This window comes from Pseudooceanicola atlanticus, from assembly GCF_000768315.1.
Lineage (GTDB): Bacteria > Pseudomonadota > Alphaproteobacteria > Rhodobacterales > Rhodobacteraceae > Pseudooceanicola > Pseudooceanicola atlanticus.
The window spans coordinates 1-223268 of record NZ_AQQX01000005.1; the positions used below are offsets into that span (position 1 = coordinate 1).

A 223268-nucleotide genomic window follows, 5' to 3' on the forward strand; every position below is an offset into this window, starting at 1 on the left:
CAACCTGCAGACTCTCATTATGAACGAGGGACCAACAGGGGGCAGGTCACCGTCTTCACCAATCGGCGGTAGCCAAGCAGGCTATGGTCGTATTCTCTGCGGAAGCGTGGCTATCGAGTTCCCTCTGGGGATTACCGAGAACGAGCTTGTGAAGCTCGTACAAGTCGCGGGGCAACTCCAATGATTGCGCCGTCGAACACCTACAAGATCTACCTCGCCACGACACCTGTCGATTTCCGAAAGGGCATGGATGGTCTGGCAAACTATGTACTGAGCAATTTCGACCTCGACCCGCTGTCCGGGGCATTTTTCGTTTTCAGATCGAAAGGCCGCGACAAGATTAAGGTCTTGATGTGGGACGGTACTGGCCTTGTGCTGATCTACAAACGCATTGAGGGCGCGGGCTTCGTCTGGCCAAAATTAACGGAGGCAAACATTTCCATGACCAAGGCCCAGTTCGAAGCCTTGTTCGAAGGCCTCGACTGGAGGCGTGTCGAGTCTGCGAACTACCATCGCCCAAAGGTTGCCTAGCTTCACTGAATACAGCGACGCGCTTGATGCTTTCTGATTGGAGTAGGTATCGAAGGTAGCGGTGGTCCCAAAGCGCGTTGAGACCTGCTGAGTAGAATAGCGAATCGGTGGGGTTGTCTCGTTCTCACTGTCGCATCTTGGCTGCATTCCAATATAGCCCCCACAAAAATCGCCCAAATTTTAATCATAAATTGTGACGTGAAATCATCATGTTTCGCGAGATCACAGGAATTCCCCTATCGAAATCGCTAATTGCAAAATTCTCTCTCTGGCTCCTCTTTCAAGGTTGCAAGACCTCCGCATACGCCGCATCCAAATCATACCGAAACGCAGGGAAGCTCACGCATCCGCCTTTGTTAAAGAAAGGCGCAGCGTCTCGCTGCGTTCGGAAGATGAAAGACTCAATCGACAGCCTAGCGGCTGACATCTTGGCCTCCGAATGCGTAAGCGCTCGCCACTTTGCTGATCGAGCGGAAGCGCTGTGGCGGGACGGTCAAAATGAGATCAGAGGCCTCCGTACTGAGCTAGAAAAGGCTAAGACGCGCAGCAAGATGAAGGATAGGAAAATTAGCGAGCTTGAAAGACAGATCGCTAACCTAAAGAAAATCGTCTTTGGCGCAAAAGCAGACCGCAATCCTAATAAGGATCAACTGCAAAAAGGCGATGGGCCATCTGACCAGTCAGTCCGGGGGCATACAGCCAATAGTGCAACGCCAAACTCTGGGAACGATCTGCATGGTCATAGGCAGACACCAAGACGTCTGGCCCAGCGCAATCGAAACGGTCGCGGAAAACGCGAGTTTACAAAATACCTAGAACGGTTCGAAATTTACATGGGTACGACAGACAAAAAATGTCCCTGTGGATGTGGTGGGTCGATACGGGGATATGACATCAACGAAACGTTGGAAATGGTCCCAGCACGTTATTATGTGGCCGTTCGCAAATACCCAAAATATCGATGCCGTGCGGCAGACAAGGTAGTGGGAACACCTTTCATACCACGTATCTTCCCTCAAACTACGATGAGCAACGGATTCTTAGCGAATGTGATTTTCATGCGTTTCGGTGCCCAACTGCCGTGGTATCGGCAGGAGGGGCTACTGAAGGCAAGCGGCATCGACCTCAATCGCAGCACCTTGATGACTTGGTCGAACCGGATAGCCATACAAGCTCTTCAGCCCGTCTACGAATTGCTATTGCGGGAACTGCTTCATAACAGTGCGCGCCTCTTCATGGATGAAACTACCATTCCGATGCTCACGCCGGGCAAGGGGCGAACCATCACAAGCCACCTTATCGCAATTCACCGCGATGATCGTTCCTTTGGTGGCAATCTGCCCCCTATCGTCGCGTATGTACCCAGCAAGACCAGAGCGATGTACAAAATTCATCAACTTCTCAGCGGTTGCACTGCAATCGTGCAGACGGATGCTTACGCGGGCTACGGACAATTGGGGCGAGAAGGGACGGATGTTGAAGGAATCGTCAACCCGAAATGCTGGGCACACACGCGAAGGCATTTCACTGATGAGTATAAGCGAAACAAGACAGAAGACGCCAGAATAGTGATCGAGTTGATCGCAGAGCTTTATGCTGAGGAACTGAAGATAAGGGGCAAGCCGCCCTTTGTTCGGAAGGCTCACCGCCAGAAATACAGCGCACCCGTAATTGCTCGATTAAAGGCATTCCTTGAAGAGTGTTCAGGTCGTCACCTGACAAAAGGCGGCATGGCGAAGGCCATCAGCTATGCGCAAAAGCTCTGGTCAGATTTGGTTCTCTTCGTCGATGACGGTCGTATTGATCTTGACACCAACCCAGTGGAGCGGATGTTCAAGCCGTCGATTTTGCTGCGCAAGAACGCGCTGTTCATGGGCAGCGACGAGGGTGCGGAGGCGTGGGGGATTTTGTCCTCCATCGTTGAGACCTGCAAACTCAATGGGGTGAATGTCGAACTGTACCTGAATTGGGTGCTGGACCAGATTGCAGCCAAGCTGCCTCGCAGCGAGTACGACAAGCTGCTGCCCTGGAACGCTCCGCAGGAGTTCTTGGTTGGCCGATAAAACGCCACAGGCCGAAATGGGTGGCAAGATTATCCGTTGTATCCACGATCTTTTTGTTGCCCGCTGGGGTCACACGTTAGATCATGATGGCTACGTTGAAACCTTCAAAGGTTGTGGCGGTTGAACCGCCACCTCTAACAGCGTGCCTACTATGGATACGCGAATGGCGCAGGAATAGTCGGTAAGGAGTTTACATCAGTGCGATCCGAGGAAGAGTGTTTTCAGGAGCTTATAGAACTGTGCCGAAGTCCGGGCTTTGCACACGCAATCGCGATGCTCTGTTTCCGAGACAATTGGATTGGACTCAAAGACCAGATGACCGGCAAACTGATTGCGGATATGAAATCACCGCAACGTCTAGTGCGAACTGAGATTGCATCGTTAATCGGCGGGCTGCTTGGAGGCCCCGGCTCCACTGAACTCCCTGATCAAGCAGTGATCGCGCAGTATCTAGAGCGAACGGAGCGCCTCCTTGAAGAAATTCATCAATGCATGGTCAAAGATGCTTTCTCCGCACGGAAGGCGGGTACCTCTCCCCTTTCAACTGGAGAGGCGATCAGAGAAGCGGCCTTTTACGCCACCGAAAGCGCTTACGCATTTCAGTACAATGCTTTTTCGGAAATGCGTTACCAGCAGGATAAGCAATGGCTTGCCGACAACGTAGGGTTTACCCCCGAAGATGCCAAAATCATCGCTGATGCGATTGTTGGCATCCAGTCTCAAAAGGCGCAGGATCACCTTGAAAGTCTTAGGCATATTGACCAGAAGTTTTGGACGATGCTTCCAGCATTCGAACTAGAGCAAGGAGCGCTAGTTACTGCTTCAGGCTTGTCAGAAAAAACTGTCGAGAATTTCTTCGATGCTTTCACTTGTGATGTCAGTTTCGATAATGCGACTTTTCAATCCGTTACTGACTTCAATATTACCTCAGCGCGCCCCATCGTCCTCTTGGATGGACGACACTATCTGTTTCAATACGTCAGCCTCACTGAAGCAATTTATGAGTGCCCTGCTCATTGGATGTACCAAGACGCATCATACAGGGCGGCGGCATCTAAAAACAAAGGCAATTTCACAGAAGAAATGACCTTTCAGTTTCTAAAAAGAATATTCGGTGACGATCACGTTTTCCAGAACTTGGATATTTTTGATGGTGCGAATAAGGTTGGTGAAATAGATGTATATGTTTCCTTTGGTGAGATCGGGATCATCTGTCAATGCAAGTCACAAAAGCTGACAGCCGCTTCGCGGAGCGGAAATTTGGTGAAAATTCAAAAAGATTTCCAACTTGCAATTCAAGAAGCTTATGGCCAGTGCCGAAATTGTTTTGATGGACTTCAAGTTCAAAACGTAGTTGTAAGGGACGCGGCCGGAAATGTGGTCGACCTGAAAAGGCCAGAGAGAGTGTTCCCGATTACGATTATTTCGGATCACTATCCGGCATTGAGTGTTCAAGTTCGACAATTCCTGAAGATCAATTCTGCCGAAGGATTTGAAAACCCGCTCTGCGTCGACCTTTTTACTCTAGACGTTCTCTCGGAACTGGTTCCCTCTCCAATCCGGGTCTTAGCATACTTAGAGCGCCGTTCTCTATACTACGACTGGATAATGACGGCCAACGAATTGGCCGTGCTCGGTCATTTCCTAAAAGTAAACCTTTGGCTCGAAGGTGAATATGACATCTTAAATTTGGACGACAGTTTAGCAAGCGATATTGACGCCGCAATGATTGTGCGGCGGGAAGGCCTTCCGGGGCAAGATACTCCGGAAGGACTTCTGACGCGCTTTAAGGACAAATTTGTCGTTCGTGTGATCGATGATGTTGATCGCAATCCAAATGCACTCTGTGTTGAATTAGGGCTATCTCTTCTTGAGATGGGAGAGGACGGTATCAACCAAATTGAGGGGTTGATCTCAAGAATGGCGGCAAGTGGAAAAGGCGATGTCACTCTGCCTATGGAAAATCGCTCGTCCGGCCTAACTATACATTGCAATTCTGATCCCCAGTTCATTGCAGAGCCTGCGCTGCGTAAGCATATGTTACGTCGCAAGTATTTTCAGAAGGCGGACAAATGGTTGGGGCTTAAGGTTGATCCTTTGACCAAGCAAGTGCATTTCGGCGCGTATGTTCGGCAGAAGCATGCATTTGACTATGAGCTAGAACAAATTATGGCTGGAGCGCCGCCATTGGTCAAAACCGAGGATGTCTTGCGGGGGGGAGGGCGACGAAAAGTTGGACGAAACGAGAAGTGTCCGTGCGGGAGCGGCAAAAAGTACAAGCGTTGCTGTGGTAATGGCTAAGCTCGAGACATTGGTAAGATGGCAACGGTTGTCGCGCTTTTCACCCTGAGCTCAGGGCGGCGCCACGACCGTGTCGGTTGTATTTAAAGGCTGAATGCAGCCACTACGCCGCGCGTCGCATGAACGGTCCGCTGAATATTGAATGCGTGAAAATCTATGCCCCGTATTGGCGCTTAGCGCCAATATACAAGGGGGTCAGCGTCGCTAAAAGACCTCAAATCGGGGGGCAGATGCAACGCTTACCTCCGAATGAGGAGACCGACGATGCGGAAGAGCTGACCTGCTGAAAGGTGATCGCAGACGAAATGGTCTATGGCTACAAGTAGCTGCAAGAAGCTGAAGCGAAACCAATTCGTTAGCCGAAGAAATGGTGCCCGGGGGCGGAATCGAACCACCGACACGAGGATTTTCAATCCACTGCTCTACCCCTGAGCTACCCGGGCACGGGGAAGCCGGATGATCCCAGCTTCGGGTTGCGGCGTTCTATGCGCGGGAGGGGAGGTTGTCCAGAGAGATTTTTTGAATTTTTGGAACGTGGTGGTCGGAGCCCTTCGGGTAACGCCGAAGGCTGTGCTGCATGCCAAGACATCTGCTATTTAATGGCCAGCCAAGGGACGATTGTGAACCGGGTTGGAACCTTTGCCGACAAGGATGACATCCACACAAGAGCGTGCAAAGCGCTTGCCGGAACGGTGCTTACAACAATGTTATGCGGAAGCGGTTCGATGAGGCGGTTTCCGCGAAAATGCCGCGCTGATGATGAGGCAGCGACAGAAAGCTCACGTTGCGTAAGCCTGAAAAGTGGCGGAGCTCGAAGGGCTTGGCAGCACCTGCACCGGCCGAGAGGCGCACCGGGAATCGCGGAAGATGGTGCCGACGGGCTGCAAGAGCCCCTTCCAGGGTGCGACAAAATTCTTTGATCTGCGTCAATTGCGGGCATTGCCCGCCCCTGACAATCATTCTAGAACGCGAATAATTCGGGATCCGGCTCGTCCGGGACCAGTGTATCACCAGCAGGAGGCGAGACATGGCCGACGCAGCCGTTCATGGCCACGGACATGAAGACAACCGCGGGTTCTTTACCCGGTGGTTCATGTCGACCAACCACAAGGATATCGGGATTCTGTATCTGATCGTTGCGGCGATCACGGGTCTGATCTCGGTCCTTTTCACCGTTTACATGCGCATGGAGCTTATGCATCCGGGCGTCCAGTACATGTGTCTGGAAGGCGCGCGTTTCATCGCCTCCGATGCGACCTGTACCCCGAACGGGCATCTTTGGAACGTGATGATCACCTATCACGGCGTCCTGATGATGTTCTTCGTGGTCATTCCGGCCCTTTTCGGCGGCTTCGGCAACTACTTCATGCCGCTGCAGATCGGTGCGCCGGACATGGCGTTCCCGCGGATGAACAACCTCAGCTTCTGGATGTACTGCGCCGGTGTCGGCCTGGGTGTCGCCTCGCTGCTGGCGCCGGGGGGTAACGGACAGCTCGGCTCCGGTGTGGGCTGGGTTCTCTACCCGCCGCTTTCGACGACCGAAGGCGGGTATTCCATGGACCTGGCGATCTTCGCCGTCCACGTCTCGGGTGCCTCTTCGATCCTGGGCGCGATCAACATGATCACGACCTTCCTGAACATGCGCGCGCCGGGCATGACGCTCTTCAAGGTGCCGCTGTTCTCGTGGTCGATCTTCGTGACCGCATGGCTCATCCTGCTGTCGCTGCCCGTTCTGGCCGGCGCCATCACGATGCTGCTGACCGACCGTAACTTCGGGACGACCTTCTTCGACCCGTCGGGCGGCGGCGACCCGATCCTGTACCAGCACATCCTGTGGTTCTTCGGCCACCCGGAAGTGTACATCATCATCCTGCCCGGCTTCGGAATCATCAGCCACGTGATCGCCACGTTCTCGCGCAAGCCGATCTTCGGCTACCTGCCGATGGTCCTGGCCATCATCGCGATCGGTGTTCTGGGCTTCGTCGTGTGGGCGCACCACATGTACACGGTGGGCATGTCCCTGTCGCAGCAGAGCTACTTCATGCTGGCGACCATGGTCATCGCGGTTCCGACGGGCGTGAAGGTGTTCAGCTGGATCGCAACGATGTGGGGCGGCTCGGTCGAGTTCAAGACGCCGATGCTCTGGGCCTTCGGGTTCCTGTTCCTCTTCACCGTGGGCGGCGTGACCGGCGTGGTCCTGTCCCAGGCCGCCGTGGACCGTGCCTATCACGACACCTACTACGTGGTCGCGCACTTCCACTACGTGATGTCGCTGGGGGCCGTCTTCGCGATTTTCGCGGGTATCTACTTCTACTTCGGCAAGATGACCGGTCGTCAGTACCCCGAGACGCTGGGCAAGGTTCACTTCTGGATGATGTTCATCGGTGCCAACCTGACCTTCTTCCCGCAGCACTTCCTGGGCCGCCAAGGCATGCCGCGCCGCTACATCGACTATCCGGAGGCATTTGCCACCTGGAACTATTGGTCGTCGCTCGGTGCGTTCCTGTCCTTCGCGTCCTTCCTTCTGTTCTTCGGGATCGTGATCTACGCCCTGACGCGCGGCGCTAAGGTTACCGAGAACAACTACTGGAACGAATATGCCGACACGCTGGAGTGGACCCTGCCCTCTCCGCCGCCGGAGCATACGTTCGAAATCCTCCCCAAACAGGAGGATTGGGACAAAGGGCACGCCCATTGATCGGGCCCTGACGTTCAACAATCTGCATGGGGCCGGGGGGAAACCTCCGGCCCTTTCCCGTTCGGAGCCGCACCGATGCCCTATGAATGGACAACCTCGAAAAGCCTGGAGTTGCGTCCCCACCGGTCGCTGCCCCGCAAGGGATTCGCCGTGGTCATCCTGTTGTTCTTCACGCTGGTCTCGATCCCCCTGACCGCGATGGTCGGGACCAAGACGCTCTGGGGGCTCCTGCCCTTCGCGATGGCGGCCCTGGCTGCGCTTTGGTGGGGTTTGCAACGCAGTTACCGTGACGGCGATATTCACGAAGAACTGCTGCTGCGTCACGACGAGGTGTTGCTGACACGGACCAATCCGGATGGTTCCGGCCAGATCTGGCGCTGCAATCCGTACTGGGTGCGCGTGTCGAATCACGAGACCGGCGGCCCGGTTCCGAATTACATCACGCTGAACGGCAATGGCCGAGAGGTCGAGATCGGGGCCTTCCTGTCAGAAGACGAGCGCAAGGCACTATTCGAAGAGTTGAAGCACAAGCTGGCTCAGATCGGCTGAGTCGCGTCAGGACTTGCGATCCGGCAGATCGTCGTGATCGGTGCTGGCCATCTCGTCCAGCTCATCCTCGCTCATATCGTCATACATCTCTTTCGATGCGCCCTGCAGGTCCTCCGGGTCAGTCTCACCGAGCTTGGCGGACAATGCGGCCCCGGCGGCCTGTTGCTGTGCCTTGGATTGCGCTTTCATCGTTGTCTCCTATTTGCAGGGAAGAACCCTGCACCGGCGCAAGTGGTTCCCCCCTGCCCCGCCCTTGGCGAACGCTGTTGGCAATTCCGGGTAAGACACCTTAGATTCGCATCAAGGGAGGACCGCGTGTCTTGAAGTTCGATCTGGCGGAAGGCGATGGCAATTTCACCGACGGGGCCTGGACCGATGTCTTGGCCGCGGTGGACCGCACCTATGCTGACCTGATCGCCCATCAGCAGAAGCTGGAAGAACAAAGCGAGCAACTGCATGAGTTGCGCCGCTTCATCGGCTCCGTCATGGGGTCCGTGAGCGAGATCATGGCAATCGTCGATCGCGATGGCCTGATCGAAGAGGTCAGCGCCTCCCTCAGCGACACCACCCGGTCCGAACCGGCAGCCTTGATCGGCAGTGACCTGGCGCACTTGTTCGTGCCCGCCGGTGCCAAGGCCATCACCGAAGCTTTGACGGCCCTGCGCCTTTCCCGCAGTGCCGCACATTTCGAGGCGGACGTGATGACCGCAGATGGCCCTGCCCCGTTCGAGATTACGCTATCCGCCCGAGTGAATGACAGCGGTCGTCTGATCGGCGCCGTCCTCGTCGGTCGCCCGCTGGGCGAACTTCGCCAGGCCTATTCGGAACTGGAGCAGTCTCACCAGCGCCTGCAGGAGGCGCAGACGCAGTTGGTGCGTAACGAAAAGCTGGCCTCGCTGGGCCGTCTATTGGCGGGCGTCGCGCATGAGTTGAACAATCCGATCAGCTTTGTCTACGCCAACACCCACGCGCTGGAGCGCTATGTCACCCGGTTCGAGACCTATTTCGAACGCGTACAGGATGGCGCGGAACGCGAAGAACTCGTCGCCCTGCGATCAGAGCTGAAGCTGGAACGCAACCTGCGCAACCTGCGGGATGCGATCCAGGGCGCCAGCGAAGGCGCTGAACGGGTGCGCGACATCGTTGCAGACCTGCGCCGATTGTCGGCCGATGGCACCGCGGCCGCGGATGCGTTCGACCTTGTCGATACGGCCCGGGTCGCGGCGCATTGGGTGGAACGCGGATCGAAAAGCGGCGTCACGACACGCTTCACCGGGCTGGACAACCTGACCATTCGCGGCACGCCCGGCCACGTCCAGCAGATCGTGATGAACCTCGTGCAGAACGCCATGGACGCGGTGCGCGATCTTGATGACCCCGTGGTCGGCATCCATGTCGACCGCGACGCAGACCGCGCCATCCTGACCGTCACGGACAATGGCCCAGGCGTGGCCGCAGAACATCGCGATGCGATCTTTGACCCGTTCTTCACCACCAAGCCGGTCGGACAGGGCACCGGGCTGGGCCTGTCGATCAGCCACAAGATCGCAGAGGAACATGGCGGCAGTCTGTCGCTGGGGCCCGGCCCAGGTGGCGCTTTTCAACTGGCTCTGCCACTATCGACCGACATGCCCCAACCCCAACGGGAGACGGAATGAATCTTCTCTGGCTGCAATCGGCCGGATGCGGTGGATGCACGATGTCCCTGCTCTGCGCCGAGGATCCGAATGTCTTCGACCTGCTCAAGGATGCCGGGATCAACGTGCTGTGGCATCCCTCCGTTTCGATTGAAACCGGCGCAGAGGTGCGCCGCCTGCTGGAGCGGATCGAGAGCGGAGAAATACCGCTCGACCTGCTGTGCATCGAAGGCTCGATCGTCACGGGGCCGAAAGGGACTGGCCGTTACCACATGCTGGCCGGCACCGGGCGCCCGATGCTGGACTGGGTGCGCAAGCTTGCCCCGCTCGCCCGCGACGTACTGGCTGTCGGCACCTGCGCGGCTTATGGCGGGGTAACCTCGGCCGGGGGCAATCCTGCAGGCGCGGTCGGGCTGGCCTATGACGGAAAGCTGGCGGGCGGCGCGCTGGACAGCGGCTTTCGTGCGAAATCCGGCCGTCCGGTGATAAATATCGCCGGCTGCCCGACCCATCCAGACTGGGTCACCGAAACGCTTCTGCTGCTGGCGGATGATCGGTTGGAGACCGCAGACCTCGACCCGCTGGGTCGGCCCCGCTTCTATGCCGATCACCTCGTCCACCATGCCTGCCCGAAGAACGAATATTACGAATACAAGGCCAGCGCGCGCGAGCTGTCGGAGCTGGGCTGCATGATGGAGCACCTTGGCTGTGTCGGGACGCAGGCCCACGGCGATTGCAACATCCGCCCCTGGAACGGCAGCGGGTCCTGCACGCGCGGCGGCTATCCCTGCATCAACTGCACCGCCCCGGAATTCGAGGAACCACGCCACCCCTTCACCGAAACCCCGACCATCGCAGGCATCCCCGTCGGCCTGCCATCGGACATGCCCAAGGCCTGGTTCATGGCGCTGGCCTCGCTGTCCAAGGCGGCTACGCCGAAACGGATCGAGGCCAACGCCCATTCCGACCGGATCGAGGTTCCGCCCGGCGCCGGGAAAGGGCAGAAATGACCGAAAGACAGCTGCTGGTCGGCCCCTTCAACCGGGTCGAGGGCGATCTGGAGATCAAGTTGGATATCCGTGACGGGCAGGTCGCGGCGGCCCATGTGAATTCGCCGCTCTTCCGGGGCTTCGAGATGATGTTGCAGGGCAAGGACCCTCGCGATGCCTTGACCCTGACGCCACGCATCTGCGGGATCTGTTCGGTCAGCCAATCCGCCGCCGCCGCGCTGGCACTGGCTGACGCCGCGGGCACACAGATGCCCGAACAGGGCGCGCTGGCGGCCGCCATCCTGCACGGGGTCGAAAACCTGGCCGACCACGTCACTCATTTCAACCTGTTCTTCATGCCCGATTTCGCGCGCCCTGCCTATGCGGGCCGGGCCTGGCACGATCAGGCCGTGGCGCGCTTCACCGCGCTCGACGGCAGTGCCGCGCGGCAAACGGCGGAGGCGCGGTCGCAACTTTTCCACATCGCGGGCCTGCTGGGCGGCAAGTGGCCCCATACCCTGGCGATCCAGCCCGGTGGCGTGACCCGCACCCCCGATGCACGCATGCGCATCCGTATCCGCGCCACGCTACGGGGGTTCCGCCGCTACCTGGAAGAAACGCTCTTTGGCACAGAGCTGGAGAGTTTCCTGCCTCTCGCGACACCCGACGCGCTGGAGGCCTGGGACACCGGGGATGCTGCGTTGTTCCTGCGCATCGCACGGGATCTTGGCCTGCACCAGAGCGGCATCGGCCCGCGACGCTACCTGTCTTACGGCGCCTATCCGGTCGCCGGAACGCGCGCGATGGCTGCGGGTGTCTGGGAAGGCGGCTCCGTGACCCCGTTCAACCCCGCAGACATCGTCGAGGACCTCAGCCATGCCTGGATGCTGGGCGAGGACGCACATCCGCAATCCGGCCAGACCGTCCCGGACGAGGACATGCGCGACCCGGGCTACAGCTGGTGCAAGGCCCCGCGCCTTGGCGGCCGGATCGCAGAGGTCGGCGCCCTCGCCCGACAGATCGTCGATGGCCACCCTCTCGCGCGGGCCTTGGCAGACGAAGGCAGCGTGCGCGCCCGGATCGTGGGCCGCTTGCTGGAAATCGCACGCACGCAGGTTCTGCTGGAACAATGGGCCGACGCTCTGGACCCTTCAGCGCGCTTCATGACGCCGTCGGAAACCATCAAGACCGGCACCGGCGTCGGGTTGGTCGAAGCTGCGCGCGGATCACTTGGCCACTGGCTACGGGTCGAAGGCGGACGGATCGCCGGCTACCAGATCATCGCTCCTACGACATGGAATTTCTCGCCGCGCGACCGCGACGGAAATCCCGGCCCGTTGGAGGCCGCCTTGGTCGGCGCTGTCGCTGGCCCCGAGGAAGACACCCCGCTCAGCGTCCAGCACATCGTGCGCAGCTTTGATCCCTGCATGGTCTGCACGGTGCATTGAAGATGCCCACCGGGACATCGCCTCAGGGCAGAACCGGCCGGCGCATCCGGGTGCGCGGCCAGGTACAGGGGGTCGGCTATCGTCCTTTCGTGTGGCAGCTGGCCAAATCGCATGGAATCCGCGGGACTGTCCTGAATGACGCGGAAGGCGTGTTGATCGAGGCCACGGGCAATGATCTCGACGCCTTTGTCCGCGCCCTGAAAGACCAGGCGCCGGCCCTCGCCGTCGTCTCTGCGGTCGAGGTCGAACCGGCGGACCTGACTGACACCGAAGATTTCGTCATCCTGAGCTCTGGCGGTCCCGGGGCCGAAACCCGTGTGACGCCCGATGCCGCGACCTGCCCCGATTGCGCGGAAGAGATTCGCGGGCCTGGCCGCCGACGTGGCTATGCGTTCACCAACTGCACCAATTGCGGCCCGCGCTTCACGATCCTGACCGGCCTGCCCTATGATCGGGCCCAGACAACGATGGCGGGCTTCAAGCTCTGTCCTGCATGTCGCGGCGAATATGAAGATCCGGGCGACCGCCGATTTCATGCGCAACCCGTGGCCTGCCCCGCTTGCGGACCCTCCCTTTGGTTTGAAACCGACGGAGAACGACAGGGCGGTGATGTCATCTCTGCTGCCGCAGACAGGCTGCTGACGGGCGGCATCGTTGCGGTCAAGGGGCTGGGCGGGTTTCATCTGGCCTGCGATGCGACAAACGCCACGGCTGTGCAACTGTTGCGGGAGCGAAAGCGCCGCCCGGCGAAACCCTTCGCCCTGATGGCACCATTGGACATCGTCCGGCGCCATGCCCGTGTCGACGATGCCGCTGCCGACCTGCTGCGCAATGCTGCCGCGCCGGTCGTGCTGTTGGAAGCGACGGGTGAAAAGCTGCCCGAGGCCATCGCGCCCGGTCAGGCCACACTGGGCTGGATGCTGCCCTATACGCCGTTGCACCACCTGCTTTGCGACCTTGTCGGCCGCCCGATGGTCATGACCTCCGGCAACCTGTCCGGGGAGCCGCAGGTCATCGGCAATGACGAGGCCCGTGAAAAGCTTTCAGGCTTTGCCGATGGCTTCCTGATGCATGACCGGGACATTGCCCGGCGGCTGGACGATTCAATAGAACGCGTCACACCCCAAGGATTGATGACACTGCGGCGGGCACGCGGGCGTGTGCCGGGAACACTACCGCTGCCCCACGGCCTGCCCCGCCGCCAGGTCATCGCCTTCGGTGGCCAGATGAAATCCGCGATCTGCCTGGTCAAGAACGGCGAGGCACTTCTCGGCCATCACTTGGGCGAACTGGACGAGGCCCTGACCTGGGAAGCGTTCCTGCAATCCGAGGCCGATTATTCGGCTCTCTTTGATCATCGGCCCGAGGCGATTGCCGTCGATCTACACCCGGATTTCCGCGCCACGCGCCATGGCCACGACCGGGCAACGGCCGAAGGATTGCGCGTCCTCGAGGTTCAGCACCACCACGCCCATATGGCGGCCTGCCTGGGCGAGACTAGCTGGCATGGGGAAACGGCCATCGGCATTGTACTGGACGGGCTGGGCCTTGGACCGGACGGATCGGTCTGGGGCGGCGAGGTGCTCGTCGGCGGCTACCGCGACGTCCATCGCGGTTTCAGCTTGGCGCCCGCCCCCCTGATGGGCGGCGATCGGGCCCAGGCAGAGCCCTGGCGCAACGCGCTGGTCCGTCTGGACGAGGCCGGGCTGTCCGATCTTGCCGACCGCCTGTTTGCCGACGCCCCGCTGGAGGCGGCGCGCAGCGCGGTCCGGGCCGGAGTCAATGCGCCGCTGTCGTCGTCGGTCGGGCGGCTGTTCGATGCGGTCGCGGCATGTCTGGGGCTCTGTGCCTTGGGGCAAAGCTTCGAAGGCGAGGCTGCCATGCGGTTGGAGGCGATGGCGACAAGGGCCACCGGGTCGGTACAACCATATCCCGGCGACAGCAGCGGGCATCAACTGGACCCGTCCGCGATGTTCCGCGGCCTCGCCCAAGATCTCGAAGCGAAGGTGTCGCACGACGTCATCGCCATGCGCTTTCACCACTTCGTCGCCACGCATTTTGCCGCCGCAGCGATGCGCTTGGCCGCCGAGAACGACACGCGCACGATTGCCTTGTCGGGCGGCTGTTTTCAGAACGCCCTGCTGCTGGACCTGACCTGTCGGGCGCTTGATGGTTACGACGTGCTGACACATCACGTGACCCCGGCCAACGATGGCGGGCTGGCCTTCGGGCAGGCCCTGGTGGCGCTGGCCCAGCTGGAAACCGACTGACCGGCGCTTTGGTCGGGCGGCCATGCCGCTTCCAGTCGCGACCGCAGAAACACGCCTTCGCACCCGCAGTATCCCGTTGAATACCAAACGGATTTTACCTTCTTCCTGAGGCGCTCCGATTTCCCTGCGCATACCTCCGCATACGCGCGAGATTGCCAAGACCATAAAGAGTCGGAGCCCCACATGATCCGACAGAAGGGAATGGAGGAGACAGCCTTGAGCCAGATCGAGACCTTCTACGACGTGATGCGTCGGCAGGGGATCACCCGCCGAAGCTTCATGAAATATTGTTCGCTGACCGCCGCCGCGCTTGGCCTGGGCCCGTCATTCGTGCCCAAGATCGCCCACGCGATGGAAACCAAGCCGCGCACGCCCGTCATCTGGGTGCACGGGCTGGAATGCACCTGTTGTTCTGAATCCTTCATCCGCTCGGCCCACCCGCTGGCCAAGGATGTCGTGCTGTCGATGATCTCTCTCGATTACGACGACACGCTGATGGCAGCGGCCGGTCATCAGGCCGAAGCAGCGCTGGAAGACACGATCAAGAAGTACAAGGGCAACTACATCCTCGCGGTCGAGGGCAACCCGCCGCTGAACGAGGACGGCATGTTCTGTATCGTCGGCGGCAAACCCTTCGTCGAGCAACTGCGCCATGCCGCAAAGGACGCCAAGGCGATCATCAGCTGGGGCGCCTGCGCCTCCTACGGTTGCGTTCAGGCCGCCAAGCCCAACCCGACCCGCGCGACGCCCGTGCACAAGGTCATCACCGACAAGCCGATCATCAAGGTACCCGGCTGCCCGCCCATTGCCGAGGTCATGACCGGCGTCATCACCTACATGCTGACCTTCGACCGCCTGCCGGAACTGGACCGCCAGGGGCGCCCGGCGATGTTCTACGGGCAGCGTATCCACGACAAGTGCTACCGCCGCCCGCATTTCGACGCCGGCCAGTTCGTCGAGGCCTGGGACGACGAAAACGCGCGCAAGGGCTATTGCCTTTACAAGATGGGCTGCAAGGGTCCGACGACCTACAACGCCTGTTCGACGGTGCGCTGGAACGAAGGCACGTCCTTCCCGATCCAGTCGGGTCATGGCTGTATCGGCTGTTCCGAGGACGGGTTCTGGGATCAGGGGTCCTTCTACAACCGCGTTACCGATCTGACCCAATTCGGGGTCGAGAAGAATGCCGACCAGGTCGGCCTGGCCGCCGCAGGCGTGGTCGGCGGGGGCATCGCGCTCCATGCCGCCGTCTCGGCGCTGAAATCCGCACAGAAGAAAACGCAGACCAGCGTTTCGAAAGAGGAGGCGTAATCCATGGTCGTGCAAACCCCTAACGGTTTCTCGCTGGATAATTCCGGCAAACGTATCGTCGTCGACCCGGTGACCCGGATCGAAGGCCACATGCGCTGCGAGGTGAACGTCGATGACGAAGGCGTCATCCGCAACGCCGTGTCGACCGGCACCATGTGGCGTGGTCTGGAAGTGATCCTGAAGGGCCGCGACCCGCGCGACGCCTGGGCGTTTACCGAACGCATCTGTGGCGTCTGCACCGGCACCCATGCTCTGACCTCGGTCCGTGCCGTGGAAGATGCCCTTGGCATCACCATTCCGGACAACGCGAACTCCATCCGCAACATCATGCAGCTGAACCTGGAAATCCACGATCACGTCGTGCATTTCTATCACCTGCATGCGCTGGATTGGGTCAACCCGATCAACGCCCTGCGCGCCGATCCCAAGGCGACGTCGGAGCTTCAGCAGACCGTTGGCCCGAACCACCCGCTGTCCTCGCCCGGCTATTTCCGCGACGTGCAGAACCGGCTGAAGAAATTCGTGGAATCCGGTCAGCTTGGCCTTTTCAAGAACGGCTACTGGGACAACCCCGCCTACCTGCTTCCGCCCGAGGCGGACCTGATGGCCACGACCCACTACCTCGAGGCGCTGGACCTGCAGAAGGAGATCGTGAAGGTCCACACGATCTTCGGCGGCAAGAACCCGCATCCGAACTGGCTGGTCGGCGGCGTCCCCTGCCCGATCAACGTCCATTCCACGGGCGCGGTCGGCGCGATCAACATGGAGCGGCTGAACCTCGTGTCCTCGATCATCGAGAAGTGCATCGAGTTCAACCGCAACGTCTATCTGCCCGACGTGAAGGCGATCGGCGGGTTCTACAAGAACTGGCTTTATGGTGGCGGCCTGTCGTCCAAGGCATGCCTCGCCTATGGCGACATTCCCGAGAACCCCAACGATTTCTCCCCCGAGCAGCTGCACCTGCCCCGTGGCGCGATCATCAACGGCGACCTCTCGACCGTGCATGACGTCGATCCACGCGATCCCGAGCAGGTTCAGGAATTCGTCGACCATTCATGGTACACCTACGGCGAGGCCGGCAAGGGGCTGCACCCCTGGGACGGCGTCACCGAGGCGCAGTACGAGCTGGGTCCGAACGCCAAGGGCACAAAGACCGACATCAAGGAACTGGACGAAGCCGCCAAGTATTCGTGGATCAAGGCCCCGCGCTGGCGCGGCAACGCGATGGAAGTCGGTCCGCTGGCCCGCTACGTCGTGGGCTACGCCCAGGGCCACGAGGATATCAAGGACCAGGTCGACGGACTTCTGCGCGACATGGACCTGCCGCTCGAAGCGATCTTCTCGACGCTTGGCCGTACTGCAGCACGGGCGCTGGAATCCGAATATTGCGGACGCCTGCAAAAGCATTTCTTCGACAAGCTGGTTCAGAACATCAAGAACGGCGACGAAACCACCGCCAACGTGGAGAAGTGGGATCCCTCGACCTGGCCGAAGGAAGCCAAGGGCGTGGGCATGACCGAAGCCCCGCGCGGCGCGCTTGGCCACTGGATCAAGATCAAGGATGGCCGGATCGAGAACTACCAATGCGTCGTTCCGACCACCTGGAACGGGTCGCCGCGCGACACGGCCGGCAATATCGGGGCGTTCGAGGCCTCGCTGATGAACACCCCGATGGAACGGCCCGAGGAACCGGTGGAGATCCTGCGCACCCTGCACAGCTTCGACCCGTGCCTCGCCTGCTCGACCCACGTCATGTCGCCCGAGGGGGAAGAGCTGACCGAAGTCAAAGTTCGTTGAGGGAGGAACGAATGATGAAACGTCTTGCACTGCTTGCCACCATCATGCCGGGAATGGCATCGGCCCATGGTCTGCACGCCCCGGCGGCCGACCATACCGCAGCCCATGCGGGTCCTGCCTTCGGGGCCCTCGTGATCGCCGCGGCCCTCTACGTTGCCCTGCGCAGCCGGAGGGCGCGGGGATGAACGAGGAACTCGCCACCCCGAATGCGGGTCAGCGGGTGGATGTCTACAGCTCCTCCCCGCTGACCGGTGACGCGACCGAAGCCGACCGCGCCACGGTCACCCGCCGCACCTCGGTCTATGTCTACGAGGCGCCCGTGCGGCTCTGGCATTGGATCAACGCGGCGGCCATCCTGACGCTGATGGCGACGGGCTGGTTCATCGGCTCGCCCCCGCCCTCGATGCAGATTGCCGAGGCCACCCACCAGTTCGTCTTCGGCTATATCCGGTTCGCGCATTTCGCCGCCGGCATGATCATGACCGTGGGCTTCTTCGGCCGCATCTACTGGGCCTTCGTCGGCAACAGCCACGCCCGCCAGATGTTCTATCTGCCGCTGCACAAGAAGAAATGGTGGCGCGAGATCTGGCACGAGATGAAGTGGTACGCCTTCCTGGAATCGAAGCCGAAGAAATACGTTGGGCACAATCCGCTGGCGCAGATCGCCATGTTCTTCTTCATGACCGTGGGGATGACCTTCATGATCGTGACCGGCTTCGCGCTCTATGCCGAAGGCGTGGGCCAGGGGACGGTGATCGACGCGATCTTCGGGCCGCTGCGTGACTGGATCGGCAACTCGCAGGTCCTGCATACGCTGCATCATCTGGGCATGTGGTTCATCGCCATCTTCGTGATGATCCACATCTACGCTGCTGTCCGCGAAGACATCATGTCCCGCCAGTCGATGGTGTCGACCATGATTTCCGGCCACCGCACGTTCAAGGATGACGCGCCGGAGTGAAGGCATTGTTGCTTAGTAAAGAAGGGGCGGCCCATCGGGTCGCCCCTTTTCGTTTGCGCCTGGCAGATCACCGCGCGTTTCGCCGCAAGTGCAAAGCTGACGCCCATTCCCGCGAACACCCGGCAGTCGAGATTCGGGATGCGTGGAAAGAAAGTATCCAAAATTATCTCATTTTGCGTTATAACCTTCCACAGAAAAGACGCGCCGCGAATACATTTTTCCTTTTTAACTCATAGATTTCAGATCCTTACATAAATTTTCGCCCACCTGGAACGCCAGCATCCAATCGCATGCCACAACCGCTAATTTGGCACTCACCCCGCCGGGATGAGGAGCCCGGCCAGGCAAGAAGGAGGATCCCCGTGGGCAAGACCGCACTCGTACTCGGCATCGGAAACGTGCTCTGGGCAGATGAAGGTTTCGGCGTCCGCTGCGTCGAAGAGATGGCGCGCAGCATGGCATTCGGCCCCGAGGTCAAGCTTCTCGACGGGGGTACGCAGGGGCTCTACCTCCTGCCCTTCCTCGAGGCAGCCGACATGATGGTGGTCTTCGACGCGGTGGATTACGGGCTGGTCCCGGGCACCATGAAAGTGGTCGAGGGCGACGAAGTCCCCGCCTTCATGGGCGCCAAGAAGATGTCGCTGCACCAGACCGGCTTCCAGGACGTCATCGCGACGGCCCAACTGATGGGATATTGCCCGGACCAGATCATGCTGATTGGCGTTCAGCCGGTCGAGCTTGAAGATTACGGTGGGGGCCTGCGCGATGAAACCGCGGCCTGCATTCCGGCGGCCATCACCATTGCCCGCGACTGGCTGGCTGCACGCGGCATCCACGCGACCGAAGGGCAGACCCGAACCGACGACCTCGCCGATGCTTCCCTGCGGCGTGAGAATTACGAGGGCGGACGCCCGACCGAAGACGAGGCCTGCCGCACCGGTGATGCCCGCTTCTTCCCGGCCGCGGAATAAGGCTATGTGCGTCGGCATCCCCATGAAGATTTTGTCGGTCGACGGCATCGCCGCGATCGCCACGGACGGCACCCGCGACGAGCTGATCGACCTGTCGCTGACCGGTCCCGTGGAGCCGGGCACATGGGTCCTGACCTTCCTTAGCGCGGCCCGCGAAGTCGTGACCGCCGAAGACGCGGCCCTGATTGCAGAGGCCCTGGACAGCCTGCGCGACATCATGAACGGCGGCGATGGCGGTGACGCCTTCGCCGATATCGAGGCCCGCGGGCCGCAACTCCCTCCCCACCTAGCTGCCGCCCACGCGGCTGGCAAAGCCAACGCCTAAGGAGACACGCATGACCCACCCCCTCGTGGACAGGCTGACGACCGAATTCGGCTGGCCCCGTTTCGACGACCGGGCAAGTCTGGACGAATGGACCCGCACCGACGGCGTCCATGTCGCCTTTGTCCCCGGCGATCCTGCGCGCAACCTGGAAACCCCGGATGTGGCCGTCGTGCTGCCGGAACTGCGCATGGCCTTCCAGGGTGCCTTCGACTGCGCCGTCATCGGCGACGCGATAGAAGCGGAGCTGCGCGAGGAAACCCGTGTGCTCAAGACCCCCTCGCTGATCTTTTTCCGTAACGGGGAATGCCTGGGCGGCGTCGCCCGCGTCCGCGACTGGGACGATTACATGGCGCGTATTCCGCGTTTCCTTGCCACCCCCGAAACGGCCCCGGCCGAGTAACGGAGACAGCAGATGCAGAATTTCCACATGCCGCCGACGGGATATGGCCCCGGTTCCCAGACCGAAGAAGGCGGGGAAGAGCTCGAGTACATGTCCATGCCGCAGGACATGCGCACCTATTCCGCGCGTCTGCCCGATATCGACGCGGCCCCGGCGCCCGCGCTGGATTTCCTGCTGGCGCTTGCTGATGCCTGTGACCGTGTCGCGGCCGGCGGCACGCCCGAGCGGTTCGACCTGTCCCAATTGGGGGGCGAAGCCCGCAAGATCGTCGCCGACACCCTGCAGGAAGGCGAAGTGGCGATGAAGATCCGCGGCATTCCCGCCGTGCGCGTGCAGGAATCGGTCTTCGCCGGGGTCTGGAGCCTGTCCGCCTCCGGTCTCGACGTGGTCGAGGTGGGCCAGGTGCCAGCAGACGCCATTGCCCGCGCGTTCGAGCCCTTCCGCCCGGCCACCGCTGATCGACCCGGCCCCGGCGTGGTTAACGCCCCCGCCCTGCTAAGCGAGTTGCAGGACCATTCGGCCAACCCGGATATCGACCTTCACGTCATCAACCTGTCGTTGCTGCCGCATACGGAAGAAGACCTGGCCTGGCTCGAGGATCGTCTGGGCGAAGGCTCCGTCGACATCCTCTCGCGCGGGTATGGCAATTGCCGGATCCGCGCCACCGCCCTGCCGCGCACCTGGCACGTACAGTTCTACAACTCCACCGATCAGCTGATCCTGGACACCTACGAGGTCACGACGATGCCCGAGGTGGCCCTGGCCGCCCACGAGGATCTGACCGACAGCGGCGCCCGCCTGCGCGAAGTCGTGGAGGCGATCCGATGAGCACTTTCGAAGGTTCCTACCTGGGCGCGACCGACAAGATCAGTCCGCAGGCGATCATGGAATGCAAGGTCTGCTGGACCCCCTACGACCCCGCCGAAGGCGACGACATGCGCCAGATCGACCCCGGCACGCCATTCTCGGCCCTGCCGGAGGACTGGACATGCCCCACCTGCTCCGCCCCGGCGGAACAGTTCATGGTGCTGGAGGATCCGGGCGCGCAGGAAATGATCGAGGCCAATCGGATCAAGGATATTACCGCCCGGCTGGTCGACGATTTCTCCGAGGTCTATCACTCCAAGATGCGGGACGTGCCGCTGGTCAACAAGGCATTGCAGGTCGAGGCCGTCGGCTTTCGCATGTGGCAGGGCCAGATCCTCGGCGTGTTGGTCAGCCCATGGTTCATGAACCTGATCCTGCTGCCCGATGGTGAGACCTGGGAACTTGAAACCGGTGCGAAAGAGGTGATCGGATTCCCTTCGGGCGAGTACGAATTCCTCTACAACACCCGGCCGCAGATCGGCGGTTACAAGGCGTGTTCGCTGTTCTCGCCGATGCATGAATTCACCCGGCAGAAGGATGCCACTGACGTGGCCCGCGCTGTCATGGCCGCGCTGTTCGATGAGGCGAACCGCGCAGAAACGGATCGCTCCGCCGATATCCGCGCCACCCGCGAGCAAGACCTGGCCGCCGCCGAAGCTGCGGAACAACAAGCAGAAGAACCGCCCGTTCCGATCCTGACCGACAAGCCAACCCGCCGCGCAGTGCTGACCGCCGGTCTGGCCTCCGACACCGCGTCCGACGGAGACAGCACCGCAACCAAAGAAACCAGCGAACCCGCCGAATGACCTACGCCGCCGCCTCTTTTCCGACGCTCCGGGCCAAGCCCAGCCCCGCCCTCCCGGTGGACCGGCTGGTCGTGGGCAAACGGACGCATGAGGTGGCGGTACTTATCCCGCGGCTGTTTTCGCTGTGCCGCGCGGCCCAGGGCGCAGCGGTGGCCACATGCCTGGGGCGTCCCGCCGATCCACAGGGCATTGCGCAGGAAATCCTGCGCGACCACATGCTCAAGCTTTGCGTCACCTGGCCCAACCTTCTGGGCCTGGCCCCCCGCTCCGTGCCGCTGATCCGGCCTGCGGCGGGAGCCGGCATTTCACCCGACACCCCCGGCTCTTCTGCGCTTCCCACTTCACTGGCCGGGGAAAAGGACGTGGCGGAGGCAGCGTTCGGCGCTTTGCGCCGGCCTCCGGCCACGTCCGAAGAATTCGAGGCTTTCCTTGCCTCCGGCACCGGGGCTGCGCCGGTACTGGCGCGGATCGACGCCTGTTTCGCGGCCGGAGAGGCCTGCGCCAATGGATTGCCGCCGGTCGATGCAATCAGCATTCTAAGCGGCGCACCGGTTGAGAACTCGACCGCCACACGCCATCTGGATCATCCGGTCATGCGTCATATCGAAACCATGCGCGGCCGAGGCCCCTTGTGGCGTGCGACGGCGCGGCTCTACGATATCGCCATGGCATTGGACGACACCCTGCCCGCGATCGCACTCACCGGCCCGGGCCAGGCTCTTGTCCCGGCGACACGCGGTGCCTATGCCATGCGCATCGACACGGACGGAGAGATCGTGACCCACTTTGCCCGCGTCACCCCCACCGACAGCCTGATCGCGCCGGGTGGCGTGCTGGACCGCAGCCTTGCCACTCTGCCCGCAGAAAAGTCGGGGCTGTGGACACTGCTTCTGAATATTCTCGATCCCTGTTCTCCGGTCCGACTGGAAACCGCAAATGCATGAGATGTCGCTATGTGAAGGGATCCGCCGCGTCGTCGACCAGGCCGCCGACCGCCCCGACGTGGCCCGGGTCACGCGGGTGCGGCTTGAGATCGGCAAGTTCGCGGGGGTCGAAAAACATGCCCTCAGCTTTGCCTGGGAGGTCGTGATGCGCGGCTCCAAGGCCGAGGGCGCGACATTGGACATGATCGACCTGCCCGGAAAGGCTCTGTGCTACGATTGCATGAAAGAGGTCGAGATCGAGGAACGCCTGTCCCCCTGCCCCGATTGCGGCGGTGGCAAGCTGCTGCCCCAGGGCGGCGATGAAATGCAGATCAAGGATATGGAGGTCGTCTGATGTGTACGGTTTGCGGGTGCGGAGATGCGAAACTGGCCGGGGCAACGCATGGGGACGACCATTCCCACGATCACCATCACCATGAACATCACCCCCATGGTCATCACCACGACATACATTTCGGCCACGGCCCCGCCGGCACCGAGGTGCCCGGCATGTCCCAGGAGCGCCTGATTGAGATCGAAACGGGCATCCTGTCCCAGAACGACCGCCACGCGGCGATCAACCGGTCTCGTCTTGCTGAAAGCGGTATCTACGCGGTCAACCTTGTCTCTTCGCCCGGCTCTGGCAAGACCACGCTGCTTTGCGCCACGATCCGCGCCATGTCCGGCCCCGTCGGCGTGATCGAAGGCGACCAGCAGACCACCAACGACGCAGACCGCATCCGGGAAACCGGTGCGCCGGCGGTTCAGGTCAACACCGGCAAAGGCTGTCATCTGGACGGGCACATGGTCGGTCATGCGCTGGACCACCTGTCGCCCGCGCCGGATACCACGCTCTTCATCGAAAATGTGGGCAACCTGGTCTGTCCCGCCGCCTTCGACCTGGGCGAAGACGCCAAGGTCGCGATCCTTTCGGTGACCGAAGGCGAGGACAAACCCCTGAAATATCCCGACATGTTCACTGCCGCCCGGCTCGCGATCCTCAACAAGGTGGATCTGGCGCCGCATTGCGATGTCGATTTGGACCTTTACGAGGCGAACCTGAAACGCGTGAACCCCGCGATCGAGATCCTGCGCGTCTCCGCCCGGACGGGCGAAGGGCTCGATGCGTGGATCGGCTGGCTACAGGCGGAAGCCCAGGCCAAGCGCCAGCGCAAGGCCGCGGAATAATGGCCGAAACACTGCCCACAATCCTTGTCGTCGATGACGAGCCGCATTCCGTGGCGGCGATGCGCATGGCGCTCGAGGATGATTTCCAGGTTCTCGAGGCGCAGAACGCCGCCGAGGCCTGGAACCTGATGGAGCAGAATTGGGTGCAGGTCGTGATCTCTGACCAGCGCATGCCTGGCAAGACAGGGATCGAACTTCTGACCGAGATCCGCGACCGTTGGCCTGATACCGTGCGCATCATCGTCACCGGCTACACGGAAACGAGCGACATGATCCAGGCCATCAACGAGGCCGGGATCTACCAGTTCATCACCAAGCCCTGGCATCCCGATCAGCTGCTCATGGCCGTCCGGAATGCCGCCCGGCTTTTCGAGCTTGCCCGCGATCACGAACGCATGACGCTGGAGATGCGCTATCTTGGCACCGCCGCCTCTGCCCGGACCGAGGAGCGGCGCCGCGTTCTTCAGGCCGGGCTGGGCTTCGACAAGGTGCTGCGGGGGCCGAATTCGCCGCTCAACGCGACGATTGCGCAGGCCCGACACTTCGCCAGCTTCGACGTTCCTGTCCTGATCACCGGCGAACCCGGCACCGGCAAGACCGACCTGGCCCGCGCAATCCATTATGGGTCACTGCGCGCTGACCGACCCTTCTATGAACTCAATTGTGCGGGCCTCGGCGACGAGGCGCTGGCGGCAGAGCTGTTCGGTGCCAAGCGCGGGGCCCTGCCCGGCACCACGCAATCCCGTGCCGGCCTGCTGCAAAAGGCGGATCGGGGGACGATCTTCCTCAACGGGGTCGATGCGCTGTCGCCGCAGATGCAGATGGCCCTGCTGCGTGTCGTGACCGAGGGCGCATTCCAGCCGTTCGGCGCTCACGAGACCCTGACCACGAATACCCGCATCATCGCCGGCGCGCATCGGGACCTGCGCGCCCGCGTCAGCGACGGACGGTTCCGCACGGACCTGTATTACGCGCTGCAAGTGACCGAACTGACCATGCCGCCGCTGCGCGCTCGGGTCGACGACATCATCCTGCTGGCCGAACGATTCCTGCACGAGGCCGCGACCGAACACGGCAAGGTCGCCCGCGGCATCGCCCCCGATGCCGCAACCTTCCTCGAAGCTTATGACTGGCCCGGCAACCTGCCGGAATTGCGCAACGAAATCGTGCGCATGCTGATCCTGGCGCAGGATGTGACCCTGGGCGCAGACCTGATCTCGCGCCACATCCTGCAGGCGCGCGATCCGCGTGACGGTGAACGTGGCAGCGCGCCGGATTTCAGCCAGCTGGACGGCACGCTCAAGGAACGCGTCGAAATCATGGAGATGCGTATCCTGGGCGAAACCCTGACGCGGCTGAAATGGAACAAGTCCCGCGCCGCCGTCGAACTGGGCCTGTCGCGGGTCGGGCTGCGGGCCAAGCTGGACCGCTACGGCATCGAACCGCACGCATCGATTTCAGAGGAGGACTGACCCATGTGCCTGGGTATTCCCGGCCAGATCGTGGCCATCACCGACGAACCCCGCCAGATGGGCATGGCCGAGGTGTCGGGCGTGCGGCGCGAGGTCTCGCTCGCCTGTGTCGCCGACCGTCCCCTGTCCGACCTGATCGGCGAATGGGTCCTGATCCATGTCGGCTTTGCCATGGCCGTGATCGACGAAAAGGAAGCTGAAGAAACGCTCGAAGCCCTGCGCGGTCTGGGCGAGGCGCAGGAAACCCTTGAACAGATGGCCGAGGGCGACCGTGCCCTCGCGGGAGGCATGTGATGCGCTATGTCGAGGAATTCCGCGATCCCAAGGCCGCCAAGGCCCTGATCGCCGCCATCGCCCGCGTGGCCGACCAGATCGGCGCGACTGCGGCAAACCCTGTCCGGATCATGGAAATCTGCGGCGGTCACACCCATGCGATCTTCCGCTATGGCCTGGACAAGCTGGTGCATGAGGGGATCGAGTTCATCCACGGTCCCGGCTGCCCCGTCTGCGTGCTGCCCATGGCACGCGTCGATGAATGTATCGAAATCGCGGAACGGCCCGAGGTCATCTTCGCCACCTTCGGCGATGCGATGCGCGTGCCCGGCGCGAAGGGATCGCTGCTGCAGGCCAAGTCGCGGGGCGCGGACGTGCGAACGGTCTATTCCCCGCTCGATGCGCTGGAACTGGCCCGCCGCAATCCCGACCGCGAGGTGGTGTTCTTCGGCCTGGGGTTCGAGACGACGACACCCTCAACCGCGCTTTCGATCCAGCTGGCCGCGCGCGAGGGGCTGACCAACTTCTCGGTCTTCTGCAACCACATCACCGTGCCCCCGCCGATCAAGGCGCTGCTGGATGATCCGCATATGAAGCTCGACGGGTTCGTGGGGCCCGGCCATGTCTCCATGGTGATCGGCATCCACCCCTACGACTTCATCGCCGAAGATTACGGCAAGCCGCTGGTGGTGGCGGGTTTCGAACCGCTGGACCTGCTGCAATCGGTCCTGATGGTCCTGCAGCAGATCGCCGAGGGTCGTGCGGAGATCGAGAACCAATATGCGCGGGTCGTGCCGGAACACGGCAACCCGGTGTCCATCGCGGCCATCGCCGATGTCTATGAACCGCGTCCCAGTTTCGAATGGCGGGGCCTGGGGGAAATTGATGCCTCCGGCCTGCGGATCCGCGACGCATACCTCGACTGGGATGCCGAGACAAAGTTCGGCATCGGCTACGCCGCCGCTGGTGGCCGTGCACATGTCGAGGAACCCGAAGGATGCGCCTGCGGGTCGGTCATGACCGGACGGATGAAGCCCACGCAATGCCCGCAATTCGGCCGCGGTTGCACTCCCGACACCCCGCTTGGCGCGCTGATGGTATCGTCCGAAGGGGCCTGCGCGGCCTATTGGACATATGGTGGCGCCCGGCTGATCGAGGCCGCTGAATAATTTGCGACAGACCGTGGCTCGTAGCGACGCGGCATCAATGCCTTGGGACGGCGCCCTATGGGGCGGCGCCCTGCCCCACTCAAGATCAGAGGCTGACACAATGAACGCTCAATCGCCCAAACCGTCCCGCCTGCGTGATACCCGCGTGACGCTCGCACATGGCGGCGGCGGTCGGGCCATGCGCGACCTGATCGAAGAGGTCTTTACCGATGTCTTCCTGCCGCCCGGCTCCGAGGATCAGGCCCGCCTGATGGATGAGAGCCTGCAGGAACCGGGAGCACGTCTCGCCTTCACCACCGACAGTTTCGTGGTCACTCCGCTGGAATTCCCGGGCGGCGATATCGGCAAGCTTGCCGTCTGCGGCACCGTCAATGACCTCGCGGTCGGCGGCGCGCGGCCGCTCTGGCTGTCCGCGGCTTTCGTCATCGAGGAAGGCACCGAGATCGCACTGCTCAAACGGCTCGTTGCCTCGATGGCACGTGAGGCCGCAAGCGCTGGCGTCCGCATCGTCACCGGCGATACCAAGGTGGTCGGCAAGGGCGGCTGCGATGGCGTCTTCATCACCACATCGGGCGTCGGGGTCATTCCGTCAGGACGCGAGATCGCAGCGCCGCAAATCCGCGAAGGCGATGTCGCTATCGTGAACGGCGTCCTGGGGGACCACGGTGCCACGATCCTGGCCGCCCGCGGCGACCTTGCCCTGTCCACACCGCTGGAAAGCGACTGCCAATCCCTGAACGCGCTGATGGAGGCGGTTCTGGCCGCGGCTCCCAACACCCGCGCCGCGCGCGATGCGACACGCGGCGGGCTGGCCTCGGCCCTGAACGAACTGGCCGAAGAGGCCGGCGTGACAGTCGTTCTCGAGGAGTCGGCCCTGCCCCTGCGCACCGAGGTTAAGGGCATGTGCGAGATCCTGGGCCTAGACCCGCTCTACCTCGCCAATGAAGGCACGCTGGTCGTCTTCGTCCCCGAGGCGGAGGCCGAAGCCGCCCTCGCCGCAATGCGCGCCCTGCCCTCGGGACACGACGCGGTGATCGTCGGAAAGGCAGTGCCCCGCGGCACAGTGCCCGTGGTGATGCGTACGGCCTTTGGTGGGCAGCGCATCGTGGATATGCTGGTCGGAGAACAACTGCCCAGGATCTGTTGATGTCCAACGCCACGCCGAAATCCAGCAGGGATCACCCGCATCGCGGTGCCCTGGTGGATGAGCTTCACGCCCGTCCCTTCCCGGCAATCTCTGCCCCGGGTTTCGCCTGGTTCGTCGCCTTGCGGCCGGAATTCAGGTCGGATCGGGACCGGGCCGGCGAAAAGGCGCAGCTGGATCGGCTGATCTCGACCGCGTGTCAGACCCCGCCGCCGCCGGACGCGACGCATTGGACCGGCCAGTTGGGGCCGCTGATGCTGAAATGGGAAAGCCATACGGAATTCGTGACCTTCCTGGTCTGGGGCGCCGAGGAAAGCGACGTCCAGGAACTGGCCGAGGACATCCTGTCCCATGCCGAGAACCTGCGTATCGCGTCAGCCCGGTTCCGGATCCAGGTTGCTGAAGGTGACGAACCGATCCTGGAGCGCTTGCGCAAGGATCACCTTCAGGACAGCCTCGCCGCGTCTCGGGTGCTCGATGACCACGCTGTCATCGCCGGGGATTTCCATCCCGATCCCGCAGGCGACATGCGGTTTTCCGTCTATGCCCGTCCGCTGATCGGCCCCGGCAGGATCGGTCGCATCGTCCAGCGCCTGTGCGAGATCGAAACATACCGTGCCATGGCCATGCTGGGACTTGTCCGCGCGCGCGAAATGGTACCGTCCCTGACCGATGCCGAAACCCGCCTTTCGGCCGAAGTGCTGCGGATGAACGACAGCGCAGGCGACGCGGAAACAGCCCTGCGGACCCTGCTGGAGGTTTCGGGCGGGCTGGAGCGTCTGGCCGCGCGGTCGAACTTCCGCATGTCGGCCACCGCCGCCTACGAACGCATCGTCACCAGCCGCATCGACGCCCTGCGTGAAGAGCGGTTCGAGGGGCGTCAGACCTTCGGTGAATTCATGATCCGCCGGTTCGACCCGGCCATGCGGACTGTCGAGGCTACGGAACGGCGGCTGGCCAGGCTGACCGACCGGGCCCGACGCGCTGCCGAATTGCTGCGCACGCGGGTCGAGGTCGACCTGTCCCGCCAGAACCGCGTACTTCTCGAAAGCATGGATCGCCGCGCCGACGAAGCCCTGCGGCTACAGCACACCGTCGAAGGATTGTCCGTCGTGGCGATTTCCTATTATGCGACCGGGCTTGCCCTATATATCGCGGCCCCGTTCGGCGATGCGGTCGGCCTGGGCAAGACCGCCCTCGCCGCACTCATCACGCCGATCGTGGTGTTGCTGACATGGGGCGCATTGCGGCAGGTGCGCAAACGCCTGCACTGAGCGCGGGCACGGGTCAGCTCAGCCGGGCTTTCACCTTCGGGCCGACGGCGCCGAAATCCATCTGGCCGGTATACTTGGCCTTCAGGGCGCCCATAACCTTGCCCATGTCGCGGATCGACTCCGCGCCGGCTTCCTCAACAGCGCCTTCGATGGCCTTGTCGATTTCCTCGTCATTCAGCTGCCGGGGCAGGAAATCCTCGATATAGCCGATCTCGGTGCGTTCCTGTTCGGCCAGGTCGATCCGTCCGCCCTCTTCGTAGGCGCGGGCGCTTTCCTGGCGCTGTTTGACCATCTTGCCGAGAATGCCCAGCACCTCGTCCTCGCCGACGCCGTCTTCGCGGCCCTCGCCGCGGGCGGCGATATCACGGTCCTTGATGGCGGCATTGATCAGCCGAAGGGTGGACAGCCTTTCGCTGTCACGCTCTTTCATAGCGGTCTTGATGGCCGAATTGACCTGGTCGCGCAGCTGCATGGGTCCCCATCCTCTGAAGCTTTGAAGGCCGACCCTAGACCAGCACACCAAACCGCACAACCTGCCCGGTCGCTCGGGGGACGCGACGGAATATCCTGCATTGCAGGATGGACACGCGACAGAGCCGCCGAAACAGGCTCATATCAGGTGTTTTGGCCCCTTGACCCCCCCGGTCGCGCCCCTTACGTAGTGGCCAATTTGCCATTTCACGGGGGACGCGGAATGCCGCACGCATACCAGAAAAAACCGACCGCCTGCCTCGTTCTCGCCGATGGCACGGTCTTCATGGGCCAGGGTTTCGGGGCTACGGGCGTCACCGTGGCAGAGCTGTGTTTCAACACGGCGATGACCGGCTACCAGGAAATCATGACCGACCCGTCCTATGCCGGCCAGATCGTGACCTTCACCTTCCCGCATGTCGGCAATGTCGGCGTGACGCCCGAAGACGACGAAACCGCCGACCCGGTGGCCGACGGCATGGTCGTGCGCTGGACGCCGACCGATCCGTCCAACTGGCGCGCGGTCGGGCAGTTGTCGGACTGGCTGTCTGCACGCGGCCGCATCGCCATTGGTGGCGTCGACACCCGCCGCCTGACCCGCGCGATCCGGGCCCAGGGCGCGCCCCACGCGGCGCTGGCCCATGACCCCGACGGAAATTTCGACATTGAAGCGCTGGTCGCCAAGGCGCGCGGCTTTGCCGGTCTGGTCGGCATGGACCTCGCCAAGTCGGTAACCTGCGCACAAAGCTATCGCTGGGACGAAACCCGCTGGGCCTGGCCCGACGGGTTCGGCCGCCAGACCGAACCGCGCCACAAGGTCGTGGCAATCGATTATGGTGCCAAGCGGAACATCCTGCGCTGCCTCGCCTCTGCAGGCTGCGACGTGACCGTCATGCCTGCCACCGCGACCGCAGAGGAAATCCTCGCCCATTCGCCCGACGGCATTTTCCTGTCCAACGGCCCGGGTGATCCGGCCGCGACCGGTGAATATGCCGTGCCGATGATCCAGGACGTGATGCAGAAGACCGAGTTGCCGATCTTCGGCATCTGTCTTGGCCACCAGATCCTCGCGCTCGCACTTGGTGCAAAGACCGTCAAGATGAACCACGGGCACCATGGTGCGAACCACCCCGTGAAGGACAAGGAAACCGGCAAGGTCGAGATCACCTCGATGAACCACGGCTTCGCCGTCGACAGCCAGTCCCTGCCCGACGGTGTGATGGAAACCCACGTGTCGCTTTTTGACGGGTCGAATTGCGGGATCCGCATGACCGATCGCCCGGTCTTCTCTGTGCAATACCACCCTGAGGCCAGCCCCGGCCCACAGGACAGCTTCTACCTGTTCGAGCGTTTCTCGGCCTCGATGCAGGCGCGCTCGGCCTGAGCGGTCTCGCAGTTCAGAAATTTAAGAAAAGGCGTCCATCCTCGGGCGCCTTTTTTGTTGGGCTTCCGGATGCCATTAACGACCCGTTAACCCCTTGTTGAGACTAAATTAACCGTTTGCACCGAAACGTCTGTAGTCAGGCGTTGAGGGAAGTTAACATGCAATCTCGGGAACTGTGCAAGCTGGACAGACAGTCTCCGGACCATGTCGGTCTGCGCAGGTATCTGACCGATCTTCCTTCGCAGACCGGCATGCTTCGGGAACCTCCCGCCCGATTTGCAGCCAACCCGATACCCGTTGACGCCGCCCGCGCCAATGGCATCGCCCGCGCCCGCGAACGCTTTGCCGAGGGTCAGATTTCAGAGGCCCGGTTGCTGTCCGCGCTGTCCCGCGCAACCGGCCTGCAAATCGTGTCGATGGAGCTGACACCGCCCGATGCCGCCCTGTCCGACATGCTGTCCCCGCAATTCTGCCTGAAACACGCCTGCTTGCCGTGGCGCCAGCACGAAAACATTCTCTGGATCGCCACCTCACGGCCAGAGGATTTCGAAAAGGTCCGCGATGAAATCAGCCGGCTCGAACCGGAGGGCATCCACCTGATCATTCCGGTTCTGGCGCCCCGCGTTGCGATCCAGAACCGGATTGCGAGTGCACACCGCGAGGTCCTGACCGAGAACATGTCGCAGCGTGTGGATATTCGTCACTCCTGCCGGTCCTGGAAACCAAAGGTGCGGCTGAGAATCCTGCAATTGTCCGCCGTCGCCCTGATCCTGGGCGCGATCACGATCTACGCCCCAGAGGTCGTACTGCTGGCCGTGCTCAGTTGGACGATCCTGACGCTGTTCGTGGCATCTGTGCTCAAGCTGACGTCGGCCATCGCCCATCGAACGATCCGGAACGACACGCGACTGGATGTCAGCACGGTCGCGGCGGCAGAACTGCCCTCCATCTCGATCCTCGTCCCCATGTTCCGGGAACGCCAGATCGCCGAAGTGCTGGCCAAACGCATGGAACAGCTGGTTTATCCTTTCTCCAAGCTTGAGGTCATCTTGGTCCTGGAGGAAGAGGACGACGTCACCCGAGACGTGCTTGAACGGACAATACTTCCCAATTGGATGCGGGTCGTTGTCGTCCCGGATGGCCAACCACGGACCAAACCGAGGGCGATGAATTACGCCCTCGATTTCTGCAAGGGCGACATCATCGGCATTTACGACGCCGAAGATGCCCCCGACCCGGACCAGTTGCTGCGGGTGGCCACTCATTTCGCCAATGCGCCCAAGGACGTGGTGTGCCTGCAGGGCGCATTGGATTTCTACAATGCAAAGTCCAACTGGCTCGCCCGGTGCTTTACCATCGAATACAACACCTGGTTCCGGCTGGTCCTGCCGGGCATGGCCAAGCTGGGCTTTGCCGTGCCTTTGGGAGGCACGACCCTCTTCTTCAAGCGAAAGGAGCTTGAAGAACTTGGCGCCTGGGACGCCCACAACGTAACGGAGGACGCCGATCTTGGCTTTCGCCTGGCCCGTGCCGGATATCGCACCGAGGTGATCGACACGACAACCCGCGAAGAGGCCAACAACCGCACGATCCCTTGGATCAAGCAGCGCTCACGTTGGCTGAAGGGATACCTCGTCACCTACCTCGTGCACATGCGCAACCCGGTGGAGCTTTACCGCGACCTCGGGGCGTGGCGGTTCATGGGGTTCCAAGTGCATTTCGTTTCGGCCCTGTCGCAATTCGCCTTGGCCCCGCTGCTGTGGTCGTTCTGGTTCATGCTGTTCGGCATGCCGCACCCGTTGCTGTCTGTTCTGGACCGGTCCTGGATCCACGGCATTGCTTGGATGTTCATCGCCGTAGAAATGCTGACCGTCACCCTGAGCGTTATGGGCACGCACCGGCCCCAGCATCGCCACCTCTGGCACTGGATACCGACCCTGCAATTCTATTGGCCACTCGGCTGTTTCGCGATGTGGAAAGCGCTCTACGAATTGGCCTTCAACCCATTCTACTGGGACAAGACCCAGCACGGGCATTCCTTGCCCGACGCCGATCACTCGACCGACGACACGCCGCCCGAATCCAGCTTCAACCGCGTCACGAACGCCTTGGAAATGTGATCGCGCAGGGCCTGCCCGGCCTTGTCCTCGTCCCGCGCCTCGATCGCGCGGACGATCGCGTCATGTTCGGCCAGCGCCACCTCGTCCCGGCCCACGGCTGCCAATGACGTCGAGGCCATGAGCGCCATCGACCTGTGCACCATATCCAACTGCTGCACCAGGAACCGGTTGTGCGACGCCAGATGGATCTGCTTGTGAAAACGCCGGTTGGCCCGTGCCAGTGCGGACGGGTCGCCAAGATGCGCTCGGTCGGCTTCGACCATGTCGCGCAGAACGCGCATTTCCTCGTCCGTGGCATGACGGGCGGCCAGCCGAGCGGCCAGGGCCTCCAACTCGGTCCGTACGACGTAAAGCTCGGCCAGTTGGTTGTGGTCGAGCGACGACACGATCAGGGACCGCCCGTCGCGGGTGAGAAGGGATTGCGTTTCCAGCCGCTGCAGCGCCTCGCGGATCGGCGTGCGGGACATGCCGAACCGCTCTGCCAACTCGCTTTCCACGAGCCGATCACCCGGCTTGAACCCGCCGTGGTCGATCGCTTCCAGGATCAGGGTATAGGCATCTTTCTGGGCCGGCTTCATTCGCGTTCCTCGTTGCGTCGCGACACCCTATCCGCGCCCAGCCCCCGCCGTCCAGCACAAGCCCTTGCACCCTTTGTCGCGCCCCACTAGCGTCGCGCCATGCCCCGAGACCATTTCTCACATGTGACGACCTGGGTCTTTGACCTGGACAACACGCTCTACCCGCCCTCCGCTCGGCTCTTCGATCAGATCGAGGTCCGTATGACCGCCTGGGTGATGGAGACGCTCGGCCTCGACCGTCCCGCTGCCGATGCCTTGCGCCTCAACTACTGGCGCGACCATGGCACGACGCTGGCGGGGCTGATGCGCAACCACGATCTGGATCCGACGCCCTACCTGACCGACGTGCACGACATCGACTTCAGCGGGCTGGACCGGGACCCTGCCCTGGCTGACCACATCGCCGCGCTGCCGGGGCGCAAGATCATCTTCACCAACGGCACCGCGCCCTACGCAGAACAGGTGGTGGATGCCCGGGGTCTGGGTGGGCTCTTCGACGCGATCTACGGTGTCGAGGAAGCCGGCTATCACCCCAAGCCCGACCCCGAGGCTTTCGAACGCATCTTTGCCCTGGACGGCCTGCAATCCGACCGCGCTGCGATGTTCGAGGATGACCCCCGCAACCTCGCCGTGCCACACGCCAAGGGGATGCGCACCGTGCATGTGGCAGAAAGCCCGGTCGAGGCGGACCATATCCACCACCACACCGACGACCTGACCGCGTTCCTGTCCCGGCTGGTCTGAGATATCTGGTCGCACTGGGACGCAATGTCGCCTACCGGCGCCGGGGAGAAGACATATCTCGGCTGCATCATAGTTGATGGAGCCCTCATGTCCGACATCCCTGCCCCTGCCTCCAATCCCCTCTATCGCCTGCCCATACTCGGCTGGATCGCCCGCGACTTGGCGCGGGATTTCCACGGCAATATCTGGTACGCGGTGGTCATCGTGCTGACCGCGATCGTCCTGGCGGTGAAAACCTGGGGACTCGTGGCACTTGGGCTAACCGCGCTTGCGCTGGTGCCCGTGATCTTCACCTTGCTGATCCTGATCACCGTCGGCAAATAGACCGGGACGCTTTGCCGCTTTGCCCCGCACGTCGTGGGACGTATCTAGACGGCAGGAGGCACGTCATGACCGACAAGGATATCATCGTTTCGGGCGGCGGCGTCGCGGGCCTGACCGCCGCCGCGCTCTTTGGCAGCCACGGATTTTCCGTCCTGCTCTGCGACCCCGCCCCGCCAGTGACGGAGGGAGAGGCCGAGGGCGCAGACCTGCGCACCACCGCTTTCCTGCAGCCCGCCCGCGCCCTTCTGGAAGATGCGGGTTTGTGGAACCGTCTGTCCGATCACGCGGCGCCGCTTCAGATCATGCGCATCGTCGATGCCGGCGGTGAAACGCCCGAACCGCGGGTCGTGCGGGATTTCGACGCCGCTGACATCTCCTCGGGTCCGTTTGGTTGGAACCTGCCCAACTGGTTGCTGCGCCGCGAGATGGTGGCGCGACTGGAAGAACTTCCGAACGTGGAGTTCCGCCCCGGAACCGGGACGTCCACCCTGCTGACGCGTGAACGCGAGGCGCTGGTCGGGCTGAGCGACGGCACACGTCTGCGCAGCCGGTTGGTCATTGCCGCCGACGGCCGGAACTCGCCAATGCGGGAGGCTGCGGGCATTGGCGTACGCACCACCCGTTACGGACAGAAGGCGCTGGCCTTCGCCGTCACCCACCCGATACCGCATGACAACGTGTCGACCGAAATCCATCGCTCCGGCGGGCCCTTCACATTGGTCCCCCTGCCCGACCGCGACGGCATGCCCTGCTCTGCCATCGTGTGGATGGAAGACGGCCCGGAGGCCCTGCGCCTGTCCAAGCTTTCGAAAGAAGAATTCGAGGCGGCGATGATGGAAAGGTCCTGCGGCCTGTTCGGCCCGCTGACCCTCGTCACCCGGCGCACCGTCTGGCCGATCATCACCCAGGTTGCCGACCACATGGCCGGCCAGCGCATCGCCCTGATCGCGGAGGCCGCCCATGTCGTGCCGCCCATCGGCGCGCAGGGACTGAACATGTCGCTCGGAGATCTGCGCGTGTTGCGCGATCTGGCCGTGGCTGACCCGGAAGGACTGGGCAATGCCGCCATGCTCGACGCTTTCGAAAAGCGCCGCCATACGGAGGTCCGCCTGCGCGCCATGGGGATCGACGCGCTCAACCGGGCTTCGCAATTGTCGCTGCAGCCTTTGCGCGACCTGCGGGCGGCGGGGCTGTCGGCCCTCTATGGGTCGGCCCCGGTGCGGCGCATGCTGATGCAGATGGGTTTGGGCGCGCGCGGCGAACCCGCCAGTTGACCCGGGTCAGAGCGGCCCGGATAGCCGCTCTTCCGACAGCATGACATTGGCATCCACGTTGCCGACCCCCGGCAACGTCATGATCCGCCGTCGCAGCACCCGTTCGAAATCCGCAATATCCCGCGCGGTGACGCGCAGCCGGTAATCGTAAAGGCCCAGGACATGCTCTACCGTCTGGACCTCGGGAATGGCGCTGACGGCACGCTCGAAATCGGCCAGGCTGACGCGCCCCTTGGTGCCCAGCTTCACTCCCAGGAAGACGGTGACGCCAAAGCCCAGCTTGGCCAGGTCGAGGTCCAGCCGCGTGCCTGCCAGCACCCCAGCCTCTTCCAGCCGCTGAACCCGACGCCAGGCGGCGGGTTGAGACAGGCCCACTCGCTTGCCCAGGACCGAGGCCGATAATCCCGCCTCTTCGGACAGGGCACGCAGGATGGCGCGGTCGATATCGTCCAGCTCGATCATAGGGGCACCGTCTCATCCGTCTTGATCCGCGCCACATGCATCAATGCCTCTAGGTCGGTGATATGCGGCAGCGTCAGAATGCGGTCCCGGTACAGCGCGTGGTAGTGCTCCAGATCACGGGCGATCAGCCCCAACCGCACATCCACCTGCCCCAGGAAGGTCTGGATCTCCAGCACCTCGGGGATTTGCCGGGCCTCTGCCGCGAATTCGTCGAAGGCGCGCGGCACCGTCTTGTCCAGCGTCACCCGCAACGACACCTCGACAGCGTAGCCAAGGGCCCGCCAGTCGATTACCGCCCGCGCACCGCGCAGCACGCCGCGTTCGCGCAGCCGCTCCAGCCGCCGCCAGCAGGTTGCAGGCGTGACCCCGGCCCGTTCGGCCAATTCTGCACCGCTCAGCGACGGGTCCGCCTGAAGCTGACGGAGTATGCGCCGATCCGTATCGTCAAGCATGATCCATTCACCGAACCTACAACACGTGAATACATTTACCGGAAAATCGCAAAAAACCGCGACGATTGAAAGGCGTTTCCCGCAGAACCTTCTATTCTGCCGCCATCCCGCCGACCCCGGCGGCCATTTCGGAGGAAAGATCATGCGCGTTTACTACGACCGCGACTGCGACATCAATCTCATCAAGGACAAGAAGGTTGCCATCCTGGGCTACGGCTCCCAAGGCCACGCCCATGCGCTGAACCTGCGCGACAGCGGCGCCAAGAACCTCGTCGTTGCCCTGCGCGAAGGCTCCGCCTCCGCCAAGAAGGCCGAAGCAGAGGGCCTGCAGGTCATGGGCATCGCCGAGGCCGCGGCCTGGTGCGACCTGATCATGTTCACCATGCCCGATGAACTTCAGGCCGAGACCTACAAGAAATACGTCCACGACAACCTGAAGGAAGGCGCTGCCATTGCCTTCGCCCACGGCCTGAACGTGCATTTCGGCCTGATCGAGCCGAAGCCCGGCGTCGACGTCATCATGATGGCCCCCAAGGGCCCCGGCCACACCGTGCGCGGCGAATACACCAAGGGCGGCGGCGTGCCCTGCCTCGTGGCCGTCCACCAGGACGCCTCCGGCAAGGCGTTGGAACTGGGCCTGTCCTATTGCTCTGCCATCGGTGGCGGCCGCTCGGGCATCATCGAAACCAACTTCCGTGAAGAATGCGAAACCGACCTCTTCGGTGAGCAGGCCGTTCTCTGTGGTGGCCTGGTCGAGCTGATCCGCATGGGCTTCGAAACCCTGGTCGAAGCCGGCTACGCACCGGAAATGGCCTATTTCGAGTGCCTGCACGAAGTGAAGCTGATCGTGGACCTGATCTACGAAGGCGGCATCGCGAACATGAACTACTCGATCTCGAACACCGCCGAGTACGGCGAATACGTGTCCGGCCCGCGCGTCCTGCCCTACGACGAAACCAAGGCGTCGATGAAGGCAATCCTGCGCGACATCCAGACCGGCAAGTTCGTGCGTGACTTCATGCAGGAAAATGCCGTTGGCCAGCCCTTCTTCAAGGGCACCCGCCGCCTGAACGACGAACACCAGATCGAACAAGTCGGTGAAAAGCTGCGCGAGATGATGCCCTGGATCTCGGCCGGCAAGATGGTCGACAAGGAAAAGAACTGATCCCGCGACACAATCGCATCACAAGATCGAAACGGCCTCGCAAGGGGCCGTTTTTTTGTCCGGATGACCGCGGCGCGGTCCGACCGGTTTCAGATGTCGACGCCCGGCTTCAGCCGATAGGCCGCGTCGATCTTGGGTGCGTCGGTGCACCATTTCTCGCCGTTGGAAATCCAGATCGCGTCGCGGGTTTCCGCCTTTACGACGATCCGGTCCTCGCCCATCACCACTATGTCCTGTGGAAGCAGGTTGAGGAAAAGAAGTAGAGCTTCGGTTGTCAGGCACATCAGAGGGCCTCCTTCGCGGATGGTTCCCCCCTTGCCACAAAGGTGCAGCAAAAGCGGACGTCTGGCCAGAGAGGCGACGACATATGGTATCGCCCGGCGGCCCAGCCCCTCGATATCGTTGAGAACCGCCTAAACTTCCGGCAGCCTGCGCGGAGAAGCTTAAGATTAACTATACCGAACGCACATGGCGGCCAGTCGATTTGTTATGCTGTAACGCCTCCTATCACTCTCCATATCCGCCGCATGACCCACACGATCCCTCTCAGACAGGGCCTGCCGGACGAGATGCAGGTTCTGCTTCGGGCCTATCCGCGCGACACTTGGCCGGATCACCCGAACTTCGCCCGCTCCGTCCGCAACTGGATGGGCGCCCATGAAACCTTTCGCGCCCTGTCGGGCTATGTGCTGGACGACACGGAGGCTTACCTCGACCGCCGTCTCGACGATCAGGACTACGCCGCGCGCCTGGCCAAATACGGTCATGTGCTGGTGCGAAACTTGCATGGCCACCACCATTGGGAGGATACCAAGTTCTTTCCCGAGCTTGGCGCGGCAGAGCGTAACCTGATCCCCGGCCTCGACCTGTTGGAGGCCGATCACACCGCGCTCGACGCGACGCTTGAAAGGTTCACCCGCTCGGCCAATCGCGTCGTGCAACTGGCGCAACTGTCACCAGCCGACATGTCGCCCGAGGTGCCAGAGGTGCATGACAGCGCCCGCGACATCGCGGCCTTGCTGGACAGGCATCTGTCGGACGAAGAAGACCTGGTCGTGCCGATCATCCTGCACCACCAGTTGCGGCGATAACCATGGGCGGAGGCGGATCAGCCTCCGCCACCCTCAGGCAACGGCCTGCACGGCTGCGCAGATCTCGTCCACGACCTCGCGCATCAGGGTCTCGTCGTCGCATTCCGCCATGACCCGGATCAGCGGTTCGGTCCCAGACTTGCGGATCACCAGACGTCCCCGCCCGGCCAGCCGCTTTTCCCCGACCTCGATCGCGGCACGAACGTCATCGGCCTCCAGCGGCAGCGCACCTTCCGAGAAACGCACATTGCTCAGCATCTGCGGCACGCGGTCGAATTGTTTCACCAGCTCCGATGCTTTCTGGCCGGTCTGCACCATGTCCGCGACAACCTGCAAGGCGGCCATCAGGCCATCCCCGGTCGTCGCGTAGTCGGTCATCACGATATGACCCGATTGCTCACCGCCCAGGTTGAAGCCACCCTCGCGCATCCGTTCGACCACGTAGCGGTCACCAACCTTGGTCCGCTCCAGGCGCAGGCCATGGCCGCGCAGGAAATGCTCCAGGCCCAGGTTCGACATCACGGTCGCCACCAGCGCCCCGCCCTTCAGCCGGCCCTGTTCGGACCAGCGCCGGGCCAGCAGGGCCATGATCTGGTCGCCGTCGGCAATAGTGCCGGTCTCGTCGATCAAAATCACACGGTCCGCATCGCCATCGAGGCAGATACCGATATCCGCGCCATGGGCGACGACCGCCTGGGCGGCCACGTCCGGATGGGTCGATCCGCATTTCGCGTTGATGTTGAACCCGTTCGGGTCCACGCCGACCGGCACGACGTCGGCGCCCAGTTCCCATAGGACTTCAGGCGCCGTGCGATAGGCCGCGCCATTGGCGCAATCGATGACGATCTTGATCCCGTCGAGGCGCATTCCATAGGGCAGCGTGGTCTTCAATCGTTCATTATACCGGAATCGGCCGTCGTAGATGTGCTTGGCCCGCCCGATATTCGCGGCCTGGGCCGGTTCGACACCATCGCGCACCAGCGCCTCGATCGTCGTCTCGGCCTCGTCCGACAGCTTGAAGCCGTCGGGGCCGAAAAACTTGATCCCGTTATCCTCGGCCGGATTGTGACTTGCAGAGATCATGACGCCCAGATCGGCCCGCATCGACGAGGTCAGCAACCCAACCGCGGGGGTCGGCACCGGCCCCAGCAACAGCACGTTCATGCCGGTCGAGGTCAGACCCGCCGTCAGCGCGTTCTCGAACATGTACCCGGACAGGCGGGTATCCTTGCCGATCACCACGCGATGCGCGCGGCTTTGATCACGGCGGAAATACCGACCCGCAGCCGCCCCGATCTTCAGGGCCAGCTCTGCCGTCATGGGATGTGAATTGGCGCGGCCACGCACCCCATCGGTTCCGAACAATTCCCGCATCATGCGTCCTTTTCTTCGTATCCGGCCGTCATGGCCAGGTGCAGCCGCAGGGCCTGAGCGGTCTCCGCGCTGTCATGCACCCGGATGATCTGCGCCCCCTGCGCCGCCGCCATCAGGGCCACGGCCAGCGATCCCGGCATGCGCGTCTTCGCGTCCTCTGCCCCGCCGATCGTGCCGATGAAGCGTTTGCGCGACGCGCCCAGAAGCACCGGACAGCCCAGATCGTGAAAGGCCGACAGCCCCCGCAACAAGGTCAGGTTATGGGGCAAGCGCTTGCCAAATCCAATGCCCGGATCAACGATGATCCGGCTGCGCTCGATTCCCGCCCGCTCGGCAACCTCAACCCGCGCCTCCAGCGCCTCCAGCACCTCGACCAGAACATCTGCATATCGCGGGTCCTGCTGCATCACGTCCGGCGTGCCAGAGGCATGCATGAGGCAGACCGGCACTCCGCTTTCGGCAACAAACGGAGCCATCTCCGGGTCGAACCCGAGGGCCGAGACATCGTTGACCATGTCGGCCCCGGCCGCCAGCGCGGCCCGTGCCACCGCCGCCTTCCGGGTGTCGATACTGATGGGAAGGCTGATGCCCGCGGCGCGCAATGTCTCGATCACCGGGACGGTCCGGCGGATTTCCTCGTCTACCGGCACTTCTTCGGCTCCGGGCCGCGTGGATTCGCCGCCGATATCCAGGATGTCCGCGCTTTCGGCCAGACGACGAGCCTGGATGACCGCCGCATCCAGCCCCGAATGATCTCCGCCGTCCGAGAAACTGTCAGGGGTCACGTTCAGGATCGCCATGACACGGGGGCGATCCATCGACAGACCGCAGATATCGGAGCGTACAGTGCTCAACCGGGCCTGATGCGTCTCGGGTAGCGCCTCGGACGGCATGACATGGCCACGGTGTTCGGCGCGGATCGGTTCGACAGAGGCAAACCGCGCATGGGCCTGTCCGGCCAGCGGCAAGCCAACCGGATCAGTTCCGGCGGTAACAATCGGGCGGAACCAGCTCACGCCATGACCTCCGGCGCCAGATGGCGGACGGGGACGGCATCGGCGTCGGCCACATCGCCTTCGGTCAGGACAAGCTCTGCCGCCTCCAATTCCTGCGCCAGCCAATAGGCCAACTCGGAAGGTCCGGCCGACACAGCCGGACCGTCCACCGCGTCCAGAACCATCTTGGACGGCGCCCAGACGCTCACTTGGCCGTTCTTCATCGCCCAGTCGAGCTCTGTGCGGCTGTTGACGACAACGCAGCGCCGGTCGCGTCCGGCCAGCACCCAGGCGTTCTGTTCGATCGCCAGAAGGTCGATCCGCCTTTGGGCCAGGGCGGCCGCGGATTGCGGTGCAGGCAGTTCGGACGGACCACAGGCGAGGATCAGTGGAACCTCCTGTGCCGTCATCCCGTCCAGCCAGGCCGACAGGCCCTCTGCCATGATCGCGGCATTACCAAGGAACACGATGCGGGGCGGTATGGCGTGCCCCTGCTGTTCCGGGGCAAGCGGCTGCGCATCCTCGGCGCTGCGCATGATCTCGACCCCCAGAGCCCCTGCCCCGCGATCTAGTTTCTCGATCCGCACGAAGACGCGCTCGGCCTGTGGTTCGATCAGGATACGGGCGGCGACACGCTCGGCCAGCGTTTCAAGCAGGTTCAGACGTTCTTCACTCAGCTCGGCCTCGATCGCCTCGGTCACCTTGTCGTAGGACAGGATGCGATCCACGTCGTCGGCAATCGGCTGATCGGCCGAGACGACTTCGACCACCACGTTGAACCGCAGCCGTTGCGTGTGGCCGCGTTCCGCCTGGAACGCCCCGATCTCAACTTCGGTGATGTAGTCGCGCAGAGAAATCCTGTCCCGCGGCTCGGCCCCGGCCAGCGCTTCCGCGCGTTCGATCGGATGGCCGAAAGCCTGTGAAACGCGGTCGCTCATGGAACCCCTCCCGTCCGTCTTGCGGGCGGGATACATCGGTGGACGGGGAATGGCAAAGGGAGGCGCGGCATCGCAGCGCCCGTTTGCGGCAATTGCCGTGTCGTCAGTTCTGGGACAGGCGGGTGTGGCGGCGGTAGAAGTGGTGCACGCCAATGGTCGTCGTGCGGGCGAACTTGCGGGCCCAGGACGGCGACACGTTATGAGTGTGGTAGTAGGTAGCCCCGTCGGTCAGCGGACGATCCGCACCACGGGCCATCAGGCTGGCCACCTTGGAGACCTGCGCATAGGCCGCCGGTTCACCGATATGTTCGGGGTGACCATCGCAGGTGTAGGTGAACTGGCACGCGTACTTGCGCCCGGTTCCCTGGTGGATCACGCCGCAGATCGAGTTGGGGAAGGACGGGCTGTCGACACGGTTCATGATGACCTCTGCCACCGCGAACTGCCCGACAACACTTTCGCCGCGCGCCTCGAAGTAAAGCGCCTCCGCGAGGCACGACGCCTGCTCGGTCAGCGACGCCTTCGGCTGTTTGGAAAGCCATTTGCGGGAGTAGTCGATCTTCTGCGTCTTGCGCGCCTTGGGCCGAATCTCGCGGATCGCGCTGGTATCCAGCAGCGACGCAAGCTTGTCGGACCCCATGGCGTTGAGGCCCATTTTTTCAGCACTGGCGATGTCATCCGCGGTGTTTTCCGCGGCGGCGGCGCTCGCGAGCATCAAAAATGCCCCCAGCAAGATACCAATTCTCATTGTCTACGGCCCCGTATGTTCCGGCGTCCCTTTAACCTTAATGAAACGTCGCCTAGCGGAAATGATCGCGACGGTCCAGTCGGGGGGTCTTCTGACTGATCACACTTACTCGAATGTTAACCCGGAACCAGAAAGTGTGCCGGGCGTTTTCCCTTTTACATCAATCCGTTTCGCCCAACTTGTCTCTTACGCATAGCTGGGCTGCAGCAAGCCGCGCGACGGGCACGCGGAAGGGGGAACAGCTGACATAGTCGAACCCTGCCTTGCGACAGAAGGCAATTGATTCGGGGTTGCCTCCGTGTTCACCACAGATGGAAAGCACAAGATCCTTTCGCGCTTCGCGGCCCCGGCTGGCTCCCATCTGCAACAGTTCTCCGACGCCGTCGGCGTCCAGACGGTGGAACGGATCTTCGACGAAAACGCCCTGCTGGACATACTCTTTCATGAACCGCCCCGCATCGTCGCGCGACAGGCCGTAAGTCATCTGGGTCAGGTCGTTGGTGCCGAAAGACAGGAAGGCCGCGTGGGGCGCGATTTCACCGGCGCGGAGCGCGGCGCGCGGGGTCTCGACCATCACGCCCAGCCGGTAGTCGAAATCCCGTCCCGTGGCGGTCCGCACCTCGGCGGCAACGGTTTCGACCCGCGTCTTGACCAGTTCGACTTCGCGTTTCGCCGACACCAGCGGGATCATGATCTCCGGCACGACCAGCGCGCCTTCGCGGCTTGCCTCCAGCGTCGCCTCGAAGATCGCGCGGGCCTGCATGTCGTAGATTTCGGGCATGGTGATGCCCAGTCGCACACCACGCATCCCGAGCATCGGGTTGTGTTCGGCCAGTTCCTCCACCCGGTGGGTCACTTCGGACAAAGGCCGGTCCAGCGATTCCGCAAGCGAGCGCATACCGTCCCGCGTGTTGGGCAGGAATTCATGCAGCGGCGGGTCGAACAGGCGGATGCAGACCGGATGACCCTGCATGATCCGGAACAGTTCAAGGAAGTCGGCCTTCTGCATCGGCAGAAGCTGATCCAGCGCCGCCCGCCGGTCGGCAGAGCGTGAGGCAAAGATCATCTCGCGCATCACGGTCAGACGGTCGGCCTCGAAGAACATGTGCTCCGTCCGGCACAGGCCGATCCCCTCGGCCTTGAAATCGCGGGCCTGCTTGGCATCCGCCGGCGTGTCGGCGTTGGCCCGAACCCCGATATCGCGAAACGCGTCCGCCCAGGTCATCAGCGTCTGAAACGCGTCGTCCTGCGCCGCTTCAAGCAGCGGCGCGGCCCCGTCCAGAACCTGCCCGTTGGTGCCATCGACGGTGATCTGGTCGCCCTCGCGGAAGGTACGTCCATCCGGCGTCGTCACGCATTTGCGTTTCACGTTGAACACCAGGTCCGACGCCCCGACGACGCAGGGTAGCCCCAGGCCGCGACCGATCACGGCAGCGTGGCTGGTCACCCCTCCCCTCTCAGTCACGACGGCGACAGCGGCATGCATGCCGCGGATGTCTTCCGGGGTGGTCTCCCGACGGATCAGCACGCAGGCCTCGTCCCGCGCGGCCGAGGCCTGGGCCGCGGCGGCCGAAAACACGATCTTGCCCGATGCAGCGCCCGGGCTGGCCGCAATGCCGCGGGCAATCACCACGCGTTCGGCATCCGGGTCCACTTGGCGGTGAAGCATCTCGTTCAGCGCGCGCGGTTCGACCCGCAAAATCGCCTCTTCGGGCGGGATCACCTTGTCATCGGCCAGCGACACGGCAATCCGAACCGCAGCGCGAGAGCTTCGGTTGATGCGCACCCCGTCCAGCACATGGACTTGGCCGTTTTCGATGGTGAACTCGGTCTGCATCTCCTCGCGCAGCTTCCGGCGCATCAGCTTGGTGCACTCGATCAGCTGGGCGAAAGCCTCCGGTGCCAGTTCCTCAAGCGAGGGACCGCGCGGGTCCTTTGCCAGGTAGATCGACTGGCCTTCCTTGCGCAGAGCCTCACGCCCCTGGCTCTGGCTACGATACCGTCCGGTGATCTTCGGCAGCCCGGTGGCAGAGCTGACGAGCTGGATCACCCCGGACCCGCATTCGCCCTTGCCCAGCCCGATCGCCATCTCCTGCACGACCAAACCCAGCCCCGCATCTGCCGGCGCGCCCTTGGCCTGGCGCAACAGCCGCGCCGTCGTGCCTTCCCATGCCCGCGCCATGGAGCGCAGAACGCCGCTAAGTTGAACCGCAGGATCCTGCGGGAAGGGTTCTTCAGTTTCGTCCTCATAGGCCGACAGCGCCTGTTGAAGGGCCTCGCGGCCCGTCATCGGCAATTCGTCGAACATGTCCGGATCAAGCCGCGCCACGTGAGTCGAATAGCCCTGAACGAAGCGGATATAGAGAGACGTGGCCGCCTCCACTCCGATCCGATCGCACATGTCGACATAAAGCGCGTCGTTCATGCCGACATTCAGAACGGCCCCGGGCCCGCCCCAGTCCGGATCTTCGGAAGACGGCCGGACGCAAAGCAGCGGCTGCTCTCCGAAATGGCCCAAAAGCTCTGCCATATCGGGGAGCTTTCCAGCAGCGATATCATGGACTTGCGCGAAGGACAGCGCGACCGTGCGCGGCACGGGAAGATCAAGCCGGACAAGGCGCTGCAGACATTTCGCCCGCCCGCCATGGCTGCTCGTCGCGATCGGCGCGGTTTCGGTGATCAGGGTCGGGTTCGACGTCTTTTGCTGCACTGCGGCGGTCCTTCTGGTCGGGGCAGAATACGCCGCTTGTTCCATGGAGCAAGGAAAAGGTTTGAAGGGCCGGGATCAGCCCTCCAGACGCGTCAGATCGGCGACCGACAGGCAAGTCGAGCGGATCGTCGACAACAAATTCAAACGGTTACGGCGCACCACATCATTGTCGGCATTGATCTGCACAGCCTCGAAAAAGGCGTCGATCGGCCCGCGCAGGCCGGCCATTGCAGACATCGCGGTTGCGAAATCCTCGGCTGCCAGTGCTGCATCGATCCGCGGTTTGGCATCGGTCAGCGCGTCGAACAGTGCGGTCTCGGTCGGGTCCTCGGCAAATTTCGGGTCGGCCCCGAATTCATACGCGACACCGTCCTTCTCCTCGGCCTGGCCAAGGATGTTGTTGGCGCGTTTGAAGCCCTGAACCAGATTTTCCCCGTCCTCGGTCTTCAGAACGGCGCCGAGGGCCTGGGCACGGGCGACCAGCAGAACGATATCATCGCTTCCCGGACGCGCGAGGCAGGCGTCGATCACGTCATGACGCAGCCCCTCGTCGCGCAGATGCACTTTCAGACGGTCATGGAAGAAGGACAGCAGGTCGGTCGAGGCATCCGGCACCTCGGTCTCCAGCCGCGCAAGCAGCGGCGCTTCGCCGTCGACCTTGTCGCGGATCGCGCGCAGGGCGGCACCAAAGACGCCATGTTCGGCGATCTCGTCCACCAGCGCCTTGAGCGCCGAAAGCTGGGTGTCGCCGGCATCGTCGTTCAGCTTGATGTTGTGGCGCACCAGTTGCAGGTCGAAATACTGGTCCAGCGGCAACCTCGCCTGCGAGTCCAAAAGGATGCGGATCACGCCAAGCGCGGCCCGGCGCAATGCGAACGGATCCTTCGACCCGGTGGGCTTCTCGTCGATGGCCCAGAACCCGGTCAGCGTGTCGATCTTGTCGGCCAACGCCACGATGCGCGACACTGCGGCCTCGGGCACGGCATCGGTCGGCCCCAGCGGCGAGTAATGGTCCTGCGCGGCGGCGGCGACCGCATCAGGCAGGCCCGCCGCCTCGGCGTAGTAGCGGCCCATAAGCCCTTGAAGTTCCGGGAACTCATAGACCATTTCCGAGGACAGGTCGGCCTTGGCCAGGCGCGCCGCCTGCTCTGCCAGATCGGCATCGGCGCCCATCACCGGGGCCAGGTCCCGCGCCAGTGCGGCAATCCTGTCGATCCGCTCCGCCTGAGAGCCAAGGCGATTGTGGAAGGTCACATTGGTCAGCTGTTCGGTCCAGGCGGTCATGCCCGCCTTGGCAATCCGCAGGTCGTTTTCCCAGAAGAACTTCGCATCCGACAGGCGCGCCGCCAGAACCTTCTGGTTCCCTGCCAGGATCGTCGCCCCGTCATCGCGGGTTTCGCGGTTCGCGACGGTGATGAACCGCTCGATCCGCCCGGTCTTCGGATTCTTCACAGAGAAGAATTTCTGATGCTCTTTCATGGAGGTCTGCAGCACCTCGGGCGGCAGGTCCAGGAAGTCGGCGCCGATCTCGCCCATCAGCACGACGGGCCATTCGACAAGGCCGGCAACCTCGGACAAGAGCCCCTTGTCCTCGACAACTTCCAACCCGGCGGCGAAGGCCTGGTTGGTGGCATCCTGCCAGATATGGTCGGCCCGTTCCTGTGCGTCCAGGATCACCGAGCGGCGCTTCAGCTCTGCCGCGTAACCCTCGAAATTCGTGACGGAAAAACGGCCTGGCGCCATGAAGCGGTGGCCTTCGGACGTGTCAGTCGTGCTCAGGCCTTCAACCTCCATCGGCACGACGGTCGCACCGGATTCATCGCTGAGAATGCAGAGGATGGAGTGGAGCGGACGCACCCATTTCAGACGGGAATTGCCCCAACGCATCGACTTTGGCCAAGGGAAATTGCGAATAACCGAGGAAAGCACCTCTGCCACGATATCGGCGGCGGGACGGCCCGGTTTTTCGATCACCGCGAAGTAGACCTCACCCTTCTTGTCGTCGCGCACCTGAAGGTCCTCGCGGGTGACACCCGCGCCACGCAGGAAGCCCTCGATCGCCTTCTCGGGCGCATCGGTGCGGGGGCCCTTGCGCTCTTCCCTCAGCGTCGGAGAGTCGGACAGCAATCCGTCGACGGCCAAGGCCAGGCGGCGGGGCGTGTGGAAGGCTGCAGCACCGGCATAGGTCAGACCGGCCTCGACCAGGCCATCGGTCACACGCGCCTTCAGGTCCTCGGCGGCGCGCGCCTGCATCCGCGCAGGGATTTCTTCGGAGAAGAGTTCGATCAGAAGATCGGGCATATCAGTCCATCCAGCCAAGCGTGCGGCGCGGAACCGATCGCGGCTCCGCGCCCTGTTGCCGGAGGGCATACCTAAGCCGGGCAGGAGCGTCCATAGAGGGCGGCAAAATTCCCTGAACTATGCACGCGGCAAGGGCTCAGCCGACCTGGCTGGCCACTCGATGCCCCTCGCGCCGGGCCTTCGCCTTCGCCTTGGTCGCCAGTGTCTGCACGTCGTCGCCCGCGCGAGCCGGGACGATGCGATAGCGCGCCTCGACAAAGCAATAGACCGCAAAGCCCAGCAGGCCGACGCCCAGCACGGCCAGCAGCAATTGACCGTGAGGTTGGCTGCGCACGGCCTCAAACGCCTGGGTCATGCCCTGCGCGTCGCTCGGATCCGACGTCCAGCCGGCATAGCAGAGGAACCCGCCGATGATCGCGATGACGATGCCATGGGCGATCAGACCGGCCTTCACCATCGGGTCAAGCTTCTCGCTTGTCGGGGTCGCGCGCATGTTTTCCTTGTACTTTTCCTTCAGCGCCTTGACGCCGTAATAGCCGCCTGCGCCGATGGTGATGACCCCGGCCCCGATGACCAGCCACTTTCCCATGGGCTGTTGCAGCAGCCAGGAGGCCAGCGTCTGTGTCCCCTGCCCGCCGCCGGACCCGCCCGAACCCATGGCCAGTCGCGCTGCAGTGACCGCCAGACCGGCATAGACCGCGCCGGAAAAGGCCTGACCCAAGCGGGCAATCACGCCCTCGCCATCATGACCACGGCGCTCGAGGTCCATCCCCGCGCATATGAAACGCCACAGCGCGTAGGCGACCAGACCGGCCGACAGCGCAAACAGGATCGCGTTGCCGAAGGGCTCACCCTTGAGCGAGGCAAGCGCCGTACCGGTACCGCCGGCCTGCCCGCCGGTCAGGGCCGCCGACACGACAAGGCCGCCCAGCAGGATGTAGGTGAAACCTCGGGCACTGTATCCGACACGCATCATCGGAACGACCCAGGCGGGGGCACGGGATTGGGACATGGGGGCTCTCCTCTCGGGATCGGTGGCGACCCCAGCTTGGCGAGGCCTTTTGCGACCAATGTCCCGCGGGGTGATCCGGTTCCCGAATTCGTGAGCCCCGTGTGAACGAAGAGCCTTATTCCGAAGGCGGTGGCGGGCAGCCTTCAGGCGCGGGCTGTCCGTCGAACACGACCTCGCCGCAGGCGTTGATCTGATGCCAGACATAACCGCGCCCGTCCGGGAAGATCGCGACGATCCGGTCGATCCCGTAATGGATGTTCTCCACCGACAGGAAGGCCCGGGCGTCATCATCTTCCAGCGCTTCGCCGATCTCTTCGGCGTCGAAACATTCAAACCATCCCGGTGCGTTGAGCGGTTCGGCCCGCGGGTAATCCGCATAGGTGGCCGTGGCCTCGTCCAGCGTAAGCGGTGTCGTGAAGCAGGCCCGGTAGCGGATCGGAGAACTGTCCGCGTCTATCGCCTCGAAATCGGAGATTGGCAGCGGTTCGGTCACGCCATCCGCGCGGGTCAGCACGACGTCATCGCCTTGCGCCTCGATCCGCTCGTAATAGCCGTAGACCTGCAGGTAATAGATACCGCCCCCCGCCGCGAGGGCACAGACGACGATCAGAGCTGCCAGAAACTTTCCCATCAGAGCCAATCCAGATTGACCACGGGCCGCTGAACCCCCTTGGCACGCTTGCGCAGAGCGCGGAAATCAGCGCGCATCTTGGGGTAGTTCACTTCGTGGGTTTCGCAGAAGACATAATCGACACGGTCCCGCTCGGGGCTGTCGAAAAGCGCGTTCATCAACGCGATCTCTCCGCCTTCGATATCCACCTTCATGATGCCGACCTGAAGATCGCGGTCCCGCAGGAAAGCCATGAAGTCGATCACTTCGACCTCGGCCACCGGGGTGGCACCGTCGATATCGGGGCTGTCTGGCACGAGAGTGGAGCTTTGCGACAGTCCCTCGGGATTGTCGGCGTAATCGCGATGGCGGAAGATCTGCATCTTGCCGGGCTTGTCGCTTGCCGCAGCCTCGACCACTTCGACGTTGGACAGATGCGCGGTGTTGCGGCGCAACAGGTCCGCCGTCCAGGGATCGGGTTCAAAGGCGTAGACGAAGGATGCCTTTTCGGCCAGCACCTTGGTGAATTCACCGATATTGGCGCCCAGATCGATTGCGACCTTGCCCTCGGTGGCGGCCTGCGCCGCCTTGAACCGCGCCTCGGTCTTGCGCCAGCGCGACCAGCGATCAAAACGCGCGTTCAGCGCGCCCTCGTCTCCCGGAAGATAGCGCTTCAGCTTGAAGCGGATACGCTCTTTCAGCTTGTAGTCGGTCTTGTGGTCCATGGCGCCCTGCCCTTCCCGCTAGGCCAGTTCCGGCGTCCAGCCGCCAGCCTCTGTCTGCACGAAGGCATCGGCGCATTGCTTGGCCAGCGCGCGCACCCGGCCGATATAGGCCTGGCGTTCCGTGACCGAGATCACGCCCCGCGCATCGAGCAGGTTGAACAGGTGAGACGCCTTGATGCACTGGTCATAGGCCGGATGGGCCATGACGATGCGCTTGCCGGTCTTCGGATCCTCGTGGTCCTGTGACAGGATCGCCTGGCATTCGGCCTCGGCCTCTTCGAAATGCTTCAACAACACGTCGGTGTTGGCGACGTCGAAATTCCAGCGCGAATATTCCTCTTCCGTCTGGCGGAAGACGTCGCCGTATTTCAGCGCGATCGGCGCCTGCGGGTCGTTGTAGGGCATGTCCATCACGTGGTCGATGCCCAGAACGTACATGGCAAGGCGCTCCAGGCCATAGGTCAGTTCTCCGGATACCGGGTGGCAATCATGGCCGCCAACCTGCTGGAAATAGGTGAACTGCGACACTTCCATGCCATCGCACCAGACCTCCCAGCCCAGGCCCCAGGCGCCCAGCGTCGGGCTTTCCCAGTCATCCTCAACAAAGCGGATGTCATGCATTTCCATGTCGATGCCGATCGCCTCGAGCGAACCGAGATACAGGTCCTGCAGGTCCGGCGGCGAGGGTTTGATCAACACCTGGTACTGGTAATAATGCTGCAACCGGTTCGGGTTCTCGCCATAACGGCCATCCGTGGGACGGCGCGACGGCTGCACATAGGCCGCGGCCCAGTTCTTCGACCCAAGCGACCGCAGCGTCGTCGCCGGGTGGAAAGTGCCAGCGCCAACCTCCATGTCGTAGGGCTGCATGATCGCGCAGCCTTTCGCGGCCCAGTAGCTCTGGAGCCTGAGGATGATTTCCTGGAAGGAACGGGGTTTTTCGGCGGTCTGGGCCATGGTCTGTCCTGTCATCCGGGTCTGTCGGGCGGCGCCTGTTACCTACGGGGCGTTTCTGGCAGGGTCAATTGGCCGCTCACGCATTATTTGGATGCACGACACGCCGGATTTGATAAAGCTACGATCCAGGAAAAACCAAAAAGACTGGGCACGAGGCTTTGCATATGTTCCCCAAGATCATTCGACTACTGACGTTTGTTGTTATTGCGTTTCAATTTCAAGCCATTGCCCTGCGCGCCCAAAGCGACGAGGTCGTCTGGGTCCAGATCGAGGCGCAGCCCTCCCTGGCCCTCGCCGAGGATGCGATCCGCAGCTACTCCGAAAGCCTGCAGGACGTGAACGGGTTTGCCCTGGGCGGCGGCTGGTACGGGATCGCGCTTGGGCCCTATGCCCGCGATGATGCCGACCGTGTGCTTCAGGTGCTGCGCCGCGAAGGCGCCATCCCGCGCGACAGCTACATCGCCTTCGCCTCGTCCTTCCGTCAGCAATTCTGGCCGCGCGGCGAGAACCAGCTGGCCGATACCGCAGCCGCCCAGCCCAGCCTGGACAGCGGCACTGCCGAACCCGAGCAATCAGCCGAAGCCGCGCCTGTCGTCGCCCCGGAAACCGAGCCCGAACCCGACGAAACCCCCGCCGAGGCCCGCCGCAGCGAGGCGCTTCTGACCCGCGACGAACGCATGGAACTGCAGGTCGCGCTGAAATGGGCCGGCTACTACAACGCGGCCATCGACGGCGCCTTCGGGCGCGGCACCCGCGGGTCCATGGCCGGCTGGCAGCAGGACAACGGATACGAGCCGACTGGCATCCTGACCACGATGCAGCGCAGCGACCTGATGCGTCAGTACAACGCCGTGCTCGAGGATCTGGGGCTGGAACTGGTCACCGACACCACCGCCGGCATCCGCCTGCTGATGCCGATGGACGTGGTCGCCTTCGACCGCTACGAGGCGCCTTTTGCCCATTACTCGCCCACCGGCGACATCAACGCCCGGCTGATCCTGATCTCGCAGGAAGGCGACCAGAAGACGCTCTTCGGCCTCTACGACATCCTGCAGACACTCGCGATCATCCCCGAGGACGGGCCGCGCGAACGGTCTCGCGACGGGTTCACCATCGTCGGTGAAAACGCCCGGATCGTCTCCCATACCGAGGTCTCGCTCAGAAATGGCCAGATCAAGGGCTGGACGCTCGTCTGGCCGTCGGGCGACGAGGAACGCCGCACCCGCCTGCTGGGCGAGATGCAGCAAAGCTACGAACCCGTGCCCGGCGTCATGCCCGCGGCCATGGGTGCCGATAGCGGCCAGAGCATCGACCTGCTGTCGGGTCTGGAAATCCGCAAACCGATCCTGTCGCGCTCGGGGTTCTACGTCGATCAGCGCGGCACCGTGCTGACCTCCTCCGAGGCCGTCGCGCAATGCGGCCGCGTCACGCTCGACAAAAAGACCGAGGCCGAGGTTGTGCTGAGCGACGCGGCCTCCGGTGTCGCGGTGCTGCGCCCTGCAACCCCGATCGCGCCCATGGGTCATGCCCGTTTCGCCACCGCCGTGCCGCGCCTGCAAAGCGACGTCGCCGCCGCCGGCTACCCCTATGAGGGACGCCTCGCCGCACCGACGCTGAACTTCGGCAAGCTGGAAGAGCTTCAGGGCCTCTCCGGCGAAACCGGTGTGGAGCGCCTGTCCCTGAACGCGCTGCCCGGCGATGCCGGCGGCCCGGTCATGGACCAGGGCGGCGCGGTGATCGGCATGGTGCAACCGGCGCAGGCCGAGGGCCGTCAGCTGCCCCCGGGTGTGGCCTTTGCCGTCGACAACGAAGTCCTTGTCTCGGTTCTGGGCCAGGCTGGCCTGTCCGCACAGGCCGCAGAGCCCGACCGCAGCCTCGCCCCCGAGGACCTGACCCGCATCGGCATGGCAATGACCGTCCTTGTCAGCTGCTGGGAGTAAGCTGTCCTCGCGGACGGCTCATTGCAGAATGCTACTTGAAAAAGGCCTTCGGGCCTTTTTCTTTTTGGTTGGGTGACGCGGCGATCACCCGGGACGACCAGGAACCGGACGCCAGCACGGGCTTGGAGGACGGACAGGGGCTCTGCCCCTGCCGCCAAAGCTATGCTTTGGCGGCCACCCCGGAGTATTTACGGCAAGATGAAAGGGATCGGGCGCTCGCAGTTCAGGGCGCGCGACGAGGATCAAGGGCGCAGCAGTGACGGGTGCGTCGCGGTCGGGTCTGGCGGGCGAAGCCGTCTGGCGGAGCCGGTATCGTGTGAAGAGGCGGCGCAGCCGACGCTTCGCCTTTGGATCAGGGGCCTTAGGATCTGGGGCCTTTGGATCAGCGGTTCTTTTGCGCGAGGAGGATCGTGGCACCGCCGCAGGTCGGGTCTTCGACCGTGAAGCTTCGGATCGAGATGCCCTGGCTGTCGAGGATTGCCCGGTATTCCTCGGGCGCCAGGCTGGCATGATAGATCGGGTCGTCCCCGACACGGCCGACTTCTTCCCCCGCCCCCGGACCGACGGTCAGCAGCAGCGCTCCGCCCGGGGCAAGATGCGCCGCCAGTCGCGGCAGCGTGCGGCGCTGGTCGTCAGCCGTCAGGTGAAAGAAGGAATGCCAACCGATGATCGCGTCGAAGTCGCGGTCGAGGGCAAGCTCGCGCATGTCGCCCTCGATCCATTCGGCCTCTGGCATGCGATCACGCGCCAGGGCCAGCATCGCGGGCGCAATGTCGAGGCCCGTGACCCGCGCGCCGCGCGCGATCATGGCGCGGGCAATCGGTTCCCCTGCCCCACAGCCAACGTCCAGGACCCGTGGGGCGGGCCCCAGCACCGCCAGCATCCGGTCGAGCCATGCTGCTTCGTGCAAATGTTTCGCCCGTTCCGCGTCGAACCGCGCCGCATTGCGCTGGTAGATGTCGCCTGTGCGGGCCGCGAGGGCCATGAGGTCGTCGCGCCCCGCCATCGCGCCGCTCAGGCGCGCCAGAATTGCACGGTGAGGATGGCGTAGACCGCCATCAGCTCGAGCCGGCCGATCAGCATGCCGGCGATCAGCAGCCATTTCGCCGTATCGTTCAGCGGCCCGAAATTGCCCGCGGGCCCGATGGTCTCGCCCAGGCCAGGCCCGATATTGGCAAGCGCCGTGGCCGCGCCCGAAATCGAGGTGACAAAGTCGAGGCCGGTCAGGGCCAGCGCCACCGCCAGCAGCCCCATCGACACGGTAAAGAAGACGAAGAACGACATCACCGACCCCATGACATCCGCCGAGATCGGCCGGCCGTCATAGCGCGGGGCAAAGCGGCCATGGGGCATGTGGATACGACGGATCTGGCTGCGAATCGCGGCGAAGAGGATCTGGTAGCGGAAGATCTTGATCGAACAGGCGGTCGACCCGGCGCAACCGCCGATCAGCCCGATGAAGAAGAAGACCGTGATCAGGAACGGCCCCCAGGCCATGTAATTGGCCGAAGCATAGCCAGTGCCGGACATGATCGAGGTGATGTTGAACAGCGCCTCGCGCAACGACGTTTCCCAATGGTTCGGAAAGATATGCAGAAGTGCCACGAAGGTGATCCCCGCAAAAACGACGATCGTCAGCAGGAAGGCGCGGACCTGGCTGTCCGCCGGCAGGGCGCGGCGATTGCCGTTGATCAGCTGCACGTAGCGTACGAAGGGCAGTGCCGCGAGGATCATGAAGACCGAGGCCGCGTATTCCATTGGCCCCGAAAAGGCCCCGAACGAGGCGTCGCGGGTCGAAAAGCCGCCCGTCGAGACAGTGGTCAGGGCATGAACCGTCGCATCGAAGGCGTTCATGCCGAGGAACAGGTAGGTCAGGGCGCAGGCCACTGTCAGCGCGACATAGACGACAGAGATCTGCGCCGCGATCGTCGTGGCACGGGGCAGGATCTTGCCCATCGTGTCGAAGGCTTCGGACCGGAAGATCTGCATGCCGCCGACGCGCAATTCGGGCAGGAAGACCATGGCGACGACAATGATCCCGACACCGCCCAGCCATTGCAGGATGCCCCGCCAGAGCAGCAGGCCGCGCGGCATCTCGTCAAGGCCGGAAAAGACGGTGGAGCCGGTGGTGGTCATGCCCGACATCGCCTCGAAGATGGCATCGACGGCACTGGCCTGGGTGTCGCCGAGGACGAAGGGCAGCGCACCGAAGATCGGCAGCGTCGCCCAGACACCAGTGGTCAGAAGGAAGGTCTGCTGCAGGGTCAGGCCCTCGCGGTTGCCGTTATGGCACGACAGCGCGGTCAGCCCGCCGATGACGAAGGTCAGCAGCGCGCTTTCGGCGAAGGCAGGCCAGTGGCCGCGGCCTTCGGCGATGTCCACGGCAAGCGGCGGCAGCATGGTCAACCCAAGCGCCGCGACAAGCAGGCCGATGACATATCCGACGGGGCGCAGGTCGATCATGAGAGGCAGGGTTGGCTTGGGCCGGGATGGGTGTCAAGCGGCGATCGGCATCGGGTACTGGCATTGCTATTGAACGCCTTTGATCGCCCCGCTGCGCGGGACGATCGGGGGGCTGTCTGCCCCCCGCCGCCGCTGGCGCGGCGCCCCCCGAGGATATTGTCCGGCCAGATGAAAGAGGAGCCGGTACGGGTGCCCTTGCGTCAGGCGGTCGGTTCCGGGGTGAGGGACAGGCCCCCGATGGCCGCGATATGGCCGAGGATCGTATCGAGGCCCTGACCTGTCTTGAGGTTCGTGAAAACAAAGGGCCGTTCGCCCCGCTGGGCGGAGGCATCGCGCTCCATCACCTTCAGATCGGCCCCGACATAGGGGGCGAGGTCGGTCTTGTTGATGACGAGGATGTCGGACTTGGTGATCGCCGGACCGCCTTTGCGCGGGATCTCTTCACCCGCGGCCACGTCGATGACGTAGATCGTCAGGTCCACCAGTTCGGGCGAGAAGGTGGCAGACAGGTTGTCGCCGCCCGATTCCACCAGCACCACGTCCAGATCGGGGAAGGCCTTGTTCAGCTCGGCAATGGCAGCGAGGTTGATGGAGGCGTCCTCGCGGATCGCGGTATGCGGGCAACCGCCGGTTTCCACGCCGCGAATCCGGTCGGAGGGAAGCGCCTGCAGGCGGGTCAGCGCCTCAGCGTCCTCCTGTGTGTAGATGTCGTTGGTGACGACCGCCATCGACAGGCGATCCCGTAGCGCGGTGCAGAGCGCAGCGGTGAGGGTCGTCTTGCCGGCGCCGACGGGGCCGCCGAGGCCGATGCGGAGGGGGCCGTGGGGTGATTTCATGCTGTCCTTCACGATCTGGCTTGTGGATGCGGATGCGGCCTGCATGGCAGACGCAGTACCATGCGGCGATCCGGGGTTGCGAGGAGGCCAGCGCGCCGCGGTCTGGCGGGCGTCGGCTGCGAGTTCAGGATGGATGACGGGCGCATTGCGGGCTCAGCTCTGGAACAGGCGGGTGGGTAGGGTTTCGTGCTGCATGGACGCAAGGTCGAGCGCGAAAGCAGCCGATCCGATCTGGTCGATGTCCCCTGGCGCAGCCTCGGTCGCGACGCTGGCGATCTGCGGGGCAAGGGCAAGGGTGATCCCCTGCCCTTCGGTCTGGCCCAGCGGCACAAGGCGGATCGCGGCGGAGACGAGGTTGGCGACGAAAGCCTGCAGGAATAGCGTCACGGTCAGGTCGAGCGGAAGCTCCGACAGCCTGGCGGCGCGGCCCAGGGCGACCGAATAGGGCGCATCGGGCAGGTCATGGCCATGCAGGGCGCGGATCGTCGCGGCGAAGGCCGCCCCCATGCGGTCAGTTTCCGCCAGCCGCTCGGCAGAGGGCGACAGGGCGCGGGCCAGCGCGATCAGCGCTGGCAAGTCATCGGGCTCCGCGCGGTAGGCCGCTGCCAGCAGGATCGCGTCGGATTGCCCGGCCCCATGCGTCAGCGCGGTATCGATCCAGTCCTGTGCCGTGGTCGCGTCATCGATCGCGCCGTCGGCGATGGCGGTTTCGAAGCCGTGGGAATAGGAAAAGGCCCCGACCGGGAAGGCCGGAGACAACCATTGATGCAGGATCAGCGCGGGATCGACAGACATGAACGGCGCTCAGGGTTCGTCGCGCGGCGCAGCGGCCGCGGCGGCATCAAGATCGTCGTCGTCATGATCGTCATCGTGGTCGTGGGAGTGACCGTGACCGACATGCACATGGACGTGGGAATGATCGTGCCCATGGGTGCGGCCCATGCCATAGGCTCCGCCCTCGGGCATGAAGGGTTCGGTCACCCGTTCCGTCCGCGCGCCCAAGCGTTCCAGCATGTCCGCCATGATCGCATCGTCACGGATCAGCAGGCGACTCTCTTCGATCTGGCAAGGCGTGTGGCGGTTGCCGATATGCCAGGCGAGGCGGATGAGATCGCTGGCGCGAATCTCCAGAAGGTCTTCCTCGGCGGCGATGACCTCGATCAGCGTATCGTCACCCAACACGAAGCAATCCCCCTGATCCAGGGACATTGTTTCCGGGAGATCGACAAGAAAGGCGTCCCCGTGCACCGTCTTCAGCACCTTGCGGCGCAGAAACCGTTCCTCGTAATCAAGCGTGACAAGGTCGGTGGGGATGGATTGGCCGCGCTCGGCGGCCCTGAGGATCCTGTGCGCAGCGGAGAGAGCCGTCATGATACGACCCTCCCCACCGGGGAAACCTCAGCGCATGCGATCAGACGTAGAACAGATCGCGGAATACATAGGCCGGGATACCGTCGCGGGTGATGCCCATCTTGGCCAGTTCGGCGTCGGATTTCGCGTTCAGCGCAGCGATCTGGTCGGTGCGTGCGCGGCGTTCCATGTAGGCGTTGAAGCCACGGCCCAGATTGGCCAGGAAGCCGTCGAATTTGCCGCGAAAGCCGGCGTCGGAGAAAGTCGTCGTAGCGTTTGCCATTGGAAACCTCATGCAAGTTCGTCTGTGGTTTCCTCCCTTGGCACCGAAGATAGGTCAGCAAGTAGGACATGAAAACTGACAATGCCGCAACGCGGCTATTCGTTTGCTGCAATGCAGCGCATTCGGGGACATGTACAGGCTGGGTCATGGAATCCTCGTGGCGGCGTCCGGCGCAAAGGCCTCCCCTCAGAACATGAAATAGCGTTGCGCCATGGGCAGTTCGCTGGCGGGCTCGCAGGTCAGCAGTTCTCCGTCGGCGCGCACCTCGTAGGTTTCGGGGTTCACCTCGACCTTTGGAGTCGCGTCATTCAGCTTGAGGTCCTTCTTGCCGATATTGCGGGTATTGAGCACCGCAATGGTTTCCTTGGCCAGGCCAAGGCTGTCCCGGATCCCCTCGGCCTGGGCCGCGGCCGACACGAAGGTCACGGCGGAATTTTCCACCGCGCGGCCGAAGGCGCCGAACATCGGGCGGGTGTAGACCGGTTGCGGCGTCGGGATCGACGCGTTCGGATCGCCCATCTGGGCCGCGACGATGGAACCGCCGATCAGCACCATTTCCGGCTTCACGCCAAAGAAGGCAGGCGACCAGAGAACGAGGTCGGCGCGCTTGCCTTCTTCGATGGACCCGATCTGGTGGCTGATCCCATGCGCGATGGCCGGGTTGATCGTGTATTTCGCCACGTAGCGGCGCACGCGCATGTTGTCGTTGTCGCCGGTTTCCTCGGGCAGCTTGCCGCGTTGCTTCTTCATCTTGTCGGCGGTCTGCCAGGTGCGGATGATCACCTCGCCCACGCGGCCCATGGCCTGGCTGTCCGACGCGATGATCGAAAAGGCCCCCATGTCGTGCAGGATATCCTCGGCGGCGATGGTCTCGCGCCGGATACGGCTTTCGGCAAAGGCCACGTCCTCGGGGATCGACTTGTCCAGGTGGTGGCACACCATCAGCATGTCGAGATGTTCGTCCAGCGTGTTCACGGTGAAGGGCCGGGTCGGGTTGGTGGACGACGGCAGAACATGCTCCTCCCCGCAGATCTTGATGATGTCGGGCGCATGTCCGCCCCCTGCCCCTTCGGTGTGGAAGGCGTGGATCGTCCGGCCCTTCATCGCTTTCACGGTGTTCTCGACAAAGCCCGATTCGTTCAGCGTGTCGGTATGGATCATCACCTGCACGTCGTAGTCGTCGGCGACCGACAGGCAGCAATCGATGGCACCGGGCGTCGTGCCCCAATCCTCGTGCAGCTTCAGCGAACAAGCTCCGGCCTTGATCTGTTCCTCAAGTGCGGCGGGGAGAGAGGCGTTGCCCTTGCCCGCGAAGGCCAGGTTCATCGGGAAGGCATCGGCCGCCTGAAGCATCCGCGCCATGTGCCAGGGGCCCGGCGTCACCGTCGTGGCCAGCGTGCCATGGGCGGGGCCGGTGCCGCCGCCCAGCATCGTGGTTAGGCCGGAATGCAGCGCATCCTCGATCTGCTGGGGGCAGATGAAGTGAATGTGGCTGTCGAATCCGCCGGCGGTCAGGATCTTGCCCTCGCCCGCGATCACCTCGGTGCCCGGTCCGACGATGATGTCGACGCCCGGTTGCGTGTCGGGGTTGCCCGCCTTGCCGATCTTGTGGATGCGCCCGTCGCGCAGCCCGACATCCGCCTTGTAGATGCCCGTCCAGTCCAGGATCAGCGCGTTGGTGATGACCGTGTCGACCGCGCCTTCGGCCCGCGTCTTCTGCGACTGGCCCATGCCGTCGCGGATCACCTTGCCGCCGCCGAACTTGACCTCTTCGCCATAAAGCGGGCCATTGCCGCCGATCCCGGCCAGGTCGGCGGTCAGGTCGCGTTCGACCTCGATGATCAGGTCGGTATCGGCCAGGCGCAGCTTGTCCCCGGTGGTGGGACCGAACATCGCGGCGTAGTCAGCGCGGGAGATCTGGGTGGGCATCGGCGGCTCCTATGAAACGTCCTGGGCACGCGCAGCGGCCCGGTCTTGTGAATGCGGGCGCTTGGCCCGGTGACGAGGGGAGGACGCGGCGATGGCGGTCATTTCTCCCCTCCGAAATAGATCAGGTCCTGGGTGCGGCGTTCGGTCTGGCGCAGCAGGCAATACAGAACCTCGGTCGTCTGCAGGGTGCCGCCGCGATATTCCAGACCTTCGGCGAAACAGGCCTTGTCGCGAAAATCGATCCAGGCGCGCTGCGCGGTCAGCAAGGCATCGGCGGTCTTTTCCTCGCCCTCGGACAGGTAGGTATCAAGCTCCTCTGCATGGGCCAGCGCAGCCTTCCATGCGAGGTTCAGCGCCGCGTCGGCCGCGTCCAGCTCTGCCCGCGCACAGGCGGACATGTCCGCCGTCGTCACCGGTTCCGCGCAATCCAGCGCGGCGGCCTGCAAAGGCGCAAGGCCCAGGGCAAGGCAAAGGGCAAGACGCTGGCCGGAACGCATCAAAGCTGACCCATAACCTGCTGGTTGAAGCCGTAGATCACCTTGTCGCCCGAAACCGGGATCAGGTTGACCTCGCGCCGCTGGCCGGGTTCGAACCGCACTGCCGTGCCGGCGGCAATGTCCAAGCGCATGCCGCGTGCAGCGGCCCGGTCGAAATCCAGCGCCGAATTCGCCTCGGCGAAATGATAGTGGGATCCGACCTGCACAGGGCGGTCGCCGGTATTGGCCACCATCAGCGTGATCGCCTCGCGGTCACCGTTCAGTTCGATCGTGCCGGGGGCCGGGAACAGCTCTCCGGGGATCATTTGCGCGTCTCCTGGCGGACCCGGACGGGGATCGGTTTCGGCGCGGGGACAAGACCAAGCGCTATCGCCAGTTTCTCTAGCCATTCCGACATCTTAGGTCCCTTTCTTTTTGTGGATAAGTCTGTGGTCAACGAATCGGGTTATGCACGGTCACCAGCTTGGTCCCGTCGGGGAACGTCGCCTCGACTTGGACCTCGTGGATCATTTCGGCGATGCCATCCATGCATTGCTCGACGCTGACGATGGTCGCGCCCTCCTGCATCAGCTGGGCGACGGATTTGCCGTCGCGGGCACCTTCGACGACGGCATCGGTGATAAGAGCGATAGCCTCCGGATGGTTTAGCTTGACCCCGCGCGCCAGGCGCTTGCGGGCCACCTCTGCGGCCATCGAGATCAACAATTTATCCTTTTCACGGGGGGTCAGTTGCATTTCAGAGCATCCATGTCTTGGGAATGTCGGCCCCCGAAAGGGCGTGAATGGCAGGTATCAGGGTGCGGCGCATCTCGAACCCGTCTTCGGCCAGCAGCCGTGCGAACAGCACGCCGGGCCGGACCAGGCTGGCGCCGCCATTCGGGCCAAGCGCGCGGCGCAGGCGATCAACGTAAAGGTCCGCATCCGGCGCAACCAGAAGCAGGCTGGCCATGGCCCCGGCCCCGCCCCCGATGGCGGAACGGTTCATCAGGGCCTGCGGTTGGCCCGACAGGCGCAGGTTGTCGGCAAAGCACAAGTCGCCGCCCCGCATGACGCGCCAGCGGTCCGTCAGATGTCCGGTTTCGACGATTTCCCCCATGGCGCGCCGCCCGAAAATCAGCGGCTCCACGGCAAGGAAACGGGCATCTTCGGCCAGGTCGACCTCGATCCGGCGATCCAGAGCGGCAGCCTCGAACAGGATGGTTTCCTGCGGCAGCCAGTCCATCCGCGCGCCCGCCGCCACCGATAGAGCGGTGCGGACCTGACCGATCTCGCCTGGTTGCGCGCGGTAGATACGTTCAGCGGCCTGGGTGGTCAGAACCATCTGCGCGTCTTCATCGGCACGTGCGGTCAGGTGAAACCGGTCGCCCCCGGTCACGCCACCGGCCGTGTTCAGAACAACGGCCTGCAGCGCTTGCGAGGCACCATGCGGAAACAACAATTTGAAGGACCCGGCCTGGTGCAGATCGCCGATCCGGGACCGCCCCGCGCGCAGCTTGGCGGACAGATCGATGCGACCGCGCGCACGGGGCTGGCTGGCCCTCGGCGCGGCGGGGTCTGACACCCGGTTCATTGTCGCGTCGGCGTTGATCTTCGGTCCCTCCGTCGGACCGAGAGTATCGTCTTTGTCGCCGATGGGGAGGGGAATTTTACCGCCCGCGCAAATTTTGGCCGTGACGGTATGGGCTGCCTAAAAACCGTGCGCAGGTGTGGGGTTGGGCAACTGCGCGCTGACGCCGCCAGACGGGTCGCGTTGCCAAAACCATCGCGGAACACGGCGCCAACCTACCGGGCACAGCAAAAGCGCCGGCGCATCACGAAGGATGACGCCGGCGCTTGATGCCATTGAAACGATTGAGCTTTAGCCCCGATGGATCAGCGTCGAGAAGAAGTTCGGATCAAGGCTGGCCGAGGCAAAAGTCTCCCCTTCCGTCAGAACCGATACCGCGTCGTGGGAATGCAGGCTTTCCTGGTGGCTGGCCGCGATGCGGAAATCGCCAACGCGCTCGTCCGCCTCCAACTGCGCCGCGAACAGGCGCGCCGCATCCTCGACGAAGATCGGGTTGGCGGCGTTCAGCTCTGCAAAGGCCTGTTCATCCTCGCGCTTCACCATGACCTGCGTTTCCGTCGGCACCGCACGGCGCGCCATATCGATCAGGTCTTCGAACCAAAGCCGCTTGTCGTCGTCGTCCAATACCACCGACAATCGCGCGACCGAGCGCTGCGAATGCGGCGTCGCCAACTGGCCCCGATCCCGCCGCGCATGTTCGGACAGTTCCAGTGAGCAGGGGCAGGTCGAGGAATAGACGTAGTCGAGGTGCACGATCCGCAGCCGCTGACCGGCGCTTTCCACCAGTTCGAGCGCAATGTCGTAATACTGATAGCCCTGCAGGCCAGATCGCAGCGACGGCACCTTCATCGGGTACGAAAACCGCATCTGGATGCGCGCATCAAAGCTCTCCAGATCGGCCTTGTAATCGTCCAGCGCCGCCTCGATCACCGCGAAGGAGAAGGTTTTTTCTGCATGTGCATAGAAGGACCGCATGATGCGGCTCATGTTGATGCCCTTCTTGTCCGCCTCAAGGCTGACCGTGCCCGTGACCGAACTCTCCAGCATGATGGCGTCGCCATCGCGGGTCTCGTAGCGGATCGGAAGGCGGAAATTGGAAATCCCCACATGCTGGATGGCCCGGCGCGCGCCCCGGATCAGGCTGGCCGGCCCGTTTTGCAGGTCAGGCAAAGTGGCACGGTAATCGGGGTCGACCGTGAACTCCTCCGGATAATCCCTTGCCAGGGTTGGATAATCGCTGTTGCTCAGCAGGCGCGCAATGGCCGGGTCCAGATCGTTGATCTGCCGATCAGAGGCCTGCGCGGCCCATTTGCGCAACTTGTCAAGCGCGGCTTTTGCCTCGTCGCGGTCGGGCTGCGGCTGCATATCGTTCGGATGGATGTTCATCTGTACCCCCTGTTCCTGGGCGGCTGTCCGGCTGTCACCGACCATAAGTAGGGCGAATGCACCGTGATTGCCAATTTCGTCAGGTATTACGCTGAAACCGGCAGGGCGGATCATTCTTTGCCGCGACGCCGCACCATCACGGAAGGTCCCACCAAAACAGGCAGGACGGCGCGGGCCCCGGACGACCGCCGGGGCCACACGCTGCAGGTCAAATCTTGTCGAGCGCCTGAATCAGGTCGGCAACCAGATCTTCGGGGTCTTCCAGACCCGCCGACAGCCGCACCATCCCGTCCGAAATGCCGAGCGCATCCTTCTGCTCCTGCGGCAGGCGCTGGTGGGTGGTGGTCGAGGGATGCGTGACGATGGACTTCGCATCGGCGAAATTGTTCGAGATCGTGAAAACTTCGAGCGAGTTCAGCATCTTGAAACAGGCCTCCTTGCCGCCCTTCACCTCGAAGGCCACGACGGTGCCGCCAATCGGCGCCTGTTTCATCGCCACCGCATGTTCGGGATGCGAGGGCAGTTGCGGGTACCGCACGACGTTCAGCTTCGGATGGCCTTCCAGCGCCTCGGCGATCTGCATCGCGGTCGCGGCCTGGGCCCGGACCCGCAGGTCCAGCGTATCGAGCGATTTCAGCTGCACCCAGGCGGTGAACGGGTTCATCGCGCCGCCGGTATGTTTCAGGTAGGTCTCGATCGGGCCGCGGATCATCTCTTTCGAACCACAAACGATCCCGCCCAGCATCCGGCCCTGCCCGTCCACATGCTTGGTCGTTGAAATCACGCAGAAATCCGCGCCATACCGCTCGGAATAGGAAAAGACGGGCGTGGCCATCGCGTCATCGACAACGACCAGCGCGTCATGGGCATGGGCCACTTTCACGACATGCTCCAGGTCCACGACCTCGAGCGTCGGGTTGGAAATCCCTTCGAGGAAGACCAGCGTCGTCTTGTCGGTGATCGCGGCCTCCCAGGCGGCATTGTCGGTGCCGTCGACCAGGATGATCTCGACCCCGAAGCGGGCCAGGACCTCCTCCAGCACGTAGAGGCAGGACCCGAACAGCGCGCGGGACGACACGACCTGGTCCCCGCCCTTCAGCAGCGCCATCAGCGCGCCGTTCACCGCCGCCATGCCCGAGGCACAGGCAAAGGCATCCTCGTAACCGGTGATCTGCGCGATCCGGTTCTCGAACATGCGCACGGTGGGGTTGCCGTAGCGGGCATAGATGAATTCATCGTCGCCGAGGTTCTGGAACCGGGCCTCTGCGGCTTCGGCACTGTCATAGACAAAGCCCTGGGTCAGGAAGATCGCTTCGCTGACCTCCCCGTATTGCGAACGGCGGGTGCCGCCATGGACCAGCGTGGTGCGTTTTTTCCAATCGCTCATCGTCACTCTCCGGACCGACCTCTCGGGGGTGGGTCGGTCAAATAAAAACCCCCAGACGCGGCCAAGCGTGGGGGTCCCCGACGACTGACCTTTTAGCGGAATATTTTCCGTGGCCCGCAATCCGGTAACAAATCGCCACGGGTTTCTGTCTAGCGCTGCATCGCGGCAAGGGTCAAGAGTTACCGTTCTGTCACCCAACCATCACCCAAGTTTCGTATCCAGGCCGTAAAGAAACCCCAAATGATGGATCGGGGGCTTCGGGACATGGCCTTGCTACGGGTCAATCTTGGCGAAAACGGCCTGGAACTGCACGAGGGCGGCGACGACCCAGGCCCGACCCTCACCGCGCAGGCGGATGGCAGCGGCCCGATCATCGTGATGATCCATGGCTTCAAGTTCGCGCCCGGCGATCCCGTCCATTGTCCCCATGATCACATCCTGTCACTGGCCCGGGACCACACCTGCTGGAAGGCCAAGAGCTGGCCGCGAGAGCTGGGCCTCGACCGCGACGACCGGCTGGGCATTGCCTTCGGCTGGCCCGCGCGTGGCTCGATCTGGCAGGCCTATGAGCGGGCCGAGGCCGCCGGGCTGGCGCTGGCCGACCTGATCCGGCACTTGCATCGCGCCGCGCCCCACAGGCCCATCCATGCCATCGCTCATTCGCTGGGCGCGCGCGTGGTCCTGTCGGCCCTGCCGCACCTGCCGCCGGGCGCGCTGAACCGGGCGATCCTGCTTGCGGGGGCGGAGTATTCTGGCCGGGCCGAAGCGGCGCTCGACAGCGCGGCGGGACGCAAAATCGAGGTCATCTCGGTCACAAGCCGCGAAAACCGGCTCTACGATCGCCTGCTGGAAAGCGTGATCCCGTCGCCGGAGCGCGGCGACCTGTCGCTGGGACGCCGCGCCCCCGACCGGCCCAACTGGCTGACCCTGCCGATCGACCGCCCCGACCTGCTGACCGGGCTCGCGGCCCAGGGCTTCCGCATCGCGGGGCCCGAACGGCGCATCTGCCATTGGTCCGCCTATCTGCGCCCCGGTGTCTTTGCGCTCTACGCGGCCCTTGTGGCCGAGCCGACACCGCTGCCCCTCACCCGCCTGCAACGGCTGGTCGCAACCGACCCACCACCCTTGCGTCCGGCGCGTCGGCGGTATCGCATGCCGCAGATCAGCCTGCCCCTGCCATTGATGCGGAACGCCTCCTCCTGATCCCATTGATCCAAGGGGCCAGCGATGTCTCAGCGCAGGCGCTTCCCCTTTCATCTGGCCGAAGAATATCCTGGGGGGAGTTTGTCAAAGCCTGCTTTGACAGACGGGGGGCAAAGCCCCCTGCCCGGTCGATCTCCAAGGGAGATCGAAACAAGGGACGTGCCGCCCGTCGCTGGGCGACCGGCGGCACCGAAATACTTTGGCCGAATGACAGGGAGGCCGCGTTACCGGCGGCGATCGCGGCGCGAGGACATGGGCTGGAACGCCACGCCCACATGCGCTTCGCAATAGGGTTTGCCCGCCTGGACCGGCAGGCCGCAGAACCAGAATTTCTCGGTTGCGGGGTCGCCAACGGGCCATTTGCAGGTCCGCTCGGTCAGCTCCATCAGGGTGAGCTTCTTGGCCTTCTTTTCGATCTCGTTGACCTTGGCCAGCGCCTCGGGGCTGATCTCGTTCGCGGAGGGCTGCGGCGGCAGCGGCTGGCCGGCCGGCACGATGGCCTTGCGCGACGGCGCGCCGGCGGGTGCGGCAGAGGTGGTGCGAGGTTCATCATCGGCCTCTTCCTCAACCTCGGGCGCGGCCTTGGCTGCCGGCTGGGCCGCGGGTTTGGCCGCGGGCTTCGGCTTGGCCTCCGCCTTGGGAGCCGCGCTGGCCGCAGGTGCAGCCGCGGCGCCGCCGCCACCGGAACGGTTGGAGAGCCCGAGGCGATGCACCTTGCCGATCACGGCATTGCGGGTGACCCCGCCCAGTTCCTTGGCGATCTGGCTGGCGGATTGCCCCTCGGTCCACATCTTCTTGAGCAGCTCGACGCGTTCATCGGTCCAGGACATGGACGATATCCTTTTCTTGGCTTGGAGGCCCCTTGGCCGGGGCTTTCGTGTCAAAGGCGGCACGCTTTCCGCACCGCCCTTCGTTGGGTCCCTATTCTAATCACCAAGGCCGGAGATACAAGGGAACGATTCGCACGACCTTAAGGCCGAGAAATACCGCCAACGGCCCTTGCGCGCGTCCCTGCCATGACTATAACCCGCATAATTTTGCGCTGCCCCGGGGAAGACCATGCCAAAAAGAACCGATATCTCCTCGATCATGATCATTGGTGCGGGGCCGATCATCATCGGCCAGGCCTGTGAGTTCGATTATTCGGGGGCCCAGGCCTGCAAGGCCCTGCGAGAAGAGGGGTACCGGGTGATCCTGGTCAACTCCAACCCCGCGACGATCATGACCGATCCCGGCCTCGCCGACGCCACCTATATCGAACCGATCACCCCCGAAGTGGTCGCCAAGATCATCGAGAAGGAACGCCCCGACGCGCTGCTGCCGACCATGGGCGGACAGACCGGGCTGAACACCTCGCTGGCGCTGGCCGATATGGGCGTGTTGGAAAAGTTCAACGTCGAACTGATCGGGGCCAACCGTGAAGCCATTGAAATGGCAGAAGATCGCAAGCTCTTCCGCGAGGCGATGGACCGGATCGGACTGGAAAACCCCAAGGCCACCATCGTCTCCGCGCCCAAGACCGAAAAGGGTTACGACATCGCCGCCGGCGTCGCCGAAGCGATGGAGGCGCTGGAAGAGATCGGCCTGCCCGCCATCATCCGCCCCGCCTTTACCCTCGGCGGCACCGGCGGTGGCGTCGCCTATAACCGCGACGATTACGAATATTACTGCCGGTCGGGCATGGAGGCCTCTCCGGTGGCGCAGATCCTCGTCGACGAGTCCCTCCTTGGCTGGAAGGAATTCGAGATGGAGGTCGTGCGCGACAAGGCCGACAACGCGATCATCGTCTGCTCGATCGAGAACGTGGACCCGATGGGCGTGCATACGGGCGATTCCATCACCGTGGCCCCGGCCCTGACCCTGACCGACAAGGAATACCAGGCGATGCGCGCCGCCTCGATCGCGGTTCTGCGCGAGATCGGCGTGGAAACCGGCGGGTCCAACGTGCAATGGGCCGTGAACCCCGAGGATGGCCGCATGGTCGTGATCGAGATGAACCCCCGGGTTTCGCGCTCCTCCGCGCTGGCATCCAAGGCCACCGGCTTCCCGATTGCCAAGATCGCTGCGAAACTGGCCGTGGGCTACACGCTGGACGAGCTGGACAACGACATCACCAAGGTGACGCCCGCGTCGTTCGAACCGACCATCGACTACGTGGTCACCAAGATCCCGCGCTTCGCCTTCGAGAAGTTCCCCGGCTCCGAACCGCACCTGACCACGGCGATGAAATCCGTGGGCGAGGCGATGGCGATCGGCCGGTCCTTCCATGAATCGCTGCAAAAGGCGCTGACCTCGATGGAAACCGGGCTGACCGGCCTTGACGAGATCGAGATCGAAGGCGCGCCAGACAAGGCCGCCATCACCAAGGCCCTGGCCAAGCAGACGCCCGACCGGATCCGCGTGATCGCCCAAGCCATGCGCCACGGGCTGACCGATGACGAAATCCACGGCGTGACCTCGTTCGATCCCTGGTTCCTGGCCCGTATCCGCGAAATCGTGCGCGCCGAGGCCGAGATCAAGGTCAACGGCCTGCCGGTGACCGAGGAAGGGCTGCGGCGCTACAAGATGCTGGGCTTCACCGATGCCCGGCTGGCCCAGCTCTCGGCGCGGGACGAGGAACAGGTGCGCCGCGCGCGGCACAACCTCGGCGTCACCGCCGTCTTCAAGCGGATCGACACGTGCGCCGCCGAATTCGAAGCTCAGACCCCCTACATGTACTCGACCTACGAAGCCCCGATGATGGGCGAGGTCGAAGACGAGGCGCGCCCCTCCGAACGCAACAAGGTCGTCATCCTGGGCGGCGGTCCGAACCGGATCGGCCAGGGGATCGAGTTCGACTACTGCTGCTGCCACGCCTGTTTCGCCCTGACCGAAGCGGGCTATGAAACCATCATGGTCAACTGCAACCCGGAAACCGTGTCGACCGACTATGACACCTCGGACCGGCTGTATTTCGAACCGCTGACTTTCGAGCACGTGATGGAGATCCTGCGGGTCGAACAAAGCAAGGGCACCCTGCATGGCGTGATCGTCCAGTTCGGCGGCCAGACCCCGCTGAAGCTGGCCAACGCGCTGGAAGAGGCCGGGATCCCGATCCTGGGCACCACGCCCGACGCCATCGACCTGGCCGAAGATCGCGAGCGTTTCCAGGACCTTGTGAACCGCCTGTCGCTGAAGCAGCCGAAGAACGGGATCGCCCATTCCGACGCTGAGGCGCTGGAGATCGCGGACAGCATCGGCTTCCCGCTGGTCATCCGCCCCTCCTACGTGCTGGGCGGCCGTGCGATGGAAATCGTGCGCGACATGGACGGCCTGAAACGCTACATCCGCGACGCCGTCGTCGTGTCGGGTGACAGCCCGGTCCTGCTGGACAGCTACCTCGCCAACGCGGTCGAGCTGGATGTCGACGCGCTCTGCGATGGCACCAACGTGCATGTCGCGGGCATCATGCAGCATATCGAGGAAGCCGGCGTGCATTCGGGCGACAGCGCCTGCTCCCTGCCCCCGCATTCCCTGCCACAGGATATCCTCGACGTGGTCAAGCAGCAGACCCGTGACCTGGCTCTTGAGCTGGGCGTCGTGGGCCTGATGAACGTGCAATTCGCGGTGAAGGACGGCGAGGTCTACCTGATCGAGGTGAACCCGCGGGCCTCGCGCACCGTGCCCTTCGTGGCCAAGGCGGTGAATTCGCCGATCGCCTCCATCGCGGCGCGGGTCATGGCGGGCGAGACGCTGGATGCCTTCACCCTGGTCGATCCGCAGACCGGGCGGTTCGCCGTGAAAGAAGCGGTACTGCCCTTCGCGCGCTTCCCCGGTGTCGACACGCTGCTGGGACCGGAAATGCGCTCCACCGGCGAGGTGATGGGCTCGGACACGACCTTCGCCAAGGCCTTCCTCAAGGCACAGCTGGGGGCCGGCAACCTGCTGCCCTCGCAGGGCCGCGCCTTCATCTCGATCCGGGACGAGGACAAGACGGCCGCCATGCTGGATGCCGCCAAGTCCCTGTCGGATATGGGGTTTGTCCTGGTCGCGACGCGCGGCACGGCGGCCTGGCTGAAAGAGGCAGGGCTGAGCTGTGACACGGTGAACAAGGTCTACGAGGGCCGTCCGAACATCGTCGACCAGCTGAAGGACGGAGAGATCGCCCTGGTGCTGAACACGACCGAAGGCGCGCAATCCATCGAGGACAGCCGAGAGATCCGGTCGGTGGCGCTTTATGACAAGATCCCCTATTTCACCACCGCCGCCGGGGCCCAGGCCGCGGCGCAGGCGATCGCGTCCCGCGATGCCGGGGAGATCGTCGTGACCTCGCTTCAGGAGCTGGCGCAGTGAGCCCGCGCCTGCTCTTTCCGCTGCTGGCGCTGATGGCGCTGGCAGCCTGCGGGTCGCCGCTGAGCTCGGGTCCGCTGAGCTCTTTCCCCTTCTGAATTCGCTTTGACGTCAGGGTGTTGGGGGCTCTGCCCCCGCCGCCCTGCGGGCGTCTCCCCCGGAGTATTTCCGGCAAGATGAAGCAGGGGACCCGCGCGGGAAGGTGACGTCGGCGCGAACCTGTCCGGGGTGTCTGGACAGCGGCGGCCGGGCTGGCCTAATTGGCGCATGGCCAAGCTTTACTTCCACTACTCCACCATGAATGCGGGCAAATCGACGGTTCTGTTGCAAGCCTCGCACAATTACCGCGAACGGGGGATGCAGACCTATCTGCTGACCGCGCAGCTGGACGATCGTGCCGGGACCGGACGGATCGCCAGCCGGATCGGGATCGGCGAGGAGGCCGATACGTTCCGCGGCGATGACGACCTTTTTGCGAGGATTGCCAAGCGGTTGGAGGATGGGCCCTGCGCCTGTGTGTTCGTCGACGAGGCGCAGTTCCTGACCTCAACCCAGGTCTGGCAACTGGCGCGCGCGGTGGATGACCTGGGCGTGCCGGTCATGTGCTACGGGCTGCGGGTCGATTTCCTGGGCGAGTTGTTCGAGGGGTCCGCGGCGCTTCTGGCGCTGTCGGACGAGATGCGCGAAGTGCGCACGATCTGCCATTGCGGACGCAAGGCCACGATGGTCGTGCGGCGGGGGCCGGATGGCCAGGCGCTGCGCGAAGGGGCGCAGGTTCAGGTGGGCGGGAACGAGACCTACGTGTCGCTCTGCCGGAGTCACTGGCGCCAGGAAATGGGCGATCCGCACGCCTGATGGCCTCGCTGTCGGGGCCGCGAAACGGCCCCGAAACCCGCATCGGTATCACGTCGGTACAACGTCGGTATTACGTCGGTGCCTTTGCGGTGTCGCCCTCAGTGCAGCGAGACCCGGTCGGTCGACAGCATCGTGTCCATGCCGATGCAGAGCCCGGCGAGCCCCGGCAGGTCGAGCGTCTGGCTGGCGACCTCGTCCACCACGTCGAGCAGGCCGCCGACGAGATTGATCGTCTCGTTCACCGTATCGCCCACCACCCCGATCGTGTCGTCGAGGAACCCGCCAAGCGGGCTGTCCGGATCGGCCAGCGCCGGCACGGCGAGCCGGATGGACGCATCCGCGAAGAGGTAGATCCTGGCCCCCTCCCCCGGCGGGCAGGAGGTCGTGCGCTTCAGCACCGCATCCGAAGGCACCGCGATGGAATTGCCACGCGGCAGAACGCCCAGCAGGTTCGAAATCACCAGCCCGGCCTGGATCGACACGTCGCCATCGATGCGGATCGGGCAATCGCTGATCAGCACCGTGTTCGTCAGATCGAGCGGCCCGTCCAGCACCAGCACCCCGTTGGAAGGACAGGACACATGGAACCGGCCGCCGGTTGCCAGCTGCGCCTCGTCCGTCAGTGCATCGCCGGCCAGACGCGTGGTGCTGTGGATCAGCCCGTTCAGCGCGGAGCGCAGCCCGGGGCCGTCCATGTAATCCGGTTCTCCGCCCAGCAACGACACGTTCTGGATCAGCGAGGTCGGCTGCGGCAGCATGTCGACCAGCAGCGCGTTCACGAAATCCGCGGTGTCGTCGGTGACCCAACCCGGTACGCCGCCGTAATCGATCTGGGCCGAGGCATAGAGGCAGATCCCCGCGAATAGCCGCCCGGACCCGACCTGCAATCCGGCCTTCAGCGACAGGAGCGGATCGACACAGGGCAGGCCTTCATGGGTGCGGATGCGCGCGATGGAGGACACGCGGATATCCCATTCCGAGATGCCCAGCATCGACAGCAGGAACGTGCGCTCTCCATTACCGGTCGATGGCGAGCGGCTGAGCTTGACCCGGACCGCGTTGGCATCCTGAGCGCCCGGCTGGAACGAACCGTTATCAGCATTGTAATGGCCCAACTCGAAACTCTGTTCGTGCCAGGCATCGGCCAGGGTGGTGCCGCCCAGGGAAAAGGCCGTGGTCCTGCGGGCCTGTGCCTCGGGCGTGTCCAGCGAGATCGGTTCGCTGAGGCGGATCGCGGCGCTGGCGGCCGAGACATCGGCGGCGGATTGCAGGATCGATTCGACGCGGTGGCGGTTGGCGAAATCCAGCATGATCCCCCCCACCATCAGCATGATACCGATCCCGTAAAGCATCAGGATGGTCGCGGCGCCGTCCTGCTGCCGGGCGAAGCGGGCCAGGAATGCGCGCAGCATCAGACCGGTTCCCGCAGCATCGCCACGCGGGCCACCCAATCGCCGGGAACCGTGCCGGTGGCGACATTGACAACGCCCGACTGGGCGATCGGCATGCGCAGGGTGACGGAGACCTGGTCGCGATCCTCGACGATGGAGACGCTCACATCGTGCTGCGTCCATTGAAGCCCGTTGCGGATCAACGCCTCGGCCTCGGTCGGGGTCAGTTCGTGCATCGACAGGCCACGCGCGGCGATCCGCGCCTGGTTCCACATCGTGCTGTTCACGGTAAAGGAATGGGAAAAGTCCAAAAGGGTGGCGAACATCACCAGGATCAACGGGATCCAGAGGACAAATTCCAGGGTCGACGCACCGGACGTGTCGCGCATGAACCGCGCGAACGGGGCCCGGCAACGTGCCAGACATCTTAACATAACAAACTCCAGTTAACTGGATTCACTCATACACATTTAAGATGTGGTCAGAGATTCTGGCGGAATTGTGGCGGCGGGGAAATACCCACCGGATTCCCGGTGGATACACACTGTTTCCCGCTCCAGGGCAGGATGCCGCAACGTCATTTTGATCCGAAATGGCGCGGCACACGTAGGATCACGCGACTCGGTTCGGCACCTCTTCACCGGCGAAATAGGCCTTGAGATTGGCGACGGCCATCAGCCCCATTTCCTCCCGTACCTCCATGGAGGCGGTGCCGAGATGCGGCAGCAGGGTGACCTGTTCCATCTTGAGAAGCGCCGGGGTCACCTTGGGCTCCTCTTCGTAGACATCGAGGCCGGCGCCCGCGATCGTGCCTTTTTCGAGCGCGCGGGCCAGGGCCGCTTCGTCGATGATATTGCCCCGGGCGATGTTCACCAGGATGGCATGGGACTGCATGGCCGACAGCACTGTGTCGTCGATCAGGTGGTGCGTCTCAGCCCCGCCCGGCGCGGCGACGATGACCACGTCGGCCTGGGCGGCGACCTCCTCCAGCGGGGCCTGGCGGGCGGGGAAATCCACCGATTTTTCCGACCGGTTGGCATAGAGCACCTGCATGCCGAAGCCGAAGTGACAGCGCCGCGCGATGGCCTGGCCGATGCGGCCCATCCCGACGATGCCGACGGTGCGACCGGTCAGGTGCAGGCCCAGCAGCTGGGTCGGATGCCAGCCGTCCCATTGGCCGGCGCGGACCATGCGTTCGCCTTCGCCGGCACGGCGGGCGGTCATCAGCATCAGGGTCATCGCGATATCGGCGGTGGCGTCGGTCACGGCGCCGGGCGTGTTGGTCACGGTGACGCCGTGGCGGCCGCAGGTATCAACGTCGATATGATTGTAGCCGACACCGAAATTCGCGACCATCCGGCAGCGCGGGCGGCCGAAATCCTGCAGGGTTTCCGCGGTGATGGCATCGCCCAGCGTGACCATCATCCCGTCATAGAGCGCAAAGGCCGCGCGCAATTCGCCCTGCGACATCGGCTTGTTGGAGTTGCGGCACTCGACCTCGAACAATTCCTCTGCGGCGGCCTGGGTGCGCGGCGGCATCGGGCGGGAGATCAGGATGCGGGTCAATGCAGCCTCCCGCCGGGGGCGACGTCCTGGTCGGGGGTGACGAGGATCACGCCGCCCTTGTCGTCGGACACGCCCAGCGTCAGCACTTCGGACATGAAGGGGCCGATCTGGCGGGGCGGGAAGTTGACGACGGCCATCACCGTTTTGCCGACCAGCGTTTCCGGGTCGTAATGATCGGTGATCTGGGCCGAGGTCTTCTTCTCTCCGATCTCGGGGCCAAAATCGATCCAGAGCTTGATCGCGGGCTTGCGCGCTTCGGGGAAGGGTTCGGCACGGACCACGCGGCCCGCGCGGATATCGACCTTGAGGAAATCGTCAAAGCTGATCTGGTCAGTCACGGGAAAGCTCCTTCGAGCGGTCGGCGGCGGCCTTGATGGCGCGGCGCAGCAGCACCGGGAAGCCATCCTCTTCGTTCATCAGCACCTCGAGCGCGGCCTGGGTCGTGCCATTGGGGCTGGTCACGTTGACGCGCAGTTGGTCGGGGCCTTCCCCGGCCTCTTCGGCCAGGGCCCCTGCCCCGGCGACGGTGGCACGGGCCAGGGTGAGGGCGAGATCGGGGCTGAGCCCTTCGGCCTCGCCCGCGGCGGCCATGGTTTCGATCAGGTGGAAGACATAGGCCGGACCGGAGCCCGACACGGCGGTGACCGCATCCATCTGCGTTTCACTTTCCAGCCGGACGACCTGGCCCACGGCGGATAGCAGATCTTCGGCCAGTTGCAGGTGGGTTTCGGTCACCTTGGCATTGCCGATGATCGCGGTGATGCCCCGGCCCACGGCGGCGGGCGTGTTTGGCATGGCGCGGATAATCGGAGTGTCGGCGCCGAACGTGTCCTCGAATTTCGAGATCGGCGTGCCGGCGGCGACCGAGATCACCAGCGTGTCACCGCCACCCAGGGCGGACATCTGCGGCAATGCCTCGCCCATCATCTGGGGTTTCACGGCGATCAGGGCTACGGCGGGGGCGTCTGGCAGATCAGTGTTGATCTGAACGCCGCTGGCCTGCAGCCAGTCCGACGGGTTCGGGTCCTTGACCCAAACGGCCTTGGGCGAAAGACTGCCCTTCAGCCATCCCGCCAGCATCGCGCTGCCCATCTTGCCGCAGCCCATCAGGACCATGCCCTGCCGGGCCACCGCTTCCATCATATCCTTGCTCCCTCTTGGGGGGCGCTTGTGCCGCGCCCCTTGTTGGAGCGAAGTTTAGGCCCGGCCGTAGGCCTCTGCAATGGCGACCTGCATCGCCTCGGCGGGGGGTTGCCCGCCCCAGATATTCAGCTGGATCGCCGGGTAATAGCGTTCGGCCGACCCGACGGCGGAGGCGATCATCGTGTCGATCTGTTCCGGCGTCGCGATCTGGTCCCCGGTCAGGATCAGGCCGTAGCGGTAGACCATCAGCTTCTGTTCGGGCCAGTAGGTGAAGGCCCCGGCCCAGCACTGGTCATTGACCAGGTTGAGCAATTCGTACAATTCGGTCAGCGCCTCTTCGGGCGGTTCCATTTCGAACGTACAGACGAGACGCAGGGTCTGGTCGTAGTTGGACCAGGCCAGGGTCACGGAATAGGTGCGCCACTGACCCTCGACCGCCATGGCGATCTGGTCGTCGGCGATGCGGTCGAAATCCCACTCGTGGTGTTCGGCCAGCAACTCGACGATATCAATGGGATGAAGTTCCTCGGTCAGAAACTGTTCGGACAATGCCATGCGCCACCTCTTTTTGGTTGTAGCGCGCAGGGCGGGTAGACGCCCCTAACGCTAGGTGCCTGCTCTAGAGGCTGGGCGATTTCCCGTAGCCCCTACGAGATATGGTGAGGGCCGGGGGGCGTTGTGGCAAGCTAAAACTTGGGGATAAACGCAGGAAGTTGTGGAATAGTCCAAGAACACCGCAAGAATTGGCGCCGGAATAGCATGACATGTCGTGCAGGTAACGGCCGAACGACATGTAGATGACGATTCGAGTGTTTATTTCGGCGCGGCACTTTGGGTCCGGTCACGCCAGGATCTGCGAAAACCGCCCTCGGTGAGGGCGGTTTGAAGGCATAACGCCCGAGATGTACGCAATTTCTGTCGTGACGCGGTTCGCCTGGCGGCCTTGGCCGAGGTGCGGCGACAGCTGGCCGGTCAGGCGCGCAGCTTTTGGTCCGGCGTCGCGCCCTGCCCCCGTCCGCCAGTATTCCGAGCGGTGCCGGTGGTGAAGCGCGAGCCCGCCTGCATCAGGTCCTGGGACCGGGAGCGTAGCGCGGCGGTGGAGGCGGTGGTTTCCTCGAACATGGCGACGTTCTGCTGGGTGACGGAGTCCAGCTCGTTCATCGCCGCCGTCACCTCGTCGAGCGAGATGGATTGTTCCGAGGTCGCGGTGGCCACGGTATCGATGGCCTGGCGCAGCTGCACGACATAATCGGCGATCTCGCGGATGGCATCGCCGGCATGGCTGATCTGGCGCGCGCCGGCGCCGATCTCGTCCCCGCTGGTGGCGATCAGGGCGTTGATCTCCTTCGCGGCCTCGGAGGAGCGATGCGCGAGCGCCCGCACCTCGGTTGCCACGACCGCGAAGCCCCGGCCGCTTTCACCGGCGCGGGCGGCCTCGACCCCGGCATTGAGCGCGAGCAGGTTGGTCTGGAAGGCGATATCGTCGATCACCGCGGTGACCTTGGAGATCTTGGACGAGCTTTCGACAATCCGGTCCATGGCCGCCACGGCCTCGTCGACCACGGCGCCGCTTTGATCGGCGACCTTGCCGGCGCGACCGGCCATGCCCCGCGCCTCGCCCGAATTTTCCGCGACCGAGCGGACGGAGGCCGAGAGCTGCGTCACTGCGGCGGCTGTTTCCTCGAGCGTGGCGGCCTGGCGTTCGGTGCGCTGCGACAGGTCGGCAGAGGCGGTGGCGATGGAACTTGCCTCCGTCTCGATGGAGCCGGCATTGATGAGGACCTCGTCGACGAGGCTCGCGACCTCGCTCATCGCCTCGTTGATCGACGCCTGAAGCCCGGCGAAGACACCGTCGAACTGACCCTCGACACGCGCGGACAGGTCGCCGCCGGCCATGCGGCGGGAAACGACGGACACCGCCTCCACCCCGCGTTCGACACTGGCCAGCAGGTCGTTGAAATGGGTGACGAAGGCATCAAGCTCTTCTTCGCCGTAATCGCGGTCGATCCGGATTGAGAAATCGCCCGCCACGGCGGCGGCGACGGCGCGGGCCAGTTCGCGCTGCAGGTCTTCCTGGCGGTCCTGGTGTGTCTTGCGTTCGGCGTTTTCCTGGTCGATCCGGGCCTGAAGCGCCTTCTGTTCCTCCAGCAGCCCGGCCTGTTCGGCGGCCATGGCGCGCTGCGTGTCGGCCTGCGCTTCGGACTCGGCGCGGAGCTTCTGGTTGTGGCGAAGGGTGTCGGCGAATTGCGTGGCCACGGTGGCGATGATCCCGATCTCCGTCCGGTCGTTGCGGTCGGGGAAATCGACATCGGTATCGCCTTCGGCCAACTGCTTCATGCTGTCGGCGATGCGGGCCGCGGGGCGGACGGCGCCGCGCGACAGGACGATCGCCACGGCGATGGAGATCATCACCCCGGACACGGCCGTTAACAGCGCCAGCCAGGTGGAGACGCGGCGCACATTGGTCACGCCGCGGTTCAGCGCCTCGGAGGTCAGGTCGTTCTCGATCAGGGTCGCGTTGGAGAGCACGCCCAGCGCCTCGATCGCCGGGGCGTCGGAGACGCGGACCATCGCGTCGATCTTTTCGGCGGTGGTCCCCTCTGCGATGGCGCGGGCGGCAACGTCCAGCCCCTGCACGTAATCCTCGATCATCGCCTCGATCGTGTCGAGCGCCCGATCCTCGCGTTGGCTGTGCCCCCGGGCGCGATATTCTTCGGCCATGGCATGGGCTTCGGCAAAGCTGGTGCGGGCGGCCTCTGCCATCGCGGGGTCCTGATGGAGGAGGTAATCCTTGAAGTGATGCACCGCCCCGTTATAGCCCAGCATGCCGCGCAGCCAGCGCAGGTAGGTCACCTTGTATTGCGGGTTGGTCCCGTCGGAGGTCAGGGCGATCAGGTTGAGCAGCGACTGCCAGGCGGGACCGTCATCCAGCGTCATCGTCTCACTGACCTGCTGTGCGGGCGTGCCGGAGAGCCGCATGATGCGCACCCGGTCGACCGCGGCCTCGTAGGCGTGGACGGTGTCGCGCAGAACGGTGACATCCTCCAGCGTCTCGGGCTTGAGGACGGCGATATTGTCCAGCGCGGCGAGCACCGCCCCGGTGCCACGCTTCGCGGCCTCCGCATAGCTTTTGTCGCCGCGCAGGACCGCGTTCTTGTAGTTGTGGATCATGCCGCCATAGCCCATTTCCGCGGTCAGCGTGGCAACGGCGATATTGTAGGGATCGGCCGAGACGGCCAGGCGGTCCGCCTTGTCCTCGACCTGGCGAACCTGGAACGAGATGAACGCCATCGCCGCCGCCAGAATGAATGTCGCGACCAGGGTCGTGGTGATGATCATCCACGACAGGTTGCGGAGCGAAAGGCGGGACGAAAGGTTCTGAAACACGCGACTATCCTGCAAACGAAGGTTGTCTGCAGCTAAACCGCGTCAGGTAAATGGCAGGTTTAGATCACCCTGCCATTCCCCTCAAATTGAACATGTCAGCCCTGTTTGGCCTCCAGCGCGTCAAGCCGGGCCTTCAGCGCCTCGTTCTCTTCGCGCGCCTTCTGGGCCATGGCGCGCACGGCATCGAATTCCTCGCGGGTGACGAGGTCACGATCGGCCAGCCAGCGGTCGATCATGGAGTTGAAGGCCGTTTCGGCCTCGTCCTTGGCGCCCTGCGCCACGCCCATGGCATTGGTCATGAGCTGGGACATGTCGTCGAAAAATTTGGACCGCTGCTGCATCGCTGTCTCCGTTGTCACGTTTGATCCCTATATGGGCCGCAAACCGGCGCGTCACAAGCCCGTGGGCCTGCCGGAGGGCGGCGCGCGGCCGGTTGACTTCCCCGACGGGCCAAAGGCATGTCACATCCATGATCGCCGTTATCCCCTTCCCCGATATCTCGCCCGAGGTGTTTTCGATTTCCGCCTTCGGGATGGAGTTCGCGCTGCGCTGGTACGCGCTGGCCTACATGGTCGGGATCGGCCTGGGCTGGTTCCTGGCGCGCACGGCCCTGGGCATGCCGCGCCTCTGGCCCGCCGACCAGCCGCCGATGACCCGCGCGCAGCTGGAAGACCTGATGACCTGGATCATCGTCGGCATCATCCTGGGCGGTCGGCTGGGCTTCGTGCTGTTCTACCAGCCGGGATATTACCTGTCGCATCCCGCCGAGATCCTCATGATCTGGCAGGGCGGCATGGCCTTCCATGGCGGGTTCCTGGGCGTCGCGCTGGCCTGGTGGGTGTTCTGCGCCCGCAACAGCATCCCCAGGATGCAGGCGGCCGACATGATGGCGCTGGCCACGCCGGTGGGCATCATGCTGGGCCGGATCGCGAATTTCATCAATGCCGAGCTCTGGGGCCGGCCGACCGATGCGCCCTGGGGCGTGATCTTCCCGGTTCAGGGCGCGCTTTGTGATGGTGAGCCCTGTGCCCGCCACCCCTCTCAGCTATACGAGGCGGGGCTGGAAGGACTGCTGCTGGGGTCGTTGCTGATCGTGCTGGCCTTCGGCTTTGGCGCGTTGCGCAAGCCGGGGCTGATCACCGGGCTGTTCGTCGCGGGCTATGGCGCGGCGCGGTTCGTCGTCGAGTTCTTCCGCCTGGCCGATGCGCAATACATCACCCCCGACAATCCCTATGGCCATGTTCTGCGCCTGACCGACACGGTCGGGATCACGATGGGGCAGATGCTGTCGCTGCCGATGGTGCTGGCGGGGCTGATCATCATCGCGATCGGGCGCCGGCAATGGCGGTGACCCCGCTGATGAAGACCCTGCGCCTGAAGATCGCGGCGGAGGGACCGATGCGGCTGTCGGATTACATGGCGGCCTGCCTGCTGGATCCGCAGCATGGTTATTATACCACCCGCGATCCGCTGGGCGCGGCGGGCGATTTCACCACCGCGCCCGAGATTAGCCAGATGTTCGGCGAGATGCTGGGCCTCGCCCTGGCGCAAAGCTGGCTGGACCAGGGCGCTCCGGCCCCGTTCACCCTGGCCGAGGCCGGGCCGGGCCGTGGCACGCTGATGGCCGACATCCTGCGCGCGACGCGCGGCGTGCCGGGGTTCCACAATGCGGCCGAGGTGGTGCTGATCGAGGCCTCCCCCGCCCTGCGGAAAGCGCAGCAGGCGCTGCTTGAGGGCCACGCGGTGCGCTGGATCGACACCGTCGACCACTTGCCCGAGCGGCCGCTGTGGTTCGTGGCGAACGAGTTCTTCGACGCCCTGCCGATCCGCCAGTTCCAGCGTCAGGGCGGCGGCTGGGCCGAGCGCTGCGTCGCGCTGGCCGAAGGCGAGGACGGGACGGAGGCGCTGAAACCGGGCCTCGCCCCACCGCGCCCGGAAACCCTGCTGGCCGGGCGGATGGAGAACACGAAGGACGGCGATATCGTCGAACTCCGCCCCGCCGCCAATGCCATCGCCGCCACGCTGGGCGCGCGAATCGCGGATCATGGCGGTGCGGCGCTGATCGTGGATTATGGCGGCTGGCGGTCGGTGGGCGATACGTTCCAGGCGCTGCAGGGTCACCGGATGGTCGATCCCTTCGCCACACCGGGCGAGGCCGACCTGACCGCGCATGTGGATTTCGAACCGATCGCCCGCGCTGCCGCGCCCGCCATCGCGGCGCCGCTGGTGGGCCAGGGCCTGTTCCTGGAACGGCTAGGGATCACGCAGCGCGCCCAGGCGCTGGCCGACCGCATGACCGGGGATGCGCTGACATCCCATATTGCCGCACATCGCCGCTTGACCCACCCCGAGGAAATGGGGACGCTCTTCAAGGTACTGGCGCTGACGCCCGTGGGGGCGGCGCCCATCCCCGGTACCGAGGGCCCAGGACCCGCACCCGCATGACGCTGGAGATCATAACCTCACCGAATCTGGCCCCGATCCGCCACGGGTTCTTCACCCGGCGCGGCGGTGCGTCCTCTGGCATCTTCTCGGGGCTGAATTGCGGCCACGGGTCGTCGGACCAGCGCGAGATCGTCGAGATCAACCGCGCCCGCGTCGCCCTGGCCATGGGGGTGGGGGACGGCGACCTGGTCTCCGTCCGGCAGATCCATTCCGCCGATGTGGCCACGCTGGACGCGGTGCCCGACGCCCTGCCCGAGGCCGACGCGATCGTGACGGCGACGCCGGGGCTGGCCCTGGCGATCCTGACCGCGGATTGCCAGCCGGTGCTGTTCGCCGATGCCAATGCGCAGGTGATCGGCGCGGCCCATGCGGGCTGGCGCGGGGCGCTGGACGGCGTGCTGGAGGCGACGCTGGACGCGATGGAGGCGCTTGGCGCCCGGCGCGAGGATATCCGCGCGGTCATCGGCCCCTCGATCAGCCAGCGCGCCTACGAGGTCGGGCCGGAATTCCTCGACCAGTTCCTGATGGAAGATCCCGAGAACAGCCGCTTCTTCGCGGGCGGTGACGGCGACCGGGTGCATTTCGATCTGCCCTCCTACGGGCTGCACCGTCTGCGCAGCGCGGGAATCGGCGAAGCCGAATGGACGCGGCACTGCACCTACAGCGATCCGGACAGATTCTACTCCTACCGCCGGACCACCCATGCCGGTGAGGCCGATTACGGGCGGCTGATCTCGGTCATCCGGCTCTAGGCGCCCCATTTCTGTCGAATTCTGCAAAACCGTTGCCGCGATTTTGTCTTGTATACATGGTTACCGGTTCGTTAACCGCCTATTTTCAAGGCCGTTAAAGAAATCTTCAAATTGCCCTCTTTCGTCCTAGGAAGGCCTCAAACCCCCGGCATATTCGCCTCATACGCCAAACAAAAATCGGCATGGGTAGAAAAATTTAGAGGGTTAGTCATGAAGGCCAAACAGAAACGCTGGATCCAGTCCGTGGTCGCAACCGCCAAGACCACCGATACCAAGCTTCCGTATCAGCGGGGCAACCGCTCTGCCGTTGCAGCCCGCCTGCGACAGGCCGCTGAGCGCAAGGCCGCCTGACAACCCCGACGCATAGGACCTGGCACGTCCCTATCGAGCATAAGCGCGGCCGCCGAAACAGGCCGAGCAACCAAAAACCGGCCCCTTGCCAAGGGTCACCGACAGCGCGTTCTGCACCGCGCCGTCACGCAGGGAAACGGGGTCCTGCTCGGCCCGTTTTCCGCACCCGTTCCGGACCCCGCGCGCCCTGTCGCCGGGGGCCGGTTCCGGGACCTTCGTCGCGCGCAAAGTGACGCGAAAAGGCGATTCGGATTACCCGTATGACGGGAAATCGAGATTGCGGCAGGATTATCCAGACACCACGAAACAATGCCCCGACGACCGAGATGATTGCCGTCCAAGCGTCTTCAATCGGTGCCATTCTTTGACTTTTGCCCCCTCACCCGCCAGATTTTCCCCATCTGAGCCACAGAGTCCTTCTGTGTTGTCGGTGGGGGCCGACACGGATGTGACGCCGAGAAGAAGGTGTTGCTATGTCTGGTCCTCTTTCGTCCTTCGGGACGGATGACTCTCCGCATGCGCGGGTTACTCATTCGCTGCCAAAGATGCGGCGGTTCTACACGATGTCCCTATCCGAATCCGGGGATGTGCACGAAGAGGAGATCCGTGCACCCGCCACGCCGGATTTCGAGGCCGCGTTCAACGCGCTTGCGCACGGGTCGCTGATCGCCACCCGCAAGGGCGAGGTCGCGATCGAGGATCTGCGCCCCGGCATGGATGTCATCAGCCGCGAACACGGTGTGCAGAAGGTGCTGTGGATCGGCATCATGACCCATATGCCCGAACCCGGGAACGGCCCGCTGCTGACGCGGGTGACCTCGGACCGGTTCGGGCCCGGCCAGCCCTCGCCCGATCTGCTGGCAGGTCCCGGGGCGCGGCTGCTGCACCGCCCGGCGGGCATCCAGTTCGAACAGCCGGGCAAGATGGCCTATTCGCCGCTGCGCGATTTCATCGACGGCGACACGGTGATCGGGATCAGCCCGCGCAGCGCGGTGGACACCTACCATGTCTGCGTCGAACGGCACGGCTCGATCCGCGCCGGCGGGCTGGACCTGGAAACCTTCCATCCCGGGCGCGGCCTTCAGGACCGGATGGGCCCGCATACCCGCGAGCTGTTCCTGTCGATGTTCCCGCATGTCCGCAGCCTCGCCGATTTCGGCGCAATGGCGCATCCGCGGATGGCCCGCGCACGGACCGGCGCCGGCGATTACGCGTGATGTCAGATAGTTAGGAAGGGTCGGACGGGTCAGGCCGTCCGGCTCAACCGTTCCTCGAGGATGTCGAAGGGCACGCCCGGTTCATCCTTGGCGCCGCGGATCACCAGCGAGGTCTTCACGCTGGCGACGTTCTCGGCCGAAGTCAGCTGACCGGTCAGGAAGCTCTGGAAGGTCGACAGGTCGGGGGCCACGCATTTCAGGATGAAATCCACCTCGCCGTTCAGCATGTGGCATTCGCGGACCAGCGGCCAGCCGCGGCATTTCTCTTCGAAGGCGGACAGGTCGGATTCGGCCTGGCTGACCAGCCCGACCATGGCGAAGACCTGCACCTCGAAGCCCAGTTCGCGGCTGTCGACCTGGGCGTGGTATCCCTTGATGTAGCCCGATTCCTCCAGCGTGCGGACACGGCGCAGGCAGGGCGGGGCAGAGATGCCAACACGCTTGGCCAATTCGACATTGGTCATGCGGCCATCGGCCTGCAACTCAGCCAGAATTTTCCGGTCGATCTGATCCAGACGGGTTCCCGCCATTTGGGCCTCCAAGAATTTGCGTTTGTTATATCAGCGCGGCGCTAACACGCAATAATATTTCAACGTGACGCAACATCCCGTCCGCATGGCAGGATTGCCACAGGCGCACCCGTCCTTCGGTTGCAGCCTGCACCGGGCGAGATTACATAGGTCGGACCCGCTGCCCAGCCCGCTGCTCAAGAGGTTCCTGCCATGTCCGATACCCGCCACACCCGCGTCCTCATCATCGGTTCCGGCCCCGCCGGCTACACCGCCGGCGTCTATGCCAGCCGCGCGATGCTGAACCCGATCCTCGTGCAGGGGATCGAACCTGGCGGGCAGCTGACCACCACGACCGAGGTCGAGAACTGGCCCGGCGACACCGAGGTGCAGGGCCCCGACCTGATGGTCCGCATGGAAGCCCACGCCAAGGCCATGGGCACCGAGATCATCGGCGACATCATCACCGATCTTGACCTGTCCAAGCGCCCCTTCACCGCCAAGGGCGACAGCGGCACCACCTACACCGCCGACGCCGTGATCCTGGCGACCGGCGCCCGCGCCAAGTGGCTGGGGCTGGACAGCGAAGAGGCCTACAAGGGCTTCGGCGTGTCGGCCTGCGCGACCTGTGACGGCTTCTTCTACCGCGGTCAGGAAATCGTGGTGATCGGCGGCGGCAACACGGCCGTCGAAGAGGCGCTGTTCCTCACCAACTTCGCCACCAAGGTCACCCTGATCCACCGCCGGGACGAGTTGCGGGCCGAGAAGATCCTGCAGGATCGCCTGATGAAGAACCCCAAGATCGAAACGCTGTGGCATCACACGCTGGAAGAGGTCGTGGGCGAGGACAGCCCCAAGGGCGTGTCCGGCGTCAAGGTGCGCCACGTGGATACCGGCGAGATCTCCGAGATCTCGGCCAAGGGTGTCTTCATCGCCATCGGCCACGCCCCGGCGAACGAACTGGTGAAGGACCAGCTGCAATTGCACAATGGCGGCTACGTCAAGGTGAACCCCGGCACGACCGAAACCTCGGTGCCCGGTGTCTTTGCCGCCGGCGACCTGACCGACCACAAGTATCGTCAGGCGGTGACCTCGGCGGGCATGGGCTGCATGGCGGCGCTGGATGCGGAACGCTTCCTCGCCGAGGTCGGCGACATGGAAGACCCGCGCGACACCACCCTGCCGCTGGGCCACGGCGCCCCGGCGACCGAGGGCGCCTGAGCCCCCGCCCCGGCGGGTCCGAACCCGACCGCAGGGTTAAAAATATTGCCTTTGTATAAGGATCTTGCCTAGTCTCCCCAGCATTGGGGGGACTTTTTGACGGTGCATTGCGCCGCCCTCCTGCATTTTGACCTGGAGGGGCAATTTCAATGGGACGTTTCAATTCTCACCGCCATGGCGGTCACGATCACGGCCACCACGGACATGACCACGGGCATGGCCACGGGCGGTTCGATTTCTTCGGTTTCTTCGACAGCCTTCTGGCGCGGCTGTTCCCGGTGCGGGTGGATGACGGGGTTTTCGACTTCGTGCTGGATTCCGACTACACGATTGATTTCAAAAACAACTTCGTTCAGATCAAGGTCGATGGCGGGCGCACGACCAACCTGTCCCTGGCCAAGTGGGAGGCCAATTCCGTCGATGCGGCCGACCTGGACAAACTGACCTTCAAGGATGGTGTGCCGGCCTCGCTGAATATCTCGGGCGTCGGGTTCGTCGGCGCCGATGTCAGCGGCACGGGCGGCGCGGAAACCGGAACCAACATCGACGATTTCCTCACCGAGCAACTGGCCCTGACCGATGCGGGCAGCCTGGCCGAGGCGCTGACCATCGACGGATCGCAGGCCGGCACCTTTGCCGTGCTTTGGGAATTCCTCGACGACGGATATGTCGAAGAGGGCTATTTCGCCTCCGTGAACGAGAACTTCGTGCGGCTGGGCATCGCCTATGCGGAATACCTAGAGGATGGCGGTGCGCCGCTGACCGAGATGATCGGCAAGTTCGCCCCGGACGGGCCGGATGCGGACCTGACGCCGGAACGGCTGCAATCGCTGCATGACAACCTGCTGGGCAATTTGGGCGAGGCACCGATCAATTCGCGCTTTGCCTCCGACCCCGCCACCGGGGCCGAGCTGATTTCCCTGATCGAGGCGATCGACCCGGACCTGCTGGACCGGCCCTATTATTCCGGTAACGACAATTCCGAGGCCGCCTATGACGCCGTGCGCGCCTATGATTTCGACAAGGGCTATGCCCGGACCGATTTCATCGACACGTTCTTTGGTGCCGTTGATGACCGCGCCACCAATGGCGGCGCCGGGGTCGAGATGATCTTTGGTGACGGCAATTCCACCGATGGCTACGCCATCACCCGCCACGAAGGCGCGGGCGTCGAACTGGCGCTGAAGGCCAAGCTGCGCGGCGTCGGCGACCTGGACCCGTCGGACGTCACCTACAATGCCGATGGCACCGCCACCTTCCGGGTGGAGGCCGACCCGGCCTCGGCCGACCGCATGGAATGGAATATCGACTGGGCTGCCACGGTGACCGAGGCCGGGGACGATGACAGCTTTGTCTTCAAGTTCCTCGCCGACGTGGATGGCAGCGCCGCCGAGGATTTCATCGACCTGACTGCCACGGGCAGCGAATATACCAGCAATGGCGATTTGCAGAATTCGTGGAATTACGGCTTCTTCCCCGATACCGACTTCGACACGACCGCGGCCGAGGGGCTCTATACCGTCCGGCTCGAGGCCTATGACGACGGCGCGCTGATCGCCACGCAGGACATCTACCTCGAGGTTCTCTGACCTTCCGCCCGGCGGGCCCTGACGGGGTTTGCCGGGCGCGACATGCGACGGGCGGAAAACCGCTGTTCCACATGCCACCCCATGCGGACCATTTCGGACCAAACCGGGCGGCAAAGGCGGAAATCCTCTCCATTTTCCGCCGCGCTGCAGCATTTTTGCCCATTTTGAGCCGAAAATCCCTGCTTCTCTTGCCTTTGAGCGACCCACGGTCTACGCCCCGGAGCGTGCGAACCGCCGCCGTCCGGGCGGACATTGACATGAATGAGAGTTACTCGATGCAAATTCCAAATCTCGCTCCGATCCCCGAGCTGTTTGTTTCCTACGATTCCGCCCAGAAACTCAAAGTCGAAGCCGCCGACCTGACGAGCTGGGATTTGTCCCCGCGCCAGATCTGCGACCTCGAGCTGCTGATGAATGGCGGGTTCTACCCGCTCAAGGGCTTCCTGACCGAGGAAGATTACAACGGCGTCGTCGACAACATGCGTCTGGCGGACGGCACCCTGTGGCCGATGCCGATCACGCTCGACGTGTCCGAGAAGTTCGCCGACAGCATCGAGATCGGGCAGGACATCGCTCTGCGCGACCAGGAAGGCGTGATCCTGGGCACCATGACCGTCACCGACCGCTGGGCCCCGGACAAGTCCAAGGAAGCGGAAAAGGTCTTTGGCGCCGATGACGACGCGCATCCGGCCGTCAACTACCTGCACAACACCGCCGGCAAGATTTACCTCGGCGGCCCGGTCACCGGCATCCAGCAGCCCGTGCACTACGATTTCCGCGCCCGTCGCGACACCCCCAACGAGTTGCGCGCCCATTTCCGCAAGCTGGGCTGGCGCAAGGTCGTGGCCTTCCAGACCCGCAACCCGCTGCACCGCGCGCACCAGGAACTGACCTTCCGCGCCGCCAAGGAAGCCCAGGCCAACCTGCTGATCCACCCGGTCGTCGGCATGACCAAGCCGGGCGACGTCGATCACTTCACCCGCGTGCGCTGCTACGAGGCGGTTCTGGACAAGTATCCGGGCTCGACCACCGCGATGTCGCTGCTGCCGCTCGCCATGCGCATGGCCGGCCCCCGCGAAGCGGTCTGGCACGGCCTGATCCGTGCCAATTACGGCTGCACCCACTTCATCGTCGGCCGTGACCATGCCGGCCCGGGCTCGAACTCGCAGGGCGAGGATTTCTACGGTCCCTACGACGCGCAGGAGCTGTTCAAGCAGCACGAAGAGGAAATGGGCATCGCGATGGTGCCGTTCAAACACATGGTCTATGTGCAGGAACGCGCCCAGTACGAACCCAATGACGAGATCACCGACAAGGATGACGTGACCATCCTGAACATCTCGGGCACCGAACTGCGTCGCCGCCTGGCCGAGGGCCTGGAGATACCCGAGTGGTTCTCCTTCCCCGAGGTTGTCGCGGAACTGCGCAAGACCAAGCCGCCGCGCTCCAAGCAGGGCTTTACCGTGTTCTTCACCGGCTTCTCCGGCTCGGGCAAGTCGACGATCGCGAACGCGCTGATGGTCAAGCTGATGGAAATGGGCGGCCGTCCGGTCACCCTGCTCGACGGCGATATCGTGCGGAAGAACCTCAGCTCCGAGCTTGGCTTCTCGAAAGAGCATCGCGACCTGAACATCCGCCGCATCGGCTATGTCGCCTCCGAGATCACCAAGAACGGCGGTATCGCGATCTGTGCGCCGATCGCCCCCTACGCGACCACCCGCCGCGCGGTGCGTGAAGACATCGAACAATTCGGTGCCTTCATCGAAGTGCATGTCGCGACCTCGATCGAAGAATGCGAAAAGCGCGACCGCAAGGGTCTCTACAAGCTGGCCCGCGAAGGCAAGATCAAGGAATTCACCGGGATCTCCGACCCCTATGACGTTCCGGAAAACCCGGAACTGCGCGTGGAAACCGAAGGCACCGACGTGGACAACTGCGCCCACCAGGTGGTGCTGAAGCTGGAAAGCATGGGCCTGATCGCCGGCCACTGAGCCGCCGCAGACCCCTGAGTTGGAAACACCCCGGTCCGAAAGGTCCGGGGTGTTTTCGTTTGGCCTGTGCGTGGCGGGCCGCCCTGGGCTGGCGCTTGAAGGGCTGAGATCAGATGATCTCGTCTTCGTCGAACAGCGGATCGCGGGACAGGTGCAGGGCCACGTCCTCGGCCACGATGCCTTCGACCTGGCGCTCGATCTCGGCCAGGTGAAACACCGCGTCGCCTTCGTTCACCACGGGCATGACAGCCTGGCCGACGATGATCCCCGCATTCGGCGCCCGGATCTCGAGGTCTTCGCCGCCGAACGGGCTGGCGACCAGCGCCATCAGGTCGCCCTTGGCCACGACCTGCCCGTCCCGGCGCAGCGTGCGCAACATGCCGCCGCCGGGCGCCCTCAGCCAGGTGCTGCTGCGCGCCAGGAGCGGCGGACGTTTCGGCCCCGTGGGCACCCGGCCCCCCAGCATGCCCCGGTGCCGCAGCACCCGCAGGATACCGGCCAGCCCAATGCGCACGGCGCTTTCGTCGATCCTCAGCCCCTCCCCCGCCTCGTAAAGCAGGGTTTCCACGCCGCGATCCGCCGCCTCGGCGCGCAGCGATCCGTCGCGTTCCTTCGAGGGCAGGATGACCGGCGCGCCAAAGACGCGGGCCAGTTCCATCAGGCCCAGGTTGTCGGGGCTGACCCGGACCTGCGGCAGGTTGGTCCGGTTGATCGCGGCGGAATGCAGGTCAATCCCGAAATCGCAGCGGGCAACGACCTCATGCAGGAAGAGATGCGCCAGACGTGAGGCCAACGACCCGGTTTCACTCCCCGGAAACGACCGGTTCAGGTCGCGACGGTCAGGCAGGTAGCGGGAATGATGCAGGAAGCCGAACGTGTTCACGATGGGCACGACCAGCAGGGTGCCCCGCACCCCGTCCAGCGCCTTCTGGTCCAGCAGGCGGCGGGCGATTTCGACGCCGATCACCTCGTCCCCGTGCACCGCGGCACTGACGAAGGAGACCGGCCCCTCGCGGCGGCCATGGATCACGTGAACCCTGAGCGATACGGGTGTATGGTCGGGCAGCATCGAGACCGGCAGACCGATCGTCGCCCGCTGCCCGGCGGGAATGGTATGGTCACCGATCCGGAACGGCGCGCGTCCCGGCATCAGGCCGCGCCCGGACCGCGGCGCCCGGTCGGCGCCGCAAACGCGTCAGCGGACCCGATCAATGGCCCACTCAATGTACAGTGACAGGGGCCAGGTCGTTCTGGCGCGCCAGCACGAAGGCCAGGTGGCGGTCCTTCACCAGCGCCAGGCGTTCGCCGGTCGCGTCATGCACGGCATAGAGCCGGTCCAGCCCTTCGGCCTGCGCCCGGACATCTTCGGGCAGGTCGGCCACTTCGACCGCGCGGACATAAACGATCCGGTCGGCCTCTTGCTTGAATTCATATTGCGTGTCCATGACTTACCCCCTTCTGATCTGAATGGTCTGGACGATCTTCTCGGGCTCGACCCGGGTCAGATCCACATGAAGCAATCCGTTCTCCATGATCGCTTCGCCGACCTCGACACCCTCGGCCAGCACGAAAGACCGCTGGAACTGGCGGGCCGCGATCCCGCGATGCAGGAAGTGCCGGCCATCGCTGTCATCGCTCTGCCGGCCGCGGATCACCAACTGGCTGTCTTCCAACGTAATGCTCAGATCGCCTTCGGCGAATCCGGCCACGGCCAGGGTGATGCGGTACGATGTCTCGGAGGTCTGTTCGATATTGAACGGCGGGTATCCGTCATTCCCGGTCTTGGCCGACCGTTCCAGAAGCCGTTCCAGCTGCTCGAACCCCAGCATGTAGGGATGGGTCCCCAGGGTCAGTTTCGTCATGACACGTCCTTGGTCTTTAAGCGACAGTCTATCGGGGCCCCTTTCGGCGACCCTGAAGGAAATATGGGCACCCCGCAGCCCCTGCGCAAGGGTTTTACCAATCCATCGCAAGGGCTTTGCCTGACGGTTGAAACTCTTGTATGTTGAAGACCTTGAGCGAAGCAGGGGAATCAAACGGAATGAACGCTGAGAGCGACATTTCGATGAAGACCGAAGAGGTCCTGCGGGTGGAACTTGAAGTGTTCCGCCGCGAACATGCCGATTTGGACGAAGCGATCCAGGCGTTGCACGACCGTGGCACCGCCGACATGCTGACGCTTCAGCGCCTGAAAAAGCAGAAGCTGCGCCTGAAGGACAAGATCGCCGCGATCGAGGACCGACTGACCCCGGACATCATCGCCTGATCGGACGGGTCTGGGACCCTTCGGGCGGCCCATTGGCGACCGGCAGACTTTCCATCCCTGACCCGGGTGCGCGGTAAGCGTTGCCGCCTCCCCCATCCAAGCCGTGCGAGCACCGCCCCACATCGAAGCCGCACAAGACCCCACAACCGATTGCGAAAACCGCCCGAGCGCTTATAACCCGGAACCTGCACCAGCCATGGGGAAGGCCGATGAGCGACATCAAGGTAGGGATCATCATGGGCAGCCAGTCCGACTGGCCCACGATGAAAGAAGCAGCCACGATCCTCGATGAATTGGGGATCGCCTACGAGACCAAGATCGTCTCGGCGCATCGCACGCCCGACCGGCTGTGGTCCTATGGCAAGACGGCCGCCGAACGGGGCCTGCATGTCATCATCGCGGGCGCCGGCGGCGCCGCGCATCTGCCCGGCATGATGGCATCGAAGACGCGTATTCCCGTGGTCGGCGTGCCGGTCCAGACCCGGGCGCTGTCGGGCGTCGACAGCCTCTATTCCATCGTCCAGATGCCAAAGGGCTTCCCGGTCGCGACCATGGCCATCGGGGCCGCCGGCGCGGCCAATGCCGGGCTGATGGCCGCGGGGATCCTCGCCGTGTCCGACCCCGCCCTTGCCCAGCGCCTCGATGCCTGGCGCGAGGCCCTGTCCGCCTCCATTCCAGACGAGCCTTCCGATGACTGATCCCCTTCCCTCCGGTTCCACCATCGGCATCCTCGGCGGCGGCCAGCTGGGCCGGATGCTGTCGGTTGCCGCCGCGCGGCTTGGCTACAAGACCTGCATCTTTGAACCGGGCGGCGATTGCCCGGCCTCGCATGTCGCCAATTTCCACCTCAAGGCGGACTATGACGACGCCGAAGCGCTGAAGCAGTTCGCCCAGTCCGTCGACGTCATCACCTATGAATTCGAGAACATCCCGACCGAGGCGCTGGACCTGCTGGAAGATCTCAAGCCGATCCGCCCGGGCCGCGAGGCGCTGCGCATCTCGCAGGACCGGCTGACCGAAAAGGACTTCCTGACCGAACTGGGCCTGCAAACCGCGCCCTATGCCGATATTCCCGACGCCGCCGCGCTGAAGGCCGCGCTTGCCGAGATCGGAACGCCCGCGATCCTGAAGACCCGCCGCTTCGGCTATGACGGCAAGGGCCAGGCGCGGATCATGTCGCCGGACGACGCCGACACGGCCCTGGCCGAAATGAACGGCGCCCCGGCGATCCTGGAAGGCTTCGTCGATTTCACGTCCGAGGTGTCGATCATCGCGGCGCGTGGCCTCGACGGGTCGGTGTCGTGCTACGATCCGGGCGAGAACGTGCATCGCGAGGGCATCCTGCGCACCACGACCGTGCCCGCCGCCCTGCCCGCCTCGGCCCGCACGGATGCCGTGCTGCTGGCAGCCAAGGTGCTGAACGCGCTGGATTATGTCGGCGTGATGGGGGTCGAGCTTTTCGTGACGCCCAAGGGCCTGATCGTGAACGAGATCGCGCCGCGCGTGCACAATTCCGGCCACTGGACGCAGAATGGCTGCGCGGTGGACCAGTTCGAACAACACATCCGCGCCGTGGCCGGCTGGCCGCTGGGTGACGGGGCCCGGCATTCGGACGTGGTGATGGAAAACCTGATCGGTGACGACATGGACCGCGTGCCCGACCTCGCGAAAGAGCCGAACACCGCGCTGCACCTGTACGGCAAGGCGCAGGTCAAGGCCGGCCGCAAGATGGGTCACGTCAACCGGGTCGGCTGATCCGGTCCCTAACGTCTTGCGACAGGCGGGACTGTCAGGCGCGCGCTGTCCTGCGGTCGTCTTCGGATTCGTCTTCGGCCTTCCGCCCGTCGGCCTCGTCTTCGTCGGTCCCTTCCTCATCGGAGGTCCGCAATTCGAGGTCGCGATAATTGCTGGGGTCGAAATCGTCGGGGTCGAAGGCTTCTTCGTCCTCTGGAATGCCGGTCACATGGGTGGTCCCGGTATCCTCGTCGTAAACCAGCCCGTAGGTGGCGCGGCCATCGGATTTGTAGCGCAGGTATTCATGAACCCCCGCATAGATGAACGCCGCGGCGAAAGGCAGGATAAGAACGGCTGTGATCACTTGGGCTGTCATGAGAGATCTCCCTTGCGGTCATGTCTGTCTGGTCGTGTTCGGGGCCATGCCGGACGGCCCGTGCGAGGCCCCGTTCTCCTTAAGATTGAGTGTCGCATAAACATCAGGTGGTTCAAACCCCGGCTCCGTCAAACCCGTGGCGCATGTCACCGGACATGGCACGATCGTTCGATTTTCCCCACGATTTTGCGATGCCCGGCCTGATCCTCGCGCCCGCCTGCGACCTCATCCCCTGCTCTCCCGACCAAATCTGACTTCCCTCCGGTCACAAAAGCCTTACAATCAGACCATGTCCAGTACCGTTCTTCGCGCCTTTTCCGTTCATCTGCTGACCGCCACCGGCGCGGTCTTTGCCATGCTCGCCCTTCTGGCGGCGGTCGACGAGAAATGGGGCATCATGTTCCTGTGGCTCGTCGTGGCCTTCGCGGTCGATGGAATCGACGGACCGCTGGCGCGCAAATACGACGTCACCACCAACGCGCCGCATATCGACGGGGCGCTGCTGGACCTGATCATCGACTACCTGACCTACGTGTTCATCCCGGTCTACGCGCTGTTCCAGTCGGGCATCCTGCCGGGCATCTGGGCTTGGGTCGTGCTGATCGGGGTCACGTTCTCCAGCGGGCTCTATTTCGCGGGCAGCTGGATGAAGACCGCGGACAAGAGCTTTCACGGCTTCCCCGGCTGCTGGAACATGCTGGTGCTGGTGCTCTTTGCCACCACGCCGCCGCCCGGGGTGATTCTGCCGATCATCACGGCTCTGGCCATCGCGATGTTCCTGCCGCTGCGCTTCATCCACCCGGTGCGGACCAAGCGCTGGCGCCCGGTGTCGCTGTCGGTTGCGGCGCTCTGGACCGTGCTGGCGCTGATCGCCGCGCTGACCCGCTTCGATCCGGGCATGGCGGTGCAGGTCGGCCTGATCGTGTCGAGCCTTTACCTGCTGGGCGCCGGCATGGCGCAGCAGCTGATCGACCGCCTGCGCTGAACGTTCAATACCCGGTTTCCAGCCCGTCCAGGAAGTCCTCGGCCTCCGACAGGATCTGACGCCGCTTGTCCTCGGCCATCTTGTCCCAGCTGGAATAGACCACGCCCATGCGCCGGTTGCCCTTGAACCGGTCGCGGTGGCGATCCAGGAAATGCCAGTATAGCAGGTTGAACGGGCAGGCCCCCTCGCCCACCTTCGTGTCCACCGAATAGGCGCAGCCGCTGCAATAATCGCTCATCTTGTTGATGTAGCTGCCGGACGAGACATAGGGCTTCGACGCCACCACCCCGCCATCGGCCCATTGCGACATGCCCACCGTATTGGGCGCCTCGACCCATTCGAAGGCATCCGCATAGACCGCCAGGTACCATTCATGCACCTGCGCCGGATCGACGCCCGCCAGAAGGGCAAAGTTGCCGGTCACCATCAGCCGCTGGATATGATGCGCATAGGCCAGGTCGCGGGTCTGGGCCACGGCCTCCCGCAGGCAGGTCATGTCGGTCTCGGCGCCCCAGTAGAGCGCGGGAAGATCGCGCCCCTGTTCCAGTGTGTTCGAGGCCACGTAATCCGGTCCCTTCAGGAAATAGATGCCGCGGATATATTCACGCCAGCCCAGGATCTGGCGGATGAACCCCTCGGCCGAGTTGATCGGCACGTCCCCCGCCTTCCAGGCCGCTTCCGCCGCCGCGCAGACCTCCCGCGGCGAGAGCAGCCCGATATTCATGTAGATCGACAACACGCCATGGTTCAGGAACGGCTCGTCCCGCAGCATCGCGTCCTGGTAATCGCCGAATTCGGGGAGCTGGGTCTTCACGAAATGGCTCAGCGCGCGGCGGGCCTGGCCGCGCGTCACGCCAAAGACGAAGCCGTCCAGCGACCCGAAATTTTCGCCGAACCGGTCGCCCACCAGCGCCAGCACCTCTTCGGTGATGGCGTCAGGGGTGAATTCCATGGGTTTCGCCTGCAACAGCGACCGCTCCGCCGGCTTGCGGTTCTCCTTGTCGTAATTCCACTTGCCCCCCGCCGGATCACTGCCCTCCATCAGCAGCCCGCTTTCGCGCCGCATCTCGCGGTAGAACCACTCCATGCGCAGTTCCTTGCGGCCATCGGCCCAGTCCTCGAACCGTTTGTGCGAGGCGTAGAACCGGTCATCCTCCACCATGCGCACGCCCACCGGGCAGGCCTCCAGCGCGTCGATCAGGCGCCATTCGCCCGGCTCGACCGCGACGACCTCCTCCGGCGACAAATCCTGCACCACCCGCATCAGCGCACCGCAGATCGAGCGCGGCGCCTCGTCCCCGTCCAGCCGGAAATAGCGCACATCCCAGCCGCCCTCGCGCAGCTCCTCGGCGAAGTGGCGCATGGCCGAAAAGATCAGGGCGATCTTCTTGGGGTGATGGGGCACATAGCCCGCCTCGTCCGCGACCTCGGCCATGACGACGACATCCTGCTCGGGATCGCCGTCGCGCAGAACGGCCAGGTCGGGCGACAGCTGGTCCCCCAGGACCAGGATGACGCGCCTCACCATTCGACACGCTCCCCGCGCCAGTCGAAGAACCCGCCGCTATCCACCGATCTCAGGTTGCCGATCACGTTCAGCAGGTTCTCCGCCGCTTCCGCTGGCGGCACCGCCGGGTGGCGACCCAGGTACTTGGCGGTCAGGTCGCTCTGCACCGTGCCGGGATGCAGCGCGACGCAGATCGCCTGCTTGTGGCTGCGCCCCAGCTCGATCGCGGCGCCATGCACGATCTGGTTCGCCGCCGCCTTGGCCGCGCGATAGCTGTACCAGCCGCCCAGCCGGTTATCCCCGATCGACCCGACCCGCGCCGTCAGCACTGCAAAGACCGACCGCCCCTCGCGCGGCAGCAGGTCGGCGGCATGGCGCAGCACCAGCGCCGGCCCGATGGCGTTCAGGGCGAACTGCGCCGCCATGGCCGTCCCGTCGATGTCGCGCAGAGCCTTTTCCGGCCCCGCCTCGCCGATTTCCAGCGCGCCGGTGGCCACCAGGACCAGGTCGAACGGGCCCAGCCCCTCCAGCGCCGCCGCGACCGAGGCCCCGTCGGTCACGTCCAGCCCGTCCGCGCTGCGCGACAGGCCCGTCACCTCGCAGCCCTGCCCCCTCAGATGCGCCGCGACGGCCCCGCCGATCGCACCGCTCTCACCGATGATCAAAACACGTTCCATGAAAGGCTTACGTGCGGCGATACGCGCCCGGATCAATCGAAACCATCGCCCGAATGTCCCGCCAGATCGGACCAACCAACAGAAAAGCCCACGCAACGCAGGGCCTGGCCAAAACCCCCTCTTTCATCTGGCCCGTCAATATCCCCGCCGGAGGCACCGCGACGCGTCCGCAGGACGCGGCGCAAAACATCCTGTGCGGCCCCGCCAGGGGCCGCTCCGCTTGGCAACGGCCGACCCTGCCGCAAACGGCGCCAAAGGCGGATGCTGCCCTGCGGCGTGATTGACGGGTTTTCAATCATTCCCCGCGAAGTTATAGAGACACCATGTTGACCCAGGGCCATATCACCACCGCAGCACGCCTTTCGCGTGCCGTTGCCCTGCGCCTACTCCTAATCCGCCTCTGAGCGTGCCACATCCGGCGCGACCGCTCAGGGGTATGCCGTTTCGCGCCATGGCTTTAGGAGAATGAAAGAGACATCCCATGACTGATACCAAACAGGACAAGGTCCTGATCTTCGACACGACGCTCCGTGACGGCGAACAAAGCCCCGGTGCCACCATGACCCACGAGGAAAAGCTCGAGATCGCCGCGGCGCTCGACGAGATGGGCGTGGACATCATCGAGGCCGGTTTCCCGATCGCCTCCGAAGGCGATTTCAACGCCGTGTCCGAGATCGCGAAGAATTCGAAAAATTCGGTGATCTGCGGCCTCTCCCGCGCGAATTTCAAGGATATCGACCGCAATTGGGAGGCCGTGAAACACGCCGCCCAGCCCCGGATCCACACCTTCATCGGCACCTCGCCGCTGCACCGGGCGATCCCGAACCTGACCATGGACGAAATGGCCGACCGCATCCACGAGACGGTCACCCATGCGCGCAACCTGTGCGACAACGTCCAGTGGTCGCCGATGGATGCCACCCGGACCGAACATGACTACCTCTGCCGCGTGGTGGAAATCGCCATCAAGGCCGGGGCCACCACGATCAACATCCCCGATACCGTCGGCTATACCGCCCCCCGCGAATCCGCCGACCTGATCCGGATGCTGCTCGAACGCGTCCCCGGCGCGGACGAGGTGGTGTTCTCCACCCATTGCCACAACGACCTTGGCATGGCGACGGCGAACAGCCTCGCCGCGGTCGAGGCCGGCGCGCGCCAGATCGAATGCACGATCAACGGCTTGGGCGAACGCGCGGGCAACACGGCGCTCGAAGAGGTCGTGATGGCGCTGCGCGTGCGCAACGACATCATGCCCTATGCCACCGGCATCGACACAACCAAGATCATGAAGCTGTCGCGCCGCGTCGCGACCGTCTCGGGCTTCCCGGTGCAGTACAACAAGGCGATCGTCGGCAAGAACGCCTTCCTGCACGAATCCGGCATCCACCAGGATGGCGTGCTCAAGAACGTCGAGACCTTCGAGATCATGAAGCCCGCCGATATCGGCCTGAACGAGGACAATATCGTCCTCGGCAAGCATTCCGGCCGGGCGGCGCTGAAATCCAAGCTCTCCGCGCTCGGGATCGACCTGGGCCAGAACCAGCTCAACGATATCTTCGTGCGGTTCAAGGACCTCGCGGACCGCAAGAAAGAGGTCTACGAGGATGATCTCTGGACCCTGATCCGCGACGCCGAGGACGAAACCCCCGACCGGCTGGAGCTCAAGGATCTCAAGGTGATTTGCGGCACCGGCGGCCAGTCGGCCGAGATGGTGATGATCGTCGACGGCGAGGAAAAGCGCGCCGAGACCACGGGCGACGGCCCGGTCGATGCCTGCTTCAACGCCGTGAAAGAGCTGTTCCCCCACAAGGCCAAGCTCGAGCTTTACCAGGTGCATGCCGTGACCCAGGGCACCGACGCCCAGGCCACCGTCTCTGTCCGCCTGAACGAGGACGGCCGCATCGTCACCGGTCAATCGGCGGATACCGACACGGTCGTGGCTTCGGTCAAGGCCTATATCCACGCGCTCAACCGCCTGCTGGTGCGCCGCGGCAAGGTCGGCGAAGGCGCCGATAACCGCGAGATCAGCTACAAGGACGTCAGCTGAACGCCGTGAAAGGCACGAAACATCAAGGCCCGGCCCCGCGCCGGGCCTTTTTCGTCAACAGTGACGGCGCGCCGCGGCCCCTGATCCCTCAGCCCTTGAACATCGCCTCGATCCGCGCCGCTTCCTCGGCCAGGCCATAGGGCGCGTTGATCACGAAGAGGCCCGATCCGATCATCCTGTGCCCGTCCCGCACCGGCGGGAACCGGACCTCGTGGCGTTCCGTCTTGGTGAACCCCGACAGCTCCAAGGAGGTCAGCATTTCCAGATGCGCCGCATCCCGCAGGATCGGGTACCACAGCGCCAGCACCCCGACGTTCCAGGCCTTGTGCAGCTGCCGCATCACCTTGGGGATCGTCTCGTAATCGGCCTTCACCTCGAAACTCGGGTCGATCAGCAAGAGGCCCCGGCGCGGATCGGGTGGGGCCAGCGAAAGGGCCAGTTCGAACCCGTCCTGGCGATGCACCCGCGCCCGCCAGCCGACCGCGCCTTCCAGCGCCGCATGTTCCTGCGGGTGCAGTTCGGCCAGGTGCATGGTGTCACCCTCGCGCAGCAGATGCGCGGCCAGGGCGGGCGAGCCGGGATAGGCCTCTGCCCCCTCGGCCTCGCGCAGCGCCTCGATGGTCGTGCGATAGGGATGGTCGGGCGCGAAACGCGGCAGCATCCGCCCGATCCCCGCCGCCGCTTCTCCGGTCTTGACCGCCTCGGGCGCGGACAGGTCGTAGATCCCCCGCCCCGCATGGGTTTCGATATAGGTCAGCGGTTTCGGCTTCTCGCCCAGCCGCGCCAGCATCCAGGCCAGAAGGGCATGTTTGTGCACGTCGGCCGGGTTCCCGGCATGGTAAAGATGTTGATAGCTCAGCATGGTCCTCCCCTAGCGCCCCGCAACGCCCGCGGCAACGTGTCCTGTGCGGGGCGAACCGGGCGAAATGGCGCTGATAAACCCGGTCAGGCCCTTTTGTCTGCGCCCTGCCCCCGCTAAAAGGGCGAACAGCCCGCCTCTTAACGAGTCGCAGGGCTGATTGGGGTATTTCGCAGGAACGCGGGGAAAATGGGAATTTTCGACAAGATACCGGGGCTCATTTCCTCGGACATGGCAATCGACCTTGGGACCGCGAACACACTTGTCTATGTCAAGGGCAAGGGCGTGATCCTGTCGGAACCCTCCGTCGTGGCCTACCACGTCAAGGACGGCGTCAAGAAGGTCCTGGCCGTCGGCGAGGATGCCAAGCTGATGCTGGGCCGGACCCCCGGCACGATCGAGGCGATCCGCCCGATGCGCGAAGGCGTGATCGCGGATTTCGACGTGGCCGAAGAGATGATCAAGCACTTCATCCGCAAGGTGCACAAGCGCTCGACCTTCTCCAAGCCCAAGATCATCGTCTGCGTGCCCCACGGCGCCACCCCGGTTGAAAAGCGCGCGATCCGCCAGTCGGTGCTGTCCGCAGGCGCCCGTCGCGCCGGCCTGATCGCCGAACCCATTGCCGCGGCCATTGGCGCCGGCATGCCGATCACCGACCCGACCGGCAACATGGTCGTCGATATCGGCGGCGGCACCACCGAGGTCGCCGTTCTGTCGCTGGGCGACATCGTCTACGCGCGCTCCGTTCGCGTCGGTGGCGACCGGATGGACGAGGCGATCATCTCCTATCTGCGGCGCCAGCAGAACCTGCTGGTGGGTGAATCCACCGCCGAGCGCATCAAGACCACCATCGGCACGGCGCGCATGCCCGACGATGGCCGGGGCGAGTCGCTCCAGATCCGCGGCCGCGACCTGCTGAACGGCGTGCCCAAGGAAACCGAGATCACTCAGGCCCAGGTGGCCGAGGCGCTGTCGGAACCCGTGCAGCAGATCTGCGAGGCGGTGATGACCGCGCTCGAAGCCACGCCCCCGGACCTCGCCGCCGACATCGTCGACCGCGGCGTGATGCTGACCGGTGGCGGTGCGCTGCTGGGCGACCTGGACCTGGCGTTGCGCGAACAGACCGGCCTGGCCGTGTCCATCGCGGATGAAAGCCTCAACTGCGTGGCCCTCGGCACCGGCAAGGCGCTGGAATACGAGAAACTGCTGCGCCACGCGATTGACTACGACAGCTGATCTGCCCACCCTCTTTTGAGTAGGGGAAACTTTGGCGAACGATCGCAAACAGGACGAGGATTATTTCAGACCCCTGCGCCGCCTGCTGGCCGGCGTGGTGATCCTGCTGTTGTTCGGCCTGTTCCTCGTCTGGCGCATCGACAGCCCCCGGGTCGAACGGTTCCGCGCCCAGGTGATCGACCAGGTCGTGCCCTCCTTCGACTGGGTCATGGCGCCGGTTCACGGGGGTTTGAACATCCTGCGCGACTTCCAATCCTATGCTCGGATTCATCAGCAGAATCAGGAACTCCGTCGGGAACTTCAGCAGATGAAGGCGTGGAAAGAGGCCGCCCTGCAGCTCGAGCAGGAAAATGCGCGGCTTCTCGATCTCAACAAGGTGCGGCTCGACCCGCGGCTGACCCATGTCACCGGGGTGGTCCTGGCCGATAGCGGGTCGCCCTTCCGGCAATCCGTGCTGCTGAACGTGGGCGCCCGCGACGGCATCGTCGACGGCTGGGCCACGATGGACGGGATCGGGCTGGTCGGGCGTATCTCGGGCGTTGGCGACAAGACCGCCCGCGTCCTGCTGCTGACCGACACGTCCTCGCGCCTGCCGGTGACGATCCAGCCCTCGGGCCAGCGCGCCCTGATCGAGGGCGACAATTCCGCCGCGCCCCCCATCGACTTCATCGAGGCCCCGGACCTGGTGCGCCCGGGCGACCGGGTGATTTCCTCCGGTGATGGCGGGGTGTTCCCGGCCGGCCTGCTCGTGGGCCGTGTCGCGCAGGATCCGGGCGGGCGCCTTCGCGTGCGCCTGGCGGCCGATTTCGAACGGCTGGAATACCTGCGGGTGCTGCGTCACCTCGGCACCGAAACGATCCGCGACCCCGGGTCTCTGATCGAACCCGATGGGGACCCCGCCGACCCCGCCGCGCTCGATCTCACGCGGGAGGATGTCGATGGCTGATCCGGTCGCCACCTCCGCCACCCGCATCTGGACCATGCGCGCGGCCTATCTGGGGATCGGGCTGGGCGTCTACATGCTGGAACTTGTTCCGCTGCAGACCACGCCGCGCGATTTCGCCGGGCCGGACCTGATCCTGCTGATGACCTTCGCCTTCGCCCTGCGGCGGCCGGAATTCGTGCCGCCCGCGCTGGTGGCGCTGGTCATCGTGCTGGGCGATCTGCTGCTGCTGCGCCCGCCCGGGCTGATGGCCGGCCTCGTCGTCGTCACCACCGAGGCGCTGCGCGCCCGCGCCGACGGGCTGCGCACCCTGCCCTTCACCGTGGAATGGCTGACCGCCGGGCTAGGTCTGGTCGGCGTCCTGCTGGGCTACCGCATCGTCATGGCGATCTTCCTGATCCCGCAGCCGCCGTTGCTGCTTTCGGTCAGCCAGCTGGCCATGTCGATCCTGGCCTACCCGATCATGGTGCTGGCCGTGGCCGCGCTCTTCGGGGTGCGCCGCGTCGCCCTGGGCGAGGTCGACACGCTGGGGCACAAGCTATGAGACGCCCGACCAAGGATACCGCCCGCGGCGCCCGCAAGATCAGCCGCCGCGCGCTGATCGTCGGCGGGCTTCAGGCCGGGTTCATGGGCGTGCTGGCCCTGCGGATGCGCTACATGCAGGTCGAGGAGGCCGACAAGTTCCGCCTGCTGGCCGAGGAAAACCGCGTCAACATCCGCCTCATCCCCCCGGCGCGGGGCGAGATCTTCGACCGCAATGGCCAGCCGATCGCGGTCAACCAGCCCTCCTACCGGATCACCCTGACGCGCGAGGATGCCGGCGATGTCGACGAGGTCATCGCCCGCCTGTCGCACCTGATCGAACTCGACGAGGAAGAGCTGAACCGCGCCATGACCGAGCTGCGGCGCACCTCACCCTTCTTCCCGGTCACCATCGCCGACAAGGTCAGCTGGTCCGACGTCACCCAGATCGCCGTGAACGCCCCCGCCCTGCCCGGCGTCACCCCCGAGGTCGGCCTGACCCGCACCTATCCGATGGGATCGGATTTCGCCCATGTGATCGGCTATGTCGGCCCGGTCTCGGATTACGACCTGGAAAAGATCGAGGCACCGGATCAGCTGCTGTTCATCCCGCGCTTCCAGATCGGCAAGGTCGGTCTCGAATCCAAGCTCGAGGACGAGTTGCGCGGCAAGGCCGGCGCCCGCCGGGTCGAGGTCAACCATGTCGGTCGCGAGATGCGCGAACTGGACCGCCGCGAAGGCATCCAGGGCCAGAACCTCCAGCTGACCATCGACCACGAGCTGCAGAACTATGTGCAGGCCCGGCTGGACGGCGAAAGCGCCGCGGCGGTGGTCATGGACGTCCACAACGGCGACCTGCTGGCCATCGCCTCCGCCCCGACCTTTGATCCGAACCTCTTCGTGCGCGGTATTTCCGTCAGCGATTACAAGGCGCTGACCGAGAACAAGTACCGCCCCCTCGCCGCCAAGTCGGTGCAGGGCATCTACCCGCCCGGCTCCACCTTCAAGATGGTCGTCGCGCTGGCCGGTCTCGACGAGGGCATCATCGGCCCCGAAGACACCTATTACTGCCCCGGCCACCTCGAGGTTTCGGGCCGCCGCTTCCATTGCTGGAAACGCGCGGGCCACGGCCACATGAACGTCGAATCCTCCCTCCGCGAAAGCTGCGACGTCTTCTATTACGAACTGGCCCTCGAACTGGGCATCGAAAAGATCTCGGCCATGGCGCGCAAGATGGGGCTGGGCGAACGCTTCGACATCCCGATGTCCGCCGTCGCCTCGGGCCTCACGCCGACCAAGGAATGGAAACGCCGCGCCCGCGATGCGGAATGGGTGATCGGGGACACCGTGAACTCCGCCATCGGCCAGGGCTTCGTGCTGGCCTCGCCGCTGCAACTGGCGGTGATGACGGCGCGGATCGCGTCGGGCCGCGCCGTGTCGCCGCGCCTCATCAAGACGATCGAGGGGATCGAACAGACCTCCGGCGACGGCGAAAGCCTCGGGTTGAACGAAAACCACCTGCGCCAGGTGCGCAAGGCCATGTTCGCCGTCTCCAACAACCGCCGGGGCACCGCTTACGGGTCGCGCATCATCGCCGAAGGCATGCGCATGGCCGGTAAGACCGGCACCTCGCAGGTGCGCAACATCACCGCCGCCGAACGCGCGGCCGGGGTGCGGTCCAACGCCGACCTGCCCTGGGAACGCCGCGACCACGCGCTTTTCGTCGATTTCGCCCCCTATGACGATCCCCGGATCGCCGTGGCGGTCATCATCGAACATGGCGGCGGCGGGTCGTCCGCCGCGGCCCCCGTGGCCCGTGACATCACGCTTCAGGCGCTTTACGGCGAAGACCCGCCGCTCGATGCCTACCCGACCAAGGATCGCGGCCGGATCGAGGCCCTGCAGGAAAAACTGCGCAAGTACCGTCCCGACGCCAAGACCGACGGAAGCAGCCGCGCATGAGTTATCTCGAGTATAACGTCAAGACCGTGCCCTCCGGCGCGCGCAAGGTGTTGTACCTGAACTGGCCGCTGGTGCTGCTGCTGACGGCCGTGGCCTCCTTCGGGTTCCTGATGCTCTACTCGGTCGCGGGCGGGTCACTGTCGCCCTGGGCCGAACCGCAGATGAAGCGCTTCCTGATCGGCCTGGCAGCTATGTTCGTCGTCGCCATGGTGCCGATCTGGCTGTGGCGCAACCTGTCGGTCGTGGCCTATCTGGGCTCCATCCTTCTGCTGGTCGGCGTGGAATTCTTCGGCGCGGTCGGCATGGGCGCGCAGCGCTGGATCGACCTCGGCTTCATGCGCCTGCAACCGTCCGAGCTGACCAAGATCACGCTGGTGATGATCCTCGCCGCCTATTACGACGCCCTGCCGATCAAGCGGACCTCGCGGCCGATCTGGGTCATCATCCCGGTCCTGCTGATCCTGCTGCCGACCTTCCTGGTGCTGCGCCAGCCCGACCTCGGCACCGCGCTTTTGCTGATGATCGGCGGCGGGGCGGTGATGTTCCTGGCCGGTGTGCACTGGGCCTATTTCGTCGCCGTGATCTCGGCCGGGATCGCCACCGTGGCCACCGTGTTCCAGTCCCGTGGCACCGATTGGCAGCTGATCAAGGATTACCAGTTCCGCCGCATCGACACCTTCATCGACCCGTCCAACGATCCGCTGGGGGCCGGCTATCACATCACCCAGGCCAAGATCGCGCTCGGCTCCGGCGGCTGGACGGGGCGCGGCTTCATGCAGGGCACGCAATCGCGGCTCAACTTCCTGCCCGAGAAACATACCGATTTCATCTTCACCACCCTGGCCGAGGAATTCGGCTTCATCGGCGCGTTTTCCCTGCTCGCGCTCTATGCGCTTATCCTCGTCTTCTGCGTCTCCTCGGCGCTGGCCAACAAGGATCGCTTCGCCTCCCTGCTGACGCTCGGGATCGCGACGACCTTCTTCCTGTTCTTCGCCGTGAACATGTCGATGGTGATGGGCCTCGCGCCCGTCGTCGGCGTGCCGCTGCCGCTGGTCTCCTACGGGGGGTCCGCCATGCTGGTCCTGCTGACCGCGTTCGGCCTGGTGCAAAGCGCGCATATCCACCGCCCGCGCTGATCCGCGGGCGCCCTCCTGATCCCTTCAACCAGCAAAGGTCGCTTCATGCCCGTCAACGTCCTCTTTTCCGCCCCGCCTGCCCTCTGGTCGGAGTACGAGGATCCGCTGGGCCGGGCCCTGTCTGAGGCCGGGATCGACGCGACGCTGTCGACCGACCTGCCCGCCGAGGACGTCGATTACATCGTCTACGCGCCCAACGACCACATGTCGGATTTCACCCCCTTCACCCGCGCCCGCGCCGTGCTCAGCCTCTGGGCCGGGGTCGAGGGGATCGTCGGCAATGACACCATCACAATGCCGCTGACACGCATGGTCGATCCGGGCCTGACCCAGGGCATGATCGACTGGGTGACGGGCCATGCCCTGCGCCATCACCTCGACATCGACTATTTCCTCGCCAACCAGTCCGGCGCGTGGAAACCCAAGGTGCCGCCGCTGGCGACCGATCGCCCCGTCACCGTCCTGGGGCTGGGCGAACTGGGCGCGGCCTGCGCCCAGGCGCTGGCCGGCCTCGGCTTTCCCGTCACCGGATGGAGCCGCTCGCCCAAATCCATAGACGGCATCACCTGCCTGCATGGCGATGACGGCCTGGCCAAGGCCCTGTCCAGCGCACAGATCCTGGTCCTTCTCCTGCCCCGCACCCCGCAGACCGAGGACCTGCTGGATGCCGAGGCCCTGAACCTGCTGCCGCGCGGCGCGGTGATCCTGAACCCCGGCCGCGGCCCGCTGATCGTCGACGACGCGCTGCTGTCGGCGCTCGACCGCGGCGCCGTGGCCCATGCCACGCTCGACGTCTTCCGGGTCGAGCCGCTGCCCGCCGATCACCCCTACTGGGCGCATCCGCAGGTCACCGTGACGCCCCATATCGCGTCCGAAACCCGCCCTGCCTCTGCCTCCCGCGTGATCGCCGACAACATCCGCCGCGCCGAAGCCGGAGAGCCCCTCCTCCACCTCGTCGACCGCGCCCGCGGGTATTGAGCGCCCAAGGGCGCGCATCCCGGCCTCCGCCCGATCCAAGGCAAGTCGACAAGAGAAGACCGGCAACCGTCAGAGCTTGGTCCGTTGAGCTGCGCATCTGGGAGCATCAAAGGGTCTCTGTCGATACCGACACCCCACATCACTCCAAGCCGTGAGAGCGCCGTCCCGCGGGGCGGCGCTCCGACCGATCCGCTCCGGCGCTTTCATGGTGCAATCCACATCTTCGCACATGGCTAGTCGCTAACTTCACCAAAGCGCCGCCCCGTGGGGGCGGGACGGCGCTCGCACGGCGCCTTCGGCTTGATTCCGTGCGGAGAAGAGTGGTGATCGGGAAAAAATTATTTCACTGGGTCGAGAACTTCGTCCCCCACAGCACACCAAATTTCTAAGTCGCAACGGGCCGTCCGCCCCCCCCAAGCCGTGCGTAGAAGAGCAAGGGCGATGCGATCAATTCGATCCAGCACGCTTTAACGGATGCCCCCTCAGACCCCCGCCGCCCCCCGAACCGCCGGGAACCGGTCCGCGATGTCGTGGGCGATGCGGCAATCCTCGGGCTCCAGCGGACCGCGCGCCTCGGCCGCCCAGGGGCGGAACCGCAGCCGGAAGGCCCAGAGCAGCAGCGCCTCCGGCGCCTCGGCCGGGGGCAGGTGATAGCCGATCCGGGCCAGGTCCGCCGCGAAACGCTCTGCATCGACCTCCCCTGCCGGGCCCTCAGACGGCCAGACCGCCAGGCCACGCCGCGCCAGCCGCGCCCAGTCGAAACGGGGGCCGGGATCGGATTTGCGGTGCGGCGCCATGTCGGAATGGCCGATGACCCGCTCGACCGGGATCGACCAGCGCTCGAGGATGCCGGGCAGCAAGGCCTCCAGCGCGGCCATCTGCGGCTCCGGGTAGGGATGCGTCGCGGTATTGGCCAGCTCGATCCCGATGGAGCGGGAATTCACCTCGTCCACATCCGCCCAGGCGCCCAGACCGGCATGCCAGGCGCGGTCGCGTTCATCCACCATCTGCCACAGATGGCCGGTTTCCGAGATCAGGTAATGGCACGACACCGGTGGCAGCCCCTCGGGCGGATCGGTGTCACACAGACGCTCCAGCGCGGCCTCGGCGGTCGCCATGGCCGTGTGGTGCACGATCACGATATCCGGCCCGCCGCCATGGCGCCGTTCGTTGATATTGGGGGACGGGACCCACTCGGCCCCGGGGTGACGATAGCCGCGAAGGCCCAAGCCTCAGCCGCCCGCCGCCTTGCGGAAGGGCCGCGGATCCCAGGAACAGGCATAGCCGTCCCCATCCGGATCCAGCCCCTTGCGATCCCGCTCCGGCCCGCCGGCTTTCAGGAAATCGGTCTGCGCCAGATCGGGCGAAGGATAGCCCGCACAATTGCGCTCATAGCGCGAGGCACCGCCGAAATTGGTCCGCCGGTATTGCTGCTGCCCCACCGCATGCGAGGTCTGCAACGCATAGGCCACGATGTTCGGCCCGGTATTGCTGCGCGCGGGCAACGCCTCGGGCTGGACCTGGGTGTAATTGGCGCGGTTCTCTTCGATCAGGGCACGGTCGCTCGCGATGGAACGCTGCTCGCCCACCGCGTCGAAATCGTTTTCCTGCGAAATGCCCATCTGGTTCACCGCAACCGGCGCCGGGTTCGACGGGCTGGCATCCAGCGGCTGCTGACCGCTGTTGGACCCGGCGCGCGCGATTGCAGCGCTGGCCTCGGCGGCCAGGGCTTCGGCATCGCTTGCCGGGTCGGCGGCATTGGCCGTGCCGGTCCCGTCCAGCGGCTGCGAGGTCACCATCGGCGCCGCCGGCACCGCACTGGCGCGGCCCGCCAGCTGCGCCTCGCGCTGGCGCTGGTACTCGGAATAATCGCCAAAACCGACACCGGCCCCGCTATCGGGAACCACCGGTTGACAGGCTGCAATCCCCGTCAGGGCCAGGGCCATCATCCCCAGCCGGAACTGCCGCTTCGTCATGTCCATGATCTGCTCACCCAAATCTCACCGAACTGCGCCGGTCCAAAAGGAATGGACCGTCTTTACCACCATTTAGCCGGTTTCGCCACAAATCCAGCCGCCTTTTCCAGCGCATAGGCGGTGTTCAGCAGATCCGCCTCTTCCCAGGGCTTGCCGATCAGCTGAAGCCCAAGCGGCAGGCCCTGCTTGTCCAGACCGGCCGGCACCGCGATGCCCGGCAGGCCGGCCAGGTTGACCGTCACCGTGAACACGTCGTTGAGGTACATCTGCACCGGATCGGCGTCCTTCATCTCGCCCAGCCCGAAAGCGGCCGAGGGCGTGGCCGGCGTCAGGATCGCGTCGACCCCTACGGCAAAGACCTCGTCGAAGTCGCGCTTGATCAGCGCCCGCACCTTGCGCGCGCGGTTGTAATAGGCGTCGTAGAAGCCCGCGGACAGCACGTAGGTGCCGACCATGACGCGGCGCTGCACTTCGGCCCCAAAGCCCTCGGCGCGGGTCTTCTCGTACATCTCGGTGATGCCATCGCCCTGGGCCAGCTTGGCGCGGTGGCCATAGCGCACACCGTCATAGCGGGCGAGGTTCGAAGACGCCTCGGCCGGCGCGATCACGTAATAGGCCGGCAGCGCGTATTTCGTGTGCGGCAGCGTGATATCGACCACCTTCGCGCCCGCATCGGCCAGCATTTCCTTGCCGCGGGTCCACAGGTCCTCGATCTCGTCGGGCATCCCATCCATATGATATTCCTTGGGAATACCGATGGTCTTGCCCTTGATGTCACCGGTCAGCGCCGCTTCGAAATCCGGCACGGCCAGATCGACCGAGGTACTGTCCTTCGGGTCGTGCGAACACATCGCCTCCAGCATGATGGCGGCGTCGCGCACGTCCTTGGTCATCGGGCCCGCCTGGTCCAGCGACGAGGCAAAGGCGATCGTGCCCCACCGGGAACAGCGACCATAGGTCGGCTTGATCCCGGTGATGCCGGTGAAGGCGGCGGGCTGGCGGATGGACCCGCCGGTATCGGTCCCGGTCGCCGCGAGGCAGAGGTCCGCCGCCACCGCCGAGGCCGAGCCGCCCGAGGACCCGCCCGGGGTCAGCTGTGCCTCGTCATTGCCACGACGCCACGGGTTCACCGCGTTGCCATAGGTCGAGGTCTCGTTGGATGAGCCCATGGCGAATTCGTCCATGTTCAGCTTTCCCACCATCACGGCGCCCGCGTCGATCAGGTTCTGGCTGATCGTGGATTCGTATTCCGGCTTGAACCCTTCCAGGATCCGGCTCGCCGCCTGGCTTTCGACACCCTTGGTGCAGAACAGGTCCTTGATGCCCACCGGGATGCCGCACATGGCCGGCGCGTCGCCTGCCTTGAGGCGCTCATCGGCGGCGCGGGCCCGCTCCATCGCGATCTCGGGGGTCTTGTGCACGAAGGCGTTCAGCGCGTCCGCGGCGTCAATGGCCTTCAGGCTGGCCTCGGTCAGCTCGACGCTGGTCACGTCGCCCTTGCGCAGCGCATCACGGGCTTCGGCGATGGTCAGTTTGGTCAGCTCGCTCATCGTCTCACTCCACGACTTTGGGGACGGCGAAGAACCCTTCGCGGGCATCGGGCGCGTTCTTCAGGACCTTGTCCTGCTGGTCGCCCTCGGTCACCACGTCCTCGCGCCGCTTCAGCCGCTGCGGCGTCACGCTGGTCATCGGTTCGATCCCCTCGACATCCACCTCGTTCAGCTGTTCGATGAAGCCGAGGATGGTGTTGAATTCCTGCGCGAGCGCGGGCAGAGCGTCATCCTCGACCTTGATACGCGCAAGCTTTGCGACGCGGGCGGCTGTGGCTGTGTCAATCGACATGGGGACTCCCGAACTTGGTTCGGCCCCGTTTACCGCCCTGCCCCCTTGGCCGCAAGCGCTCCCGCAGGGTCCGGCGGGGGTGTCGCGCGCCTTTTCTGCGCTTTGCAAAGCCGTGTGGCGCCGTTTGCAAACCGGAACCGGGCCGGGACTGCGGATTTGACCGCGCTACGCTGGTCGAGCGGGGTTCTGTTGCGGCGGACTTCCGTCCCGGCGGACCGCGAATGTGACATGTCTCTGTTGCCGGATATCGCCTGCTCCGCACGGTCCCTTAACACCCGCCCCGTACCGACGGCATACCGACGCAATACCGACGTGATACCGACGCGATGCCGATGCCGGTTTTCGGCCCCAAGCCCTTGTTAACCCGGCCCTTCCCCCGATTCGGGCGGGCCCGTTAACCTTTGACCAGGAACCGCCACAGAACCTCGATCATCCAGCCCAGCATCACGGCGTTCAGGATGTGCCACATGAAATGCGTCCCCAGCGGCCAACCCGTGCAGACCCCCATGTCCAAGGCCCTGAACAATATGGACAAAACCAGTATGCCTGCCCCGATCGCCAGTCCCTGCGCGACCTCGGGCAGACGGTGCCGCAGCGCCACGGCATAGGCAAAGATCAACAGCGGCACCGGCGCATATCCTGCCGACCCGCCCAGCCCCGGCACCATCGCGAACAAGGGCACGGTCGCCGCCGCATAGGGGAAAAACAGCGCCGTCCCGACCCCGGACCAGACCCAGCTCAGACCCAAAAAGTGCTTATTTGCCAGATAGATATAGGTCAGGATGTAGATCAGGATCGGCACCACATCCGCCACCCCGGCCCAGCGCGTGGCCAGCGTGTGGAAGAGCCCCGACCCCACCCCGATGGCAAACAGGATCGCCGCCAGCACCCGCACCGGCACCACCCCCTCGCCCCGCCGCCAGGCCCAGATCGCCGCGACGATAAAGGCGAGGTTTGTCAATGCGTTGACCGGCTCCGCCCAGAAACCGGGCCCCAGCCTTTCGCAATATCCGTCGACCTGAGCGCTCCATTCCATCGGGGGTTTCCTTATGCCGTTCCTGCGCTACGCTCTCGCCAAAGTCATAGGAGGACAACATGAAAATCACCTGGCTCGGCCATTCCGGCTTCCGTATTGAAATCGCAGGGGAAATCCTGCTGATCGATCCGTTCCTGACGGGCAATCCGCTGTTCCCCGAAGACCGCCGCGCCGAAGCGATCGAGGGCGTTACCCATATCCTCGCCTCCCACGGTCATGGCGACCATGTCGGCGACCTGATCGACATCGCGAAATCCAACGACCTGCCCGTCTCCGGCATGGTCGAGCTGATGGGGTGGCTGGGCAATAATGGCGTCGAAAAAGCCAATGGATTCAACAAGGGTGGCACGATTTCCATCGGCGACGTGAAGGTCACGATGGTCCATGCCACGCATTCCTCCTCCACCCCCGATGGCAGCTATGCGGGCGGGGAATCCGGCTTCATGATCTCGGGCGAAGGCCATACGATCTACTTCTCCGGTGACACCGACGTCATGGCGGACATGAAGATTTTCAATGACTTGCACGAACCCGACATCGGGCTGCTCTGCTCCGGCGGGCATTTCACGATGGACATGAAGCGCGCCGCCTATGCCGCGAAAACCTTCTTTGATTTCAAGACGATCATCCCGTGCCACTACAAGACCTTCCCGCTGCTCGCCCAGTCGGCGCAGGAGATGATCGACGCCCTGCCCGGCACCAACGTGGTCGAGCCCGAAGTGCTGAAACCGATCGAATTCTGATCGTCGGGGGCGGCGACACGCCGCCCCAACCCCTCTGAAATACTGGTGAAAACCGTCAGGTCCTCTGCAGGGCGCAGCCATTGAGGAAGGTGAAGAACTCTGTCCAGTCGATAGGCTTGGGCAGCAGGTTCACCCCCGCCGCGCGGCAGGCCATGTTCAGCTCCGGCCCGCGGTTGGCACTGACGATCCGGGCGGGCACGTCTCCGTGCAATCGCCTGATCTTGTGCAATAATTCCAGACCGTTCATGCCGTCGCCCAGCTGGTAATCCAGCACCAGCGCGTCTGGTCGCAGGTCGATCTCCGACAGCAATTGCAGGCCCTCTTCGCCATTCCAGGCATGGATGACCTCGCCGCCCCAGCCCTCGATGGTGAGGGTCATCGCCTTGGCAATGCTTTCGTCATTTTCCACGAGGAAGACAATTTCCCCGTTCAATTCCGGGGCTTTGCGGCGGACCGGGATCGGCGCCGGCGCCTCTGCCACACCGAGGCGCACGGGCAGATCGACACTGAAGACGCTGCCCTGCCCGGGTTCGGAGAACAGCGACAGCGAATGATCGAGGCTCTTGCAGGCGCGCTCCACGATGGCCAGGCCGAGGCCAAGGCTGTGTTCGGTGTGGCTGGTGTCCAAGCGCTTGAATTCCTGGAAGATACTCGCCTGATCCTCTTTCGCGATCCCGCGCCCGGTATCCCAGACCTGGACCCGCGCCACGCCACCGACCCGTCGCACCCCGACCAGCACCTTGCCCCTGTCGGTGTAGCGGATCGCGTTGGACACGAGGTTCTGGATGATCCGGCGCAGGTAGCCCGGATCGCTGCGCACCGACAGGCCGGAGCCGACGACCCGCAGGTCGATCCCCTTGGCCGCCGCGACGGGTGTCAGCTCGTCCCGCAGCGGGTCCAGCACCGCCGACAGCCGCACGGTGCGGACGTCGAAATTGGGCCGTCGCGCATCCAGCCGCGAGATGTCGAGAAGCGCCTCGATGATCTGTTCGACGCTGGACAGCGCGCTTTCCGCTTTGGTCACAACGTCTTGTTGTTCCACGCTTTCCACGCTGTTGGCGAGGGAATTGATGAACAGTTTCGCGGCCGAGAGCGGTTGCAGCAGGTCGTGGCTGGCCGCCGCCACGAAGCGCGACTTGGAGGCATTGGCGCGCTCGGCCTCGGACAGGGCGATGCCCAGTTCGCGGGTGCGATCCTGGACGCGACGTTCCAGCATCTCGTTCATCTCGGACAGGGCGCGCGCGGCCTCTCGTTCCGCCGTCACGTCGGTGAAGCTGATGACGAAGCCGCGATCCGGCATCTCCTGCGCGAAGACGTTGAGGATCTGGCGTTCCGCGCGCACCACTTCGAAGGCGACGGGGGGACGGCCCTCGTTGTTGTTGGCCCAGCGGACCAGCATATCTCCGTCGAATTCATCAACGAATTCAAGCTGATCGCGCAACCGCTCCAGCAGGATCATGAAGTTGCGCCCCAGGGCGAGCTCCTGCGGGGGCAGGTCCAGCAGGTAATCCATCCGCTTGTTCCAGCCGACCAGGTTCTTGTCCTTGTCGAAGATGCAGACGCCCTGGTTGAGGTGGTCGAGCGTAGCCTGAAGGATGCGGGCCTGTTCATCCCGCATCTTCTCGCGTTCCTTGCGTTCCAGCCGGATGATGTTGGTCACGTCGGTCTGAAGGATCACCGTGCCGCCGCGCGCAGTGCGGTGTTCGCTGACCTGAAGCCAGCGGTCATGGGTCAGGGACACGTTGAAGGTGACGCGATCATCCCGGTGCCGCCGCGTCCGCTGCGTCGCCCAGAGCTGCGGTGTCATGGGCGTGGGCAACGACAGGTGACGGCTGTTGGAGATCAGGCGCACGTAGTTGGAAAAGGTCAGCCCCTCGTGCAGGCGCGGTTCGACATCGGACAATTCGCGGCAGAAGCGGCTGTTATAAAGGACCAGACGGTCGTCGGGACCGAACAGCGCAAAGCCCTCGCTGACGGTCTCGATCGCCTCGATCAGGTTTTCGCGCGCGATCAGGGTTTCGCGGTTCGCCGCCTCGAGCCGGGAATTGGATTCCTGCAGCAGGTCCAGCGTGCGTTCCAGGTCGATCGTGCGTTCGCGCACCTGCACCTCGAGCAGGGCGGCGCGTTCGAACTGGGCATAGGCGACGCCGGATTGTTCGTTCTTTTTCTCGACCTTGCGCATCAGCGCGCCGACGATCTGAAGCAGCTTTTCGTTCTGCCGTTCCAGGGAATCCTTGGGGTCTATGAGGGAGGTCGACATCACGAGGCCTCCGTATCCTTCGCGTAGAGCGCCACGCCGGTCATCGTGTGGTTGACGTGCAGCGGGCCGATCTGTTCGCCGTAGGTCGAAAAGCCGATCACCTTGTGACGGGCCAGGATGTCAGAGAGATCGCGGGTCGCCTGGTTCTGTTCGGCCTGGATGCGGCGCAGGATGCAGTCGCAGCCTAGGATATCGGTCAGCGGCCCTGCCCCGGCGATCAGGTTCAGCTGTTCCTCGAGATGTTCGACGAGGTTGCGGGGTTCGGCCACGGTCAGGACCATGCCCTCGTCCACGGCGGAAAAGAAGACCAGTTCTCCATCCGCGTTGACCTGCTGGATCGCGCGGACATGGTGGCTGTCGCCGATGCGGACGACGACCGGGTGCGAGGCAAAGGTGAAGCGGTCCAGTTGATCGGGATCCTTGCCGACGATGCGGGCATATTCGCGGGCCGCGGGTTCGGCGTTGATGGATTTGACGATGCGCCGGTCCGGGTCGGCGCCGGTCACGACCATCTGCCGTTCCGTGGGCACGAGGTGGTCGATGCTGAAGACCTGCGCCTGAAGATCGGTCTGGATAAGGGTCAGCACGGCCGCGTCCTGGCGGGCCTCACCGTTGAGCGAGACCTGCGTGCGCCCGAAATTCAGCCCATCCCCCGCAGAGCCACCGAAGAGCGGCATGTCCCGCAGGGCGGGCGCGATCAGCGAGGTCAGCGTATCTTCGCGCAGGGACAGCCCGTCGATGGCGAGGAAGGCAAAGCCCTGGGGCTTGTCCTCGTGCTGTTCCTGCAGGGCGACGCGGGCCAGGGCGATACGGTCGATGACCCCTTGCGAGGTCTGATCGGTCAGCCCCTCGATCAGGATCGAGGTGGACACGAAGTGATCTGCCGGGAAGCCGATGGCGATCACCTCGCCCTCGACATAGCCGCCGGCGCCGATCTCTCCGGCGGTGGTGCAGGCGACGACATCGGTGTCGAGGAAATGCGCCCGGAACCGCGAGACGAAAGCCGCGAAGTCGGTATCGGGTGAAACAAAGAGGATGACCAGCGACATGGGGGTGTTCCCCAGGTCTTTCAGCAGTTTTTCAACGGCTTGCGGGTCATGCGCCGACGCCTGCGCACGGCACAGAGAGTGCCGCGACCCCGCTGGCGGGTCGAAGTCCTGTCGCATCAATTGTGGCCTCCCTTCCACAACGATAGAGGCGCTAGTCTTCGCTTGGCAATAGGCTTGTAAACCTGGCCTCATGCGCCACAAGGACGGCCTGGGTGCGGCTTTGAACACCGAGTTTCCGCATGATCGCAGTGACATGCGCCTTCACCGTGGTTTCGGCAATCGACAGGTCGAAGGCGATCTGCTTGTTCAGCTTGCCTTCGCAAATCAGGTGCAGGATGCGGGCCTGCTGGTTGGTCAGCGACGACAGGCGTTCCACGCTCTGGGTATCGACTGCGCTGTCCTCGCCTTCGACGAAGCCGCCGGGCTTGTAGACATTGCCGGCGCGGATCTCGTCCATTGCTTCCTTGAAGGTGCTGCGGCTGGAATGCTTGGGCACGTAGCCCGAGGCCCCAGCGGCGATGGCCGAATTTATCACGGCGTTTTCCGTCAGGGACGAGACGATGATGATCTCGGATTTCTCCGACTTGCGCTTGAGGCTCAACAGCCCGTCCAGCCCGCTGACATCGGGCAGGTTGAGGTCGAGAAGGATGATCGACGGGGCGGGAAGGCCCTCAAGTTCGTCCAGGGCCGCGGCCAGGCTGTTGGCGGTGCGGACCATGGTGAAGTCGGCGACGGATTTCAGGGTCAGTTCCAGCGCATCGCAGAACAGGGGGTGATCATCGACGATCAGCGCCCAACGACCGATGGACGGGTTGGTGACGGTGTCGGACATGGGGACCTGCTGTACTTTCATGAGATCACTATAGCCCCATTTCGCGCGTCGGGATGTTACCAAAAGGTATTATGCCCGCATGCCGGGCACGAAAAAATGCGCCCCCTCGGCGGGGGGCGCATTCCAGGGGGTCAAGCGCGGGGCTTACTTGGCCGCGAACTGCTCCGGGAGGCGGAAGGTCCACAGCAGGCCACCCTGGTTGAGGTAGTTCACCTTCTTGGCGACCTCGCCACCCCAGAGCGGAACCGCGCCACCCCAGCCTGAGATCACGGTGACATACTGGGTGCCGTCCTGTTCCCAGGTGATCGGCTGCCCGACGATGCCGGAGCCGGTCTGGAAGGACCACAGCTCTTCCCCGCTATCGGCGTCGAAGGCCTTGAACTCACCTTCGGGGGTTCCGGTGAAGACCAGCCCGCCGGCGGTCGCCATCACGCCACCCCAGAGCGGGGCATCGTTCTTGTATTCCCACTTCACCTCGCCGGTGTCGGGGTCGATGGCCTTGAGCGATCCGATATGGTCCTCGTAGTTCGGCTTGATCGTGAAGCCGGACCCCAGGTAGGCCGCGCCCTTCTTGTAGGAAATCGGCTCGTTCCAGATATCCATGCCCCATTCGTTCGACGGCACGTAGAAAAGACCGGTATCGGGCGAATGCGCCATCGGCATCCAGTTCTTGCCGCCCAGGAAGGACGGGGAAGAGAAGACGACCTCGCCCTTCTTCCCATCTGCGGCGTCTGCCGGATTGCCGGGACGGTTGGCCTCGTTGAAGATCGGGCGACCGGTGTCGTCGATGCCCTCGGCCCAGGTGATGTCCTTCACGAAGGGCGTGGCCGAAACGAACGCACCGTCTTCGCGGTTCAGCACGTAGAAGAAGCCGTTCCGGTCCGCGGTGGCGTAACGCTGGTTGCCCGAGCGGTCGGTATAGGCCACGACCTCGTTCACGCCGTCATAATCCCAGCCCTCGCGCGGGGTGGTCTGGAAGTGCCACTTGATCTCGCCGGTCGCCGGGTCGATGCCGAGGCGCGAGGCGGCATAGAGGTTGTCGCCCGCATTGCCCTCGACCGGAGTGCCTGCGTTGCGCAGGTGGCTGTTCCAGGGCGCCGGGTTCCCGGTACCGAAGACCAGCGTGTCGGTGTCCGCGTCGTAGGAGCCGCCCAGCCAGGTCGCCCCGCCACCGGTTTTCCACATGTCGCCCGGCCAGGTCGCGTTCAGCGTACCGGTCATTGTGGATTCCTCGCCGTTGAGCGTGCCCATGTGGCCTTCGATCACCGGGCGGGTCCAGACCAGTTCGCCGGTTTCGGCGTCACGCGCCTGCACTTCGCCGACGATCCCGAACTCGCCGCCGGAATTGCCGGTGATGACCAGGCCCTTCACGATCAGCGGGGCGGCGGTATAGCTGTAGCCCGCCTTGTAATCCGCGATCTTCTTGTTCCAGACGACGTCGCCGGTATCCTTGTTCAGCGCAACGATGCGCGCGTCCAGCGTGCCGAAATAGATGTTGTCGCCGTAGATCGCTGCACCGCGGTTCACCACGTCACAGCAGGGCAGGATGCCCTCGGGCAGACGCGCATCATATTGCCAGAGCTCTTCGCCGGTGCGGGCGTCGATGGCGTAGAGACGCGAATAGGAGCCGGTGATGTACATGATCCCGTCATGCACGATCGGCTGGGTTTCCTGGCCGCGCTGCTTTTCCCCGCCCAGCGAGAAGGCGTAGGCCGGCACCAGGTTATCGATATTGTCCCGGTTCAGCGTGTCCAGCGGCGAGAACCGCTGCAGGTGGCGGCCCATCCCGTTGGTCAGCACGTCGCCGGTCGTGGCGGCATCGTTGGCAAGGTCTTCCTCCGTGACCTGTGCCGAAGCCATGCTCGCCGCCACCATGGACGCCGTCAGGGCAAGTATGAATCTGTTCATTGCGTTTCCTCCCATAGGGTCATTGCCGCCCGGCGCGGGACAGACAGCGCGGGACGAACTGGACGGGAGTATTCGGGCAAACACGGCATCCGGGTATTGAACATTGGTCGTACGACCCTGCCCTGCTCTACAACCAAAGTCGCGATGCGACATCCGCGCCATCGGGCTAACCTGTCCGGCAGGGAGGAAACATCATGCACGAAAGCGCTCTGCCGGGGCCGTCTGTGCCCGTTCCCGCATGGGGAACGGGTGGGGAGCCCTATGCGCGCAGTCCGTGGATGATGAACCGAGACATGTTGGTACGATCCTCCTGCCCCTCAGGCCATGCAACCTCTGGCTGCACAAAGACATCGCAAGGAGCATCATCGTGACACGCATCAGAACCTTCCTGGCCGCCGCGCTGTGCGGCCTCCTCTCCACCGGAGCGGCGCTGGCCGAGGCGCCCGTTCTTAAAGTGGCCGTGCTGAAGATCGGTACGGTGAACTGGGAGCTCGACAGCATCCGCCACAATGGCGACGACACGGCCAACGGCTTCGCGCTTGAGGTGCAGGGCATGGCCGGCGGATCGGCCAGCCAGATCGCCTTCCAGGGCGGAGAGGCCGATGCGATGGTCACGGACTGGCTGTGGGTGGCGCGGCAGCGGGCGGCGGGCAAGGACTACGTCTTCATACCCTATTCCCGCGCCGTGGGCGGCCTGCTGGTCAGGCAGGACAGCCCCGCCCAAAGCCTGTCGGACATGCAGGGCAAGGCAATCGGCATCGCGGGCGGGCCGCTCGACAAGAGCTGGTTGATCCTGCAGGCCTACGCGGAGCAGGAATACGAGCTGGACCTGAAGGCCGGGACCGAACAGGTGTTCGGCGCGCCGCCGCTGATCTTCAAATCCGCCCTGTCGGGCGAGGTCGATGGCGCGCTGAACTACTGGCATTTCAACGCCAAGATGCAGGCCGCCGGCATGCGGACGCTGATCGACGTGGCCGACGCGGCGCGGGCGCTTGGCCTCGATCCCGACACCCCGCTGCTGGGCTATGTCGTGAAGGGCGAATTCCTGCGCGACAATCCCGACCTCGTGCAGGGCTTTGCCGCCGCCAGCCGGGCCGCCAAGATGCGCCTGGCCGAGGATGACGCGGAATGGGATCGGCTGCGCCCGATCATGAACGTGAAGAACGACGCCCAGTTCGAGGCGCTGAAGGCCGGGTTCCGCGCCGGCATCCCTGCGCCGGGCCCGATCGACGAAGCCGCCGCGGCCCGGATGCTGGCCCTGATGGCGAAGCTGGGCGGGCCGGAGCTGGTCGGAACCACCGACACGCTGCCCGATGGCGTCTTCCTGAACACGGGCGGCTGATGCTGGACGCCCTGCCCCCCACCACCGTCGCGCGGCTGGAACTTGCCAGTTTCTCGCGCGGCGGGTCGGTCATCCTGCGCAACATCCACCTGGACCTGCTGCGCGGGCAGACCCTGGCGCTGGTCGGCCCGTCGGGGATCGGCAAGACCACGCTGCTGCGTATCCTTGCGGGCCTTGAGGACGGGTATTCCGGGCGGGTTTCGGTCGAGGGGCGGGTTGCCGTCGTTTTCCAGGAACCGGCGCTGCTGCCCTGGCGGAGCCTTCGCGACAATATCTGCCTGCCCACCGGCGCGACGCGCGACGCGGCCGAAGCGATGCTGGCAGAGGTCGGCCTGGCCGGACGCAGCGGCGATTTCCCCGGTCAGCTGTCCCTGGGGCAGCAACGGCGCGTGGCCCTGGCCCGCGCTTTTGCCGCGGCGCCTGACCTTTTGTTGCTGGACGAACCCTTCGTGTCTCTGGACGCGGCCCTGGTGCAGGACATGATGGACCTGTTCCTGAAGCTCAGGGACCGGCACCGGGTCGCGACGCTGTTTGTCACCCATGCAGAAGCCGAGGCGCGCTACCTGTCAGACCGGATCATCCGCTTGCAGGGCAGCCCGGCCAGCCTCGCCCCGCTCAGCGCGATCACCTAGAAAAGCGGCGCGTATTTCCAATCATCGGCATCCGGCGTGACCTCGTCGAGGTCATAGCCCGCGCCTTGCAGGCGTTTGGCCACGTCCAGCCCTTCGGCGGCGGCGGTGTCCACATATTGGCGGCCAAGCGCCTCGTCCTTCGCCACGCCATGGCCACGCATCAGGTCCAAACCGTAATTGAACTTGCCCACCGGATCACCGGCCTCGGCCGCGCGGCGATCCCATTCGGCGGCGGCGTCCGGGTCGTAGTCTCCGCCCAGGCCGTTATTGTCCAACTGGCTCATCCAGGTCATCGCGCCGGTATATCCGGCGGCGGCACAGGCCTCGAAGATCGCGCGGGCCGAGGCATGGTCCCCGGATTTCGTCATCAGGTAACCGCTGGCGCAGACCATCATGTCGATCTTACCCTTGCGGGCCTTGTCGACATTGGATTGCCACGTCATCTCATCCGGGTTGAGCGTGCCGTGGGCGTTCGGGTCCTCCTCGGCCAGGGCGGGGGTCGCGACCAGAAGGGCGGCAAGGATCAGTGCATGTTTCATCGGGTCCTCCTTGGTGCGCAGGATAAGAGGCCTGCGCGCATGGGTCATCCCCGCCATGGTCGTAGTTCGGGTCAGCCCTTGCGACCTTTCAGGCCGCGCGCCGGGTCGTAACCGTAGATCGCGCCGCAGGTGAAAACGACCGTTGCCAGCAGCGTCCAGCCCAGTGCGGCGGCGTTGAACTGGCCGTAGAGCGCGAAGCGGAGCAGCTCTACCGCGTGGGTGAACGGGTTCAGGGCACAGATCGTGTAGAGCAGCTCCGAACTTTCTGCCATTTTCCACAGCGGATAGAGCGCGGAGGACAGGAAGAACATCGGGAAGATGACGAAGTTCATCACGCCCGCGAAGTTCTCCAACTGCTTGATGAAACTGGACAGGACCAGCCCGAGCGCGCCCAGCATCAGCCCGACCACGACCAGCGCCGGAAATAATGTCAGGTAGCCTTTCCAGGGGGGCGTGATGCCGAAAGCCCCGGCGATGGCGAGGAAGGCATAGACCTGAAGGATCGAGATCGCGGTAGAGCCGACGAGTTTCGAGAACAGCAGCCACCAGCGTGGCAGCGGGCTGGTCAGAAGCAGTTTCATCGACCCGGTTTCGCGGTCGTAGACCAGGCTGAGGGAGGACTGCATCCCGTTGAAGAGCATGATCATTCCGCAGAGACCGGGCACGATGTAGGTCTCGTAGGTGATGTAGGTCTGGTAGGGCGGAATGATACTGACACCGAGGGCCGCGCGGAAGCCGGCAGCGAAGACCAGCAGCCAGACCAGGGGCCGGACCAGCGCGGCGACGAACCGTTCGCGCTGATGCACGAAACGCAGGGCCTCGCGCAGGATGATGGCGCGCAGGGCAGTCAGGTGGCCGGTCACGGGGCGCTGTCCTGTAGGTCTGGCGAAATGCGATGACGGTCAGGACCGGCGGACCTTTGGCTTGAAGGGGTTTGATAAACGGAACGTCCTGTCAGGGGCTGGAGGATGCATCCCTGCCCCCGGTTCGCGGCGCGACCAAGACAGGCCGAACCCGAAACCTCCGCCATTCTACGCAACGGATCCCCCGGCCCTTTGAAGCGCAGTTCCGTTTGTGCCCCCGTCGCCGGTCATCGCCAGAAACCGCTCGGCCATGCCCTGCCCTGCGGCGATATCGCCTGCGGTGCCGACGGCCAGAACGCGGGAACGGTGCAGAACGACCAGTTGGTCTTCGGGCCGGATTTCGTCGGTCAGATGCGTCGCCCATAGGACAGAGATACCGTCCGCCGCAAGGTCGTGAACATGGCCGGTGATCGCATGGCGGGCCGCGGCATCCAGACCCACGGTCGGTTCGTCCAGCAACAGGACCTGCGGATCGTGCAACAGGGCGCGGGCGATCTCGGTCCGGCGCTTGTGGCCGCCATTCAGGTGACGCGCCTTTTCCCCGGCCCTCGGCAACATGTCGAGCCGGTCGAGCGCCGCGTCGACACGCCGCCGCGCGTCGCGCCCCGCAATCCCGTGCAGGGCGGCGAAATAGGTCAGGTTCTGGCGCACGGTCAGGTCCAGATCGAGCGTCGTTTGCTGGAACACGATCCCCAGCCTGGCCAGCGCCCGGCGAGGGTGGCGCGACAGGTCGTGCCCCGCGATCTCGATCCGGCCGTGTCGGCTGGTCAGCAGCCGGGTCAGTAGCGCGAAGAGGGTTGATTTCCCCGCCCCGTTCGGCCCCAGCAAAGCGCAGAAGTGGCCCGGCGCGACCGAAAACGACACGTCCTCCAGCGCCTGATTGCCGCCATAGGCATAGCTGAGACCAGAAACCGAAAGCCCGCTCATCCGCGCCGCGCCTGCGTCATTCGATAGTGATATCAAGGCGTTGCGTTTCCCCGATCGTGCCGGGCACCTTGATGTGATAGCGGCCGGGCTTCACCGCGATGAAGCCGATCTCCATCTCGCCCGCCTCGTCGAATTCGACGCTGTCGAGGCCCAAGGGGCGGATCTCCAGCCCCTCCACCACGATCTCGTCGATCCAGATGGCGCGGAAGAATTCCGGGCCGACCAGCGCCAATTCCTGGCTGCCGTCGCCCTGTATCTCGAACTCGTAGTAGGTGCCGGATTTCAGCACCCAGGGCGCGTCGGCGAGGGGCATGCCGGCCGACAGGATCACCGGCGGCAGGTCTTCCTTGTTCTTGCCCGACAGCAGGCCAGCCGCCCCGAAGGACGGACGTTCGTCATCGGCAATGGCGTAAGTTGCGGTCAGCATGGCGATCAGCGTGATCCAGAGCAGTTTCATGGGGGGCCTCATTCAGTGGGGCGGAAGGCGGCACCCCAGGGGAACCGGCCGACTTTGATGGATTTGATGGCTTCGCGGTTGGCGACGTCGATAACGGTCACATCCCCCGAAACCCCGTTGGTGGTGAACAGACGCGAGCGGTCGCGATTGAATTCCATGTGCCAGACCCGGCGACCGACTAGGATGTAATCCTCGACCTCGTAGGTGTCTGCGTTGACGACGGCCACGTGGTTCGACGGGCCGAGCGCGACATAGGCATGGCTGTCGCCGGCGGTGAATTCAAAGCCGACGGGCTGCACGCGGTCGGGATGCACGCCCTTGACCTCGAAGGCGATCTTGGCCTTTTCCGTCTGCGTGGCCGTGTCGAAAACGGTGATCGTGCCACCGATTTCCGAACTCACCCACATCTCGGCCCCGTCCTTGATGAACTCGGCATGGCGGGGGCGGCTGTCGACCAGGGTGTTCGCGAAAAGCTGCTGCGTTTCGGTGTCGATCCAATGCGCCATGTTGGTGGTCTCAGAAGTGGTGATCGCGATCTTGCCATCGGGCGAGACGGCCATGCCTTCGGGCTCCACCCCCACGTCAATCTGGGCCACGACCTTGCGGGACCGGGTATCGACCACCGTGGTGATCGCGTCATCCTCGTTCGCGATATAGAGGTGCACGTCGTCGGGATGCAGCACGAATTGTTCCGGGTCCTCGCCCGAGGGCAGGTCATGCAGGATCTCTCCGGTCTCGGGATCCATCACCTGCACGGCGTCACTGTCAGAGGCGCAGATGTAGAGGTGCGAGAAATCCTTGGAAAAGGTGATGCCGCGGGGGCGTTCGCCGGTCGGATAGGTCTTGATGACCTCGAGCGTTTCGATGTCGATCACGCTGACCGTGTCGTCCTTTTCGTTGGTCACCCAGATCTCGTCGGCCAGCGCCGGGACGGCGGCGAGCGTCAGGATCGTCACAAGAGCGGTCATGGTTTTCATCGAAAGGCCTCGCATTTGCTTTCGGGTTCATCGAGCCCGATCGTGTCGAGCTCGTTCACGCGGTGCAGGAAGCCGTCGAGCGGCGCCTGCGCGACCAGCGCGCGGGGGTGGACGACGGCGATCGGCTGGCGGAGCTGACCGTTCCAGCGGCGATATGACAGCGGGCGTCCCTTGAACCCGGCCAGTTCGAACGCCTCCGACAGGATGTAGGCGCGCAGCTCCGCCGGGTCGGCAGAGCCGGTGCGTGTCACCGCCTCGCCGATCGTGCGCAGGGCGGCCCAGGCGGCGTAATCTTCCGGGGCCATGTCGCGGGCATGGGCCTCGGCAAAGCGGCTTTGCAGTTGGGCGGCGCCCCATTGTTCGATCACCGGGCTCCAGCCCACGGGGCTGAGCCCTTCGGACCCGATCACCGGCCGCGCGACCCATGTGTTGTAAAGCACGTAGCGGCCGAAATCGTGCAGCTCATCCGCCACGATCAGCGCGTCGTAATCGCCCAGGTCCTGGGTAAAAAGCGGGACCTCCTGCGACGCATTGCGGCGCATGTCCGCGTCGAAGGCCCAGGTCTTTTCCTTGCGCAGCTTCAGCCCGAACTTGGAGAGAGAGCGGCGCATCGCGTCGGCATAGGCGATATCGTCCGGATGTGTGCCGGTGATCAAAGCGAGGTCGGTCCAGCGTTTCTGCACCAGAACCTGCGCCAGCGCATCGGTGCGCATCGCGTCTGAGGGCAGCGTATGCAACAGGTTCGCCCGGCATTCCGCATCGCGCAGATGCCCTGCCCCCTCGGATATGTTGAAGAGCAGCGCACCCTCGGCCTCGGGCAGGTCGGCGATGGCCAGCTGCACCTCGGGCGCGGCGTCGAGCAGCAGGAACCGATGCTCGGCCAGCATGGTTCGGGCAGCCGACAGCGGGTCGTCGCCTTCGGGCACGTCACGGTCCGACAAGGCGTAGCTGTGGCCCAGGAACCGCCCTGTCGTCGCGTTGTCTGACAGTCCGGTCAGCGCCCCGGCCAGGCCCAGATCGCCGGGCACCGGGTCGAGGTTCGACAGGGTCGGCGGCAAGGGCTGCGCAACCCTGAGATGTCCGATACTGACCGCAACCTCTGCCACGGCCGCCTGGGCGCAGCATAGCAGAGCGGCCGCACAGAGCATGCGGTTGAGCATTGTCAATTCCTCCCGACCTGCAGCGTAACGACGGCATCGGTCGCGGCGTATTAGACCTTGGTCGCGCTTCGCGCCGGGCCGCAACCAAAGTCGAATACCGCGAAAGATGAGTGCCCCATACAACATCGGGCAATTCATCATTCTGCCGGAGGAGACCAGAGATGACCCAAGCCTTCCCCAAAGCGTTCGGCGCCGCCGCGGCCGCGATCGCGATTGCCACGCTTGCCCATGCCCATGGCGATGTCGCGCCCCAGGCCGTCGATACGACCGGACTGCCCGAGGTGGGCGAGGAATGGCTGACCGAGAACCCCTACCGCGCCGACAAGGTGGGCGAAGATGTCTGGAAGACCTCGATCGAGATCGGCGCATCGGGCTACAATCAGAACTGCGCGCGCTGTCACGGGCTGGATGCTGTGTCCGGCGGGCTGGCCCCCGACCTGCGGTTCCTGGAGGCCGAGGAATACGGCGATGAATGGTACGTGGAGCGGTTCCGCTACGGCTATACCCAGAACGGGATCACCAAGATGCCGGAGTTCGGCGAATTGCTGGGCCAGGAAGCGGCTTGGGCGATCCGGACCTATATCGAAACCCGCCCCGACACCGACCAGATGGAAGAGGTCTCGGCCGAGCTGAAAACGATCCGCGACCAGTTGCAGGGCTATGCCGAGGATGCCAGCGGCGCCGATGCCGATGCGCTGAAAACGCGACTGTCCGAGATCGCGGAGGGGATCGAAACCCTGTCCGGTGCGCCGGTGGCCGATTCCGTGGCCTACAAGGCGGCGAACATGATCGACGGCACCGAAGCCGCCTACAAGGACGCGGCCGAGACGCTGACGATCGGCTTGTCCGCGGCGCATTGAGATGCGTGCGCCTGCCCTGATCCTTTCGGTCATCGCGGCGGCGGGTCTGGCCCTTTCCGGGCCGGTCCGCGCCGCTGATCCTTGCGCCGATTATGTACCGCAGCCGCGCCCGCAGAATGTCGGCCCGCTGGAGGTCGGCCAGGACATGGATGCGCTGATCGAACAGGGTCACATGGCCTTTGCCGTGTACGAGGACTTCCCGCCCTACAGCTGGGAGCAGGCTGGCAAACCGCGCGGCGTTGATATCGAGATCGCGCGCCTGATCGCGGAAGATCTGGGGGTCGAGGCGCGGTTCAACTTCGTCTCTGCGGACGAGAACCTCGACGCCGATCTGCGCAACAATATCTGGCGCGGCGCCATCGTCGGTGGCCGTGTGTCCAACGTGATGATGCGCATCCCCTATGATTCCGCGTTCAAGTGCCGGGTCGAACAGGTGGTCTTTACCGGCCAGTACGCCGCCGAGAGCATTGCCATCGCCTATGACATGGCGGCCTATCCCGACGAGAAACCGGTGCCAGCCTATTTCCGGTTCGACAGCGTCGCGGTCGAGAACGATTCGATCTCGGATTTCTACCTGTCGGGCTTCGCGGGCGGGCAGATGGCAGGCAATATCCGCCGTTTCCCCGACATGGCGCAGGCCATGGCGGCGCTCGACGCCGGAGAGGTCAAGGCCGCCATGGGCCCGCGCGGACAGCTTGAATACGGGCTGAGCGAACAGACCGCGCTGCACCAGCCGCCGCTGGCCGGGTTCGCGGTCAGCCGCTGGACCCTTGGCGTGGCCATCAATTTCCGTTTCCGCCCCCTCGCCTACGCGGTGGACGACGCGGTGCGTTACGCGCTGGAGGACGGGCGTATCGCCGCGATCTACGCCCGCCACGGCCTGACCCATCAGCCCCCGGAACGCTGAGACCTACGCCCTTGGTCGAATATGCCGACCACCCGTTAGTCCCTACGCTCCGATCAAAATGAAGGAATCTGACTTATGAACCTCAGTGATCAGAAACGGATCAGCGCGGATCGCGAGACCGTCTTCCAGGCGCTTCTCGACCCCGAGGTGCTGAAGGCCTGCGTACCCGGTTGCGAAGAGATGTCCGGTACCCCCGAAACCGGGTTCGAGGCGACGGTGACCCAGAAGGTCGGCCCGGTGAAGGCCACGTTCAAGGGCTTGGTGGAGCTTTCGGACATCAACGCCCCCGACAGCATGACGATCTCGGGCGAGGGCAAGGGCGGCGCGGCCGGCTTTGCCAAGGGCGGCGCAAAGGTGCGGCTGGAGGCCGATGGCGGCGCGACGATCCTGCATTACGAGGTCGAGGCGAAGGTGGGCGGCAAGCTTGCCCAGCTGGGATCGCGGGTGATCGACGGCTTTGCCAAGAAGATGGCCGACCAGTTCTTTTCCAACTTTCAGGAGGCCGTGGGCCAGCCGGAAGAAGAGCTGGAAAGCGCCAATGACGCCCCCGTCGAGGGCGAGAAGAAAAAAGGCTGGTTCCGGCGGCTCGTCAGCTGACCGGCCAGAGACATCAAGGGAGGAATGGCATGACCAAGGTAACACTAACCATCAACGGGAAATCCGTGTCCCGCGACGTGGAGGGCAACACCCTGCTGGTGTCGCTGCTGCGCGACGATATCGGGCTGACCGGCACCCATGTGGGCTGTGACACGTCGCAATGCGGGGCCTGCACGGTCCATGTGAATGGCGAGAGCGTCAAATCCTGCACCATGTTCGCCGCCGAGGCCGATGGCGCAGAGGTCACAACGATCGAAGGCATGGCCAATGCGGATGGATCGCTTTCCGTGATCCAGGCCGCGTTCCAGGAACATCACGGGCTTCAGTGCGGGTTCTGCACGCCCGGCATGGTGATGACGGCGGCCAATCTGCTGAAGGAGAACCCCAAGCCCTCGGAACACGAGGTGCGGGCCTATCTGGAAGGCAATATCTGCCGCTGCACCGGCTACCACAACATCGTCAAGGCGATCATGGCCGCGTCCGGTCAGGACGTCAGCGCCATCGCCGCGGAATAAGCCGCCCGGGCGGGCAGCTCTGCCCGCCGGTCACCACATTCAGGGAGAAAACATATGCCCAAGGACACTGGTATCGGTGCCTCCACCCGCCGCCGCGAGGACGTTCGTTTCCTCAAGGGCAAGGGCGAATATACCGACGACATTTCCACCCGCGACCTGGCCCATGCGGCCTTTGCCCGTTCGACAGTCGCCCATGGCCTGATCAAGTCCATAGACACCGCCGCCGCCGAGGCAATGCCAGGTGTGCTGGCCGTGTTCACCGGCCAGGACTTCGCGGACGTTGGCGGCAACCCCGCCGGCTGGCTGATCAACAGCCGTGACGGCACGCCCATGAAGGAACCCAAGCGGCCCGTGCTGGCCCATCGCAAGGTCCGCCACGTCGGCGACGCCTATGCCGCCGTCATCGCCGAGACCAAGCAGCAGGCGATGGATGCGGTTGAGGCCATCGAGATCGATATCGAGGAACTGCCGGCCATCGTCGACGTGAAGGCCGCGCTTTCGGGCGACAACTTCGTGCATGACGAGATCGAGACCAACCAGTGCTTCGACTGGGGCTGGATCGAGGACAACCGCCAGGCCACCGACGAGGCGATCAAGAACGCCCATCACGTCACGACGCTCGAGCTGGTGAACAACCGCCTGGTGCCGAACGCGATGGAGCCGCGGTCTTCCATCGGCGCCTACAAGGAATCGGGTGACGAATACACGCTGCATACCACATCGCAGAACCCGCACCTGACGCGGTTGCTGATCTCGGCCTTCGTGATGGGCATCCCCGAGAACAAGCTGACGGTGATCGCGCCTGATGTCGGCGGCGGCTTCGGGTCGAAAATCTACCATTACGGCGAAGAGGCGCTGGTGCTGGCCGCGGCCAAGCGGACGGGCCGGACCGTGAAATGGACCGCGGACCGGTCGGAATCCTTCCTGACCGACGCCCATGGACGCGACCATGTCACCAAGATCGAACTGGCCACCGACGCGGATGGCAAGTTCCTGGCGTTCCGCACCGAGACCTACGCGAACGTTGGCGCCTACCTGTCGAACTTCGCGACCGCGACGCCGACCTTCCTGCATGGCACGCTGATGGCCGGGAACTACACCGTCCCGAACGTCTACGTGAACGTGAAGGCTGTCTTCACCAACACCGCCCCCGTCGACGCCTATCGCGGCGCGGGCCGGCCCGAGGCGACCTATTCGCTGGAGCGTGTCATCGACAAATGCGCCCGTGAACTGGGCATGGACCCGATCGAATTGCGCCGAAAGAACTTCGTGAAGCCGGACATGTATCCGTTCACGTCGGCCGCCGGTCTGGAATACGACAGCGGCAATTACGACGCGCTGATGGACAAGATGCTCGAGGTCTGCGACCGCGACGGGTTCGAGGCACGGCGCAAGGTAAGCGAAGCCAAGGGCATGCTGCGCGGCTTTGGGGTGAACGCCTATATCGAGGCCTGCGGCATCGCGCCGTCGAACCTGGTCGGTCAGCTGGGCAGCCGTGTCGGCCTCTATGATGCGGCCACGGTTCGCGTGAACGCGACCGGCAACCTGGCCGTCATGGTCGGCGCGCACAGCCACGGTCAGGGCCATGAAACCGTGTTCCCGCAGGTGGTCGGCGAGATGCTGGGCATCGATCCGTCGACCATCGAGATCGTGCATGGCGACACGTCGAAGATCCCTTTCGGCATGGGCACTTACGGGTCCCGTTCCCTGGCTGTCTGCGGCTCTGCCGTGGTGCGGGCAACGGACAAGATCATTGCCAAGGCCAAGAAGATCGCGGCCCATATGCTGGAAGCCTCCGACAGCGATATCGAGCTGAAGGACGGCAACTTCACCGTCTCGGGCACCGACAAGTCCGTGTCCTTCGGCGAGGTGGCGCTGAAGGCCTACATCCCCCACGAATTCCCGCTTGAGGATATCGAACCGGGGCTTGAGGAAACGGCCTTCTACGATCCGGCCAACTTCACCTACCCTTCGGGCGCCTATTGCTGCGAGGTCGAGGTCGACCCCGAAACGGGCAAGGTCCGTGTCGACCGTTTTGCCGCGGTGGACGATTTCGGCAATGTCATGAACCCGATGATCGTGACCGGCCAGGTGCATGGCGGCCTGGGCCAGGGGATCGGCCAGGCGCTGCTGGAAGGTTGCCGCTACGACGAGGACGGCCAGCTGCTGTCGGCGACCTATATGGACTACACCATGCCGCGCGCCGATGACCTGCCCTTCTTCACCGTGGATCACAGCCAGGGCACGGCCTGCACCCACAACCCGCTGGGCGTGAAGGGCTGTGGCGAGGCAGGGGCGATCGGCTCTCCGCCGACCATCGTGAACGCGGTGATCGACGCGCTGCAATCGGGCGGCAAGAACGTCACCCATATCGACATGCCTCTCACGCCGCATGTGGTGTGGTCGGCGATGAACAACGCCTGAGGAGACATCTGAAATGTACGCATTCGACATTGAACGTCCCACAACCATCGCAGACGCCGTCGCGGCCCTGAAAAGCGACGAGGCGCAGCCCCTCAGCGGCGGGCAAACCCTGATCCCGACGCTCAAATCGCGCCTCGCCGCGCCATCGAAACTGGTGTCACTTTCCAGCATCAGCGAAATGGTCGGCCTGAGTGACGAAGGCGGCGTTCTGCGGATCGGCGGTGCCACCAAGCATGACACCGTCGCCAAAGAGGCCGGGGGCTCCCACCCCGGCCTCGCCGGGCTTGCCGGAAAAATCGGCGATCCGGCCGTGCGCCATCGTGGCACCATCGGCGGATCGATCGCCAACAATGATCCGGCGGCCTGCTACCCTGCCGCAGCGCTGGCCCATGGCGCGACCATCGTCACCGACCGCCGGGAAATCGCGGCAGACGACTTCTTCACCGGCATGTTCGACACCGCCCTGGAGGAGGGAGAGATCGTGACCGCCGTCAAGTTCCCCCGCCCCGAGGCGTCGAACTACCAGAAGTTCGAACAGCCCGCGTCGCGCTTTGCCATGGTGGGTGTGTTCGTCGCGAAATTCGCCGATGGCGTGCGGGTGGCTGTCACCGGAGCGTCCGAAGACGGCGTCTTCCGATGGACCGAGGGTGAAGAAGCCCTGTCCGCCAATTTCTCTCCCGATGCGCTGGACGGACTGAGCGTCAGCGCTGAGGGCATGATCACCGACCTCCATGGCAGCGCGGATTACCGGGCGCATCTGGTCAAGGTGATGACCAAGCGGGCTGTTGCAGCCGCGCGCTGACCTCCTCCTCCCCTGTTGGACTGACTGCCCGCGCGAAAGCGCGGGCTTTTTTCGTGGGGTGGGTTTTCGTGAGATCAGGCAGTGAGGGTCGAAAGATCGCCGTTCAGGTCGACCAGCGTGATCCGGTGGATGCCATGGCGGCCGGGCAAGGCGCGGATCATATCCATCGGGGCAAGTGTCAGGGCGGTGGAGAGGCCGTCGGCCAACGTCGCCGACGCTGCCTCCACCGACACCGTCGACCAGCGCGGCTTGGCATGGGCGTGCAGGATGTGACCCGAGCCCCCCAAAGACATTGCCATCGGGCTGGAGGTCGCGATGGCCCCGTCGTGAAGCACACGCAGGCCTAGCGGCCCAAAGGTCGGGTCCTCCAAAGACAGGCGCCATGGCCCGCCCTGCCCCCGGTATTCACCGATATTGACCAGCGTCCGGTCCAACCCTGCACCCCGCAACAGATCGGCGACCAGGTCGGTCGCATACCCCTGCGCGATACCGTTGAGCGTGAGCGACTGGCTCTTGTCCAGCTCCACCGCGTCGCGTGCGACGCGTACGCGATCCCAGCCGATGGCCTTGCGGGCGACCCCGGTATCGCTCCCGTCTGCGAGGGCACGCCAGAGCGCCTGGATGGTCGGATCGAAGAGGCCCGCTGTCATGCGGTTCACCCGGTCCGCCGCCTGCAACAGGTCCAGCATCATCGGGTCGGGTTGCGCGATGCGGCCGCTTCGGTTGAGCCGGGACAGCGCGGAGGTCGGATCGAAAAGGCTGAACTCGGCCTCCACCCGCGCAATTGCGGTCCGGGCCGCTTGCAGGGCGGGCTCGGCAACCTCGCGCGGCCCATGGATCGTGATCGACACATCGGCGCCAAGCGCCCGCCCTTGCCAGGTCGACCTTGCCGCACGCGCGGGTCCGGCGGCCAGGCTCGCGGCCGAAATGGTGAGGAAACGGCGGCGGGTCAGCGTCATCGTGCGGCCATCTTGCTCAGGCCCCTATTTCGACGAGCCTGGATGATCAAAGGCACGCATTGTGCGGGATCATCATGGATGGTCACGCAATCAAGGCATTGGAAACATTCGCTGTAATCTATCGCTCCGCTCGGCCGGATCGCCCCGTAGGCGCATTTCACCTTGCACAGCTGACAGGGCGATCCGCATTCCGCGCGCCGTTCGATCCAATCGCGCCCGCGCAGCAGACCGCCGATCGCCATGACCGCGCCCAGTGGGCAGACATAGCGGCAGAACCCCTTGAACAGGATCATGGACAGCAGCAGCAGACCCGCCGCATAGGCGACGTAGTACCATTCGCGCAGGAAATAGGTAGTGATGGCGGTCTTGAAGGGTTCGACCTCGATCGCCTTGTCCAGACGGGCGGGCGCCGTGAACAGCACCGCGACCAGGACCAAGAGGACCACGTATTTCATCCATTTCAGCCGGCGATCCCAGACCTCTGACACCTCGTATTGCGGCAGGCGCAGCAGGCGGCCCAGGTGGTGGGCGAATTCCTGCATCGCACCGAACGGGCAAAGCCATCCGCAGAACAGACCGCGCCCCCAGAGGACGAAGCCGAGGATCGTCACCCCCCAAAGCGCCAGCGAAAACGGATCATAGAGGAGGAAGGCGAAACTTCCGCCATCCTTAAGCGTGCGGACCACCCCGAGTGGCGTGGCGATGGACAATTGTCCCTGCCCCCACCAGCCGACAAATCCGATGACGAAGGCGAGGACACCCAACCGAATGGGCGTGAAATGGCGGTGCCCGGCCAGCCGGTTCAGTCGTCGCCCCAACAGGAGCAGGAGCCCCGTCAGGAAGAGGCCCAGCACCACGAGGTCGGGCGCCCGGTTGCGCAGGGCCTCGCGCCAGGGCGGAACGGGTTTGCGCACCTCCGGCGTGATGAAGAACCTGTCATCGGTCACATGTGTCGCTGTCAGCTGGACCGAACCGATTTCAGGCTGGAACACACCGTGTTCACGCAACGCCTTGATCTGCAATGTCCATTCCAGGGTCGGATCGAAGCCCAACCGGCGATCCGTGCGCAGGATAAGGGCCGTCCCGTCCCGCACCGCGTCCGGCACGGCGTCGTTCATCTGGACGTAGATATCGGCATCGCGCAGGGCCACGGGAAAGCCCGCCTGTTCCGCGCTCAGTAAATCGGGCGAGGTGTTGCGGACGAAATCATCAGTCACCAGCCCGTGCCGCGCGGTTTCCACCACGAGGATCGGTTCATCGGTCGTCGAGATCTCCATGAAGCCGCGCAATTCGCGCAGGCTGCCCTGGGACAGGACGGCCTCGGCAATCGCTGGGGGGCCGACATCGATGATCCAGAGGTCGAGGTAGACACCGTCAGGATCGGCCTGCGCTTCTGGGTCGTCGTCCTCCCACAGGGTGCCGGCGAAGGCCGCGTCGATCTCGGAATTCAGGACGGTCTTGCGGGTAACCAGACCCTGGTCGAGGAGGTCCTGCCAGGTCAATTCCTCCTCGTTCTCGAGGTCCGGATAGGCGGGCGGGCCGGACGCCACCCCGCCCATCTTCTCGCGCGCGACCTTGAGCGTCGCGGCCAGGATGCTTTCATGCGCGATGCGGACCGACGCCGTCGCCTTGGTCACGCCGTCCAGATAGACGAGCGCGCTGCCATCGGAGCCAGCGCCGTAGGGCGTGCCGACCACCAGGCTGTCCGAGATCGAATGCCCCCGATATTGTTCGAAAAATTTGTGGAACGGCGCCTGGCCCAGCCCCGACACGAAGATCGGTTCGTTGTGGGATATCAGCTGCACGTCGAGGAACCGGCCATCCAGGTCCAGCACGACGAGCACGTTGATCGGCGCACCGGAAAACCCGGGCAGCGGCGCCATCGGTTCGGTTTCGAAGACATATCCGGCCTGGGCCCCGCCGGAATTCAACAGCTCCCATACCCCTTCGTCGTTGATCCTTTCCCCCAGCGACATGGGCGGCACGACAAGAGGGGCCAGTTGATCGCGGCCCAAGGGTTCACCGATCGCCCCCACGGCCATGACAAGCCAGAAAAGGACGGCCCGCATCAGTCGGGAAAACATGCGATCGGCGTTCATGGCGTCAGAGTAGGCCCGCGCAGGGGCCCGCCATATGCGACCTTGGTCGACACTTGGCCATTTGGTGGTGGGCGGATCGCAGGACCCGTGGCAAGCTTCGCGCCATGTCGGATCGCGCCGCCCAATCCCCTGCCCATGTCGTCGCCATTTCGCTGGCGGCGCTGGTCGGACTTTGGGTCGTCGCGGCACGGCTGGGCAACGACCCTTCGGTGCTGCCCGGACCATCCGCGGTCTGGCAGATCCTAACCCAGGAGGCCGCGAGCGGCGAATTGCAACGCCACCTCTGGGCCACGTTGCGTCGGGTGATCCTGGCGTTTTCGCTCGCCATGGGACTTGGGCTATTGATCGGCATCGCCCTTGGCATGAACCCGCGGCTGAACCGGTGGTTCGCGCCCTGGCTGGTGGTGCTGCTGAACATCCCCGCGCTGGTGGTGATCGTGCTCTGCTATCTCTGGATCGGGCTGAACGAGGTCGCGGCGATCACGGCGGTCGCGCTGAACAAGACCGCGATGGTGGCGGTGACCCTGCGCGAAGGCGTTCATGCGCTGGACCGGCAATTGTCGGACATGTCCCGCGCCTACCGGATGCCGGCACTGACGCGGCTGCGGCACGTGATCCTGCCGCAGCTCTGGCCCTTCATCGCGGCCAGCACACGCAATGGCCTCGCCATCATCTGGAAAATCGTGCTGGTGGTCGAATTCCTCGGGCGCAGCGACGGGATCGGGTTCCAGATCCACCTCTATTTCCAGCTGTTCGAAACCGGCTATGTGCTGGCCTACGCGCTCAGCTTTGTCGCGCTGATGCTGGTGCTGGAATACGGCGTCCTGCAGGTCTGGGAAGGCCGCGCCACAAGGTGGCGTACGGCTTAGGTCGTAGGGACCATCGTCGCATTTGAGACCCGGTGCTTTGCCCCTACCTTCGCCGCAAAGATGCTGGAGGAATACATGAAAAGCACCCTGCCCGCCCTGTTGATCCTGTCCGTTTTCGCCGCTCCCGCCCTGGCCGAGGGCGACGCGGATGCCGGCGAAAAGGTCTTTCGCAAATGCAAGGCCTGCCACCAGGTCGGCGCGGACGCGCAATCGCGCACGGGGCCGGTGCTGAACGGGATCGTCGGCGCCCCCGCCGGGGCGGTCGAGGATTTCAGTTATTCCAGCGCGCTGGAGGATGCCGCCGCCGACGGGCTGGTCTGGACCGAGGAAAATCTGGCCGCATTCCTGGCCAAGCCACGGGAATTCATGAAGGGCACCCGGATGTCCTTTGCCGGTCTGCGCCGCGACACGGAAATTGCGGACGTCATCGCCTATCTGGCGACGCAGGAGTGATCCGAAAGGCGGTCCCGCGCCGGGCCGTCACATGACGGCGCCGATCTGCCAGGGGACACATTCGTGATCGCCAAGACCCAAGGCCTCGCTCTTCGTTGCATCACCGGAGGCCGCGGCCAGGATCGCGTCGTAGATCTCATCGCCCTTGGCATCCAGCGTGCTATCGCTTGTCAGGATATCTCCGCAATTGATGTCCATATCGTCGCGCATCGAACGGTACAGCCTGTCATTCGTGGCCAGTTTCAGCGTCGGCGCGGGCTTTGAGCCGAAGGCCGATCCGCGCCCCGTCGTGAAGACGATCAGATGCGCACCGCCGGCAATCTGCCCCGTGGCCGACACCGGGTCGAAGCCCGGCGTATCCATGAAAATCAAGCCCCGCTCGGTCACCGTCTGCCCGTATTCGACCACGTCGGCCAGCGGCCCGTTGCCAGCCTTGGCAACCGCGCCCAGGGATTTTTCCAGGATCGTCGTCAGACCGCCCGCCTTGTTTCCCGGCGACGGGTTGTTGTCCATCTCGGCCCCGTTCATCCGAGTATAGGTTTCCCACCAATCCAGGCGGTCCAGCAGTTTCTGCCCGACGTCCCGGGACACGGCGCGGGACAGCAGAAGGCTTTCGGCGCCGTAGATCTCGGGCGTTTCCGACAGGATCGCGGTGCCGCCCTCGGCGACCAGCCGGTCGACGGCCAGGCCGAGTGCCGGATTCGCCGTGACACCCGACAGCCCGTCCGAGCCGCCACATTGCAGACCGATCATCAGCTCCGAACTGGGGCAATCTTCGCGAGTGATGTCGTTGACCTCGGGCAGCAGGGTTTCCAGCTTGGCCAGGATCGCCTCGATCGTGGTTCGTGTGCCGCCATTGTCCTGAATGGTCAGGCCGTGGAAGGCGTGGGAGCGGCCCTGACCGAACCGTGCCTGCATCTGGGCGATCTGCATCACCTCGCACCCCAGCCCGACAAAGATCGCGGCGCCTGTATTGGGATGGGTCGCATAGCCCCAGAGCACCCGTTGCAGATTATCCCAGCCCGGCCCCTTGGCCGCCATGCCGCAGCCGGTGCCGTGGGCCACGGCGATCACACCGTCGACATTGGGAAAGGCGTCCAGCATCCCCCGCCGTTCCGCCTCTTCCGCCGCCTGTCTGATCACGGTGGCCGAGCAGTTCACGGTAGCACAGAGCACGACGTAATTGCGGATGCCGACCCGCCCGTCCTTGCGCCTGTAGCCCTTGAAAGTCCCCGGCGCACGGGGCGTGACGGCCGCACGAGCGGTATCGAGCGTGCCGCCGATTTCGTGATGGGTCTGATGGGAAGACATGGCCAGGTTGTGGCTGTGCACATGGTCCCCTTCGGCAATGTCCGTCTGGGCGGTGCCGATGATCTGCCCGAATTTGCGCACGGCGTGGCCCGCGGCAATCGGACGGCGGGCGATCTTGTGGGCTGCCGATAGGCCCTTGCGTGCCGCTGTCAGGATCGCGACGTCATCATCGGGGTGCAGAACCAGCAGGTCAGACATGGGCAGCCCCGGCCCGCAGCCCGGCGATCACGCCGCGCAGTTCGGCCAGCCCGCGCATCCGCCCGATCAGCGGATAGCCGGGATGGGTCTTTCGACCGATATCCTGCAACAGCGCATGTCCGTGGTCGGGGCGGAAGGGAATCTCGGCATCCGCCCGACCGGCGTTGCGGCGCTTGCCCTCCTCCTCCAGCAGCGCGGCAAGGACGGCGGGGATATCCGTGTCGCCCTCAAGATGCGCTGCTTCCTGAAAAGACCCATCGGGCTCTTTCGCGACGTTGCGCAGGTGGGCGAAATGGATGCGGTCGGCAAAGCGGCGCGCGATGCGCACGGGGTCGTTGTCGGGATGCGCGCCCAGCGATCCGGTGCAGAGCGTCAGGCCATTTGCGCGACTGTCCTGCATCGCAAAGAGCCGCGCGATATCCTCTTCGGTCGAGACGATCCGGGGCAGCCCTAGGATCGGGCGCGGCGGGTCGTCGGGATGCACGCACATGCGCATGCCGAGCTCTTCCGCAGTCGGGATCACCTCGGACAGGAAGTGGGACAGCGACGCCCGCAGATCGTCCGCTGTGAAGCCATGCCAGGCGGCCAAAGCATCGCGCAGCCCCGCCACATCGAAACGCGCATAGGCGCCGGGCAAGCCTGCCATGATCGCGGTCAGCAATTCCTCGCGGTCATCGGCGTCAGAGGCGTCAATCCAGGCCTTGGCGCGGATCAGGATGTCGGGGGTGTAGTCATCCTCTGCGCCCAGCCGTTCCAGCATGAAGACGTCGAAGGCCGCCATGCGCACCCTGTCGAAGCGCAGCGCGTGGCCTCCGCCAGCCAAGGGCGCGTCCAGGTCCGTACGGGTCCAGTCCAGCAGGGGCATGAAGTTGTAGCAGATGGTGGTCACGCCCTCGGCGGCGAGGTTGGCCATGGATTGCCGATAATTGGCAAAAAGCCCGTCGAGCTTGCCGGCGCCGCGCTTGATATCCTCGTGGACCGGCAGGCTTTCCACCACGGACCAGTGCAGGCCCGGCTGCGCGGCGATCAGCGCCTTGCGGGCGGCAATCGCCTCCCTGCTCCAGACCTCGCCATAGGGCAGTTCGTGCAAGGCCGTGACGATGCCTGTCGCGCCCGTCTGGGCAATCTCGGCCAGGGATATATCGTCGAGCGGCCCGAACCAGCGCCAGGTTTCAAGCATCGGCATAGTCCTTCACGCAGGCATGGGCGCCACGGGCCTCGAGTGCAGCATAGGCGCGGGTCAGGGCGTCGGTCAGGTGCGCGTTTTCGGCCATTTCGGCCGGAAAAATATCGCGGAATGACAGGAAGGACGCGACCCGTTCGGCAGCGCTGCCCGCCTTGTCCGACGCCGCCTTGAGTTGCTCCGCCAGCGGGTCCTTCAGCTCGATCGGGGCACCTGCGTCGTCGGTGCCGCCCATGTATCGTATCCAGCCCGCCACGGCGAGGACCAGTCCGTCGACCCCGCGCCCGGCCGCCAGACCGTCGGCCAGGGTGCCCAACAGGCGTTGCGGCAATTTCTGGCTGCCGTCCATGGCGATCTGCCAGGTCCTGTGCCGGATCGCGGGGTTGCGATACCGTTCCAGCAGGGCCTCGCAATAAGCGGCCAGGTCCTCTCCTTCCGGCTGCGGGACCGAGGGCAGGATTTCATCGCGCCAGAGCCGCCGCAGCATCTGCGCGTAGCCGTCGGCGGCCACCGTGTCTGAAATCGTCTGGAACCCGGCGAGGTAGCCGAGATAGGCAAGCGTCGAATGGGTGCCGTTCAGGCACCGCAGCTTCATCGTTTCGTGGGCGGCCACGTCCCGCACCATCTGCGCGCCAACCTTGTCCCAATCGGGACGCGCGCCGCCGACAAAGCTGTCCTCGATCACCCATTGGCGAAAGGGTTCGCAAAAGACCGCCGCCTCGTCCCGGACACCGGTGGCACGGGCCAACCCGTCGAGATCCAGTTCGGTCGTCGCAGGCGTAATGCGGTCGACCATGGAGGATGGAAAACAAACCTCGGCCGCGATCCAGTCGGCCAGCGCCGGATCGAAAGCGGATGCGAAATCCAGAACGATGCGGCGCGCCAGGGCGCCGTTATTCGGCAGGTTGTCGCAGGATTGCACGGTGAAAGGCGCCACACCCGCCGCGTGCCGGGCGGCGAGGGCCGCGACCAGGAACCCGACGGCCGTCTTCGGCGCGTCGGGATTGGACAGGTCGTGCTGCACATCCGGGTCGTGCATGTTGAGCCTGCCGCTGGCCGGTACGTGACGGTATCCCTTTTCGGTGATCGTCAGGGACACGATCCGAACCGACGGATCGGCCATCGCCGCAACCACGGCGCCCGGGTCCTCCGGGGCGACCAGCACCTGACTTATCGCCTCGACCCGCAGCGGGTGATCCCCGTCGGGGCCACGCGTCACGGCCTGGTACCAGCCATCCTGTGGGGCCAGCTGATCGCGGGCCGTCGGGCTTTGCAGGCTGACCGCCAGGATGCCCCAATCACCACCGGATTGCTGCATCGCCTCGTGGGTGTAAACCGCGTTGAAGGCCCGAAAAAATGCGCCGGGGCCAATGTGAACGATCCCGATTTTCGGTGTCGGCCCGGTCCGTTGCAAGCGCGGGAGGGTCTTGGGATCGTCAGCGGGCAAGCCACCCTCCATCGACGTTCAGAACCGCGCCATGGATGTACCGTGCGGCGGGCGAGGCAAGGAAAGCCGCTGTACCGCCGATATCCTGCGGGTCGCCCCAGCGTCCGGCCGGAATGCGGTCGAGTATCGCCTTGCTCCGCTCGGGATCGTCACGCAGGGCTTGGGTGTTGTTGGTCGCGATGTAGCCCGGTGCGATGGCGTTCACATTGATGCCTTTCGCGGCCCATTCATTGGCGAGGATCTTGGTCAGTCCCGCCACGCCATGCTTGGACGCCGTGTAGGAAGGCACCCGGATGCCGCCTTGGAAGGACAGAAGCGAGGCAATGTTGACGATCGCCGCCGGCGTCTGACCGTCCGCAAGGCAGGCGCGGGCAAAGGCCTGCGCGGTAAAGAACAGCGCCTTGAGGTTCACATCCATCACCGCGTCCCAATCGGCCTCGGTGAAATCGAGGCTGTCGTCGCGGCGGATGATGCCCGCATTGTTGACCAGGATTGAATAGCCCGCGCCCGCGAAGATATCGGCCGCGGCCATCGGGTCGGCAAAATCGAGGATCAGCCCCTCGGCCTCGCCACCGGCGTCGCGGATCAGGCCGAGCGTTTCGTCGCAATCGCGGCGCCCGGCGCAGGTCACCCGCGCGCCCTGCCCGGCCAGCGACAGCGCGATGGCCTGTCCGATACCGGTATTCGCGCCGGTCACCAGCGCACGGCGGCCTTCAAGGGAAAACGGGTTCAACGCAGCTCTCCCGGCTGAACGAAATCCATGTCGGTGTAATCGACATTGTCCCCGGCCATGGCCCAGATGAAGGTATAGCCGCCGATCCCCGCGCCGGAATGGATCGACCAGGGCGGCGACAGGATCGCTTCTTCGTTGGCGACGACCATGTGACGGGTTTCCTGCGGCTCGCCCATGAAATGCATGACGCGCGATGCGTCATCCATGCCCCAGTAGAGGTAGGCTTCCATCCGGCGGTCGTGGACATGGGCCGGCATCGTGTTCCAGACCGAGCCATCGACCAGTTGTGTATATCCCAGGACCAGCTGGCAGCTCTCCATGACCAGCGGGTGGATGAACTGGTTGATGATCCGCTTGTTGGAGGTCGCGGCCTCGCCCATCTCGACCTTGACCGCATCGTTGATGGTGATCAGCCGGTTCGGGAATGTTGCATGGGCGGGTGCGGAGGTCAGGTAGAACCGGCCCTGCCCTTCGAACGTGACCGCCCCCGCGCCGCGTCCAAGATAAAGCACATCGCCCCGTTCCAGCGTCCAGCTGTCACCGCCGGCCGAGACCTGGCCTGTCTCGCCGACATTGACGATCCCCATCTCGCGCCGTTCGAGGAACGTGTCGGTGCGGGTTTCCTCGACCTTGTCGAGGATCAGCTTGCCGCCATCCGGCACGGCCGCCCCGATGGTGAAGCGGTCGTAATGCGTATAGACGAGCCGGATTTCACCGGCGCGGAACATCCCCTCGGACAGGAAGTGCCGGCGCAGGGTGTCGGTATCCATCCCCTTGGCATGATCGGCATGCACGGCGTGGCGGGTTTCGACAGTCAGCATATCAGGCTCCTTTACAGAAAATCGTCGCGGCGGGGGGTGAAGGTGTCGATCAGGCGCCCCGCATCGCGGCAGGTGCAGCCATGGGTCACGCCCGAGGGAATGACAAAGCTGTCTCCGGGGCCGACATCGAATGTCTCGCCGTCCATTTCGAAGGTGAAACGGCCGCTTTCGACATAGGTGGATTGCACATGCGGGTGGCTGTGCAGCGCGCCTTCCCCGCCCGTTTCGAAGGTGAAGGCCACCACCATCAGCTCGGGACTGTCCGACAGGACCTGCCTTGTGCTGCGGTCCAGCTGATGGATGGGGAAGGTTTTGACTTGGGTCATCCGGGGCACCTCAATGAAAGAGCGACGGCAGCCAGAGCGACAGCGCCGGGATGTAGGTGACCAGCATCAGCGTCGCGACCGCCGCCCCGTAGAAGGGAAGGATCGACCGCATCGCGCGGCCCACGGATATGCGCCCCACGGCGCAGCCGACGAACAGGACGGCTCCCACCGGCGGCGTGCAAAGCCCGATACCGAGGTTGAGGATCAGGATGATCCCGAAATGCACCGGATCGACCCCGTAGGCCGTGGCGACGGGCAGGAAGATCGGGGTGGTGATCACGATCAGCGGCGACATGTCCATGAAAGTGCCCAGCAGCAGCAGCACGACGTTCAGAAGCAGCAGGATCACGATCGGGTTGTCGCTGACATCCTTCAGCGCTTCGACCAGGGCGGTCGGCACGCGCATATAGGCCAGCAGCCAGCCGAAGGCGGCCGCGCTGCCGATCACCAGCAGAACCATCGACGAGGTCCGCACTGCGTTGAGCGTCGCATCCACGAAGGCCGTCCAGCTGAGCGTGCGATAGGCGAAGATCGTGACGAGGATCGCGTAGACCACCGCGATGCAGGAACTTTCGGAGGCCGTGAAGACACCGGAGCGAACGCCGCCGAAGATGATCGCGACAAGGATCAGGCCGGGGATCGCGTTGATCAGAAGGCCCATGACCGCGCCCAGCCCCGGGAAGCGTTCCGTCGGGTAGCCGCGTTTGCGTGCGATCCACCACGCCACCACCATCAGCGACAGAGCCAAGACAAGACCCGGAATGATGCCGGCGGTGAAAAGGTCGGCGATGGACAGCCGCCCGCCCGCCGAGATCGAATAGATGATCAGGTTGTGCGAGGGCGGCAGCATCAGGGCGATGATCGAGGACATAACGGTCACGCTGACCGCGTAGTCCCGCCCGTAGCCGCGTTCTGCCATCTGCGGGATCATGATGCCGCCGATGGCCGTGGCATCCGCCGCGGCAGAGCCCGAGATACCGCCGAAGAGGACGGAGGCCGAGATATTCACCTGCCCCAGCCCGCCCCGCAGGTGTCCGACGACACCACCGGCGAGGGCCACCAGCCTGCGGGCGATGTCACCGCGGACCATCAACTCGCCCGCATAGATGAAGAAGGGGATCGCCATCAGCGCAAAGACCGAGATGCCTGAATTCAGCCGCTGGAACACCACCACGGGCGGCAGCCCGATATAGGCGATCGTGGCGAAGGAGGACGCGCCAAGGCAGAAGGCCACGGGCGTGCCGATCAGCAGCAGGAAGGTGAAGGACCCGAAGAGGACGAAGAGTTCCATGTCAGCTGTCCTCTGCCAGCTTGTCGGCGAAGCGGATCGTCGGCAGCCCCACGGCGCGGCGCAAGAGCCGCTCGGCCGAGTAGATCACCAGCAGCGCCCCGCCCGTTATCAGCGCCAGGAAAGCGATCCCGCCGGAGATGCCGAGATTGGGAATGGTGGTGGGCCAGGTCTTGAGCGCCAGTTGCAGCCCATACCCGACCATCCCGCAGCCAAAACCGATGACCACAATGTCGGAAATCGTGTAGGCCACCTGCTTGGCCCGATCCCCGAGAAGGAAAAGCAGCACGTCGAAGCTGAGGTGATTGCCCTCCCGGATACCGGCGGCCGCGCCCAGCAACAGGAACCAGCCCATGATCAGGATGGAGCTGGACTCGGTCCAGGTCGGCGTGTCGTTCAGCACGAAGCGACCAAAGACCTGCCACGCGATGAAGATCGTCATCAGGACCAGCCCGACCCCGGCAATCCGCATCGTCACGGCAGCCACGCGATCCAGGACCGCTGACAGTTTCTCTACAAAATTTCGCACTTTGCCCGCCTCTGTGGGAAGGGACCGCCCGATCGGGACCGGGCGGCCCGCCTTGCCTTACTCGACCGCGCGGATACGCGTGACGAGGTCCTTGAGCTTGTCGGAGGTGACGTGCTTTTCGTAGACGACGTCCATCGCTTCGATGAAGGGGGTCTTGTCGATGTTCTCGACGATCTCGACACCCGCGGCGCGCACCTTTTCCTCGGACGCCTTTTCACGGGCGGCCCATTGTTCGCGCATGATCGGCATGGAATCCTTTGCCGCCTGACGGATCAGCGCCTGGTCTTCCTCGCTGAGGCTGTCGAACTTCATCTTCGACATCACCAGGACCTCGGGCACGATCAGGTGCTGGTCCAGCGTGTAATAGCCCGCGACCTCGTAATGGCCCGAGCTTTCGAAGGACGGCCAGTTGTTCTCGGCCCCGTCGATGACGCCGGTCTGGATCGAGGAATAGACCTCGCCATAGGGCAACGGCGTGGCGTTGCCGCCAAGCGCGTCGACCATGTCTACGAAGACGTCGGATTGCATGACCCGGAACTTGAGCCCCTCGATATCCTCGATCGAGGTGATCGGCTTCTGGCTGTTGTAGAAGGAGCGCGACCCGCCATCGTAATAGGCCAGGCCGACCAGGTCATGGTTCGAGAATTCGCCAAGGATCTCGTCGCCGATCTCACCGTCCACGACGTTGTGCATGTGTTCGACCGAGCGGAAGATATAAGGCAGCGAGAAGACCTTGGTTTCCTCGATGATGTTGTTGAACGGCCCGAGCGAGACGCGGTTCAGGTCGATCACGCCCAGCTGGGTCTGTTCGATCGTGTCCTTTTCCTCGCCCAGCTGGGCGGAATGGAACACCTCCACGCAGATACGCCCGTCCGACCGCTCCTCCAGCATGTCGCCCATGGCCTCGACGGCTGCGACCGTCGGGTAGCCTTCGGGATGCGTGTCCGAAGACCGCAGCGTGATTTCGCAAGCCTGGGCCGCGCCGGCGGCCGCGATGAGAGCCACGAGGCTCGTTGTAACCATTTTCATCTTTTTCTCCTCCCTGAAGATGACTGTCACAGGCGATATGCGTCCTTTGCCAGCCGATACGTGAGGTCGTGAGCGACCTCGAATGCCTCGCTTTCCCCGAGCCGGCCCGTGCCGACGAGGGTGGCGAGGTAGGCACAATCCGACCGCCGGGCCACGTCGTGCCGGGCGGGGATCGAACAGAAGGCGCGGGTGTCGTCGTTGAACCCGGCCGTGTTGTAGAAGCCCGCGGTTTCCGTGACCGTTTCGCGGAAGCGGCGGATACCCTCGTAGCTGTCGAAGAACCACCAGGGCGGACCCAGGCGCAGCGCCGGATAGGCCCCGGCGAGCGGGGCGAGTTCCCGGCCATAGCTGGTTTCGTCGAGGGTAAAGAGGATGATGGTCAGGCCCGGCTCAAGCCCGACGGCATCGAGCATCGGCTTCAGCGCGGCGACGTAATCGGTGCGCCCCGGAATATCAAAGCCCTTGTCCCGCCCGAACTGCTCGAAGACACCGGCATTATGGTTGCGACGCGCGCCGGGATGGATCTGCATGACCATCCCGTCCTCGACGCTCATCCGGGCCATTTCGGTCAGCATCTGGGCCCGGAACAGCTCTGCATCCGCGGCATCGCCCTGCCCCGTGCGCACCTTGTGATACAGCGCTTCGGCCTCGCCCGGCGGAAGGTCGGCGGTCAGGGCGCTCGGGTGACCGTGATCGGTGGCCGTGGCGCCGTGTTCACGGAAGAACGCACGCCGCTTGCGATGCGCGGCCAGGTATCCCTGCCAGGTGCTGGTGTCCTCGTCCGTCAGGGCGCCCAGTTGGTCGAGATTTGCCCCGAAGCCTTCGAAATCCGGGTCGATCACGGCGTCGGGTCGATAGGTCGTGATTACCCTGCCCTGCCAGCCGCTGTCCGCGATCTGGCGATGCCAGCCCAGATCATCCAGCGCGCCTTCGGTCGTGGCCAGCACCTCGACCCCGAACCGGTCGAACAGCGCGCGGGGGCGAAACTCGTCCTGGCCCAGCATCTCGTCGATGCGGTCATAATACATGTCGGCATTTTCGGCGCTCAGCGGTTCGGTCATGCCGAACACCTCAGAAAAGGCATGCGCCAGCCACATCGCGGAGGGCGTGGCGCGAAACAGGTGCTGGTGAGCCGCGAAAAGCCGCCAGATCGCCCGCGGATCGGTTTCGACCGGACCGCCATCGACGCGCGGCACACCCAGATCGGCCATGTTGACGCCCTGCGAGACGAGCATGCGGAACACGTAATGATCGGGGATGACGAACAGCTCTGCCGGATTGGGGAAGCGTTGGTTTTCGGCGAACCAGCGCGGATCGCAGTGACCGTGCGGACTGATGATCGGCAACCCGGAGACGGAATCGTACAGCGCCCGGGCCATGGCCCGCAGGGAAGGCTCCACCGGGAATAGGCGATCAGGTTCCAGCAGCGACATTCAACCCCTCGATTCTCGCAAGTCTTGGCATACTAATATGCTAGTTGATTAGTTGTGTCAAAAAGTGAAATAGTGATAAGCGACCGACACGAAACTTTCGGGGATCCCAGACATGCCGCCCTTGTCCCTGGCGACCATTCAATCCGCACCTGTGACTACGACCGATCAGGTCTTCGAGGCGCTTTACTCCGCCATCGTGTCGTTTGAATTGCCGCCCGGCACCAAGGTGTCCGAGATCGATATCGCCCGTCAGATGGATGTGTCGCGCCAACCTGTCAGGGACGCGTTCTTTCGGTTGTCCAAGCTGGGCTTCCTGATGATCCGCCCACAGCGGGCGACGCTGATCACCAAGATCTCCGTCCAGGCCGTGCAGGAGGCCGCGTTCATCCGAATGGCACTGGAGCTTGCCTGCGTGACCGAGGCCATCAAGCGCCTGGACGATGACGCAATGGCGCGGATCGACGACGTGATCGATCAGCAGAGGGCCGCGGTGGAGGCTAAGGACGGGTCGGCCTTTCACACCTGGGACGACCGGTTTCACCACACCATCTGCGAGATCGGGGGCCGCGCCCATGTCTGGACGCTGATCCGCGAATACAAGGCGCATGTGGACAGGGTGCGCTACCTCTCCCTGCCGTTCAGCCTGGATATCGCGTTCAACGAACATTTGGGGATCCGCGATGCCTTTGCCGCGCGCGACGACGACATGGCGCGACAACTGATGCGCGCGCATCTGGAGCGTATCCTGCGCATCATGGACCAGATCCGCGAAGAGAACGTGGAGTTCTTCGAGGACAGCGCCGCGTGACCCGCTTCCTGTCGATTGGCGAATGCATGGTCGAATTCGCGCCGGATGAGGGCGGTCTCTACCGTAGTGGTTTTGCCGGCGACACGTTCAACACCGCCTGGTACATGCGCCAATTGTGCCACCCGGGCACCGAGGTTCTGTATCATTCAGCCATCGGCGACGATGCCGCATCCGCCGAGATGACGGGCTTTGTCCGCGAGGCCGGGATCGGGTTCGATCCGCTGGTGATCCCGGGGGCGTCGGTCGGGCTCTACATGATTTCGCTGCTGGAGGGGGAGCGCAGCTTTTCCTACTGGCGATCCGCCTCCGCCGCGCGTCGGTTGGCGGAAGGGTTAGAGGCCTGCCCCGCCCTGTCGCCCGGTGACATCCTGTTCTTTTCCGGGATCACGATGGCAATCCTGCACCCGGAAACCCGCGCCCCGTTTCTGGATTTCGTCAGCAAAGCGCGGGCCAACGGGATCACGGTCGCCTTCGACCCAAATCTGCGCCCACGGCTCTGGGCCGATGGTGCAGAGATGTGCGACTGGATCACCCGTTCGGCAGAAGTGGCGGACGTCCTGCTTCCATCCTTCGACGATGAGGCCACTCATTTCGGGGACACGGCGCCCCAAGGCACTGTCACCCGATACCGCGCCCTCGGGGCCGCGACGGTTGTCGTCAAAAATGGCGGCGGCGATGTGCTGGTTCAGTCTGACGGCCATGCCCCGGTTCACGTCAGCCCGCCCAAGGTCATGCAGGTGGTCGACAGCACCGCCGCCGGTGATGCGTTCAATGCCGGTTTCCTCTCCCGCTGGATGCGGAAGGCGCCGCTGCGCGAAGCCGTTGAGGTCGGCTGCAATGTCTCGGCTCAGGTGATCCGGCAACGCGGGGCGCTGACCCGTATCTCCCTCTAGGTCCCGGAATTGACCGCGAATTCGGCGCGCTTTGGCAAACCGAGGCCAGACAGATAATCCCCAACCGCCGCATCCGAGAATTCGTCGACCACCAGATCGGCATCCCTCAACTCTTCCGCCCGCGTATAGAGCGATGGTGACGCGATCACCCGCAACCCCGCCGCCTTGGCCGCGGCGACCCCGTTCGCGCTGTCTTCGAAGGCCACCGCATCGGCGGCATCGACGCCCAGTCGCTCAAGGGCCAGGTGATAGACATCCGGCGCGGGTTTCTTACGTGGCACCTCGTCCCCGGCCGCGATGACCGGAAACACCTCTGTCGCGTCGCGTTGCCAGAGGGCCAGGCCCAGGGCATCCACGTTGGCGCGGGTTGTCGTCGTGGCGATGGCGAGGGCACAACCGATCGCCCGGCCCTGCGCGATCAGAGCGTCGATCCCCTGGCGTGGCGCAATGCCCGACGCGACGATATCGACAAAGGCATCTGTCTTGTCACTGTGCAGCTTCCGGATCATCGCGTCATCGATCATCGAAGCGTCAGGCAGGCTGCCCGCCCAGCTGCGGATACGTTCCTTCCCCCCGTCACGGCCAGCAGCCGACCATAGGTCGCCTGATTCCAGTGCCAGTCCAAGCCCTGCGCGGCGAAGGCCCGGTTGAAGGCCGCGCGATGTGCCTCCTCCGTCTCGGCCAGCGTGCCGTCGACGTCGAATATCAAGGCTTTCAAGGGCATGACTCAGGCCGCGGCACGGGACAGCAAAGCACTCAGGTCACCATAGCGAGAGAACTTGGCCATATGCGGCAGGTCCTCGACCGGGGCCTTGCGATACCCTTCGGTAAACAGCACGAAGGGGATCCCGGCCTGCGCGGCACAGGCGGCATCCACCTCGCTGTCCCCGACATAGATGCCGGATCGTCCCATACGCTCGAAGGCCAGGTGCAGGGGCGCCGGGTCGGGCTTGCGGGTCGGGGCCGTGTCGCCTCCGACGACCGCATCGAAAAGCCCCGCGATGCCCAGCTTGTCGAGGATCTGGTGCGTCGGCTCCTCCGGCTTGTTGGTGCAGATGCCCAGCCGGAAGCCGGAGGCCCGCAATCCTTCCAGACAGGGCAGAACCCCGTCGAAGAGCGCTGTCAGGTAGGTCGGATCGGCGTAATAGGCGCTGCGGAACCCCTCCAGCAGCGCCTCGCGCCGCAACATGCTGATCCCGCTGGCAATTGCCACCTGTTCGATCAGTGCCGGAACGCCATTGCCGATGAAGGAAGTGACCTGCGCCAGGCTGAGCGGGCGGCAATACTGCGCCGCCAGTGCCGTGTTCACCGCCGCCGCGATGCCGGGGGCGCTGTCCACGAGGGTTCCGTCGAGATCAAAAACGATAGCTGTCATGTCAGGCGTCCTCCATCAGGGCCAGCTGGGCCGCATCGCGTATGGCCCGGATGTTGTCGCCGTATGGCGCCGGGTTATCAACCGATCCGCCCCGGAAAACCGCCGAACCGGCCACCAGAACATCCGCGCCTGCGCGCACCAATTCCGGGGCGGTGGCCGGATCGACGCCACCGTCGATCTCGATCTTGATCGGCCTGTCCCCGATGATCTGCTTCAGCCGCGCGACCTGGTCGATCTGCGACGCGATGAAGCTCTGCCCGCCGAAACCGGGATTGACCGTCATCACGCAGACCAGGTCCAGCAGGTCGAGAAGTGGCGCGACGACCTCGACGGATGTGCCGGGGTTGAGCGCCAGACCTGCCTTGCACCCCGCCGTGCGGATCGCCTGCAACGTCCGATGCACATGCGGCCCCGCCTCGTAATGCGCGGTCAGGATATCGGCACCGGCCGCCGCGAAGGCCTCGATATAGGGATCGACCGGGGCAATCATCAGATGCACGTCCATCACGGTGCTGATGTGCCGTCGAATGGCGGCACAGAGGGGCGGACCGAAGGTGAGGTTCGGCACGAAATGCCCGTCCATCACGTCGACATGGATCCAGTCGGCGCCCTGCGCCTCGACCGCCTCGATCTCGGCGCCGAAATTGGCGAAATCGGCGGACAGGATGGACGGGGCGATCTTGATCTGGGGGCTCATGCGTAGGCTCCTTTCTCCGCCAGTGCATTCATGATCGGAACGAATTTACCCGCGGTGAGAGACGCGCCACCAACCAGCGCGCCATCCACGTTCTGCAAGGCAAAGATCGATGCAGCGTTTTCGGCAGATACGGAACCGCCATATAGCAGCGAGATCTCCCCGCCTTGCGCGAACCGCGAGGCCAGCCGGTCGCGGAGGGCCCGATGAACACGTTCGATCTCGTCCTCACGCGGCGTGATCCCGGTGCCGATGGCCCAGACGGGTTCATAGGCGACGATCGTATTGGCCGGCGTCGCGCCTTCGGGCAAGGACGCCGCGAGCTGCCGCGCCAGAACCTCGACCGTCCGACCGCCACGGTACTGCGCCTCTGTTTCGCCAATACACAGGATAGTGCGCAGCCCCGCGCCCCAGGCGGCCCGTACCTTTCCCGCAACCTGCACATCGCTTTCCGCGTGGTTGGCACGCCGTTCGGAATGGCCCAGGATCACCGCCCGCGCTCCGGCCTCGGCCAGCATCGGCGCGGACAGGTCACCGGTATGCGCCCCCGCGTCTGCCGCGTGGCAATCCTGCGCGGCCGGTGTGATCCCGGCATGGCCAGCAACCCGCGGCAACAGGGTCACCGGTGGGGCGATGACGGTTTCGACGCAAGTCATATCGCGCGCGGCGTCGGCGATCCACGCCACCTCCGGCAGCGCCGCGGCCAGTCCGTTCATCTTCCAGTTTCCGGCAATGATCCGTGCTGCCATGTCAGGTACCCTCCGCCGCTGGCCGGTCGATCACCAGCCCGCCGGAGAAGACCCGCGAGGGCCGGATATCCGCCTCGGTGATCGTGCTCAGCGCGGTTGCATCCAGCGGCCCTCCGCCCGCTTCGAACAACCTGTTCGCCTGGCGCAGGCGTGCCCGGTCCAACGCGTTGCGGATCGAACGGGCATTGGCGAAATGCGGCTGATTGCGACGCAGGGAAATATAGTCGGCCAGCGCCGCACTGGCCCCCTTGTCGAGGACGTAGTTCCGCTCTGCCAGCATCGATCCCGCGATCCACTCCAGCTCTGCATCGGAATAGTCGGGAAAGTCGATATGGTGCGCGATGCGGGACCGGAACCCGGGATTGGCGGTAAAAAACTTGTCCATCCGGTCGGCATAGCCGGCCATGATCACCACTAGGTCGTCCCGGTTGTTCTCCATGACCTGCAACAGGATCTCGATCGCTTCCTGGCCGTAATCGCGTTCGTTGTCAGGCTTGTAGAGGTAATAGGCCTCGTCGATGAACAGCACCCCGCCCATGGCCTTCTTCAGCACCTCCTTGGTCTTCGGCGCGGTGTGGCCGATGTACTGACCGACCAGGTCGTCGCGTGTCACGCTGACCAGATGGCCCTTGCGGACATATCCAAGGCGATGCAACAGCCCCGCCATCTTCAGCGCCACGGTGGTCTTGCCGGTACCGGGATTGCCAGTGAAGGACATGTGAAGCGTCGGCGTGTCCTGCGTCAGCCCGAGCGACCGCCGCGCCCGGTCGACCAGAAGCAGGGCCGCGGTTTCGCGGATGCGCTGCTTGACCGGCGCCAGCCCGATCAACTCTTCATCCAGCTCTCGCAGAACCTCCGCCACGCCCGAGCTTTCGTATTCCGCCGCCAGGTCCACATGTTCTGCCGTGCTGGCCGCCAAGTCTGCGCTTTCGCCACCATCCATCACCACTGATCCTCTTCATCTTGCCGAAAATACTCCCGGGGGGAGGTCCGGAGGGGGCCGGCAGCCCCCTCCGGCGGGGCGGGGCGGGGAATCCGGCCCGATCGCTTCACTGGAACGGGTCAGCGGGCATCCCAGGCATAGGTCTGGGACCGGCCCGCCACATCAGTGCGCTGCATGTGCAGGCGCGGCTCCTCCGGCGGGCGGTTGACGATGAAGGACATCATCACCGTCTCGAAGCCGCGCGTCGCGTCGAAACCGACCAGGCGGATATAGCTCTCACCATGGGCCTTCCGGCATTCCTCCAGCTCCATCATCACACCCTTGGCGTCCTTCAGGTCGAACATCGGGTGGCCGAACATCTCCCAGTAGGTGTTCCGGGGATGGGGATCGTCGGTGAATTCGATGCCGACCGCCCAGTCGCGCGACAGCATGTATTCGACCTGCGCGGTGATCTGGTCATCGGTCAGGTCGGGCAGAAAGGAAAAGCATCCTTGGGTGATACGCATTTCGGGTCTCCTGTCAGTGGCCGCCAGGGCGGCCGGCTCCCTCTCCGCACGAAGAGAGGGCTGTGATGAGGGGGGTTACATCGCCGGGGTCGCGGTCGGGACGAAGTCCGACGTGTCCGTCGAGGTGTAGTTGAAGGTGATGTTGCCCCAGGTATCGAGCGCGGCTTCCAGCGGCTTGCACCACTTGGCGGCCTCGCGCAGGATCTCGGGACCCTCGTTGCGGATGTCGCGGCCTTCGTTGCGGGCCAGGATCATCGCCTCCAGCGCCACGCGGTTCGCGGTCGCGCCGGCCTGGATGCCCATCGGGTGGCCAATGGTGCCGCCGCCGAACTGGAGCACCACATCATCGCCGAAGAGGTCGATCAGCTGGTGCATCTGGCCCGCGTGGATCCCGCCCGAGGCGACCGGCATGACCTTCTTGATGTCCGCCCAGTCCTGTTCGAAGAAAATGCCACGCGGCAGGTCGACCTCATTATGGGTCTCGCGGCAAACGTTGTAATAGCCCTGCACGGTCAGCGGATCGCCCTCGAGCTTGCCGACGGCGGTGCCGCAATGCAGGTGGTCGACGCCGGCGAGGCGCAGCCATTTCGCGATCACCCGGAAGCTGATCCCGTGGTTCTTCTGCCGGGTATAGGTGCCGTGGCCCGCGCGGTGCATGTGCAGGATCATGTCGTTCTCGCGGCACCATTTGCTGATCGACTGGATAGCGGTCCAGCCGATGATCAGGTCGACCATGACGATGACCGATCCCAGCTGCTTGGCGAACTCGGCGCGGGCGTACATCTCCTCCATCGTGCCGGCGGTGATGTTGAGGTAATGGCCCTTGACCTCCCCGGTTTCGGCGGTGGCCTTGTTCACCGCCTCCATGCAGTAGAGGAATCGGTCGCGCCAGTGCATGAAGGGCTGGGAGTTGATGTTCTCGTCGTCCTTCATGAAGTCGAGCCCGCCCTTGAGCCCCTCGTAGACCACGCGGCCGTAATTCTTGCCTGAAAGCCCCAGTTTGGGCTTCGTCGTCGCGCCCAGAAGCGGCTTGCCGAACTTGTCCAGCCGCTCGCGCTCCACCACCAGGCCCGTCGGCGGGCCGGCGAAAGTTTTGCAATAGGCAACGGGGAAGCGCATGTCCTCGAGCCGCGCGGCCTTCAGCGGCTTGAACGAGAAGACGTTGCCGATGATCGAGGCGGTCAGGTTCGCGATGGAGCCTTCCTCGAACAGGATCAGGTCATAGGCCACGTAGCAGAAGTACTGGCCGGGGTTGTTGGGCACTTCCTCGACCCGGTAGGCCTTGGCACGGTACTGGTCGCAGGCGGTCAGCCGGTCGGTCCAGACCACGGTCCAGGTCGCGGTGGACGACTCGCCCGCCACGGCCGCCGCCGCCTCGATCGGGTCCACGCCGTCCTGCGGGCTGATCCGGAACAGGGCCAGAACGTCGGTGTCCTTGGGTTCGTAATCGCCGTCCCAATAGCCCATCTGGGCGTATTTCAGGACGCCCGCCTTGTAGCGTTCCTTGCCCTTGATTTCCTTGGGGTTGCTCATCTCGTTCATCTCTCGTCCTCCTTGAACGTCAGGCCGCGCGGGTGGCGGGTTGCATGGGATCGAGCGCCCCGCTGGCATAGCGGCTGGCCATCTCGTCCATCGGGATGGGTTTGATCCGGGCGGCGTGACCGGCCGTGCCAAAGCGTTCGAAGCGATCACGGCACAGGGTTTCCAGTTCCGCCATGGCCGGGATCATGAACTTGCGCGGATCGAATTCCGCAGGCTTCTCCTGGGCCAGTTTGCGGAACTGGCCGGTCATCGCCATCCGGCAATCGGTGTCGATATTCACCTTGCGAACACCCATGCGGATGCCCTTTTCGATCTCTTCGACTGGCACGCCATAGGTCTGCGGCATGTCCCCGCCATGGGCGTTGATCAGGTCCTGCAGATATTGCGGTACGGAAGACGACCCATGCATCACCAGGTGCGTGCCCGGCAGCTTTTCGTGGATCGCGGCGATGGTCGACATCGACAGGATCTCTCCGTCCGGCTTGCGGCTGAACTTGTAGGCGCCATGGGACGTGCCGCAGGCGATGGCGAGTGCATCGCATTTCGTCTGCAACACGAAATCCACCGCCTGGTCCGGGTCGGTCAGCAACTGGTCATGGCTCAGCTTGCCGACGGCCCCCGATCCGTCCTCCTCCCCTGCTTCGCCGGTTTCCAGAGAACCCAGCACACCCAGCTCTCCTTCGACCGAGGCCCCGACGGCATGGGCCGCGCGGGTCACCCGCGCGGTGATCGCGACGTTGTAGTCGTAGGTGGCCGGGGTCTTCATGTCCTCCCCCAGCGAGCCGTCCATCATCACCGAGGTGAAGCCGTGGCGGATCGCCGACAGGCAGGTGGCGTCGTTGTTGCCGTGATCCTGGTGCATCACGACGGGGATGTCGGGAAACATCTCGGCCAGGGCCTGCACCATGTGGCGCAGCATGATGTCGCCCGCATAGGACCGCGCCCCTCGGCTGGCTTGCAGGATCACCGGGGCGTCACAGGCCGCGGCGGCCTTCATGATCGCCAGGCCCTGTTCCATGTTGTTGATATTGAAGGCCGGCACGCCATAGCCATGTTCGGCGGCGTGATCCAGGACCTGTCTCAGCGTTGTCAGTGCCATCTGCGCATCTCCTCCTCAAGCGGCATCTTGGGTCGTCATCAGGGCCGCGACGCCGGGTAGCGTGCGCCCCTCCAGCCATTCGAGGAACGCGCCCCCGGCGGCCGAGACATAGGTGAAATCCTCGCTCACCCCGGCGGCGTTGAGCGCGGCGACCGTATCGCCCCCGCCGGCCACGCTGGTGACATCACCCCGGCGGGTCAGGCGCGCGGCCTCCTGCGCCAGCGCGACGGTGGCCCTGTCGAACGGCGGTATCTCGAAGGCGCCGAGCGGACCGTTCCACAGGATCGTGGCCGAGCTTTGCAGCGCGTCGGAAAAGCGGCGCAGGCTTTCCGGACCTGCATCGAGGATCATTTCGTCCTCGGCACAGCCATCAGCGGGGACCCTGCGATGCGCGGCCCCGGCGGTGAAATCGCGGGCGGTGACCACGTCGACCGGCAACAGGATCTCGCAGCCGCTGCGGGCGGCACGGGCGCGGATATCGGCCACCGTGTCGACCTGATCCGCCTCGTGCAGGGACCGGCCCATGGGATGACCGTCCGCAAAGAGAAAGGTATTGGCCATGCCGCCGCCGATGATGATCCGGTCGACCTTGGCGACGAGGTTCCGCAGCACGGGTATCTTGCTGGATACCTTGGCGCCGCCGACAATCGCGACGGAGGGGCGCCTGGGCGCCTCCAGAGCAGCGGCCAGCGCGTCCAGTTCCTCGACCATGAGCGGGCCGGCAACGCTCGGGATCAGCCTGGCAATCCCCTCTGTCGAGGCATGGGCGCGGTGTGCGCAGGAAAACGCGTCGTTGACGTAGATGTCACCCAGCCGGGCCAATGCACGGGCCAAGGCCGGATCGTTCGCCTCCTCCCCCGGTTCGAACCGGACGTTTTCACACAGAAGCACCTCGCCGTCGGGCAGCGCGCCGGCCTCCTCCTCGGCCTTGGGGCCGCAGGTGTATTCGCAGAACCGCACCGGTCGTCCAAGCGCGCGGGCCAGCGGCTGCACCAATTGGCCGACGGACATCCCGTCGCGCCGCTGGCCACCGGGCCGTCCCAGATGTGTCAGAAGAACCACTCGCGCGCCCTGCACCAACAGCGGCTTCATCCCTTCGGCGAACCGCTCGATCCGGGTGGCATCGGTGACAATCCCGTCCCGGATCGGCACGTTCAGGTCGGCCCGCACCAGCACGCGCCGGCCCCGGACATCCATGTCCGCGATGGTCCGCAGCCCGATCATTGCAGCCGCCCCATGACGACCGCGGCATCGGCCATCCGGTTGGAGAAACCCCATTCGTTGTCGTACCAGCTGAGGATGCGGACCATGTTACCGTCCAGCACCTTGGTCTGATCCAGGTGGAAGACCGAAGACCGGCTGTCATGGTTGAAATCGATGCTGACATTCTTGGCGTCGGTATAGCCCAGGATACCGCGCATCGGGCCATCGGCGGCGGCGATGATGGCCGCGTTGACCTCTTCTGCCGTGGTGGGGCGGGCGGATTCGAAGACCAGGTCGACGACCGAGACATTGGGCGTCGGCACCCGGATCGCGAAGCCGTCCAGCCGGCCCGACAGCTCTGGCAGCACGAGCCCCACGGCCTTGGCCGCGCCGGTCGAGGTCGGGATCATCGAAGAGGCCGCCGCACGCCCCCGGTAGAGATCCTTGTGCATCGTATCCAGCGTCGGCTGATCGCCGGTAAAGCTGTGGATCGTGGTCATGATCCCCTTGTTGATGCCGATGGCGTCGTTCAGCACCTTCGCAACCGGAGACAGGCAATTCGTCGTGCAGGACGCGTTGGAGACGACGACGTCCTCATCCCCCAGCGTTTCATCGTTCACGCCGAAGACGATGGTCTTGTCCGCCCCGTCCGCCGGGGCTGAGACCAGCACCCGGGACGATCCGTTGGCCAGATGTGCTGCCGCCCTGTCCCGCGCGGTAAAGATGCCAGTGCATTCCATTGCCACGTCCACCCCGTCCCAGGGCAGCGCCGAGGGATCACGTTCGGCCGTCACGCGGATCGGACCATAGCCCAGGTCCATGCAATCCCCCTGCACCGTGACCTCGCCCGGAAAACGGCCATGGACACTGTCGAAGCGCAGAAGGTGGGCATTGGTCTCGACCGGGCCAAGATCGTTGATGGCGACGACGCGGATGTCGTTGCGCCCCCCTTCGACGATGGCGCGCAGCACGTTGCGGCCGATCCGGCCAAAGCCGTTGATGGCGACATTGATGGTCATCTTGTCAGGTCCTCACTTCTGGGTCAGGGTCTTGGCCGCCGCGACGACGGCCTCGGGCGTGATGCCAAAATGGGTGTAAAGTTCCGCCGCCGGCGCAGAGGCGCCAAAGCCTGTCATGCCAACGAAAGCGTCATCGCGATCCAGCATCAGGTCCCAGCCCTGACGCACCGCGGCCTCGATCCCGACCCTGGGAGCGGAGCCGAGGATCTCGGCGCGGTAGGCGTCGGGCTGAGTGGCGAAAAGCTCGAAACTCGGGGCGGACACGACCGCGGCCTGCAACCCGGCCTCGGCCAGTCGGTCGGCTGCGGTCATCGCGATCTCGACCTCGGAGCCAGTGGCGATCAGCGTCACGTCACGCCCACCCGCAGGGTCCCGCAGCAGGTAGGCCCCGCGCGCGGTCAGGTTCGCTTGCGTGTGGTCGATGCGCAATGTCGGCAGGCCCTGCCGCGACAGGCACAGCAAAGTGGGTGTCGTCGTTGCGGTGGCCGCGATCTGCCAGGCCTCGGCTGTTTCCACCGCATCGGCGGGGCGGATCACGGTGAGGTTGGGCATGGCGCGGAGGCTCGCGATCGTCTCAACAGGCTGGTGGGTCGGCCCGTCCTCGCCCAGTCCGATGGAATCGTGGGTCATGACGTAGGTGACCGGCACCCCCATCAGCGCCGATAGCCGGATCGAGGGACGGCAATAATCGGCAAAAGCCAGGAAGGTACCGCCATAGGGCCGGAACCCACCATGCAGCGCGATCCCGTTCATCGCCGCCGCCATCCCGTGTTCGCGGATGCCGTAATGAATGTAATCGCCAGAGAAATCGTCGCGGGTCACGGCCCGCTGCCCCTTGCTGCGGGTGTTGTTCGATCCGGTCAGATCGGCAGAGCCGCCCACGGCATTCGGCAGTTTGGCATTGACCACGTCCAACGCCATTTCGCTCGCCTTCCGCGTCGCGACCTTTGGCGCATCGGCACTCAGCCGCGCCTTGTAGGCGTTGATCGCGGTATCGAGCCTCTGCGCATCCGGCGTAGCCATGCTTGCCAGAAAGCCCGTCCGGTTCGGGGCCGCGTTCAACCGATCCGCCCAGGCGCGATGTGCAGCCGCCCCGCGCCGGGCCACATCATGCCAAAGCTCGTAAACCTCGCGCGGGATGTCGAACGGATCGCTCGTCCAGCCGAGGGTCGCGCGGGCTGCCGCGATTTCCTCGGCACCCAGCGGCGCGCCGTGGATGCCGGATGTGCCCTGCTTGCCGGGGGCGCCATACCCGATCACGGTTCGGCAGGCGATCAGGCTGGGGCGCGGATCCTTGCGCGCCGCATCGATTGCGCGGGCGATGTCTTCGACATCATGCCCATCGACCGCCACGACATGCCAGCCGGCGGCCGCGAAGCGTGCCTGCTGATCGGTGGAGGTCGACAGGTCCGTCGCGCCGTCGATGGTGATCCGGTTGTCGTCCCACAGCACGATCATCCGGCCCAGGCCAAAATGACCCGCCATGTCGATTGCCTCGTGGCTGATGCCCTCCATCAGGCAGCCGTCTCCGGCCATCACATAGGTGAAATGATCGACCAGGTCGCTGCCGAAGCGGGCATTTTGCATCCGTTCGGCCAGTGCCATGCCGACCGCCGTGGCGATCCCCTGCCCCAGCGGCCCGGTCGTCGTCTCGATCCCGTCCGCATGACCGTATTCCGGATGGCCCGCCGTGCGCGCGCCCATCTGGCGGAAGCGGCGCAGCTGGTCCATGTCCATATCCGCATAGCCCAGCAGGTGGTTCACGGCATAGATCAGCATTGACCCGTGCCCCGCCGACAGAACGAACCTGTCCCGGTCGGCCCAGCCCGGCGCGGACGGGTCGAGCGTCACAAAGCGGTTGAACAGGACCGCGGCGACGTCGGCCATGCCCATCGGCATGCCGGGATGGCCGGAACTTGCCTGCTCCACCGCGTCCATCGTCAGGGCACGGATGGCATTGGCCATGAGGGTTTCCGAATGGATGGTGGTGTGATCGATCTTGTTCATCTCGGCCTCCGGTCAGGTGCGCTTTGCGTCGCGCACAAGGCGGTCAATCATCGGGGTGAAGATCAGCTGCATCGCCAGGTCGAGCTTGCCGCCCGGAATGACGATGGAGTTCGCGCGGCTCATCCAGCTGTCGTGGATCATCGAGGTCAGGTAGGGAAAATCGATGCCGTGCGGGTTTTTGAACCGGATGACGACAAGGCTTTCATCCGCCGTCGGAATCCACCGGGCGATGAACGGGTCCGAGGTATCGACCACCGGCACACGCTGAAAGTTCACATCCGTTTCAATGAATTGCGGGCAGATGCAATGCACGTAGGCATGCATGCGCCGCAGGATCGTGTCGGTTACCGCTTCGGTCGTGTAGCCGCGGCTGGCGCGATCGCGGTGGGTCTTCTGTATCCATTCCAGGTTGATGACCGGCACGACCCCGATCTTCAGATCCGCATGCCGGGCCAGGTTGACCTCGTCGTTGACGACGGCGCCATGCAGCCCCTCGTAGAACAACAGGTCCGAGCCGTCCTCGAACGGTTCCCAATCGGTGAAGGAGCCCGGTGCCGCGCCATAGCGTGCTGCCTCGTCTTCGTCGTGAACGTAGTGGCGGGTGACGCCCTTGCCGGTTTCGCCGTAGGTGCGGAACACCTCTTCAAGCCGGTCGAGGATGTTGGCGTCATAGGAAAAATGGCTGAAGGTTTCGTCGCCCGACGCCTTCCGCGCATCCAGTTCCGCCTTCATCGCCATGCGGTCATAGCGGTGGAAGGCATCGCCCTCGATCGAGACCGCCGTGACGCCTTCGCGCCGGAAAATCTGGTCGAAGGTGCTCTTGACCGTGGTGGTGCCCGCGCCGGAGGACCCGGTGACGGAGATGATCGGATGTTTGCTGCTCATCTGGCTGTCCTCACTTCCGGAAAAGGCCGCGATTGGCAAAAAGCGCTGCCGCTTCGAGCGGGGGCAGATCGTGATAGACCGCCAGTTGGCCTACCTTCTCGGGCGAGCCGAAGACGAAGGGAGTACGCGCATGCAGGGATTGCGCTGCCTGGGTCAGGATCGGCTCCATCCCGTCGGTCGCCGCCCCTCCGGCCTGTTCGACAAGAAAGGCGATCGGGGCGCATTCATAGACCATGCGCAGGCGGCCGGATTGATAGCCGGGCCGCTTGTCGGAAGGGTAAAGGAAGATGCCGCCCCGGGTGATGATCCGATGCGTTTCAGCGACCAGGGAGGCGACCCAACGCATGTTGTAGTCCCGCGCCCTCGGCCCTTCGGCTCCGGCGAGGCAATCGTCGATATAGGCGCGCACGGGGTCTGGCCAATGCCGGTAGTTCGAAGCGTTGATCGCGAATTCCTGGCTGGCCACGGGCATCCGGATCGGACCGCCCGGCGTCTCGACAAAGCGGCCCTTGGCCCGGTCCAGCACGTAGAGGAACGCGCCGTCACCAAAGGTCACGACAAGGTTTGTCTGCGGGCCGTAGATGATATAACCCGCCGCGATTTGATCCCGTGCCGGACGCAGGAGACTCTCCTCGGCCGTGGCGGCGGCAGGAAAGATGGAAAAGATCGTGCCGATGGAGACGTTGACGTCGATGTTCGACGATCCGTCCAGGGGATCGATCGCCAGGGCAAAGGCCCCATCGGTGTCGATTTCTGCGACGTCCTGCTGCTCTTCCGAGGCATAGTAGCGGATGCCGGTGCCGCGCAGAGCAAGGTGGAACGCGTCATCGGCGATCAGGTCCAGCGCCTTCTGGCCGTCGCCATCGGTATTGGTGCCCATGGAGGCCGCCATGTCACCGGCGAGCCCACCCATTGCGATGCGGTCCGCCAGGTCGATCCCGACGGTGCAGAGTGCCTCCATGATCGGGCAAAGCGATGCGGGGATCCTGCGCGGATCTATCGTTCGTGCCATCTTGTCTCCTCCCGGCGGGCCTTGATCTGGCCCGTCCCGAGTTGAGACCTTCCATTTTCGCTGATTTTATGAAATTTAAAAAGGATCAACCTGAGTTAAGAAAAATCCAACCCCATGATCCCGGCCCTGACCTTTCGCCAGTTGCGCGCCTTGCAGGCTGTTGCCGACCACGGCTCTTTTTCCGGCGCGGCAGAGGCGTTGCGCCTGACCGCTCCGGGCGTTCATACGCAATTGAAAAACCTGGAAAACCTGACCCAGGCCACTCTGCTGGATCGCAGCACGCCCGGCGCGCTGAAGCTGACCCCCGCGGGGCGGTTGCTGGTCGCGTCGGCACAGCGGATCGAGTCGGACCTGTCCAAGACACTGCGCGACATTGACGCATTGGGCGAAGGGCGGATCGGGCAGGTTCGGCTGGGCGTGGTCAGCACCGGCAAGTATTTTGCCCCGATGCTGGTGGCCCGACTCAAACGCGCCAGCCCGGATGTCGAGATCATCCTGGAGATCGGGAACCGCGAACAGATCATCACCATGCTCAAATCGCGGTCCCTGCACCTGGCCATCATGGGACGACCACCGCGCGAACCATTGGTGACGTCCGAGGTGATCGGCCCGCACCCGCATGTGCTGATCGCCGCGCCCGACCATCCGTTGGCCAACGCCCGGGACATCCCGGACCAGACGCTGCTGAAGGAAACATTCATCCTGCGGGAGGAAGGGTCAGGCACGCGGATACTGATGAACCGTTACCTCGACCGGATCGGCGAAGGCGCGCCCTTCGCATCCATTGTCATGGGCAGCAACGAAACGATCAAGCAGGCCGTGATCGCCGGGCTGGGCATCGCGATGATTTCCCAGCACACGGTGATCGAGGAATTGCGCAGCGGCCGCCTGGTCCGACTGGCCGCGCAGGGTCTTCCGATCCTGCGCAACTGGTATCTGCTATATCCGACCGAGGCGGGGCTCAGCCCCGCCGCAAACCGCATCCACGGCCTGATCTCGGAAACCCGGGGGGATTTCCTGCCCGACCTGTAACGCGGATCAGGCCGCCAGGCCGCGCCCCTTCAGCAGCGCCTCGACCCCCGGCAGGCGCCCCCGGAACCGGGTGTATAGTTCTGCCGCGTCGATAGAACCGCCCTTGGACAGGATGTTGTCCTCCAGCGATTTGGCGATCTCCAGATCGAAGGCGCCGCCGGCTTCCTCGAACGCGGCAAAGGCATCTGCGTCCATCACCTCGGACCACATGTAGGAGTAGTAGCCGGAGGAATAGCCGTCGCCCGAGAAGACATGCGCGAATTGCGGCGTTGCGTGGCGCATCGCGATGGCGCGCGGCAGGCCCAGTTTCTCAAGCACGTCGGCCTGCATCGCCATCGGCTCCTCTGGGGCGGCGCCGTCGTGGAATTCCAGGTCGACAAGGGCAGACGCGACATATTCGACGGTCTGGAAGCCCATATCGTAGGTCGCGGCTTCCAGCACCTTGTCCAGCATCTCGCGCGGCATGGGGTCGCCGGTTTCTGCATGGGTCGCGAATTTCTCAAGCACCTCGGGCACTTCCAGCCAGTGCTCATACAGCTGGCTGGGCAGTTCGACGAAATCCCGCGCGACAGAGGTGCCGGACACACCCTCCCACCGGACATCCGACAGCATCTGGTGCAGCGCGTGGCCGAATTCGTGGAACAGCGTCCGCGCATCGTCGTAGGACAGAAGCGCCACCTTGCCCTTGGGCGGCTTGGCAAAGTTGCAAACGTTCACCACAACCGGAGCCTGGCTGCGCGGCCGTTCAGCCTGGGACCGGATCGCGGAACACCACGCGCCCGATCGCTTTGTGCCACGCGCAAAGTAATCGCCGATGAAGACGGCGACATGTTCACCGTCGCGCGTCACCTCCCAAGACCGGGCGTCCGGATGATAGAGCGGTGCGTCGAGTTCCTTGAACTCCAGCCCGAACAAACGATTGGCGCAATCGAACACGGCTTCGATCATGCGATCCAGCTGGAAGTATTGCTTCAGCGATGCCTCATCCAGGTCATGTTCGGCCTTGCGGCGCTTCTCGGAATAAAACCGCCAGTCCCAGCCCTCGATGGGGCCGTTGACGCCGTCTTCGGCGGCCATGGCGGCCAGCACCTCCTGATCCGCCAGTGCCTGCGCTTTTGCCGGTTCCCAGACCTGCATCAGCAGATCACGAACCGCTTCCGGCGTGCCCGCCATTTCGGTGTCGAGCTTGTAGCGGGCGAAGTTATCGTAACCCAGAAGCTTGGCCCGCTCTTCACGCAGAGCAAGGATTTCAGCTGCGATCCCGCGATTATCCGTCGGGCCGCCAAACGCGCCACGGGCGGTCCAGGCCTTGTAGGCCTTCTCGCGCAGTTCGCGACGCGGCGAGAATTGCAGGAACGGCACGATCAACGACCGCGACAGCGTGATGACGGGGCCGTCCTTGCCCTTCTCCTCACCAGCCGATCGCGCGGCGTCGATCAGGAAATCCGGCAGGCCTTCGAGGTCGGCCTCGGTCAGTTCCATGACCCAGTCGCGTTCATCGGCCAGCAGGTTTTGCGTGAATTCCGTACCCAGAACGGCCAGCCGTTCCTTGATCGCCTTCATCCGGTCGGCCTCGGCACCGGTCAGGGCCGCGCCGGCACGGACATATCCACGATGCACCAGGAACAATTGCCGGTCGTCCTGATCGTCCAGGCCCAGTTCCTCCCGCTTGTCCCAGACCGCCTTGACCCGCTGGTAGAGATCGGGATTGCCCGAGATCGCGGCGAAATGCTTGGCCAGCTTCGGCGAAAACTCGCGCTGCAATTCCTGACGGCGTGGAGTCGCATCCGCTCCGGCGACGGCAAAGAAGGAGGAAAGAACCTTGTCCAGAGCCTCGCCGGACGCCTCGAGCGCGGCGATGGTATTCTCGAAATCGGGCTCTGCCGGGTCTTCGATGATCGCGGCAATCTCGGCATTGTGCAGGGTCAGCGCGGTTTCCAGCGCCGGGCCATAATCCTCGTCCGAGATCAGGTCGAAGGGGGGCAGCTGAAACGGCGTTTTCCAGTCATCGAGAAGCGGGTTGCTCATGTGTCAGATCTCCTTTGCGGGAAACCTAAGCCTTGCCCCCCGCCTCCGCCAGCCCCGCATCCGAACTATTGCCCTGACAGACCGGACAATCAGGGCGGCGTTTCACGCCGATTTTACGCGTCTCGCCCCAGAGCCCGTCATAGATCATCATCTCGCCACGCAGGACGGCCCCCGCCCCGGTGATCAGCTTGACCGCTTCCACCGCCATCATCGACCCGACGACCCCCGGCAGGGGCCCGATCACCCCGGCCTCTGCGCAGGATGGCGCAAGGCCAGCCGCCGGAGCTTCGGGGAAGAGGCATTGATAGCAGGGGGCGCCGTTCTTGGGATCAAAGACGCTTACCTGCCCCTCCCACTGGGTCAACGCGCCGGATATCAGTGGCTTGCCCAGGCTGACCGCCACGCGATTGGCCAGGTAACGAGTGTCGAAATTGTCGGTGCCATCTAGGATCAGATCATACTCGGCAAAAAGCGCTTCCGCCTCGTCTTCGACCAGTCGACGGCCATAAGCCCGAACGGTGACGAAAGGGTTCAGCGCGCTGATCCGGTCCACGGCAGATTGCACCTTGGGCCGGCCGATATCCGCGTCGTCATGGATGATCTGCCGCTGCAGGTTCGAGCTGTCGACGACATCGTCATCGATCACCCCGATGGTCCCCACCCCGCTGGCCGCAAGATACATCAGCGCGGGGGACCCAAGCCCCCCTGCCCCGATCACCAGGACCCGGGCGTTCTTCAGCTTGACCTGCCCGGGACCACCAACCTCCCGCAGGATGATATGGCGGGCATAGCGGCGCAGCTCCGCCTCGCGGAACGGTCCCTCTGGCTCCGGCTCCTCGACCACCTGTGCCCGGTCGCGCAGCCAGCCCAGCCCGGCGCGATAGGCGACGATCAGCGCAACCGCGCCCCCCAGAAGCAGCCAGGGCGCGGCAGACCCGCCCGTGGCCAACCGCAATCCATTGCCGGCGGGCAGAACCAGCTGCGCCAGAACGACCGCAACCCAAAGCACAGAGATGCCGATCAGGCGCAGGCGCCGCGGCGCCCCGGTCAACGCGCCCGCGCCCCAGATCACGGCGGCGATCAGAAGGACAAACCCCATCTACCCGCGCCCGGTCGAACCGAAGCCGCCCGCTCCCCGCGCGGTCTCGTCCAGCTCTTCGCTCAAGGTGAAATCCGCCTGCAAGACAGGGGCCACGATCATCTGCGCGATCCGTTCGCCATGCGTCACGACAAAAGGATCGCGGCCCAGATTGATCAGTATCACACCGACTTCTCCACGGTAATCGCTGTCGATGGTCCCCGGCGTGTTGGGCAGGCTGATCCCGTGTTTCAGCGCCAGGCCGGAGCGTGGACGGACCTGCACCTCGTAGCCCTCCGGTATCGCCATGCGCAGCCCCGTCGGGATCAGCGCACGCGCACCGGGTTCCAGCGTCAGGCCGGCGTCGCGATCCGCCTCGGCCAGGTTCGCCCGCAGATCGGCTCCGGCGGCCCCTGCCGAGGCATAGCCCGGCAATCCAAGCGACCGGTCCGCATCGGGCGTCCAGCTCATGGCAATTTCAATCCGCATTCATCTTGCCCCAAATACTCCCGCCGGAGGCGCAGGGTTCAGCCCAGAGCCTCGGCCACCTTGTGGGCCAGACGGTTGGCCACATCCTGTTTGCCCATCCGCGGCCAAGTTTCGGCTCCCTCTGCCGAGATCAGAGTGACAGCGTTTTCCGACCCGCCCATGATCCCTGTTTCAGGGCTCACATCGTTCGCCACGATCCAATCGCAGCCCTTCCGCTCCCGCTTGGCCGTGGCATGGTCGATCACGTCATCCGTTTCGGCGGCAAACCCTACGACCAGCCCCGGGCGCCCGGTTTTCAGCTTTGAAACGGTGGCGAGGATGTCGGGGTTTTCCTCGAATTCCAGCGTCGGCAGCGCGCCCGCGACCTTCTTGATCTTCGAACCGGATTCGCTTTTCACCCGCCAATCCGCCACTGCCGCGGCAAAGATCGCGGCATCGGCCGGCAAGGCACCCTGGACCGCCGATAACATCTCTCGGGCCGATTGCACCTTGATCACCTGGACGCCCTCGGGCGGGGCCACGTCGGCCGGCCCGGTGACAAAGACGACATCCGCGCCCATCCCCGACATCGCCCTGGCAATCGCCGTACCCTGTGCGCCGGAGGATCGGTTGGCGATGTAGCGGACCGGGTCGATGGGTTCATGCGTCGGGCCCGAAGTCACGAGGATCCGCTTGCCCGCAAGTGGGCCCGCCGCCAGAGCGTTTTCCACCGCGGCCACGATCTCGGGCACTTCGGACATGCGGCCCGGGCCATATTCACCACAGGCCATGTCGCCCTCGTTCGGGCCGGTGAACCGCACGCCGTCGGATTTCAACGCGGCCAGGTTCCGTTGCACCGCCGGGTGCAGATACATCCGCACATTCATCGCGGGCGCCATCAGAACGGGCGTGTCGGTTGCCATTAAGAGGGTCGAGGCCAGGTCATCCGCCAGCCCACCGGCCACCTTGCCCATCAGGTCGGCCGTCGCGGGGGCGACGACAATCAGATCGGCCGACCGGGATAGTTGGATATGCCCCATCTCGGCCTCATCGGTCAGGTCGAAGAGGTCAGTATAGACCTTCTGGCCCGACAGCGCGGCCACGCTCAGCGGGGTCACGAATTGCTGCGCCGCGCGGGTCAGAACGGGAGTAACTGTCGCGCCGCGTTCACGCAGTCGACGGATCAGGTCGAGGCTCTTGTAGCCCGCAATCCCGCCGCCGATGATCAAAAGAATGGATTTGCCAGACAGCATCTTCGCCCCCTCTTCCGGACCCGACGGCGAGACTAGGGCCCGGGGGGCAGAGAGACAAGGACCGGCGGACATCCGGGACGAAAGTGCAATCGCGCAATCAGCGGATCAGTTCAGCAGCGCTTCGGCCTCGGTTCCCTTGGTTTCCAGATGTTTGCGCATCTTCTTGAAGGCCGCGGCTTCCAATTGGCGCACACGTTCCTTGGACAGGCCAAGCTCCTGACCGAGGCTTTCCAGCGTCCGCGGCGCGTCACGTAGTTTCCGCTCCTTCACGATCAGCGTTTCGCGGTCGTTCAGTGACGACATCGCGTCGGCCAACCAGATGCGCAGGCGGGTACGATCGTGGTCCGCTTCGACCTGATCCGCGGCCTGTTCGCCTTCATCTTCGATCGTGTCGATCCACTCGCGGCCTTCATCCTCGACCGATTGCGTGGCGTTCAACGAAAAATCCGAACCAGACAGACGCCCATCCATCATTTCCACATCGCGGAGGGGGACGCCGACTTCGGTCGCGATCAGCTGATGCAACTGGTGCTTGTCCAGAGTCTCACCGCGCGACATCGCCTCGCGTTCCAGCTGCGCCTGGACGCGGCGCATGTTGAAGAACAGCGATTTCTGGGAAGAGGTGGAGCCGGTCCGCACCATCGACCAGTTCCGCATCACGTAATCCTGGATCGACGCCTTGATCCACCACACCGCATAGGTCGAGAACCGAACGCCGCGATCAGGGTCGAACTTGTCCGCGGCCTTCATCAGGCCCAGCCCCGCCTCCTGGATGAGGTCGTTCATCGACGCACCGTAACGCCGGTATTTCGATGCCATGGAAATCGCGAGGCGCATGTAGGCGGTCACCAGCCGGTGCAACGCGGCCTCGTCGCGGTCGTCGCGCCAGGCATAGGCGAGTTTCAATTCTGTCTCCGCGTCCAGAAGCTCTGCCTTCATCGCGCGGCGCGACAGGGACATGTCATTTGGATAATCAAGTGCCATTGGCCCCCCCGGGTTGATGGCGGTCCGACCTCAGGCCGAGTGCGCAGGGTCGATACCTTGTTTTGTCGTTACATAAGGGTATACGCACGAGACGCGGGTTTGGTTCACGTAATGGTGCAAATAAATGGCAGCTTCTCTTTCTCTGGTTTTGGGCGGCGCGGCCTCCGGCAAGTCGTCTTTCGCAGAGGCACTGGTGCTGAAGCAGAAGAAAAATCCGCTATATATAGCCACTGCACAGGCTTTCGACCCCGAAATGGAGGCGAAAATCGCCGCCCATATCGCATCCCGGGGCTCCAGGTGGACCACCGTGGAAGAACCTTTCGACCTGGCCTTGGCGCTTGATCAGGCCGACCCCGATCACGCCGTCTTGATCGATTGTGTAACGTTATGGCTGACCAATTTGATGCTGGACAACCGGGATCATGATGCGGCCTTGGGGGAGCTTGAGGCCGCGTTGGAGGGCTGCAAAGCCCCTGTCACTCTGGTCTCCAACGAAGTGGGACAGGGGATCGTTCCCGAAAATGCGATGTCCCGACGGTTCCGCGAATGGCAGGGCCGGACCAATATCCGCCTTGCCGCCCGGGCCGATCTTGTCGTGCAGGTCGTCGCGGGGCTGCCGAACGTACTGAAGGGCACCTTGCCATGACCCGTTTTCACCTTGTCCGCCACGGCCCCACCCATGAAAAAACCTTTGTGGGTTGGCGTGACGTTCCGGCCGATCTGTCCGACCATGCCGCCATCGCGCGCCTGCACGAAGGATTGCCGCAGGACGCGCTGGTGGTTTCATCCGACCTGATCCGCGCCGTCGCCACCGCCGATGCGATCTCTGCCGGTCGCCAACGCCTGCCCCACGACCCCGACCTGCGGGAGTTTGATTTCGGGGTCTGGGACGGCATGCACCACAGTGAGGTCTCGGCCGATTACGCCGATCACAGCCGTGCTTTCTGGGAAACCCCCGGTGACGTCGAGGCCCCGGGGGGCGAAAGCTGGAACGCCGTCGCGACCCGCGTTTCGGCCGCGCTGGACCGCCTCCACGTGGCGCATCCCGAGGCCGATATCGTCGTGGTCGGGCATTTCGGCATGATCCTGACGCAGCTGGGCCGGGCCCGTGGCACCAGCCCCTACGACACGCTCGGCCAGAAGATCGACAACCTGTCCGTCACCTCGCTGCATCGCCATGCCGACGGATGGAACATCCACCGGATCAATCACGTCTTCTGAAACCTCAGGGCACAAAGCTTCATTTCTCCGCTCGCGAGACCCCGGCTAGCGTAGTCGAAACGCGATGCGGGAGAGACTGATGACCTACGACCTCTATATCGGTGACCGGACCTATTCCTCCTGGTCGCTGCGCGGCTGGCTGATGTTCGAGAAATTCGGCCTGCCGGTGCGGACACACATGATTAGGCTCTTCACCGGTAACATGGCCGAACAAATGGCCGCGCTTGCGCCCGCCCGTCTGGTCCCCTGCATGAAGACCCCCGACGGCCTTATCGTCGGCGAAACACTCGCCATGGCCGAATCCCTGACCGAACGGCATCCGGAGGCCGGGTTGTGGCCCGCAGACCCGGCGGCCCGTGCCCTGGCCCGCTGGCTCTGCGCGGAAATGCATGCCAGCTTCACCGCCTTGCGCAGCGCATGTCCCATGCAACTGGTGTGCCAGTATCCCGATTTCGCGCCTTCCGATGACGTCCGTACCGATCTGGACCGGATCAGCACGCTCTGGGCGCTGGCGCGCGACCGTCACGGCGCGAACGGGCCATGGCTGTTTGGCGATTACTCCGTCGCCGATGCCTTCTACGCCCCGGTCGCTGCACGGATCGCCGGCTACGGGCTGGACGTCGACGCCACCGCGCAGGCCTATGTCGCGACCACCCTAGCCGATCCGGCCTTTCGCCGCTGGCGCGCCCAGGGCCTGACCGTGCGCTATGACCCCGATCCCTTCCCGACCGACCTGACCGCAGCCCCCTGGCCAGGTCCGACGCCTTTGTCGGCGAAACCCGTCTCCGAAGGACCTTCCGAGAACGCGCTCTGCCCCTATTCCGGCAAACCCGTCACCGATTTTCTGGACCTGGACGGACGCGTCTTCGGTTTCTGCAACCCGGGTTGCCGCGACAAGACCGTGATCGACCCGGAGGCCTTTCCCGCCTTCATGGCCCTGGTTGACCGAAGTCATTAACCTTCTGGCAAGACCTCTCCCGTTAACCTTGTTTGACGGGGGATATGCCATGATCACCAAAGCCTACACCGTTGCCTTCGAAGGGGTCGAAGCCCGCCAGGTCGAGGTGCAATGCGCCGTGACCGCCGGTTTGCCGGCCTTTTCGATCGTCGGCCTTCCCGACAAGGCGGTCAGCGAGGCCCGCGATCGTGTGCGCACCGCCTTGACCGCCATGCATGTCGCGCTGCCCTCGAAACGGATCACGATCAACCTTTCGCCCGCAGACCTGCCGAAAGAGGGCAGCCATTTCGACCTGCCGATTGCGCTGGCCCTTCTGGCGGCCATCGAGATCCTGCCCAAGGACGCGGTGGAACGCGCCGTCGCCCTGGGCGAGTTGTCTCTCGACGGCGCCCTAGTCCCGATCCTCGGATGTCTGCCCGCCGCCGTCACAGCCGCCGAAGAGGACCGCTCGCTTTTCTGTCCCGCCGCCTGCGGCCCCGAAGCAGCCTGGATCGATCGGACCGAGGTGATCGCGGCCAATTCCCTGCCTGAAATGGTTCAGCATCTTACCGGCCAGGCGCCGATAGCCCCGGCCCAACCGGGCGAAAGCACCGCCCCCGACCGCAGCCGCGACCTCCGCGACGTGAAGGGACAGGAGCGGGCCAAGCGCGCGTTGGAAATCTCGGCCGCCGGTCGCCACCACCTTCTGTTCTCCGGCACGCCGGGGTCGGGCAAATCCATGCTGGCTGCGCGTCTGCCCACGATCCTGCCCGATCTGTCACCCGCCGAGGCGCTGGAAACCTCGATGATCCATTCCCTGGCGGGGCTTCTCGACGGCGGAGGCATCTCACGCCAGCGTCCGTTCCGCGAACCGCATCACACGGCCTCCATGGCCGCGATTGTCGGCGGCGGGCGCGGATCACGCCCCGGAGAGATCAGCCTGGCGCATAATGGTGTGCTGTTCATGGACGAATTGCCGGAATTCCCCCGCACGGTCCTGGAAACGCTGCGTCAGCCCATCGAGACCGGAGAAGTCGTCGTCTCCCGCGCCAATGCGCATATGCGCTATCCCTGCCGCTTCCTGATGGTCGCCGCCGCCAATCCCTGCAAATGCGGATATCTGCCCGACCCGGCCCGCGCCTGCGCGCGCGTTCCGCAATGCGGCCTGGATTACATGAGCCGGATTTCCGGCCCCATGATGGACCGCCTCGACCTGCGGATCGAGGTGCCGCCCGTCGCCTTCACCGATCTCGACCTGCCGCCTTCGGGCGACACGTCCGCCACCGTCGCCGAGCGCGTCGCCGCCGCGCGCAGCGTTCAGGAGAAACGCTTTTCCGATCACCCGCATGCAAGGCTGAACGCCGATGCCGAAGGGAAGTTGCTGGAGGAGATTGCAGCCCCCGATGCCGAGGGCCGCGACCTGATGCACCGCGCCGCGGACCATTACGGCCTGACCGCCCGCGGCTATCACAGGGTGCTGCGGGTGGCGCGCACGATTGCCGATCTCGACCAAAGCGAGACGGTTCGCGAACCGCACCTGGCCGAAGCGCTGGCCTATCGCCTGACCGTCGAAAGCCGCGCCGACCGCGCGGCCTGATCGTCAGCCGCGGCGCGCCTCGATCGCTTCCCAGATCTTGGCGGTGATATTGACCCCGTCGAACCGCTCCAGCTCCTGGATACCGGTGGGCGAGGTCACGTTGATCTCGGTCAGCCAGTCGCCGATCACGTCGATCCCGACAAAAATCTGGCCCTTTTCCTTCAGAAGAGGCCCAATTGCGGCGCAAATCTCGCGATCCCGATCGGTCAGGGCGACCTTTTCGGGGCGTCCGCCCACATGCATGTTGGACCGCGTCTCGCCCTCGGCCGGTACGCGGTTGATGGCGCCGACGGGCTCCCCGTCGACCAGAATGACCCGTTTGTCGCCCTTCGACACGGCAGGCAGGAATTTCTGCACGATCAGAGGTTCGCGGGAGAACCCGGTGAACATCTCATGCAGGGAGGCAAGGTTGCGGTCCTCGGGTGTCAGGCGGAAAACACCGGCCCCGCCATTGCCGTAAAGCGGCTTGACGATGATGTCCTCGTGCTTGGCGCGAAACGCCTTGATCGTCTCCAGGTCGCGCGCAATCGCCGTCGGCGGCGTGAGTTCTGGGAAGTTCAGAACCAGCAGTTTCTCGGGATAGTTCCGGACCCAGAACGGATCGTTCACGACCAGGGTGCCCGGTGCAAGGCGTTCCAGTAGATGGGTCGTGGTGATGTAGAACATGTCGAACGGCGGGTCCTGGCGCAGCCATACGACGTCGAAATCGGACAGGTCGACCATGGTCATCTCGCCCAGCGTCGCATGGTTGCCCTGCTCGCGCCGAACCGTCAGAGACTGCCCCCGCGCCATGATGTGCCCTTCCTGGTAGGACAGGTTCTCGGGCAGGTAGTAGAACAACTCGTGGCCCCGCGCCTGGGCCTCCTCAGCGATGCGAAACGTGCTGTCAGCCTCGATATTGACCGTCTCGATCGGGTCCATCTGAATTGCGACTTTCATGGCCGGGCTCCCATATATGCGTTGGCATATGTGATGGCCGAAAGCCGCGGCGGGCGCAATGGCCCACGATCTGTGTCACCACCATCCGGCGAAGGCATTTTTCAGAAGTTCGACCCGCCCGGTCCCATCGACCAATGCCACGTCAAGCCGCATGTCTGTCATCAACCCGTTCGGTTGTGAGGCCAGAAAGGACTGCGCAGAGGCCGCGATGCGATCTGCCTGCCGCCGGCTGATCCTTTCCGCCGCTTCAGCGTGAGAGCGTGCAGTCTTGACCTCTACGAAGATGATCCGGTCACCGTCGCGGAAGATCAGGTCAATTTCGCCGCCCGGCCCGCGCCAGCGCCGCGCAAGGCAGACGAGACCGGCAGCAGCAAGTTCACGCTCCACGGTTTCTTCGGCGGCAAGTCCTGAATGGTGCGCGACCTGGCCACGCGATTGCCGCGGCGACCCAATCGGATTGGCCCGGTCGACAGGTTCACAATCGCGACAGTGCCACATGATACGCCCCTGACGGGCCGGTGCCGCTAGTCGCGCTGCAGCGCAAGACCCAGTTGATAGACCTTCCGGCGCGGCCATCCGGTGGCCTCCGCCACGGACTGCGCTGCATCCCGCAGCGATTGCCCCGCCCTTAATTCCTCTTGTAGCGCATCATTCACGAATTTTTCGCTAACGTCCTTTTCTCCTGCCCGGTCGATGACCACCACGATCTCTCCCTTCGTGGTCGCGTCGCCCAATCCGTCGAGCAGTTCAGCCAGCGTCCCCTTGCGGATTTCCTCGAATTTCTTGGTCAATTCACGGCAGATTGCGGCCTTCCGCTCTCCGCCAAGTTCGCCGACCGCATCACGCAGGAACTTGTCGATACGCTTGGGCGATTCGTAGAAGACGAGCGTCGCCTGCAATCCGGCCAATTCCCGCAGCGCATCCTTCCGTGCCTTGCTCTGGTTGGGCAGGAACCCGGCAAACAGGAACCGGTCGGTCGGCAAGCCCGCGAGGCTGAGCGCCGTGATCACCGCCGAGACGCCTGGCGCCGTGGTCACCTCATAACCGGCCTCGCGCGCGGCGAGGGCTAGGTCGTACCCTGGGTCGGCAATCAGCGGTGTTCCGGCCTCGGACGCATAGGCGACCGACTGACCCTCTGCCATGGCTTGAAGCAGCCGCGGCCGGGCGCGGTCGCCATTGTGGTCATGGTAGGAAATCAGCGGACGGTCCCCCAGGGGGATCCCGTGGATCTCCATCAGGTGGCGCAGCGACCGGGTGTCCTCGGCGGCCAGGACATCGGCCCCCCGCAACACGTCGATCGCGTGCAGCGTGATGTCCCGGGCCGCACCGATTGGAACGGCGACAAGGGTCAGGCCCGGCGCCGGTTTGCTGGTCGGCGGATTCATAACTGGATCCTCATCCCAAGGCGGCTATGATCGCCGCAACGTTCTATTCGGGAACGGACAATCCACATTGCACCGTCCCCCCCACCAAGGAGTTTTCCATGTTCGCCCTTTTGCGCCGTTCCCGCAAGGCCGGAACCCGAATCGCCGCAGCAATCGCCGCGGTTGCGCTGGCCGCGTGTCAGCCCGTTTCGCTTGGCCAATCGAACGGCACAGGTCCGTCGATCAACACCAACCAGGCCGTCCCGGTCGCCCTGCTGATCCCTCGCAGCGGTGGCAGCGGTGACGCTGTCGTGGCCGCGAGCCTCGAAAACGCGGCGCGTCTGGCCATGTCCGACCTCTCGGGCGTCCAGATCGACCTGCGCGTCTACGACACTGCCGGGAACGAGGCCCAGGCCAGCGCCGTGGCCAGCCAGGCGGTCGCCGATGGCGCGAAGGTGATCCTCGGCCCGCTCTACGGCGCCAACGCCAATGCGGCCGGCCTTGCCGCCCGTCAGGCCGGCGTGAATGTGCTGGCCTTCACCAACAACACCTCGCTCGCAGGGGGCAACGTCTTCGTCCTGGGCCACACGTTCGAGAACACGGCGCGTCGTCTCGCCTCTTTCGCAGCAGGCCAGGGCAAGCGCCGGATCGTCACCGTCTCGGCCGAGAACGCCGCCGGCACGCTTGGCCGCCAGGCAATCACCCAGGCCGCCGCCGCCGCCGGTGCGTCGGTCGTGGGCAACGTCACCTACACCTATTCGCAGCAGGGCGTGATCACCGCTGCATCGCAGGTAAAGAACGCCGTGCAGAGCGGCAGTGCCGACGCCGTCTTCCTCGCCTCGAACACCGATGCGGCACTGCCCTTCTTCGCGCAGCTGCTGCCCGAACAGGGCGTCGACCCGAGCGTCACGCAATATATCGGCCTGACCCGCTGGGACGTGCCCGCCCAGACGCTGGACCTGCCTGGCCTTCAGGGGGGCTGGTTCGCCCTGCCCGATCCCAATCTGAACGCCCAGTTCGAAAGCCGCTACGCGGCCGCCTACGGTTCTGGCCCGCACCCGCTGGCCGGACTGGCCTATGACGGGATCGCCGCCATCGGTGCGCTGGTCAAGCAGGGCCGCAGCGATGCGCTGACCGCCAGCGCGCTGACGCAGAGCTCGGGCTTCCAGGGGGTGAACGGCGTCTTCCGCCTGCGCCCCGACGGCACGAATGAACGCGGCCTCGCGGTGGCAACCGTGCGCGACAAGCGGGTTGTCGTGATCGACGCGGCCCCACGCGGCTTTGGCGGGTTCGGCTTCTGATCGCCCCGTCACACCACGAAAAAATCACAAAACGGGGGCCGGATCAGGTCCCCGTTTTTGCATTTACCCCTTGGCAAAGCCCCCCTGCTACACTCATTACCACCTCATGAAAGACGAATTCACCCTGCCCGATGACCTGATCTGCGACGCCAGCGAAATCCTTGAGCCTGCGACGCTCTTTGCTGATATCGATGCCGCACGCGCCGCACATCCGAAGGACAAGGATTTCCGCGCCGCCGCCGTGACGCTGCTTCAGGAGGCGCAGGAAAAGGGGCGCGAAACGATCGCCAAGGCCTTCCTGGCCGAGCCGCGATCGGCCCGTCCGACGACCCGCGCCTATTGCTGGCTGACCGATCAGCTGATCTGCGCGACGCTGCATGTGGCGCAGACCCACCTGATGCCGAAAGGGTCCGAGCCGGGCAATTTCGCACTGTGCAGCGTGGGCGGTTACGGCCGCGGCGAAATGGCCCCCTATTCCGATGTCGACCTGCTGTTCCTCGCGCCCAGCAAGATCTCGAAGGACCTGGAGGCGCTGATCGAACTGGTGCTCTACCTCCTGTGGGACCTGCACATGAAGGTCGGCCATTCCAGCCGCACGATCCGCGACTGCCTCAAGCTTGGTGCCGAGGATTACACGATCCGCACCGCGCTTCTGGAAAATCGGTTCCTGACCGGCAACCGCGCCTTGGCCACCGACCTGAACAAACGGCTCTGGTCCGACCTCTTCCGCGGTTCCGAAAAGGATTTCGTGGAGGCAAAGCTGGCCGAGCGTCAGACCCGCCACCGCAAACAGGGCGGCCAGCGCTACATGGTCGAACCCAACGTGAAAGAGGGCAAGGGCGGGCTACGCGATCTTCAGGGCCTCTACTGGATCGCGAAATACGTGCACGGCGTCTCGGACACGTCGCAGCTCGTCGCGCTCGATGTCTTCACGAAGGAGGAATATGCCAGCTTCCGCAAGGCCGATGACTTCCTCTGGGCCGTGCGCTGTCACCTGCACCTGATCGCCGACCGCCCCATGGACCAGCTAACCTTCGACATGCAGGTCCAGGTCGCCGAGCAGATGGGATATCGCGACCGGGGCGGACGCCGCTCGGTCGAACATTTCATGCAGGATTACTTCCGCCACGCCACCATAGTGGGCGAGGTCACCCGCATCTTCCTGACCAAGATGGAAGCGGCGCATGTGAAGAACGAACCGCTTCTTGACCGCGTCTTCCGCCGCCGCCCAAAGGTCGGCGACCTCTACGAGGTAATCAACAACCGCCTGGCCGTGGTCGACGAGGATGCGTTTCTGTCGGACAAGCTGAACCTGCTGCGGCTGTTCGACGAAGGGCTGCGGACCGGCATGCTGATCCACCCGGATGCGATGCGGATGGTGACCGCGCATCTGCACCTGATCGACGACGACATGCGCAACGACCCCGAAGCCGCGCGCATCTTCATGGGGACCCTGCTGAACCACGGCAATCCCGAACGCGCACTGCGGCGGATGAACGAACTGGGCATGCTGGCCGCCTTCATCCCCGAATTCGAACCGATCGTGGCGATGATGCAGTTCAACATGTACCACCATTACACGGTGGACGAACACACGATTCAATGCCTGCGCCACCTGGCCCTGATCGAACATGGCGACCTGAAGGAAGAACTTCCCGTCGCCTCCACGATCCTCAAGGAAGGCGTGAACCGCAAGGTGCTCTACGTGGCGCTGATGCTGCACGATATCGGCAAGGGCCGGGACGAGGATCACGCGATCCTCGGCGCGCAGATCGCCCGCAAGGTGGCACCGCGCCTGGGCCTGAAGCCGCGGGAATGCGACACGGTGGAATGGCTGGTGCGCTATCACCTGCTGATGTCGGACATGGCGCAGAAACGCGATATCGCCGATCCCCGCACCGTGCGCGACTTTGCCAAGGCGGTGCGGACGCGCGAAAGGCTCGACCTGCTCTGCGTGCTGACGGTCTGCGACATCCGTGGCGTCGGCCCCGGCACCTGGAACAACTGGAAGGCGGCGCTGCTGCGTGCGCTCTACCGCCAGACCAAGCGCGCCCTCGAGACCGGGCTGGAGGACCTCAACCGCGAATTCCGTGGCCAGGAGGCCAAGCGCAACCTGCGGGAGGCGCTGCCTGACTGGTCCAAATCCGATCTCGACCGCGAGATCCGCCGCCATTACCCGACTTACTGGCAAGGCCTGCACGTCACGTCTCACCAGGTGCTGGCCGAAATGCTGCTGGACCTGCCCGCCGACGAAATCCGGATCGACCTGCACCCCGACGAAGACCGGGACGCGACCCGTGCGCTCTTTGCCATGGTGGATCATCCCGGCATCTTTTCTCGCCTCGCAGGGGCGCTGGCGCTGGTCGGGGCGAACGTGGTGGATGCGCGCACCTACACGACCAAGGACGGCTACGCGACCGCGGCTTTCTGGATCCAGGATGCCGATGGCCACCCCTACGAGGAGGCGCGCCTTGGCCGTCTCCGCCAGATGATCAACAAGACCCTCAAGGGCGAAGTCGTTGCCCGCGAAGCGATGAAATCCCGCGACAAGATCAAGAAGCGCGAGCGCGCTTTCCGCGTCAACACGGCCATCAGCTTCGACAATGACGGGTCCGAGATCTTCACCATCATCGAGGTCGATACCCGCGACCGCCCGGCTCTGCTCTATGATCTCACGCGGACCCTGGCGGAACAGCATGTCCAGATCTCCTCGGCCGTGATCGCGACCTACGGCGAACAGGTGGTCGACACCTTCTACGTCAAGGACATGTTCGGCTTGAAACTCTTCAGCGACTCCAAGCAGAAGGCGCTGGAGGCCAAGCTGCGCGCGGCCATCGCAACCGGTCAGGAAAGGGCCCGTTCGTGAAACCCATCCGGTTGATCCGGGGCTTTCTCACCGTCGGCGTCTGGACCTTGGCCAGCCGGATACTGGGCTTTGTCCGCGACATCCTCTTTGCCGCCTACCTGGGCGCGGGCCCGGCGGCAGAGGCCTTCGTCGTTGCCTTTTCCCTGCCCAACATGTTCCGCCGCTTCTTTGCCGAAGGCGCGTTCAACATGGCCTTCATCCCGCTTTTCTCGAAAAAGCTGGAAGGCGAGGAAGACGCCAAGGATTTCGCCGAAAGCGCGCTGGCGCTGCTGGCCACTATCCTGATCGTGCTGACGGTTCTGGCGAACCTCTTCATGCCCGCCCTCGTGCTGGCCATGGCATCGGGCTTTGCCGGGGATGAACGCTTCGACCTGGCCGTGGATTACGGGCGGGTCACCTTCCCTTATGTCCTGTTCATATCGCTGGCCGCGCTGTTTTCCGGGGTGCTGAACGCCACCGGCCGCTTTGCCGCCGCCGCGGCGGCGCCCGTCTTGTTGAACGTCATCCTGGCCACGGCGATGATCTGGGCCGCACGCTCCGGTGCGGATGTCGGGCGCGCGCTGACCTGGGGCGTGCCGCTGGCCGGGATCGCGCAGCTTGCGCTGGTCTGGATCGCCGCCGCGCGGGCCGGGTTCGCCCTGCGTCTGCGCCTGCCCCGACTCTCACCCGAGATGAAGCGCCTCGCCATCATCGCCGCACCCGCCGCCCTGGCCGGGGGCGTTGTGCAAGTGAACCTGCTTGTCGGCCGCCAGGTGGCGAGCTTCTTCGAAGGCTCGATCCAGTACCTGAACCTTGCCGACCGCCTGTATCAACTGCCGCTTGGTGTCGTGGCCATCGCTATCGGGGTCGTGCTGCTGCCCGACCTGTCCCGCCGCCTGAAGGCAGAGGACGAAACCGGCAGCCGCAACGCTTTCAACCGCGCGACTGAATTCGCTCTGTTCCTCACCGTGCCCTCGGCCGTGGCGCTGGTGGTGATCCCGGAAACCTTGATCTCCGCCCTGTTCCAGCGCGGCCGCTTCACGCAGGAAGACGCCCACGCCACCGCACTGGCCGTGGCGATCTACGGGCTGGGCCTGCCGGCCTTCGTGCTGCAGAAGGTGCTTCAACCGCTCTTCTATGCGCGTGAAGATACGAAAAGCCCCTTTCGCTATGCAGTCGTCGCCATGGTCATCAACGCGGTACTCGCGATCGGTCTGGCCTTCACCTTCGGCTACCTGGCTGCCGCAATCGCGACGACCGCCGCGGGCTGGGTGATGATGGTTCTGCTCTGGCGCGGATCGCGCCGGATGGGCGCCGCCGTCACCTTCGACGACCGGATGAAACGCCGCGTCTGGCGCATCGTCCTGGCCAGCCTGCTGATGGGTGGTGCGCTTCTGCTCGGCGAATGGGTGCTTCGACCGCTTGTGACTGGCTGGTCCCGCGCGGGCGCACTGGCGCTGCTGATCCTCTGGGGGTCTGCCTTCTACTTCGCCGTCAGCGAACTCCTGGGCGCCTTCCGCCTGTCGGAGTTACGTGGCGCCATGCGGCGCGGCTAAGTCGGAACCAGATCCGGGGTCGCGGGTTATCTTCCTGTGAGCGCCTCAACCCGGACCGACCCGATGTATGATCAGACCACGCCTCTTCCTCGCGCAGCTGGCGCCAAGGATGAATTGCGTCCGCTCATCACAGCCTCCGAAATGTTCCCCGCCCTCGAAGAGATGCTGCTGGACGCCAAGGACGAGGTCCTGCTGGCCTTCCGCATCTTCGACGCCCGAACCCTACTTCGCAGCGACCGCGCCCTGGCCCTTGGCCTGACCACCTGGGCCGACCTACTGCCCCACGTCGCGGAAAAAGGCGTGTCGATCCGTCTGCTGCTTGCCGATTTCGACCCGGTCTTTACTGCCGATTTGCATCGCGACGCCTGGGCTTCGGCCGGCCGGTTCGCGCATCGGCTCAGGGACTGCCCGCAGGCCGAGATCATCTGCGCCCTGCATGATTGCTCTCCGGCCCCGCTGTGGCAGCTTGTCTTCAACGGCCCGATTTCCCGCCGGAAGAAAGAATTGGAGAACCGACCGCCGGAAATGCTCACCCGTCCGCAGGCCTCGGCCCTCCAGGGCCATTACCGCCTACGCCCGGTCACGCTGCACCAGAAATTCGCCGTGGTGGACCAGACCCGCGCCATCATCGGCGGCATTGATGTCGACGAACGCCGCTGGGACGACAGCAACCACGATCAGCGGCCCGAAGACACCTGGCACGATGTCAGCATGGCCGTGTCCGGCCCCGTCGCCAGCGACATCCGCCGCCATTTCGCCGATTGCTGGGACCGCGCCCGTGGCGAATGCGGCACGATCTTCAGCGCCCAGGTCACCGACCTGCCCGAAGCGGCCCCCGCCGCGCGCCCGATCACGACGGACGTCAAGGCACCCAGCCTGCTCCGCACCGTCTCAACCCATCAGAAGGGTCCGATCCGTTTTGGCCCGGCGACCCGCGTACGCGAACACGAAACCGCGCATCTGGACCTCTTCGCGAAGGCACGCGACCATGTCTATATCGAAAGCCAGTTCTTTCGGCACATGCCCCTGGCCCGTGCTCTGGCCAACCGGGCCGCGGAAATCCCCGATCTCGAGCTGACCCTTGTGCTCCCGACAGAGCCCGAGCGGATCATCTTCGGTCGTTCCAAGGGCACCGACGCCCGTCACGCGCAGGCGCTGCAATTGCGCTGTCTTTCGCATTTGCGCAAGGCGTTCGGCGACCGCCTTGCCGTCGTGTCCCCCGTGCAGCCCCGCCCCGCGCCCGAAGGCACGCCGATGCCGGTCGAAGGGTCGGGCATCATCTACCTGCATTCCAAGGTGACCCTGATCGACGACGCGATCGGCATCGTCGGCTCCGCCAACCTGAACGGGCGCTCCCTGCTCTGGGACACCGAGGCGTCGCTGATGTTCCACGATCCCGAAACCATCCGCGATCTGCGTCTGCGGCTGGCACGCAAATGGCTGGGCTCCGCCCGCGGTGACCCGGCCAATGCCGACACCTGGACCAGCGCGGCCCGCGCCGCCGCCGATACGGAACCGGAGCAGCGCCTGTCCCGCGTGCTGCCCTATCCAGAGGGCCGCAACCGCCGTTTCGCGCGCTTCGTCCCCGTCCTTCCGGCCGAGATGTTCTGAACCGGAGCCTTGCTCGCTGCGGTCAGTCGGGCCGCCGCAACCGGGCGAGCAGAGCGCGGAACCCGCCCGGCACCAGCACCGGCGCCACGATCAGCCCGGTGACGAAGCCGCCCAGATCCGCGGGCCAGTCCTGCGCAAACCCGAAGAGCAACCCGAAGATCAGCTGCAGCGCCGCCAGCACGGCGATCAGCCGGAAAGCGTGCAATTGCTGCGCCCCGATCTGCCCCAGCCGCACCCAGATCAGGTAGGTATAGCCACCGATCAGCCCGTAGACCGGGGGGAAGCCGCCAAACAGCCAGTCCCCCTCGCCCCCCAGGGCCCACATCGCCAGCGCCCCGCCGATCGTGCTGAGCACATAGAGCAGGAAGACCGAAAAGGACGCCATGATCTCGCCCACGAACTTGCCGAGCGCCAGCAGCATCACCCCGGCAAAGATCGCCTGGGAAAACGACCCGTTCACGAAGGGGTAGGACAGGAACCGCATCAGGAATTCCGGCCTCAGCTGCCCGGTTTCGATCATGAAGCTCGGGAAGGTCCCCTGGAATCCGTAATCCAGCAGCGCCGCCTGCCGCCAGCCGATGGCCTGCGGACCGCCGACGATCCCGCGGCTGCCCAGCTGGAACAGGATCTCGATCCCCATGGTCAGCGCGAACAGCGCCAGGATCAACGGTGGCAACGGGTTGATCGCGCTTTCACGCGGGGGCATCTGGGACATGCGGGCACCTCTTGCTCCGCCCACCATGCTTGACGGGGGCCGGGGGCATGGGTAAGCCAGCGCGGCACGGAAATCCAGTGACCCACAGGCAAAACCCGCCCATCCGCACGCGACAGAGGATCCCAGCATGACCGACGCAAGCCAGACCGCCTTTCAGCCCCGCGTCTTCTCCGGGATCCAGCCCTCCGGCGGGCTGACGCTCGGGAATTACCTGGGCGCCATCCGCCGTTTCGTGGATATGCAGAATGACGCGCAATATGACGGGATCGAAAAGATCTACTGCATGGTCGACCAGCACGCGATCACCGTCTGGCAGGACCCGGCAACGCTGACGCGCAACACCCGCGAACTGGCCGCAGGCTACATTGCCGCCGGGCTGGACCCGACGAAATCGATCCTCTTCAACCAGAGCCAGGTTGCCGAACACGCGCAATTGGCCTGGATCTTCAACTGCGTCGCCCGGATGGGCTGGATGCAGCGGATGACCCAGTGGAAGGACAAGGCCGGCAAGAACCAGCAGAACGCGTCGCTCGGGCTGTTTGCCTACCCGTCGCTGATGGCCGCCGACATCCTGATCTACCATGCGACCCACGTCCCCGTGGGCGAGGACCAGAAACAGCACGTGGAACTGACCCGCGACATCGCGATCAAGTTCAACCACGATTTCGGCGTCGACTTCTTCCCGGTCACCGAACCGGTGATCGAAGGCGCGGCGACGCGTGTCATGTCGCTCCGCGACGGCTCCAAGAAGATGTCCAAATCCGACCCGTCCGACGCCTCGCGGATCAACATGACCGATGACGCCGACGCGATCTCGCAGAAGATCCGCAAGGCCCGCACCGACCCCGACGCCCTCCCCTCCGAGGCCGACGGCCTGGCCGAGCGCCCCGAGGCCCGCAACCTGGTCAACATCTACGCCGCCCTGTCGGATCAGAGCGTCGACCAGGTCCTGGCAGATGTCGGCGGCAAGCAATTCTCGGAATTCAAGCCGATGCTGTCGGACCTGGCCGTGGCCAAGCTCGCCCCGATCTCCGCGGAAATGGCCCGCCTGATGGAGGCCCCGGACGAGATCGACGCAATCCTGCGCGACGGGGCCAACCGCGCCCGCGCCATCGCGGCCCCGATCCTGCAAAAGACCTACGACATCGTCGGCATGATCCGCTGATCCCCGGGGCGCGCCGGCCCGTCGGTTGCGCGCGCCCCAGCTTCACCTTGCCCAAATACTCCCGCCGGAGGCACCCCGGCTGATTTCCAACGGAAATCAGCCCTGAATGGCGTGCGCGGCGCAGCCGCGCTCGATTTCGCAACGGCTCTCCCCGACAAATTCGCACAGAAATTCTGCGTCCCTGCCCGTTATCAGCCGGGCGGCGCGCGCTTATCCTAAGGGCAACGAAAGGATACACATCATGACAAATCCGGTTCATCCGGCCACGCGTATTGGCCATGTTCACCTCAAGGTCGCCGATCTCGACCGCGCCATCGCCTTCTATTCCGGCGTTCTGGGCTTCGAGGTCACGCAGAAATACGGCCGTCAGGCCGCCTTCCTGTCCGCGGGCGGCTATCATCACCATATCGGCCTGAACACCTGGGAAAGCCGCAATGGCACCCCGCCGCCTCCGGGTCATACGGGGCTGTTCCACACGGCGTTCCTCTATGCCGACCGTGCGCAGCTGGCCGATGCCCTGCGCCGACTGGTCGAGGCCGGGATCCCGCTCGACGGCGCCTCCGATCACGGGGTAAGCGAGGCGCTCTACCTCCGCGATCCGGATGGCAACGGGGTAGAGCTTTACTGGGACCGGCCCGAGGCCGAATGGCCCCGCGATCCCAATGGCGATTTGAAGATGGTGACCGAACCGCTCGACGTGCAGGCCCTGCTAGACGACGCACCCGCCGTGTGATCGGGGGAAGCGTCAGCAAACCGTCAAGGCGCTGTCGCAGAATCGTTTCAAACCGAACCTAATCTCCGACCTGCGTGACTGACGCATCCCCTTACCCCCAAGTCTCTTTTTGAGAAGTTTTCCCCCGGCCGCCCGGCCGGGGGTATTCATTTCCCGGTTCCGCCCTGCCATAACTTGCGCGACAGAGAAGGACCCGACATGGCAACCGGCACCAATATCCGCACCTATTTCAACGGCACCTGGCACGAGGGCGACCTGCCCGTGATGAACGCCGCCGATCACGGCGCCTGGCTGGGCACCACGGTTTTCGACGGGGCGCGGATGGTCAACGGCCTGATGCCCGACCTGGAGGCACATTGCGCCCGCGTGAACCGCTCGGCCGAGGCGCTGATGATCACCCCCAACGTGTCGACCGAAAAGATGGTCGAGCTGGTCCGCGAAGGGCTGTCCGCCTACCCCGCCGGGGCCGCGGTCTATATCCGCCCGATGTACTGGGCGCTCGAAGGGGGGCCGCTGGGTGTCGACCCGGCCCCCGGCAAGACCGGGTTCTGCATCAGCCTTGAGGAAATCCCGATGGCGCCCGCGGATGCGGCGACCACGCTGGGGCGCACATCCTTCCGGCGTCCGGTGTTGGCCGACGCGGTGGTGAACGCCAAGGCCGGCTGCCTCTATCCGAACAATGCCCGCATGATCCTCGAGGTTCGCGCCCGCGGCTTCGGCAATGCGCTTGTTGCCGATGCGCTTGGCAACGTGGCGGAATCCGCCACCGCCAACGTCTTCATGGTCCGCGACGGAGAGGTCTTCACCCCCGTTCCCAACGGCACCTTCCTGGCCGGGATCACCCGCGCACGCCACATCGCAAACCTGCGCGCCGATGGCGTGCAAGTGCATGAAACGGTTCTTGGATTTTCCGATTTCGACCAGGCGGACGAGGTCTTTCTCACCGGCAACATGAACAAGGTGACCCCGGTCACCGCCTTCGAGGATCGCCAGTACCAGATCGGCCCGATCACCCGCCGTGCGCGCGACCTTTACTGGGACTGGGCCCAGACCGACCAGAAACTCTGATCGGCGCTCACAATTCCGGGTCGGAGGCGACCCGGACCAGCCCGGTCAGATCGCTCAGGCTTTCGCGCTGCGTCCCGTCAGCGGCGAAATTCGCGGGCGACAGCCAGACGTCATAGGCTTCGCGCAGGGCTGGCCAGTCACGGTCGATCATGGCGAACCACGCGGTGTCGCGGTTGCGCCCCTTCACCACCATGTGCTGCCGGAACACGCCTTCATAGCTGAACCCCAGCCGCTGCGCCGCGCGGCGCGACGGCATGTTCAGCGCGTTGCATTTCCATTCGTACCGGCGATATCCGGCTCCGAACGCCCATTGCATCATCAGGAACATCGCCTCGGTCGCCGCACGGGTGCGTTGCAGGCGGGGCGACATCAGGATGAAGCCGACCTCGATCGACCCGGTCGCCGGCTTGATATTGCAGAACGACGCGAACCCGACCGCCGGGCCGCCTTGGCCCTCGCGGATCGCCAGGAAGTACGGGTCCTTCACCTCTTCGGTGCCTCGGATATACCGGTGAAACTGGGCCGCACTGCCAAAGGGGCCTGCAGGCATGTAATCCCACAGCCAGTCCTCGCCCTCGATCTGGCGGAAGATCAGCGCGGCATGTGCCTCGGCCCGCATTGGCTCCAGATGGACGTAGCGCCCGGTCAGCGTCAGCCCTTCGGGCGGCACCGGTGGCTCGGTCCAGTCCGTGATCACGGGGCCGATCGGGCGGGATGTCGTCATGTCTGTCGTCCTGCGGTCCTTGCCGGGCCACATTAGGACGGAAGGTCGGGAAAAGCCAAGCCGTACCGGGGCTTAGACGAACCGAGCCTGACAGGGTCACGATCAGAGAACCAGCCGCGCCCCCGTTCCCATGTCGAGGCCGGGAAAGACCGCCGTTTCCAGCACGTTACGGTCCAGCCCGAACAGGCCCTGCATGACCGCCGCCGCATGGGCGCGCACGTCCGAGGTCGGCATCAGGTCCCTGCGTTTGTACAGCGCCTCTTCCGCCAGGCCGGGCCATTTGCCATGCATCCGCCCGCCACGCAGCGCGCCACCGGCGAACAGCATCGTGCCGCCGGTGCCGTGATCCGTACCATCGGTGCCGTTGATGCGGGCGGTGCGGCCGAACTCCGTCATCGCGATCACGCCGGTCTTGGCCCAGACCGGGCCAAGATTGTCGCGCAGCGCCAGGATCACCTCCGCCAACTGCTTCAACGGGCGGGTCAGCGCCGCGTTCTGGCGGTTATGGGTGTCCCATCCGTTCAGCGAAAACGCCGCGATCCGCGCATCGCCGCGCAGCCGGTCGGCGGCGAATTCGGCCACAGACACCGCGCCGGAATGATCCTTCGAGACCTGCGCCGACTGCCTGAGCGCCGCCATGCCCTCCAGCATCTCCTCGGGGTCTCCGTCCATGCCGCCCTTGCGCATCAACGCTGCCGTCGGAAGGCTGCCGGCAAGGTCCAGCGCTTCGGCCAGCACATCGCGGAACAGCGGGTCGTCATGCATCACGTGCGCCATCAGCTGTTCGGCCTGCGGGGTCATGGCCAGCACGGATTCCGGCGACCACTCCGCCACCTCCGCCGCGCCCTTGGTCAGCAACATGCCCGACGGCCCGATCGTGTAGGCGGTTTCCGCCTCAACCCCCGGCACGGCCTGAAGCATGCGGTTCAGCCACCCGTCGCGGATCGGCGACTGGCTGTCCGGCACCCCGGCCTCCAGGATGTCCTGGCCGTCGAAATGGCTGCGCTTGTCGCGGTAGGGGGTCGAGGTCGCGTTGACAAAGCCCAGCTCTCCCGCCTTCCAAAGCGCCATCAACGGGGTCAGTCCGGAATGCAGGGCAAAGAAACCATCCAGGTCCAGCGGCCCGCCCTTCGTACCGGGCCGGGGCATGCCGGCACGAAGGCTCGCATAATCCGGATCGCCCCAGGGCTGCACGACGCCCAGCCCGTCCATCCCGCCGCGCAGGATGATGACGACCAGGCGGTTGTCCCAGGGCGCGGCGGCCAGGCTGAGCGGCGCCAGCAACGGGCTGGCGGCAGCGGAACACCCCAGGGCGAGAGAGCGAGCGAGGAAGGATCGGCGGGATGTCATGGAACGGGTCATGGCGGCCTCACATCCTCTGAAACGCGGGGGAGCCGAGGATGATCGCGATACCCTCCGCACGGCTCTCGGCAGCCTTGGCGGCAAAGCGCAGCGGCTCCGGCACGTCACCGCCCAGGGCCATCTCGACGAAGTCACGCGGATCGGGCAGCGGATCGGCCAGGACCGGCGGCACGTTCAGCGCCCATTGCAGCCGCCCCGCCAGTCGCTGGGGGGTGATCCAGTCGTCATCCGCCTCGGGCCAGCCATCGGGACCATCGGGCTGTTCCCACGGCTGCCCCATCAGGGCCAGCGGCTTGACGAACATCAGTTGCATCATCTTCTGACGGCGCAGCGGCAGGTCCCGCGCATCCAGCGCCCGCAGGCCGGAACCGACGAAATCCACCGGCTGCTTGATATTGCCCGGCCCCGTCCAGGCCGCAGGATGATCCAGCATTGCCCTGTACACCTCGGACAACAGGCCATCGCTGTCGCGATACGCCGCCGCCATGGAGGCCACGAGCCCCGGGTCCGGCGCGTCGCCCAGGAAATGGACTGCAAGCTTCCGGGCCAGATGCTCTCCGGTGGAGGGGTGCCGGGCCAGATCCTCCAGCGCGGCCTCGATATCCGCCATGCTGGCCATGCCTGCCCCGCCATAGGAAACGCCCAGCACGGTTTCGGCCCCAGGCTCCGACCAATCAGGCCTGAAACGGAACCCTTCCCCGGCCTTGTAGCTCATGCCCGTCAGCAATTCTGCCAGTTCGGTGACGTCCCGCTGATCGTAATCCGCACCAACGCCAAGCGTATGCAATTCCAGCATTTCCCGCGCCAGATTCTCGTTCAAACCGCCGCGTTTGGCTTTCTTTGCCCGCTGGGAATTCGGCCCGAGGCTTCGCGTCTGGTCCAGTGCCCGGATCATCAGGGGGGCCGTTGCCGCCGCGCGCAGCAGGTCGACGAAACGCCCCGTCAGACGCGGGCGGATGACCTCTTCGACATAAGGGCCGACCGCGTAACGATGAATGCTTCCCTTGCCCTGCGCCGTGAAATGATCCGCCCAGAAAAAGACCAACCGTTCGCGAAATCCATCTTCGGTCGTCACACGACGCGACAGTGCATGGCCCATCCAGGTCAACCACTCGCGCGCAGTTTCCCGGCGCAGCTTCAGCCGGTCTTTCCGCGCCTGTTTGGCTTCGGGGGTCGTCTTGTTGCGCCGTCCCATTTTGGTCAGCCGCGCATATTCGCCAATCCGCACCTCGAATGTCGAAAAAGGCTCGATCGGCCATACCTCTGCCGCCCTGTCGGGGCCAGCAAGACGAGCCATTACCTCAGCCAAGGAGGATGGGGGTGCAATGACAGGGGAGAGGCCACAACCGAAGCGTTTTTCGGCAAGTGCTGGATCGAATGACAAAAGGACGCTCCATATGCCGCGATAACCCAATCATATCATCTTTGCGAACACACCAGATAGCGGAAGTTTCGCCCATTGGCGGGGAACCGCGCCCCTTCACGCAGAGTTGAGCCATGACGACCAGACATGAAGGAAAGCCAGATGCCCTCCATCTACGATGCCATCCAGAAAGATCACGAACGCCACCGCGAATTGCTGAACACCATCGCCGATACTGAAGGCGACAGCGACACCCGCCGCAAGGCCTGGTCGGAGTTTTTCCACGACGTCAAAAGCCATTCCGCCGCCGAAGAAGAGACCTTCTATTCCAAGCTGATGCAGCAGACCTGGGGCCAGGACGCTGCCCGCCATTCCGTGCACGAACATGCGGAAATGGATGAAATCATGGAAGAACTCGAAGAGATGGACATGTCCTCTCCGGGTTGGCTGACCCGCTTCAAGACGCTCAAACATGATTACGAGCATCACATGGAAGAAGAGGAAAACGAAGTCTTCGGCCGTGCCCGCGAAGTCATCGGCGCCGAGGAAAACGACGCCTTCGGCGAAAGGTTTCTCAAGCGCAAGGCACAGGAAAGCAAGCTGGTCGAAGACAAGCGCGAGGATGCGCTCGAAGATTGAGCAACGGGCCTAGCGGCGGGCGAACACGACGTCCCGCCGCTCCCATTCATAGCGGCGATCCTCGGGGACCAGCGACCAGAAGAGATCGCCACCCTTGCGCCAACCATCCAGCACGATCCCCTGCTCCATCGTAGCGCCTTGGGCGGACACGATGACCGTGGAATGGTCGATGCGCAGCTTGTCGGCATTGGCAATCGCGCGGTGCAGGTCAAGGGTCTGGAAATTCTCTGCGGCCAGCCGGTTTTCAAGGTCCTCGGCCCAATGCCAGCACAGGCCCCGCGGCCGCAACCCCATGTTCACCTTGGTATTATGGATCAGCGGCGGGTCCGTCACCTCATATTGCGCGCGCAGCGCCAGCGGATAGGTGATCGCGATTTCCGCCGCCATATCGGCCTCTTGCGGGTCGACATGAGGCCCAAGCGCGCGGATCGCGCGGGCCAGATCGGTAACCTCGGACCGGGTGGAGGCGGTCTCGGCCCCCGGCGGCGGCGCGCTGCAGGCGGTCAGTGCGAGACAGGCGATGATGGCCAGAGAGCGAAGCAGCGTCACGATGGGTCAGGTCCTTTCGCGGCAGGTGATCTAGGCATAGCCCGTCGGCGACAAACGGTCGAGGGGGGATGTTAACTCTTGCTCAAGGGTTTTTGTTCACATATTGTTCTTGATGACCCCCATCCCGGAATGATGCAATATGTTGGACATGAGCAGCGACCCCTCCCAAGATTTGCGAAATTTCCTGAACGGGGACCGGTTCGGCACCGTGATGGCCGATCCGCCGTGGCGTTTCACCAATCGGACGGGCAAGGTCGCGCCGGAACACAAGCGCCTGGCGCGCTATCCCACGATGACGCTGGACGATATCTGCGCCCTGCCCGTCGCCGATCACCTTGAGGATCGGGCGCATTGCTATCTCTGGGTGCCCAATGCGCTGCTGCCCGAAGGGTTGCAGGTGCTGACGTCCTGGGGGTTCGAGTACAAGTCGAACATCATCTGGCACAAGATCCGCAAGGATGGCGGGTCTGACGGTCGTGGCGTGGGATTCTACTTCCGCAACGTGACCGAGATCCTGCTGTTCGGCACCCGCGGCAAGAACGTGCGCACCCTGCCCCCGGGCCGTCGCCAGGTGAACATGATGCAGACCCGCAAGCGCGAACATTCCCGCAAACCGGACGAGCAATATGCCCTGATCGAGGAATGCTCCTGGGGTCCGTATCTTGAGATGTTCGGCCGCGGCGTCCGCGAAGGCTGGACCGTCTGGGGCAATCAGGCCGACGCGGATTACAAGCCCAGCTGGAAGACCTATTCCTACAATTCCGGCGTCGCCGCAGAATAATCCGGGCGGGATAGCCTGACAGTGCGCCTTTGACGCGACTCTCGGCAAGCCCCTGTTTGGAAACGGTTATTCGTCAAAAAGCGACGGTGCGCTCGGCGTCTCCGGCAGCGGGTCTCCCGAGATCGCCGTAGAGGGCAGACCGATCAACAACAGCGGGCAGGGATTGCCGACGCCGCGATGAATCCGGTCCGCCAGCTTGGCCCAATGGGTCGTCGCGGGTCCGAACTTGTCCGACACGAAGAACCGCGCGAAGGCCGCCGCGAAATCCGCCCCCGACGCCATGGCGCGGGCCACGAAATCGCGTTGCCGGGCGGTGCGATCCTTCATGCCCAAGGCCGTCAACGGCGTCTCGTCCTCGATCCCGGAGCGGCGCAGGAAATCCTCGATCCGCGCGGTCATCGTCGCCTGAAGGTCACTGCCCCGCGTCACGATGATCCCGGCCGAGATTATGCCTTGTGCATGTAATCGCTGGAAATTTTCCAGGTCACGATCGAAGAAAGGGTCCTTGTTGTTCCACTCGATCTCCAACGCCAGCGTCCCTGCAGGGGCGCGGCGGATGTGGTCGATCTCGTGGCTGGTGCCGTCGCCGAGGGGGATGCCGTCGAGGGTGGTCTGGATGCGGAAATGGTGTTTGCGCCAGCCCGCCTGGTCGAGTTCGCGGCGCAGACGCTGGGTCGACTTGGCCTCGCCTCCGCCCGAGGCAATCAGCTCCTGCGCGGGGATCGAAACGCGCAGCAAAGCCTCGGTCAGTTCCTTGGTTTCGTTGGGAAAATCGACCGAGAGGATGGCCTCGGCGTGGTTACGGACCATGATGTCGAAGCCGGCCTGGCGGAGCGCGTCGAACATCGGATCAGGAAGGCGAACGTGGAATCATTGCCGCAGATTAAGCGCGTGGCGAGGGGCTGTCAGCCCCGATGAAACGGCGTTTTCCGGGTGTCGGTATCACGTCGGTACAACGTCGGTATTACGTCGGTGCGCAGGCGGTATCGCTAGAGATCGGCGCTGTCCGAGGCGGCAACCGACGCGGGCTGCGCCAACTCGCGCGGCGCCTCGTGGCGCCCGATGGCGGCCAGCAAAGTCGCTGCCGCGATCAGCGCCAGGACGGTGGTCTGCCGATAGGTCAGCCGATCCGGCCCCTGCCGCGGAGGCACACTGACGCGATCCCCCGGATATCCCCGCACACGGCGCGAGGCCGTGCGGCCGGGAACGCGGTCGCCGGCGGATCGTGGGAAATGGAAGAACTTTGCGCGGATCATAAATCATGGTTAACGGCCGAATATGGCTTGAGTTTGGCGACACTTAGCCGGTTCCGGCGCTTGACAGGGCGTGGCCGCCGCCGGACTCTGCGCCGAAGGCAGAGGGCAAGGGACAGGCGATATGGGCCGATGGAGCGGGCTGCTGGCGGCGCTGATCGCCGTGGCGCTGGTGTGGATCGACGGGCTGCGGGACAGCACGCCCTGGGTCGATGCGCATTGGCTGTTTTCCTATGCCGATGGCGTGGTCAAACGCGGATTGCCAGGCTGGGTTTACGGTTTGTTCTCAATCCCCGTGCTAGACAGCGACCTGCTGGTGACGCAACTGGCGCTGGCGGCGGCGGTGGCCCTCGCGTTGGCATTGCGGACCGGTCAGGCGATGGTCGGGTTGCCCCTCGCGACGGGGCTGCTCGGGCTGGTGGCGATCCTGTCTGGGCCGGGGCTGGTGCGCCAGCTATTCGCGGATCCCGGCCGGTTCGATGCGATCGGGTTGGCGTTGATCCTGCTGGGCGCAGTGGCGGTCGATGCCCTGGGCCGGCGCGGCGGTCTGGTGGCGCTGACGGTGCTGTCGCTGGTGGCGGTGCTGGTGCACGAGGCGTTCGTCTTGTGGGTCACACCGGTGGGGCTGGCCCTGTGGTTGCTGCGGCATAACATGGGCCGACGGGACCTGCCGATGATTGGCGGCGCGGCGCTGGTTGTCCTGGCGGTGACCGGCTGGATCGCAGGGCGAAGCTATGGCGACCTGATGCCCTTCGACGCGGCGAAGGCGCTGTTGCAGGCGCGGGCGGATTTCCCGGTCTCGGACCTGTCTCTGATGGTCCAATATCGCGGGCTGGTCGAGAATATCGCCTACACGGCCGAAACCGCCTGGGAGGCCGGGCGGCTGGTCCCCTTGCTGATCGGCCTTGCCCTTGTCGCGGTGCAAACACTGCTGGTCTGGGCCCTGATCGGCCGGGGATGGCACGGCGCGCTGATCGTTGGGCTGTGCCTGACGCCCCTTCTGCTGTTCGGGCTGGGACAGGATCACGGGCGCTGGCTGGCCATGATCAATGCCAGTCTGGCCGCGACCGCGATGGCCGGGCTGCGCGGGCGCAAGCCGCAGATCGGGCCGCCGGTTCTGGCCGGGCTGGCTGCGCTGAGCGCGGTGCAATTGTGGCTGGGGCCGTTCGGCGTTGTCGGGGTGTTTCCGCTGGCCGGGATGTTCTGAACGGGCTTGCGACGGGCCGACAATACTGCCCGGCAGGTTGCCGCCGCGGTTCGAGGCATCCGGCGAACACGGCGGATGTGCCCGCAGATACACCGGCCGGCCCTGCATTCAGCCTGCCAAGCATCTGGTCCGCCCAGCGTCCGGCCCGAACAGCATCCGGCCCGAACAGCATCCGGCCCGAACAGAAAACGCCGCCACGGCGGGGCGTGACGGCGTTCGAAAGTCGCAATCCGGCGCGGGATTATTCCTGCGGAATCACCCGGAGCGACAGCTCCATCAGCTGATCCGAGGTCGGTTCGGACGGGGCGCCCATCATCAGGTCCTCGGCCCGCTGGTTCATCGGGAAGAGGATGACCTCGCGGATGTTTTCCTCTTCGGCCAGCAGCATCACGATGCGGTCGATACCCGCCGCGCAGCCACCGTGGGGCGGTGCGCCGTATTGGAAGGCGTTAACCATGCCGCCGAACCGCTTGCGCACTTCGTCTTCGCCGTAACCGGCCAGTTCGAAGGCCTTGAACATGATCTCGGGTTTGTGGTTCCGGATCGCACCGGAGATCAGCTCGTAGCCGTTGCAGGCAAGGTCATACTGGTAGCCGAGCACCTTGAGCGGATCGCCCTCCAGCGCCTCGAGCCCGCCCTGCGGCATTGAGAAGGGGTTATGCGAGAAGTCGATCTTGCCGGTTTCCTCGTCGGCCTCGTACATCGGGAAATCGACGATCCAGGCAAAGGCGAAACGGTTCTCGTCGGTCAGGCCGAGCTCCTTGCCGATGACGGTGCGGGCACGGCCGGCAACACCTTCGAAGGCCGACGGCTTGCCGCCCAGGAAGAAGGCGGCGTCGCCCACGCCGAGGCCCAGCTGCTGGCGGATCGCCTCGGTGCGTTCGGGGCCGATATTCTTGGCCAGCGGGCCGGCGGCTTCCATTCCGTCGCCCTGGTCGCGCCAGAAGATGTAGCCCATGCCGGGCAGACCTTCCTTCTGGGCGAAGGCGTTCATCCGGTCGCAGAACTTGCGCGAGCCGCCGGTGGGGGCCGGGATGGCGCGGATTTCGGTGCCCTCCTGCTCCAGCAGCTTGGCGAAGATGGCAAAGCCGGAGCCCGCAAAATGCTCCGACACGACCTGCATCTCGATCGGGTTGCGCAGGTCGGGCTTGTCGGTGCCGTATTTCAGCGCGGCCTCGGCATAGGAGATCTGGGGCCATTCGGTGTCGACCGTCTTGCCGCCGCCGAATTCCTCGAAGATGCCCTGCACAACCGGCTGGATCGTGTCGAAGACGTCCTGCTGTTCGACAAAGGACATCTCGAGGTCGAGCTGGTAGAAATCGGTGGGCGAACGGTCGGCGCGCGGGTCCTCGTCGCGGAAGCAGGGCGCGATCTGGAAATACTTGTCGAAGCCCGACACCATCAGCAGCTGCTTGAACTGCTGCGGCGCCTGGGGCAGCGCGTAGAACTTGCCCGGATGCAGGCGCGAGGGCACGAGGAAGTCGCGCGCGCCTTCGGGCGACGACGCGGTGATGATCGGCGTCTGATATTCGCGGAACTCTGCATCCCACATGCGCTTGCGGATCGAGGCGACCACGTCCGAGCGTAGGGTCATGTTGCGCTGCATCGCCTCGCGGCGCAGGTCGAGGTAGCGATAGCGCAGGCGGGTTTCCTCGGGGTATTCCTGGTCGCCGAAGACGATCAGGGGCAGTTCCTTGGCGTGGCCCAGCACCTCGATATCGCGGATGAAGACCTCGATCTCGCCGGTGGGGATCTTGGGGTTCACCAGCTCGGGCGCGCGCGCCTTCACGTTGCCGTCGATGCGGATGCACCATTCGGAGCGGACCTTTTCCACTTCGTTGAAGACGGGGCTGTCGGGATCGCAGAGCACCTGGGTCATGCCGTAATGGTCGCGCAGGTCGATGAAGAGCACGCCGCCATGGTCGCGGATACGATGGACCCAGCCGGACAGGCGAACAGTGTCGCCCACGTTGGAGGCGTTGAGCTGGGCGCAGGTATGGCTGCGATAGGCGTGCATGGGGCGTTCCTTTATGCTTTTTGCGGCGTCCGTCCGGCTTGGGTGGATACACATGTTGCGGGCGCGGAAGTCAAGCGGCTGGGCGTCGCGGAACGCGGTGTATTATGGGTTTCCGCGGGGATCGGGGCGGGTCAGGCCAGCATGGCGGCCGCGGCGTGGTGATCGGCATAGGTGACGCGCCCCCCCGCGACGGTCAGGCCGGGGCGGCCGGTGGCGGGGTTGAGCGCGGTCAGGTCGGCGCGCAACCCGGGGGCGATACGGCCACGGTCCGACAGGCCCAGCATCGCCGCGGGGCCGGAGGATACGAGCGCCCAGGCGGCGGGCAGACCGATGCGCTCGGCCAGGCGCAGGGCGGCCTGGTGCGGCGCCGGGTAGTGGTAGTCGGAGGCCAGCGCGGAGCAGAGCCCATCCGCGACCAGCGCCGCCGCAGAGACCTTGCCGGCATGGGAGCCGCCGCGCACCACGTTGGGCGCGCCCAGCACGATCGGCTCTGACATATCGGCGGCGGCCCGGGCGGCGTCATGAGTTTCGGGGAACTCGGCGACGCGCAGGCCCATGGCGCGAGCGGCGGCGCGGTCTTCGGCGCTCTGGTCGTCGTGGGAGCCGGTGAGCACCCCCTGCCCCGCCAGCCGCGCGGCCAAGGCGGAGAGCGCCGCGGGGACCTCGGCCCGGCGGGCGTGGAGATCGGTCAGCAGGGCCAAGTGCGCCTCGGGCGAGCGGCCGGACTTCAGCGCCTGGCCTGTCAGGCGCGGCGGGCGTTTGCCCTTGTCCAGCGCCGCGTGGGGGATGTGATCGTTGAAGACGACATAGCCGATGGCATGGGCGGCGATCAGCGCCTCGATCCTCGGGTAATCGTCGATCAGATGCGTTTCGACCCGGAGCTGGGCGCGCAGATCGGTGGCAAGGCGGGGCCGGGTATCGTCCAGGGCGGACAGCATCCGGGCGGCGAAATCGGGGCCGCGCATCCCGCCCTCCCAACTGTAGAACTGGGCGAGGTAGGCGGTGGTGATGCCGTTCGATGCAAGCTCTGCCTCGGCCGCGAGCAGCCCGGCGCCCAGGTCGGACATCGCACCGCGCCGGGGTGCGAGGTGACGTTCGAACCCGTCGCCATGCACGTCGATGATGCCGGGCAGGACCTGCCACCCCGGCAGATGCACGGCGCGGCCGGGCTGATCCGGGACAATGACACCATCGGAGATGCCAAGCGGTTCGGCGCGCAGCGCTTCATCGACAAGGATCGTCGCGCCGGTGAGGTGGAAATCGGTCATCGCTCCGGGTCCTCGGTCATGGGGCCTGTCAGGGTTATGACCGCCTCTGACAGGTTGGGCGTGGGCGCGAATTCACCGTCGCGCAGGAAGCTGAGGGTCAGGACGATCACCCGCGGATCATTGGCCATGAAGGTGTGGCTGACCGGCACGACGCGGTGATCCGCCATGCCCTGCACCCGGGTCGAGGCGACCGACACCTTGCCGTCATCGGTGCCGGGGATCACGGTCGAAAAGACCGGGTTCACCGTCGCGCTGCCGGCGATGACGCCCAGCGGGAAGCGCACGGGCGGCAGATCTTCGGTCAGGCCATCGGTGCCCAGCTGCGCCCCGGCGGGGCCGTTGAATTCCCGAAAGAGCCACAGATCGCCGAATTCATCCACGATTTCAGAGCCATGGTTGGGCGGCCCGAGCATGACGACACGGCCCAGGTGGTCCGGCAGGCCGTGGGCCGCCACATGTGTGCGCAAGAGGATACCGCCCATGGAATGGGTCACGAGGTGAGTCGTATCGGGGGCGCACTGGGCCAGCGCATCGGGCAAGGTGCTGTCGGCCAGCGCCGGAATGGGTGCCTCGGTCGAGGGATAGGCGGGGCGGATCACGCGGTAGCCCGCGCGGGTCAGCGCCATGTCCATCGACCAGAACGAGGCCGGGGTACGCGCCAGGCCGTGCAGCAGGATCACGCAATCCGCCGCCGCGCGCAGCGGCAGGAGGCAAAGCAACAGGATCGGCAAAAGGCGGTACATGGGGGGCAGATAGGCGGTTTGGCGCGGCCTGGGAAGGGGCGCGGGGCCTGCCGGCCTAGAACTGGGTGAAGGCGTCCGGATAGATCAGCCTCGCCGCCGTGCCGGCGGTGCGCGGTGCGATCGGGTAGAGCAGCGTGTGTTCCGGCGGATAGTCGGTTTCCAGGTTCTCGGCCGCTTTGCGGGTAAAGCCGAAGCGCTGGTAGAACCGGCGATTGCCCAGCACGGTGACCGCCGGGGCCTTGGCCTGACGCGCGTAATCCAGCCCGTATCGGACCAGTTCGGAGCCGGTGCCGCGGCCCTGGTATTTCGGTTTCACGGCCAGCGGAGACAGGCTCATCCAGCCCTTGGGGGCATAGTGACGGGCAAAGCCGATATAGCCGACGGGACCGGCGCGGTTCACCGCGATCAGTTCGATGGCCATATCGCCAGCATCGCGCAGGCGTTTCACATGGCGGCTTTCGTCATCCGTCCCGAATGCGGCGTCAAGGATTTCGGTCACCGCCTTGCGGTCTTCGGGCAGCAGGAAACGGAGCAGTATGTCGTCGCGTCTGGTTGGCACGTCTGGCCTTTGAACTTGGTGGGATATTCCCGGAAAGGCTGAGAATACACCGTTGGAATTGCTGAAAGTTTGGCACGAATGCTGCAATGGCGCAATGAGTTTGCCGCAGCGCGGCAGATGGGTGCCGGTCGATCGGGAGGGAGCGTTCCGGGGCGGTGTGTTGCCTTTCAACGCAGCTTGATGCGGCGGCCAGGCGGCTCCGGATACGCGCCCGTCCGGGGAAGTCCTTTGATCTGCAAAAGAAAAGAGGCCCCGCGAACGGGGCCCCTTCTTGATCTGTCGGTTGTCGGCGATGGCCAACCGGATCATTCCGCCGAGGCGGAAAGACCGGTTGATGTTCGGGGCTCTCGCGGTTTGCGGACAAACCGCTGTCGCCCCTCCCGGATCATTCCGCCAGGGCGGAAAGACCGGTCTTACATCATGCCGCCCATGCCGCCCATGCCGCCCATGTCGGGCATGCCGCCACCGGCCGCGCCTTCCTTGGCGGGCTTGTCGGCGACCATGGCTTCGGTGGTGATCAGCAGGCCGGCGATGGAAGCAGCGTCTTCCAGTGCGGTGCGGGTCACCTTGGCGGGGTCGATCACGCCGAACTTGAACATGTCGCCATATTCTTCGGTCTGAGCGTTGAAGCCGAAGGTCAGGTCGGTGCTTTCGCGGACCTTGCCGGCCACGACGGCGCCGTCGACACCGGCGTTTTCAGCGATCTGGCGCAGCGGCGCTTCGAGCGCGGAGCGCACGATCTTGATGCCGGCATCCTGATCGGCGTTTTCGCCTTTCAGGCCGTCCAGAGCCTTGCCGCCCTGCACCAGGGCCACACCGCCACCGACGATCACGCCTTCCTGCACGGCTGCGCGGGTCGCGTTCAGAGCATCGTCCACACGGTCCTTACGCTCTTTCACTTCGGTTTCGGTCATGCCGCCGACGCGGATGACGGCAACGCCGCCTGCCAGCTTGGCCACACGTTCCTGAAGCTTCTCACGGTCGTAGTCGGAGGTCGTTTCCTGGATCTGGGTGTTGATCTGGGCAACGCGTGCTTCGATTTCCGCCTTGTCGCCATGGCCGTCGACGATGGTGGTCTCGTCCTTGGTGATGGTGACGTTCTTGGCAGTGCCGAGCATGTCCATGGTGACGGACTCGAGCTTCATGCCGAGGTCTTCGGAGATGACCTGGCCGCCGGTCAGGATCGCGATGTCCTGCAGCATGGCCTTGCGGCGGTCACCGAAGCCCGGTGCCTTGACGGCGGCGATCTTCAGGCCACCGCGCAGCTTGTTCACGACGAGGGTCGCCAGGGCTTCGCCCTCGACGTCTTCGGCGATGATCAGCAGCGGCTTCTGGGACTGGATCACCTGCTCCAGCAGCGGAACGAGCGGCTGCAGGGAGGACAGCTTCTTCTCGTGCAGGAGGATCATGCAGTCCTCAAGCTCGGTCACCATCTTGTCGGGGTTGGTGACGAAGTAGGGGGACAGGTAGCCACGGTCGAACTGCATGCCTTCGACGACATCCACTTCGGTTTCCATGCCCTTGGCTTCTTCGACGGTGATGACACCCTCGTTGCCGACCTTCTGCATCGCGTCCGCGATCATGCGGCCGATGGAGGCTTCGCCGTTGGCGGAGATGGTGCCGACCTGGGCGACTTCGTCGCTGTCGGTCACGTCACGAGCGGCTGCCTTGATCGCTTCGACGACCTTGAGGGTCGCCATGTCGATGCCGCGCTTCAGGTCCATCGGGTTCATGCCCGCTGCGACCGACTTCATGCCTTCCTTGACGATGGCCTGGGCCAGCACGGTTGCGGTGGTGGTACCGTCACCGGCTTCGTCGTTGGTGCGGGAAGCGACTTCCTTCACCATCTGTGCGCCCATGTTCTCGAACTTGTCTTCCAGTTCGATTTCCTTCGCGACCGAGACACCGTCCTTGGTGATGCGCGGGGAGCCGAAGGATTTTTCCAGCACGACGTTACGGCCCTTGGGGCCCAGGGTGACTTTCACCGCGTCTGCCAGAACATTGACACCCTTGAGCATCTTGTTGCGGGCATCGGTGTTGAACTTGACGTCCTTAGCCATGGTTTATCTCCTGACTATATGTTGCGTTGAAGAGGGTCGCGATCTCAGGCGATGACGCCGAGGATGTCGCTTTCCTTCATGATGAGCAGTTCCTGGCCTTCCAGGGTGATCTCGGTGCCGGACCACTTGCCGAACAGGACCTTGTCGCCCGCTTTCACGGCCATCTCGATCAGTTCGCCATTGTCCTTGCGAGCGCCTTCGCCAACGGCGATCACTTCGCCTTCGGCCGGCTTTTCTTTCGCGCTGTCGGGAATGATCAGCCCGCCTGCGGTTTTCTCTTCGCTCTCAACGCGTTTCACAACAACGCGGTCATGCAGCGGTTTAAATGCCATCTCTGAGGCTCCTTGGCTCAAAGTTTCTCCCTATCTCCGGGAACCGGGGGTCGGGCCGGAGGCGTTATCACTCACACCGGGCGAGTGCTAACGACGGGTAGGTAAGGAAGCCTGGAAGCTGTGTCAATAAGGCCGTGTCGCAAAATTTTACGCGGTCGTGATGGCGCGTGATGACAGGGCCGGACACGCCGGGGACCTAAGGGGTCATACCGGCGGGCACAACCCGTTCGGGCCGCAATCGTTGGAATTTTCAGGAAAAAGGTCGGTCCGTCCTAACGGGGCGGTGCCTGTTTGGCAGCGCCTGTCGTATGGGCCTCATTCGGATTTGAAGCAACCCGGATGGAATTGAAGGTCCGCGATTTCGCGGGCGGTCATGCGTTTGATGTCGGGATGCGCGAGCGGGTCGCGCCGGTAAAGCTCTTCAGAGACGGAGAGTGCGCCCCGGTCAGAGCCCCGCCAGGAAAACAGGCGGGATAGGATGGGAAATGTTTGTGTCATGGGGCCAATATGCTATCCCCTGCCCCTGACTGCCATCGACATCGCGATGCAGGTAGTTTAGATTTTCTAAATGCGTAACCTCAACACGATCCCGCTTTCCGCCCTGCGCACGATCGAGACGATCGGCCGGACCGGCAGCCTGGGCGCCGCCGCTGCAGAGCTGGGCGTGACCCCCGGCGCCTTGAGCCAGCGCCTGACCAAGGCCGAGGCCGCGCTTGGCCGCCCGCTTTTCCTGCGCCAGCCCGAAGGATTGCAGCCGACCGAGGCCTGCCAGGCCGTCCTGCCCCGGCTGAGCCGCGCGATGCGCGACCTGTCCGGCGTGGTCGGCGACCTGAGCGAAGCGGCGGATTCGGTGCTGACAGTGTCGGTCGCGCCGATCTTTGCCAGCCGCTGGCTGATCTGGCGGATCGGGCAGTTCACCGCCCTGAACCCGCATATCCGCATCCGGATCGAACCCAAGATCGACGTGGTGGACCTGAACCACTCGGAGGTCGATATCGGCATCCGCGTCGGGCGCGGCCCACGGATGGGCGAACAGGCGGTCAAGCTGCTGGATCAGAAGGTGTTTCCCGTCTGCTCGGCCGAGATGGCAGAGCGCGTCGACCGGCCGGAGGACCTGCTGCGCCTGCCGATCATCCGCGAAAACGATGCGTTGATGGGCTGGGACGTGTGGCTGGCGGCCTTCGACTTGACCCTGCCCCGGCGCACGGACGGGCCGACCTATGCCGATGGCGCGCTGTGCCTGGATGCGGCGATGACCGGTCAGGGCGTCTTCATGGCCTGGGAAACCCTGGCCTGCGATGCGCTGGAACGTGGCCAGCTGGTGGCGCCCTTCGACACGCGAATTGATACCGGGGCGGCCTACTGGTTTGCGACCGGCCAGGCCTCGGCCCGGAAACCGGCGGTGCGCACCTTCCACGACTGGCTGGTGGAAGAACTGGACCGGTCGATCCGCAGCTGGCGCAAGGGGCGCGGCGGCTGATCTGTCCATCGGCGGGAACCCGGCAGGGGCGCTATGCGCTGGTCCAGAGGACGATGCCGAGGAGGACGACATGAGTGTTGCAGATATCTGGGAAGCCGAAGAATTGCTGTGGACCGGCGGGACCGACGCCTTTCGCAACCGCATGGCGGAGGGATGCCTGATGGTCTTTCCGGGCATGGGCGTGCTGAAATGGGACGCCGTGCTGGACGCGCTGTCCGCCGCGCCGCGCTGGAGCCAGGTCGCGATGACGGAACGGCACGAGGAGGCCTCGGACGGGGTGATCGTGCTGGCCTACCGCGCGCGGGGCCTGCGGGACGGGGATGAGCCTTACGACGCCTATTGCTCTTCCACCTGGGTGCAGATTGGCGGGCAGTGGCGGATTGCGCAGCATCATCAGACGCCCTTGGGGTGATTGCATGGTTTTGGCCGCCTGGCCTGCATAGGCTATGACGCCAGGCGGTGGACCCAAGGTCGACCGGTGAGGGTCAGCTCGGCTCTGCCGGGGCCTCTGCCGCTGTCTCAGGCAACGGGGTTTCAGGCACCGGGAACGTGCCCAAGCCTTCCTGGCCGGCGGGGGTCAGGGCGTAGACGCCGCGCTCCACCCGTTCGAACCAGCCGTAATGGTCGTCGCGCATGATCTCGGTCGCGCGGGGCACGGCGGTGGACCGGGCGACCTGGGCGCCCCTGCACGGTCCGTTTTCCGCCAGGAAGGCGGCGCAGCGCAGGGCGTCCTGGCGGTAGGCCGTCACCAGCTTGACCCCGCCGGAGCCGCCCTGGTTCGGATCCCCCACCCGGCGCTGGAATTCCCGCAGCAGCCGCCCCTTGCGCGGTTTCGACTGGCGGGGGGCATAGGGGGCGGGGTCGCAATGCACCTCGACAAAGCCGTCGCGGGCGCGAACGGTGACGAAGCCCAGCCCCAGCCTGCGGCAGAGCGCGACATGCCCGGCAAGCGCCTTGCGTCCGCGAAAGGCGGGCACGGCGAGGTAGACCCAGTCGGTCACCGCCTGCCGCGCGACGCCCTGCTGGACGAGGGTGAGGTTCATATTGCGCTTCATCTCGACGATGACGGGATCGGGGTCCTCGTCGCGCATGGCCACGACATCGGCCCCGGCGATTTCCGATTTCACCTCGTAGCCCTGCCCTTCGAGGAAAGCCTTGATGGGCGGGTAGAGATCGGTTTCGCGTGCGGGGGCCATTGCGGAATCCTGAGATATTCCCGTCCGTTCGGCAAGGCCCCGGCGCGGATCGGGCCGGGATCGGCACGGGGCTGTGACGCGATCGCCGCGGGGCGGGGCTGCCGATCCGGTCCTCGCGCGCTTTTGGCCGGGTGACAGAAGCGATCACCCCTCCTATAAGGGCGCCGATTCATTATACGCAGGATATGCCACACATGACGATCAAGGTTTTTGGCCACAAATCCCCCGACACCGATTCCACCGGCTCCCCGATCATCTGGGCCTGGTACCTGTCCGAGGTCCGCGGCACCCCCGCCACCCCGGCCCTGCTGGGTGAGCCCAACACCGAGGCCGCCTTCGTGATCGACAAGTGGGGCTTCGACAAGCCCGAGATCATCGCCGGCGTGTCCGAAGGCGATCAGGTTGTCATCGTCGACACCAACAACCCCGCCGAACTGCCCGATGCCATCAACGATGCGGACATCCTGCAGATCATCGACCACCACAAGCTGACCGGCGGGCTTGAGACGAAGGGCCCGATCGACATCACGATCAAGCCGCTCGCCTGTACCGCGACCATCATGTACAACCTGATGGGCGACAATGCCGACAAGATGCCCGAGAACATCAAGGGCGCCATGCTGTCCTGCATCCTGTCCGACACGCTGGAATTCCGCTCGCCGACCACGACCGAGCGGGACAAGGCGCTAGCCGAGAAACTGGCCTCGGATCTGGGCCTGGACCTGTCCGCCTACGCGTCGGAAATGTTCGAGGCGAAATCCGACATTTCCGCCTTCTCGGATGCCGAGCTGATCCGGATGGACAGCAAGGAATATGCCGTCGACGGCACCAAGTTCCGCGTCTCCGTTCTGGAAACCACCGCGCCCAAGCTGGTGCTGGACCGCAAGGACAGCCTGATGGCCTCGATGGCGGACGTGGCCAAGGAAGACGGCGTCGACCAGGTTCTGCTGTTCGTCGTGGACATCCTGAACGAGGAAGCGACGCTCTTCGTGCCGAACGACCTGGTCAAGGGCGTGGCCGAGAAGAGCTTTGATGCGACGGTGTCGGGCGACACGGTCGTGCTGCCGGGCATCATGTCCCGCAAGAAGCAGATCATTCCGAACCTCAAGGTCTGAGGACCGCGCCCGGCATCCGCTGTCGGGCCGATGAGTATTTTTGGCAAGATGAAGCAGGGGGCGGTCCACATCGGGCCGCCCCTTTCGCGTGGGAGGACGCGTTTTTGGCGCGCGCTTTTCGACGCATGCGTGCCACCGGGCCGGCGGGACCGCCGATTTCCGGGGCGAAGAACTGCACCGAAATCAGGCAGGCGCGGTGCGCTGGCAACCACCCTTCCCCGGCGTGACTGGCCGCGGGTCGGCCAGGCGGGGCAGCTGTAGTATCATCGGACCTCAAGCAAGGGGAGAGATGTGATGAGCGATCCGTTCCAGGATGTGGATGCTGCCGGGGCCGACTTTGTCGCCAATGTCGTGAAGGTGCTGGAGACCCGGGCCGCGGAGCCGGTGATGGTCGAGATCGTGGAGGCCTACCTCGATCACGCGGATTTCCCCGAGGGCGGCCTGCATATCGAGATCGGCGCCGGATCCGGCGCGGTGACGCGGCGCATCGCGGCCCGGGCGGGCAACGGGCAGGCAATCGGCACCGACCCGTCCGAAGGCCTGATCGCCGCCGCGGCGGAGCTGGGGCGGGATATCGCCAACCTGAGCTTCGAGACGGCGGATGGCACGGCGTTGCGGTTCGACGATGCCAGCGTCGACACGGTGGTCATGCATACGGTGCTGAGCCATGTGACCGCCCCCGAGGCGCTGCTTGCAGAAGCCTTCCGCGTCCTTAAACCGGGCGGCAAGCTGATCATCTGCGACGCGGATTTCGAGAAGACCTCGATCGGGATTGCGGCGGGTGATCCGATGCAGGCCTGCGCCATCTATTTCGTCGAGAATTTCGTGACCGACAAATACCTTGTCGGCAAGCTGCGGGCACTGGTCCGCGCCGCCGGGCTGGCGGTCGAGCATTTCGGCATCACGCCGCGCGTCATCACCGAGGGCGCCGGCGCGATGAGCTGGGTCGGCATAGGCGGCGCGGACATGGTGGCCAAGGGCCTGATCTCGGCCGACCTGCACAAGGCGCTGATCGCGGAGCATGACCGGCGCATGGCCGAGGGCAGCTTCTACGGCTTCCAGCCCTTCGCGACGCTGGTGGCGCAGAAGCCGGGCTGAGAGGTCTCTTTCGCCTTCATCCCCGGGCGGGATTGGTTCATAGAGGCGCGGAGACCCTGACCCGAGGACCCGCATCATGAGCCAGATCATCCACGCCCTATCCGAGGTTTCCGACCGCTATGACGCGCTGTTCGTCGACCTGTGGGGCTGCGTGCATAACGGGGTGACGGCCTACCCTGCCGCCTGCCAGGCGCTGATCGACTATCGCGCCCGCGGCGGCACGGTGATCCTGGTGACGAATTCTCCGCGTCCGCGCGCGGCGGTGGAAATCCAGCTGGACGGGTTCAACGTGCCGCGCGAAGCGTGGGATTCGATCGCGACCAGCGGCGACAGCGCCCGCGCCGCCGCCTTTGAAGGGGTGGTGGGCGAACAGGTGCATTTCATCGGGCTGGAAGAGGAAAAGGCCTTCCTGACCCCGCCAAAGGTGCTGGACAACCCGGTGCGGCTGGACATCGTCCCGCTGGAGGAGGCCGAGGGCATCGTCTGCACCGGGCCGGCCGACCCCAATTCCGACCCCGAAACCTGGCGGGCAGAGCTGCTGCTGGCCAAGACCAGGGGGCTGAAACTGCTCTGCGCCAACCCGGATATCGTGGTGGATCGCGGGGATCACCGGGAATGGTGCGCCGGGGCCGTGGCGCAGATGTACACCGAGATGGGCGGCGAGAGCCTGTATTTCGGCAAGCCGCATCCGCCGATCTACGACCTGGCCCGGCGGCGGCTGGCGGCCCTTGGCAAGCAGGTGGAGACGGCCGGTATCCTGGCCATCGGCGACGGTATCCACACCGATATCAGCGGCGCCATGGGCGAGGATATCGACAGCCTGTTCATCACCGGCGGCCTGGCCGCGGCGGATACCAAGACCACCGACCAGCCCGACCCCGACGCGCTGGCCGCCTATCTCGAAACCCAGCAGGCCGCCCCGACCTATTCCATCGGCTTCCTGCGCTAGGGCGTTTCCGCCTCGCGTCGCCGATTGCGCCCCCTGCGACCAAACGGGGGGTTGATTTTCTGCGCCCGCAAAGTAATAAAGTTGCCCAACCCGGCCCCTGAAGGCCACATTATTACCCACCGATTCGAAGGGCGGAGAGGATGTTGGATAATTTCCCGCGAGGCACGATCTGCATCGAGGACATCGAAATGGGCATGACGCGCCACCTGCGCAAAGTCGTGACCGACGAGGATATCGAGATGTTCGCCCAGGTCTCCACGGACCGGAACCCGGTTCACCTGGACGATGCCTATGCCCAAGACACGATTTTCGAGGGCCGCATCGCCCATGGCATGCTGACCGCCGGCCTGATCTCGGCCGTGATCGGGGAACAGCTGCCGGGTCATGGCACGGTCTATATGGGCCAGACGCTGAAATTCCTCGCCCCCGTGCGTCCCGGCGACATGGTTCTGGCCGAGGTCGAGGTGATCGGCATAGACCATGCCAAGCGCCGCGTTCAGCTGGATTGCCGCTGCATGGTGGACGGCAAGAAGGTGATGATCGGCGAGGCCACCGTGCTGGCGCCGTCGCGCAAGTTCGACTGACCCCAAAGACGGGCGGCGCGGCGGGCCCTGCCCGGTCATGCGCCGCCGCAAGGGCGGCCTTGTCCCTGCACGTGGCAGTGGCGGCGCGACCCGTGTCCGCCGCCTCTTGCGCCCGCCCCCCGCCGGGGATACCCCTTCGCCCATGAGGATCGTGCGCGACTATCACTATACGGGCGAGGCCGACAAAGGGGCCTCTGTCGCCATCGGGAATTTCGATGGCGTTCATATCGGCCACCGGGCGGTCATCGACCTGGCGCGGAGCGAGGCGACACGCCTGGACGCGCCGCTTGGCGTCATGACATTCGAGCCGCATCCGAGAGAGCTTTTCGCACCCGACGCCCCGCCCTTCCGCCTGACCGGATCGGGCGCGCGGGCGCACCGGCTGGAGAAGATCGGCGTCGATATCCTGTATGAGCTGACCTTCAACACGGGCCTCTCGGGCCTCAGCCCCGAGGATTTCGTGACCCGCGTCCTGGTCGAGGGGCTGGGCGTGCGCCACGTGACCGTCGGCGCGGATTTCCATTTCGGCGCGAAACGGGCCGGCACGCCTGATGTCCTGCGCGATTTCGGCGACAGGCTGGGGTTCGGCGTGACCATCGCCGATCTTGTTGCGGAAGGTGAGGAAGAGATCTCCTCGACCGCGATCCGCAACGCCCTCGCCGAGGGACGCCCGCGCGATGCCGCCGCGATGCTGGGCCACTGGCACCGGATGGAAGGCCCCGTCGTGCGCGGAGACCAGCGCGGCCGCGACCTGGGCTATCCGACGGCGAACATGTCGATCGAAGGGCTGCACCAGCCGAAATTCGGCGTCTACGCGGTGCTGGCCGACGTGCTGACCGGGCCCCACAAGGGCAGCTATCACGGCGCCGCGTCGCTGGGCATCCGGCCGCAATTCGACGGGGACGTGCCGAACCTCGAAACCTTCCTGTTCGACTTCAAGGGTGATCTCTACGGCGAAACCCTGTCGGTGGCGCTGGTCGATTACCTGCGCCCCGAGGCGAAATTCGACGGGCTGGACGCGCTGATCACCCAGATGGATGCCGATTGCGCCCGCGCCCGGGACATCCTGGCGGCGCTATGAGCGACGATCCGATCGACAGGTCCGGCCTGCGCCCGCGCTACTGGGAAACCACCCCACTCAAGAAGATGTCCACCGCCGAATGGGAGGCGCTGTGCGACGGCTGCGGCAAGTGCTGCCTCAACAAGCTGGAGGACGAGGAAACCGGCGAGGTCGCCCTGACCTGCGTCGCCTGCCGCCTGCTGGACGACGAGACCTGTCGTTGCGGGCAATACCCGATCCGTCATCAATTCGTGCCCGATTGCATCACGCTGGATGCGGCGACGATCCACCAGCACATGTACTGGCTGCCGCAGACCTGCGCCTATCGCCTGATCTACGAGGGCCGGCCGCTATATGACTGGCACCCGCTGATCTCGGGCCGGGCCGACAGCGTGCACGAGGCCGGCGTGTCGATGCGCCACCGGACCTATTCGGAATACGACATCGCAGACGAGGATTGGGAGGAATATATCATAGAGGAACCGACCTGATGCATCTCGCCTCCGACAATACCGGACCAGTCCACCCGCAGATCATGGCCCTGCTGGCCGAGGCGAATGCCGGCTTTGCCAAACCCTACGGCGCCGACCCCCTGATGGAAGAAGTCCGCACCCGCCTGCGCGAGGTGTTCGAGGCGCCCGAGGCCGCGATCTACCTGGTCGCCACCGGCACGGCGGCGAACTGCCTTGGCCTGGCCACGCTGGCGCCGCCCTACGCGACGGTCTTCTGCTCGCCCAATGCGCATATCCACGTGGATGAGTGCAACGCGCCGGAATTCTACACCGGCGGCGCGAAACTCACCCTGGTCGGGGCCGACGACAAGATGACCCCTGACACCCTGCGCGCCGCGATCGAGGGCGAAGAGGTGCGCGGCGTGCACGGGCCCCAGCGCGGCCCCGTCGCGCTGACCCAGGCGACCGAGATGGGCCAGGTCTATTCCGTGGCCGAGGTCACCGCGCTGGCGGCGGTCGCAAAGGAATACGGGCTGCCCGTCCATATGGACGGCGCGCGGTTCGCCAATGCGCTGGCCGCCACCAATGCCACGCCGGCCGAGATGACCTGGCGCGCCGGTGTGGACGTGCTGTCCTTCGGCGGCACCAAGAACGGCTGCATGGGGGTCGAGGCGGTGATCCTCTTCAACCCGGAAAAAGCCTGGGAATTCGAACTGCGCCGCAAGCGGGGCGCGCATCTCTTCTCCAAGCATCGTTACCTGTCGGCACAGATGGCGGGCTATCTGCGCGACGACCTGTGGCGCGACCTGGCCGCGAAGGCCAATGCCAACATGGCGCGCCTGTCGGCCGGCCTGCAGGATCTGCCCGAGGCGCGGATGCTCTATCCCGCCCAGGCCAATATCGCCTTCGTCGATCTGCCCCGCGCCCTGCATCGCCGCCTGACCGAAGGCGGCGTGGCCTACAATATCTGGTCCGGCAGCCTCGACGGCGCCGATCCGGCCGAACCGCTGCCCGCGCGCTTCGTCACCGACTGGTCCCTGTCCCATGACGATATCGACGCCTTCCTGGCGCTCGCCCGCGGCTGACCACCGAAACGGGGCGCGGCGTCGGTCATCCCGCGCCGCCCCCCTGCTTCATCTTGCCGAAAATACTCCGGGGTAGCCGTCAAAGCGCAGCTTTGGCGGCAAGGGGCAGAGCCCCTTTCCGTCCCCGCGACCCGCGCCGCACGCGTCAGCGAAGAAAATCGACCACCAGGGGCGCCACCTGCGCGGCATGGCTGATCGGCACCATGTGCCCTGCCCCCGGGATCGTGGCAGATCGCGCATCGGGGATCATGTCCTCCAACGCGCGGACGATCCGGCCGCTCGCCTCGGGGCTGTCGCCACCGTCGATCAGCAGGGTCGGCGCAGGCATCCGGGCGATCTTGCCCTCGGCCAGGATTCCCTCGGGATCGCCGTTATTGGTGATCTGCACCGCATGGATCAGTCGCATCATCGTGGCGAAATGATCCTTCTGGGCCTCGTCCAGCTCGTCCCAGGGGCGGCCATCGCCCCAATCGGCCAGGAACAGGCGCGCGGCCTCTTTCCAGTCGCCGTTTTCCTGCGCCTCGGCCAGCGGGCCGGTCCGGGCCTTGTTCGCGGCTTCAAAATCCGGGTCGGCGGCATAGGCGGCGGTGAAGAAGACCGGCTCGATCAGAACAAGCCGCCGCACCAGTTCGGGCGAGACGGCGGCGATGCGCAAGGCGGCCGTGGCACCGAAGCTGTGGCCCACCAGGTCCACCGGCGCCTCCCATTCCGCGATCATGTCGCGGATGATGTCGCAGACGAGGTCCTGGTAGACCCCCTCGCCCGACCAGGGCGCGGAACGGCCATGTCCCGGCAGGTCGAAGGCGCGGCATTCATGGGTCGGCGTCAGCGCCTCGGCCACGCCTTTCCACGCGCCCGCATGGCCCATGGAGCAATGGATCATCAGCGCTCGCCCCGGCCCGCCGGGCCAGGTGCGGATCGCGGTGCCGTGGCCGCCATAGAGCGGTAGGGTCGCCACATCCATCACAGCTTGCCCTGCAGGAAAAGATCCAGATCCTCGAGCCGGTCCTGGCCCCAGAACTTCTCCTCTCCGTCGACGATGAAGAACGGCGCGCCGAAGGCCCCGACCTGGATCGCCTCTTCGGTATTGGCCTCGTAGGTCGTGGCCCCGCTCAGCAGACCGCTATCGGCCAGCCCCGGATCGAAACCCGCCTGTTCAAGGCAGGCGCGGATCACGTCATCCTCGGCAATGTTTCTTTCCTCGGCCCAGCAGGCGGCCAGCAGCCCCTCGACCAGCGCGCCGGTATCGCCGCCGCCCGCGGCCTGAGCGGCGATGATCGCGTAGGAGGCCGGGGCCGGGTTGGTCGGGAAATGCGCCGGATGCGTGGTCAGGGGTAGGCCGGTGCGGATGCGCGCGCGGCGCAGTTCCTGAAGGCGGTAATCCTTGCGCGCCTCCGACCGTTCGTTCAGCTGCAGCCCGCCCGTCGCCTTGAAGACACGGCCATAATCGGCGGGTTTGTACGTCACATCGGCCCCGTGCCGTGCGGCAATCTCGCGGAAACGGGGCATCGCCAGGTAGGTCCAGGGCGAGATGGCGACGAAATACAGGTCGATATGCGGCAAAGGATCCCCCATGGCTTGTTTGGCAAGACCTTATCGGGGTGGTAATCGGGGTTCAACGTCACGAATCTGTCATTTCGCCGCCCGTCCTGCCTATCCTCCTCCTCCCCCACTCCCGGAGCTGCCCCCATGCCCAATGTCGTCGAGCCGAAGCTGATCGCCGGTAATGCCAACCCTCCACTGGCCAACGCGGTCGCGCGGCGCATGTCGATCCATCGCGGCGTGCATATCGACCTGGTCGATGCCCGTGTCGAACGGTTCAATGACGGAGAGATCTTCGTCGAGGTGTTCGAGAATGTCCGCGGTGAGGACATGTTCATCATCCAGTCGACCTCGAACCCGGCGAACGACAACCTGATGGAATTGCTGATCATGGCCGATGCGCTGCGCCGGTCCTCGGCTCAGCGGGTCACCGCCGTGATCCCCTATTTCGGTTATGCCCGCCAGGATCGCCGCACCAAGCCGCGCACGCCGATCACTGCCAAGCTGGTATCGAACATGCTGGTCGAGTCGGGCATCGCCCGGGTCCTGACGATGGATCTGCACGCGGCCCAGATCCAGGGCTTCTTCGATATCCCCGTGGACAACCTCTATGCCTCGCCGATCTTCGCGCTGGACATCAAGGAGAAGTTCAAGGACCGCATGGACGAGATCATGGTCGTGTCACCCGATGTCGGCGGCGTGGCCCGTGCCCGCGAACTGGCCAAGCGGATCAACGCGCCGCTGTCCATCGTCGACAAGCGCCGCGAAAAGCCCGGCGAAGTGGCCGAGATGACCGTGATCGGCGACGTGAAGGACAAGGTCGCGATCATGATCGACGACATGTGCGACACGGCCGGGACGCTGTGCAAGGCGGCCGAACTGCTGCTGGAATACGGCGCCAAGGAAGTCCATGCCTACGTGACCCACGGCGTGCTGTCCGGCCCCGCGGTCGAGCGGATCACCAATTCGGTGCTGAAGAACCTCGTCATCACCGACACGATCGCCGCGCCCAAGCCGGTACAGGATTGCCCTCAGATCCGCGTGCTGCCGACCGCGCCGCTTTTTGCGCAGGCGATCCTGAACATCTGGAACGGCACCTCGGTTTCGTCGCTGTTCGAAACCTCGACGATGGAGCCGATCTACGAGGGCGTGTTCCGCAGCTGAGGCGATTGCCGCCCATGCAAGACCGGTCAAGCGCCGTCCTGTCGGGGGGCGCTTTTCCTTTGCGCGCGCCCTTCTTAGGGTGACGCCCCTTGTCGCCAGCCAGCACGCTTTCTATAAGCGACGACGAAGCCACGGGAGGCATAGATGAGCTTTCGCCAGGACCATCTGCTGGGGATCGAACCCCTCGCCCCGGATGAAATCTCGACCATCCTCGATCTTGCCGACGATTACGTCGCCCTGTCGCGATCCGACGACAAGCATACCGAGGCGCTGAAAGGTCTGACCCAGATCAACATGTTCTTCGAGAACTCCACACGCACCCAGGCCAGTTTCGAACTGGCGGGCAAGCGGCTGGGCGCGGACGTGATGAACATGGGGCTCGAGGCGTCGTCGATCAAAAAGGGCGAGACGCTGATCGACACGGCGATGACGCTGAACGCGATGCATCCCGACCTGCTGGTCGTGCGGCACCCGCATTCCGGCGCGGTCGACCTGCTGTCGCAGAAGGTGAACTGCGCTGTGCTGAATGCCGGTGACGGGCGCCACGAACATCCCACCCAGGCGCTGCTGGACGCGCTGACGATCCGCCGCAAGAAGGGCCGGCTGCACCGCCTGTCCATCGCGATCTGCGGGGACATTGCGCATTCGCGGGTGGCGCGGTCCAACCTGATCCTGCTGGGCAAGATGGAGAACCGCATCCGCCTGGTCGGCCCGCCGACCCTTATGCCCTCGGGCATCGGAGAGCTGGGCTGCGAGGTCTACGAGGACATGGCCGAGGGGCTGAAGGACGTGGACGTCGTGATGATGCTGCGGCTTCAGAAGGAGCGCATGGATGGCGGCTTCATCCCGTCGGAACGGGAATATTACCACCTCTACGGTCTGGACGCCGAAAAGCTGGCCCATGCCAAGGACGACGCGATCGTGATGCATCCCGGCCCGATGAACCGCGGGGTCGAGATCGACGGGACGCTGGCCGACGACATCAACCGTTCCGTCATCCAGGAACAGGTCGAGATGGGTGTGGCCGTGCGCATGGCCGCGATGGACCTGCTGGCCCGCAACCTGCAGGCCCGGCGGCGGGACGGTGCGGCATGAAGGGCGGCTTGAGTGACCGTGCAAAGGAACTTGCCCCGGACGAGACGCTGCTGGACCGCCGCAACGAGGGCTGGCGCGGCGTGATCCGCAACTCGGTCCTGTCGGTGGTGATCGCCACGGTCGTCTATGGCCTGTTGCTTTGGCTGTTGCAGGGCGGCACGACCCTGCGCGAGGTCGCGTCCTTCGCGGCGGTCTTCGCCGTGATATCCGTGGCGATGCAACCGGTGATACGCCGCAGGCAGGATTACATCCTGACCGACCGGCGGCTGCTGGTGGGACCCTCGCAATCCGTGCCGCTTGAGGCGATTACCCAGGTGCAGACCGGGGCCTATTCAGTGACCGTGCATCGCCGTGACGGCGCACCTTTGCGCATCGGCAACCTGGCCATGCCGCAGCGCCTGGCGGTGCTGTTGAACCGGACGCGCGCCACCGCCGCCGATGCGGAGCCGTCGCCATCGTGAACAAGGGGTTCGAACACGAGGTCACGGGCGACGATTGGGGCGGCATCCTGCATCCCGGCGAACGCATCCTGTGGCAGGGTCGCCCGGACGGCCGTATCGTGTTCACCCGTGGAACCTTTGCTCTTGTCGGGTTCGGGCTGGCCTTTTCCGGCTTTGCCGCGGTCTGGATGTCGCTGGCCTCGATGGCGGGCGGGTTCTTCTGGGCGTTCGGCATCCCGCATTTCCTGGTCGGTCTGGGCGTGATCTGGAGCGGCGTGTTCTTCCCGGCCTGGCGACGGCGGCACAGCTGGTACACACTGACCGACCGCCGTGCCTTCATCGCGACGGACCTGCCGCTGAAGGGGCGCAAGCTGACCTCGTGGCCGATCCGTCCCGGCACGCCTCTGGAGATAGACGACAGGGAGCCCGGCACGGTCTATTTCCAGTCCTACCGGGTCACGTCGAAGAACGGTACGCGGAACGTGAAGGTCGGGTTCGAACGGATCGCGGAGGCCGACAAGGTCTATCGCCTGATCCGCGACGTCACCGCCCGGCCCGACGCAGAGACACCCCCCGAAGAGGAGCAGCCCGCATGAGCGACACGACATTGACCTCGGGCGCGCGGGATGCGGTGCACCTGTTTGCCGTCGACATCGACGAGGACGCGTTCTGGAGCTTTGTTCAGCCCGATCCCGACACCGGAGACTGGCCGCTGAAGGACGCGCTTGGCGTCGAGACGCTGGACGCAGGACAGGTCGAAGGCGCGGTTGTCGAGGACCTGGAGGGCATCGGCCTGTCGGGCTTCCTGATCGAGGGGATCGGCGTGGACGAGGCGCTGGTGGCCCATGATCGCGCGCGGCTGGACGCGCTGAGCGGTCCGGTCGCGATCATCCGTGGCGCGGCCTTTGACGGGGCGCATGTGCCGTTGTCCCCTGCCCCGCCGCTGCGCCACCTGGAAACCTATGAAATGGTGCGCGCCGCATCGACCTTCGAGGCGCTGGAAAGTGCGGCGGCCATGGGCACCACCGCCCCTGCGCCACGCACCGCACCGCCGCCCGCCCGCAACCGCTGGCTGCTGTGGATGCTGATCGCCGCGGCGGCGCTGATCCTGCTGGCCCTGTTGACCGGAACGATCCTATGACGCTGACCCTGACCAACCTTCGCCTGATCGACCCCGAAACCGGGGAGGAAACCCGCGGCGGCGTGACCCTGCGCGACGGGGTGATCACCGACCGTCACGAGGGCGTCGGTGGTGGCGTGGATTGCGGTGGACTGTGCCTGGCGCCGGGGATCGTGGATATCGGCGTGAAGGTCTGCGAACCCGGAGAGCGGCACAAGGAAAGCTTCGGCACCGCCGGGCAGGCTGCGGCGGCGGGGGGCGTCACGACGATCGTGACCCGGCCCGACACGACGCCCGCCATCGACAGCCCCGAGACACTGGAATTCGTCGCCCGCCGCGCGCGGGAGGCCTCGCCCGTCCACGTGCTGCCCATGGCGGCGCTGACCAAGGACCGTGCCGGCGGCGAAATGACCGAGATCGGGTTCCTGATGGATGCGGGCGCCGTGGCTTTCACCGATGGCGACAGGGTGATCCGGGACACCAAGGTGCTGTCTCGGGCCCTGACCTATGCCAAGGCGCGCGGCGCGCTGGTCATCGGCCACGTGCAGGAGCCGATCCTGTCGGACGGTGCGGCGGCGACCAGCGGCAAGTTCGCGTCGCTGCGCGGGCTGCCCTCGGTCACGCCGATGGCCGAACGCATGGGCCTGGACCGCGATATCGCCCTGCTGGAGATGACCGGCGCCGCCTACCATGTCGACCAGATCACCACGGCGCGCGCCCTGCCCGCGCTGGACCGCGCCAAGCGCAACGGGCTGGACATCACGGCGGGCGTGTCGATCCACCACCTGACCCTGAACGAATTCGACGTCTCGAATTACCGGACCTTCTTCAAGGTCAAGCCGCCGCTGCGCAGCGAGGATGACCGCCAGGCAGTGGTGGAGGCCGTCGCCTCGGGCCTGATCGACATCATCTGTTCGATGCACACGCCGCAGGACGAGGAAAGCAAGCGCCTGCCCTTCGAAGCCGCCGCCAGCGGGGCCGTGGGGCTGGAAACCCTGCTGCCCGCCGCGATCCGTCTGACCCATTCCGGCGATCTGAGCCTGCCGGAACTGTGGCGCGCCCTTTCGCTGAACCCCGCGAAACGGCTGGGGCTGGACACCGGACGGCTGAGCGTCGGGGCGCCCGCCGACCTCGTGATGTTCGATCCCGACGCGCCCTTCATCATGGACCGGTTCAAGCTGCGGTCGAAATCCAAGAACACCCCCTATGACGAGGCCCGGATGCAGGGCCGCGTCCGCGCGACATTCGTTGCCGGACGCCAGGTTTTCGGAGAAGCCCTATGATCCCCGATATCGTGACACCCCCCGCCGGCCTGATCTTCTGGGCGGTGGCGGGCTACCTGCTGGGTTCGGTCCCGTTCGGCATCGTGATCTCGCGCCTGTTCGGGCTGGGGGACCTGCGCCAGATCGGGTCGGGCAATATCGGGGCAACCAACGTGCTGCGCACCGGCAACAAGCTGGCGGCCGCGCTGACCCTGATCCTGGACAGCGGCAAGGGGGCGGCGGCGGTGCTGATCGCCCGCCTGCTGGCCGGCGAGGACGCGGTGCAACTGGCGGGCTTTGCCGCCTTCCTGGGGCATTGCTTTCCGGTCTGGCTGCGGTTCAAGGGCGGCAAGGGCGTGGCGACCTTCCTGGGTCTGTTGCTGGCCTATGCCTGGCCCGTGGGGCTGGCGGCCTGTGCAACCTGGCTGGTGACCGCGCTGGTCATGCGCATCTCGTCCCTGTCGGCACTGGTCGCGGCGACGCTGGTACCGGTCTGGGCCTCGATCCTGGGATATCCGGAATCGGTGCTGATGACGCTGGCATTGGCGACGCTCATTTTCATTCGTCACCGGCCGAATATCGAACGACTGGTGGCCGGTGAAGAACCGCGAATTGGCGGCAAAAAATAAGATTAATTTGCAATTCACATTAAAACGATTGTAGATCAGAGTGGTAATAGGTGCTTCAGTAAAAACGAAAGGGGGGGCGAGACATGCAACTCACGCCGTCCATGCAGGACTTCATTCTCCATTGGGGGGAAATGGGCACCCGCTGGGGCTTGAACCGCTCCGTCGCGCAGATCCTTGCGCTGCTGCATATCTCTGCTGATCCGCTGACGGCCGAGGATATCGCCACCACCCTGAACCTGGCGCGGTCGAACGTGTCGACGGGGCTGAAGGAATTGCAGACCTGGCGACTGATCCGGATCACCCGGCAATTGGGCGACCGTCGGGATTACTTCACCACGATGTCTGATATTTTCGACATGGTCGAAACGGTAATCGAGGTGCGGCGGGAACGGGAATTCGAACCCACCCTGAACGCGCTGCGCGATATCCAGGGCCAGGCCGAGCAGGACGAAACCCCGGCCGAAGTACGCACCCGTATGGCCGAAACCTACGAGACGCTTCAGGCGCTGGACGACTGGTATGCCGAACTGTCCGCCCTGCCCCGCGCGACACAGTTGAGCCTGATCAAGATCGGCGCCAAGATCGGGTCGATCGTCGGGGACAAGCCGAAGAAGCCCAAGAAGAAGAAAAAGGACCGGCCCGAAGATTAGCTGCGTCCGGTCCCCGATGCCGTAATGGCATGATGTCGCGTCAGTACGAGAATTCCGAGTAGATACGGCTGAGATCGCCGTTCCACGGGCCGTTGTACTGCGCCAGCAATTCATCCGCCGGGCTCATGCCGCTTTCAACGCTTTCCTTGAGCGCATTCAGGAAATGCGTCTCGTCCGGGACGAGGCCACCGGCGCCGGGGCGGGCGCGGGCCTTCAGCCCGGCTTCGGCGATATCGACAACCTCGCGGGCCAGGTCGAGCATTTGGATCCCGTCCACCCTGGCCGCCAGCCCTTCGTCGGCGGCGGCGATGCGCATGGCCTCGCGCTGCGGGGTGGTCCAGTCCTTGACGAGGTCCCAGGCCGCATCCAGTGCGGTCTGATCGTACATCAGCCCGACCCAGAAGGCGGGCAGCGCGCAGAGACGGCGCCAGGGGCCGCCATCGGCGCCCCGCATCTCGATGAACTTCTTCAGCCGCGCTTCGGGGAAGAGCGTGGTGAGATGGTCCGCCCAATCCGACAGGGTCGGTACTTCGCCAGGCAAGGCAGGAAGCTCGCCCTTCATGAAGTCGCGGAAGGACTGGCCGAGCGCGTCGATGTACTTGCCGTCGCGGTAGACGAAGTACATCGGCACATCGAGCGCGTATTGCACCCAGCTTTCGAAGCCGAAGCCCTCGTCGAAGACGAAGGGGATCATACCGGTGCGGGCGTCGTCGAGGTTGCGCCAGACCCAGCCGCGATAGCTTTTGACGCCGTTCTTCTGGCCCTCGAAGAACGGTGAATTGCCGAAGAGCGCATTGGCGACGGGTTGCAGCGCCACGGCCACGCGCATCTTGCGCACCATGTCCGTTTCGCTGGCGAAATCGAGGTTTACCTGCACGGTACAGGTGCGGCGCATCATGATCCGGCCGGCCGTGCCGACCTTGCCCATGTATTCGTCCATGAGCTTGTAGCGGCCCTTGGGCATCAGCGGCATCTGTTCGTGGGTCCAGACCGGTGCGGCCCCCAGCCCGATGAAGCCGACACCGACCTTGTCGGCGATGTCCTTGACGTCGCGCAGGTGGTCGTTCACCTCGTCACAGGTCTGGTGGATATTTTCCAGCGGCGCGCCGGACAATTCCAGCTGCCCGCCCGGTTCCAGAGAGATATTGGCGCCGTCTTTGGTCAGGCCGATCAGCTTGCCACCTTCTTCGAGCGGCGCCCAGCCATGGCCGTCGCGCAGCCCTTCGAGCACGGTCAGGACAGAGCGTTCACCCTCGTAGGGGATCGGCAGCAGGCTGTCGCGGCAATAGCCGAACTTCTCGTGTTCGGTCCCGATCCGCCAGTCTTCCTTGGGCTTGCACCCGCTCTCGAGATACTCGGCCAGCTGTTCGGGCCGTTCGATCGGGCCGCCTCCGGACTGGGGTATAGACATGGGGCCGGTGCCTCCGATCGTTTCTTGGTCCGCACAGGCTTGGGCGGAAATGGCGGGGGTGTCAATGCAAGCGCGGCACTGCGCCTTTCTTCTCCCAGATCACGGTCCGGTGAGGTCGGTTGGTCCGGCGCATTTCATCCAGCATCCGGTCCGTGCGGATACCGGGCAAAGCGGCGAAGATATCAAAGAGCGCATCGGCGCCTTCGGCGTTCAGCGGGATCATCAGGTCGGGCTGGCCGGGCTGTTCCAACGCCCAGACCGGCGGATGCTGGCGGCTGTCGAGCGCAAGGCGGTTGATCTCGCTGATCGCGGCCACACCACCGGTCAGCGGGCCGAAATAGGCCACCTGCCCCTCGTCGACGCGGACCACGCCGGGGCCCTGACCGTCGGCGCGGAACCGGCCGCGCTGCCATCCGGCGAAGATCAGGACCGGGCACAGTAGCACGAGGCCCCAGCCCAGCATGGCGAGGATGCCGAAACTGGTGAGCGCGGCCCAGAGCCCGACGAGCCCGATGACGGCCGCGACCAGCGCTTCGCGCCAGCGCCACAGGGTAGCGCGCAGTTCCGGGCGAACGAAATCCATCACTCGGCGCGGCCCCAATCGCCCAACCGGTCCTGCCACAGGGTCAGGGCGGCCACGGCCGCGGTGTCGGCGCGCAGGATCCGCGGACCGAGCGCCACCGGATGTGCGAAATCGAGGCCATGCAGACGGTCGCGTTCGGCGGGGGAAAAGCCGCCCTCGGGCCCGATCAGGATCGCCCACGGCCCCGGCGTGCGGGCCGACAGCGTGTCGCCGCCTGCCAGTCCCTCGTCACAGAACATCAGCTGCCGGCCCTCGGGCCAGTCGGCCAGCACCCGGTCGAGCCGCGCGAGGTCGGCCACCTCGGGGATGAAGGTGCCGCCGCATTGCTCTGCCGCCTCGACGCAATGCGCCTGCAGCCGGTCCTGGCGGATGCGTTCGGCATTGGTGAAATCGGTCTGCACGGGCAGGATACGGGCCGCCCCCATCTCGGTCGCCTTTTCGACGATGAAATCGGTGCGGGCCTTCTTGATCGGCGCGAAAAGCAGCCAGAGGTCGGGCGGGTTCATCTGCGGCGCGCTCTGCCCGCGGCAGATCAGGACGCCGCCGCGCTTGCCGGCCTCCAGCACCTCGGCCCGCCATTCGCCGTCATGCCCGTTGAACAGGGCGACCGCATCGCCCTGCGACATGCGCATCACACCGAAAAGGTAATGCGCCTGGTCCCGTTCGAGAGGAACGGTTTGCCCCTCCCCCAACGGGTGATCTACACAGAGCCTGACTTTCGCACGTTCCATGAGGCCCTACATATGCCCGCAACCCAGCCGACACCAGAGGGACAGGTTTCAGATGCCGTCAAAGGCAACTGGGTCGACCATTACGCCCCTGCCCCGCTGCGCCCTTACCTGCGCCTGTCGCGCGCCGACCGGCCGATCGGCACCTGGCTGCTGCTGCTGCCCTGCTGGTGGGGGCTGATGCTGGCGATGATCGCCGATGGCCGGGTCGGCTGGAGCGATGCCTGGATTGCGGCCGGTTGCGGCATCGGGGCGATCCTGATGCGCGGCGCGGGCTGCACCTGGAACGACATCACCGACCGCAATATCGACGGGTCGGTCGAACGCACCCGGTCGCGCCCGATCCCGTCGGGGCAGGTCAGCGTGACACAGGCGGTGGCCTGGATGTGCGCGCAGGCGCTGATCGCCTTCGGGATCCTGCTGACCTTCCCGCCGCTGGCCATCGCCCTTGGCGTGTTGTCGCTACTGCCGGTGGCGATCTACCCGTTTGCCAAGCGGTTCACCTGGTGGCCGCAGATCTTCCTGGGCCTCGCCTTCAACTGGGGCGCCATCCTCGCCTGGGCGGCGCATTCGGAAAGCCTGAGCTGGCCGCCCTTTGTCCTTTATGTCGCCGGGATCAGCTGGACGCTGTTCTACGACACCATCTACGCCCACCAGGACAAGGAAGACGACGCGCTGATCGGCGTGAAATCCACCGCGCGGCTGTTTGCCAACCAGACGCCGCGCTGGCTGCGCCGGTTCCTCGTCGGGGCGGTGATGCTGATGGGGCTGACGGTGCTGGGGGCGGCCCTGCCCGATGCCAATCCGCTGGCGCTGGTCGTCGCGCTGGCCGGGCCCTGGGCGTTCGGCTGGCACCTGGCCTGGCAATTGCGGCGGCTGGACATGGACGACCATGACAGGTTGCTGATGCTGTTCCGATCCAACAGGGATGCGGGACTGCTGCCCTTGCCGTTTTTCGCCGTCGCCCTGCTGGTGTGATTGCAAGGGAGGCGCTGAGGGCTTAAACCCCTGCCGATGCCAACAAGACCGGACCCGCCGATGCGCCTGTCCTCCTACGCGATCCTCGCCGCTGCCTTCGTCATCGCCGCCGTGACCTCTGTCATCGCCGCGACCTTTGCCGCCACCACGATCGAACGCAGTTCGGCCAACGGTGTGCGCGCCCAGCTGGACCGCGAGGCGCTGAGCTGGGCGGATGTGACCACCGACGGGTTGCAGCTTCACCTGACGGGCGTCGCCCCGTCCGAGGCCGAACGGTTCCGCGCCATCACCGTCGCCGGCGAAGTCGTCGACGCCACCCGCGTGATCGACCACATGCGCGTCGCCGCGACCGAGGAACTGGCTGCGCCGCGCTTTTCCATCGAAATGCTGCGCAACGACGCGCAACTTTCGCTGATCGGGCTGGTGCCGACCTCGACCAATCGCGAGGCGCTGATCGAACGGCTGAACAAGATCCCGAACCTCGACACGGTGACCGACCTTCTGGAAACCGCGGATTACGCGGCCCCGGAAAGCTGGCAACTGACCATCGACTACGCCATCGCGGCGCTCCGCGACCTGCCCCGGTCCAAGATTTCACTGGCCGCAGGCGAGGTGACGATCAAGGCGATGAGCGACAGTGTCGAGGATCGCCGCCAGCTCGAGGCAGAGCTGAAGCGCAAGGCCCCCGGCCCCATCGATCTGGTGCTGGACATCGCCGCGCCCCGCCCGGTCATCGCCCCCTTCACCCTGCGCTACATCGTCGACGAGAACGGCGCCCGGTTCGATGCCTGTTCCGCCGACACCGAAGAGGCCCGCACCCGGATCCTGAATGCCGCACGCGGCGTCGGCCTGACCAGCGAGGCGCGCTGCACCCTGGGTCTTGGCGTGCCGTCGACCGAATGGGGCGCCGCCGCAAGCTCGGCCATCCTGGCGCTTGGCCGGATCGGCCAGGGCTCTGTCACGCTGTCGGATGCCGATATCAGCCTGATCGCCGCCGAAGGGTCCGATCGCACCACCTTTGACCGCGTCGTGGGCGAGCTGGAAAACGCCCTGCCCGACGTCTTTGCCCTGACCGCCGTGCTGCCCGAAACCGAAAGCACCGAAAACCAGGGCCCCGCCGAATTCACCGCCACCCTGTCGCCCGAAGGCCTGGTGCAGCTGCGCGGCCGCATCCGGGACGAGCTGTCTCGCAAGGCCGCCGACAGCTATTCCCGCGCGGCCTTCGGCAGCGAGGCCGTCTATTCCGCCGCACGGCTGGATGACAGCCTGCCAGAGGGCTGGTCGCTGCGCGTGCTCGCCGGGCTCGAGGCGCTGGCACAGCTGAACAACGGCGTCGTCAATGTCACCGAAGACCGGATCGGCGTGCGCGGCAATACCGGCAACAAGGACAGCAGCGCCGTAATCGCCCGCATCCTGTCGGACCGGCTGGGCGAAGGTCAGGATTTCACGATCGACGTGGCCTACCAGGAGAAACTGGACCCGGTCGCCGCCATGCCCACCCCTGACGAATGCATCGCCGAGATCACCGCGATCCAGGGCGAACGGAAAATCAATTTCGAACCGGGCTCTGCCACAGTGGACGCCGACAGCCGGGGCATCCTGGACGACCTGGCCGAGGTGCTGAAGCTCTGCGGTCCGCTGCGGCTGGAAATCGCGGGTCACACCGACAGCCAGGGCCGCGAAGAAATGAACGAACGCCTCAGCCAGGAGCGCGCGAATACCGTCCTCAGCGAGCTGCGGATGCGCCGGGTCGAAACCGGCAACTTCCTGTCCAAGGGCTACGGCGAAAGCATCCCGATTGCGGACAACGACACCGAGGAAGGCCGCGAGGCCAACCGCCGGATCGAATTCCAGTTAATTCGGACATCCGGCGAAGAGACCGACGAAACGACCCTTGAAAGCCAATCCACTTCCGGCGCAGAAGAGAGCACCGACACATCCGAGGCCGATGCCGAGGACGGATCGGGCGACGAGACGACAACGGAAGAGGACGGCACTGAAGAACCGTCCACGGCTGAGGAGACAACAGAGGATGAACAGAACTGAATTCGTGATCGCCACGGCGGTCATCCTGTTTATCGCTTTCTGCCTTGGCTGGTTCGCTTACTGGCTCATCCACCGTTTCACCCGCGTGTCGAAATCCGACATGGGCGAACTCGAGCGCATGGCCCAGGAATTGCATGAAGCCGAGGAAATCCGCGACCAGGCGATCACCTACCTGCAACAGCGCGAGGCCGAGCTGACCAACCAGCTGAGCCAGACCGAAGCCGAACTGAACGCTGCCATGGAAGGCCTGCGGGAGGCCCGTCACGAGGCCGAGGAACTGCGCGCCTACATCGAACGGGTCAACCACGCGGGCTGACCCGGAGCGCGCCTCTGCCGCGGCCTACCAGCGGTCCAGCGCGTCCTCGTCTTCGTCCTTCGCCGCCACCCAATCGGACCCGTCCGGCCCGATTTCCTTCTTCCAGAAGGGCGCGCGGCTTTTCAGGTAATCCATCAGGAATTCCGCCGCCTCGAAGGCGTCCTTGCGATGCGGCGCGGCGGTCGCGACCATCATGATCGCCTCGCCCGGCTGCATCGGCCCAAAGCGGTGGATGACCAGCGTATCCCCCAGGGACCACCGGGTCACCGCCTCTTCGGCGATCTTCGTGATCGCGCGTTCGGTCATGCCGGGATAATGCTCGATCTCCATCCGGGCCATGCCGCCATCTTCGCGCACGAGGCCGGTGAAGGTCACGATGGCGCCCTGGTCCTTGTGCCCCTCGGCGAACCGGGACGTTTCCGCGCCCAGGTCGAAAGGCGCCTCCTGCACCACGATCCGCATCGCTCAGCCCCCGGTCATGGGCGGAAAGAAGGCCACTTCCCGCACGCCCTCCAGCGAGGCGTCGAAATCCGACAGCTCCTGGTCCAGCGCCACCCGCAGGGCCGAGATATCCTCGAACGCCGCGGCGTAGCGCGGCTCGCGCGCCTTCAGCTCCTCGACCAGTTCGGTGACGTTGCGCGCCCCGGTCTCGACCTTTTCCTTCGGCAGCCCGATCCGCTCGCGGACCCAGGCGAAATACAGAATATCCATCAATCCTCTCCCAGATGCGCCCGCGCCTTGGCGAAGTAGTCCCAGCCGGTGATCGCGGTCAGGATGGCGGCCAGCCAGATCAGCGCGATGCCCAGGTAGCCGCCCCATTCGGCGCGCCACATGATGCCCCGCAGCCCGGTC

Annotated in this window: 222 protein-coding genes, 1 tRNA gene, 1 pseudogene and 1 riboswitch (1 of these 225 running past the window's edge); of the genes and pseudogenes, 105 read left to right on the top strand and 119 right to left on the bottom strand. The window is 64.7% G+C overall.

Going from position 1 to position 223268, the window contains the following annotated elements:
* Positions 1–180: 180 nt before the first annotated feature.
* The 4 genes from tnpB (at position 181) to ATO9_RS24715 (ending at position 4895) form a co-directional block, all read left to right on the top strand.
* Positions 181–531 carry an IS66 family insertion sequence element accessory protein TnpB gene (gene tnpB, locus ATO9_RS13440; protein ID WP_043749929.1) on the top strand — a complete coding sequence of 117 codons (351 nt, stop codon included), beginning with the start codon at positions 181–183 and terminating at the stop codon, positions 529–531.
* 209 nt (positions 532–740) lie between these two features.
* On the top strand, positions 741–2594 hold the full coding sequence (gene tnpC / locus ATO9_RS23900) for an IS66 family transposase (RefSeq protein ID WP_081979576.1): 1854 nt from the start codon (positions 741–743) through the stop codon (positions 2592–2594).
* Positions 2584–2718: a hypothetical protein gene (locus ATO9_RS24910; RefSeq protein WP_272945756.1), complete on the top strand. Its 135-nt coding sequence runs from the start codon at positions 2584–2586 to the stop codon at positions 2716–2718. The genes tnpC and ATO9_RS24910 overlap by 11 nt, the downstream gene beginning before the upstream one ends.
* Before the next feature lie 191 nt (positions 2719–2909).
* On the top strand, positions 2910–4895 hold the full coding sequence (locus tag ATO9_RS24715) for an SEC-C domain-containing protein (RefSeq protein ID WP_043749931.1): 1986 nt from the start codon (positions 2910–2912) through the stop codon (positions 4893–4895).
* 368 nt (positions 4896–5263) lie between these two features.
* Here the strand turns inward: ATO9_RS24715 and ATO9_RS13455 are convergent.
* Positions 5264–5338, bottom strand: a tRNA-Phe gene (locus tag ATO9_RS13455).
* A gap of 584 nt (positions 5339–5922) precedes the next feature.
* On the opposite strand from ATO9_RS13455, the gene ctaD reads away from it, so the two are divergent.
* A complete protein-coding gene (gene ctaD, locus ATO9_RS13460; protein ID WP_043749933.1) occupies positions 5923–7593 on the top strand; it encodes a cytochrome c oxidase subunit I in 1671 nt (556 codons plus the stop codon).
* A 75-nt stretch (positions 7594–7668) separates the two neighbouring features.
* On the top strand, positions 7669–8142 hold the full coding sequence (locus tag ATO9_RS13465; RefSeq protein WP_043749935.1) for a DUF2244 domain-containing protein: 474 nt from the start codon (positions 7669–7671) through the stop codon (positions 8140–8142).
* A 6-nt stretch (positions 8143–8148) separates the two neighbouring features.
* Here the strand turns inward: ATO9_RS13465 and ATO9_RS13470 are convergent, their stop codons facing one another.
* Entirely contained in the window at positions 8149–8331 is a 183-nt protein-coding gene (locus ATO9_RS13470; protein WP_043749938.1) for a DUF3008 family protein, read from the bottom strand.
* Between the two features lie 131 nt (positions 8332–8462).
* On the opposite strand from ATO9_RS13470, the gene ATO9_RS13475 reads away from it, so the two are divergent.
* From ATO9_RS13475 to ATO9_RS13570, 21 genes are all read left to right on the top strand, one after another.
* On the top strand, positions 8463–9800 hold the full coding sequence (locus ATO9_RS13475; protein ID WP_052418321.1) for a sensor histidine kinase: 1338 nt from the start codon (positions 8463–8465) through the stop codon (positions 9798–9800).
* Positions 9797–10789 carry an NADH-quinone oxidoreductase subunit B family protein gene (locus ATO9_RS13480; protein WP_043749940.1) on the top strand — a complete coding sequence of 331 codons (993 nt, stop codon included), beginning with the start codon at positions 9797–9799 and terminating at the stop codon, positions 10787–10789. The genes ATO9_RS13475 and ATO9_RS13480 overlap by 4 nt, the downstream gene beginning before the upstream one ends.
* The gene (locus tag ATO9_RS13485) at positions 10786–12216 is read left to right on the top strand and encodes a nickel-dependent hydrogenase large subunit (protein ID WP_043749942.1); all 1431 of its coding nucleotides are present in this window, start codon (positions 10786–10788) and stop codon (positions 12214–12216) included. Before ATO9_RS13480 ends, ATO9_RS13485 begins: the two co-directional genes overlap by 4 nt.
* Before the next feature lie 2 nt (positions 12217–12218).
* Positions 12219–14486: a carbamoyltransferase HypF gene (gene hypF / locus ATO9_RS13490; RefSeq protein WP_043749945.1), complete on the top strand. Its 2268-nt coding sequence runs from the start codon at positions 12219–12221 to the stop codon at positions 14484–14486.
* 216 nt (positions 14487–14702) lie between these two features.
* The gene (locus tag ATO9_RS13495) at positions 14703–15797 is read left to right on the top strand and encodes a hydrogenase small subunit (protein WP_043750490.1); all 1095 of its coding nucleotides are present in this window, start codon (positions 14703–14705) and stop codon (positions 15795–15797) included.
* Positions 15798–15800: 3 nt separating this feature from the next.
* Positions 15801–17594 (top strand): nickel-dependent hydrogenase large subunit, encoded by a 1794-nt coding sequence (locus ATO9_RS13500; RefSeq protein ID WP_043749949.1) that lies wholly within the window; start codon positions 15801–15803, stop codon positions 17592–17594.
* Between the two features lie 11 nt (positions 17595–17605).
* Entirely contained in the window at positions 17606–17779 is a 174-nt protein-coding gene (locus tag ATO9_RS24310) for a hypothetical protein (protein ID WP_156127868.1), read from the top strand.
* Positions 17776–18555 (top strand): Ni/Fe-hydrogenase, b-type cytochrome subunit, encoded by a 780-nt coding sequence (cybH, locus tag ATO9_RS13505; RefSeq protein WP_043749952.1) that lies wholly within the window; start codon positions 17776–17778, stop codon positions 18553–18555. Before ATO9_RS24310 ends, cybH begins: the two co-directional genes overlap by 4 nt.
* A 362-nt stretch (positions 18556–18917) precedes the next feature.
* A complete protein-coding gene (locus ATO9_RS13510; protein WP_043749954.1) occupies positions 18918–19526 on the top strand; it encodes a HyaD/HybD family hydrogenase maturation endopeptidase in 609 nt (202 codons plus the stop codon).
* A 4-nt stretch (positions 19527–19530) separates the two neighbouring features.
* Entirely contained in the window at positions 19531–19851 is a 321-nt protein-coding gene (gene hypC, locus ATO9_RS13515; protein ID WP_043749956.1) for a HypC/HybG/HupF family hydrogenase formation chaperone, read from the top strand.
* 10 nt (positions 19852–19861) lie between these two features.
* A complete protein-coding gene (locus ATO9_RS13520; RefSeq protein WP_043749961.1) occupies positions 19862–20251 on the top strand; it encodes a thioredoxin domain-containing protein in 390 nt (129 codons plus the stop codon).
* Between the two features lie 12 nt (positions 20252–20263).
* Positions 20264–21079 (top strand): hydrogenase expression/formation protein, encoded by an 816-nt coding sequence (locus ATO9_RS13525; RefSeq protein WP_043749963.1) that lies wholly within the window; start codon positions 20264–20266, stop codon positions 21077–21079.
* Positions 21076–21924, top strand: a complete 849-nt coding sequence (gene hybE, locus ATO9_RS13530) for a [NiFe]-hydrogenase assembly chaperone HybE (protein ID WP_052418322.1) — start codon at positions 21076–21078, stop codon at positions 21922–21924. The genes ATO9_RS13525 and hybE overlap by 4 nt, the downstream gene beginning before the upstream one ends.
* Positions 21921–22868 (top strand): hypothetical protein, encoded by a 948-nt coding sequence (locus ATO9_RS13535; protein ID WP_043749965.1) that lies wholly within the window; start codon positions 21921–21923, stop codon positions 22866–22868. Before hybE ends, ATO9_RS13535 begins: the two co-directional genes overlap by 4 nt.
* Positions 22861–23202, top strand: coding sequence for a hydrogenase maturation nickel metallochaperone HypA (gene hypA, locus ATO9_RS13540; RefSeq protein WP_043749968.1), 342 nt, complete (start codon positions 22861–22863; stop codon positions 23200–23202). Before ATO9_RS13535 ends, hypA begins: the two co-directional genes overlap by 8 nt.
* A complete protein-coding gene (gene hypB / locus ATO9_RS13545; RefSeq protein WP_043749971.1) occupies positions 23202–24035 on the top strand; it encodes a hydrogenase nickel incorporation protein HypB in 834 nt (277 codons plus the stop codon). Before hypA ends, hypB begins: the two co-directional genes overlap by 1 nt.
* Positions 24035–25507, top strand: coding sequence for a sigma-54-dependent transcriptional regulator (locus tag ATO9_RS13550; protein ID WP_043749974.1), 1473 nt, complete (start codon positions 24035–24037; stop codon positions 25505–25507). The genes hypB and ATO9_RS13550 overlap by 1 nt, the downstream gene beginning before the upstream one ends.
* A gap of 3 nt (positions 25508–25510) precedes the next feature.
* The gene (locus ATO9_RS13555; RefSeq protein ID WP_043749986.1) at positions 25511–25801 is read left to right on the top strand and encodes a HypC/HybG/HupF family hydrogenase formation chaperone; all 291 of its coding nucleotides are present in this window, start codon (positions 25511–25513) and stop codon (positions 25799–25801) included.
* Positions 25801–26949, top strand: coding sequence for a hydrogenase formation protein HypD (gene hypD / locus ATO9_RS13560; protein ID WP_043749988.1), 1149 nt, complete (start codon positions 25801–25803; stop codon positions 26947–26949). Before ATO9_RS13555 ends, hypD begins: the two co-directional genes overlap by 1 nt.
* A 100-nt stretch (positions 26950–27049) precedes the next feature.
* Positions 27050–28096: a hydrogenase expression/formation protein HypE gene (gene hypE / locus ATO9_RS13565; RefSeq protein WP_043749990.1), complete on the top strand. Its 1047-nt coding sequence runs from the start codon at positions 27050–27052 to the stop codon at positions 28094–28096.
* Entirely contained in the window at positions 28096–29367 is a 1272-nt protein-coding gene (locus ATO9_RS13570; protein ID WP_043749994.1) for a DUF3422 family protein, read from the top strand. Before hypE ends, ATO9_RS13570 begins: the two co-directional genes overlap by 1 nt.
* A 13-nt stretch (positions 29368–29380) precedes the next feature.
* Here ATO9_RS13570 and ATO9_RS13575 read toward each other — a convergent pair whose 3' ends face one another.
* Positions 29381–29839 carry a GatB/YqeY domain-containing protein gene (locus ATO9_RS13575; RefSeq protein WP_043749997.1) on the bottom strand — a complete coding sequence of 153 codons (459 nt, stop codon included), beginning with the start codon at positions 29837–29839 and terminating at the stop codon, positions 29381–29383.
* A gap of 222 nt (positions 29840–30061) precedes the next feature.
* Here ATO9_RS13575 and carA point away from each other — a divergent pair, with 222 nt between their 5' ends.
* The gene (carA, locus tag ATO9_RS13580) at positions 30062–31222 is read left to right on the top strand and encodes a glutamine-hydrolyzing carbamoyl-phosphate synthase small subunit (protein WP_043750000.1); all 1161 of its coding nucleotides are present in this window, start codon (positions 30062–30064) and stop codon (positions 31220–31222) included.
* 251 nt (positions 31223–31473) lie between these two features.
* Entirely contained in the window at positions 31474–33342 is a 1869-nt protein-coding gene (locus ATO9_RS13585; RefSeq protein ID WP_238318761.1) for a glycosyltransferase, read from the top strand.
* On the opposite strand, the gene ATO9_RS13590 is transcribed toward ATO9_RS13585, so the two are convergent.
* A complete protein-coding gene (locus tag ATO9_RS13590) occupies positions 33276–33920 on the bottom strand; it encodes a GntR family transcriptional regulator (protein WP_043750003.1) in 645 nt (214 codons plus the stop codon). The two genes, ATO9_RS13585 and ATO9_RS13590, sit on opposite strands and share 67 nt — an antisense overlap.
* A gap of 99 nt (positions 33921–34019) precedes the next feature.
* On the opposite strand from ATO9_RS13590, the gene ATO9_RS13595 reads away from it, so the two are divergent.
* The 3 genes from ATO9_RS13595 to ATO9_RS13605 all read left to right on the top strand — a co-directional run bounded on the left by ATO9_RS13595 (position 34020) and on the right by ATO9_RS13605 (position 36262).
* Positions 34020–34664: a pyrimidine 5'-nucleotidase gene (locus tag ATO9_RS13595; protein ID WP_043750006.1), complete on the top strand. Its 645-nt coding sequence runs from the start codon at positions 34020–34022 to the stop codon at positions 34662–34664.
* An 87-nt stretch (positions 34665–34751) separates the two neighbouring features.
* The gene (locus ATO9_RS13600; RefSeq protein ID WP_043750010.1) at positions 34752–34988 is read left to right on the top strand and encodes a hypothetical protein; all 237 of its coding nucleotides are present in this window, start codon (positions 34752–34754) and stop codon (positions 34986–34988) included.
* Between the two features lie 65 nt (positions 34989–35053).
* A complete protein-coding gene (locus tag ATO9_RS13605) occupies positions 35054–36262 on the top strand; it encodes a UbiH/UbiF family hydroxylase (RefSeq protein WP_043750014.1) in 1209 nt (402 codons plus the stop codon).
* Between the two features lie 6 nt (positions 36263–36268).
* Here ATO9_RS13605 and ATO9_RS13610 read toward each other — a convergent pair whose 3' ends face one another.
* Positions 36269–36724, bottom strand: coding sequence for an Lrp/AsnC family transcriptional regulator (locus ATO9_RS13610; protein WP_043750016.1), 456 nt, complete (start codon positions 36722–36724; stop codon positions 36269–36271).
* Positions 36721–37176: an Lrp/AsnC family transcriptional regulator gene (locus ATO9_RS13615; RefSeq protein ID WP_043750019.1), complete on the bottom strand. Its 456-nt coding sequence runs from the start codon at positions 37174–37176 to the stop codon at positions 36721–36723. Before ATO9_RS13615 ends, ATO9_RS13610 begins: the two co-directional genes overlap by 4 nt.
* Positions 37177–37318: 142 nt before the next feature.
* Between ATO9_RS13615 and ilvC the strand changes: the two genes are divergently transcribed.
* Positions 37319–38341 (top strand): ketol-acid reductoisomerase, encoded by a 1023-nt coding sequence (gene ilvC, locus ATO9_RS13620; protein ID WP_043750504.1) that lies wholly within the window; start codon positions 37319–37321, stop codon positions 38339–38341.
* Positions 38342–38430: 89 nt separating this feature from the next.
* Here the strand turns inward: ilvC and ATO9_RS13625 are convergent, their stop codons facing one another.
* On the bottom strand, positions 38431–38625 hold the full coding sequence (locus tag ATO9_RS13625) for a hypothetical protein (protein WP_043750022.1): 195 nt from the start codon (positions 38623–38625) through the stop codon (positions 38431–38433).
* Positions 38626–38868: 243 nt separating this feature from the next.
* On the opposite strand from ATO9_RS13625, the gene ATO9_RS13630 reads away from it, so the two are divergent.
* Positions 38869–39432 (top strand): hemerythrin domain-containing protein, encoded by a 564-nt coding sequence (locus ATO9_RS13630; protein WP_043750024.1) that lies wholly within the window; start codon positions 38869–38871, stop codon positions 39430–39432.
* Between the two features lie 33 nt (positions 39433–39465).
* Here ATO9_RS13630 and glmM read toward each other — a convergent pair whose 3' ends face one another.
* The 10 genes from glmM to ATO9_RS13680 all read right to left on the bottom strand — a co-directional run bounded on the left by glmM (position 39466) and on the right by ATO9_RS13680 (position 51802).
* Positions 39466–40809 (bottom strand): phosphoglucosamine mutase, encoded by a 1344-nt coding sequence (gene glmM, locus ATO9_RS13635; protein ID WP_043750027.1) that lies wholly within the window; start codon positions 40807–40809, stop codon positions 39466–39468.
* On the bottom strand, positions 40806–41822 hold the full coding sequence (folP, locus tag ATO9_RS13640) for a dihydropteroate synthase (protein ID WP_043750030.1): 1017 nt from the start codon (positions 41820–41822) through the stop codon (positions 40806–40808). The genes glmM and folP overlap by 4 nt, the downstream gene beginning before the upstream one ends.
* Positions 41819–42739, bottom strand: coding sequence for a dihydroneopterin aldolase (locus tag ATO9_RS13645; protein ID WP_043750031.1), 921 nt, complete (start codon positions 42737–42739; stop codon positions 41819–41821). Before ATO9_RS13645 ends, folP begins: the two co-directional genes overlap by 4 nt.
* Before the next feature lie 103 nt (positions 42740–42842).
* On the bottom strand, positions 42843–43454 hold the full coding sequence (locus tag ATO9_RS13650; protein ID WP_238318762.1) for a cell wall hydrolase: 612 nt from the start codon (positions 43452–43454) through the stop codon (positions 42843–42845).
* 193 nt (positions 43455–43647) lie between these two features.
* Entirely contained in the window at positions 43648–46242 is a 2595-nt protein-coding gene (locus tag ATO9_RS13655; RefSeq protein ID WP_081979580.1) for a putative PEP-binding protein, read from the bottom strand.
* A gap of 30 nt (positions 46243–46272) precedes the next feature.
* Positions 46273–48498, bottom strand: coding sequence for a glycine--tRNA ligase subunit beta (gene glyS, locus ATO9_RS13660; RefSeq protein WP_043750040.1), 2226 nt, complete (start codon positions 48496–48498; stop codon positions 46273–46275).
* A 136-nt stretch (positions 48499–48634) separates the two neighbouring features.
* On the bottom strand, positions 48635–49510 hold the full coding sequence (locus ATO9_RS13665; RefSeq protein WP_043750043.1) for a DUF1206 domain-containing protein: 876 nt from the start codon (positions 49508–49510) through the stop codon (positions 48635–48637).
* A gap of 115 nt (positions 49511–49625) precedes the next feature.
* The gene (locus ATO9_RS13670; protein ID WP_043750046.1) at positions 49626–50141 is read right to left on the bottom strand and encodes a DUF6446 family protein; all 516 of its coding nucleotides are present in this window, start codon (positions 50139–50141) and stop codon (positions 49626–49628) included.
* Positions 50141–50845: an FkbM family methyltransferase gene (locus ATO9_RS13675; RefSeq protein WP_043750049.1), complete on the bottom strand. Its 705-nt coding sequence runs from the start codon at positions 50843–50845 to the stop codon at positions 50141–50143. The genes ATO9_RS13670 and ATO9_RS13675 overlap by 1 nt, the downstream gene beginning before the upstream one ends.
* 18 nt (positions 50846–50863) lie before the next feature.
* A complete protein-coding gene (locus ATO9_RS13680) occupies positions 50864–51802 on the bottom strand; it encodes a glycine--tRNA ligase subunit alpha (protein ID WP_043750052.1) in 939 nt (312 codons plus the stop codon).
* Positions 51803–51966: 164 nt separating this feature from the next.
* Between ATO9_RS13680 and ATO9_RS13685 the strand changes: the two genes are divergently transcribed.
* Positions 51967–53742, top strand: a complete 1776-nt coding sequence (locus ATO9_RS13685; RefSeq protein WP_052418324.1) for a serine protease — start codon at positions 51967–51969, stop codon at positions 53740–53742.
* 382 nt (positions 53743–54124) lie between these two features.
* On the opposite strand, the gene ATO9_RS13690 is transcribed toward ATO9_RS13685, so the two are convergent.
* From ATO9_RS13690 to ATO9_RS13750, 14 genes are all read right to left on the bottom strand, one after another.
* A complete protein-coding gene (locus tag ATO9_RS13690; protein WP_052418325.1) occupies positions 54125–54748 on the bottom strand; it encodes a class I SAM-dependent methyltransferase in 624 nt (207 codons plus the stop codon).
* An 8-nt stretch (positions 54749–54756) separates the two neighbouring features.
* On the bottom strand, positions 54757–56205 hold the full coding sequence (locus ATO9_RS13695; protein WP_043750055.1) for a TrkH family potassium uptake protein: 1449 nt from the start codon (positions 56203–56205) through the stop codon (positions 54757–54759).
* A 200-nt stretch (positions 56206–56405) separates the two neighbouring features.
* Positions 56406–57041 (bottom strand): urease accessory protein UreG, encoded by a 636-nt coding sequence (gene ureG / locus ATO9_RS13700; RefSeq protein WP_043750514.1) that lies wholly within the window; start codon positions 57039–57041, stop codon positions 56406–56408.
* Positions 57042–57194: 153 nt separating this feature from the next.
* Complete coding sequence (locus ATO9_RS13705; protein ID WP_043750059.1) at positions 57195–57836, bottom strand: urease accessory protein UreF; 642 nt, start codon at positions 57834–57836, stop codon at positions 57195–57197.
* Between the two features lie 9 nt (positions 57837–57845).
* On the bottom strand, positions 57846–58412 hold the full coding sequence (locus ATO9_RS13710) for an urease accessory protein UreE (protein WP_052418326.1): 567 nt from the start codon (positions 58410–58412) through the stop codon (positions 57846–57848).
* 40 nt (positions 58413–58452) lie between these two features.
* Positions 58453–58674, bottom strand: coding sequence for a hypothetical protein (locus ATO9_RS13715; RefSeq protein ID WP_043750062.1), 222 nt, complete (start codon positions 58672–58674; stop codon positions 58453–58455).
* 186 nt (positions 58675–58860) lie between these two features.
* Positions 58861–60603, bottom strand: coding sequence for an urease subunit alpha (gene ureC, locus ATO9_RS13720; protein ID WP_043750063.1), 1743 nt, complete (start codon positions 60601–60603; stop codon positions 58861–58863).
* A gap of 98 nt (positions 60604–60701) precedes the next feature.
* A complete protein-coding gene (locus ATO9_RS13725) occupies positions 60702–61100 on the bottom strand; it encodes a lysozyme inhibitor LprI family protein (RefSeq protein WP_043750066.1) in 399 nt (132 codons plus the stop codon).
* Complete coding sequence (locus ATO9_RS13730) at positions 61100–61405, bottom strand: urease subunit beta (RefSeq protein ID WP_043750069.1); 306 nt, start codon at positions 61403–61405, stop codon at positions 61100–61102. The genes ATO9_RS13725 and ATO9_RS13730 overlap by 1 nt, the downstream gene beginning before the upstream one ends.
* On the bottom strand, positions 61402–61497 hold the full coding sequence (locus ATO9_RS25055) for a PA1414 family protein (protein WP_420329719.1): 96 nt from the start codon (positions 61495–61497) through the stop codon (positions 61402–61404). The genes ATO9_RS13730 and ATO9_RS25055 overlap by 4 nt, the downstream gene beginning before the upstream one ends.
* A gap of 35 nt (positions 61498–61532) precedes the next feature.
* Positions 61533–61835: an urease subunit gamma gene (locus ATO9_RS13735; RefSeq protein ID WP_043750072.1), complete on the bottom strand. Its 303-nt coding sequence runs from the start codon at positions 61833–61835 to the stop codon at positions 61533–61535.
* Position 61836: 1 nt separating this feature from the next.
* Positions 61837–62670, bottom strand: a complete 834-nt coding sequence (locus tag ATO9_RS13740) for an urease accessory protein UreD (protein WP_052418327.1) — start codon at positions 62668–62670, stop codon at positions 61837–61839.
* A 288-nt stretch (positions 62671–62958) separates the two neighbouring features.
* Positions 62959–64053, bottom strand: a complete 1095-nt coding sequence (gene folE2, locus ATO9_RS13745; RefSeq protein ID WP_043750075.1) for a GTP cyclohydrolase FolE2 — start codon at positions 64051–64053, stop codon at positions 62959–62961.
* 208 nt (positions 64054–64261) lie between these two features.
* Positions 64262–65440 carry a trans-sulfuration enzyme family protein gene (locus ATO9_RS13750; protein WP_043750080.1) on the bottom strand — a complete coding sequence of 393 codons (1179 nt, stop codon included), beginning with the start codon at positions 65438–65440 and terminating at the stop codon, positions 64262–64264.
* Between the two features lie 72 nt (positions 65441–65512).
* Positions 65513–65589, bottom strand: a riboswitch (SAM riboswitch).
* 91 nt (positions 65590–65680) lie between these two features.
* On the opposite strand from ATO9_RS13750, the gene ATO9_RS13755 reads away from it, so the two are divergent.
* The gene (locus ATO9_RS13755) at positions 65681–66643 is read left to right on the top strand and encodes a DUF726 domain-containing protein (RefSeq protein WP_156127869.1); all 963 of its coding nucleotides are present in this window, start codon (positions 65681–65683) and stop codon (positions 66641–66643) included.
* A 224-nt stretch (positions 66644–66867) separates the two neighbouring features.
* Here ATO9_RS13755 and ATO9_RS13760 read toward each other — a convergent pair whose 3' ends face one another.
* Positions 66868–67473 (bottom strand): GcrA family cell cycle regulator, encoded by a 606-nt coding sequence (locus ATO9_RS13760; protein WP_043750083.1) that lies wholly within the window; start codon positions 67471–67473, stop codon positions 66868–66870.
* A gap of 229 nt (positions 67474–67702) precedes the next feature.
* Between ATO9_RS13760 and carB the strand changes: the two genes are divergently transcribed.
* Entirely contained in the window at positions 67703–70975 is a 3273-nt protein-coding gene (gene carB / locus ATO9_RS13765; RefSeq protein WP_043750085.1) for a carbamoyl-phosphate synthase large subunit, read from the top strand.
* A 264-nt stretch (positions 70976–71239) separates the two neighbouring features.
* A complete protein-coding gene (locus ATO9_RS13770) occupies positions 71240–71827 on the top strand; it encodes a thymidine kinase (RefSeq protein WP_043750088.1) in 588 nt (195 codons plus the stop codon).
* A gap of 98 nt (positions 71828–71925) precedes the next feature.
* Here ATO9_RS13770 and ATO9_RS13775 read toward each other — a convergent pair whose 3' ends face one another.
* The 8 genes from ATO9_RS13775 to ATO9_RS13810 all read right to left on the bottom strand — a co-directional run bounded on the left by ATO9_RS13775 (position 71926) and on the right by ATO9_RS13810 (position 79655).
* A complete protein-coding gene (locus ATO9_RS13775) occupies positions 71926–73239 on the bottom strand; it encodes a TadG family pilus assembly protein (RefSeq protein ID WP_043750090.1) in 1314 nt (437 codons plus the stop codon).
* Positions 73239–73607, bottom strand: coding sequence for a TadE/TadG family type IV pilus assembly protein (locus tag ATO9_RS13780; RefSeq protein WP_043750095.1), 369 nt, complete (start codon positions 73605–73607; stop codon positions 73239–73241). Before ATO9_RS13780 ends, ATO9_RS13775 begins: the two co-directional genes overlap by 1 nt.
* A 223-nt stretch (positions 73608–73830) precedes the next feature.
* Positions 73831–74784, bottom strand: a complete 954-nt coding sequence (locus ATO9_RS13785; RefSeq protein ID WP_043750097.1) for a 2-hydroxyacid dehydrogenase — start codon at positions 74782–74784, stop codon at positions 73831–73833.
* Positions 74781–75122 carry a tRNA-binding protein gene (locus ATO9_RS13790; RefSeq protein WP_043750100.1) on the bottom strand — a complete coding sequence of 114 codons (342 nt, stop codon included), beginning with the start codon at positions 75120–75122 and terminating at the stop codon, positions 74781–74783. The genes ATO9_RS13785 and ATO9_RS13790 overlap by 4 nt, the downstream gene beginning before the upstream one ends.
* The gene (gene proC / locus ATO9_RS13795; RefSeq protein WP_043750103.1) at positions 75115–75927 is read right to left on the bottom strand and encodes a pyrroline-5-carboxylate reductase; all 813 of its coding nucleotides are present in this window, start codon (positions 75925–75927) and stop codon (positions 75115–75117) included. Before proC ends, ATO9_RS13790 begins: the two co-directional genes overlap by 8 nt.
* A 54-nt stretch (positions 75928–75981) precedes the next feature.
* A complete protein-coding gene (locus ATO9_RS13800; protein WP_043750106.1) occupies positions 75982–76482 on the bottom strand; it encodes a type III secretion system chaperone family protein in 501 nt (166 codons plus the stop codon).
* A gap of 417 nt (positions 76483–76899) precedes the next feature.
* A complete protein-coding gene (locus tag ATO9_RS23520) occupies positions 76900–79314 on the bottom strand; it encodes a methyl-accepting chemotaxis protein (protein WP_052418328.1) in 2415 nt (804 codons plus the stop codon).
* A gap of 95 nt (positions 79315–79409) precedes the next feature.
* Positions 79410–79655, bottom strand: a complete 246-nt coding sequence (locus tag ATO9_RS13810) for an accessory factor UbiK family protein (RefSeq protein ID WP_043750111.1) — start codon at positions 79653–79655, stop codon at positions 79410–79412.
* Positions 79656–79783: 128 nt separating this feature from the next.
* On the opposite strand from ATO9_RS13810, the gene lgt reads away from it, so the two are divergent.
* The 5 genes from lgt to ATO9_RS13830 all read left to right on the top strand — a co-directional run bounded on the left by lgt (position 79784) and on the right by ATO9_RS13830 (position 84079).
* Positions 79784–80665 carry a prolipoprotein diacylglyceryl transferase gene (lgt, locus tag ATO9_RS13815; RefSeq protein ID WP_043750114.1) on the top strand — a complete coding sequence of 294 codons (882 nt, stop codon included), beginning with the start codon at positions 79784–79786 and terminating at the stop codon, positions 80663–80665.
* Positions 80662–81759, top strand: a complete 1098-nt coding sequence (locus ATO9_RS13820; RefSeq protein ID WP_043750528.1) for a class I SAM-dependent methyltransferase — start codon at positions 80662–80664, stop codon at positions 81757–81759. The genes lgt and ATO9_RS13820 overlap by 4 nt, the downstream gene beginning before the upstream one ends.
* Positions 81756–82511, top strand: a complete 756-nt coding sequence (gene pgeF / locus ATO9_RS13825) for a peptidoglycan editing factor PgeF (protein WP_043750117.1) — start codon at positions 81756–81758, stop codon at positions 82509–82511. The genes ATO9_RS13820 and pgeF overlap by 4 nt, the downstream gene beginning before the upstream one ends.
* A gap of 210 nt (positions 82512–82721) precedes the next feature.
* Positions 82722–82862, top strand: coding sequence for a hypothetical protein (locus ATO9_RS24315; RefSeq protein ID WP_156127871.1), 141 nt, complete (start codon positions 82722–82724; stop codon positions 82860–82862).
* Positions 82863–83335: 473 nt separating this feature from the next.
* Entirely contained in the window at positions 83336–84079 is a 744-nt protein-coding gene (locus ATO9_RS13830) for a Hint domain-containing protein (protein WP_081979585.1), read from the top strand.
* 29 nt (positions 84080–84108) lie between these two features.
* Here the strand turns inward: ATO9_RS13830 and ATO9_RS13835 are convergent, their stop codons facing one another.
* Positions 84109–84609 carry an Lrp/AsnC family transcriptional regulator gene (locus ATO9_RS13835; RefSeq protein ID WP_043750120.1) on the bottom strand — a complete coding sequence of 167 codons (501 nt, stop codon included), beginning with the start codon at positions 84607–84609 and terminating at the stop codon, positions 84109–84111.
* Between the two features lie 192 nt (positions 84610–84801).
* Here ATO9_RS13835 and trxB point away from each other — a divergent pair, with 192 nt between their 5' ends.
* The 3 genes from trxB to ATO9_RS13850 all read left to right on the top strand — a co-directional run bounded on the left by trxB (position 84802) and on the right by ATO9_RS13850 (position 89389).
* Complete coding sequence (gene trxB, locus ATO9_RS13840; protein WP_043750122.1) at positions 84802–85809, top strand: thioredoxin-disulfide reductase; 1008 nt, start codon at positions 84802–84804, stop codon at positions 85807–85809.
* A gap of 149 nt (positions 85810–85958) precedes the next feature.
* Positions 85959–87398 (top strand): hypothetical protein, encoded by a 1440-nt coding sequence (locus ATO9_RS13845; protein WP_043750125.1) that lies wholly within the window; start codon positions 85959–85961, stop codon positions 87396–87398.
* 257 nt (positions 87399–87655) lie between these two features.
* Positions 87656–89389, top strand: coding sequence for a bifunctional sulfate adenylyltransferase/adenylylsulfate kinase (locus ATO9_RS13850; protein ID WP_238318763.1), 1734 nt, complete (start codon positions 87656–87658; stop codon positions 89387–89389).
* Between the two features lie 109 nt (positions 89390–89498).
* Here ATO9_RS13850 and ATO9_RS13855 read toward each other — a convergent pair whose 3' ends face one another.
* The 3 genes from ATO9_RS13855 to ATO9_RS13865 form a co-directional block, all read right to left on the bottom strand.
* On the bottom strand, positions 89499–90539 hold the full coding sequence (locus ATO9_RS13855; protein ID WP_043750130.1) for a succinylglutamate desuccinylase/aspartoacylase family protein: 1041 nt from the start codon (positions 90537–90539) through the stop codon (positions 89499–89501).
* A 70-nt stretch (positions 90540–90609) separates the two neighbouring features.
* A complete protein-coding gene (locus ATO9_RS13860) occupies positions 90610–90834 on the bottom strand; it encodes a DUF1150 family protein (RefSeq protein WP_043750133.1) in 225 nt (74 codons plus the stop codon).
* Between the two features lie 3 nt (positions 90835–90837).
* Positions 90838–91251: an Hsp20 family protein gene (locus ATO9_RS13865; protein ID WP_043750136.1), complete on the bottom strand. Its 414-nt coding sequence runs from the start codon at positions 91249–91251 to the stop codon at positions 90838–90840.
* A gap of 179 nt (positions 91252–91430) precedes the next feature.
* Here ATO9_RS13865 and ATO9_RS13870 point away from each other — a divergent pair, with 179 nt between their 5' ends.
* The 3 genes from ATO9_RS13870 to ATO9_RS13880 all read left to right on the top strand — a co-directional run bounded on the left by ATO9_RS13870 (position 91431) and on the right by ATO9_RS13880 (position 93410).
* The gene (locus tag ATO9_RS13870; protein ID WP_043750139.1) at positions 91431–91655 is read left to right on the top strand and encodes a YdcH family protein; all 225 of its coding nucleotides are present in this window, start codon (positions 91431–91433) and stop codon (positions 91653–91655) included.
* A 209-nt stretch (positions 91656–91864) separates the two neighbouring features.
* Complete coding sequence (gene purE, locus ATO9_RS13875) at positions 91865–92353, top strand: 5-(carboxyamino)imidazole ribonucleotide mutase (protein ID WP_043750142.1); 489 nt, start codon at positions 91865–91867, stop codon at positions 92351–92353.
* A complete protein-coding gene (locus tag ATO9_RS13880; protein ID WP_043750145.1) occupies positions 92346–93410 on the top strand; it encodes a 5-(carboxyamino)imidazole ribonucleotide synthase in 1065 nt (354 codons plus the stop codon). Before purE ends, ATO9_RS13880 begins: the two co-directional genes overlap by 8 nt.
* A gap of 34 nt (positions 93411–93444) precedes the next feature.
* On the opposite strand, the gene ATO9_RS13885 is transcribed toward ATO9_RS13880, so the two are convergent.
* Positions 93445–93765, bottom strand: a complete 321-nt coding sequence (locus ATO9_RS13885) for a hypothetical protein (RefSeq protein WP_052418330.1) — start codon at positions 93763–93765, stop codon at positions 93445–93447.
* A 289-nt stretch (positions 93766–94054) separates the two neighbouring features.
* Here ATO9_RS13885 and ATO9_RS13890 point away from each other — a divergent pair, with 289 nt between their 5' ends.
* Complete coding sequence (locus ATO9_RS13890) at positions 94055–94750, top strand: CDP-alcohol phosphatidyltransferase family protein (protein ID WP_043750148.1); 696 nt, start codon at positions 94055–94057, stop codon at positions 94748–94750.
* A 4-nt stretch (positions 94751–94754) separates the two neighbouring features.
* Here the strand turns inward: ATO9_RS13890 and ATO9_RS13895 are convergent, their stop codons facing one another.
* Together ATO9_RS13895 and ATO9_RS13900 are read right to left on the bottom strand one after the other, a co-directional pair.
* Positions 94755–96278 carry a cryptochrome/photolyase family protein gene (locus ATO9_RS13895; protein ID WP_043750151.1) on the bottom strand — a complete coding sequence of 508 codons (1524 nt, stop codon included), beginning with the start codon at positions 96276–96278 and terminating at the stop codon, positions 94755–94757.
* A complete protein-coding gene (locus ATO9_RS13900) occupies positions 96272–96934 on the bottom strand; it encodes an SDR family NAD(P)-dependent oxidoreductase (protein ID WP_043750153.1) in 663 nt (220 codons plus the stop codon). Before ATO9_RS13900 ends, ATO9_RS13895 begins: the two co-directional genes overlap by 7 nt.
* Before the next feature lie 481 nt (positions 96935–97415).
* Between ATO9_RS13900 and ATO9_RS13905 the strand changes: the two genes are divergently transcribed.
* Positions 97416–98984 carry a 2-isopropylmalate synthase gene (locus ATO9_RS13905; protein WP_043750156.1) on the top strand — a complete coding sequence of 523 codons (1569 nt, stop codon included), beginning with the start codon at positions 97416–97418 and terminating at the stop codon, positions 98982–98984.
* Positions 98985–99072: 88 nt separating this feature from the next.
* Here ATO9_RS13905 and ATO9_RS13910 read toward each other — a convergent pair whose 3' ends face one another.
* Positions 99073–99846 (bottom strand): 23S rRNA (adenine(2030)-N(6))-methyltransferase RlmJ, encoded by a 774-nt coding sequence (locus ATO9_RS13910; RefSeq protein ID WP_043750158.1) that lies wholly within the window; start codon positions 99844–99846, stop codon positions 99073–99075.
* Positions 99847–100032: 186 nt separating this feature from the next.
* Here ATO9_RS13910 and ATO9_RS13915 point away from each other — a divergent pair, with 186 nt between their 5' ends.
* From ATO9_RS13915 to ATO9_RS13940, 6 genes are read left to right on the top strand one after another with little or no spacing between them, the layout of a single operon-like run.
* A complete protein-coding gene (locus ATO9_RS13915) occupies positions 100033–101079 on the top strand; it encodes a rod shape-determining protein (protein ID WP_043750162.1) in 1047 nt (348 codons plus the stop codon).
* Positions 101080–101110: 31 nt separating this feature from the next.
* Positions 101111–102025 carry a rod shape-determining protein MreC gene (gene mreC, locus ATO9_RS13920; RefSeq protein ID WP_043750164.1) on the top strand — a complete coding sequence of 305 codons (915 nt, stop codon included), beginning with the start codon at positions 101111–101113 and terminating at the stop codon, positions 102023–102025.
* The gene (locus tag ATO9_RS13925) at positions 102018–102566 is read left to right on the top strand and encodes a hypothetical protein (RefSeq protein ID WP_043750167.1); all 549 of its coding nucleotides are present in this window, start codon (positions 102018–102020) and stop codon (positions 102564–102566) included. Before mreC ends, ATO9_RS13925 begins: the two co-directional genes overlap by 8 nt.
* The gene (gene mrdA / locus ATO9_RS13930) at positions 102563–104506 is read left to right on the top strand and encodes a penicillin-binding protein 2 (RefSeq protein WP_043750169.1); all 1944 of its coding nucleotides are present in this window, start codon (positions 102563–102565) and stop codon (positions 104504–104506) included. The genes ATO9_RS13925 and mrdA overlap by 4 nt, the downstream gene beginning before the upstream one ends.
* Complete coding sequence (gene rodA / locus ATO9_RS13935) at positions 104503–105642, top strand: rod shape-determining protein RodA (protein ID WP_043750171.1); 1140 nt, start codon at positions 104503–104505, stop codon at positions 105640–105642. The genes mrdA and rodA overlap by 4 nt, the downstream gene beginning before the upstream one ends.
* Positions 105643–105687: 45 nt before the next feature.
* On the top strand, positions 105688–106620 hold the full coding sequence (locus ATO9_RS13940; RefSeq protein WP_043750174.1) for a 2-hydroxyacid dehydrogenase: 933 nt from the start codon (positions 105688–105690) through the stop codon (positions 106618–106620).
* A 482-nt stretch (positions 106621–107102) separates the two neighbouring features.
* Here the strand turns inward: ATO9_RS13940 and ATO9_RS13945 are convergent, their stop codons facing one another.
* The 5 genes from ATO9_RS13945 to ATO9_RS13965 form a co-directional block, all read right to left on the bottom strand.
* Positions 107103–107849: an N-acetylmuramoyl-L-alanine amidase gene (locus ATO9_RS13945; protein ID WP_238318765.1), complete on the bottom strand. Its 747-nt coding sequence runs from the start codon at positions 107847–107849 to the stop codon at positions 107103–107105.
* Positions 107850–107852: 3 nt separating this feature from the next.
* Positions 107853–108596 carry a hypothetical protein gene (locus tag ATO9_RS13950; RefSeq protein ID WP_052418340.1) on the bottom strand — a complete coding sequence of 248 codons (744 nt, stop codon included), beginning with the start codon at positions 108594–108596 and terminating at the stop codon, positions 107853–107855.
* A 62-nt stretch (positions 108597–108658) separates the two neighbouring features.
* On the bottom strand, positions 108659–110146 hold the full coding sequence (gene gatA / locus ATO9_RS13955) for an Asp-tRNA(Asn)/Glu-tRNA(Gln) amidotransferase subunit GatA (protein ID WP_043750176.1): 1488 nt from the start codon (positions 110144–110146) through the stop codon (positions 108659–108661).
* Positions 110147–110150: 4 nt separating this feature from the next.
* Complete coding sequence (gene gatC / locus ATO9_RS13960) at positions 110151–110438, bottom strand: Asp-tRNA(Asn)/Glu-tRNA(Gln) amidotransferase subunit GatC (protein WP_043750178.1); 288 nt, start codon at positions 110436–110438, stop codon at positions 110151–110153.
* Positions 110439–110832: 394 nt separating this feature from the next.
* A complete protein-coding gene (locus ATO9_RS13965; RefSeq protein WP_043750181.1) occupies positions 110833–111474 on the bottom strand; it encodes a membrane protein in 642 nt (213 codons plus the stop codon).
* Between the two features lie 59 nt (positions 111475–111533).
* Between ATO9_RS13965 and ATO9_RS13970 the strand changes: the two genes are divergently transcribed.
* Positions 111534–112217: a metal-dependent hydrolase gene (locus tag ATO9_RS13970; RefSeq protein ID WP_043750184.1), complete on the top strand. Its 684-nt coding sequence runs from the start codon at positions 111534–111536 to the stop codon at positions 112215–112217.
* 55 nt (positions 112218–112272) lie between these two features.
* On the opposite strand, the gene ATO9_RS13975 is transcribed toward ATO9_RS13970, so the two are convergent.
* The 4 genes from ATO9_RS13975 to ATO9_RS13990 form a co-directional block, all read right to left on the bottom strand.
* Positions 112273–114477, bottom strand: coding sequence for a hybrid sensor histidine kinase/response regulator (locus ATO9_RS13975; RefSeq protein WP_043750186.1), 2205 nt, complete (start codon positions 114475–114477; stop codon positions 112273–112275).
* Entirely contained in the window at positions 114477–115526 is a 1050-nt protein-coding gene (locus ATO9_RS13980; RefSeq protein ID WP_081979594.1) for an FIST N-terminal domain-containing protein, read from the bottom strand. Before ATO9_RS13980 ends, ATO9_RS13975 begins: the two co-directional genes overlap by 1 nt.
* Positions 115527–115677: 151 nt before the next feature.
* Positions 115678–116358, bottom strand: coding sequence for a response regulator (locus ATO9_RS13985; RefSeq protein ID WP_043750189.1), 681 nt, complete (start codon positions 116356–116358; stop codon positions 115678–115680).
* 144 nt (positions 116359–116502) lie between these two features.
* Positions 116503–118266 (bottom strand): PQQ-dependent methanol/ethanol family dehydrogenase, encoded by a 1764-nt coding sequence (locus ATO9_RS13990; protein ID WP_043750191.1) that lies wholly within the window; start codon positions 118264–118266, stop codon positions 116503–116505.
* A 376-nt stretch (positions 118267–118642) separates the two neighbouring features.
* On the opposite strand from ATO9_RS13990, the gene ATO9_RS13995 reads away from it, so the two are divergent.
* Both ATO9_RS13995 and ATO9_RS14000 read left to right on the top strand, forming a co-directional pair.
* Positions 118643–119608 carry an ABC transporter substrate-binding protein gene (locus ATO9_RS13995; protein ID WP_043750540.1) on the top strand — a complete coding sequence of 322 codons (966 nt, stop codon included), beginning with the start codon at positions 118643–118645 and terminating at the stop codon, positions 119606–119608.
* Entirely contained in the window at positions 119608–120240 is a 633-nt protein-coding gene (locus ATO9_RS14000; protein ID WP_043750209.1) for an ATP-binding cassette domain-containing protein, read from the top strand. Before ATO9_RS13995 ends, ATO9_RS14000 begins: the two co-directional genes overlap by 1 nt.
* On the opposite strand, the gene ATO9_RS14005 is transcribed toward ATO9_RS14000, so the two are convergent.
* The 6 genes from ATO9_RS14005 to ATO9_RS14030 form a co-directional block, all read right to left on the bottom strand.
* Entirely contained in the window at positions 120237–120779 is a 543-nt protein-coding gene (locus ATO9_RS14005; RefSeq protein ID WP_043750543.1) for a tetratricopeptide repeat protein, read from the bottom strand. The genes ATO9_RS14000 and ATO9_RS14005 overlap by 4 nt on opposite strands.
* Positions 120780–120850: 71 nt before the next feature.
* A complete protein-coding gene (locus ATO9_RS14010; RefSeq protein WP_043750211.1) occupies positions 120851–121642 on the bottom strand; it encodes an ABC transporter permease in 792 nt (263 codons plus the stop codon).
* 168 nt (positions 121643–121810) lie between these two features.
* A complete protein-coding gene (locus tag ATO9_RS14015; protein ID WP_052418331.1) occupies positions 121811–122569 on the bottom strand; it encodes an ABC transporter ATP-binding protein in 759 nt (252 codons plus the stop codon).
* A 16-nt stretch (positions 122570–122585) separates the two neighbouring features.
* Entirely contained in the window at positions 122586–123026 is a 441-nt protein-coding gene (locus tag ATO9_RS14020) for a hypothetical protein (protein WP_081979588.1), read from the bottom strand.
* Between the two features lie 8 nt (positions 123027–123034).
* Positions 123035–124003, bottom strand: a complete 969-nt coding sequence (locus tag ATO9_RS14025) for a YVTN family beta-propeller repeat protein (RefSeq protein WP_081979589.1) — start codon at positions 124001–124003, stop codon at positions 123035–123037.
* Positions 124000–125163: an ABC transporter substrate-binding protein gene (locus tag ATO9_RS14030; RefSeq protein WP_043750215.1), complete on the bottom strand. Its 1164-nt coding sequence runs from the start codon at positions 125161–125163 to the stop codon at positions 124000–124002. The genes ATO9_RS14025 and ATO9_RS14030 overlap by 4 nt, the downstream gene beginning before the upstream one ends.
* A 161-nt stretch (positions 125164–125324) precedes the next feature.
* Between ATO9_RS14030 and pedF the strand changes: the two genes are divergently transcribed.
* The 6 genes from pedF to ATO9_RS14060 all read left to right on the top strand — a co-directional run bounded on the left by pedF (position 125325) and on the right by ATO9_RS14060 (position 131268).
* Entirely contained in the window at positions 125325–126023 is a 699-nt protein-coding gene (gene pedF / locus ATO9_RS14035; RefSeq protein ID WP_043750217.1) for a cytochrome c-550 PedF, read from the top strand.
* 1 nt (position 126024) lies between these two features.
* Positions 126025–126930: a substrate-binding periplasmic protein gene (locus ATO9_RS14040; RefSeq protein ID WP_043750219.1), complete on the top strand. Its 906-nt coding sequence runs from the start codon at positions 126025–126027 to the stop codon at positions 126928–126930.
* A 75-nt stretch (positions 126931–127005) separates the two neighbouring features.
* Complete coding sequence (locus ATO9_RS14045; protein ID WP_043750222.1) at positions 127006–127527, top strand: SRPBCC family protein; 522 nt, start codon at positions 127006–127008, stop codon at positions 127525–127527.
* A gap of 29 nt (positions 127528–127556) precedes the next feature.
* Positions 127557–128042 carry a (2Fe-2S)-binding protein gene (locus ATO9_RS14050; RefSeq protein WP_043750227.1) on the top strand — a complete coding sequence of 162 codons (486 nt, stop codon included), beginning with the start codon at positions 127557–127559 and terminating at the stop codon, positions 128040–128042.
* A 54-nt stretch (positions 128043–128096) separates the two neighbouring features.
* Positions 128097–130466: a xanthine dehydrogenase family protein molybdopterin-binding subunit gene (locus ATO9_RS14055; protein WP_043750230.1), complete on the top strand. Its 2370-nt coding sequence runs from the start codon at positions 128097–128099 to the stop codon at positions 130464–130466.
* A 13-nt stretch (positions 130467–130479) separates the two neighbouring features.
* Positions 130480–131268 (top strand): FAD binding domain-containing protein, encoded by a 789-nt coding sequence (locus ATO9_RS14060; protein ID WP_043750232.1) that lies wholly within the window; start codon positions 130480–130482, stop codon positions 131266–131268.
* Between the two features lie 74 nt (positions 131269–131342).
* On the opposite strand, the gene ATO9_RS14065 is transcribed toward ATO9_RS14060, so the two are convergent.
* On the bottom strand, positions 131343–132227 hold the full coding sequence (locus ATO9_RS14065) for an FAD:protein FMN transferase (RefSeq protein WP_043750235.1): 885 nt from the start codon (positions 132225–132227) through the stop codon (positions 131343–131345).
* The gene (locus ATO9_RS14070) at positions 132224–134311 is read right to left on the bottom strand and encodes a 4Fe-4S binding protein (RefSeq protein ID WP_043750553.1); all 2088 of its coding nucleotides are present in this window, start codon (positions 134309–134311) and stop codon (positions 132224–132226) included. The genes ATO9_RS14065 and ATO9_RS14070 overlap by 4 nt, the downstream gene beginning before the upstream one ends.
* A 119-nt stretch (positions 134312–134430) precedes the next feature.
* Here ATO9_RS14070 and ATO9_RS14075 point away from each other — a divergent pair, with 119 nt between their 5' ends.
* Together ATO9_RS14075 and ATO9_RS14080 are read left to right on the top strand one after the other, a co-directional pair.
* Positions 134431–135195 carry an ABC transporter permease gene (locus tag ATO9_RS14075; RefSeq protein ID WP_043750237.1) on the top strand — a complete coding sequence of 255 codons (765 nt, stop codon included), beginning with the start codon at positions 134431–134433 and terminating at the stop codon, positions 135193–135195.
* 75 nt (positions 135196–135270) lie between these two features.
* Positions 135271–135648: a c-type cytochrome gene (locus ATO9_RS14080; protein ID WP_043750240.1), complete on the top strand. Its 378-nt coding sequence runs from the start codon at positions 135271–135273 to the stop codon at positions 135646–135648.
* 27 nt (positions 135649–135675) lie between these two features.
* Here ATO9_RS14080 and ATO9_RS14085 read toward each other — a convergent pair whose 3' ends face one another.
* From ATO9_RS14085 to uxaC, 10 genes are read right to left on the bottom strand one after another with little or no spacing between them, the layout of a single operon-like run.
* The gene (locus tag ATO9_RS14085; RefSeq protein ID WP_043750243.1) at positions 135676–137157 is read right to left on the bottom strand and encodes a UxaA family hydrolase; all 1482 of its coding nucleotides are present in this window, start codon (positions 137155–137157) and stop codon (positions 135676–135678) included.
* Positions 137150–138337, bottom strand: a complete 1188-nt coding sequence (gene uxuA, locus ATO9_RS14090) for a mannonate dehydratase (RefSeq protein WP_043750245.1) — start codon at positions 138335–138337, stop codon at positions 137150–137152. Before uxuA ends, ATO9_RS14085 begins: the two co-directional genes overlap by 8 nt.
* Positions 138330–139799, bottom strand: a complete 1470-nt coding sequence (locus tag ATO9_RS14095; protein ID WP_052418332.1) for a mannitol dehydrogenase family protein — start codon at positions 139797–139799, stop codon at positions 138330–138332. Before ATO9_RS14095 ends, uxuA begins: the two co-directional genes overlap by 8 nt.
* Positions 139777–140520 (bottom strand): 2-dehydro-3-deoxy-D-gluconate 5-dehydrogenase KduD, encoded by a 744-nt coding sequence (gene kduD, locus ATO9_RS14100; RefSeq protein ID WP_043750248.1) that lies wholly within the window; start codon positions 140518–140520, stop codon positions 139777–139779. The genes ATO9_RS14095 and kduD overlap by 23 nt, the downstream gene beginning before the upstream one ends.
* On the bottom strand, positions 140517–141341 hold the full coding sequence (gene kduI, locus ATO9_RS14105; protein WP_043750252.1) for a 5-dehydro-4-deoxy-D-glucuronate isomerase: 825 nt from the start codon (positions 141339–141341) through the stop codon (positions 140517–140519). Before kduI ends, kduD begins: the two co-directional genes overlap by 4 nt.
* An 11-nt stretch (positions 141342–141352) precedes the next feature.
* Positions 141353–141667, bottom strand: coding sequence for a cupin domain-containing protein (locus ATO9_RS14110; RefSeq protein ID WP_043750254.1), 315 nt, complete (start codon positions 141665–141667; stop codon positions 141353–141355).
* A gap of 10 nt (positions 141668–141677) precedes the next feature.
* Entirely contained in the window at positions 141678–142958 is a 1281-nt protein-coding gene (locus ATO9_RS14115; protein WP_043750256.1) for a TRAP transporter large permease, read from the bottom strand.
* 1 nt (position 142959) lies between these two features.
* Positions 142960–143484 (bottom strand): TRAP transporter small permease, encoded by a 525-nt coding sequence (locus ATO9_RS14120; protein WP_043750259.1) that lies wholly within the window; start codon positions 143482–143484, stop codon positions 142960–142962.
* A gap of 57 nt (positions 143485–143541) precedes the next feature.
* The gene (locus ATO9_RS14125) at positions 143542–144507 is read right to left on the bottom strand and encodes a TRAP transporter substrate-binding protein (RefSeq protein ID WP_043750559.1); all 966 of its coding nucleotides are present in this window, start codon (positions 144505–144507) and stop codon (positions 143542–143544) included.
* Positions 144508–144539: 32 nt separating this feature from the next.
* Positions 144540–145946, bottom strand: a complete 1407-nt coding sequence (gene uxaC, locus ATO9_RS14130; protein ID WP_043750262.1) for a glucuronate isomerase — start codon at positions 145944–145946, stop codon at positions 144540–144542.
* Between the two features lie 112 nt (positions 145947–146058).
* Between uxaC and ATO9_RS14135 the strand changes: the two genes are divergently transcribed.
* Positions 146059–146754 (top strand): GntR family transcriptional regulator, encoded by a 696-nt coding sequence (locus tag ATO9_RS14135; protein WP_043750265.1) that lies wholly within the window; start codon positions 146059–146061, stop codon positions 146752–146754.
* Positions 146751–147647: a sugar kinase gene (locus ATO9_RS14140; RefSeq protein ID WP_081979590.1), complete on the top strand. Its 897-nt coding sequence runs from the start codon at positions 146751–146753 to the stop codon at positions 147645–147647. The genes ATO9_RS14135 and ATO9_RS14140 overlap by 4 nt, the downstream gene beginning before the upstream one ends.
* On the opposite strand, the pseudogene ATO9_RS14145 reads toward ATO9_RS14140, so the two are convergent.
* The 13 genes and pseudogenes from ATO9_RS14145 to ATO9_RS14205 all read right to left on the bottom strand — a co-directional run bounded on the left by ATO9_RS14145 (position 147644) and on the right by ATO9_RS14205 (position 160681).
* Positions 147644–148371: pseudogene (locus ATO9_RS14145) on the bottom strand (HAD-IA family hydrolase). The gene ATO9_RS14140 and the pseudogene ATO9_RS14145 overlap by 4 nt on opposite strands.
* A 3-nt stretch (positions 148372–148374) precedes the next feature.
* Positions 148375–149022, bottom strand: a complete 648-nt coding sequence (gene gph / locus ATO9_RS14150) for a phosphoglycolate phosphatase (RefSeq protein ID WP_043750267.1) — start codon at positions 149020–149022, stop codon at positions 148375–148377.
* Position 149023: 1 nt separating this feature from the next.
* Positions 149024–149719, bottom strand: coding sequence for a ribulose-phosphate 3-epimerase (rpe, locus tag ATO9_RS14155; protein WP_043750269.1), 696 nt, complete (start codon positions 149717–149719; stop codon positions 149024–149026).
* A complete protein-coding gene (tpiA, locus tag ATO9_RS14160; RefSeq protein ID WP_043750272.1) occupies positions 149716–150465 on the bottom strand; it encodes a triose-phosphate isomerase in 750 nt (249 codons plus the stop codon). The genes rpe and tpiA overlap by 4 nt, the downstream gene beginning before the upstream one ends.
* Before the next feature lies 1 nt (position 150466).
* Positions 150467–151408 (bottom strand): CbbX protein, encoded by a 942-nt coding sequence (gene cbbX / locus ATO9_RS14165; RefSeq protein WP_043750275.1) that lies wholly within the window; start codon positions 151406–151408, stop codon positions 150467–150469.
* A gap of 119 nt (positions 151409–151527) precedes the next feature.
* Positions 151528–151914, bottom strand: a complete 387-nt coding sequence (locus ATO9_RS14170) for a ribulose bisphosphate carboxylase small subunit (protein ID WP_043750279.1) — start codon at positions 151912–151914, stop codon at positions 151528–151530.
* 75 nt (positions 151915–151989) lie between these two features.
* Complete coding sequence (locus tag ATO9_RS14175; protein WP_156127880.1) at positions 151990–153447, bottom strand: form I ribulose bisphosphate carboxylase large subunit; 1458 nt, start codon at positions 153445–153447, stop codon at positions 151990–151992.
* Positions 153448–153475: 28 nt separating this feature from the next.
* Complete coding sequence (fba, locus tag ATO9_RS14180) at positions 153476–154555, bottom strand: class II fructose-bisphosphate aldolase (protein ID WP_043750284.1); 1080 nt, start codon at positions 154553–154555, stop codon at positions 153476–153478.
* A gap of 15 nt (positions 154556–154570) precedes the next feature.
* Positions 154571–155776 (bottom strand): phosphoglycerate kinase, encoded by a 1206-nt coding sequence (locus ATO9_RS14185; protein WP_420329720.1) that lies wholly within the window; start codon positions 155774–155776, stop codon positions 154571–154573.
* Complete coding sequence (gene gap, locus ATO9_RS14190) at positions 155776–156777, bottom strand: type I glyceraldehyde-3-phosphate dehydrogenase (protein WP_043750289.1); 1002 nt, start codon at positions 156775–156777, stop codon at positions 155776–155778. Before gap ends, ATO9_RS14185 begins: the two co-directional genes overlap by 1 nt.
* A 12-nt stretch (positions 156778–156789) precedes the next feature.
* Positions 156790–158784, bottom strand: a complete 1995-nt coding sequence (gene tkt / locus ATO9_RS14195) for a transketolase (protein ID WP_043750291.1) — start codon at positions 158782–158784, stop codon at positions 156790–156792.
* 12 nt (positions 158785–158796) lie between these two features.
* Positions 158797–159669, bottom strand: coding sequence for a phosphoribulokinase (locus ATO9_RS14200; RefSeq protein WP_043750294.1), 873 nt, complete (start codon positions 159667–159669; stop codon positions 158797–158799).
* A gap of 10 nt (positions 159670–159679) precedes the next feature.
* Positions 159680–160681, bottom strand: a complete 1002-nt coding sequence (locus tag ATO9_RS14205) for a class 1 fructose-bisphosphatase (protein ID WP_043750296.1) — start codon at positions 160679–160681, stop codon at positions 159680–159682.
* A 114-nt stretch (positions 160682–160795) separates the two neighbouring features.
* Between ATO9_RS14205 and ATO9_RS14210 the strand changes: the two genes are divergently transcribed.
* Entirely contained in the window at positions 160796–161713 is a 918-nt protein-coding gene (locus ATO9_RS14210) for a LysR family transcriptional regulator (RefSeq protein ID WP_043750300.1), read from the top strand.
* Between the two features lie 6 nt (positions 161714–161719).
* Here ATO9_RS14210 and ATO9_RS14215 read toward each other — a convergent pair whose 3' ends face one another.
* From ATO9_RS14215 to ATO9_RS14235, 5 genes are all read right to left on the bottom strand, one after another.
* A complete protein-coding gene (locus tag ATO9_RS14215; protein WP_043750303.1) occupies positions 161720–163741 on the bottom strand; it encodes a M3 family metallopeptidase in 2022 nt (673 codons plus the stop codon).
* A gap of 25 nt (positions 163742–163766) precedes the next feature.
* Positions 163767–164840 (bottom strand): HesA/MoeB/ThiF family protein, encoded by a 1074-nt coding sequence (locus tag ATO9_RS14220; RefSeq protein WP_043750305.1) that lies wholly within the window; start codon positions 164838–164840, stop codon positions 163767–163769.
* Positions 164841–165290, bottom strand: coding sequence for a dUTP diphosphatase (gene dut, locus ATO9_RS14225; RefSeq protein WP_238318768.1), 450 nt, complete (start codon positions 165288–165290; stop codon positions 164841–164843). It abuts the gene before it with no gap.
* Between the two features lie 56 nt (positions 165291–165346).
* Positions 165347–166540: a bifunctional phosphopantothenoylcysteine decarboxylase/phosphopantothenate--cysteine ligase CoaBC gene (gene coaBC / locus ATO9_RS14230; protein WP_043750311.1), complete on the bottom strand. Its 1194-nt coding sequence runs from the start codon at positions 166538–166540 to the stop codon at positions 165347–165349.
* Between the two features lie 105 nt (positions 166541–166645).
* Complete coding sequence (locus tag ATO9_RS14235; RefSeq protein WP_043750315.1) at positions 166646–167524, bottom strand: RNA polymerase factor sigma-32; 879 nt, start codon at positions 167522–167524, stop codon at positions 166646–166648.
* Between the two features lie 124 nt (positions 167525–167648).
* Between ATO9_RS14235 and cobU the strand changes: the two genes are divergently transcribed.
* The 4 genes from cobU to ATO9_RS14255 all read left to right on the top strand — a co-directional run bounded on the left by cobU (position 167649) and on the right by ATO9_RS14255 (position 171279).
* Positions 167649–168170, top strand: coding sequence for a bifunctional adenosylcobinamide kinase/adenosylcobinamide-phosphate guanylyltransferase (gene cobU, locus ATO9_RS14240; RefSeq protein WP_043750317.1), 522 nt, complete (start codon positions 167649–167651; stop codon positions 168168–168170).
* A complete protein-coding gene (locus ATO9_RS14245; RefSeq protein WP_043750318.1) occupies positions 168167–168745 on the top strand; it encodes a histidine phosphatase family protein in 579 nt (192 codons plus the stop codon). The genes cobU and ATO9_RS14245 overlap by 4 nt, the downstream gene beginning before the upstream one ends.
* A 79-nt stretch (positions 168746–168824) precedes the next feature.
* Positions 168825–169703: a glutathione S-transferase gene (locus ATO9_RS14250; RefSeq protein ID WP_043750321.1), complete on the top strand. Its 879-nt coding sequence runs from the start codon at positions 168825–168827 to the stop codon at positions 169701–169703.
* A gap of 49 nt (positions 169704–169752) precedes the next feature.
* Positions 169753–171279, top strand: coding sequence for a YifB family Mg chelatase-like AAA ATPase (locus ATO9_RS14255; RefSeq protein ID WP_043750329.1), 1527 nt, complete (start codon positions 169753–169755; stop codon positions 171277–171279).
* Positions 171280–171282: 3 nt separating this feature from the next.
* On the opposite strand, the gene gshB is transcribed toward ATO9_RS14255, so the two are convergent.
* The 3 genes from gshB to rsmI form a co-directional block, all read right to left on the bottom strand.
* Positions 171283–172218 (bottom strand): glutathione synthase, encoded by a 936-nt coding sequence (gshB, locus tag ATO9_RS14260; protein WP_043750332.1) that lies wholly within the window; start codon positions 172216–172218, stop codon positions 171283–171285.
* A gap of 75 nt (positions 172219–172293) precedes the next feature.
* A complete protein-coding gene (locus ATO9_RS14265) occupies positions 172294–172716 on the bottom strand; it encodes a YraN family protein (RefSeq protein WP_081979591.1) in 423 nt (140 codons plus the stop codon).
* Positions 172717–172742: 26 nt separating this feature from the next.
* Positions 172743–173603, bottom strand: a complete 861-nt coding sequence (rsmI, locus tag ATO9_RS14270; RefSeq protein ID WP_043750335.1) for a 16S rRNA (cytidine(1402)-2'-O)-methyltransferase — start codon at positions 173601–173603, stop codon at positions 172743–172745.
* A gap of 98 nt (positions 173604–173701) precedes the next feature.
* Here rsmI and ATO9_RS14275 point away from each other — a divergent pair, with 98 nt between their 5' ends.
* From ATO9_RS14275 to ATO9_RS14290, 4 genes are all read left to right on the top strand, one after another.
* The gene (locus ATO9_RS14275; RefSeq protein ID WP_043750339.1) at positions 173702–174883 is read left to right on the top strand and encodes a penicillin-binding protein activator; all 1182 of its coding nucleotides are present in this window, start codon (positions 173702–173704) and stop codon (positions 174881–174883) included.
* A gap of 106 nt (positions 174884–174989) precedes the next feature.
* Complete coding sequence (locus tag ATO9_RS14280; protein WP_043750342.1) at positions 174990–177749, top strand: [protein-PII] uridylyltransferase; 2760 nt, start codon at positions 174990–174992, stop codon at positions 177747–177749.
* Positions 177746–179284, top strand: coding sequence for a murein biosynthesis integral membrane protein MurJ (gene murJ, locus ATO9_RS14285; protein WP_043750345.1), 1539 nt, complete (start codon positions 177746–177748; stop codon positions 179282–179284). Before ATO9_RS14280 ends, murJ begins: the two co-directional genes overlap by 4 nt.
* Positions 179285–179347: 63 nt before the next feature.
* Entirely contained in the window at positions 179348–180895 is a 1548-nt protein-coding gene (locus tag ATO9_RS14290) for a phospholipase D-like domain-containing protein (protein ID WP_238318769.1), read from the top strand.
* Between the two features lie 22 nt (positions 180896–180917).
* On the opposite strand, the gene ATO9_RS14295 is transcribed toward ATO9_RS14290, so the two are convergent.
* A complete protein-coding gene (locus ATO9_RS14295; RefSeq protein ID WP_238318771.1) occupies positions 180918–181610 on the bottom strand; it encodes a rhomboid family intramembrane serine protease in 693 nt (230 codons plus the stop codon).
* Positions 181611–181737: 127 nt separating this feature from the next.
* Here ATO9_RS14295 and trpS point away from each other — a divergent pair, with 127 nt between their 5' ends.
* From trpS to ATO9_RS14310, 3 genes are all read left to right on the top strand, one after another.
* On the top strand, positions 181738–182775 hold the full coding sequence (gene trpS, locus ATO9_RS14300; RefSeq protein WP_043750348.1) for a tryptophan--tRNA ligase: 1038 nt from the start codon (positions 181738–181740) through the stop codon (positions 182773–182775).
* A 241-nt stretch (positions 182776–183016) separates the two neighbouring features.
* Positions 183017–183508: a VOC family protein gene (locus ATO9_RS14305; protein ID WP_043750352.1), complete on the top strand. Its 492-nt coding sequence runs from the start codon at positions 183017–183019 to the stop codon at positions 183506–183508.
* Between the two features lie 198 nt (positions 183509–183706).
* The gene (locus tag ATO9_RS14310) at positions 183707–184576 is read left to right on the top strand and encodes a branched-chain amino acid aminotransferase (RefSeq protein ID WP_043750355.1); all 870 of its coding nucleotides are present in this window, start codon (positions 183707–183709) and stop codon (positions 184574–184576) included.
* 7 nt (positions 184577–184583) lie between these two features.
* Here the strand turns inward: ATO9_RS14310 and ATO9_RS14315 are convergent, their stop codons facing one another.
* From ATO9_RS14315 to ATO9_RS14325, 3 genes are all read right to left on the bottom strand, one after another.
* A complete protein-coding gene (locus ATO9_RS14315; protein WP_043750358.1) occupies positions 184584–185300 on the bottom strand; it encodes a GNAT family N-acetyltransferase in 717 nt (238 codons plus the stop codon).
* 102 nt (positions 185301–185402) lie between these two features.
* The gene (locus ATO9_RS14320) at positions 185403–186662 is read right to left on the bottom strand and encodes a DUF1501 domain-containing protein (RefSeq protein WP_043750363.1); all 1260 of its coding nucleotides are present in this window, start codon (positions 186660–186662) and stop codon (positions 185403–185405) included.
* A gap of 7 nt (positions 186663–186669) precedes the next feature.
* The gene (locus ATO9_RS14325; RefSeq protein ID WP_337588279.1) at positions 186670–187959 is read right to left on the bottom strand and encodes a DUF1800 domain-containing protein; all 1290 of its coding nucleotides are present in this window, start codon (positions 187957–187959) and stop codon (positions 186670–186672) included.
* A gap of 228 nt (positions 187960–188187) precedes the next feature.
* Here ATO9_RS14325 and ATO9_RS14330 point away from each other — a divergent pair, with 228 nt between their 5' ends.
* Positions 188188–188664, top strand: a complete 477-nt coding sequence (locus ATO9_RS14330) for a hemerythrin domain-containing protein (protein WP_043750573.1) — start codon at positions 188188–188190, stop codon at positions 188662–188664.
* Positions 188665–188673: 9 nt separating this feature from the next.
* Here the strand turns inward: ATO9_RS14330 and ATO9_RS14335 are convergent, their stop codons facing one another.
* The gene (locus tag ATO9_RS14335; protein ID WP_043750368.1) at positions 188674–189213 is read right to left on the bottom strand and encodes a hypothetical protein; all 540 of its coding nucleotides are present in this window, start codon (positions 189211–189213) and stop codon (positions 188674–188676) included.
* 148 nt (positions 189214–189361) lie between these two features.
* Between ATO9_RS14335 and ATO9_RS14340 the strand changes: the two genes are divergently transcribed.
* A complete protein-coding gene (locus ATO9_RS14340; RefSeq protein ID WP_043750574.1) occupies positions 189362–189994 on the top strand; it encodes an MT-A70 family methyltransferase in 633 nt (210 codons plus the stop codon).
* A gap of 66 nt (positions 189995–190060) precedes the next feature.
* Here ATO9_RS14340 and ATO9_RS14345 read toward each other — a convergent pair whose 3' ends face one another.
* Both ATO9_RS14345 and ATO9_RS24485 read right to left on the bottom strand, forming a co-directional pair.
* On the bottom strand, positions 190061–190840 hold the full coding sequence (locus tag ATO9_RS14345; protein ID WP_043750370.1) for a BglII/BstYI family type II restriction endonuclease: 780 nt from the start codon (positions 190838–190840) through the stop codon (positions 190061–190063).
* A gap of 143 nt (positions 190841–190983) precedes the next feature.
* Positions 190984–191145 carry a hypothetical protein gene (locus ATO9_RS24485; protein WP_162183075.1) on the bottom strand — a complete coding sequence of 54 codons (162 nt, stop codon included), beginning with the start codon at positions 191143–191145 and terminating at the stop codon, positions 190984–190986.
* 226 nt (positions 191146–191371) lie between these two features.
* Between ATO9_RS24485 and ATO9_RS14355 the strand changes: the two genes are divergently transcribed.
* Complete coding sequence (locus ATO9_RS14355; RefSeq protein ID WP_043750376.1) at positions 191372–192454, top strand: hypothetical protein; 1083 nt, start codon at positions 191372–191374, stop codon at positions 192452–192454.
* 241 nt (positions 192455–192695) lie between these two features.
* Here the strand turns inward: ATO9_RS14355 and aspS are convergent, their stop codons facing one another.
* The 7 genes from aspS to ATO9_RS14390 form a co-directional block, all read right to left on the bottom strand.
* A complete protein-coding gene (gene aspS / locus ATO9_RS14360; RefSeq protein WP_043750379.1) occupies positions 192696–194471 on the bottom strand; it encodes an aspartate--tRNA ligase in 1776 nt (591 codons plus the stop codon).
* 131 nt (positions 194472–194602) lie between these two features.
* Positions 194603–195739, bottom strand: a complete 1137-nt coding sequence (locus ATO9_RS14365; RefSeq protein ID WP_043750382.1) for an alpha-D-ribose 1-methylphosphonate 5-triphosphate diphosphatase — start codon at positions 195737–195739, stop codon at positions 194603–194605.
* On the bottom strand, positions 195736–196482 hold the full coding sequence (locus tag ATO9_RS14370) for an alpha/beta hydrolase (RefSeq protein ID WP_052418333.1): 747 nt from the start codon (positions 196480–196482) through the stop codon (positions 195736–195738). Before ATO9_RS14370 ends, ATO9_RS14365 begins: the two co-directional genes overlap by 4 nt.
* Before the next feature lie 55 nt (positions 196483–196537).
* Entirely contained in the window at positions 196538–197041 is a 504-nt protein-coding gene (locus ATO9_RS24490) for a GNAT family N-acetyltransferase (protein WP_043750387.1), read from the bottom strand.
* A 413-nt stretch (positions 197042–197454) separates the two neighbouring features.
* Positions 197455–199101: a chaperonin GroEL gene (groL, locus tag ATO9_RS14380; RefSeq protein ID WP_043750388.1), complete on the bottom strand. Its 1647-nt coding sequence runs from the start codon at positions 199099–199101 to the stop codon at positions 197455–197457.
* Positions 199102–199145: 44 nt separating this feature from the next.
* Complete coding sequence (gene groES, locus ATO9_RS14385; RefSeq protein ID WP_043750391.1) at positions 199146–199433, bottom strand: co-chaperone GroES; 288 nt, start codon at positions 199431–199433, stop codon at positions 199146–199148.
* 315 nt (positions 199434–199748) lie between these two features.
* Entirely contained in the window at positions 199749–199931 is a 183-nt protein-coding gene (locus tag ATO9_RS14390) for a hypothetical protein (protein WP_043750394.1), read from the bottom strand.
* A 70-nt stretch (positions 199932–200001) separates the two neighbouring features.
* On the opposite strand from ATO9_RS14390, the gene ATO9_RS14395 reads away from it, so the two are divergent.
* Together ATO9_RS14395 and ATO9_RS14400 are read left to right on the top strand one after the other, a co-directional pair.
* A complete protein-coding gene (locus tag ATO9_RS14395) occupies positions 200002–200913 on the top strand; it encodes a LysR substrate-binding domain-containing protein (protein WP_043750397.1) in 912 nt (303 codons plus the stop codon).
* 70 nt (positions 200914–200983) lie between these two features.
* The gene (locus ATO9_RS14400; RefSeq protein WP_052418334.1) at positions 200984–201325 is read left to right on the top strand and encodes a nuclear transport factor 2 family protein; all 342 of its coding nucleotides are present in this window, start codon (positions 200984–200986) and stop codon (positions 201323–201325) included.
* Positions 201326–201398: 73 nt separating this feature from the next.
* Here ATO9_RS14400 and ATO9_RS14405 read toward each other — a convergent pair whose 3' ends face one another.
* The gene (locus ATO9_RS14405) at positions 201399–202109 is read right to left on the bottom strand and encodes a DUF2161 domain-containing phosphodiesterase (RefSeq protein ID WP_043750400.1); all 711 of its coding nucleotides are present in this window, start codon (positions 202107–202109) and stop codon (positions 201399–201401) included.
* Between the two features lie 194 nt (positions 202110–202303).
* On the opposite strand from ATO9_RS14405, the gene ATO9_RS14410 reads away from it, so the two are divergent.
* From ATO9_RS14410 to ATO9_RS14440, 7 genes are all read left to right on the top strand, one after another.
* Positions 202304–203224 (top strand): manganese-dependent inorganic pyrophosphatase, encoded by a 921-nt coding sequence (locus ATO9_RS14410; RefSeq protein ID WP_043750403.1) that lies wholly within the window; start codon positions 202304–202306, stop codon positions 203222–203224.
* A gap of 294 nt (positions 203225–203518) precedes the next feature.
* A complete protein-coding gene (locus tag ATO9_RS23525; RefSeq protein ID WP_052418335.1) occupies positions 203519–204322 on the top strand; it encodes a methyltransferase domain-containing protein in 804 nt (267 codons plus the stop codon).
* Positions 204323–204398: 76 nt separating this feature from the next.
* A complete protein-coding gene (locus ATO9_RS14420; protein WP_043750406.1) occupies positions 204399–205271 on the top strand; it encodes a TIGR01459 family HAD-type hydrolase in 873 nt (290 codons plus the stop codon).
* Between the two features lie 140 nt (positions 205272–205411).
* Entirely contained in the window at positions 205412–205855 is a 444-nt protein-coding gene (locus ATO9_RS14425; protein WP_043750408.1) for a MaoC family dehydratase, read from the top strand.
* 142 nt (positions 205856–205997) lie between these two features.
* The gene (locus tag ATO9_RS14430) at positions 205998–206936 is read left to right on the top strand and encodes a bifunctional riboflavin kinase/FAD synthetase (protein WP_043750412.1); all 939 of its coding nucleotides are present in this window, start codon (positions 205998–206000) and stop codon (positions 206934–206936) included.
* Positions 206933–207406 (top strand): YcgN family cysteine cluster protein, encoded by a 474-nt coding sequence (locus ATO9_RS14435; protein ID WP_043750415.1) that lies wholly within the window; start codon positions 206933–206935, stop codon positions 207404–207406. Before ATO9_RS14430 ends, ATO9_RS14435 begins: the two co-directional genes overlap by 4 nt.
* Positions 207406–208452, top strand: coding sequence for a threonine aldolase family protein (locus tag ATO9_RS14440; protein WP_043750420.1), 1047 nt, complete (start codon positions 207406–207408; stop codon positions 208450–208452). Before ATO9_RS14435 ends, ATO9_RS14440 begins: the two co-directional genes overlap by 1 nt.
* Before the next feature lie 145 nt (positions 208453–208597).
* Here ATO9_RS14440 and ATO9_RS14445 read toward each other — a convergent pair whose 3' ends face one another.
* Both ATO9_RS14445 and ATO9_RS14450 read right to left on the bottom strand, forming a co-directional pair.
* A complete protein-coding gene (locus ATO9_RS14445) occupies positions 208598–209416 on the bottom strand; it encodes an alpha/beta fold hydrolase (RefSeq protein WP_052418336.1) in 819 nt (272 codons plus the stop codon).
* Positions 209416–210015 carry a 2-hydroxychromene-2-carboxylate isomerase gene (locus ATO9_RS14450; RefSeq protein ID WP_043750588.1) on the bottom strand — a complete coding sequence of 200 codons (600 nt, stop codon included), beginning with the start codon at positions 210013–210015 and terminating at the stop codon, positions 209416–209418. The genes ATO9_RS14445 and ATO9_RS14450 overlap by 1 nt, the downstream gene beginning before the upstream one ends.
* Positions 210016–210141: 126 nt before the next feature.
* Between ATO9_RS14450 and ATO9_RS14455 the strand changes: the two genes are divergently transcribed.
* From ATO9_RS14455 to ATO9_RS14490, 8 genes are all read left to right on the top strand, one after another.
* A complete protein-coding gene (locus ATO9_RS14455) occupies positions 210142–211158 on the top strand; it encodes a ribose-phosphate pyrophosphokinase (RefSeq protein WP_043750423.1) in 1017 nt (338 codons plus the stop codon).
* 144 nt (positions 211159–211302) lie between these two features.
* A complete protein-coding gene (locus ATO9_RS14460; RefSeq protein WP_043750426.1) occupies positions 211303–212253 on the top strand; it encodes an aspartate carbamoyltransferase catalytic subunit in 951 nt (316 codons plus the stop codon).
* Positions 212254–212261: 8 nt separating this feature from the next.
* Positions 212262–212714: a hypothetical protein gene (locus tag ATO9_RS14465; RefSeq protein WP_156127874.1), complete on the top strand. Its 453-nt coding sequence runs from the start codon at positions 212262–212264 to the stop codon at positions 212712–212714.
* On the top strand, positions 212711–213289 hold the full coding sequence (locus ATO9_RS14470) for a UbiA prenyltransferase family protein (RefSeq protein ID WP_043750429.1): 579 nt from the start codon (positions 212711–212713) through the stop codon (positions 213287–213289). Before ATO9_RS14465 ends, ATO9_RS14470 begins: the two co-directional genes overlap by 4 nt.
* Positions 213286–213834, top strand: coding sequence for a hypothetical protein (locus tag ATO9_RS23530; RefSeq protein ID WP_052418337.1), 549 nt, complete (start codon positions 213286–213288; stop codon positions 213832–213834). The genes ATO9_RS14470 and ATO9_RS23530 overlap by 4 nt, the downstream gene beginning before the upstream one ends.
* Positions 213831–215096 (top strand): dihydroorotase, encoded by a 1266-nt coding sequence (pyrC, locus tag ATO9_RS14480; RefSeq protein WP_043750431.1) that lies wholly within the window; start codon positions 213831–213833, stop codon positions 215094–215096. The genes ATO9_RS23530 and pyrC overlap by 4 nt, the downstream gene beginning before the upstream one ends.
* On the top strand, positions 215093–215704 hold the full coding sequence (gene plsY, locus ATO9_RS14485; protein WP_202902141.1) for a glycerol-3-phosphate 1-O-acyltransferase PlsY: 612 nt from the start codon (positions 215093–215095) through the stop codon (positions 215702–215704). The genes pyrC and plsY overlap by 4 nt, the downstream gene beginning before the upstream one ends.
* A gap of 83 nt (positions 215705–215787) precedes the next feature.
* Positions 215788–216354: a GbsR/MarR family transcriptional regulator gene (locus tag ATO9_RS14490; RefSeq protein ID WP_052418338.1), complete on the top strand. Its 567-nt coding sequence runs from the start codon at positions 215788–215790 to the stop codon at positions 216352–216354.
* Positions 216355–216394: 40 nt separating this feature from the next.
* On the opposite strand, the gene ATO9_RS14495 is transcribed toward ATO9_RS14490, so the two are convergent.
* From ATO9_RS14495 to ATO9_RS14505, 3 genes are all read right to left on the bottom strand, one after another.
* Positions 216395–217765 (bottom strand): glutamate--cysteine ligase, encoded by a 1371-nt coding sequence (locus tag ATO9_RS14495; RefSeq protein WP_043750433.1) that lies wholly within the window; start codon positions 217763–217765, stop codon positions 216395–216397.
* Positions 217766–217826: 61 nt separating this feature from the next.
* Positions 217827–218348, bottom strand: a complete 522-nt coding sequence (locus ATO9_RS14500; protein ID WP_043750436.1) for a hypothetical protein — start codon at positions 218346–218348, stop codon at positions 217827–217829.
* Positions 218348–219079, bottom strand: a complete 732-nt coding sequence (locus tag ATO9_RS14505) for a 16S rRNA (uracil(1498)-N(3))-methyltransferase (protein ID WP_043750439.1) — start codon at positions 219077–219079, stop codon at positions 218348–218350. Before ATO9_RS14505 ends, ATO9_RS14500 begins: the two co-directional genes overlap by 1 nt.
* A gap of 12 nt (positions 219080–219091) precedes the next feature.
* Here ATO9_RS14505 and ubiA point away from each other — a divergent pair, with 12 nt between their 5' ends.
* From ubiA to ATO9_RS14520, 3 genes are read left to right on the top strand one after another with little or no spacing between them, the layout of a single operon-like run.
* Entirely contained in the window at positions 219092–220054 is a 963-nt protein-coding gene (ubiA, locus tag ATO9_RS14510) for a 4-hydroxybenzoate octaprenyltransferase (protein ID WP_043750442.1), read from the top strand.
* A 60-nt stretch (positions 220055–220114) separates the two neighbouring features.
* Entirely contained in the window at positions 220115–222100 is a 1986-nt protein-coding gene (locus tag ATO9_RS14515) for an OmpA family protein (protein ID WP_052418339.1), read from the top strand.
* A complete protein-coding gene (locus ATO9_RS14520) occupies positions 222087–222416 on the top strand; it encodes a hypothetical protein (protein WP_043750445.1) in 330 nt (109 codons plus the stop codon). The genes ATO9_RS14515 and ATO9_RS14520 overlap by 14 nt, the downstream gene beginning before the upstream one ends.
* Positions 222417–222440: 24 nt before the next feature.
* On the opposite strand, the gene ATO9_RS14525 is transcribed toward ATO9_RS14520, so the two are convergent.
* The 3 genes in view from ATO9_RS14525 to pgsA are tightly spaced (at most 3 nt apart) and all read right to left on the bottom strand, a layout consistent with a single transcriptional unit that may run on beyond the window.
* The gene (locus ATO9_RS14525; RefSeq protein WP_043750448.1) at positions 222441–222878 is read right to left on the bottom strand and encodes a molybdenum cofactor biosynthesis protein MoaE; all 438 of its coding nucleotides are present in this window, start codon (positions 222876–222878) and stop codon (positions 222441–222443) included.
* A 3-nt stretch (positions 222879–222881) separates the two neighbouring features.
* Positions 222882–223127: a molybdopterin converting factor subunit 1 gene (gene moaD, locus ATO9_RS14530; protein WP_043750451.1), complete on the bottom strand. Its 246-nt coding sequence runs from the start codon at positions 223125–223127 to the stop codon at positions 222882–222884.
* A protein-coding gene (gene pgsA, locus ATO9_RS14535) for a CDP-diacylglycerol--glycerol-3-phosphate 3-phosphatidyltransferase (protein WP_043750454.1) crosses the window boundary here: on the bottom strand, positions 223127–223268 show its end. 521 nt of this gene lie beyond the right edge of the window; 142 of the gene's 663 nt are visible here — the last part of the coding sequence; its start codon lies off the right edge, out of view — the gene reads right to left on this strand; its stop codon occupies positions 223127–223129. The genes moaD and pgsA overlap by 1 nt, the downstream gene beginning before the upstream one ends.

What these genes read in the sequence shown, in the direction of transcription:
- ATO9_RS14505 (WP_043750439.1), bottom strand. Translation starts at nt 219,079, where the DNA reads ATGGAACGTGCGAAAGTCAGGCTCTGTGTAGATCACCCGTTGGGGGAG.
- ATO9_RS14255 (WP_043750329.1), top strand. Translation starts at nt 169,753, where the DNA reads ATGATCACCAAAGCCTACACCGTTGCCTTCGAAGGGGTCGAAGCCCGC.
- ATO9_RS14250 (WP_043750321.1), top strand. Translation starts at nt 168,825, where the DNA reads ATGACCTACGACCTCTATATCGGTGACCGGACCTATTCCTCCTGGTCG.
- ATO9_RS13680 (WP_043750052.1), bottom strand. Translation starts at nt 51,802, where the DNA reads ATGGCCCAGACCGCCGAAAAACCCCGTTCCTTCCAGGAAATCATCCTC.
- ATO9_RS13595 (WP_043750006.1), top strand. Translation starts at nt 34,020, where the DNA reads ATGCCCCGAGACCATTTCTCACATGTGACGACCTGGGTCTTTGACCTG.
- ATO9_RS14055 (WP_043750230.1), top strand. Translation starts at nt 128,097, where the DNA reads ATGCCCAAGGACACTGGTATCGGTGCCTCCACCCGCCGCCGCGAGGAC.
- ATO9_RS14330 (WP_043750573.1), top strand. Translation starts at nt 188,188, where the DNA reads ATGCCCTCCATCTACGATGCCATCCAGAAAGATCACGAACGCCACCGC.
- ATO9_RS13735 (WP_043750072.1), bottom strand. Translation starts at nt 61,835, where the DNA reads ATGCAACTGACCCCCCGTGAAAAGGATAAATTGTTGATCTCGATGGCC.
- coaBC (WP_043750311.1), bottom strand. Translation starts at nt 166,540, where the DNA reads ATGCTGTCTGGCAAATCCATTCTTTTGATCATCGGCGGCGGGATTGCG.
- ATO9_RS13615 (WP_043750019.1), bottom strand. Translation starts at nt 37,176, where the DNA reads ATGCTTGACGATACGGATCGGCGCATACTCCGTCAGCTTCAGGCGGAC.
- ATO9_RS14280 (WP_043750342.1), top strand. Translation starts at nt 174,990, where the DNA reads ATGAAAGACGAATTCACCCTGCCCGATGACCTGATCTGCGACGCCAGC.
- ATO9_RS14070 (WP_043750553.1), bottom strand. Translation starts at nt 134,311, where the DNA reads ATGTTTTCCCGACTGATGCGGGCCGTCCTTTTCTGGCTTGTCATGGCC.
- proC (WP_043750103.1), bottom strand. Translation starts at nt 75,927, where the DNA reads ATGATGGAAGCGGTGGCCCGGCAGGGCATGGTCCTGATGGGCTGCGGC.
- ATO9_RS14110 (WP_043750254.1), bottom strand. Translation starts at nt 141,667, where the DNA reads ATGACCCAAGTCAAAACCTTCCCCATCCATCAGCTGGACCGCAGCACA.
- ATO9_RS13690 (WP_052418325.1), bottom strand. Translation starts at nt 54,748, where the DNA reads ATGGCGGGGCGCGACGACCTCATGGCCCTCGCGGCCCGCACAGGCGAC.
- ATO9_RS13555 (WP_043749986.1), top strand. Translation starts at nt 25,511, where the DNA reads ATGTGCCTGGGTATTCCCGGCCAGATCGTGGCCATCACCGACGAACCC.
- ATO9_RS13905 (WP_043750156.1), top strand. Translation starts at nt 97,416, where the DNA reads ATGACTGATACCAAACAGGACAAGGTCCTGATCTTCGACACGACGCTC.
- ilvC (WP_043750504.1), top strand. Translation starts at nt 37,319, where the DNA reads ATGCGCGTTTACTACGACCGCGACTGCGACATCAATCTCATCAAGGAC.
- dut (WP_238318768.1), bottom strand. Translation starts at nt 165,290, where the DNA reads ATGAGCTGGACGCCCGATGCGGACCGGTCGCTTGGATTGCCGGGCTAT.
- carB (WP_043750085.1), top strand. Translation starts at nt 67,703, where the DNA reads ATGCCAAAAAGAACCGATATCTCCTCGATCATGATCATTGGTGCGGGG.
- ATO9_RS13845 (WP_043750125.1), top strand. Translation starts at nt 85,959, where the DNA reads ATGGGACGTTTCAATTCTCACCGCCATGGCGGTCACGATCACGGCCAC.
- ATO9_RS13940 (WP_043750174.1), top strand. Translation starts at nt 105,688, where the DNA reads ATGCCCGTCAACGTCCTCTTTTCCGCCCCGCCTGCCCTCTGGTCGGAG.
- ATO9_RS14235 (WP_043750315.1), bottom strand. Translation starts at nt 167,524, where the DNA reads ATGGCACTTGATTATCCAAATGACATGTCCCTGTCGCGCCGCGCGATG.
- ATO9_RS14345 (WP_043750370.1), bottom strand. Translation starts at nt 190,840, where the DNA reads ATGTTCGACGCGCTCCGCCAGGCCGGCTTCGACATCATGGTCCGTAAC.
- ATO9_RS14265 (WP_081979591.1), bottom strand. Translation starts at nt 172,716, where the DNA reads ATGTGGCACTGTCGCGATTGTGAACCTGTCGACCGGGCCAATCCGATT.
- ATO9_RS14525 (WP_043750448.1), bottom strand. Translation starts at nt 222,878, where the DNA reads ATGCGGATCGTGGTGCAGGAGGCGCCTTTCGACCTGGGCGCGGAAACG.
- ATO9_RS13780 (WP_043750095.1), bottom strand. Translation starts at nt 73,607, where the DNA reads ATGCGCGACACGTCCGGTGCGTCGACCCTGGAATTTGTCCTCTGGATC.
- ATO9_RS13480 (WP_043749940.1), top strand. Translation starts at nt 9,797, where the DNA reads ATGAATCTTCTCTGGCTGCAATCGGCCGGATGCGGTGGATGCACGATG.
- ATO9_RS13740 (WP_052418327.1), bottom strand. Translation starts at nt 62,670, where the DNA reads ATGAACCGGGTGTCAGACCCCGCCGCGCCGAGGGCCAGCCAGCCCCGT.
- ATO9_RS13910 (WP_043750158.1), bottom strand. Translation starts at nt 99,846, where the DNA reads ATGCTGAGCTATCAACATCTTTACCATGCCGGGAACCCGGCCGACGTG.
- ATO9_RS14410 (WP_043750403.1), top strand. Translation starts at nt 202,304, where the DNA reads ATGACGATCAAGGTTTTTGGCCACAAATCCCCCGACACCGATTCCACC.
- ATO9_RS14200 (WP_043750294.1), bottom strand. Translation starts at nt 159,669, where the DNA reads ATGAGCAGCAAACATCCGATCATCTCCGTCACCGGGTCCTCCGGCGCG.
- glyS (WP_043750040.1), bottom strand. Translation starts at nt 48,498, where the DNA reads ATGCCCGATCTTCTGATCGAACTCTTCTCCGAAGAAATCCCTGCGCGG.
- ATO9_RS13900 (WP_043750153.1), bottom strand. Translation starts at nt 96,934, where the DNA reads ATGGAACGTGTTTTGATCATCGGTGAGAGCGGTGCGATCGGCGGGGCC.
- ATO9_RS13750 (WP_043750080.1), bottom strand. Translation starts at nt 65,440, where the DNA reads ATGAGCGATTGGAAAAAACGCACCACGCTGGTCCATGGCGGCACCCGC.
- ATO9_RS14440 (WP_043750420.1), top strand. Translation starts at nt 207,406, where the DNA reads ATGCATCTCGCCTCCGACAATACCGGACCAGTCCACCCGCAGATCATG.
- ATO9_RS14060 (WP_043750232.1), top strand. Translation starts at nt 130,480, where the DNA reads ATGTACGCATTCGACATTGAACGTCCCACAACCATCGCAGACGCCGTC.
- ATO9_RS13655 (WP_081979580.1), bottom strand. Translation starts at nt 46,242, where the DNA reads ATGGAACAAGCGGCGTATTCTGCCCCGACCAGAAGGACCGCCGCAGTG.
- ATO9_RS14495 (WP_043750433.1), bottom strand. Translation starts at nt 217,765, where the DNA reads ATGTCTATACCCCAGTCCGGAGGCGGCCCGATCGAACGGCCCGAACAG.
- gatA (WP_043750176.1), bottom strand. Translation starts at nt 110,146, where the DNA reads ATGAGCGAGCTGACCAAACTGACCATCGCCGAAGCCCGTGATGCGCTG.
- fba (WP_043750284.1), bottom strand. Translation starts at nt 154,555, where the DNA reads ATGGCACTGACAACGCTGAGACAGGTCCTGGATCACGCCGCCGAACAT.
- rpe (WP_043750269.1), bottom strand. Translation starts at nt 149,719, where the DNA reads ATGAGCCCCCAGATCAAGATCGCCCCGTCCATCCTGTCCGCCGATTTC.
- ureC (WP_043750063.1), bottom strand. Translation starts at nt 60,603, where the DNA reads ATGCCCACCCAGATCTCCCGCGCTGACTACGCCGCGATGTTCGGTCCC.
- glmM (WP_043750027.1), bottom strand. Translation starts at nt 40,809, where the DNA reads ATGATGCGGGAATTGTTCGGAACCGATGGGGTGCGTGGCCGCGCCAAT.
- ATO9_RS14115 (WP_043750256.1), bottom strand. Translation starts at nt 142,958, where the DNA reads ATGGAACTCTTCGTCCTCTTCGGGTCCTTCACCTTCCTGCTGCTGATC.
- ATO9_RS14075 (WP_043750237.1), top strand. Translation starts at nt 134,431, where the DNA reads ATGTCGGATCGCGCCGCCCAATCCCCTGCCCATGTCGTCGCCATTTCG.
- ATO9_RS13970 (WP_043750184.1), top strand. Translation starts at nt 111,534, where the DNA reads ATGAAAATCACCTGGCTCGGCCATTCCGGCTTCCGTATTGAAATCGCA.
- ATO9_RS14325 (WP_337588279.1), bottom strand. Translation starts at nt 187,959, where the DNA reads ATGGCTCGTCTTGCTGGCCCCGACAGGGCGGCAGAGGTATGGCCGATC.
- ATO9_RS14030 (WP_043750215.1), bottom strand. Translation starts at nt 125,163, where the DNA reads ATGCTCAACCGCATGCTCTGTGCGGCCGCTCTGCTATGCTGCGCCCAG.
- hypA (WP_043749968.1), top strand. Translation starts at nt 22,861, where the DNA reads ATGCATGAGATGTCGCTATGTGAAGGGATCCGCCGCGTCGTCGACCAG.
- ATO9_RS24715 (WP_043749931.1), top strand. Translation starts at nt 2,910, where the DNA reads ATGACCGGCAAACTGATTGCGGATATGAAATCACCGCAACGTCTAGTG.
- moaD (WP_043750451.1), bottom strand. Translation starts at nt 223,127, where the DNA reads ATGGATATTCTGTATTTCGCCTGGGTCCGCGAGCGGATCGGGCTGCCG.
- ATO9_RS13670 (WP_043750046.1), bottom strand. Translation starts at nt 50,141, where the DNA reads ATGGGAAAGTTTCTGGCAGCTCTGATCGTCGTCTGTGCCCTCGCGGCG.
- ATO9_RS13685 (WP_052418324.1), top strand. Translation starts at nt 51,967, where the DNA reads ATGTTCCCCAAGATCATTCGACTACTGACGTTTGTTGTTATTGCGTTT.
- ATO9_RS14045 (WP_043750222.1), top strand. Translation starts at nt 127,006, where the DNA reads ATGAACCTCAGTGATCAGAAACGGATCAGCGCGGATCGCGAGACCGTC.
- ATO9_RS13810 (WP_043750111.1), bottom strand. Translation starts at nt 79,655, where the DNA reads ATGCAGCAGCGGTCCAAATTTTTCGACGACATGTCCCAGCTCATGACC.
- ATO9_RS14520 (WP_043750445.1), top strand. Translation starts at nt 222,087, where the DNA reads ATGAACAGAACTGAATTCGTGATCGCCACGGCGGTCATCCTGTTTATC.
- ATO9_RS14425 (WP_043750408.1), top strand. Translation starts at nt 205,412, where the DNA reads ATGTTGGATAATTTCCCGCGAGGCACGATCTGCATCGAGGACATCGAA.
- ATO9_RS14050 (WP_043750227.1), top strand. Translation starts at nt 127,557, where the DNA reads ATGACCAAGGTAACACTAACCATCAACGGGAAATCCGTGTCCCGCGAC.
- gph (WP_043750267.1), bottom strand. Translation starts at nt 149,022, where the DNA reads ATGACAGCTATCGTTTTTGATCTCGACGGAACCCTCGTGGACAGCGCC.
- ATO9_RS14455 (WP_043750423.1), top strand. Translation starts at nt 210,142, where the DNA reads ATGCCCAATGTCGTCGAGCCGAAGCTGATCGCCGGTAATGCCAACCCT.
- hybE (WP_052418322.1), top strand. Translation starts at nt 21,076, where the DNA reads ATGAGCACTTTCGAAGGTTCCTACCTGGGCGCGACCGACAAGATCAGT.
- ATO9_RS14170 (WP_043750279.1), bottom strand. Translation starts at nt 151,914, where the DNA reads ATGCGTATCACCCAAGGATGCTTTTCCTTTCTGCCCGACCTGACCGAT.
- ATO9_RS13485 (WP_043749942.1), top strand. Translation starts at nt 10,786, where the DNA reads ATGACCGAAAGACAGCTGCTGGTCGGCCCCTTCAACCGGGTCGAGGGC.
- ATO9_RS14215 (WP_043750303.1), bottom strand. Translation starts at nt 163,741, where the DNA reads ATGAGCAACCCGCTTCTCGATGACTGGAAAACGCCGTTTCAGCTGCCC.
- ATO9_RS13895 (WP_043750151.1), bottom strand. Translation starts at nt 96,278, where the DNA reads ATGGTGAGGCGCGTCATCCTGGTCCTGGGGGACCAGCTGTCGCCCGAC.
- ATO9_RS13975 (WP_043750186.1), bottom strand. Translation starts at nt 114,477, where the DNA reads ATGTCGACCTCCCTCATAGACCCCAAGGATTCCCTGGAACGGCAGAAC.
- ATO9_RS25055 (WP_420329719.1), bottom strand. Translation starts at nt 61,497, where the DNA reads ATGTCGGAATGGCTAGAGAAACTGGCGATAGCGCTTGGTCTTGTCCCC.
- ATO9_RS13715 (WP_043750062.1), bottom strand. Translation starts at nt 58,674, where the DNA reads ATGGCAAACGCTACGACGACTTTCTCCGACGCCGGCTTTCGCGGCAAA.
- ctaD (WP_043749933.1), top strand. Translation starts at nt 5,923, where the DNA reads ATGGCCGACGCAGCCGTTCATGGCCACGGACATGAAGACAACCGCGGG.
- ATO9_RS14430 (WP_043750412.1), top strand. Translation starts at nt 205,998, where the DNA reads ATGAGGATCGTGCGCGACTATCACTATACGGGCGAGGCCGACAAAGGG.
- ATO9_RS13915 (WP_043750162.1), top strand. Translation starts at nt 100,033, where the DNA reads ATGGGAATTTTCGACAAGATACCGGGGCTCATTTCCTCGGACATGGCA.
- gshB (WP_043750332.1), bottom strand. Translation starts at nt 172,218, where the DNA reads ATGAAAGTCGCAATTCAGATGGACCCGATCGAGACGGTCAATATCGAG.
- pgeF (WP_043750117.1), top strand. Translation starts at nt 81,756, where the DNA reads ATGACGCTGGAGATCATAACCTCACCGAATCTGGCCCCGATCCGCCAC.
- ATO9_RS13880 (WP_043750145.1), top strand. Translation starts at nt 92,346, where the DNA reads ATGACTGATCCCCTTCCCTCCGGTTCCACCATCGGCATCCTCGGCGGC.
- ATO9_RS14025 (WP_081979589.1), bottom strand. Translation starts at nt 124,003, where the DNA reads ATGAAAACCATGACCGCTCTTGTGACGATCCTGACGCTCGCCGCCGTC.
- ATO9_RS14040 (WP_043750219.1), top strand. Translation starts at nt 126,025, where the DNA reads ATGCGTGCGCCTGCCCTGATCCTTTCGGTCATCGCGGCGGCGGGTCTG.
- kduI (WP_043750252.1), bottom strand. Translation starts at nt 141,341, where the DNA reads ATGCTGACTGTCGAAACCCGCCACGCCGTGCATGCCGATCATGCCAAG.
- ATO9_RS13705 (WP_043750059.1), bottom strand. Translation starts at nt 57,836, where the DNA reads ATGTCTGTCGATCCCGCGCTGATCCTGCATCAATGGTTGTCTCCGGCC.
- ATO9_RS13630 (WP_043750024.1), top strand. Translation starts at nt 38,869, where the DNA reads ATGACCCACACGATCCCTCTCAGACAGGGCCTGCCGGACGAGATGCAG.
- ubiA (WP_043750442.1), top strand. Translation starts at nt 219,092, where the DNA reads ATGCCCGCAACCCAGCCGACACCAGAGGGACAGGTTTCAGATGCCGTC.
- ATO9_RS14370 (WP_052418333.1), bottom strand. Translation starts at nt 196,482, where the DNA reads ATGTACCGCCTTTTGCCGATCCTGTTGCTTTGCCTCCTGCCGCTGCGC.
- cybH (WP_043749952.1), top strand. Translation starts at nt 17,776, where the DNA reads ATGAACGAGGAACTCGCCACCCCGAATGCGGGTCAGCGGGTGGATGTC.
- purE (WP_043750142.1), top strand. Translation starts at nt 91,865, where the DNA reads ATGAGCGACATCAAGGTAGGGATCATCATGGGCAGCCAGTCCGACTGG.
- rodA (WP_043750171.1), top strand. Translation starts at nt 104,503, where the DNA reads ATGAGTTATCTCGAGTATAACGTCAAGACCGTGCCCTCCGGCGCGCGC.
- ATO9_RS14460 (WP_043750426.1), top strand. Translation starts at nt 211,303, where the DNA reads ATGAGCTTTCGCCAGGACCATCTGCTGGGGATCGAACCCCTCGCCCCG.
- ATO9_RS13800 (WP_043750106.1), bottom strand. Translation starts at nt 76,482, where the DNA reads ATGGCATTGTCCGAACAGTTTCTGACCGAGGAACTTCATCCCATTGAT.
- ATO9_RS13985 (WP_043750189.1), bottom strand. Translation starts at nt 116,358, where the DNA reads ATGTCCGACACCGTCACCAACCCGTCCATCGGTCGTTGGGCGCTGATC.
- ATO9_RS14245 (WP_043750318.1), top strand. Translation starts at nt 168,167, where the DNA reads ATGACCCGTTTTCACCTTGTCCGCCACGGCCCCACCCATGAAAAAACC.
- ATO9_RS13610 (WP_043750016.1), bottom strand. Translation starts at nt 36,724, where the DNA reads ATGATCGAGCTGGACGATATCGACCGCGCCATCCTGCGTGCCCTGTCC.
- plsY (WP_202902141.1), top strand. Translation starts at nt 215,093, where the DNA reads ATGATCCCCGATATCGTGACACCCCCCGCCGGCCTGATCTTCTGGGCG.
- ATO9_RS13950 (WP_052418340.1), bottom strand. Translation starts at nt 108,596, where the DNA reads ATGACGAAGCGGCAGTTCCGGCTGGGGATGATGGCCCTGGCCCTGACG.
- ATO9_RS13550 (WP_043749974.1), top strand. Translation starts at nt 24,035, where the DNA reads ATGGCCGAAACACTGCCCACAATCCTTGTCGTCGATGACGAGCCGCAT.
- ATO9_RS13865 (WP_043750136.1), bottom strand. Translation starts at nt 91,251, where the DNA reads ATGACGAAACTGACCCTGGGGACCCATCCCTACATGCTGGGGTTCGAG.
- ATO9_RS14000 (WP_043750209.1), top strand. Translation starts at nt 119,608, where the DNA reads ATGCTGGACGCCCTGCCCCCCACCACCGTCGCGCGGCTGGAACTTGCC.
- trxB (WP_043750122.1), top strand. Translation starts at nt 84,802, where the DNA reads ATGTCCGATACCCGCCACACCCGCGTCCTCATCATCGGTTCCGGCCCC.
- ATO9_RS14020 (WP_081979588.1), bottom strand. Translation starts at nt 123,026, where the DNA reads ATGAAACTGCTCTGGATCACGCTGATCGCCATGCTGACCGCAACTTAC.
- ATO9_RS14015 (WP_052418331.1), bottom strand. Translation starts at nt 122,569, where the DNA reads ATGAGCGGGCTTTCGGTTTCTGGTCTCAGCTATGCCTATGGCGGCAAT.
- ATO9_RS14500 (WP_043750436.1), bottom strand. Translation starts at nt 218,348, where the DNA reads ATGGATTTCGTTCGCCCGGAACTGCGCGCTACCCTGTGGCGCTGGCGC.
- pedF (WP_043750217.1), top strand. Translation starts at nt 125,325, where the DNA reads ATGACCCAAGCCTTCCCCAAAGCGTTCGGCGCCGCCGCGGCCGCGATC.
- ATO9_RS13835 (WP_043750120.1), bottom strand. Translation starts at nt 84,609, where the DNA reads ATGGCGGGAACCCGTCTGGATCAGATCGACCGGAAAATTCTGGCTGAG.
- ATO9_RS14205 (WP_043750296.1), bottom strand. Translation starts at nt 160,681, where the DNA reads ATGGCACGAACGATAGATCCGCGCAGGATCCCCGCATCGCTTTGCCCG.
- ATO9_RS13885 (WP_052418330.1), bottom strand. Translation starts at nt 93,765, where the DNA reads ATGACAGCCCAAGTGATCACAGCCGTTCTTATCCTGCCTTTCGCCGCG.
- hypE (WP_043749990.1), top strand. Translation starts at nt 27,050, where the DNA reads ATGAACGCTCAATCGCCCAAACCGTCCCGCCTGCGTGATACCCGCGTG.
- ATO9_RS14435 (WP_043750415.1), top strand. Translation starts at nt 206,933, where the DNA reads ATGAGCGACGATCCGATCGACAGGTCCGGCCTGCGCCCGCGCTACTGG.
- cbbX (WP_043750275.1), bottom strand. Translation starts at nt 151,408, where the DNA reads ATGGATGGTGGCGAAAGCGCAGACTTGGCGGCCAGCACGGCAGAACAT.
- ATO9_RS13725 (WP_043750066.1), bottom strand. Translation starts at nt 61,100, where the DNA reads ATGCGTTCCGGCCAGCGTCTTGCCCTTTGCCTTGCCCTGGGCCTTGCG.
- ATO9_RS13575 (WP_043749997.1), bottom strand. Translation starts at nt 29,839, where the DNA reads ATGCAGCTGCGCGACCAGGTCAATTCGGCCATCAAGACCGCTATGAAA.
- ATO9_RS13755 (WP_156127869.1), top strand. Translation starts at nt 65,681, where the DNA reads ATGATGGATCGGGGGCTTCGGGACATGGCCTTGCTACGGGTCAATCTT.
- ATO9_RS13925 (WP_043750167.1), top strand. Translation starts at nt 102,018, where the DNA reads ATGGCTGATCCGGTCGCCACCTCCGCCACCCGCATCTGGACCATGCGC.
- tkt (WP_043750291.1), bottom strand. Translation starts at nt 158,784, where the DNA reads ATGAACAAGATCGATCACACCACCATCCATTCGGAAACCCTCATGGCC.
- ATO9_RS13990 (WP_043750191.1), bottom strand. Translation starts at nt 118,266, where the DNA reads ATGAACAGATTCATACTTGCCCTGACGGCGTCCATGGTGGCGGCGAGC.
- ATO9_RS13520 (WP_043749961.1), top strand. Translation starts at nt 19,862, where the DNA reads ATGACCCACCCCCTCGTGGACAGGCTGACGACCGAATTCGGCTGGCCC.
- ATO9_RS13650 (WP_238318762.1), bottom strand. Translation starts at nt 43,454, where the DNA reads ATGCTCGCGAGCGCCGCCGCCGCGGAAAACACCGCGGATGACATCGCC.
- ATO9_RS14095 (WP_052418332.1), bottom strand. Translation starts at nt 139,799, where the DNA reads ATGGAGGGTGGCTTGCCCGCTGACGATCCCAAGACCCTCCCGCGCTTG.
- ATO9_RS14065 (WP_043750235.1), bottom strand. Translation starts at nt 132,227, where the DNA reads ATGACGCTGACCCGCCGCCGTTTCCTCACCATTTCGGCCGCGAGCCTG.
- hypB (WP_043749971.1), top strand. Translation starts at nt 23,202, where the DNA reads ATGTGTACGGTTTGCGGGTGCGGAGATGCGAAACTGGCCGGGGCAACG.
- hypD (WP_043749988.1), top strand. Translation starts at nt 25,801, where the DNA reads ATGCGCTATGTCGAGGAATTCCGCGATCCCAAGGCCGCCAAGGCCCTG.
- ATO9_RS14390 (WP_043750394.1), bottom strand. Translation starts at nt 199,931, where the DNA reads ATGACACAAACATTTCCCATCCTATCCCGCCTGTTTTCCTGGCGGGGC.
- ATO9_RS14400 (WP_052418334.1), top strand. Translation starts at nt 200,984, where the DNA reads ATGAGTGTTGCAGATATCTGGGAAGCCGAAGAATTGCTGTGGACCGGC.
- ATO9_RS13760 (WP_043750083.1), bottom strand. Translation starts at nt 67,473, where the DNA reads ATGTCCTGGACCGATGAACGCGTCGAGCTGCTCAAGAAGATGTGGACC.
- ATO9_RS14340 (WP_043750574.1), top strand. Translation starts at nt 189,362, where the DNA reads ATGAGCAGCGACCCCTCCCAAGATTTGCGAAATTTCCTGAACGGGGAC.
- ATO9_RS14210 (WP_043750300.1), top strand. Translation starts at nt 160,796, where the DNA reads ATGATCCCGGCCCTGACCTTTCGCCAGTTGCGCGCCTTGCAGGCTGTT.
- ATO9_RS13855 (WP_043750130.1), bottom strand. Translation starts at nt 90,539, where the DNA reads ATGCCGGGACGCGCGCCGTTCCGGATCGGTGACCATACCATTCCCGCC.
- ATO9_RS14135 (WP_043750265.1), top strand. Translation starts at nt 146,059, where the DNA reads ATGCCGCCCTTGTCCCTGGCGACCATTCAATCCGCACCTGTGACTACG.
- gatC (WP_043750178.1), bottom strand. Translation starts at nt 110,438, where the DNA reads ATGTCGATTGACACAGCCACAGCCGCCCGCGTCGCAAAGCTTGCGCGT.
- ATO9_RS14305 (WP_043750352.1), top strand. Translation starts at nt 183,017, where the DNA reads ATGACAAATCCGGTTCATCCGGCCACGCGTATTGGCCATGTTCACCTC.
- ATO9_RS13535 (WP_043749965.1), top strand. Translation starts at nt 21,921, where the DNA reads ATGACCTACGCCGCCGCCTCTTTTCCGACGCTCCGGGCCAAGCCCAGC.
- ATO9_RS14290 (WP_238318769.1), top strand. Translation starts at nt 179,348, where the DNA reads ATGTATGATCAGACCACGCCTCTTCCTCGCGCAGCTGGCGCCAAGGAT.
- uxuA (WP_043750245.1), bottom strand. Translation starts at nt 138,337, where the DNA reads ATGCTTGAAACCTGGCGCTGGTTCGGGCCGCTCGACGATATATCCCTG.
- hypF (WP_043749945.1), top strand. Translation starts at nt 12,219, where the DNA reads ATGCCCACCGGGACATCGCCTCAGGGCAGAACCGGCCGGCGCATCCGG.
- groL (WP_043750388.1), bottom strand. Translation starts at nt 199,101, where the DNA reads ATGGCTAAGGACGTCAAGTTCAACACCGATGCCCGCAACAAGATGCTC.
- ATO9_RS14445 (WP_052418336.1), bottom strand. Translation starts at nt 209,416, where the DNA reads ATGGATGTGGCGACCCTACCGCTCTATGGCGGCCACGGCACCGCGATC.
- cobU (WP_043750317.1), top strand. Translation starts at nt 167,649, where the DNA reads ATGGCAGCTTCTCTTTCTCTGGTTTTGGGCGGCGCGGCCTCCGGCAAG.
- lgt (WP_043750114.1), top strand. Translation starts at nt 79,784, where the DNA reads ATGATCGCCGTTATCCCCTTCCCCGATATCTCGCCCGAGGTGTTTTCG.
- ATO9_RS14310 (WP_043750355.1), top strand. Translation starts at nt 183,707, where the DNA reads ATGGCAACCGGCACCAATATCCGCACCTATTTCAACGGCACCTGGCAC.
- ATO9_RS13525 (WP_043749963.1), top strand. Translation starts at nt 20,264, where the DNA reads ATGCAGAATTTCCACATGCCGCCGACGGGATATGGCCCCGGTTCCCAG.
- ATO9_RS13775 (WP_043750090.1), bottom strand. Translation starts at nt 73,239, where the DNA reads ATGCTGCGCGCATTCCTGGCCCGCTTCGCCCGGCAGCAGGACGGCGCC.
- ATO9_RS14420 (WP_043750406.1), top strand. Translation starts at nt 204,399, where the DNA reads ATGAGCCAGATCATCCACGCCCTATCCGAGGTTTCCGACCGCTATGAC.
- ATO9_RS14515 (WP_052418339.1), top strand. Translation starts at nt 220,115, where the DNA reads ATGCGCCTGTCCTCCTACGCGATCCTCGCCGCTGCCTTCGTCATCGCC.
- ATO9_RS23530 (WP_052418337.1), top strand. Translation starts at nt 213,286, where the DNA reads ATGAGCGACACGACATTGACCTCGGGCGCGCGGGATGCGGTGCACCTG.
- ATO9_RS13830 (WP_081979585.1), top strand. Translation starts at nt 83,336, where the DNA reads ATGTCTGGTCCTCTTTCGTCCTTCGGGACGGATGACTCTCCGCATGCG.
- folE2 (WP_043750075.1), bottom strand. Translation starts at nt 64,053, where the DNA reads ATGAACATCCATCCGAACGATATGCAGCCGCAGCCCGACCGCGACGAG.
- hypC (WP_043749956.1), top strand. Translation starts at nt 19,531, where the DNA reads ATGTGCGTCGGCATCCCCATGAAGATTTTGTCGGTCGACGGCATCGCC.
- ATO9_RS13695 (WP_043750055.1), bottom strand. Translation starts at nt 56,205, where the DNA reads ATGATCGACCTGCGCCCCGTCGGATATGTCATCGGCCTGCTTGTCGCG.
- gap (WP_043750289.1), bottom strand. Translation starts at nt 156,777, where the DNA reads ATGACCATCAATGTCGCCATCAACGGCTTTGGCCGGATCGGCCGCAAC.
- ATO9_RS14315 (WP_043750358.1), bottom strand. Translation starts at nt 185,300, where the DNA reads ATGACGACATCCCGCCCGATCGGCCCCGTGATCACGGACTGGACCGAG.
- tnpC (WP_081979576.1), top strand. Translation starts at nt 741, where the DNA reads ATGTTTCGCGAGATCACAGGAATTCCCCTATCGAAATCGCTAATTGCA.
- ATO9_RS13625 (WP_043750022.1), bottom strand. Translation starts at nt 38,625, where the DNA reads ATGTGCCTGACAACCGAAGCTCTACTTCTTTTCCTCAACCTGCTTCCA.
- ATO9_RS13850 (WP_238318763.1), top strand. Translation starts at nt 87,656, where the DNA reads ATGAATGAGAGTTACTCGATGCAAATTCCAAATCTCGCTCCGATCCCC.
- ATO9_RS13870 (WP_043750139.1), top strand. Translation starts at nt 91,431, where the DNA reads ATGAACGCTGAGAGCGACATTTCGATGAAGACCGAAGAGGTCCTGCGG.
- aspS (WP_043750379.1), bottom strand. Translation starts at nt 194,471, where the DNA reads ATGCACGCCTATCGCAGCCATACCTGCGCCCAGCTCAACGCCTCCAAC.
- pyrC (WP_043750431.1), top strand. Translation starts at nt 213,831, where the DNA reads ATGACGCTGACCCTGACCAACCTTCGCCTGATCGACCCCGAAACCGGG.
- ATO9_RS14275 (WP_043750339.1), top strand. Translation starts at nt 173,702, where the DNA reads ATGTTCGCCCTTTTGCGCCGTTCCCGCAAGGCCGGAACCCGAATCGCC.
- ATO9_RS13645 (WP_043750031.1), bottom strand. Translation starts at nt 42,739, where the DNA reads ATGAGCGACCGCGTTTCACAGGCTTTCGGCCATCCGATCGAACGCGCG.
- ATO9_RS14080 (WP_043750240.1), top strand. Translation starts at nt 135,271, where the DNA reads ATGAAAAGCACCCTGCCCGCCCTGTTGATCCTGTCCGTTTTCGCCGCT.
- ureG (WP_043750514.1), bottom strand. Translation starts at nt 57,041, where the DNA reads ATGAAATCACCCCACGGCCCCCTCCGCATCGGCCTCGGCGGCCCCGTC.
- ATO9_RS13770 (WP_043750088.1), top strand. Translation starts at nt 71,240, where the DNA reads ATGGCCAAGCTTTACTTCCACTACTCCACCATGAATGCGGGCAAATCG.
- ATO9_RS13890 (WP_043750148.1), top strand. Translation starts at nt 94,055, where the DNA reads ATGTCCAGTACCGTTCTTCGCGCCTTTTCCGTTCATCTGCTGACCGCC.
- ATO9_RS13665 (WP_043750043.1), bottom strand. Translation starts at nt 49,510, where the DNA reads ATGTCCCAATCCCGTGCCCCCGCCTGGGTCGTTCCGATGATGCGTGTC.
- trpS (WP_043750348.1), top strand. Translation starts at nt 181,738, where the DNA reads ATGACCGACGCAAGCCAGACCGCCTTTCAGCCCCGCGTCTTCTCCGGG.
- ATO9_RS14125 (WP_043750559.1), bottom strand. Translation starts at nt 144,507, where the DNA reads ATGGTTACAACGAGCCTCGTGGCTCTCATCGCGGCCGCCGGCGCGGCC.
- ATO9_RS24315 (WP_156127871.1), top strand. Translation starts at nt 82,722, where the DNA reads ATGAAGGCCAAACAGAAACGCTGGATCCAGTCCGTGGTCGCAACCGCC.
- ATO9_RS24310 (WP_156127868.1), top strand. Translation starts at nt 17,606, where the DNA reads ATGATGAAACGTCTTGCACTGCTTGCCACCATCATGCCGGGAATGGCA.
- ATO9_RS13465 (WP_043749935.1), top strand. Translation starts at nt 7,669, where the DNA reads ATGCCCTATGAATGGACAACCTCGAAAAGCCTGGAGTTGCGTCCCCAC.
- ATO9_RS13470 (WP_043749938.1), bottom strand. Translation starts at nt 8,331, where the DNA reads ATGAAAGCGCAATCCAAGGCACAGCAACAGGCCGCCGGGGCCGCATTG.
- ATO9_RS14295 (WP_238318771.1), bottom strand. Translation starts at nt 181,610, where the DNA reads ATGTCCCAGATGCCCCCGCGTGAAAGCGCGATCAACCCGTTGCCACCG.
- ATO9_RS14405 (WP_043750400.1), bottom strand. Translation starts at nt 202,109, where the DNA reads ATGGCCCCCGCACGCGAAACCGATCTCTACCCGCCCATCAAGGCTTTC.
- ATO9_RS13605 (WP_043750014.1), top strand. Translation starts at nt 35,054, where the DNA reads ATGACCGACAAGGATATCATCGTTTCGGGCGGCGGCGTCGCGGGCCTG.
- ATO9_RS13675 (WP_043750049.1), bottom strand. Translation starts at nt 50,845, where the DNA reads ATGGACCACAAGACCGACTACAAGCTGAAAGAGCGTATCCGCTTCAAG.
- ATO9_RS13570 (WP_043749994.1), top strand. Translation starts at nt 28,096, where the DNA reads ATGTCCAACGCCACGCCGAAATCCAGCAGGGATCACCCGCATCGCGGT.
- ATO9_RS13730 (WP_043750069.1), bottom strand. Translation starts at nt 61,405, where the DNA reads ATGATCCCCGGAGAGCTGTTCCCGGCCCCCGGCACGATCGAACTGAAC.
- ATO9_RS13585 (WP_238318761.1), top strand. Translation starts at nt 31,474, where the DNA reads ATGCTTCGGGAACCTCCCGCCCGATTTGCAGCCAACCCGATACCCGTT.
- ATO9_RS13600 (WP_043750010.1), top strand. Translation starts at nt 34,752, where the DNA reads ATGTCCGACATCCCTGCCCCTGCCTCCAATCCCCTCTATCGCCTGCCC.
- ATO9_RS14320 (WP_043750363.1), bottom strand. Translation starts at nt 186,662, where the DNA reads ATGACCCGTTCCATGACATCCCGCCGATCCTTCCTCGCTCGCTCTCTC.
- ATO9_RS13980 (WP_081979594.1), bottom strand. Translation starts at nt 115,526, where the DNA reads ATGTCGCTGGTCATCCTCTTTGTTTCACCCGATACCGACTTCGCGGCT.
- ATO9_RS14395 (WP_043750397.1), top strand. Translation starts at nt 200,002, where the DNA reads ATGCGTAACCTCAACACGATCCCGCTTTCCGCCCTGCGCACGATCGAG.
- ATO9_RS13710 (WP_052418326.1), bottom strand. Translation starts at nt 58,412, where the DNA reads ATGACGGCTCTCTCCGCTGCGCACAGGATCCTCAGGGCCGCCGAGCGC.
- ATO9_RS14220 (WP_043750305.1), bottom strand. Translation starts at nt 164,840, where the DNA reads ATGGGGTTTGTCCTTCTGATCGCCGCCGTGATCTGGGGCGCGGGCGCG.
- uxaC (WP_043750262.1), bottom strand. Translation starts at nt 145,946, where the DNA reads ATGTCGCTGCTGGAACCTGATCGCCTATTCCCGGTGGAGCCTTCCCTG.
- carA (WP_043750000.1), top strand. Translation starts at nt 30,062, where the DNA reads ATGCCGCACGCATACCAGAAAAAACCGACCGCCTGCCTCGTTCTCGCC.
- ATO9_RS13590 (WP_043750003.1), bottom strand. Translation starts at nt 33,920, where the DNA reads ATGAAGCCGGCCCAGAAAGATGCCTATACCCTGATCCTGGAAGCGATC.
- ATO9_RS14365 (WP_043750382.1), bottom strand. Translation starts at nt 195,739, where the DNA reads ATGACCGATTTCCACCTCACCGGCGCGACGATCCTTGTCGATGAAGCG.
- ATO9_RS23525 (WP_052418335.1), top strand. Translation starts at nt 203,519, where the DNA reads ATGAGCGATCCGTTCCAGGATGTGGATGCTGCCGGGGCCGACTTTGTC.
- ATO9_RS14085 (WP_043750243.1), bottom strand. Translation starts at nt 137,157, where the DNA reads ATGTCTGACCTGCTGGTTCTGCACCCCGATGATGACGTCGCGATCCTG.
- mrdA (WP_043750169.1), top strand. Translation starts at nt 102,563, where the DNA reads ATGAGACGCCCGACCAAGGATACCGCCCGCGGCGCCCGCAAGATCAGC.
- ATO9_RS14175 (WP_156127880.1), bottom strand. Translation starts at nt 153,447, where the DNA reads ATGAGCAACCCCAAGGAAATCAAGGGCAAGGAACGCTACAAGGCGGGC.
- ATO9_RS13500 (WP_043749949.1), top strand. Translation starts at nt 15,801, where the DNA reads ATGGTCGTGCAAACCCCTAACGGTTTCTCGCTGGATAATTCCGGCAAA.
- rsmI (WP_043750335.1), bottom strand. Translation starts at nt 173,603, where the DNA reads ATGAATCCGCCGACCAGCAAACCGGCGCCGGGCCTGACCCTTGTCGCC.
- ATO9_RS13860 (WP_043750133.1), bottom strand. Translation starts at nt 90,834, where the DNA reads ATGGACACGCAATATGAATTCAAGCAAGAGGCCGACCGGATCGTTTAT.
- ATO9_RS14005 (WP_043750543.1), bottom strand. Translation starts at nt 120,779, where the DNA reads ATGAAACATGCACTGATCCTTGCCGCCCTTCTGGTCGCGACCCCCGCC.
- ATO9_RS13965 (WP_043750181.1), bottom strand. Translation starts at nt 111,474, where the DNA reads ATGGAATGGAGCGCTCAGGTCGACGGATATTGCGAAAGGCTGGGGCCC.
- tpiA (WP_043750272.1), bottom strand. Translation starts at nt 150,465, where the DNA reads ATGGCAGCACGGATCATTGCCGGAAACTGGAAGATGAACGGACTGGCC.
- ATO9_RS14490 (WP_052418338.1), top strand. Translation starts at nt 215,788, where the DNA reads ATGCAACTCACGCCGTCCATGCAGGACTTCATTCTCCATTGGGGGGAA.
- tnpB (WP_043749929.1), top strand. Translation starts at nt 181, where the DNA reads ATGATTGCGCCGTCGAACACCTACAAGATCTACCTCGCCACGACACCT.
- groES (WP_043750391.1), bottom strand. Translation starts at nt 199,433, where the DNA reads ATGGCATTTAAACCGCTGCATGACCGCGTTGTTGTGAAACGCGTTGAG.
- ATO9_RS14355 (WP_043750376.1), top strand. Translation starts at nt 191,372, where the DNA reads ATGGGCCGATGGAGCGGGCTGCTGGCGGCGCTGATCGCCGTGGCGCTG.